204 protein-coding genes, 7 tRNA genes, 2 pseudogenes and 1 riboswitch (2 of these 214 cut by a window edge) are annotated in these 230,686 nt (G+C 49.4%); of the genes and pseudogenes, 119 read left to right on the top strand and 94 right to left on the bottom strand.

All coding sequences use genetic code 11. The features are described from left to right. The 6 genes from GEV47_RS04250 to sorB form a co-directional block, all read left to right on the top strand. Positions 1 to 616, top strand: partial view of a formimidoylglutamate deiminase gene (locus GEV47_RS04250; RefSeq protein WP_153233425.1) — the end only. Its footprint begins 782 nt before the window's first position; only the last 616 of its 1,398 coding nucleotides appear in the window; its start codon lies off the left edge, out of view; it ends in the stop codon at positions 614 to 616. Positions 617 to 685: 69 nt separating this feature from the next. Continuing rightward, positions 686 to 979, top strand: coding sequence for a ribbon-helix-helix protein, CopG family (locus GEV47_RS04245; RefSeq protein WP_153233424.1), 294 nt, complete (start codon positions 686 to 688; stop codon positions 977 to 979). 3 nt (positions 980 to 982) lie between these two features. Continuing rightward, positions 983 to 1,279, top strand: a complete 297-nt coding sequence (locus GEV47_RS04240; protein WP_153233423.1) for a type II toxin-antitoxin system RelE/ParE family toxin — start codon at positions 983 to 985, stop codon at positions 1,277 to 1,279. 163 nt (positions 1,280 to 1,442) lie between these two features. After that, on the top strand, positions 1,443 to 2,264 hold the full coding sequence (hutG, locus tag GEV47_RS04235; RefSeq protein WP_153233422.1) for an N-formylglutamate deformylase: 822 nt from the start codon (positions 1,443 to 1,445) through the stop codon (positions 2,262 to 2,264). A 195-nt stretch (positions 2,265 to 2,459) separates the two neighbouring features. Next, positions 2,460 to 3,707 (top strand): SorA family sulfite dehydrogenase catalytic subunit, encoded by a 1,248-nt coding sequence (gene sorA, locus GEV47_RS04230; RefSeq protein ID WP_153233421.1) that lies wholly within the window; start codon positions 2,460 to 2,462, stop codon positions 3,705 to 3,707. A gap of 8 nt (positions 3,708 to 3,715) precedes the next feature. After that, on the top strand, positions 3,716 to 4,354 hold the full coding sequence (gene sorB / locus GEV47_RS04225; protein ID WP_153233420.1) for a SorB family sulfite dehydrogenase c-type cytochrome subunit: 639 nt from the start codon (positions 3,716 to 3,718) through the stop codon (positions 4,352 to 4,354). 82 nt (positions 4,355 to 4,436) lie between these two features. Here sorB and GEV47_RS04220 read toward each other — a convergent pair whose 3' ends face one another. After that, entirely contained in the window at positions 4,437 to 5,783 is a 1,347-nt protein-coding gene (locus GEV47_RS04220) for an MFS transporter (RefSeq protein WP_228124550.1), read from the bottom strand. Positions 5,784 to 5,785: 2 nt separating this feature from the next. Beyond that, entirely contained in the window at positions 5,786 to 6,409 is a 624-nt protein-coding gene (locus GEV47_RS04215; RefSeq protein WP_153233419.1) for a glutathione S-transferase family protein, read from the bottom strand. Positions 6,410 to 6,759: 350 nt separating this feature from the next. On the opposite strand from GEV47_RS04215, the gene GEV47_RS04210 reads away from it, so the two are divergent. Continuing rightward, positions 6,760 to 9,567 (top strand): TonB-dependent receptor domain-containing protein, encoded by a 2,808-nt coding sequence (locus GEV47_RS04210; RefSeq protein WP_153233418.1) that lies wholly within the window; start codon positions 6,760 to 6,762, stop codon positions 9,565 to 9,567. Positions 9,568 to 10,000: 433 nt separating this feature from the next. Next, positions 10,001 to 11,581 (top strand): thioredoxin family protein, encoded by a 1,581-nt coding sequence (locus GEV47_RS04205; RefSeq protein ID WP_153233417.1) that lies wholly within the window; start codon positions 10,001 to 10,003, stop codon positions 11,579 to 11,581. Between the two features lie 81 nt (positions 11,582 to 11,662). Here GEV47_RS04205 and GEV47_RS04200 read toward each other — a convergent pair whose 3' ends face one another. The 3 genes from GEV47_RS04200 to mfd form a co-directional block, all read right to left on the bottom strand. Further along, positions 11,663 to 12,031 carry a DUF4870 family protein gene (locus GEV47_RS04200; RefSeq protein ID WP_153233416.1) on the bottom strand — a complete coding sequence of 123 codons (369 nt, stop codon included), beginning with the start codon at positions 12,029 to 12,031 and terminating at the stop codon, positions 11,663 to 11,665. 55 nt (positions 12,032 to 12,086) lie between these two features. Beyond that, a complete protein-coding gene (gene serB, locus GEV47_RS04195; RefSeq protein WP_153233415.1) occupies positions 12,087 to 12,941 on the bottom strand; it encodes a phosphoserine phosphatase SerB in 855 nt (284 codons plus the stop codon). A gap of 88 nt (positions 12,942 to 13,029) precedes the next feature. Beyond that, positions 13,030 to 16,512 (bottom strand): transcription-repair coupling factor, encoded by a 3,483-nt coding sequence (gene mfd / locus GEV47_RS04190; RefSeq protein WP_153233414.1) that lies wholly within the window; start codon positions 16,510 to 16,512, stop codon positions 13,030 to 13,032. A 314-nt stretch (positions 16,513 to 16,826) separates the two neighbouring features. Here mfd and ispD point away from each other — a divergent pair, with 314 nt between their 5' ends. Both ispD and ispF read left to right on the top strand, forming a co-directional pair. Then, positions 16,827 to 17,570 (top strand): 2-C-methyl-D-erythritol 4-phosphate cytidylyltransferase, encoded by a 744-nt coding sequence (gene ispD / locus GEV47_RS04185; RefSeq protein ID WP_153233413.1) that lies wholly within the window; start codon positions 16,827 to 16,829, stop codon positions 17,568 to 17,570. Further along, positions 17,567 to 18,064 carry a 2-C-methyl-D-erythritol 2,4-cyclodiphosphate synthase gene (ispF, locus tag GEV47_RS04180; RefSeq protein WP_153233412.1) on the top strand — a complete coding sequence of 166 codons (498 nt, stop codon included), beginning with the start codon at positions 17,567 to 17,569 and terminating at the stop codon, positions 18,062 to 18,064. Before ispD ends, ispF begins: the two co-directional genes overlap by 4 nt. On the opposite strand, the gene GEV47_RS04175 is transcribed toward ispF, so the two are convergent. Then, positions 18,047 to 19,444 carry a sensor histidine kinase gene (locus tag GEV47_RS04175; RefSeq protein ID WP_153233411.1) on the bottom strand — a complete coding sequence of 466 codons (1,398 nt, stop codon included), beginning with the start codon at positions 19,442 to 19,444 and terminating at the stop codon, positions 18,047 to 18,049. The genes ispF and GEV47_RS04175 overlap by 18 nt on opposite strands. Before the next feature lie 96 nt (positions 19,445 to 19,540). Then, the gene (gene ompR / locus GEV47_RS04170; RefSeq protein ID WP_153233410.1) at positions 19,541 to 20,296 is read right to left on the bottom strand and encodes an osmolarity response regulator transcription factor OmpR; all 756 of its coding nucleotides are present in this window, start codon (positions 20,294 to 20,296) and stop codon (positions 19,541 to 19,543) included. Between the two features lie 170 nt (positions 20,297 to 20,466). Here ompR and GEV47_RS04165 point away from each other — a divergent pair, with 170 nt between their 5' ends. Continuing rightward, complete coding sequence (locus GEV47_RS04165) at positions 20,467 to 20,781, top strand: hypothetical protein (protein WP_153233409.1); 315 nt, start codon at positions 20,467 to 20,469, stop codon at positions 20,779 to 20,781. A 140-nt stretch (positions 20,782 to 20,921) separates the two neighbouring features. Here GEV47_RS04165 and GEV47_RS04160 read toward each other — a convergent pair. Together GEV47_RS04160 and GEV47_RS04155 are read right to left on the bottom strand one after the other, a co-directional pair. After that, positions 20,922 to 20,998, bottom strand: a tRNA-Arg gene (locus tag GEV47_RS04160). Positions 20,999 to 21,225: 227 nt separating this feature from the next. Continuing rightward, positions 21,226 to 21,302, bottom strand: a tRNA-Arg gene (locus GEV47_RS04155). 256 nt (positions 21,303 to 21,558) lie between these two features. On the opposite strand from GEV47_RS04155, the gene GEV47_RS04150 reads away from it, so the two are divergent. From GEV47_RS04150 to GEV47_RS04130, 5 genes are all read left to right on the top strand, one after another. Beyond that, a complete protein-coding gene (locus tag GEV47_RS04150) occupies positions 21,559 to 22,113 on the top strand; it encodes an iron transporter (protein ID WP_153233408.1) in 555 nt (184 codons plus the stop codon). 142 nt (positions 22,114 to 22,255) lie between these two features. After that, positions 22,256 to 22,603 carry a cupredoxin domain-containing protein gene (locus GEV47_RS04145; RefSeq protein ID WP_153233407.1) on the top strand — a complete coding sequence of 116 codons (348 nt, stop codon included), beginning with the start codon at positions 22,256 to 22,258 and terminating at the stop codon, positions 22,601 to 22,603. A gap of 52 nt (positions 22,604 to 22,655) precedes the next feature. After that, positions 22,656 to 23,498, top strand: a complete 843-nt coding sequence (locus GEV47_RS04140) for an FTR1 family iron permease (protein WP_153233406.1) — start codon at positions 22,656 to 22,658, stop codon at positions 23,496 to 23,498. Positions 23,499 to 23,598: 100 nt separating this feature from the next. Then, positions 23,599 to 24,948 (top strand): 4Fe-4S binding protein, encoded by a 1,350-nt coding sequence (locus GEV47_RS04135; protein ID WP_153233786.1) that lies wholly within the window; start codon positions 23,599 to 23,601, stop codon positions 24,946 to 24,948. A 160-nt stretch (positions 24,949 to 25,108) separates the two neighbouring features. Continuing rightward, positions 25,109 to 26,110 carry a bile acid:sodium symporter family protein gene (locus tag GEV47_RS04130; RefSeq protein ID WP_153233405.1) on the top strand — a complete coding sequence of 334 codons (1,002 nt, stop codon included), beginning with the start codon at positions 25,109 to 25,111 and terminating at the stop codon, positions 26,108 to 26,110. 66 nt (positions 26,111 to 26,176) lie between these two features. Here GEV47_RS04130 and GEV47_RS04125 read toward each other — a convergent pair whose 3' ends face one another. Further along, positions 26,177 to 27,226 carry an NADP(H)-dependent aldo-keto reductase gene (locus tag GEV47_RS04125; RefSeq protein ID WP_153233404.1) on the bottom strand — a complete coding sequence of 350 codons (1,050 nt, stop codon included), beginning with the start codon at positions 27,224 to 27,226 and terminating at the stop codon, positions 26,177 to 26,179. A gap of 132 nt (positions 27,227 to 27,358) precedes the next feature. After that, a complete protein-coding gene (locus GEV47_RS04120) occupies positions 27,359 to 28,627 on the bottom strand; it encodes an MFS transporter (RefSeq protein WP_153233403.1) in 1,269 nt (422 codons plus the stop codon). 529 nt (positions 28,628 to 29,156) lie between these two features. On the opposite strand from GEV47_RS04120, the gene GEV47_RS04115 reads away from it, so the two are divergent. The 5 genes from GEV47_RS04115 to GEV47_RS04095 all read left to right on the top strand — a co-directional run bounded on the left by GEV47_RS04115 (position 29,157) and on the right by GEV47_RS04095 (position 33,227). Then, positions 29,157 to 29,360 carry a cold-shock protein gene (locus GEV47_RS04115; protein ID WP_153233402.1) on the top strand — a complete coding sequence of 68 codons (204 nt, stop codon included), beginning with the start codon at positions 29,157 to 29,159 and terminating at the stop codon, positions 29,358 to 29,360. A gap of 134 nt (positions 29,361 to 29,494) precedes the next feature. Then, the gene (locus GEV47_RS04110) at positions 29,495 to 30,295 is read left to right on the top strand and encodes a TatD family hydrolase (protein WP_153233401.1); all 801 of its coding nucleotides are present in this window, start codon (positions 29,495 to 29,497) and stop codon (positions 30,293 to 30,295) included. Continuing rightward, positions 30,282 to 30,995, top strand: a complete 714-nt coding sequence (locus GEV47_RS04105) for an ankyrin repeat domain-containing protein (protein ID WP_153233400.1) — start codon at positions 30,282 to 30,284, stop codon at positions 30,993 to 30,995. The genes GEV47_RS04110 and GEV47_RS04105 overlap by 14 nt, the downstream gene beginning before the upstream one ends. Before the next feature lie 154 nt (positions 30,996 to 31,149). Continuing rightward, a complete protein-coding gene (locus tag GEV47_RS04100; RefSeq protein WP_153233399.1) occupies positions 31,150 to 32,199 on the top strand; it encodes a FecCD family ABC transporter permease in 1,050 nt (349 codons plus the stop codon). A 212-nt stretch (positions 32,200 to 32,411) separates the two neighbouring features. Then, on the top strand, positions 32,412 to 33,227 hold the full coding sequence (locus tag GEV47_RS04095; protein WP_153233398.1) for an ABC transporter ATP-binding protein: 816 nt from the start codon (positions 32,412 to 32,414) through the stop codon (positions 33,225 to 33,227). Positions 33,228 to 33,242: 15 nt separating this feature from the next. On the opposite strand, the gene GEV47_RS04090 is transcribed toward GEV47_RS04095, so the two are convergent. Beyond that, on the bottom strand, positions 33,243 to 34,118 hold the full coding sequence (locus tag GEV47_RS04090) for a DNA ligase (RefSeq protein ID WP_153233397.1): 876 nt from the start codon (positions 34,116 to 34,118) through the stop codon (positions 33,243 to 33,245). Between the two features lie 142 nt (positions 34,119 to 34,260). Then, a riboswitch (yybP-ykoY riboswitch) is annotated at positions 34,261 to 34,367 on the top strand. Positions 34,368 to 34,533: 166 nt separating this feature from the next. Between GEV47_RS04090 and GEV47_RS04085 the strand changes: the two genes are divergently transcribed. Further along, positions 34,534 to 35,538, top strand: coding sequence for a sodium:calcium antiporter (locus GEV47_RS04085; RefSeq protein WP_153233396.1), 1,005 nt, complete (start codon positions 34,534 to 34,536; stop codon positions 35,536 to 35,538). A 22-nt stretch (positions 35,539 to 35,560) separates the two neighbouring features. On the opposite strand, the gene GEV47_RS04080 is transcribed toward GEV47_RS04085, so the two are convergent. Continuing rightward, entirely contained in the window at positions 35,561 to 35,899 is a 339-nt protein-coding gene (locus tag GEV47_RS04080) for a YnfA family protein (protein ID WP_153233395.1), read from the bottom strand. 323 nt (positions 35,900 to 36,222) lie between these two features. Between GEV47_RS04080 and GEV47_RS04075 the strand changes: the two genes are divergently transcribed. The 3 genes from GEV47_RS04075 to efeB are packed head-to-tail and all read left to right on the top strand — an operon-like array spanning position 36,223 to position 40,243. Further along, positions 36,223 to 37,752: a carbohydrate porin gene (locus tag GEV47_RS04075; protein ID WP_153233394.1), complete on the top strand. Its 1,530-nt coding sequence runs from the start codon at positions 36,223 to 36,225 to the stop codon at positions 37,750 to 37,752. An 11-nt stretch (positions 37,753 to 37,763) separates the two neighbouring features. After that, positions 37,764 to 38,954, top strand: a complete 1,191-nt coding sequence (locus GEV47_RS04070; RefSeq protein ID WP_407646185.1) for an NHL repeat-containing protein — start codon at positions 37,764 to 37,766, stop codon at positions 38,952 to 38,954. After that, a complete protein-coding gene (gene efeB / locus GEV47_RS04065) occupies positions 38,951 to 40,243 on the top strand; it encodes an iron uptake transporter deferrochelatase/peroxidase subunit (protein WP_322741539.1) in 1,293 nt (430 codons plus the stop codon). The genes GEV47_RS04070 and efeB overlap by 4 nt, the downstream gene beginning before the upstream one ends. A 47-nt stretch (positions 40,244 to 40,290) precedes the next feature. Here the strand turns inward: efeB and GEV47_RS04060 are convergent, their stop codons facing one another. The 7 genes from GEV47_RS04060 to GEV47_RS04030 form a co-directional block, all read right to left on the bottom strand. Beyond that, entirely contained in the window at positions 40,291 to 40,857 is a 567-nt protein-coding gene (locus GEV47_RS04060) for a GNAT family N-acetyltransferase (RefSeq protein ID WP_153233393.1), read from the bottom strand. Positions 40,858 to 40,866: 9 nt separating this feature from the next. Then, on the bottom strand, positions 40,867 to 41,388 hold the full coding sequence (locus GEV47_RS04055; protein WP_153233392.1) for a beta/alpha barrel domain-containing protein: 522 nt from the start codon (positions 41,386 to 41,388) through the stop codon (positions 40,867 to 40,869). 394 nt (positions 41,389 to 41,782) lie between these two features. Next, the gene (locus GEV47_RS04050) at positions 41,783 to 43,552 is read right to left on the bottom strand and encodes an oleate hydratase (protein WP_153233391.1); all 1,770 of its coding nucleotides are present in this window, start codon (positions 43,550 to 43,552) and stop codon (positions 41,783 to 41,785) included. 175 nt (positions 43,553 to 43,727) lie between these two features. Then, positions 43,728 to 44,168: an SRPBCC family protein gene (locus GEV47_RS04045; protein WP_153233390.1), complete on the bottom strand. Its 441-nt coding sequence runs from the start codon at positions 44,166 to 44,168 to the stop codon at positions 43,728 to 43,730. 234 nt (positions 44,169 to 44,402) lie between these two features. Continuing rightward, positions 44,403 to 44,867 carry an SRPBCC family protein gene (locus tag GEV47_RS04040; RefSeq protein WP_153233389.1) on the bottom strand — a complete coding sequence of 155 codons (465 nt, stop codon included), beginning with the start codon at positions 44,865 to 44,867 and terminating at the stop codon, positions 44,403 to 44,405. Beyond that, positions 44,864 to 45,193, bottom strand: a complete 330-nt coding sequence (locus GEV47_RS04035; protein WP_153233388.1) for an ArsR/SmtB family transcription factor — start codon at positions 45,191 to 45,193, stop codon at positions 44,864 to 44,866. The genes GEV47_RS04040 and GEV47_RS04035 overlap by 4 nt, the downstream gene beginning before the upstream one ends. Before the next feature lie 80 nt (positions 45,194 to 45,273). Continuing rightward, complete coding sequence (locus GEV47_RS04030; RefSeq protein ID WP_153233387.1) at positions 45,274 to 46,563, bottom strand: cytochrome-c peroxidase; 1,290 nt, start codon at positions 46,561 to 46,563, stop codon at positions 45,274 to 45,276. 689 nt (positions 46,564 to 47,252) lie between these two features. Here GEV47_RS04030 and GEV47_RS04025 point away from each other — a divergent pair. Beyond that, the gene (locus GEV47_RS04025) at positions 47,253 to 49,133 is read left to right on the top strand and encodes a phospholipase C (protein ID WP_153233386.1); all 1,881 of its coding nucleotides are present in this window, start codon (positions 47,253 to 47,255) and stop codon (positions 49,131 to 49,133) included. A gap of 158 nt (positions 49,134 to 49,291) precedes the next feature. Here GEV47_RS04025 and GEV47_RS04020 read toward each other — a convergent pair whose 3' ends face one another. Beyond that, the gene (locus GEV47_RS04020; RefSeq protein WP_153233385.1) at positions 49,292 to 49,783 is read right to left on the bottom strand and encodes a GlcG/HbpS family heme-binding protein; all 492 of its coding nucleotides are present in this window, start codon (positions 49,781 to 49,783) and stop codon (positions 49,292 to 49,294) included. Positions 49,784 to 49,936: 153 nt separating this feature from the next. Then, positions 49,937 to 50,530: a YdeI/OmpD-associated family protein gene (locus GEV47_RS04015; RefSeq protein ID WP_153233384.1), complete on the bottom strand. Its 594-nt coding sequence runs from the start codon at positions 50,528 to 50,530 to the stop codon at positions 49,937 to 49,939. A gap of 256 nt (positions 50,531 to 50,786) precedes the next feature. On the opposite strand from GEV47_RS04015, the gene GEV47_RS04010 reads away from it, so the two are divergent. Then, positions 50,787 to 52,013, top strand: coding sequence for an MFS transporter (locus GEV47_RS04010; RefSeq protein WP_153233383.1), 1,227 nt, complete (start codon positions 50,787 to 50,789; stop codon positions 52,011 to 52,013). Between the two features lie 94 nt (positions 52,014 to 52,107). Here GEV47_RS04010 and GEV47_RS04005 read toward each other — a convergent pair whose 3' ends face one another. The 5 genes from GEV47_RS04005 to GEV47_RS03985 all read right to left on the bottom strand — a co-directional run bounded on the left by GEV47_RS04005 (position 52,108) and on the right by GEV47_RS03985 (position 59,550). Further along, on the bottom strand, positions 52,108 to 53,556 hold the full coding sequence (locus GEV47_RS04005; RefSeq protein WP_153233382.1) for an efflux transporter outer membrane subunit: 1,449 nt from the start codon (positions 53,554 to 53,556) through the stop codon (positions 52,108 to 52,110). Positions 53,557 to 53,558: 2 nt separating this feature from the next. Next, a complete protein-coding gene (locus tag GEV47_RS04000) occupies positions 53,559 to 56,822 on the bottom strand; it encodes an efflux RND transporter permease subunit (RefSeq protein WP_153233381.1) in 3,264 nt (1,087 codons plus the stop codon). Positions 56,823 to 56,989: 167 nt separating this feature from the next. Next, positions 56,990 to 58,198, bottom strand: a complete 1,209-nt coding sequence (locus GEV47_RS03995) for an efflux RND transporter periplasmic adaptor subunit (protein ID WP_153233380.1) — start codon at positions 58,196 to 58,198, stop codon at positions 56,990 to 56,992. Positions 58,199 to 58,397: 199 nt separating this feature from the next. After that, complete coding sequence (locus GEV47_RS03990) at positions 58,398 to 59,252, bottom strand: alpha/beta hydrolase (RefSeq protein WP_153233379.1); 855 nt, start codon at positions 59,250 to 59,252, stop codon at positions 58,398 to 58,400. Between the two features lie 34 nt (positions 59,253 to 59,286). Then, positions 59,287 to 59,550 (bottom strand): hypothetical protein, encoded by a 264-nt coding sequence (locus GEV47_RS03985; RefSeq protein WP_153233378.1) that lies wholly within the window; start codon positions 59,548 to 59,550, stop codon positions 59,287 to 59,289. Between the two features lie 344 nt (positions 59,551 to 59,894). Between GEV47_RS03985 and GEV47_RS03980 the strand changes: the two genes are divergently transcribed. The 13 genes from GEV47_RS03980 to GEV47_RS03920 all read left to right on the top strand — a co-directional run bounded on the left by GEV47_RS03980 (position 59,895) and on the right by GEV47_RS03920 (position 74,702). After that, positions 59,895 to 60,848 carry an AraC family transcriptional regulator gene (locus tag GEV47_RS03980; RefSeq protein ID WP_153233377.1) on the top strand — a complete coding sequence of 318 codons (954 nt, stop codon included), beginning with the start codon at positions 59,895 to 59,897 and terminating at the stop codon, positions 60,846 to 60,848. A 418-nt stretch (positions 60,849 to 61,266) separates the two neighbouring features. Continuing rightward, complete coding sequence (locus GEV47_RS03975; RefSeq protein WP_153233376.1) at positions 61,267 to 62,244, top strand: LysR family transcriptional regulator; 978 nt, start codon at positions 61,267 to 61,269, stop codon at positions 62,242 to 62,244. 191 nt (positions 62,245 to 62,435) lie between these two features. Continuing rightward, positions 62,436 to 63,071 (top strand): 7-carboxy-7-deazaguanine synthase, encoded by a 636-nt coding sequence (gene queE, locus GEV47_RS03970; RefSeq protein WP_153233375.1) that lies wholly within the window; start codon positions 62,436 to 62,438, stop codon positions 63,069 to 63,071. 131 nt (positions 63,072 to 63,202) lie between these two features. After that, positions 63,203 to 63,652 carry a 6-carboxytetrahydropterin synthase QueD gene (gene queD / locus GEV47_RS03965; RefSeq protein WP_153233374.1) on the top strand — a complete coding sequence of 150 codons (450 nt, stop codon included), beginning with the start codon at positions 63,203 to 63,205 and terminating at the stop codon, positions 63,650 to 63,652. A gap of 6 nt (positions 63,653 to 63,658) precedes the next feature. Further along, positions 63,659 to 64,192, top strand: coding sequence for a tRNA adenosine(34) deaminase TadA (gene tadA / locus GEV47_RS03960; protein ID WP_153233373.1), 534 nt, complete (start codon positions 63,659 to 63,661; stop codon positions 64,190 to 64,192). A gap of 58 nt (positions 64,193 to 64,250) precedes the next feature. Beyond that, a complete protein-coding gene (ldcA, locus tag GEV47_RS03955) occupies positions 64,251 to 65,162 on the top strand; it encodes a muramoyltetrapeptide carboxypeptidase (RefSeq protein WP_407646203.1) in 912 nt (303 codons plus the stop codon). A 197-nt stretch (positions 65,163 to 65,359) separates the two neighbouring features. Further along, complete coding sequence (fdnG, locus tag GEV47_RS03950; RefSeq protein WP_153233371.1) at positions 65,360 to 68,431, top strand: formate dehydrogenase-N subunit alpha; 3,072 nt, start codon at positions 65,360 to 65,362, stop codon at positions 68,429 to 68,431. A gap of 63 nt (positions 68,432 to 68,494) precedes the next feature. Continuing rightward, entirely contained in the window at positions 68,495 to 69,436 is a 942-nt protein-coding gene (gene fdxH / locus GEV47_RS03945; protein WP_153233370.1) for a formate dehydrogenase subunit beta, read from the top strand. Further along, positions 69,426 to 70,067 (top strand): formate dehydrogenase subunit gamma, encoded by a 642-nt coding sequence (locus GEV47_RS03940; RefSeq protein ID WP_153233369.1) that lies wholly within the window; start codon positions 69,426 to 69,428, stop codon positions 70,065 to 70,067. Before fdxH ends, GEV47_RS03940 begins: the two co-directional genes overlap by 11 nt. Positions 70,068 to 70,091: 24 nt before the next feature. After that, on the top strand, positions 70,092 to 71,105 hold the full coding sequence (fdhE, locus tag GEV47_RS03935) for a formate dehydrogenase accessory protein FdhE (protein WP_153233368.1): 1,014 nt from the start codon (positions 70,092 to 70,094) through the stop codon (positions 71,103 to 71,105). Continuing rightward, entirely contained in the window at positions 71,102 to 72,562 is a 1,461-nt protein-coding gene (gene selA, locus GEV47_RS03930; protein ID WP_153233367.1) for an L-seryl-tRNA(Sec) selenium transferase, read from the top strand. Before fdhE ends, selA begins: the two co-directional genes overlap by 4 nt. Then, positions 72,559 to 74,442 (top strand): selenocysteine-specific translation elongation factor, encoded by a 1,884-nt coding sequence (selB, locus tag GEV47_RS03925; RefSeq protein ID WP_153233366.1) that lies wholly within the window; start codon positions 72,559 to 72,561, stop codon positions 74,440 to 74,442. The genes selA and selB overlap by 4 nt, the downstream gene beginning before the upstream one ends. Before the next feature lie 164 nt (positions 74,443 to 74,606). After that, a tRNA-Sec gene (locus GEV47_RS03920) sits at positions 74,607 to 74,702 on the top strand. Positions 74,703 to 74,768: 66 nt separating this feature from the next. On the opposite strand, the gene GEV47_RS03915 is transcribed toward GEV47_RS03920, so the two are convergent. Then, positions 74,769 to 75,785 carry a flavin reductase gene (locus GEV47_RS03915; protein ID WP_153233365.1) on the bottom strand — a complete coding sequence of 339 codons (1,017 nt, stop codon included), beginning with the start codon at positions 75,783 to 75,785 and terminating at the stop codon, positions 74,769 to 74,771. A gap of 219 nt (positions 75,786 to 76,004) precedes the next feature. Here GEV47_RS03915 and GEV47_RS03910 point away from each other — a divergent pair, with 219 nt between their 5' ends. From GEV47_RS03910 to GEV47_RS03840, 16 genes are all read left to right on the top strand, one after another. Then, positions 76,005 to 76,802: a TatD family hydrolase gene (locus tag GEV47_RS03910; RefSeq protein ID WP_153233364.1), complete on the top strand. Its 798-nt coding sequence runs from the start codon at positions 76,005 to 76,007 to the stop codon at positions 76,800 to 76,802. Between the two features lie 15 nt (positions 76,803 to 76,817). After that, positions 76,818 to 79,379: a DNA internalization-related competence protein ComEC/Rec2 gene (locus GEV47_RS03905; RefSeq protein ID WP_153233363.1), complete on the top strand. Its 2,562-nt coding sequence runs from the start codon at positions 76,818 to 76,820 to the stop codon at positions 79,377 to 79,379. Positions 79,380 to 80,239: 860 nt separating this feature from the next. Further along, positions 80,240 to 80,755, top strand: a complete 516-nt coding sequence (locus GEV47_RS03900; RefSeq protein ID WP_194270565.1) for a DUF4189 domain-containing protein — start codon at positions 80,240 to 80,242, stop codon at positions 80,753 to 80,755. A 193-nt stretch (positions 80,756 to 80,948) separates the two neighbouring features. Next, entirely contained in the window at positions 80,949 to 81,359 is a 411-nt protein-coding gene (locus GEV47_RS03895) for a DUF4189 domain-containing protein (RefSeq protein ID WP_194270564.1), read from the top strand. A 68-nt stretch (positions 81,360 to 81,427) separates the two neighbouring features. Then, positions 81,428 to 81,673, top strand: coding sequence for a hypothetical protein (locus GEV47_RS03890; protein WP_153233360.1), 246 nt, complete (start codon positions 81,428 to 81,430; stop codon positions 81,671 to 81,673). Positions 81,674 to 81,690: 17 nt separating this feature from the next. Next, positions 81,691 to 82,206 carry a DUF4189 domain-containing protein gene (locus GEV47_RS19835; RefSeq protein WP_153233359.1) on the top strand — a complete coding sequence of 172 codons (516 nt, stop codon included), beginning with the start codon at positions 81,691 to 81,693 and terminating at the stop codon, positions 82,204 to 82,206. A gap of 92 nt (positions 82,207 to 82,298) precedes the next feature. Then, positions 82,299 to 82,829: a hypothetical protein gene (locus GEV47_RS03880; RefSeq protein ID WP_153233358.1), complete on the top strand. Its 531-nt coding sequence runs from the start codon at positions 82,299 to 82,301 to the stop codon at positions 82,827 to 82,829. Continuing rightward, positions 82,826 to 83,029, top strand: coding sequence for a hypothetical protein (locus tag GEV47_RS03875; RefSeq protein ID WP_153233357.1), 204 nt, complete (start codon positions 82,826 to 82,828; stop codon positions 83,027 to 83,029). Before GEV47_RS03880 ends, GEV47_RS03875 begins: the two co-directional genes overlap by 4 nt. Positions 83,030 to 83,083: 54 nt before the next feature. Beyond that, on the top strand, positions 83,084 to 83,212 hold the full coding sequence (locus GEV47_RS19685; RefSeq protein ID WP_265588497.1) for a hypothetical protein: 129 nt from the start codon (positions 83,084 to 83,086) through the stop codon (positions 83,210 to 83,212). A 322-nt stretch (positions 83,213 to 83,534) separates the two neighbouring features. Then, positions 83,535 to 92,537, top strand: coding sequence for a hemagglutinin repeat-containing protein (locus GEV47_RS03870; protein WP_153233356.1), 9,003 nt, complete (start codon positions 83,535 to 83,537; stop codon positions 92,535 to 92,537). Then, positions 92,534 to 92,803, top strand: a complete 270-nt coding sequence (locus GEV47_RS03865; protein WP_153233355.1) for a hypothetical protein — start codon at positions 92,534 to 92,536, stop codon at positions 92,801 to 92,803. Before GEV47_RS03870 ends, GEV47_RS03865 begins: the two co-directional genes overlap by 4 nt. A 153-nt stretch (positions 92,804 to 92,956) precedes the next feature. Next, on the top strand, positions 92,957 to 93,235 hold the full coding sequence (locus GEV47_RS03860; RefSeq protein WP_153233354.1) for a hypothetical protein: 279 nt from the start codon (positions 92,957 to 92,959) through the stop codon (positions 93,233 to 93,235). Positions 93,236 to 93,336: 101 nt separating this feature from the next. After that, positions 93,337 to 93,720, top strand: coding sequence for a hypothetical protein (locus GEV47_RS03855; protein WP_228124548.1), 384 nt, complete (start codon positions 93,337 to 93,339; stop codon positions 93,718 to 93,720). Positions 93,721 to 93,839: 119 nt separating this feature from the next. Beyond that, positions 93,840 to 94,088, top strand: a complete 249-nt coding sequence (locus GEV47_RS03850) for a hypothetical protein (protein WP_153233352.1) — start codon at positions 93,840 to 93,842, stop codon at positions 94,086 to 94,088. 120 nt (positions 94,089 to 94,208) lie between these two features. Next, the gene (locus tag GEV47_RS03845) at positions 94,209 to 94,772 is read left to right on the top strand and encodes a hypothetical protein (RefSeq protein ID WP_153233351.1); all 564 of its coding nucleotides are present in this window, start codon (positions 94,209 to 94,211) and stop codon (positions 94,770 to 94,772) included. 65 nt (positions 94,773 to 94,837) lie between these two features. Further along, positions 94,838 to 96,622 carry a ShlB/FhaC/HecB family hemolysin secretion/activation protein gene (locus GEV47_RS03840; RefSeq protein ID WP_322741537.1) on the top strand — a complete coding sequence of 595 codons (1,785 nt, stop codon included), beginning with the start codon at positions 94,838 to 94,840 and terminating at the stop codon, positions 96,620 to 96,622. 33 nt (positions 96,623 to 96,655) lie between these two features. On the opposite strand, the gene GEV47_RS19470 is transcribed toward GEV47_RS03840, so the two are convergent. Continuing rightward, a complete protein-coding gene (locus tag GEV47_RS19470; protein WP_228124547.1) occupies positions 96,656 to 97,489 on the bottom strand; it encodes a transglycosylase SLT domain-containing protein in 834 nt (277 codons plus the stop codon). 39 nt (positions 97,490 to 97,528) lie between these two features. Beyond that, entirely contained in the window at positions 97,529 to 97,819 is a 291-nt protein-coding gene (locus GEV47_RS03830; protein ID WP_228124546.1) for a putative holin, read from the bottom strand. Between the two features lie 408 nt (positions 97,820 to 98,227). Here GEV47_RS03830 and GEV47_RS03825 point away from each other — a divergent pair, with 408 nt between their 5' ends. Beyond that, entirely contained in the window at positions 98,228 to 99,034 is an 807-nt protein-coding gene (locus GEV47_RS03825; RefSeq protein WP_194270585.1) for an alpha/beta fold hydrolase, read from the top strand. 259 nt (positions 99,035 to 99,293) lie between these two features. Further along, positions 99,294 to 101,774: a penicillin-binding protein 1A gene (locus GEV47_RS03820; protein WP_153233347.1), complete on the top strand. Its 2,481-nt coding sequence runs from the start codon at positions 99,294 to 99,296 to the stop codon at positions 101,772 to 101,774. Positions 101,775 to 101,944: 170 nt separating this feature from the next. On the opposite strand, the gene GEV47_RS03815 is transcribed toward GEV47_RS03820, so the two are convergent. The 3 genes from GEV47_RS03815 to GEV47_RS03805 form a co-directional block, all read right to left on the bottom strand. Continuing rightward, positions 101,945 to 103,723: a DUF885 domain-containing protein gene (locus tag GEV47_RS03815; RefSeq protein WP_153233346.1), complete on the bottom strand. Its 1,779-nt coding sequence runs from the start codon at positions 103,721 to 103,723 to the stop codon at positions 101,945 to 101,947. A 98-nt stretch (positions 103,724 to 103,821) separates the two neighbouring features. Further along, positions 103,822 to 105,483 carry an isovaleryl-CoA dehydrogenase gene (locus tag GEV47_RS03810; RefSeq protein ID WP_153233345.1) on the bottom strand — a complete coding sequence of 554 codons (1,662 nt, stop codon included), beginning with the start codon at positions 105,481 to 105,483 and terminating at the stop codon, positions 103,822 to 103,824. Positions 105,484 to 105,587: 104 nt separating this feature from the next. Beyond that, positions 105,588 to 106,400: an SDR family NAD(P)-dependent oxidoreductase gene (locus GEV47_RS03805; protein WP_322741536.1), complete on the bottom strand. Its 813-nt coding sequence runs from the start codon at positions 106,398 to 106,400 to the stop codon at positions 105,588 to 105,590. A 304-nt stretch (positions 106,401 to 106,704) separates the two neighbouring features. Here GEV47_RS03805 and GEV47_RS03800 point away from each other — a divergent pair, with 304 nt between their 5' ends. The 5 genes from GEV47_RS03800 (at position 106,705) to GEV47_RS03780 (ending at position 111,705) form a co-directional block, all read left to right on the top strand. Beyond that, a complete protein-coding gene (locus GEV47_RS03800; RefSeq protein ID WP_153233344.1) occupies positions 106,705 to 108,855 on the top strand; it encodes a DNA polymerase III subunit gamma/tau in 2,151 nt (716 codons plus the stop codon). Between the two features lie 81 nt (positions 108,856 to 108,936). Continuing rightward, positions 108,937 to 109,257, top strand: coding sequence for a YbaB/EbfC family nucleoid-associated protein (locus GEV47_RS03795; protein ID WP_153233343.1), 321 nt, complete (start codon positions 108,937 to 108,939; stop codon positions 109,255 to 109,257). Between the two features lie 48 nt (positions 109,258 to 109,305). After that, positions 109,306 to 109,617 (top strand): antibiotic biosynthesis monooxygenase family protein, encoded by a 312-nt coding sequence (locus GEV47_RS03790; protein ID WP_153233342.1) that lies wholly within the window; start codon positions 109,306 to 109,308, stop codon positions 109,615 to 109,617. 17 nt (positions 109,618 to 109,634) lie between these two features. After that, entirely contained in the window at positions 109,635 to 110,231 is a 597-nt protein-coding gene (recR, locus tag GEV47_RS03785) for a recombination mediator RecR (protein ID WP_322741535.1), read from the top strand. 88 nt (positions 110,232 to 110,319) lie between these two features. Beyond that, positions 110,320 to 111,705 (top strand): MFS transporter, encoded by a 1,386-nt coding sequence (locus GEV47_RS03780; RefSeq protein ID WP_228124545.1) that lies wholly within the window; start codon positions 110,320 to 110,322, stop codon positions 111,703 to 111,705. A 103-nt stretch (positions 111,706 to 111,808) separates the two neighbouring features. On the opposite strand, the gene tal is transcribed toward GEV47_RS03780, so the two are convergent. Further along, entirely contained in the window at positions 111,809 to 112,744 is a 936-nt protein-coding gene (gene tal, locus GEV47_RS03775; protein ID WP_153233340.1) for a transaldolase, read from the bottom strand. 182 nt (positions 112,745 to 112,926) lie between these two features. Between tal and GEV47_RS03770 the strand changes: the two genes are divergently transcribed. The 12 genes from GEV47_RS03770 (at position 112,927) to GEV47_RS03715 (ending at position 124,491) form a co-directional block, all read left to right on the top strand. Next, positions 112,927 to 113,003 (top strand) — tRNA-Pro (locus tag GEV47_RS03770). A gap of 371 nt (positions 113,004 to 113,374) precedes the next feature. Next, positions 113,375 to 113,926 carry a GspH/FimT family pseudopilin gene (locus GEV47_RS03765; protein WP_153233339.1) on the top strand — a complete coding sequence of 184 codons (552 nt, stop codon included), beginning with the start codon at positions 113,375 to 113,377 and terminating at the stop codon, positions 113,924 to 113,926. Positions 113,927 to 113,937: 11 nt separating this feature from the next. Beyond that, positions 113,938 to 114,516 (top strand): prepilin-type N-terminal cleavage/methylation domain-containing protein, encoded by a 579-nt coding sequence (locus tag GEV47_RS03760; RefSeq protein ID WP_153233338.1) that lies wholly within the window; start codon positions 113,938 to 113,940, stop codon positions 114,514 to 114,516. Further along, positions 114,513 to 115,292: a PilW family protein gene (locus GEV47_RS03755; RefSeq protein WP_153233337.1), complete on the top strand. Its 780-nt coding sequence runs from the start codon at positions 114,513 to 114,515 to the stop codon at positions 115,290 to 115,292. Before GEV47_RS03760 ends, GEV47_RS03755 begins: the two co-directional genes overlap by 4 nt. After that, entirely contained in the window at positions 115,289 to 115,936 is a 648-nt protein-coding gene (locus GEV47_RS03750) for a pilus assembly PilX family protein (RefSeq protein WP_153233336.1), read from the top strand. The genes GEV47_RS03755 and GEV47_RS03750 overlap by 4 nt, the downstream gene beginning before the upstream one ends. A gap of 17 nt (positions 115,937 to 115,953) precedes the next feature. Next, the gene (locus tag GEV47_RS03745) at positions 115,954 to 119,493 is read left to right on the top strand and encodes a pilus assembly protein (protein ID WP_153233335.1); all 3,540 of its coding nucleotides are present in this window, start codon (positions 115,954 to 115,956) and stop codon (positions 119,491 to 119,493) included. A 19-nt stretch (positions 119,494 to 119,512) separates the two neighbouring features. Then, the gene (locus tag GEV47_RS03740) at positions 119,513 to 119,983 is read left to right on the top strand and encodes a type IV pilin protein (protein ID WP_153233334.1); all 471 of its coding nucleotides are present in this window, start codon (positions 119,513 to 119,515) and stop codon (positions 119,981 to 119,983) included. A 335-nt stretch (positions 119,984 to 120,318) separates the two neighbouring features. Then, positions 120,319 to 121,212 carry a protease HtpX gene (htpX, locus tag GEV47_RS03735; protein WP_153233333.1) on the top strand — a complete coding sequence of 298 codons (894 nt, stop codon included), beginning with the start codon at positions 120,319 to 120,321 and terminating at the stop codon, positions 121,210 to 121,212. Between the two features lie 155 nt (positions 121,213 to 121,367). After that, positions 121,368 to 121,991 carry an L-threonylcarbamoyladenylate synthase gene (locus tag GEV47_RS03730; protein ID WP_153233332.1) on the top strand — a complete coding sequence of 208 codons (624 nt, stop codon included), beginning with the start codon at positions 121,368 to 121,370 and terminating at the stop codon, positions 121,989 to 121,991. A 147-nt stretch (positions 121,992 to 122,138) separates the two neighbouring features. Beyond that, complete coding sequence (locus GEV47_RS03725) at positions 122,139 to 122,819, top strand: site-2 protease family protein (RefSeq protein WP_153233331.1); 681 nt, start codon at positions 122,139 to 122,141, stop codon at positions 122,817 to 122,819. Positions 122,820 to 122,869: 50 nt separating this feature from the next. Continuing rightward, positions 122,870 to 124,072: a tryptophan--tRNA ligase gene (locus GEV47_RS03720; protein ID WP_153233330.1), complete on the top strand. Its 1,203-nt coding sequence runs from the start codon at positions 122,870 to 122,872 to the stop codon at positions 124,070 to 124,072. A 26-nt stretch (positions 124,073 to 124,098) separates the two neighbouring features. Then, positions 124,099 to 124,491 carry a hypothetical protein gene (locus GEV47_RS03715; RefSeq protein WP_153233329.1) on the top strand — a complete coding sequence of 131 codons (393 nt, stop codon included), beginning with the start codon at positions 124,099 to 124,101 and terminating at the stop codon, positions 124,489 to 124,491. A gap of 60 nt (positions 124,492 to 124,551) precedes the next feature. Here GEV47_RS03715 and ribA read toward each other — a convergent pair whose 3' ends face one another. Together ribA and gloB are read right to left on the bottom strand one after the other, a co-directional pair. Continuing rightward, a complete protein-coding gene (ribA, locus tag GEV47_RS03710; protein ID WP_153233328.1) occupies positions 124,552 to 125,208 on the bottom strand; it encodes a GTP cyclohydrolase II in 657 nt (218 codons plus the stop codon). 209 nt (positions 125,209 to 125,417) lie between these two features. Continuing rightward, positions 125,418 to 126,254, bottom strand: coding sequence for a hydroxyacylglutathione hydrolase (gene gloB, locus GEV47_RS03705; protein WP_153233327.1), 837 nt, complete (start codon positions 126,252 to 126,254; stop codon positions 125,418 to 125,420). On the opposite strand from gloB, the gene GEV47_RS03700 reads away from it, so the two are divergent. From GEV47_RS03700 to GEV47_RS03685, 4 genes are all read left to right on the top strand, one after another. Then, positions 126,253 to 127,029, top strand: coding sequence for a class I SAM-dependent methyltransferase (locus tag GEV47_RS03700; protein ID WP_153233326.1), 777 nt, complete (start codon positions 126,253 to 126,255; stop codon positions 127,027 to 127,029). The two genes, gloB and GEV47_RS03700, sit on opposite strands and share 2 nt — an antisense overlap. A 241-nt stretch (positions 127,030 to 127,270) precedes the next feature. Further along, the gene (gene rnhA / locus GEV47_RS03695; protein ID WP_153233325.1) at positions 127,271 to 127,705 is read left to right on the top strand and encodes a ribonuclease HI; all 435 of its coding nucleotides are present in this window, start codon (positions 127,271 to 127,273) and stop codon (positions 127,703 to 127,705) included. Positions 127,706 to 127,726: 21 nt separating this feature from the next. Further along, the gene (gene dnaQ / locus GEV47_RS03690; RefSeq protein WP_153233324.1) at positions 127,727 to 128,452 is read left to right on the top strand and encodes a DNA polymerase III subunit epsilon; all 726 of its coding nucleotides are present in this window, start codon (positions 127,727 to 127,729) and stop codon (positions 128,450 to 128,452) included. A gap of 136 nt (positions 128,453 to 128,588) precedes the next feature. Continuing rightward, a tRNA-Val gene (locus GEV47_RS03685) sits at positions 128,589 to 128,665 on the top strand. 64 nt (positions 128,666 to 128,729) lie between these two features. Here GEV47_RS03685 and GEV47_RS03680 read toward each other — a convergent pair. The 3 genes from GEV47_RS03680 to GEV47_RS03670 form a co-directional block, all read right to left on the bottom strand. Further along, positions 128,730 to 129,293, bottom strand: a complete 564-nt coding sequence (locus tag GEV47_RS03680) for a GNAT family N-acetyltransferase (protein WP_228124544.1) — start codon at positions 129,291 to 129,293, stop codon at positions 128,730 to 128,732. A gap of 75 nt (positions 129,294 to 129,368) precedes the next feature. After that, positions 129,369 to 130,430, bottom strand: a complete 1,062-nt coding sequence (locus GEV47_RS03675) for an aldose epimerase family protein (RefSeq protein WP_153233323.1) — start codon at positions 130,428 to 130,430, stop codon at positions 129,369 to 129,371. Further along, positions 130,427 to 131,656 carry a XylR family transcriptional regulator gene (locus GEV47_RS03670; RefSeq protein ID WP_153233322.1) on the bottom strand — a complete coding sequence of 410 codons (1,230 nt, stop codon included), beginning with the start codon at positions 131,654 to 131,656 and terminating at the stop codon, positions 130,427 to 130,429. Before GEV47_RS03670 ends, GEV47_RS03675 begins: the two co-directional genes overlap by 4 nt. Positions 131,657 to 131,932: 276 nt before the next feature. Between GEV47_RS03670 and xylA the strand changes: the two genes are divergently transcribed. The 6 genes from xylA (at position 131,933) to GEV47_RS03640 (ending at position 139,036) form a co-directional block, all read left to right on the top strand. Next, positions 131,933 to 133,249, top strand: a complete 1,317-nt coding sequence (gene xylA, locus GEV47_RS03665; protein WP_153233321.1) for a xylose isomerase — start codon at positions 131,933 to 131,935, stop codon at positions 133,247 to 133,249. Between the two features lie 4 nt (positions 133,250 to 133,253). After that, the gene (gene xylB, locus GEV47_RS03660) at positions 133,254 to 134,759 is read left to right on the top strand and encodes a xylulokinase (protein ID WP_153233320.1); all 1,506 of its coding nucleotides are present in this window, start codon (positions 133,254 to 133,256) and stop codon (positions 134,757 to 134,759) included. Positions 134,760 to 134,889: 130 nt separating this feature from the next. Next, a complete protein-coding gene (xylF, locus tag GEV47_RS03655) occupies positions 134,890 to 135,873 on the top strand; it encodes a D-xylose ABC transporter substrate-binding protein (RefSeq protein WP_407646202.1) in 984 nt (327 codons plus the stop codon). 105 nt (positions 135,874 to 135,978) lie between these two features. After that, positions 135,979 to 137,556 (top strand): D-xylose ABC transporter ATP-binding protein, encoded by a 1,578-nt coding sequence (gene xylG / locus GEV47_RS03650; protein ID WP_153233318.1) that lies wholly within the window; start codon positions 135,979 to 135,981, stop codon positions 137,554 to 137,556. Then, a complete protein-coding gene (locus GEV47_RS03645) occupies positions 137,553 to 138,692 on the top strand; it encodes a sugar ABC transporter permease (protein ID WP_153233317.1) in 1,140 nt (379 codons plus the stop codon). Before xylG ends, GEV47_RS03645 begins: the two co-directional genes overlap by 4 nt. 113 nt (positions 138,693 to 138,805) lie before the next feature. Further along, positions 138,806 to 139,036: a hypothetical protein gene (locus tag GEV47_RS03640; RefSeq protein ID WP_153233316.1), complete on the top strand. Its 231-nt coding sequence runs from the start codon at positions 138,806 to 138,808 to the stop codon at positions 139,034 to 139,036. Here GEV47_RS03640 and GEV47_RS03635 read toward each other — a convergent pair. The 8 genes from GEV47_RS03635 to GEV47_RS03600 all read right to left on the bottom strand — a co-directional run bounded on the left by GEV47_RS03635 (position 139,033) and on the right by GEV47_RS03600 (position 145,592). Continuing rightward, positions 139,033 to 139,590, bottom strand: coding sequence for a GNAT family N-acetyltransferase (locus tag GEV47_RS03635; RefSeq protein WP_228124543.1), 558 nt, complete (start codon positions 139,588 to 139,590; stop codon positions 139,033 to 139,035). The two genes, GEV47_RS03640 and GEV47_RS03635, sit on opposite strands and share 4 nt — an antisense overlap. A gap of 244 nt (positions 139,591 to 139,834) precedes the next feature. Then, entirely contained in the window at positions 139,835 to 140,413 is a 579-nt protein-coding gene (locus GEV47_RS03630; RefSeq protein WP_153233314.1) for an ATP-dependent Clp protease proteolytic subunit, read from the bottom strand. 130 nt (positions 140,414 to 140,543) lie between these two features. Beyond that, complete coding sequence (locus GEV47_RS03625) at positions 140,544 to 141,353, bottom strand: MetQ/NlpA family ABC transporter substrate-binding protein (protein WP_153233313.1); 810 nt, start codon at positions 141,351 to 141,353, stop codon at positions 140,544 to 140,546. A gap of 62 nt (positions 141,354 to 141,415) precedes the next feature. Next, positions 141,416 to 142,075 (bottom strand): methionine ABC transporter permease, encoded by a 660-nt coding sequence (locus GEV47_RS03620; protein ID WP_153233312.1) that lies wholly within the window; start codon positions 142,073 to 142,075, stop codon positions 141,416 to 141,418. Beyond that, the gene (locus GEV47_RS03615; RefSeq protein WP_322741534.1) at positions 142,075 to 143,121 is read right to left on the bottom strand and encodes a methionine ABC transporter ATP-binding protein; all 1,047 of its coding nucleotides are present in this window, start codon (positions 143,119 to 143,121) and stop codon (positions 142,075 to 142,077) included. Before GEV47_RS03615 ends, GEV47_RS03620 begins: the two co-directional genes overlap by 1 nt. A gap of 267 nt (positions 143,122 to 143,388) precedes the next feature. Then, the gene (locus GEV47_RS03610; RefSeq protein ID WP_153233311.1) at positions 143,389 to 143,742 is read right to left on the bottom strand and encodes a DUF1304 domain-containing protein; all 354 of its coding nucleotides are present in this window, start codon (positions 143,740 to 143,742) and stop codon (positions 143,389 to 143,391) included. Between the two features lie 61 nt (positions 143,743 to 143,803). Beyond that, positions 143,804 to 144,271, bottom strand: a complete 468-nt coding sequence (locus GEV47_RS03605; protein WP_153233310.1) for a DsrE family protein — start codon at positions 144,269 to 144,271, stop codon at positions 143,804 to 143,806. Between the two features lie 37 nt (positions 144,272 to 144,308). Next, positions 144,309 to 145,592 (bottom strand): MFS transporter, encoded by a 1,284-nt coding sequence (locus tag GEV47_RS03600; protein WP_153233309.1) that lies wholly within the window; start codon positions 145,590 to 145,592, stop codon positions 144,309 to 144,311. A 161-nt stretch (positions 145,593 to 145,753) separates the two neighbouring features. Here GEV47_RS03600 and GEV47_RS03595 point away from each other — a divergent pair, with 161 nt between their 5' ends. Then, positions 145,754 to 145,957: a globin family protein gene (locus GEV47_RS03595; RefSeq protein WP_153233308.1), complete on the top strand. Its 204-nt coding sequence runs from the start codon at positions 145,754 to 145,756 to the stop codon at positions 145,955 to 145,957. Positions 145,958 to 146,028: 71 nt separating this feature from the next. Here the strand turns inward: GEV47_RS03595 and GEV47_RS03590 are convergent, their stop codons facing one another. The 16 genes from GEV47_RS03590 to GEV47_RS03515 all read right to left on the bottom strand — a co-directional run bounded on the left by GEV47_RS03590 (position 146,029) and on the right by GEV47_RS03515 (position 161,191). Beyond that, positions 146,029 to 146,589 (bottom strand): hypothetical protein, encoded by a 561-nt coding sequence (locus GEV47_RS03590; RefSeq protein ID WP_153233307.1) that lies wholly within the window; start codon positions 146,587 to 146,589, stop codon positions 146,029 to 146,031. A 59-nt stretch (positions 146,590 to 146,648) separates the two neighbouring features. Next, positions 146,649 to 146,852, bottom strand: coding sequence for a SlyX family protein (locus GEV47_RS03585; protein WP_322741533.1), 204 nt, complete (start codon positions 146,850 to 146,852; stop codon positions 146,649 to 146,651). A 7-nt stretch (positions 146,853 to 146,859) separates the two neighbouring features. After that, on the bottom strand, positions 146,860 to 147,870 hold the full coding sequence (locus tag GEV47_RS03580; RefSeq protein ID WP_194270583.1) for an SIS domain-containing protein: 1,011 nt from the start codon (positions 147,868 to 147,870) through the stop codon (positions 146,860 to 146,862). A gap of 19 nt (positions 147,871 to 147,889) precedes the next feature. After that, on the bottom strand, positions 147,890 to 149,020 hold the full coding sequence (gene nagA / locus GEV47_RS03575; RefSeq protein ID WP_153233306.1) for an N-acetylglucosamine-6-phosphate deacetylase: 1,131 nt from the start codon (positions 149,018 to 149,020) through the stop codon (positions 147,890 to 147,892). Then, positions 149,020 to 149,934 carry a BadF/BadG/BcrA/BcrD ATPase family protein gene (locus GEV47_RS03570; protein ID WP_322741532.1) on the bottom strand — a complete coding sequence of 305 codons (915 nt, stop codon included), beginning with the start codon at positions 149,932 to 149,934 and terminating at the stop codon, positions 149,020 to 149,022. The genes nagA and GEV47_RS03570 overlap by 1 nt, the downstream gene beginning before the upstream one ends. 76 nt (positions 149,935 to 150,010) lie before the next feature. Continuing rightward, positions 150,011 to 151,135 (bottom strand): ABC transporter ATP-binding protein, encoded by a 1,125-nt coding sequence (locus tag GEV47_RS03565; protein WP_153233304.1) that lies wholly within the window; start codon positions 151,133 to 151,135, stop codon positions 150,011 to 150,013. Positions 151,136 to 151,241: 106 nt separating this feature from the next. Then, positions 151,242 to 152,093 (bottom strand): carbohydrate ABC transporter permease, encoded by an 852-nt coding sequence (locus GEV47_RS03560; RefSeq protein ID WP_153233303.1) that lies wholly within the window; start codon positions 152,091 to 152,093, stop codon positions 151,242 to 151,244. A 9-nt stretch (positions 152,094 to 152,102) separates the two neighbouring features. Continuing rightward, on the bottom strand, positions 152,103 to 153,017 hold the full coding sequence (locus tag GEV47_RS03555) for a carbohydrate ABC transporter permease (RefSeq protein ID WP_153233302.1): 915 nt from the start codon (positions 153,015 to 153,017) through the stop codon (positions 152,103 to 152,105). A 167-nt stretch (positions 153,018 to 153,184) separates the two neighbouring features. Next, entirely contained in the window at positions 153,185 to 154,462 is a 1,278-nt protein-coding gene (locus GEV47_RS03550; protein ID WP_153233301.1) for an ABC transporter substrate-binding protein, read from the bottom strand. A 364-nt stretch (positions 154,463 to 154,826) separates the two neighbouring features. Then, positions 154,827 to 155,252: a nuclear transport factor 2 family protein gene (locus tag GEV47_RS03545; RefSeq protein ID WP_153233300.1), complete on the bottom strand. Its 426-nt coding sequence runs from the start codon at positions 155,250 to 155,252 to the stop codon at positions 154,827 to 154,829. Further along, positions 155,249 to 156,019 carry an SDR family NAD(P)-dependent oxidoreductase gene (locus tag GEV47_RS03540; RefSeq protein ID WP_153233299.1) on the bottom strand — a complete coding sequence of 257 codons (771 nt, stop codon included), beginning with the start codon at positions 156,017 to 156,019 and terminating at the stop codon, positions 155,249 to 155,251. Before GEV47_RS03540 ends, GEV47_RS03545 begins: the two co-directional genes overlap by 4 nt. 40 nt (positions 156,020 to 156,059) lie before the next feature. Next, positions 156,060 to 157,346, bottom strand: coding sequence for an MFS transporter (locus GEV47_RS03535; protein ID WP_228124541.1), 1,287 nt, complete (start codon positions 157,344 to 157,346; stop codon positions 156,060 to 156,062). After that, entirely contained in the window at positions 157,343 to 157,876 is a 534-nt protein-coding gene (locus GEV47_RS03530; RefSeq protein WP_194270562.1) for a chalcone isomerase family protein, read from the bottom strand. The genes GEV47_RS03535 and GEV47_RS03530 overlap by 4 nt, the downstream gene beginning before the upstream one ends. Positions 157,877 to 157,919: 43 nt before the next feature. Next, positions 157,920 to 159,131: an SAM-dependent methyltransferase gene (locus GEV47_RS03525; RefSeq protein ID WP_153233298.1), complete on the bottom strand. Its 1,212-nt coding sequence runs from the start codon at positions 159,129 to 159,131 to the stop codon at positions 157,920 to 157,922. Next, positions 159,128 to 159,907, bottom strand: coding sequence for a DUF1365 domain-containing protein (locus tag GEV47_RS03520; RefSeq protein WP_153233297.1), 780 nt, complete (start codon positions 159,905 to 159,907; stop codon positions 159,128 to 159,130). The genes GEV47_RS03525 and GEV47_RS03520 overlap by 4 nt, the downstream gene beginning before the upstream one ends. 3 nt (positions 159,908 to 159,910) lie before the next feature. Then, entirely contained in the window at positions 159,911 to 161,191 is a 1,281-nt protein-coding gene (locus GEV47_RS03515) for an NAD(P)/FAD-dependent oxidoreductase (RefSeq protein WP_153233296.1), read from the bottom strand. A 111-nt stretch (positions 161,192 to 161,302) separates the two neighbouring features. On the opposite strand from GEV47_RS03515, the gene GEV47_RS03510 reads away from it, so the two are divergent. The 5 genes from GEV47_RS03510 to GEV47_RS03490 all read left to right on the top strand — a co-directional run bounded on the left by GEV47_RS03510 (position 161,303) and on the right by GEV47_RS03490 (position 167,180). Beyond that, positions 161,303 to 161,911 carry a TetR/AcrR family transcriptional regulator gene (locus tag GEV47_RS03510; protein WP_153233295.1) on the top strand — a complete coding sequence of 203 codons (609 nt, stop codon included), beginning with the start codon at positions 161,303 to 161,305 and terminating at the stop codon, positions 161,909 to 161,911. A 55-nt stretch (positions 161,912 to 161,966) separates the two neighbouring features. Continuing rightward, entirely contained in the window at positions 161,967 to 163,376 is a 1,410-nt protein-coding gene (locus tag GEV47_RS03505) for a cryptochrome/photolyase family protein (RefSeq protein ID WP_153233294.1), read from the top strand. Positions 163,377 to 163,506: 130 nt separating this feature from the next. Continuing rightward, positions 163,507 to 164,859, top strand: a complete 1,353-nt coding sequence (locus tag GEV47_RS03500; RefSeq protein WP_153233293.1) for an ABC transporter substrate-binding protein — start codon at positions 163,507 to 163,509, stop codon at positions 164,857 to 164,859. Between the two features lie 106 nt (positions 164,860 to 164,965). Continuing rightward, entirely contained in the window at positions 164,966 to 165,679 is a 714-nt protein-coding gene (locus GEV47_RS03495) for a response regulator (protein WP_153233292.1), read from the top strand. Position 165,680: 1 nt separating this feature from the next. Further along, positions 165,681 to 167,180, top strand: a complete 1,500-nt coding sequence (locus tag GEV47_RS03490) for an ATP-binding protein (protein WP_153233291.1) — start codon at positions 165,681 to 165,683, stop codon at positions 167,178 to 167,180. A gap of 179 nt (positions 167,181 to 167,359) precedes the next feature. Here the strand turns inward: GEV47_RS03490 and GEV47_RS19455 are convergent, their stop codons facing one another. Further along, entirely contained in the window at positions 167,360 to 167,572 is a 213-nt protein-coding gene (locus GEV47_RS19455; RefSeq protein WP_153233290.1) for a GDCCVxC domain-containing (seleno)protein, read from the bottom strand. Positions 167,573 to 167,579: 7 nt separating this feature from the next. Next, positions 167,580 to 168,251, bottom strand: coding sequence for a DUF3299 domain-containing protein (locus GEV47_RS03480; protein WP_153233289.1), 672 nt, complete (start codon positions 168,249 to 168,251; stop codon positions 167,580 to 167,582). Positions 168,252 to 168,488: 237 nt separating this feature from the next. Here GEV47_RS03480 and GEV47_RS03475 point away from each other — a divergent pair, with 237 nt between their 5' ends. Beyond that, entirely contained in the window at positions 168,489 to 169,361 is an 873-nt protein-coding gene (locus GEV47_RS03475) for a hypothetical protein (RefSeq protein ID WP_153233288.1), read from the top strand. Between the two features lie 22 nt (positions 169,362 to 169,383). Here GEV47_RS03475 and GEV47_RS03470 read toward each other — a convergent pair whose 3' ends face one another. From GEV47_RS03470 to GEV47_RS03455, 4 genes are all read right to left on the bottom strand, one after another. Next, positions 169,384 to 170,652 carry an ABC transporter permease gene (locus GEV47_RS03470; RefSeq protein WP_153233287.1) on the bottom strand — a complete coding sequence of 423 codons (1,269 nt, stop codon included), beginning with the start codon at positions 170,650 to 170,652 and terminating at the stop codon, positions 169,384 to 169,386. Then, complete coding sequence (locus tag GEV47_RS03465; RefSeq protein WP_153233286.1) at positions 170,653 to 171,369, bottom strand: ABC transporter ATP-binding protein; 717 nt, start codon at positions 171,367 to 171,369, stop codon at positions 170,653 to 170,655. Between the two features lie 32 nt (positions 171,370 to 171,401). Then, positions 171,402 to 171,968: a DUF2796 domain-containing protein gene (locus GEV47_RS03460; RefSeq protein WP_153233285.1), complete on the bottom strand. Its 567-nt coding sequence runs from the start codon at positions 171,966 to 171,968 to the stop codon at positions 171,402 to 171,404. Positions 171,969 to 172,032: 64 nt separating this feature from the next. Then, positions 172,033 to 172,893, bottom strand: coding sequence for a LysR family transcriptional regulator (locus GEV47_RS03455; protein ID WP_153233284.1), 861 nt, complete (start codon positions 172,891 to 172,893; stop codon positions 172,033 to 172,035). Between the two features lie 121 nt (positions 172,894 to 173,014). On the opposite strand from GEV47_RS03455, the gene GEV47_RS03450 reads away from it, so the two are divergent. Beyond that, positions 173,015 to 173,476 carry a multidrug/biocide efflux PACE transporter gene (locus tag GEV47_RS03450; protein ID WP_228124540.1) on the top strand — a complete coding sequence of 154 codons (462 nt, stop codon included), beginning with the start codon at positions 173,015 to 173,017 and terminating at the stop codon, positions 173,474 to 173,476. A gap of 116 nt (positions 173,477 to 173,592) precedes the next feature. On the opposite strand, the gene ampC is transcribed toward GEV47_RS03450, so the two are convergent. The 3 genes from ampC to GEV47_RS03435 all read right to left on the bottom strand — a co-directional run bounded on the left by ampC (position 173,593) and on the right by GEV47_RS03435 (position 176,983). Then, positions 173,593 to 174,777 carry a class C beta-lactamase gene (gene ampC / locus GEV47_RS03445; protein ID WP_153233283.1) on the bottom strand — a complete coding sequence of 395 codons (1,185 nt, stop codon included), beginning with the start codon at positions 174,775 to 174,777 and terminating at the stop codon, positions 173,593 to 173,595. 73 nt (positions 174,778 to 174,850) lie between these two features. Beyond that, positions 174,851 to 176,071 (bottom strand): winged helix-turn-helix domain-containing protein, encoded by a 1,221-nt coding sequence (locus GEV47_RS03440; protein WP_153233282.1) that lies wholly within the window; start codon positions 176,069 to 176,071, stop codon positions 174,851 to 174,853. A gap of 21 nt (positions 176,072 to 176,092) precedes the next feature. Beyond that, a complete protein-coding gene (locus GEV47_RS03435; RefSeq protein ID WP_153233281.1) occupies positions 176,093 to 176,983 on the bottom strand; it encodes a Dyp-type peroxidase in 891 nt (296 codons plus the stop codon). A gap of 140 nt (positions 176,984 to 177,123) precedes the next feature. Between GEV47_RS03435 and ltaE the strand changes: the two genes are divergently transcribed. Together ltaE and GEV47_RS03425 are read left to right on the top strand one after the other, a co-directional pair. Continuing rightward, positions 177,124 to 178,152: a low-specificity L-threonine aldolase gene (gene ltaE, locus GEV47_RS03430; protein WP_153233280.1), complete on the top strand. Its 1,029-nt coding sequence runs from the start codon at positions 177,124 to 177,126 to the stop codon at positions 178,150 to 178,152. Between the two features lie 61 nt (positions 178,153 to 178,213). After that, positions 178,214 to 179,020, top strand: coding sequence for a peptidoglycan DD-metalloendopeptidase family protein (locus GEV47_RS03425; RefSeq protein ID WP_153233279.1), 807 nt, complete (start codon positions 178,214 to 178,216; stop codon positions 179,018 to 179,020). 74 nt (positions 179,021 to 179,094) lie between these two features. On the opposite strand, the gene GEV47_RS03420 is transcribed toward GEV47_RS03425, so the two are convergent. The 12 genes from GEV47_RS03420 to GEV47_RS03365 form a co-directional block, all read right to left on the bottom strand. Beyond that, the gene (locus tag GEV47_RS03420; RefSeq protein WP_153233278.1) at positions 179,095 to 179,397 is read right to left on the bottom strand and encodes a hypothetical protein; all 303 of its coding nucleotides are present in this window, start codon (positions 179,395 to 179,397) and stop codon (positions 179,095 to 179,097) included. A 236-nt stretch (positions 179,398 to 179,633) separates the two neighbouring features. After that, the gene (locus tag GEV47_RS03415) at positions 179,634 to 181,436 is read right to left on the bottom strand and encodes a GspE/PulE family protein (protein WP_153233775.1); all 1,803 of its coding nucleotides are present in this window, start codon (positions 181,434 to 181,436) and stop codon (positions 179,634 to 179,636) included. Between the two features lie 81 nt (positions 181,437 to 181,517). After that, complete coding sequence (locus GEV47_RS03410; protein ID WP_153233277.1) at positions 181,518 to 182,363, bottom strand: spermine/spermidine synthase domain-containing protein; 846 nt, start codon at positions 182,361 to 182,363, stop codon at positions 181,518 to 181,520. Positions 182,364 to 182,402: 39 nt separating this feature from the next. Then, positions 182,403 to 182,900: a DNA-deoxyinosine glycosylase gene (locus tag GEV47_RS03405; protein ID WP_153233276.1), complete on the bottom strand. Its 498-nt coding sequence runs from the start codon at positions 182,898 to 182,900 to the stop codon at positions 182,403 to 182,405. A 7-nt stretch (positions 182,901 to 182,907) separates the two neighbouring features. Beyond that, positions 182,908 to 183,942: a tRNA 2-selenouridine(34) synthase MnmH gene (gene mnmH / locus GEV47_RS03400; protein WP_153233275.1), complete on the bottom strand. Its 1,035-nt coding sequence runs from the start codon at positions 183,940 to 183,942 to the stop codon at positions 182,908 to 182,910. 221 nt (positions 183,943 to 184,163) lie between these two features. Then, a complete protein-coding gene (locus GEV47_RS03395; protein ID WP_153233274.1) occupies positions 184,164 to 185,723 on the bottom strand; it encodes a DHA2 family efflux MFS transporter permease subunit in 1,560 nt (519 codons plus the stop codon). Between the two features lie 100 nt (positions 185,724 to 185,823). Then, entirely contained in the window at positions 185,824 to 187,098 is a 1,275-nt protein-coding gene (locus GEV47_RS03390; protein ID WP_153233273.1) for an HlyD family secretion protein, read from the bottom strand. After that, the gene (locus GEV47_RS03385) at positions 187,095 to 188,654 is read right to left on the bottom strand and encodes an efflux transporter outer membrane subunit (RefSeq protein WP_153233272.1); all 1,560 of its coding nucleotides are present in this window, start codon (positions 188,652 to 188,654) and stop codon (positions 187,095 to 187,097) included. The genes GEV47_RS03390 and GEV47_RS03385 overlap by 4 nt, the downstream gene beginning before the upstream one ends. Before the next feature lie 133 nt (positions 188,655 to 188,787). After that, the gene (locus GEV47_RS03380; protein ID WP_322741531.1) at positions 188,788 to 189,267 is read right to left on the bottom strand and encodes a MarR family winged helix-turn-helix transcriptional regulator; all 480 of its coding nucleotides are present in this window, start codon (positions 189,265 to 189,267) and stop codon (positions 188,788 to 188,790) included. A gap of 211 nt (positions 189,268 to 189,478) precedes the next feature. Next, positions 189,479 to 190,996, bottom strand: coding sequence for an NAD(P)H-hydrate dehydratase (locus tag GEV47_RS03375; RefSeq protein WP_153233271.1), 1,518 nt, complete (start codon positions 190,994 to 190,996; stop codon positions 189,479 to 189,481). A 32-nt stretch (positions 190,997 to 191,028) separates the two neighbouring features. Continuing rightward, the gene (locus GEV47_RS03370; protein WP_153233270.1) at positions 191,029 to 192,342 is read right to left on the bottom strand and encodes an FAD-dependent oxidoreductase; all 1,314 of its coding nucleotides are present in this window, start codon (positions 192,340 to 192,342) and stop codon (positions 191,029 to 191,031) included. Positions 192,343 to 192,752: 410 nt separating this feature from the next. After that, entirely contained in the window at positions 192,753 to 193,352 is a 600-nt protein-coding gene (locus GEV47_RS03365) for a short chain dehydrogenase (protein ID WP_153233269.1), read from the bottom strand. A gap of 112 nt (positions 193,353 to 193,464) precedes the next feature. Between GEV47_RS03365 and GEV47_RS03360 the strand changes: the two genes are divergently transcribed. After that, a complete protein-coding gene (locus tag GEV47_RS03360; protein ID WP_153233268.1) occupies positions 193,465 to 194,349 on the top strand; it encodes a LysR family transcriptional regulator in 885 nt (294 codons plus the stop codon). A gap of 213 nt (positions 194,350 to 194,562) precedes the next feature. Here GEV47_RS03360 and GEV47_RS03355 read toward each other — a convergent pair whose 3' ends face one another. After that, positions 194,563 to 195,171: a TetR/AcrR family transcriptional regulator gene (locus tag GEV47_RS03355; RefSeq protein WP_153233267.1), complete on the bottom strand. Its 609-nt coding sequence runs from the start codon at positions 195,169 to 195,171 to the stop codon at positions 194,563 to 194,565. A gap of 243 nt (positions 195,172 to 195,414) precedes the next feature. On the opposite strand from GEV47_RS03355, the gene purL reads away from it, so the two are divergent. The 9 genes from purL to GEV47_RS03310 all read left to right on the top strand — a co-directional run bounded on the left by purL (position 195,415) and on the right by GEV47_RS03310 (position 208,708). Next, positions 195,415 to 199,428, top strand: coding sequence for a phosphoribosylformylglycinamidine synthase (gene purL / locus GEV47_RS03350; RefSeq protein WP_153233266.1), 4,014 nt, complete (start codon positions 195,415 to 195,417; stop codon positions 199,426 to 199,428). Between the two features lie 198 nt (positions 199,429 to 199,626). Beyond that, on the top strand, positions 199,627 to 199,941 hold the full coding sequence (locus GEV47_RS03345) for a hypothetical protein (RefSeq protein WP_228124539.1): 315 nt from the start codon (positions 199,627 to 199,629) through the stop codon (positions 199,939 to 199,941). Beyond that, the gene (locus GEV47_RS03340; protein ID WP_153233772.1) at positions 199,941 to 200,708 is read left to right on the top strand and encodes an rRNA pseudouridine synthase; all 768 of its coding nucleotides are present in this window, start codon (positions 199,941 to 199,943) and stop codon (positions 200,706 to 200,708) included. Before GEV47_RS03345 ends, GEV47_RS03340 begins: the two co-directional genes overlap by 1 nt. Positions 200,709 to 200,824: 116 nt before the next feature. Further along, positions 200,825 to 201,964 (top strand): class I SAM-dependent methyltransferase, encoded by a 1,140-nt coding sequence (locus tag GEV47_RS03335; RefSeq protein ID WP_322741559.1) that lies wholly within the window; start codon positions 200,825 to 200,827, stop codon positions 201,962 to 201,964. Between the two features lie 243 nt (positions 201,965 to 202,207). Beyond that, positions 202,208 to 203,383, top strand: a complete 1,176-nt coding sequence (gene carA, locus GEV47_RS03330; protein WP_153233265.1) for a glutamine-hydrolyzing carbamoyl-phosphate synthase small subunit — start codon at positions 202,208 to 202,210, stop codon at positions 203,381 to 203,383. After that, positions 203,376 to 206,600: a carbamoyl-phosphate synthase large subunit gene (gene carB, locus GEV47_RS03325; protein WP_153233264.1), complete on the top strand. Its 3,225-nt coding sequence runs from the start codon at positions 203,376 to 203,378 to the stop codon at positions 206,598 to 206,600. The genes carA and carB overlap by 8 nt, the downstream gene beginning before the upstream one ends. A 375-nt stretch (positions 206,601 to 206,975) precedes the next feature. Continuing rightward, positions 206,976 to 207,452 carry a transcription elongation factor GreA gene (greA, locus tag GEV47_RS03320; RefSeq protein ID WP_153233263.1) on the top strand — a complete coding sequence of 159 codons (477 nt, stop codon included), beginning with the start codon at positions 206,976 to 206,978 and terminating at the stop codon, positions 207,450 to 207,452. A 23-nt stretch (positions 207,453 to 207,475) separates the two neighbouring features. Further along, the gene (locus GEV47_RS03315) at positions 207,476 to 207,937 is read left to right on the top strand and encodes a DUF4149 domain-containing protein (RefSeq protein ID WP_153233262.1); all 462 of its coding nucleotides are present in this window, start codon (positions 207,476 to 207,478) and stop codon (positions 207,935 to 207,937) included. A gap of 27 nt (positions 207,938 to 207,964) precedes the next feature. Further along, positions 207,965 to 208,708: an SDR family oxidoreductase gene (locus GEV47_RS03310; RefSeq protein WP_153233261.1), complete on the top strand. Its 744-nt coding sequence runs from the start codon at positions 207,965 to 207,967 to the stop codon at positions 208,706 to 208,708. Positions 208,709 to 208,758: 50 nt separating this feature from the next. Here the strand turns inward: GEV47_RS03310 and GEV47_RS03305 are convergent, their stop codons facing one another. Further along, positions 208,759 to 209,247, bottom strand: coding sequence for a YhbY family RNA-binding protein (locus tag GEV47_RS03305; protein ID WP_153233260.1), 489 nt, complete (start codon positions 209,245 to 209,247; stop codon positions 208,759 to 208,761). A gap of 46 nt (positions 209,248 to 209,293) precedes the next feature. Between GEV47_RS03305 and GEV47_RS03300 the strand changes: the two genes are divergently transcribed. From GEV47_RS03300 to GEV47_RS03270, 7 genes are all read left to right on the top strand, one after another. Next, a complete protein-coding gene (locus GEV47_RS03300; RefSeq protein WP_153233259.1) occupies positions 209,294 to 209,938 on the top strand; it encodes an RlmE family RNA methyltransferase in 645 nt (214 codons plus the stop codon). A gap of 193 nt (positions 209,939 to 210,131) precedes the next feature. Then, positions 210,132 to 212,018, top strand: coding sequence for an ATP-dependent zinc metalloprotease FtsH (gene ftsH, locus GEV47_RS03295; protein ID WP_322741530.1), 1,887 nt, complete (start codon positions 210,132 to 210,134; stop codon positions 212,016 to 212,018). 232 nt (positions 212,019 to 212,250) lie between these two features. After that, a complete protein-coding gene (gene folP / locus GEV47_RS03290; protein WP_153233258.1) occupies positions 212,251 to 213,096 on the top strand; it encodes a dihydropteroate synthase in 846 nt (281 codons plus the stop codon). A gap of 40 nt (positions 213,097 to 213,136) precedes the next feature. Continuing rightward, on the top strand, positions 213,137 to 214,477 hold the full coding sequence (glmM, locus tag GEV47_RS03285; RefSeq protein WP_153233257.1) for a phosphoglucosamine mutase: 1,341 nt from the start codon (positions 213,137 to 213,139) through the stop codon (positions 214,475 to 214,477). 27 nt (positions 214,478 to 214,504) lie between these two features. After that, a complete protein-coding gene (locus GEV47_RS03280) occupies positions 214,505 to 215,197 on the top strand; it encodes a winged helix-turn-helix domain-containing protein (RefSeq protein ID WP_153233256.1) in 693 nt (230 codons plus the stop codon). A 206-nt stretch (positions 215,198 to 215,403) separates the two neighbouring features. Then, positions 215,404 to 215,480 (top strand) — tRNA-Pro (locus GEV47_RS03275). 51 nt (positions 215,481 to 215,531) lie between these two features. Then, positions 215,532 to 215,608 (top strand) — tRNA-Arg (locus GEV47_RS03270). A 377-nt stretch (positions 215,609 to 215,985) separates the two neighbouring features. Here GEV47_RS03270 and GEV47_RS03265 read toward each other — a convergent pair. After that, positions 215,986 to 216,315 (bottom strand): annotated as a pseudogene (locus GEV47_RS03265) (alpha/beta fold hydrolase); the annotation flags it as partial. On the opposite strand from GEV47_RS03265, the pseudogene GEV47_RS03260 reads away from it, so the two are divergent. Continuing rightward, positions 216,315 to 216,677, top strand: a pseudogene (locus GEV47_RS03260) (helix-turn-helix domain-containing protein); the annotation flags it as partial. The pseudogenes GEV47_RS03265 and GEV47_RS03260 sit on opposite strands and share 1 nt — an antisense overlap. On the opposite strand, the gene GEV47_RS03255 reads toward GEV47_RS03260, so the two are convergent. Beyond that, on the bottom strand, positions 216,674 to 217,219 hold the full coding sequence (locus tag GEV47_RS03255) for a metal-dependent hydrolase (protein ID WP_322741529.1): 546 nt from the start codon (positions 217,217 to 217,219) through the stop codon (positions 216,674 to 216,676). The pseudogene GEV47_RS03260 and the gene GEV47_RS03255 overlap by 4 nt on opposite strands. Between GEV47_RS03255 and GEV47_RS19340 the strand changes: the two genes are divergently transcribed. Beyond that, positions 217,170 to 217,487, top strand: coding sequence for a hypothetical protein (locus GEV47_RS19340; protein ID WP_194270591.1), 318 nt, complete (start codon positions 217,170 to 217,172; stop codon positions 217,485 to 217,487). The two genes, GEV47_RS03255 and GEV47_RS19340, sit on opposite strands and share 50 nt — an antisense overlap. A 333-nt stretch (positions 217,488 to 217,820) precedes the next feature. On the opposite strand, the gene GEV47_RS03250 is transcribed toward GEV47_RS19340, so the two are convergent. Next, positions 217,821 to 219,026, bottom strand: coding sequence for an MFS transporter (locus tag GEV47_RS03250; RefSeq protein ID WP_153233253.1), 1,206 nt, complete (start codon positions 219,024 to 219,026; stop codon positions 217,821 to 217,823). A gap of 907 nt (positions 219,027 to 219,933) precedes the next feature. Between GEV47_RS03250 and GEV47_RS03245 the strand changes: the two genes are divergently transcribed. Further along, positions 219,934 to 220,098: a hypothetical protein gene (locus GEV47_RS03245; protein WP_153233252.1), complete on the top strand. Its 165-nt coding sequence runs from the start codon at positions 219,934 to 219,936 to the stop codon at positions 220,096 to 220,098. 725 nt (positions 220,099 to 220,823) lie between these two features. On the opposite strand, the gene GEV47_RS03240 is transcribed toward GEV47_RS03245, so the two are convergent. The 5 genes from GEV47_RS03240 to GEV47_RS03220 all read right to left on the bottom strand — a co-directional run bounded on the left by GEV47_RS03240 (position 220,824) and on the right by GEV47_RS03220 (position 226,849). Next, positions 220,824 to 222,128, bottom strand: coding sequence for an MFS transporter (locus tag GEV47_RS03240; protein WP_153233251.1), 1,305 nt, complete (start codon positions 222,126 to 222,128; stop codon positions 220,824 to 220,826). Between the two features lie 58 nt (positions 222,129 to 222,186). Next, positions 222,187 to 223,377 carry a M20 aminoacylase family protein gene (locus GEV47_RS03235; protein ID WP_153233250.1) on the bottom strand — a complete coding sequence of 397 codons (1,191 nt, stop codon included), beginning with the start codon at positions 223,375 to 223,377 and terminating at the stop codon, positions 222,187 to 222,189. Between the two features lie 21 nt (positions 223,378 to 223,398). After that, complete coding sequence (locus GEV47_RS03230; RefSeq protein ID WP_153233249.1) at positions 223,399 to 224,541, bottom strand: porin; 1,143 nt, start codon at positions 224,539 to 224,541, stop codon at positions 223,399 to 223,401. A gap of 221 nt (positions 224,542 to 224,762) precedes the next feature. Beyond that, on the bottom strand, positions 224,763 to 225,659 hold the full coding sequence (locus tag GEV47_RS03225; RefSeq protein WP_153233248.1) for a LysR family transcriptional regulator: 897 nt from the start codon (positions 225,657 to 225,659) through the stop codon (positions 224,763 to 224,765). Positions 225,660 to 226,198: 539 nt separating this feature from the next. Next, complete coding sequence (locus tag GEV47_RS03220; protein WP_153233247.1) at positions 226,199 to 226,849, bottom strand: GntR family transcriptional regulator; 651 nt, start codon at positions 226,847 to 226,849, stop codon at positions 226,199 to 226,201. Between the two features lie 310 nt (positions 226,850 to 227,159). Here GEV47_RS03220 and dctP point away from each other — a divergent pair, with 310 nt between their 5' ends. The 4 genes from dctP to mdcA all read left to right on the top strand — a co-directional run. Beyond that, positions 227,160 to 228,179, top strand: coding sequence for a TRAP transporter substrate-binding protein DctP (dctP, locus tag GEV47_RS03215; protein WP_153233246.1), 1,020 nt, complete (start codon positions 227,160 to 227,162; stop codon positions 228,177 to 228,179). Next, positions 228,176 to 228,745, top strand: coding sequence for a TRAP transporter small permease (locus tag GEV47_RS03210; RefSeq protein ID WP_153233245.1), 570 nt, complete (start codon positions 228,176 to 228,178; stop codon positions 228,743 to 228,745). The genes dctP and GEV47_RS03210 overlap by 4 nt, the downstream gene beginning before the upstream one ends. A 93-nt stretch (positions 228,746 to 228,838) precedes the next feature. Further along, positions 228,839 to 230,188 carry a TRAP transporter large permease gene (locus GEV47_RS03205; protein ID WP_153233244.1) on the top strand — a complete coding sequence of 450 codons (1,350 nt, stop codon included), beginning with the start codon at positions 228,839 to 228,841 and terminating at the stop codon, positions 230,186 to 230,188. Position 230,189: 1 nt separating this feature from the next. Further along, positions 230,190 to 230,686 carry the 5' end (the start) of a malonate decarboxylase subunit alpha gene (gene mdcA / locus GEV47_RS03200; protein ID WP_153233243.1) on the top strand. Its footprint extends 1,177 nt past the window's final position, so only the first 497 of its 1,674 coding nucleotides appear in the window; it begins with the start codon at positions 230,190 to 230,192; the stop codon falls past the right edge of the window.

Here is a 230,686-nt window from a genome sequence, read left to right as displayed (position 1 = left end):
AGTGCAATGGTTACTCGACAACGTTGACGTTAATCGCCATTGGTGTCTGGTCCATGCAACCCATATGACAGAAGACGAAACGTTACGTTTGGCGCGCAGCGGCGCGGTCGCCGGGATTTGTCCGACTACGGAAGCCAATTTAGGCGATGGTATTTTCAATGGCGTCACTTATACCGCCGCGCAAGGTGCATGGGGTGTGGGCTCGGATAGCCACATCAGCACCAGTATGTGCGAGGAATTGCGTTTGTATGAATACAGCCAGCGTTTGCAGCATCGTCAGCGCAATGTCTTGGTAGCCGATGGCGGTCGATCGGTTGGCGCTTATTTATATCAATCGGCAGTGCAAGGTGGCGCCGCTGCCAGTGGCAGACCCGTGACCGGTTTGGCGGTCGGGCAGCGTGCAGATTTATTGGTGTTAGACGACCACCATGCAGACTTATGCGGCAAGCAGGGCGATCAAATACTGGATAGCTTGATTTTCTGCCATCATGCACAAACACCTATCCGTGATGTGATGACGGGCGGGCGCTGGGTAATTCAAAATGGCCAGCATCAATATCAGGATCAAAGTCTTGGTGCATACGCTGCGGCGTTGAAAGTGTTGTTGGCTGACTGAATAAGGAGTTTGTAGCACATTTGTGCTACACTTTTATTCATATAAACAAAATTTCGACTGGAACTTGTCATGTCTACCACAACGATTCGTTTGCCGGATGACCTGAAAGCGCGTGTTGCTGAGGCTGCGGAACATGCAGGAACGACGCCGCATAATTTTATTCTTCAAGCCATCTCAGAGAAAATTGCACAAGAAGAGCGACAAAGTAATTTTAATGATGTTGCTGAGAGTCGTTATGCCAATATCGTTGCTACGGGTAAGACGATTCCATGGGGCGAAATGCGTCAATATCTTGAAAATTATTTGGCAGGTAACGTTGGAGCCAAACTACCAACAGCCAGAAAATTAGTGAATAAAGGCTGATGGATGTCACAGATTGAGCTGGCACCAGAAGTTGGGGATGATATAGCGCGAGTTCTTGAACACTTTGCCCAATATGCAGTTGAAAATGGCGCATCACGTATTCAAGAAATTATTCAGGCGATTGCTGTACTTGAACATAATCCGCTTATCGGACGTCTTGTAAAAGATGGCAAGCGAGAATTGGTGATAGGTTATCGCGAGCGAGGATATGTGGCTTTGTATCGCTACATCGTAGAAATTGATACGGTTTTTGTTCTCGCACTGCGTAGTCAGCGTGAAGCAGGGTACGCAAGAGAGTAGAAATGATAAGTAATCCCGCATAACCGTTTATACGTCGTTGCCTCCGTCTTGTCGTACTAAACTAAAGTACTGTCTGCGCTGGGGCGCCTAGTCTAAACGGTTATGCGGGATTACTTAAGACACTGATTTTTTCTGATCTCTATTCATTAATAAAATCACAGATATGCAAATTCAAAAATTCAATTTCCACCGCGGTACGTTGCCGTTACTGGTCTCCATGCCACATACCGGTGAACATATCCCGGACGACATTAAAGCCAATATGACGCCATCAGCGTTACAGATCGCTGACACAGATTGGCATATGCCACTGTTGTATGATTTTCTAAAGGGGCTGGGCGTATCGGTATTGGAGGCAACGCATTCACGTTATGTGATTGATCTCAATCGACCACAAGACAACGTTAATCTCTATCCGGGGCAAGACACCACCGGCTTATGCCCAGTCGACACTTTTCACAAAGAAGCGCTATATCAACCCGGCAAGACCCCGGATGAAGCAGAAATTACGCGTCGAGTGCAAACATATTGGCAACCTTATCATGCGCAATTAGACGATGAATTGCGGCGCATGCGTGCCGAACATGGCATCGCCATGCTATGGGATGCGCATTCGATTGCTTCAGTTGTGCCGCGTTTTTTTGAAGGACAGTTGCCGGACTTGAATCTCGGTACCGCATCCGGCGCTTCTTGTGCGCCAGAATTGGCAGAGCAATTGCGTCAGGTGGCGGCCGATGCAGCTAAAGAGGGTTATAGCCATGCGTTGAACGGTCGCTTCAAAGGCGGCCACATCACCCGCCATTATGGTCAGCCACAAAACAATATACACGCGGTGCAATTGGAGTTGACTCAATGTACTTACATGGAAGAACAGTTGCCATTTGCCTTTAAAACGGAACGTGCCGAAAAGGTGCGCCCAACGTTGCAGCGGTTTATTGAAGTAATGTTGACGTGGGCTGACAAAGCTCAGCGTACTACAATGTGAATCTGCCAGGTTTATGCGGCCATCAACTTGCCGCCTGGCAGATGCAGCATCGTGGGGCGTAATTTATTGCGTCTGTCTTCGCAGATATTTGTGGCACATGTGGTCTACGGTATAGCTTTGAATTTATCCACGTGAAAATAAAGCGACGAAGGAAGAATCGATCGCGCGTCGAAAAAAAACAGAGGAGAAGTCAATATGCGTCCCAATGAAAATCGCTCTATTGAGCATCGTCGTGCGTTCATGCAAAAAACCGGACTTGCAGCATTATTGTTGACAAGCGCGCCATTACGCAGCATTGCGGCCAACACCGTCACAACTGCCACGGAGACTATGCCATTTGGAAATGGCGAACGTGATTTAATCGCCTATCCGCAAAAGCGACCGTTAATGCGTATTACCACGCGTCCACCGCATTTGGAAACGCCGTTTAGTGTATTTAACGAAGGCCCGATTACGGCTAATGACGCCTTTTTTGTTCGTTACCATTTGGCGGGTATTCCGACCTCGATTGATGCCAAGACCTATCGTTTGAAAGTTGGTGGTCTTGTTGAACGTTCTTTGTCGCTGTCATTGGCGGAGCTGAAAGCGATTGCGCCGCCGGTGGAAGTTGTCGCGGTTAACCAATGCTCCGGCAACAGCCGTGGTTTTTCCGAACCACGGGTTTTTGGGGCGCAGCTCGGCAATGGTTCGATGGGCAATGCGCGCTGGGTTGGAGTGCCGCTCAAAGCGGTGCTGGCACATGCTGGCATCAAGGCTGGTGCGAAGCAGGTTAGCTTTCAAGGTCTTGATCGCCCTGTATTGCCATCGACACCGGACTTTATCAAAGCCATCGATATTGATTTGGCCCAAAACGGCGATGCCATCATTGCATGGTCCATGAATGGAAAAGATATTCCGTTTCTCAACGGTTATCCGATCAAATTAATTGTTCCGGGTTATTTCGGCACATATTGGGTCAAGCATTTGAATGATATTGAAGTGCTGGATCATGTATTCGATGGTTTTTTCATGTCCACCGCTTATCGCGTTCCGGATAACGATTGCCAGTGTGTGCCGGCCGGTTCTCCAGCGGGGAAAACGCGTCCAATCGGGAAGCTGAAAGTACGTTCCTTCATTACCAGTTTGCACGATGGCGCAACAATTCAGGCTGGTAAGTTTATCGAAGTAAAAGGAATTGCTTTTGATAGTGGTGCAGGGATTAAAACGATTGATGTGTCAGATGACGATGGCCAGACATGGAAGAGCGCAATGCTCGCAAAAGATTTGGGCAGATATTCTTTCCGTGAATGGCGACTTGGCCTGACGCCGTCCAGTAAAGGGACGATGCGTTTGCTGGTACGTGCTACTACGCAAAGTGGGGAAGTTCAGCCATTGGAAGCGAGCTGGAATCCAAGCGGCTATGCACGCAATGTGGTTGAAGCAATCAACCTCACTGTCGTTTAGGAGTGAAAATGAAATCAGTTAAATACATGGTTTTTTGTCTCGTTATCGGTATGGTTGGCGTTGTAAGCACTGCGCAAGCAGCAACGATCACGCTGCCGCAGGAAACTGCCGAACTAAAACCGTCTTCACTTCCCGGCTATGCGATCGCAGTGTCAAAATGCGCGATCTGTCATTCCGCTGATTACATTAATCAACAGCCGCCCAAAATGAACTTGACGCAATGGACCGCAGAAGCTGCCAAAATGCAGCATGCGTATGGTGCGCCGCTTTCTGACGATGATGTCATCAAAATAGGTGAATATCTGGCAGTCACGTATGGCGATGCAAAACCAGGCGCAACTGCAGCCATCCCTTCGCCAGCGGCGGTGCCAGCTAAAGCAGCAGCAAGCAAGTCAATTGATGTCAATGCTTTACTGGCCGCAAACGCTTGTTTAGCTTGCCACTCCGTTGACAATAAAATTGTCGGCCCATCGTTTAAAGATGTCGCCGCGAAATATCATGGTGATAATGCCGGCCAGACGAAAATCGCAGCCTCTATCCGTGACGGCAGTACCGGAAAATGGGGCGCTGGCGGTGTCATGCCGCCGCATCCGACGTTGAGTTCGGACGATATTAAAGCGATGGCGGAGTTTGTGGCTAAGCAGTAATAGAGCGTCGTTATTCTACGGCTGTAGAATTGGTAGGGACGCGATTTATCGCGTCCTTCTTGCTTAACGCCAGTTAGTCATTCTATTGTTTGGATGCTTGCGCAGCAAAAATCTCCGGATACTGATGCCCATACCAATCTTTAACTTCATGGTGCTCAAGTTCCAGAAACTCACGCACACGCGGTACAAACATAAATGCGCCAGCGCTCAGGGCGGCAAGCACGCCAAAGGTGATGTAGACCGTGTTCAGGTGCCAGTGTAGCAAGGCGATGCCAGCGATGGCCGGTCCCAGTGTGCCGGCAATGTTGGTCGTCATGATATTGACGGCGGTCATACGCACACGGAAGTTTTTCGGCACAGCCAGCGTGCGATGCGTTTGTCCAACCAGCACGAAGGTTGCATTGGCGATACCGGCGCATAGAAAGGCCATGACTAAGAGCCACGGTGAACTGGCATAGCCGACAACAGCCAGCGCCAGGCCTTCTGCCATCGCGATAGCCACGCGTACTCGATAACGACCAAAACGGTGTGCCAGTGCGTTGGAGATCCATAGCGCACCGAATAACATGCCTATCGACAGCGCTGCTTCGCAAGCGCCTAACCAACCACCGGATAGCCCCAGCGATTTAATTTTGAGCGGGACTAACATGGTGAACGCCGGGCCTAAAAATATCCATGAAATAAAGTTGACCAGCGTCCAGCCTCTATCCATCGGGATAGTCCACTTGGCATGTAAGCCGACTCTTAATTCTTGCCACCAATGCGCCATAGCACCGATCGCGCCGATTGTTTTTCCGGCTGTGGCAACCGCGCTATGTTTGTCTTCATGTTCATTGCTATGTGTCGGAATCCGGGTTGCTAGCAATGCTGCGCTGATGAGCAAGATGAATGAAAGCCAAAACGTCGCCTTCGTTCCACCCAATGCCAGCACGCCACCAGCTAATGCCGGGCCAGCTATACGTCCCATCGCTTGTGCAGTTTTTTGTAAACTTAACGCATCCGAAAGATGTTCCGATGGCACCAATTCTGCTGCGATATTGATTGAGGATGGCATGATGAATGCGTAGGCAATTACAGTGAGTAGTCCTGTCGCAATCAAAAATGGCAAGCTGTAATGCCACAACGTTGCCGCTAGCGCGACTAGCAAAGCACCGCACGTTAATGCGGCAAGGCCAAACACAATTTGCGAGCGTTTGGCATAACGATCGCCAAACGGCGATAACAGCGGCATCGTGATGATGGTGGCAGCAGAAATGACGATGCCATACAACGCCAAATCACGCGCGCCGCCTTCGGTGGCGATCCACCAAGGCAGTGCAACGTAACCCACCATCAGCGCTGCCCACGTCAGCGCATCGCTGAGCAATAACGGGATAAACGATAATCCAACGTGTCGTAAGCGCGCTACTAATCCGCTGGATATGGACATGTTCAAGGTATCCCATTACGGCCATATTGCATAAATCCCGCACGTTCGCTCAGGAGTTGGTAGTAGGCAGAAACGGCAGCGTATGCCGGACGTTGTATTGGCGCTGCAAACCAGCGATGAACAGATAAACCCAATACCACATCGGCCACTGTGAAGTTGCTGCCGGTGACAAACATGCCGCTCGCTTGCAACTGTTGATCGAGGATGCCGATGTGCTTGTTCCAGCTTTCGATGCTGTTGGCAAGCTGATGCGGATCGTTATGCGCCGCGCTGTTGCGCACCAAGGCCATAAAGGCGTAACGCCATGCATTGTTCAATTCCGTAGCCTGCCAATCCATCCATTTTTCTACTTCAGCCCGCCCTTTTGGCGCGTCAGGCAATAAGTCCGTGCGCTGATGTTTTACGCATAAATAGCGACAGATCGCATTCGATTCCCAAAGCACGAAATCATCATCCTTGATCACTGGTATCAGCGCTGAGGGATTAAGTGCGAGAAATTCCGCAACCTGCGTTGAGCGAAAGCCCGTACCCCAATCTTCATGTTCAAACGGAATGCCAATTTCTGCGCAAGTCCAGAACACTTTGCGGACGTTAATCGAAGTTGATTTGCCGAGTATTTTTAGCATGAGATGATTTTATTTTTGTGCGTGTATGCGTTTAAGCATTCTACTGAATCTTGATGTCGATGTAGAAAATTATGCATATGAATATGTAAAAGTAGTCGTTCAGTTTGCGCAATCGCTGCGATATCCTCTTTCTCTTTTGTAACGCAGTGTTTCTCATGCTTGAGTAAATATATAAATGAAACTTTGCGAAACAACATGCGGTTGGGTGACACGGTGCTCATGTCGCAGCCCAACTGCAGATGCAAATCGGATGAGTGACAAGAGGACGCAATCATTTGTTCCGCCGCGAACCCACCGACATTGCATCAATATTTAATTCAAAAATAAAAACATAAGAAGAGGGAATCACGATGAGTCACTGGAAATTGTCGTTGCGTAGTAATCTCATTAATACAGTTGTCTTTTATATAACCATTAGTGGCGTGGCTGCCAGTTATGCACAATCATCGCCGGAGTCACCTGCATCAGTACCGGGTTCGGCGACACCAGTTTCAATCGATGCGACACCGCCTGTTCCTGTCAAAGAAGAGAAGGTTGCTGAAGAAAAGGTACAAGAAGTATTTGTCACTGGTTCGCGCATTCCGCGCGCCAGCAAAGAGGGACCAACCAGCGTGACGGTGATCACTGGCGCCGATCTGGAGCAGCAGGGCTTTCGGAATGTGTACGATGCTCTCAGCGCGCAGACGCAAAATACCGGTATGACGCAAGGCGCAGATTATGGAAATACTTTTACACCGGCAGCCAATACGATCAGCCTGCGCGGTCTTGGTCCTAATCACACTTTGATTCTGGTCAATGGCCGGCGCGTTGCAGATTATCCTGTGGCCTATGACGGATCCGTCAATTTCGTCAATCTGGCAAATATTCCCTCAGCCTTGGTGGACCGTATCGAGATATTGAACAGCGGCGCTTCGGCGATTTACGGTTCTGATGCGATTGCCGGTGTGGTCAATATCATTTTGAAAAAAGAAATCAGTGGCTATGACATCAATGTGAAAGCCGGTGGCACGCAGGCCGGTGGCGGTGCCAATCAAAGGATACAGTTTTCGGGTGGTGGTACGTCAGGCGATTTGACTGGATTGTTTGGTGTTGAGATTAGTCAGCGGCAGCCAATCTGGAGTCGGCAGCGTGATTTCATGTCTTCGGAAACCCTTGATGGCACCACACCACGGCGGACAAATTCCCAGCTTAATGTCGACACGGGAAATTACATCACACCTGGCGGCGCAGGATGTGGCGGCTTAGCAAATTCATTCGATCATAGTCTTGTCATGGTACAGTCAAGCCAAGGTCCGTATTGCGGCAGTGGCAAAGCCTTACCGTCTTATTGGACAACCGAGACCGCGAATCAAAGTGAAAACCTCTATGGTGCGCTGACTTATCAGTTATCTGGAATATCGCCTAAGACAGAAGTATTCAGTGATTTTATGGTGGGATTTAATACCACCAAAAATAATACCCGTGGGCCTAACTGGACTTCCGAAGGTGCAGGCAACGGTTATTTTTATAATCAAAATACGGGTAATGACGAGAGCTGGTATCGCCGTATCGCACCGGAAGAAATCGGCGGCGCTGATCGTTATGATAAAAAATGGGATGACACCGCGGCCAACTGGTCTGTCGGTGTGCGTGGCGATATTCCTGGTAGTACCTGGAATTATGAAGCGGCTTATAACATTTCGGGATATAGCAGCCGTGCCAGCGTCCCACTGTTGTTGAGTAATGTAGATAGCTTTTTTCTTGGTCCCAAACTCGGTGTGAATAGTGACGGTGTGGCGATTTATGCGCCCAACGCAAACAATTTCTATCAACCGTTGACACCTGCGCAATTCAATTCGATTACTGGTGTGGCGACTAGCCAGAATAAATCATGGACGCAAACCTTAAGCTTAACTGCTAACGGTGAACTATTTAATTTGCCAGCAGGTCCGGTGAGATTAGCCGGTGTGGCAGAACTAGGCAGCCAAGGTTTCAGCAACACGCCAGACCCGTTAATTAACCAAGGTGTTTTTTATAATCAAAGTGAAGCGGAAGGAGCAAGTGGTTCGCGCAAACGTTACGCCTTGGGTGCGGAGTTGAATATTCCGATCACCAAAGAGTTGATCACCACAGTCGCAGGTCGCTACGATGATTATTCCTTTGCCGGACGTAACGATGGAAAATTTACCTACAACATGGGGATAGAATTTCGCCCGGTTAACACGCTGCTATTCCGCGGTAATCTCGCCACCAGTTTCCGCGCGCCGGATATGAACTACATTTATTCCTCAGTCACGCGTGGCTATTATGCGTCGACCACGGATTACTATCTGTGCCAATTGTCGGGTCAACCGCTGGCTGGTTGTTCGTACAATAATTATTCGCCGGGTGCCAATTATATTCAGACTGGCAGCAAAGATTTGAAGCCGGAAGATGGCAAATCATGGAGTTATGGTGTGGTGTGGTCGCCGACTTCCAACTTTGATGTGTCAGCTGACTTCTGGCGCATTCAAATCGATAATCTCGTGACAAATCTGGACCCCGATACGATCTTGCACAACGAAGCAAATTGTCGCTCTGGTGTGTTGGATATCAATTCACCGACTTGCGTTGATGCGATCTCGCGGGTGATACGCAATCCTGCCAACGCACCATTAAATCCGAATGCGATTGAGGATATTTTGGTTAATCCGATTAATGCCGCACAAGAGCGTACCAGCGGGATCGATTTGAGTGCCAAATGGCGCATCAAAACCAGCGATATAGGGACTTTTTTATTGAAGGCGAATAGCACATTGGTACTCAGCCATTATTACAAACAGTTCGCTAATGACCCGGATGAAAATCTGCGTGACTCCCTGACTAACCCGGATTGGCGTTCTAAGGTCAATGCGAGTGTGACGTGGATATTGAATAAATGGACGAACACTGTGCAGGTAACGCGCTATGGCAGTTTGCCAAACGCAAATCAGACTTCACGTATTTCGCCGTTTGCTTTGGTTAATTACAGTGTTAATTATCAGATTACACCGGCAGCTTCAGTGTCGCTGATTGTGAATAATGTGTTTAATTCGGTTAAGCAGGATAGTAGTGCCGGGTGGCCGTTTTACCCGGTGGGGAATTACAATCCTTATGGTCGGGAAGGGTGGTTGGAGTTTAATTATCATTTTGGGAAGTAGCTTCTGTGGTGCTAGTGGGTGAGGGAGTCACTCCGTGGAACTGGCAATGTCGGGGGTAGGCCGACAGCTGGTTACTTTTTCTTGCTTCGCCAAGAAAAAGTAACCAAAAAGAAGGGCAGGAGCACTGCTCCTGCCAGAGCCGTCACTCGTCTTTGACGAGTGTCCCCCAAATGCGCCAACTGTCATTCGGATGGAAAGACCAACTCGCTTCGCTCAGACATGTCTTCCCATAATTCCCGAATGACAGTTGGCACATTTGGCAACGTCCAATGCGAGGTACTTCAAAAGCAACAGCAACTTCAACAGCACCGTCAAAAGTCACAGGCTTGGTGATGTAATTTGCATCGGTGCCATTGAGATATTCAGGTATTTTTGACGGTTACAAAAATCGTCTATATATTCATCGAATAATATTAATTAGAAAGAGATTTTAATGAACATTCGACAATCTATTTTGACCGCTTTATTGTTGGTTGCAGCGCCAACGTTTGCATTAGCCGCTAATGCAGCTAATGCTCCTGCTGCTGTTGCAGCTACGCCTGCAACGGCAAATACCGAAGCTGGTATTGCCTGGTTCGATGGCGATGTTGATGCTGCTTTTGCGTATGCTAAGGCGCACAATAAACCGTTATTTCTTTACTGGGGGGCGACTTGGTGCCCGCCGTGTAATGAGGTGAAGGCGACGATTTTCAATCGTAAGGATTTTATTCAGCGCTCTAGTTTTTTTGTGCCGGTGCATATTGATGGTGACAGCCCGGGCGCACAGAAATTGGGTGCGCGTTTTAAGGTGAGCGGATATCCCACTACGATTTTGTTTAAAGCCGATGGGACTGAGATTACGCGCTTGCCTGGTGAGGTGGATGCCAAGCGTTATTTGCAGACCTTGGGATTGGCCATGAACGCGAATCATCCGGTCAAAGACATTTTGAAATCGGCGCTGACAGGCGGTAAGTTGAGCGAGGATGAATGGCGCATGCTGGCTTATTATTCTTGGGATACGGATGAGCAGCAATTGGTTTCCAATAAAGATTTGCAGGCAACGTTGCAAAAGCTCGCCAAGGCCAGCCCTGCTGGAGACAATGCTAAACGCTTGGCCTTAAGTGCTTTGGTGGCGGCGACTAATCCTAAAACGGGTGATCCAGCCAGTGTCGATAAAGCGGCCGCAACCAAGTTATTATCCAGTGTGTTGACGAATCCGCATGCCGCGCGTGACAACGTTGATTTACTGTCTGGCTATCCGACCGAACTGGTAGGTTTGGTGACGGCGGTGAATACACCTGCACGGGCGCAATTAACCGCTACATGGGATAAAGCGTTGAGCCGTTTGGATGCTGATACCACTTTGTCGAAAGCTGATCGTATTTCCGCTTTGGCGGCGAAAGTTTCGTTGGCACGTCTGGAGAAACCAGAAGGCGCGCTGTCACCCGCTTTGCAAAATGAAGTGCGCAAGCAAGTCGCTATTGTGGATAAAACGACGACCAATCCTTTTGAACGCCATGCAGTAATCGATGCAAGTGCAGATGTATTAGCCAAAGCCGGCTTGCTAGATGATTCAGACAACTTGCTGAAAGCCGAACTGAAAACCTCGCATTCTCCTTACTATTTGATGCTAGGTTTGGCTGCAAATGCTAAGACGCGTGGCGATAAAGCGGCAGCAATCAGCTGGTATGAACAGGCCTATCAAGCGGCGCAAGGCCCGGCCACACGTCTGCAATGGGGCGTGACTTATCTGAGTAATTTGATTGATCTGGCACCGCAAGATGAAACGCGCATAGAAAAAGTGTCGTCCAGTGTATTTCAGGAGTTGGGACAAACACAGAATGCTTTCTACGAACGTAATCGTTCATCCCTGGAAAAATTAGGCCGCAAGCTCACTGCCTGGAAAACTACCGGTCATCATGACGCCAGCTTTGGTCGGGTGCAGGCACAGTTGAATGGTGTTTGTAGCAAATTGCCAGCAGCCGATGCGCAACGTACGACTTGCCAGGGTTTATTGACGCCAGCGAAGGTTTAATCCGATATCAATACCGGATATGAAAAAGCCGCCGAATCAACTGATTCGGCGGCTTTTTTAATTGAATAGCTGTTTATTACATCATCGGGCGGGTGGCATCGCCTTGTTATCATTCAAATCCAGCAAGCCTTTAATCAAGCGGTAGGCTTTCCATAGCCATGCCACTGTCCATACAAAAAAGGCGAAAGGGATGCCGATAAGGGTGATATACAGTGCGCAACCGACTGCCATCCATATCAGGTACCACCAAAACGAACGGATTTGCCAGTTGTGATGGCTGTACACAAAGGTGTCCAGTGCGTCATCACGCTTGATGTAATTGATAATCAAAGGAATAAATGAAAGTAATCCCAGTGAAAACACGACGCTGAGACCGTGGAACAGGTATAACCACCATGCCAGATTTTTAGCAGAATCCAGCTTGCTGTCGAAAACGAGATCTTGTGTCATGGGCTTTCCTTGTCAGTTAATAGAGTCACTGATTTCTTATCGCTTTTTGTGCGAATCAGGCCAATATAGGCAAGATGCCATCCAATCCCACAAAATTCAAGGCCAGACTGGCTTTTTCTCGCACAATCGGCTTGGCGCGGAAGGCGACTGACAGTCCAGATATGCCCATCATTTTCAGATCATTGGCACCGTCACCCATAACGATAGTCTGTGTTGGCGTGATATTTAATTCGCCACATATTTTTTCGACAGTGGTTTTTTTAACATCGGCATTGACGATTTCACCGACGACTTTTCCAGTCAATTTTCCATCGACGATTTCCAATGTATTGGCATATGTGTAATCGAGATTTAAACGGGTTTTGATACGGTCTGTGAAAAAAGTAAAACCACCTGATACCAATAAAGTTTTGATGCCTGCAGCTTGAATCGCTGCCAGCATTTTTTCTGCGCCGGGTGAAAGTTGCAGACGCTCGTCGTACACGCGCTGTAAAGCCGACGCGTCCAAGCCTTTGAGCAAAGCGACGCGGCGTAGCAGGCTTTCATTGAAATCCAATTCGCCGCGCATGGATGCTTCAGTGATAGCAGAGACTTGCGATTTCAAACCTTGCATATCGGCGATTTCATCGATGCATTCGATGGTGATTAATGTCGAATCCATGTCCATGCTCAACAATTTGAAATCACTCAACTGTTGCGTGACGGGTGTAAAAGCATAATCAAGCCGAGCAGCGTGACAGGCGGCATCAACTTCGGCTTTGACGGCCTCGGAATAAATCACATCTTCGCAATGTAAAATGGTTCTGTGCGCATCACTGATATCGAGCGTGCGTTGCGGTTCGGCTATGGCTGCGATGTGTTGAAGCGCCGTAATGGGGGTTTTGCCGGCGCTTTGTAGGGTCAGTTTCATATTATGTCTTTTTGCAAAAAAATAATTTAATTGATGTTGCATAGTCTTCTTCTCCCCACGCATCTGGTCGAGGGGAGTGCCGTAGCGATTAGCTCAACGATCGTATCGTCGCTTTCACCTGATTCACCCGCGCAGCAAGATCCGGCATATTAACGGTAATGCGCAGCTTGTCCGGACCATTCAATTTGATATGACGATTTTTCTGTATCAGTTCAATGATACGCATAGGATCTATCGGAGGCTTCGCCTCAAATTGTAGAAGAGCAGCATCGGCGTGTGCGTCGATTTTGATGATGCCGACTGGCTTGGCCGCGATGCGCAATCTATGCGTTTCAATCAGGGCTTTGGCAGGATCGGGTAATTTGCCAAAACGATCTATTAACTCTTCTTGTAAATCGTCGATTTTTTCTGATGCATTGCAATTGGCCAATCGTTTGTACAACGATAGTCGTTCATGCACATCGCCGCAGTATTCATTCGGCAACAGGGCAGGGACATGCAAATTGATTTCGGTGGTGGTCGATAGCGGCGCAGCCAAATCGGGCTCTTTACCATTTTTCAACGCGCGCACGGCTTCGTTGAGCATGTCGGAATATAACTGGAATCCGATTTCAACCATTTCACCTGATTGATTGTCACCCAATACTTCCCCTGCGCCACGAATTTCCAGATCGTGCATGGCCAGATAAAAGCCGCTGCCGAGTTCTTCCATTTGCTGAATCGCATCCAGTCGACGTTGCGCCAGTTTTGACAGGCCTTGGACGTCATGCACCAATAAATAAGCATAAGCCTGATGATGCGAACGACCAACGCGGCCACGTAGTTGGTGCAATTGCGCCAGACCGAATTTGTCGGCTCTGTGCATGATGATGGTGTTGGCGGTGGGTACGTCGATACCGGTTTCGATGATCGTTGTACAGAGCAAAATATTGAAACGCTGCGCAACAAAATCGCGCATGACTTTTTCCAGATCGCGCTCATGCATTTGACCGTGGGCGACGGCGATGCGCGCTTCTGGTAATAACTCTTCCAGCATCGCTTTGCGGTTCTGAATGGTTTCGACTTCATTATGCAAAAAGTAAACTTGACCGCCACGCTTCAACTCACGTAAACAAGCTTCACGGATGGTGGAATTATCTTCACTGCGAACAAAGGTTTTGATTGCCAGGCGCTTTTGCGGCGCAGTGGCGATGATGGAGAAATCACGTAAGCCTTCCAGCGCCATGCCCAGTGTGCGTGGGATCGGCGTGGCGGTCAGTGTCAGCACATCAACCTCAGCTCGCAATGCTTTCAGCGCTTCTTTTTGACGTACGCCGAACCGATGTTCTTCATCAATGATGACTAAACCAAGACGTGAAAATTTCACATCATTGGAGAGCAATTTATGTGTGCCAATCACGATATCGACCGTACCATCGGCCATGCCTTTGATGGCTTGTGTAATTTCTTTACCGCTACGGAAGCGCGATAATTCAGCGATTTTGACCGGCCAGTCAGCGAAGCGGTCTGCGAAGGTTTGCGCATGCTGTTCGGCCAGCAAAGTGGTTGGCGCCAGAATTGCTACTTGCTTGCCGCCGAGTACGGCAACAAATGCGGCACGCAAGGCGACTTCAGTTTTGCCGAAACCAACGTCGCCGCAAATCAATCTATCCATGGGCTTACCGCTGGTCATATCTTTGATGACGGCGTTGATTGCGGCCGCTTGATCGGCGGTTTCTTCAAAGCCGAAACTTTCGGCAAAGTTGGCGTAATCATGCGCGGAATATTCAAAAGCAAAACCTTGGCGCAAAGCGCGTCTTGCATAGAGATTTAATAATTCAGCGGCGGTATCGCGGACTTGTTGCGCGGCTTTGCGTTTGGCTTTTTCCCATTGTCCAGAGCCGAGCGAATGCAACGGCGCGTCATCCGGCGACGCTCCGGAATAACGTGAGATCACATGCAGTTGCGAAACCGGCACATAGAGCTTGGTATCTTTGGCATATTCCAGATGCAAAAATTCGGTTTCACCTTCGCCCAAATCCATGCTGATCAAGCCCATATAGCGACCAATTCCGTGGTTTATATGCACCACCGGATCATTGATTTTGAGCTCGGACAAGTCGCGTACCATCGACTCGACCTGCGTTACACCCTCTTGTTTCTTTTTGCCGACGCGACGACCTGAGCCTGCGTATAGCTCAGTTTCGGTAATGAATACAATATCGTGCAATTCAAAACCAGCGTGCAAAGGCGCGACGCCTAACATCAATTTTGACGACGACGTGATGAAATCGTCATAGTCGTCACATAGCTGCAACGACAGATCATATTCGTTGAAATACTGTTGCAGCGTTTCGCGTCGACCATTCGATTCAGCGCAGATCATGACGCGTTTATTACTCTGCAAAATATACGCACGCAGATTGGTCAACGGGTCATCGCTGCGGCGATTGACGGCGATATTCGGAATGGGACTAGATAACTCAGAAGCCGCATCACTGTTTTGGAGGTTATTGTTAATAAGCCAACGGCCATGTGTTTTAGCTAATGCGAAAAAATTTTCATCAGTGAGGAAAATAGCTTCGGGTGCCAGTAGCGGACGCTCGCGACTGGATTTGAGGAATTGATAGCGCGATTGCGTATCAACCCAAAAACGCTGGATCGCACCGTCAATATCGCCCAACAAGGCGAAAGTGGCATCGGCTGGAATATAGTCGAACAGGGTTGCAGTATCGTCAAAAAATAGTGGCAGATAATATTCAATACCAGCCGAAGCAATTCCGTTGCCAATATCCTTATAAATCGCAGAACGTGACGGATCGCCTTCAAACACTTCACGCCAACGGTGGCGGAAAGCCGTGCGTGCAGTTTCATCCATCGGGAATTCACGTCCCGGCAGCAAACGCACTTCTTTGACAGGATAGAGAGAGCGCTGGGTATCGGCGTCAAACGTGCGTATGGTTTCGATGGCATCACCGAATAAATCGATGCGGTAAGGCAGTACCGAACCCATAGGGAAAATATCAATTAAGCCACCGCGTACGGAATACTCGCCGGGCGAAATAACCTGCGTGACATTGTTATAACCCGCCAGTGTCAGTTGCGTTTTCAGACGCGCTTCATCCAGCGTTTCGCCTTGCTTAAAAAAGAAGGTGTAGGCCGCCAAAAACGATGGCGGCGCCATCCGCACTAGCGCGGTGGTGGCAGGTACGATCAATACATCACATTGACCATTTTGGATTTCGTATAGCGTTGCCAATCGCTCGGAGACTAAGTCCTGATGGGGGGAAAATGCGTCGTAAGGTAAGGTTTCCCAATCTGGCAGCAGATGGCAGCGAAGCTTTTTCTGCGCGTTGGGATTGTTGCTTTTATCTTGCTGATCTTGTCGCTTATCTCCTGCAAACCAGGGAATCTCAGCCAGTAAACGCTGGGCATCGGTGGCATTGGCAACCACTACGGTCAGCATTTTCTTTTGCGCTTTCAACTGCAATGCGGCACGTGCTAACGCATAGGCATCTGCCGAACCGTGCAAAGCTGGAAGTACAAAACGGGCACCAGGTTTTGGGAGAGATTTTTCTAGGTCAAATGGCATCGGGTCGGGCTGGGATTTGATCTGATTGAGTTGGAAATAAGTATGTCAAAAAAACGTTTATACGTCGTTGTGCCTCCTTGCCGTACCTGCGTACTGTCTGCGTTCGGCACACCTAGTCTCAACATTTTTTTTGCATACTTGGGAGGCCGGACAGGGCGGCGGAAAATTATGACAAAAAAGCAGCTATGCACTAGCATAGCCAGTTAACAGCAAGATCGCAGCAAGAGCGAAACAAGCGCGTCATTATAAACTACCGTTGCCGGTATGTTTATTGCGTGTCATGTCAGCATATTTTAGTAAAATACTATCGCATAATGTCACAGTCACCGTCCCATTCTCCTCGTTATTTCGGTTTGATCCCCGCGGCCGGTGTCGGCGCACGTATGGGGAAAGAATTTCCCAAGCAATATTTGCCACTTGCTGGTAAACCGATGCTGCAACATGTGTTGGATACCTTTGCTGCCTCGACTTTAATCACACATACCTTCGTGGTCGTGAGCGCAGATGATGGCTATATTGCGGCAATGATGGCGGCGGCACCACATTTGGCTGATCGCGTCACCGTGCTGTATCACGGTGGTGATAGTCGTCATTTGTCAGTGTTGAATGGATTGGCGGCAATGCGTGGTCGGTTGCGTGACCAATTCAGTGACGACGACTGGGTGCTGGTGCATGATGCAGCGCGTCCAGGGTTGAATGTGACGTTGCTTGAACGTTTGATGGCAGCATTGAAAGAGGACGACGTTGGTGGTTTATTGGCGCTGCCGGTGGTCGATACCTTGAAGCGTGGCGCCAGCACCGATGGCGAGCGTGTAAAGGAAACCGTGCCGCGAGACGCGCTGTGGGCTGCGCAGACGCCACAAATGTTTCGTTATCAGCTATTACAACGTGCTTTGTCGTATGCTTTGGATAATGCCGAGCAAATCACAGACGATGCCAGTGCCGTCGAAATGTTGGGCTTGCAGCCACGATTAGTCGCAGGTAGTCCGCGCAATTTCAAAGTGACTTTGCCGCATGATATTGAATTAGCTGAATTATTTTTGAAAGAATCGAAATGAATCCATCCACTATTCCACCTTTCCGTATAGGGCAGGGTTACGATTGCCACGCTTTAGTTACGGGACGCCCGCTGATTATTGGCGGTGTAACGATTCCGCATAAAACCGGATTGTTAGGCCACTCCGATGCCGATGTATTGCTGCATGCGATTACCGATGCATTATTTGGTGCTGCTGCTTTGGGCGATATTGGTCGTCACTTCCCAGATACGGATCCTGAATTTGCCGGCACTAATTCTCGTAAATTATTGCGTGAGGCTGTTAGGCGTATTACTGCGGCGGGTTTTGGTATCGGTAATATTGATTGCACCATCATTGCGCAAGCGCCCAAAATGGCGCCGCATATCGCCAAGATGGTGGAGCATATCGCCGCTGATTGCGGTGTGGCGATAGATCAGGTCAACGTCAAAGCAAAAACCAATGAGCGCATGGGTTATTTAGGCCGTGAAGAAGGTATTGCAGCGGACGCAGTGGCGTTATTGTTTCGGTTGTGATGTTTTTTTAGCCAACCTTACGGACGTGCGAACCAGTGGCAAGGTGATCTGAATGACCAGGCCGCCGCCATCACGATTAGAAAGATGCACTTTACCGTTATGACGTTTGATAATGCGGTTGACGATCGCCAGTCCCAATCCTGAACCATTGGCTTGGCCGCGTGCGGAATCAAGACGAGTGAATGGTCTCAACAGACGCGGTATTTCGTCTTCGGGTATTCCCATGCCGTGATCAGCGACTTCTATGATGACTTTGTCGTGTTTATCTGGCGTGGCTTTAATATCAACCTCGACGATGTTGTTATCGAGATCGCCATCTTCCTTTTTGCCATAGCGTCTGGCGTTTTCAATCAGATTGTTGAAGACGCGTCTTAGTTCGGTTTCATTGCCGGACACGATGATATAAGGAACAATTTCGGTATGAATTTTGAGATCGCTGTGGCGGGTCGCATTTTGTGCAACATCCAGCAAGAAATCACTTAAATTTATTTGCGTGAAACTACTGGTGTCGGTAGGTTTTGCATAATCTAAGAATTGACCGATGATGCCATCCATTTGCGCCAAATCCGATTGCATGCCGGTGCGTGCTTCATCGGAAAGGTTGGCCATTTCGACCTCAAGCAGCATGCGTGAAATCGGTGTGCGTAAATCATGCGAAATCCCGGCCAATATGATGGCGCGATCGGATTCTATGCGTTGCAAATCGTCAGCCATTTGATTGAAACTACGATTAGCCTCGCCAATTTCAGTCGGACCTGTTTCCGGCAAACGTTCTGGTTGTTCACCTCTGGCGATGGCGCGGGTGGCAGCAGCAATGCGTGCCAATGGTTGATTGATTAATGCAGAAATAAACATCGCACCTAATAGCGATAACATCATTGCGGCAGTTGCCCATTGCAGCCATTGCACGCCGGAACTACGATCAACCCGGTCACGATCTAACATCAGCCAGTACTCATCGCCATCGATAGTAAAGCTGACCCAGAAGCCGCCAATATCGTTAACCTTGGACGAAAATTTGGTTTTTTCCCCCAGGCTGGCACGGACGTCGGCTTCCACTTCTGGCATGACGGCAGTGTCTGGCGGCGGTGCTACCTGATCATCTGCTTCCAGGGGATAAATCCGGATTCCTTCATTGCTGGCCAAATCAAACAGCAGCTCACGTCGTAAGTCTGGCGCGGAATGCGTTAATGCTGCGCGGGTAACTGTGATAATCGAGACAATTTGCGCCGCGAGTTGTTGCGCACGCGGACCACGCTCAACAATGCGAAAGCTCGCAACCCATGCCACCATACTGACGGAGATCAGGAACGCCATCAAAAAAAATGTGCGCCATAACAGGCCGCTTTTTAGCCAAGCGAGACGGTGAGTAGTGGTCATAAGGCATTAGCCAACAAAGCAGGGATCAACAGAGCTCTTTCGGAACCGGCTGCACTCATCAGGATTGCTGCGGTTTCGAAAGAAGTCAACAAAGCATCAACGTGGCTGTCCTTCTGGAATGAAGACATAACCAAGACCCCACACCGTTTGGATATACAAAGGATTGGCTGGATCAGGTTCGATCAATTTGCGTAACCGCGAAATTTGTACGTCAAGACTGCGATCAAAAACTTCATATTCCCGGCCGCGCGCTAATTCCATCAGTTTTTCACGTGACAGCGGTTGGCGTGCATGACGGGCAAATACTTTGAGCACCGAAAATTCACCGGTGGTCAACGGCACGGATTCGCCATTCTTCTTGAGTGAACGCGTGCCCAGGTCGAGAATAAATTGGCCAAATTCAAAAGACTGCGGTGTTTCTGACGGCGCACCAGGCAATTCATCAGGGCCTTTCCGGCGTAAGACCGCACCTATGCGGGCTAGCAGTTCGCGAGGATTGAATGGCTTGGGCAGATAATCATCGGCGCCCATTTCCAAGCCAACGATGCGATCGACATCTTCGCCCTTTGCCGTGAGCATGATAATCGGCGTCTGATCACCGGCGCCGCGTAAGCGGCGACAGATGGCAAGTCCATCTTCCCCAGGCAACATGAGATCGAGTACCAGCAGATCGTAGCGCTCGCGGATCCAGAGCTTATTCATGGCTTGCGCGTTCTCGGCAGTCACCACTTGAAAGCCTTGTTCCGTCAGATAACGACGTAACAGGTCGCGCAAGCGGATATCGTCATCGACCACCAAGATTTTATGTTGATGGGTGTTAGCGGTTTGGGCAGATGTATTTGTAGTATTCATATCGGCTATGGTAACGTTGAGTTCGAATCAAAAATATACCTGAAGGGCATGGATTACAAAGTGTTACACACTTTACTAAATACATCTTATGACAGAAAGGAGAGGGGCTTACACTGATCTGGTAGGAGTTAAATCTTAACTGCTATTCGGAGTTCACAGAAGAAATCCTTATGAATATGATGTTTCTTAAAATTGGTATTTGCTTGCTGTTTGCTGCTACCGCTGCTGAGGCATTTTCGCGGCAGGATGAGCAGCAAGTGCCGCGCTACTCACAGCCGCGTCAGTATGAGCCGCAGCGCGATCAGCGTGAGCAGCGCGATGCGGTGCGGGAGGTTAGCCGTGGGCAACAGTATAACCAGCAGAACAATCAACAGAATAATAATCAAAATAATTCGCATGGTCGCATGTCGGCCGATGAACGACGCGCATTGCGAGAGCAAATTAATGAGGCCGGGAAAGCGCTATATCCGCCACGTCGCCCATGATTTGTAGCTGAGTAATGTGAATAGTATGAAGAAGAGCCAATGATCAACTAAATATCATTGGCTTTTTTATTGGCGAAAAATAATGTAATGCCGTAAACCAGAAAGGGTCTGCAAGATTTCTCTTGCAGACCCTTCAAAACTGGTGCGGCTGGCAGGAATCGAACCCACGACCCCTTGGTTCGTAGCCAAGTACTCTATCCAGCTGAGCTACAGCCGCGAAAGAGCAGAATTATATAGGAGTTTTTATTTTTAGGGAGTTTTTTTCAACAGAATTTGCTGTTTAATTGCCGCTATCCTTATGCCGCAGTGCATATTGAGGACATATGGCGTTCAATATATTTAAAAACGACTGTTTTTGTTAAGACGCAAGAATTTAGCGGTTGTTAAGAGCACCCCGTAAACCAGAAAGGGTCTGCAAGATTTCTCTTGCAGACCCTCAGAAACTGGTGCGGCTGGCAGGAATCGAACCCACGACCCCTTGGTTCGTAGCCAAGTACTCTATCCAGCTGAGCTACAGCCGCGAAAAACGAGATTATAGCTGAGCTATGCGTATTTTGGAAGAGGGAATTGCGAATGAATCGCAATCCGACTCTAAATTCATCTTTATTAAGATATTTTATTGAATGCGCGTGGTGCTTTCAGTCGGCTTTCTATTTGTAAATAGCAGAATTTGCATATGTGCATGATGTTTGTGCCGGTGCTATAATCAAACAATAATCATTATCATTTACTCTGTTTGAAAGAGGCTAGAAGATGGGCGTAAAGACAAGTTTAAAAATGAATTTAAAAACGCATATTAAAAATGCAGCGTTGCTTGCAGTCGCCACTACCTGCTTTGCAAGTAGTGCTTGGGCAGCAGAATACCCAATTGGCAAGCCGCAAATTTTTAACGGCCTTGAAGTCAGCGCGGTATATTTGCAGCCGACCAAGATGGAGCCTGAAGGTATGATGCGCAAAGCAGAAGATTCGGACATGCATGTAGAAGCCGATATTCGCGCCGTCAAAAACAATCCGAATGGTTTTGCAGAGGGTGACTGGATGCCCGCTTTGATGATCTCTTATGAATTCACTAAAGCAGGCTCTACTAAAGTGATTAAAGGCGAGATGATGCCGATGGTTGCGAGTGACGGTCCGCATTATGGCGATAACGTCAAATTAGATGGCCCTGGAAAATACACTCTGAAGATGACGATCTTGCCCCCATCAATGAATACGCATGAACATTTTGGCCGTCATGTTGATAAAGAAACGGGTGTCGGCCCATGGTTTAAGCCTTTTGTTGTCACGAATGAATTTATTTTCGCTGGCGTTGGCAAAAAGGGTGGCTACTAATTAATACAGGCATAAGTAATGTCATGCAATGTGGGCGCCAAGTCTCCATTAATGATAGTGCGAATGATGATCATTTGAAGGTGCTGATGTATATTGGTACCTTCGTCTTTTCTCTGCATATTGACAAGCAGGAGTGGTATTGATGTCTTTGAATAAAATACGCAGCGGTTTCTCCGCTGGTTTACTTACTGCTTTGCTATTGCAGGCAACTGCATCGTTTGCTGCAGATTTGCCGACCTTCAAATTAGAAATGAAGGATGGCGTACTTAATCCCGCTCGAATTGAAGTACCTGCGGGCCAAAAAATCAAAATCACGGTCCACAACACTGGTACGTCGGCAGTTGAATTTGAAAGTGTGCAATTACGTAAAGAAAAAGTATTGGCGCCAGGCGCAGAGTCTTTCGTGGTGATTGCGCCGTTGTCACCGGGTGAATACAAATTTTTCGACGATTTTCATCAAAGCGCCAAGGGCGTGATTGTCGCCAAGTAAACCGCGCATTTGAATTATAAAATGCGTTGCAAAATAAGAACGGAGAGTAGCGATGGGACAGATTTTGTTCATCGTCTGGCGCGAAAGCGTTGAGGCTTTATTGGTTGTAGGTATTTTGTACGCCTGGTTAAAAAACGGCGGTGCTGATGCACGTCGCGGTTTACCTTATCTGTGGGCAGGGGTTGCCATCGGTGTGTTGGCGGCTATCGGTTTGGGCGCTGCATTATTAGGTTTCAGCGAGTTACTCTCCGGCGATGCCCAGGATTATTTCCAGATCGGTATGGTATTGGTCGCCGCAGTCTTGATCGTGCAGATGGTGTATTGGATGCGCAAGCACGGTCGCACCTTGAAGCGCGAAATGGAAACCTCGCTTAGCGCCAATTTACAAACGTCGAACTGGTGGGGCGTGACTATCCTGGCGGCGTTGGCGATTGCCCGCGAAGGCAGTGAGACTGTGATTTTCTTGTACGGCTTAGGCTTGGGTCAGCACGAAAGTACCGGCGGTTTCTTGCTGGCAGTAGTGCTTGGTTTTGCCCTGGCATTTTTGACGTTCTATCTGTTGCAACTGGGCGGCAAAATTTTCTCCTGGCGACGTTTTTTCCAAGTGACGGAAGTGCTTTTACTGTTCTTGGCTGCGGGTTTGCTGTTGACAGGCATTGAGCGCTTAATGTCTCTGGATATTATTCCGACATTGATCGATCCAGTATGGGATAGCTCTCGCTTGTTGGATGACACCTCACCAGTCGGTAATTTGATTGCCACGATGACAGGCTATCGTGCGCAACCGGCGTTGATGAGTTTGCTGGTATATGCAGCATATTGGCTGGTGGTGTGGCTCTTGTTGAGACGCGCAGCACCCAAAAAAGCGTCGGCCCAAATTAAGGCTGCGGCCTGACCTGTTTTAACTAATTCGTGAATATTGCATGAGTACTTGCGCTACCTCCGCAGCAACGTCACCAACTTCATCCACACGACTCGCCCGTACGGGTGAGTGGATGCGACTTCATGGCGGTTTGATACGCGGCATCCAGTGGTGCATTGTATTGCTCTACGCTTTTTTGATTCTAGTACCAATATTTTTGCCGTTGCCGGATGAGACGGCACATATCTGGTCTAACCTGACCTTGATCGCTCAGTTTGCTTTTTGGGGAATATGGTGGCCGTTTGTCCTGATCAGTATGGTGCTGATGGGGCGCGTGTGGTGCGGGGTATTATGCCCAGAAGGCGCACTGACTGAATTTGCTAGTCGCCATGGCCGGGCTAAAGCGATTCCACGCTGGATGCGCTGGGGAGGCTGGCCTTTCGTGGCGTTTGCGCTTACCACGATTTATGGTCAGATGGTGAGCGTCTATCAATATCCAAAAGCGGTGTTGCTGGTGTTGGGCGGCTCGACTGTTGGCGCGATGATCGTTGGTTATTTATATGGACGCGACAAACGGGTTTGGTGCAAATATTTGTGCCCGGTAAACGGCGTTTTCGGTTTGCTGGCAAAGCTGGCGCCATTTCATTACAAAGTCAACGAAGATGCCTGGCGTGCTTCCTATAAAACACCGCACATTCATGGCCAAAAAACTATTGCAATTAATTGTGCTCCGCTGGTGCCACTGCGCGCCATGACGGGTGCGGCTGATTGTCATATGTGTGGCCGTTGTAGCGGCCATCGCGATGCGATTGCGCTAACCTGGCGCTCGCCGACGGTGGAGATTGTGCAGCTTGGCCAGAAAAATAACAGCCTGTGGGAAAGTGCTTTAGCCTTGTATGGTTTGATGGGAATTGCGATCGGGGCGTTTCATTGGTCGGCCAGTCCTTGGTTCATCATGCTTAAACAAACCATTGCAACCTGGTTGATTGAGCGTGACATTATGTGGCCATTCGCTACCAATGCGCCTTGGTGGATATTTACCAATTATCCTGCGCAAAGCGATGTCTTCAGCTGGCTCGATGGTAGTTTGGTGGTTGGCTATATCTTGGCTACTGGTTTAGTGATGGGGACGACATTGTCGCTATTATTTGCACTCGGTACACGTCTTTTGGGGCCTTGGGATCGCCAACGATTTAATCATTTAGTGTTGGCTATGGTGCCTCTGGCAGGCTGCGGCGTATTCGTCGGATTATCGGCTACCACCGTGAGTTTATTGCGTGGCGAGCATCTGCCAGTGTTTTGGGCGAATGATGTTCGTGCGATGTTGTTGATAGCTACCAGCTTGTGGAGTGCGTGGCTGGCATGGGGCGTGGTCGGGCGTTATACACAGTCAATCGGTCGACGATTGGTGGCCATGGTGCCGATGATTGCAGCGTTGGGATTGGTAAATTTTGCCTGGTTGTTGATGTTTTGGATTTGGTAACCGTTAGTTGATGACACAAGTGAGTGAAAAAATGGCGTCCGATGGGCGCCATTTTGCTTTTTGCTTAATGCAGCTCCGGTGACTAATCGGCAATCTAAAACGAAGCGGAGTAGAATACGCAGCTCAGTATTTCTTTTCAGTTCACTTGCGCTGCTTCGCCATGACCCGTCCCCGTTTTCTACCCGATAATTTCACGCTGTTACTCGTTACCACTGTACTCATCGCAAGTTTCTTTCCTTGTAAAGGAGAAGTCGCAGAGGCATTTAGTTGGATCACGATGGTTTCGATTAGCTTGCTGTTCTTTTTGCACGGTGCGAAATTGTCGCGTGAGGCAGTGTTGGAAGGTGCGTTGCATTGGCGTTTGCATTTGACGGTATTGGCGTTTACTTTTGTGTTGTTTCCGTTGCTAGGTTTGGTGTTTAAGCCAGTCTTTTTGCCACTGGTGACACCCGATCTTTATCTTGGCATTTTGTTTTTATGCACTCTGCCTTCGACCGTGCAATCTTCCATTGCATTTACGTCGGTCGCGCGCGGCAATGTCCCTGCAGCGGTGTGCAGTGCTTCCGCGTCTAACCTGATTGGTATATTTTTGACCCCGCTGTTGGTCGGATTGATCGTGGTGACGCATAGTCAGCAGCATGGTGAGTTCGATGCTATTTTAAAAATCCTCTTGCAGTTATTACTTCCCTTTGTGGCTGGTCAAATCGCGCGACGTTGGATAGGCAAGTGGGTAGATAAGAATAAAAGCATGCTGAAAGTGGTTGATCAAGGTTCGATTTTATTAGTGGTCTACACAGCATTTAGCGAAGCCGTGGTGCGCGGTTTGTGGCAGCAGTTACCTGCACTTTCCTTGCTGGGATTGGTGCTGGTATTGATAGTTCTGTTATTTGCGATGTTGGCGATAGCGACCTTCATCAGTCGGCGTCTCGGATTTTCAAAGGCAGATGAAATTACGATGGTATTTTGTGGCTCGAAGAAAAGTTTAGCCAGCGGTATCCCGATGGCGAATGTTCTTTTTGCTGGTCATATAGTAGGTATGGTGGTATTGCCGCTAATGCTGTTTCACCAAATTCAATTGATGGTATGTGCTTTCCTGGCCCGACGTTATGCCTCTCGTCCTCGTACTGAGGAGGAGATTAAGCAGGGCACATTGGAAGAGTAATTTAGGCGAGCAGGCTGCGTTAGTAGCGTCACTTTCAGAAGTGAAAGTGACGCTCAGTGTCCAGTTTTATGGTGCCGGATTTGGTTGACGCGTATGAATTGCGTCTATCTCTTGCAAGATATCATCAGTGAGTGTGATGTTGATGCTATCAAGATTGCTTTGCAATTGCTGCAGTGTGGTGGCACCGATGATATTGCTCGTGACAAAGCCACGGCTGTTGACGAAAGCCAAAGCCATTTGTGCTGGGTCCAGACCATGCTTTTTAGCTAGCGCAACATAGTCACCAATCACGCGTTCGACTTGTGGATTGTTGTAACGTTGGAAGCGCTCGAATAACGACAAGCGCGCACCAACGGGCCGCGCACCGTTCAAGTATTTACCCGTTAACATGCCAAATGCTAACGGTGAATATGCCAGCAAACCTACCTGTTCACGATAAGAAAATTCAGAGTGACTGATTTCAAAAACACGGTTTAGCAGACTGTAGGGATTTTGAATCGTCGCTATTCGTGGCAAATTGAATTTTTCCGTGGCACGCAGGAATTGCGCCATGCCCCACGGTGTTTCATTTGAAATCCCGATGTGTCTTATTTTCCCTGCCTGAATGAAATCGGCGAGTATCGCCAATGTTTCCTCAATAGCTACGGTATCTTCATCAGCATGATGTGCATAATTCAACGTGCCAAAACAATTGACGCTACGATCCGGCCAATGCAATTGATATAAATCAACGTAATCGGTTTGTAGTCGCTCCAGGCTACCGTTTAATGCCTCCGTCAAACCTTTACGATCAAAGTTGTTGATGCCGCCACGCACATGGCGTGGATTATGTGGTTTGCGTGCCGGGCCGGTGGCTTTGGTGGCGACCATGACTCGTTCACGATTGCCTGGTTTTTTTAGCCAACTTCCGACATAACGCTCCGTCAATCCTTGGGTTTCTGCGCGAGGAGGGACTGGGTACATTTCAGCGGTGTCGATCAGGTTGACGCCATGTTCGAGCGCCATATCAATTTGCGCATGTGCGTCAGCTTCGGTATTTTGCTCACCCCATGTCATCGTGCCGAGTGTGATGAGGCTGACTTTCAGATTGCTTTGTCCTAGTTCGCGGTATTGCATGCTTTTTCCTTTGTTGCTATGTCTTTACAAAAAAATCTATGATTTATTTGTTTGAAATTTAACTCGCATGAAGTATATCGGGAACTGATGACGGTTGCTGACGACGCACTGTTCATCCATGGGTGGTTTGCGTTATTTGCTGGTTGATGCTGATGGCGTCTGTTGTGTATTCGTGAGGCTATCAACTTTGAAAAGCTCCGGGAATAAACGTATCCATAACACCACCACCGTAATCGTACCGATGCCGCCGATCACCACGGCCGGTATGGCACCAAACCAAGATGCAGTGACGCCGGACTCAAACTCGCCAAGCTGATTGGATGTGCCGATGAAAATGGAATTGACTGCGCTGACGCGGCCACGCATCGCATCCGGTGTTTCAAGTTGCACGAAAGTTGATCTCACCACTACGCTGATCATGTCTGATGCACCCAGCACGACTAATGCGGCAAGCGATAATATAAACGAGTGAGACAGCGCAAATACGATTGTCGCCAAGCCAAAAACAGCAATAGCAATAAACATGCTGCGGCCGACGCGCCGCTTCAGCGGGTAATGCGCCAGATAAATCGCAACGGACAAAGCGCCAACTGCAGGCGCTGAGCGCAGCAAGCCTAAACCGAGCGGTCCTGCCGATAAAATATCATGTGCAAAAATGGGAAGTAAAGCGGTCGCACCGCCAAGCAGTACCGCAAATAAATCGAGAGAAATCGCCCCTAAGATTGCCGGACGACTCTTGATGAAAGCGATGCCTGCGAAGACTGATTGCAACGTTGCCGGCTCGCGCTTCGGTAGCGCGCTTTCGATGCGAATTAAACTGATCAATAAGCTAGAAAGCAAAAATAACACGCTGCTACAAGTGTATACGGTGGCAGCGCCAGCAACGTAAATGAAGCCGCCAAGAGCGGGACCGATAATGACTGCCGTTTGCGTTGCCGATGCCGCCCAGGCAACGGCGCGCGATAACAAGTGGGCGGGAACCAAGCCTGGTACTAGTGCCTGTAATGTCGGTTTTTCAAATGCACGTGAAGCGCCGAGAATGAAAACAACAGCAAAAATCGCCTCCTTGGTGAGCCATCCTTGCATGCTGCCGACCGCCATGACAGCTGCGGCCAAGCCTTCGATGAATAAACAAATGCGTGCTATTTTGCGGCGATCAAAGCGATCTGCAACGTGACCGACAAGCAGCGCCAAAAACAGCGAAGGTATGAACTGCACCAATCCGACCATGCCAAGATCTAATGCACTGCCCGTCAATTGATACACTTGCCAGCCAACGGCGACGATTTGCATTTGACTGGCTATGGTAGAGGCAACGCGGGCATTCCAAAACAATAGGAACGGACGATGGCGTAATACGGAATCAGATTTTGGCGATATTTCAGCAGCGGGGAGTGGCATGTGTAAGGATAGCGCCTAAGATAAATTGGTAAGGAGTAAGGCTGTAATGTGTGTTCAACCCAGAATTTATAACAAAAAGTGATGTTTTTTCGGGTTATCTTAAAACAATGGAATAAGCGCAATGATTTTTTTGTTAAACCGGGATTGAGACAGAAAAATTTCAAAATAGTAATAATTAATGCCAGTTAGCGCCAGCCAAATGATGTATAAGCAACAAAATCACATAGGAAAAGTTGTTTTATGACCATTTTCATGGTTTTGCTACAATAATAATTGCCACTTGTAATGATTGTCAGCTATAAAGATAACAGAGCAAGAGATGAGCGGAATAACGGATGACATGCTTATTTTGGGTCAAATTGTGGAATAAGCAATATTTGTGCATTCTTCCAATGTGCATCGGCAATTTATCCGGTATAATGCAGCATCGTTTAAGATTCGAGCTAGTGGTGCAGTCTGTCTGTCATTCCTTTCTTGCTTCAAACGATCTAACGGGTGCAAGCCCAAATTAACTGAAATAGGAAATGCAATGGCAACTGGTATCGTAAAATGGTTCAATGATTCAAAAGGTTTTGGTTTTATCACTCCTGATGAAGGTGGTGAGGATTTGTTCGCGCATTTCTCAGCTATCAACTCAAGTGGTTTCAAATCACTGCAAGAGAACCAACGTGTTTCTTTCGAAGTAACTACTGGCCCTAAGGGCAAGCAAGCTTCGAACATTCAAGCTATCTAATTTCGTCAAGAAATTGTAAGAGCTGAATCAAGCATATAAAAAATCCCCGGTACGCCGGGGATTTTTTTCGTCTAATGCTTTTACGCTCAGTTGCTCTCGCTTTAGCTCTCGCTTTTATTCTATATAATTCGTCTATGTATATTGACTCTCATTGCCACATCAATTTTCCGGAGCTGGCTGTCAGGATGCCGGAGATTCTTGATAAGATGGCGCAAAATCGTGTGACGCATGCCTTATGCGTTTCCGTTGATTTGCCTGATTTCCCGCAAGTGCTGGCGCTGGCTGAAGCGTATCCGCACATCTATGCTTCCGTTGGAGTTCACCCGGATTATGAAGATACGCCAGAACCAACGGTCGAAGAGCTGATTGCGCTTTCCAATCACCCGAAAATTATCGCCATTGGCGAAACCGGGCTCGATTATTATCGTTTGCAAGGTGATTTGGAATGGCAGCGTGAGCGATTTCGTCGCCATATCCGCGCATCGCGTGCGACGGGAAAACCTTTGATTATTCACACCCGAGCGGCGTCTGAAGACACGATACGTATCATGCAAGAGGAAGGCGCGGGAACTGATGCTGGCGGCGCTGGCGGCGTCATGCACTGCTTTACTGAGTCTCTGGCCGTGGCGGAAGCGGCCACGAAAATGGGGTTTTATATTTCATTTTCTGGTATCGTCACTTTCAAGAGCGCCAAAGATTTACAGGCGGTCGCGCTTGCCGTTCCTCTAGAGCAAACCTTAATTGAAACTGACTCACCCTATCTGGCGCCGGTGCCGCACCGTGGAAAAATGAATGAGCCAGGATTAGTGAAGTATGTGGCTGAGTTTTTGGCAGATCTTAAAGGTGTGCCTGTGGCGCAAGTAGCTCAGCAAACGACGGATAATTTTTTTAAATTGTTTAACCTTCCTCAGGAGAAGATGGATGCGCATGTTTAATTTCACCAAAAAAATCGCCGCAAAATTAGCGCAAGCAAATCGTCCGCGCGGTCACCGTACTTTGCTATCGACTGTTCTGGGCGTCACTTTTGCGATGAGCATGGCTAGTTTGCCTGTACAAAGTCATGCAGCGCCAACTGATGAGTTCTTTAAATTAATTTCACTCGATGATTATCGCGGCATCCCAAAACTATTGGATGCAGGGTTAAATCCGAACGTTAAAGGTGGTGAGCGTGGCAATACTGGCTTGATTTTGGCCGTCCAGGAAAACTCCATGAAATCATTCAATGTACTTTTGGATGCCAAAGGAGTAGATCTTAATGCGCAGGCCACCAATGGTGACACAGCGTTGATGGTTGCATCGTATAAAAACAACGTGGAAGCAGTCAAAGCCCTGTTAGCCAAAGGCGCCGCAGTAAATAAAGCCGGTTGGGCGCCACTACATTACGCTGCCGCGGCAGGTAACGGCGAAATCGTGCAAATATTATTGAAGGCCGGCGCGCAGGTGAATGCACTTTCACCAAATAAAACAACGCCGCTGATGATGGCTGCACGTAGTGGTAAAACGGACACGATGGACTTGTTGGAAAAAGCAGGTGCCAACGCGACTCTCAAGAACGATGTCGGCATGAGTGCAATGGATTTTTACAAAAAATTTAAAGCACCGCCAAGTAAAGCAGATGGCATGCAGGGAAATTAAGAAACACGTGAGTCTGCTGAAAATAGCGTCATTAAATAATCAGCATAAATAGCTTGCATAGAACATAAATCAACCACGTTCATTGAACGTGGTTGATTTATTTGTGCGCTGTGCAGGTCGGGGTAGTCGGTAGACCTCGCATCAATATAACACCATGAAAAATACCTCCAGAGCATCAACGCAGACAAGCAGTGCACATGATTCGCAGCGTGCTTTAGTGACGTTGGGGAGTTTAATTTTATGTGCAGTCTTGAGCCTGATATTTGCTTCTGCAATGGGTTCGGTTGCTTTACCTTTCTCAGATTTATTACATGCTTTTGGTGAAGTGCTGGGAGGTCATCCCAGTTCGATGACAGCGACATTATTGGAATTACGTTTAGAGCGCGCTTTATCAGGCTTCGTTACGGGAGCAATGTTGTCGTTGGCCGGAGTGATGATGCAAGCGTTGTTACGCAATCCCTTGGCTGACCCTTATGTCCTCGGCGTTTCCGGTGGCGCAGCAGTGGGTGCGCTGGCCGCGATGTTGTTTTGTAGCGTCGCCTGGATGATTGACCTTGCAGCCTTTGCAGGAGCAATAACGGTGGCGTTCTTGTTGTTCGGCTTGGCTTACCGTGATTTGCGTAGCGGAATTTCAAGTAGTTATCCGGGGCAATTGTTATTGCTCACCGGCGTGATTGTCGCATCCGGTTGCGGTGCGTTGGTGACGTTGATGTTGACCATTGCTCCAGATGGTCGCTTGCGTAGCATGGTGTTTTGGCTGATGGGTGATTTATCGGGGGCGCAGTTGCGCTGGCTGCCATGGCTGGTACTCGGTGCAGCGATAATTTTTGCTTTACGTAAGGCACGGCATATCAACGTCATGGTGCTACATGCAGAAGTCGCCGCCACACTGGGAATTGAAGTTGGCTCACTCAAAAAAAGCCTGTTTTTTTGTTCGGCGTTATTAACGGCTTGCACAGTCAGTAGTGCCGGTGCCATTGGCTTTGTTGGCTTGATTGTGCCGCATGCCTGTCGTTTTGCTCTAGGACCGGATCACCGTTTGTTATTACCTTCTGCGACATTGGCTGGTGGTATTTTTCTTGTGTTAGCCGACACCTTGGCGCGTAGCATATTGGCCCCGCAGCAATTGCCGGTTGGTGTGATCACCGCGTTGATTGGTGTGCCAGCTTTTTTAATTCAGTTGCATCATATTCGGAAGAAATGAAAAAGGACTTACGCAGAACTGGGCTGTGTGGCATTTTTTCTCACGGTCTGATGATGCAGATCTCAGTGAAAGTTATGTTTGAGTGAACATTTTTTACGTTAATTTCCTTCTTTTTTGATCCCGCCTTTTCTGAGAAAAAATGCCACACACAGCCCAGTTCTGCGTAAGTCATTAAAAAGTGAGGATGGCTAAATGAAAGCAGACAGGCACGCATGACAACGCTACTACAAACATTTGATTTACAACTGCGTATTCGTGATCACCATCGCGACCGCAAATTGGTTGATGGATTGAATTGGAAAATTCAATCTGGAGAGTGCTGGTGCGTGATCGGTCGCAATGGTGCTGGCAAAAGCACATTAGTGCGTAGTCTGGCTGGATTGCGCGCAGTCGACGGCGGAGAAATACGTATCAACGATAAGCCTTTGTCCAGTTGCTCGCTACAAGAATTGGCGCGTGCAAGGGCATATTTATCGCAAAGCAGTATTGATGCTTTTGGTTATCGCGTGATCGAAACCGTATTGGCTGCGAGGCATCCTTATCATGACGGTCAGTATTGGGAATCCACCGCAGATTATGAAAAGGCTTACCAAGCGTTGGAGATGTTGGATGTCGCTGCATTGGCGGATCGCGATGTACGTACCTTATCTGGCGGTGAGCGGCAACGTGTCGCGATTGCCGCGGTATTGGCGCAAGAGACCCCGCTGTTGTTGCTGGATGAGCCAGCCAATGCCTTAGATGTGGGCCACCAAGTCAGTGTGATGCAATTGCTGGATAAGTTAAGACAGGTAACCCATTCAGATACACCAGATATGCCAAACAAAGCGATCGTCATGGTAAGTCACGATTTGAACCTGACACGTAGCGTCGCCACGCATGCGCTGTTGTTGATGGGCGATGGTGCGTGGCAAGCCGGTTCAATTGCTGAAGTAATGACCGCACCGTTGCTCAGTCATTGTCTTGGACATCAGATTGAGGTAATACAGCATGGTGATCGGCAGATTTTTATGCCACGTGAAAAAGCGTAAAAAATCCCGATAAACTTATCGTTGCGCCACATCTTTCCGTATCCGCATAAACGTTGCATGTCGGGGTATCGCACGCGCTGTCATGCCGCGATAACGATAAGTTACCCAACTGCCGATAACGGGCGGTGAATGTCTATCTTTATCATTGAAACCAGAGCCAATGCGAAAGCGCTGACCATCCTCTGTTTCAACCAGCAATGCCCCCATCATGCCGTGATATTTGCCTTTGCCAGGAATGATGGCAATGATTTTTGCTTCGGCATCTGTATGCGGTTTTATTTTGAGTAAATCATCGCTACGTACCCCGCGATAGTATGAGTCGCCACGATGCAGAGCCAGACCTTCACCGCCCAGTTTGATAACTTGTGCGAGCATGCTGTCCAGGCTTTTCTGATCACTCACTTTGGTTTGTGTAACGTACACAACCCATGGTTTTGCCAGCTTATGGATGAGATCTTTTAAAACGCGAATGCGTTCATCGAATGTGCCTGGATAGGCTGGCACGTCGAATACCATGAAATGCATCCTGCGCCATGCTGCATCGTCCGGGGTTTGTTGACGCACGGTGGAAACCGCTTGTTCAAATTGTTCGTGCGCGACCCAAAGCTCGCCATCCATGGCAGTTTTCGGCCAGTTAGCGGTAAACCATGCAGGTGCGTGCACTGGCTCGCCGCCACGGGTCCATAATGCTTGCCCATCCCAATAGCCTCGTACGCCATCGTATTTTTCACTGACCCAATAATCTGCAAGACGGACGCCTGGATGATAGGGATTGGCCAGCATCAATGGAGGCCGCACGTTTTTGGCAAATGTTCGTGGTGAAGGTGTCAAAAAGCAACTGGCGATGAGTACTGACAAACCCAATTTTTTGAAGGGGGATAGTTTCTGCATATTTGCGCCTCTGATAAAAATTATCTTGTAAAAAGATTATCAGTAATTTTGTTATATAAGGCGCAAATGCAGACATGAATAAGTGAAAGCGTAAGGCGAGAGAGATTGTCGTCATCGTTCTTAGGTGCTAAAATTGCGCCTTCCTTAGGGGAGTAGCCTGCTTTGTCAGTCAATAAATGACAAAGAGCGCATGTCAACATACTTGGCACTTTTTGCCATGGCATGCGCAACCATCTGGTTTGATTGGTTGGCAAGACCTTTGGTACATCACTTTACCCAGCCGGGCAAAGGTGTTGTGCCATTCGTCATTGCCCGGCTCCCAGGATGTCACCATGTTTCAGTCGTCTCATTTTTCTTTACGCTTCATTTCCTTATTTGTTTTTATTTCTGTTGTTCCTCAATCAGGAGCGTTCGCATGATATTGACGATTGCCTTGTTGCTTGGCTCAGCAATAGTCATCTATCTTTCCTGCGAATACTTCGTCAATAGCATTGAATGGGTCGGGCGGCGCCTGGGAATTGCGCAAAGCGCTGTCGGTACGGTACTGGCGGCTTTTGGGACTGCGTTGCCTGAAACGGTGGTGACTTTTGTCGCCGTGGTATTTGGCCGTGATGCCGCCCATAAAGATATTGGCGTTGGTGCTGCGCTTGGTGGGCCGTTGGCGCTGGGGACGATCGCCTATGCGGTAGTCGGTTTGATGTTTATCTTGAACCGGAAAAAATTAGGCAATATTTTGCTTTCGGCTGCAGATGGCGCACGTTTGAGTCGTGATCAAGCCTGGTTCATGGGGATATTTATTCTCAAAATCAGTCTTGGCCTGGTCGCATTTGCGATTAAGCCGTGGCTGGGGATTTTATTTTTACTCGCCTATGGTGCTTACATCTGGGGTGAAATGCGCAAGGAAGATCATGCTGATACCGAAATACATGATCTCGAACCTTTAAAATTTCGGCCACACGACGAACAACCGAGTCTGGCATGGGCAGTACTCCAAACGTTAGTAGCGTTAGTGGTCATTTTTATTAGTTCGCAATTGTTCGTCTCCCAGCTAGGCGCAATGGCGCCGTGGCTTGGCATTTCGCCGCATCTGGTCGCTTTGTTGCTGAGTCCAATTGCGACTGAATTGCCAGAAATACTCAATGCCGTGATTTGGGTGCGTCAGGGCAAACAAACGTTGGCACTCAGCAATATCAGCGGCGCGATGATGATACAAGCGACTATTCCAACCGCATTGGTATTGATTTTCACGCCGTGGATGTTGGACGGTGCGTTGATTTGGGCTGGCGTCGTCACCATGCTGTCGATTGCTGGCTTATACCTGTTGTTACGCAAAGGGATGTTAACCGGTGGGCGATTGGCTTGTTTTGGTATTTTGTATCTGGTGTTTGCGGGTGGGTTAATGCTGATAGGCGTGCATTGATTTACGCTGGCAATGCCGGGTTCTAGGTTCTTGAGCCCAGCATAATCACTGTCGCACCGGCCAATGCCAAAGCGACGCCGATCAGATCGGTTGCGCGTGGTGTAATTCCATCCACGCGCCATAACCAGAAAATCGCAGTGGCAATATACACCGCGCCGTACGCCGCATAAACCCGACCACTGGCGTTGGGATGTAAAGTCAGCAGCCATACAAATAACGAGAGACTGATTGCCGCTGGTAATAGCAACCAGGCCGATCCTTTGCCGCTGATCCAGAGTAAAGGCAGGTAGCAGCCGACTATTTCTGCAATGGCGGTGAGGATAAACAAGACTAGTGTTTTTGCGAGTGAAAGCCAGAGCATGGTGATTGCAATAATTTTAATGAAAATAGACAGATACGCCGTAATTTAGCGCTACATTTTGAACGTCAATAGTAAAACTACAATCTATATTGCATAAACTATCAGTGTTTGCTTAGCTTGATACAATTCATTACATATTTCCAATTAACAATAATGGTAATGAGAGGTATTCTTATTCAATGTTGTTTCCTTGAGTCAATTCAATCAATGCGGTTGGTTTTGTCGGAAGCAACTGTTTATAGAGACATTGTTAGATAGCCAAGCGACTTGCCATAAACAATGACTGAAAAATTAAAAATCTCAGTGTATAAGGCAGTTTCAACATGCATAACAACAATGCGCGCATAGACCATCAAGCGCCAGTACTGCAGCCCAAGCGGATGCAACGTAATCTTTCACGTCGATTTTTTCGCAAGGCCAGTTGTGCAGCCGTGACTACCGTGCTGCTATCGGCATTGAGCAATGTGTATGCGGCACCGCCGCCGATTTCGATTCCTGCCAGCGGTGATTTGTCGGGAGCTTCATCAGGCGGCTTATTTGGATTTATGGACGGCATTGATCGCAGTAGTACATTGCTAGGCGATATGTGGGGTTTTCGGTCAGCATTGAGTCGCTACGGTATTTCATTTGGCTTGCAAGAGACCAGCGAATATCTGGGGAATACCACAGGTGGTACCAAAACCGGCTTTGTTTATGATGGCCTGACGCAGGCTGTCATGCAATTGAATACGCAACGCGCTTTTGGCCATTATGGCGGTTTGTTTAATGTCAGTGCATTGCAAATTCATGGCAATAGTTTAAGTGCTGAAAATCTGCAAACCTTGCAAACGGCCAGCGGCATTGAAGCTGATCGGGCGACGCGTTTATGGGAACTGTGGTACGACCAGAAATTCCTCGAAGAAGACCGTCTGGACATCAAGGTCGGACAGCAAAGTATTGATCAGGAATTTATGGTCAGTAGCAATGCGCTGATGTTCGTCAACACCATGTTTGGTTGGCCTATGTTGCCATCAGCAGATATGCCGGGCGGTGGCCCAGCGTACCCACTGTCCGCAGTTGGTGCGCGCTTTAGTGCTCGTCCAGTTGATGGTATTACGATACTGGCTGGTGTGTTCAATGGCAGTCCTTCATCGAATACCAGTGGTGATTCGCAATTAAATAATCCGCATGGCCTCAACTTCCCGGTAGGCAAGGGAACATTGTCGATTATGGAAGTGCAGTTTTCTTATCCTGCTGTCGGAAGTATGGTCGAGCCTGGCGCATCGCCGCCGCTGGGGTGGACTTACCGCATAGGCGCATGGTATGACAGCGAACAGTTCGGAGATCAGGCATGGGATGAAAATGGCTTGTCTCTGGCGAATCCTGGCAGTGACGGCCAGCCGCAGCTTCATCATGGCAATTATGCTTTCTACGCGGTCGGCGATCACTTAGTCTGGCGCGACCCGATTGATCCAAATCGCACTATTGCTTTATTTGCGCGTGTCATGGGCACACCACTGAAGGACCGTAATCTGATTGATGCCAGCGTGAACGCCGGTATGGTATTTCACAGCCCATTCCGTTATCGCACCGATGATACCTTTGGCCTTGGCGTCGGCTATGCGCATGTGAGCAAACAAGCGGCGGCTTTAGATAGCGCAACTAATTTTTACAACGGTACTACGAGTCCAATTCGCAGTAGTGAAAAATTCGTAGAAGCAACTTATCAATATCAGGTTCGACCGTGGCTGCAGTTGCAACCGGATCTGCAGTATGTATTTAATCCGGGTGCTGGCATCGCCAATCCCGATGATCCATCGCACAGAGTTAAAAATGAACTGGTACTCGGCTTGCGCACCAATATTGCATTTTGATAGAGATATTTATGAAAACTCCTGATTTACAAAGCTACGCGCAAAAAGCACGCCATCAGCGGGGCGTAAAATTATTTGCTCTGCTCGGGTTGGCTTCGGCTTTGCTGGCACCGATGGCATCAGCTAGCGCCGATGAGCCGAGAGGCATGTTAGAAACGATTCATCATCACAAGATGCTGGCGTCGACCATACCGGATAATGGCGACGTCAATCCGTACGCAGTGGTGGTTGCGCCGGTGACGATTGGTTCGATCGAACAAGGCGATGTGCTGGTCGATAACTTCAACAATATTTCGAACTTGCAGGGAACTGGCACGACTATCGTCAACTATCGTCCCAGCACCAAACAAACCAAGCTATTTGCGCAAGTGCCGCAAAACCTCAAAGACTGTCCCGGTGGTGTCGGCTTGACGACTGCAATGACGATGTTGAAAAGCGGTTGGGTGATTGTCGGCAGTACTCCTAGCACCGATGGCACGACGCGTACAAAAGGCGATGGCTGCTTGTTGGTTTTTGATGCAACCGGCAAGCACGTTGCAACCTGGGCTGGCCCGACCATTAACGGCCCGTGGGGCAATATGGTGACGGTTGATCATGGTGACAGTGCCACGCTATTCATCAGCATGGCGGGTTTCAATATCCCCGGCCCAGAGGTGGTTGATCCTGTTACTCATTACCCAGTCACGGTGCGCGAAGCGACCGTATTGCGACTTGAGGTGACGATACCCGAAGGTAAGCCACCAGTCCTGCAAAGCCAGACTGTGATCGGTAGCGGTTTTGCGCAACGTGCGGATAAGGATAATTTCTTGTTCGGCCCAACTGGTTTGGCGCTCGGCCCTGATGATACTTTGTATGTTACTGATGGTCTGGATAACGAAATTAGCGCAATTGCCGATGCCAGCACCCGTACCACTAGTGCCAAAACCGGGAAAACGGTGACTAAGGATGGCTTGCTCGGCTGGCCTTTGGCAATGGTGATGACACCTGCAGGGCATCTGTTGGTGGCGAACGGGAAAAATGGTCAGGCAGTTGAAGTCGATCCAGTTTCTGGTAAACAGATTTATGCGCATTGGCTAGATCCTAATCAAGCGCAATCGCCACCCGGCAACGGTGATTTGTTTGGGCTTGCATTAACGCCGGACAATAAAGGCTTCTATTACGTAGAGGATGATGTGAACGCTTTAGTAGTGGGTACGCCGTGAGCGACCAGAAAAAACAGAGTATGGGACGGCGTCATTTTTTGACGCGCACTGCATTGGCTGCGGCGGCAGCGCCAGTGGCATTAAACGCATTTGCTGCGTCATCAAATAGTGCTGCAAATGCGAAGAATGCTGATAATGCCGCACAGCCAGCAACGGAGCCTTTCTGGGGCAAACACCAAGGCGGCATAACAACGACTATGCAAAGCCATAGCTACTTTATGGCATTTGATTTGACGACAACCAAGCGTGAAGATGTGATTGCGTTGTTACGTGCCTGGACAGATGCTGCAGCAAGCATGACGCATGGTCCGACAACTTATCCTGCGCATCCTGATGCTGAACAAATTCCTGAGGATTCAGGTTCTAGTCTGGATCTGCAGGCTGCACGCTTGACGATTACTTTTGGTTTTGGACCGGGCTTGTTCGAAAAAGATGGTGTAGATCGTTACGGACTAGCCAAAAAACGTCCGACGGCGTTGGCAGATTTGCCGCGCTTTACCGGGGACCAACTGGTTGCTCAGCGAACTGGTGGCGATTTGTCGGTGCAAGCATGTGCTGATGATCCGCAGGTAGCAGAGCATGCCGTGCGACGTTTGGTCGCGCTGGCTTATGGTGTTGCCGATATCCGCTGGGCCCAAAACGGTTTTTCAGGCAGTTTCAAAGCAGGTGAAACACCGCGCAATCAAATGGGCTTTAAAGACGGTACCATGAACATTTCGACCAAAGATGCCAAAACGATGAATGAGTTCGTTTGGGTTGGCGATGAAGGTCCAGACTGGATGCGCGACGGTAGTTATATGGTGATACGTCCGATTCGGATCGCGCTGGAACATTGGGATCGCATGAAATTGGGATTTCAAGAAGCGACGGTGGGGCGGCATAAGTATTCTGGTGCACCGATCGGTAAGGAGCATGAATTCGATGCTCTCGACCTTGATGCAAATGATAAGGATGGTAATCCGCTGATCGCCGAAAATTCGCATGCGCGTATGGCTGCTCCGGCGAGTAATGATGGCGCACAAATTTTGCGTAGAGCTTACTCCTACGATAATGGCGTAAGTCAGATCGCCGAGCGCTGGCCGCCTTGGCGTCAAGCCATGACTTTCGATGCAGGTTTGTTATTTCAATGTTACCAACGTGATCCAAGAACTGGCTTCACGAAAATGTTTGAGAAAATGGCCAAGTTCGACATGCTCAATCAATTCACCACACATCTTGGCAGCGGCTTGTTTGCTTGTCCTCATGGTGCAAAGCCGGGTGAGTATATTGGGCAACAGTTGTTTGCTTAAATGACGTTGTTGATCGTTCTTCCGCTTAAATAATCCCGCATAAATATTTATGCGGAATTACTTATGGGAGAGCGATCAAGTCGATAGCGATATTCATCGCTATGTTCGCCTTTAAAAAAATCTGCCTGTGGCAGAAATTCAACTTGCGTGAATCCGACTGCTTCGACCAGCGACGTTGAAGCAATATTGCGCGTATCAATCAGCGCCTCTGCTGCGCTCAAATCGTAATGTGCAAAAAGGTGATCCAACATGGATGTGAGCGCTTCTTTGGCATATCCATGACGCCAAAATTCCTGAAAAACAGTGTAGGCAACCAAGGCAGTTTTCTCTTGCAAGCATACTGTTGCTTGTACAAAGCCGATGCACGGCGTTTTATCACTACCGATGCTACCTTTTAAGCGCACGATCCAATTGAGCCAGGCTTCTGATCCATCTGGAGAGCGACGACTTTCTTGTCTGGTGTAGCGCAGCCGGAGCGCCACCAGATTCTGTGGCACATCGGAGGGGATATAGGTATACAGCGCGGGGTTTTGAAGATGAAGAAACATCTCATCTGCATGAGATGTTACCTGGGGTTCTAACAGAAGACGTACTGAGGATAATCCTGGCTGCATATCATGCTGTTAAAAGTGCAATTTCACCACTTCGCCAAATGCGTCTTCAGCGGACATGCCGTTTTGCATCAGCAGTGTAATTTTGTCTGAGTATTCACCGATTTCATCCGGCAGCGTATGGCGATTATTTTTAAAATATTCGTACTTCGCTGCGTTCACGAGATCTTGTGCTTTGGCTGCCGCAGTGCGTCTTACACCGCCAATAGCAGTAACGCGACCAGTGCGAGCAACGCTGGCTTTAGTAGCAACACCTGATTTTGCCGCTTTAATTTGCTCTAACGAGAAAATAGCCGTTGCATTGCTGCCAACGAATTCATGTTCTTTCGGGTGCAACAAATGATTGTTACTGTCGAAGGCCATGCATTTATTGGTGCTATTAATGACTTGATAGTGTGGGCGTAAACCGGTGCCGCTTAATGCAAATTGCACGCGATCCCCATATTCCACCATTTTTTCAATGACATTGTCGATATAACCACTTGTCAACGTTTCTATCTTGCCATTCCAGCGCTTGTTTCTTGTCGTGTTCAAAATACATTATCCAATCATCATGATTAAAACCAGCCACGTTATGTCTAGATTATTAAGTACGCCGCAAAAGTTGCTTAGGCTAGACGCCCCGACGCAGGCAGTACGATCGTACGACTAGGGGGGCAACAGCGTATAAACTGCTTTTTTGACATACTTAACGTGGCGGTGGTCTGTGGCGACGCTCAATTCGCCGGTCAAACTTACCCTCTATTATCCCCTGTTAGGGTTGGGCATGAATGAAATGAGGTAAATATTTTTTTAGATGGAAATTTGATGCCAGATTGAAACCTGGCTGTGGAGGTTGGGATGTATTGTGTTCGTGTTGGAGGAAAAATCCACCGCGTTCGCAATACACCCCTTTACATTCACCGGTTGGCCGGTAATCAGTAATGATCTAATCGCCGGAGATGAGCTGAAATTCCCGTAAAAGTGCACCTATCTGGGTGCTGTCTAGCTTCTTCATCAGCAGGCTGCGCAGGAACGCGGGGCCGGGAATGTCGATCTCCTTGCCATCGCGCAAGCGACCAGTTGCAGCCAGCAGCGAGCGTATGTCATAGGTGGAGTTGAACACTTCGGGTATGCCGCGCTCGATGTTCAGCAGTGTGTAGACGGCTTCCATTGGCGTGCGAACTGAATATTCAGTAGTGAAGATACAGTCGCGCTCCTTAGATTCGGCGAACTGCCCGATGAAGGCAAAGTTGACAGCGTCCTTGGGCACGACGTCCGGCCGGTCACCAGCCTGACGCGGCATGAAAAATGCCGTGATGTACGGCATCATCACCGGCACGGTCTTTGCGCCGGTTGCCGCCAACGTTGGAATGTCCTCAACCGGCACGCCCATGTGATAGAGCCATTCTTGAGTGATTTCTTCGCCGGTGCAATCCTGCATGGATTTTTTCACGTAATCGCCGGGTGTGTCCACGAACAGTGCATAGACCCACACCACGATCTGATCTTTCGGCTGCTGCTTGAAATGCGGTTGTCTGTTTACCGTCCAGCTGAGCAACCAACTGGAATCTTTGGCGGTCACGATGCCGCCGGTGACAACTTTACCGCTGAACGGATCGCGCTTGGCAATCTTCTGGATATATTGCGGAATTCGCCCGTCGAGCGTGGTCACGGTCGCCGACTCCCACTTGGTTTCAGGGATATGTGCGCCGAACACATCGGGACGACCGAATGCCGGATCCTTCGCGGCGATACGCCTCCATAGATCCCAGGCTGGAGCAGGGCCTTCGTTGAGTTTGGCAGGGGTTTGATGGTCGCCGTTGTCTGAATTTTCGGTGAGCGAGCCTATCGTCATGAACACCAGATCCTCGGGGCCAAGATCAACTCCGCCAGCGACGCCGTTTTTTATCCAATGGATATGGGTAGCCTGTTTGCGCCCTGGCTTTATGTCGAAATCGACGTCTGTGACTTCGGTGCCATATTGGAACATCACGCCCCGTTCCTGTAGCCAATTGACTAGCGGCAACACCAGCGATTCGTATTGGTTGTACTTGGTGAACTTCAGTGCGGAGAAATCTGGCAGGCCGCCGATGTGGTGGATGAAGCGGTGCAGGTACAGTTTCATTTCCAGTGCAGAGTGCCATTCCTCGAAGGCGAACATGGTCCGCCAGTACAGCCAGAAATTGCTATCGAGGAAATCTTGTCCAAGCACCTCGTTGATACGTTTATTCTCCATCTCTTCGCGCGTGGCAAGAAAGAGTTTGATGATTTCCTTTTGAGCCTGTTCGCTTAAAGTGAACAGGCCGTCGGTGTGAGCGTCCTCGCCCTGTTTCATCGTAGCGCGCTGCAGTGAATAGTTCGGGTCGTCTTTATTGAGCCAGTAAAACTCGTCCAGTACGCTGGCACCTTCGATTTCGAGCGAAGGAATCGACCGGTACAGATCCCATAGGCACTCGAAGTGATCTTCCATCTCGCGGCCACCGCGAATCACGAAGCCCTTCTCCGGTTCCTTGAGCCCATCAAGCGCACCACCGGGAAGCTTGAGTTGTTCCAAGATGGTGATCCTGTTGCCCGGCATATGCCCATCGCGAATCAGGAACGCGGCACCCGACAGGGCGGCTAGTCCGGAGCCGACGAACCAGGCTCTCTTTTCCTCTACGCCTTTGGGCTTGCGTGGTCGGGCGAATGCTTCGTAGTTGCCGCTGCTGTAGTACATATTGTTGTCCTTTATCGATGGTTTCCAATGTGTGACCGGCATTGCCTGTATAGCATACAAAAACAGAAAACAAAAAGCCCACATTTATGTGAGCTTTTTTTGTGAGGGGAGGCTGGAATTTTCTAACAAGCCACGTACGCGCAAGTATCTGTGTTTCATCCTGATACGCATCAGTTCAATTCCAGTTGTCGATCTTGACGTCGTTCGGAAAGGGGGCGCCCTTACCGGTTTCGACAAATGACTTCAAACTCAGCATAAACACACCCCATTTGGTACTGCAATGGTGCATGAACTCCACAGCTTCCTTCCAGCCTGTGTGTCTGAAAAGGATGATCGTAAAGTCATCCTCTTTCTTGAGATCGAAACTGATCTTCGTACCTATCCATTCATCCGGCCCTTCGACCACCTGCCATAGCACGCGGCCGGCAGGATCAAGTTCAAGAACCTTCATGTCGAAACCAGCGCTGCCAAAGCGGAATCTGATCACTTTGCCGATCTGACTTTCGCCCTGTGTATCGGTGGTCCACCAGGCGCGAAGGCCATCAAGCGTGCTCAATGCTTTGTAGGTATCGTCCAGCGACGATTTGATTCCGACTCTGTGTAGAATATCTGCCATGGCAATTACTCCTTCTCGTTGTTGACTCCTGTATGCGTTTCTAAATCGACCAAGTCTTTGCTCGCATTGGCGTAGCCGCGACTTGGTGCTCATGCATCGAGACGTTGCTCCCCGATGCAAATCACCCGGTCTTCATAGGCGCGCCGGTCTCGCGCGACGTACGCGCAGATATCACATCACCCCCCTGCGCAAAGATATCGTCCAGTGCACACCAGGACGAGCCTCTCGGTTGCGTTATTCCTGATCGCCAGCGATAACACCAATTTGCGGAACAACCTTCTTCCAGCCTTCGCTCATATTCTGGAAAGCAGTATCGTTCTTCGGCATGACGAAGCCGGAATGGACCATGCGAATGCGTGTTCCGCCTCCAACTTTGGAAAGGCTCCACGTGACGATGGTTTCCAGCCGTGAGCCGTATCCGACATTCCCCTCATCCCCGCTTACCCAGGAATATACGAGGCGTTCGTTTGGCACTACTTCCAGCACTTGACAGCGAATCATGCCATCCCACGCGCCAGCTGGTGTCGTTTGAAACGTGAAGTGCTTGCCTTTCAAAGGCGCAAAGCCTTCTGGTACCATTATCCAGCGGCTGATCAGTTCATTGTCTGTCAACGTTTTCCAGATCGTCTCCGGCGTATGCGGGAAGACTTCGTCAACCACTATATCTTGCGTGTCGGACTTCAAAACGGCGTTGTTCATGGATCAATCTCCTTCAGGATGGTTCTGAGGTTGACGAACCGCTCACGCCAAAATATGCCGTAGTGGCTCATCCAATCGACTAGAGGTTCGAGACCCTCAGGCTGGGCGCGATAATAAACGTTCCGGCCTTCGGGACGCTCGGCGATCAAGCCGGCTTGCTTCAACGACTTAAGATGTTGTGAAATGGCGCCCTGTGTCACGCCGCTCCCCCGTGTCAACTCGACCACGGTAATTTCTTTGGAATTCACGATACGCTCGAACAAGGCTCTCCGGGTTGGATCAGCCAGTGTCCGCATGATCGCGTTGATGTCAGTAGTTTCAGTCATTTACTACACATTAGTACACGCTAATGCATTAGTCAAGGCTAATTTATTGCGAGGAATTTAGTGCTTTTTCTAATCTACATTTACTTATTCGCAACAGGCTTACCCTCAGGCAGATAACCGTCATTAAGTGTCTTGAGGAACGCAACAACATCCTTGATCTCATCATCCGTCAGCGCGGGCGGTACGCCGGGTTTGCTGTCGAATGGCGCATCGGTCACATCCACATTGGCGTGATATTTCACCGGCAAATCGTCATACTTGTTGAGCTTGCCGTTTTTGCCGCGTGGGTACCATTTTTCCGGTTTGGTTTCGCGCTCCATGTAAAAATGCACGACGTCTTCCAGCGAATGAAACACACCATTGTGAAAATACACCTGACGGGTGGCGACGTTGCGTAACGTCGGCGTTTTAAAGTAGCCACAATAATTCGTTTGTTTGGCCGCATCCTTGCGCAACGGGCCGCACATGCCAAGATCAAAATATTTTGGGTCGCGGTTGGCTAAAATGGCCTTGTTACGTGGCGCCCCGAGCGCCTCAAATTGATAGTCGGTGAACGCTGGCGGGAACTGACCGTCGCGTGACGGCTTTTCAATATGGCAGGTTGCGCAATTCCCCTTTTTCGGATCTTTGAATAGCGTGAGCCCGCGCATTTCCTGTGGACTCAACTCCACCTTCTTTGCCAGGTAGTAGTCATATTTACTATCATAAGGATGGAAGCTACGATCTTCTTTCTGATAAAGAGCCAACGCATAATAAGCTTCGCCGAGCGCAAGATTCGATGAGGTGAATACAGCCGGACCAAACAATTTCAGCATATCGCTGGCGTAAGGCGCTGCCTTGAGTTTAGCCAGTAGCTCGGTGGTGCTCTTGTTTGCCATTTCATTTGCGGCAAGCAAAGGACCGCCGGCTTGGTCCGTCAGATTCGTTGCCCGGCCATCCCAATCGAAGCCACCTTGAGGAACGACTGCCTGTACTGCCGCTGCTGATTGCAGGGTTGCCTTCGCAACTATCGGGGCTGTAGCAGCAGCGGCCACTTTGGCATTTTCCGCTGCGGTGGCGACCTTGTCTTCTTCATCGGGCTGGGTGTCAGGCCCGATAGAAAATGCAGGCGCATGTTCGTGATAGCGCAACGATGGCACCGCGCGTCCGCCCTGATTTTGCAGACTCATGCCGCCGAGTTGTACGGCAAGATCGTTCGCTGGCGCATGCGCGTTATTCGGATTGTGGCAAGACGCGCACGAGAGTTTTCCGGATCCGGATAACGATGTATCGAAGAAGATTTTCTTTCCTACTTCCGCGACCGCACTCAATGGAACAACCGGCGCATTCAAGCGCGCGAGCGCTGCCGCTTGCACACTTGGCACAGGCATGGATGCCGCAGTTAGGCTTGCGATTGGCGGAGTCGCCGGTATGGCAGGCGCTTTTACCTTGTCCTGAGGATCACACGCACTCAAGAAAAACGTTAGCGTTACAAGCGCAAGAACTGTTGTGCGTGGAGAAGTTGACGTGGCAAAGACAGAGCGCAGCTGAAACCTGATATTCATAAAGACTCTAAGACCTGTAGCGGTGAAATTTCCAGCGCAGTGACAACGCAGAGGAGCGCAGTTGCGCATCTAAAAAATAATAACCCGCCACAATAACGTTGAATTATTTCATCTTGATGAAATGGGGGGCTTTGCAATCAGAAGCGACGAATCAGATGATGAATCCAACAGAACATCATGCTGTAAAGCCGTCATCATGCGGTAATAAGTCGCCCTTACAATCCAGCTCCGAATGTTTCTCAGTGGCATCAGCCCTGCGTCATTTTGTGACTGTCGAGTGGTATCCGGCAAGTGACATTCCAACAAATATTGGTGTGATAGGAAGCGCATGGCACGCCAATAAATTATCGTGTTTGATCAAGGGCAAAGAGTAAAAAGAGGCGAACTGTCTGTGTCAGCGAATGGGGTTCTTATTGCGATGCGACTTTGTCGCGACCTAATTCAGATCGAACGAGAGATACAAGAAGTAAGCCGAAAACAGTATTACTCACTAAGAAAACTAACTAGAGGAATCAATGAAACTGTACTCAACATTTGCAGAGCGTGGCTTTGCGAAACCGACGCTGACTGTGGCAGTTGCAGCCGCTTTACTGCTAGGCGGATGTAACTCCGGCGGCTCGTCATCATCATCGGCGACCAGCAGCCCGACAGCGGCAGTTGCAGCGAAAGCCGCTACACCGATTCAACACGTGGTCGTGATTTTCCAGGAAAACGTCTCCTTCGATCACTATTTTGGTACTTATCCAAAAGCAGCTAATCCGGTAGGTGAGCCAGCATTCACGGCCGCAACGAATACCCCGACTGTCAATAATCTGCAAACACCATTGGATGTCACCAAGAATTTTGCGGCGCTCAATATTGCGAGCTTGCTGACAGCGAATCCGACGACGTTGAACACCGGTAACGGCGTTAATGCGATCAATCCTTTCCGTCTAGACCGCACGCAAACGGTCATCGCCGATCAGGATCATGATTATCAGGCAGAGCAAATGGGCTTCAACGGCGGCGCAATGGATTTGTTCCCAGCTTCGCTAGGTGCAGGTAACTCTGCAGCGCCGCAAGTATTGACGCCGCCACTGAATACCAACGGTTTGACCATGGGTTACTTCGACGGTAATACCGTGACGGCAATGTGGAACTATGCGCAACACTATGCGCTTAACGATAACTCGTATGGCACCACTTTCGGCCCATCGGCACCAGGTGCGATCAATCTGATCTCTGGTCAGACTAACGGCGTTATCGCCACCAACTTGTCAGCCAGCCAGGCAGGCAACTATGCTGCTGGCGGCGGTTATTACGGCGAATTGTCCGCTGACGGTATAGGCGGCATTAATCTGGCTGGTGATGCGCAGCCTTTGAACGATGCTTGTATGACACGCGATGCGGCGCAGTTGAGCGGTAAAAACGTTGGCGATTTGCTTAATGCCGCGAACGTTAGCTGGGGCTTCTTCCAGGGCGGGTTTGACTTGACCATTACCAATCCAAACGGTACGACAGGTTGCAAACGTTCCACCACATCTGCTGTAACGGGTGTTACCAAAGCCGATTACATTCCTCATCATGAGCCGTTCCAGTACTATGCGAGTACACAGAATCTGCAGCATGCTCGCCCAAGTACGGTCGCGGCAATCGGCAATACGTATCAAGCCGATGGCAAAACGCTGGACCCAGCTAATCACCAATACGACATCCATGACTTTTTTGATGCGGTATCAGCTGGTAACTACCCTGCAGTCAGCTTCCTGAAAGCGCCGGGTTATCAGGATGGTCATGCGGGTTATTCCGATCCGCTCGATGAGCAAGCCTTTATCACGCAAGTGGTCAATTTCTTGCAAACGCAACCGGGTTGGAGCAATACACTGGTCGTGATTGCCTATGACGATTCCGATGGTTTTTACGATCATCAAGCCAGCCCTATCCTGAATCCTTCAGCCAACACCACGGCCGCTGCAATTTTCACTAGCAACGGCTTAACTGCACCAGGTGTGGCAGATGCGTTAAATGGTCCAGGTCAATGTAAATCGAATGGCGCTGGTTCATTGCAAGGAACAGTAACTGCGTTGTCCAGTGCATCCGGCAAGGCTGGCGCTCAAGGTCGTTGCGGTTATGGCCCACGTTTGCCGCTGTTGGTGATCTCACCTTATGCGAAGACCAACTACGTCGATCACACGCTGACTGACCAGACTTCGATCTTGCGCTTCATCGAAGACAACTGGTTGTCTAGCCAACGCATCGCTGGTTCGTACGATGCTATTGCAGGTACTTTGAATAACATGTTGAATCTGACTGGTACACCGAGCACATCGCAACTGATACTCGATCCAACCTCAGGTCAACCATTGGCTTGTCCAACCTGTAAAAAAGCTATCCTGCCAACGCCAGTTAAATCGTAATGGCAGAAAAATGACATGAATCCAGTTCAAATACTCGAATCAAGAGTATTTGAACAAGGTCTTGCTCAAAATGTAAAAGCCCGTTCTTTGCCAGCAATGGCGATGAAGAACGGGCTTTTTTTATAGTCAAATAAAGGATTTTAGTGATGTGTCACCATTCACTTCAGTTGACCTGCGACCGTCGCGATCCCGGCGTTGGCGCAGACCTCATCCTTCTCGCCGCCGGGCGCGCCGGAGACACCAACCGCACCTATCGTGACGTTATCGATTTTGATCGGAACACCGCCGCCGACGGCAACCACATCAGGAATTTGAAGCAAGTATGCATTTGCGGGATTACTAGTCAGTTTCATAAATTCGAGGGAAGTCTGGCCGCGTGTACGGGCCGTATAAGCTTTCCTGCGCGCGAATTCCATAGTGTGCGGGTTGGAGCCATCACCACGCACGGAGGCACGTACTAATCCGGCATTGTCCAGAATTACTACAGAAACCTTGTAACCATCCTTCGTACATTGCGCAAGTGCACCTTCAATAATGCTCAATGCCATTTTCATTGATACATTCTTTTCGATAAGCGGTGCCTGCGCACTGGCTGATGCCATGGAAGCCATGATAAGTGCTGTGGCCGCAAGAATTTGTCGTTTGAACATGATAAATTCCTCCTGATTTAGATGGTTCGCGAGCGAGGCACATTGTTACAGCAACGTCGCGGTCACCATTTTTTCAATTGGAAATCTATTTTAGTCCATCCATATAAAGCCGAGCATTCAGACAGCAATGACATCACCATTGGAAATGATTATTCAGGGATGAATTTTTTCATGTCGTTCTAACATTTCCACTAATTGAGAGATGCGCTTGGCACGTGTTTCGGCCTTCTTGGCAGTTTGAATCCTATACAAAACGGCGTATCGATTTGCACTGTTGAGCGTTTCAAAGAAACTTTTCGCACGCGCATTGCTATCCAATGCTGCCTGAAAATCACTGGAGACAGTCGCCTTGCTTGCAGGGTCATATGCGGCGTCCCAACTACCGTTTTTCCGCGCGCTCTCAATCGCCTGGAGTCCGGCTGCTTGCATTACGCCTGTTTTGATCAGAGCCAATGCCTTTTCTTTATTGATCTTGGACCAAACGCTTTTATCTGAGCGGGGCGTAAATCTCTGTAGCCAGAACTGCTCGCTGTGAGCTTGTTTTTGCCCATCTATCCAGCCAAAGCAAAGCGCAGTTTCAACGGCCTCAGCATAAGAAACCGACGGTATGTCGATTCCCTTTTTTGTGAACTGTAACCATAAGCCAGGTGACGTGCTGTGATTTTCTTTTAGCCAGGCCGTCCAGTCTTGTTGCTGTTCAAAGTGGTGAATCGGCAGAGCTGTGACGGATTTGGTTTGAGAGTTCATTCTTGCATCCTTCTGAATTCAAGATTGGACGTGAGCATATTTTACGAGTGTACGACATCAAAAGTGCAGCATTGAATTCGAATTATGATAAGATTTTTCGTCGCTACGTGGCGGCAAGAAAATCCGCATCAATCACCGTTTTTCCATTTACCAATGTAACTCTTAAATATACCTATACGTATTTTTCATATTTCATCGTTTCCTTTTATTTGGAATGCGACGATTTTTTTCGTAGGTATCTTTTGAGGGTTATCTCATGCTGAAATCTTTATTTCGTTCATTGCGGCGGCACCGCTGGCTGCGCCTGCTTTCCGCGGGATTTATTGCGTCATCCATCGGTACGGGTTTGACTTTTGTCATCGTGTTTGGAGAGCTATTGCGCCTTAACGCGCCATCTTCAGCTCTCGCAATTGCGTACGCATTAGCCACTGTACCTGGGTTGGCAGGCAGCTTTCTTGGTGAAAAATTATTAGTTTACCGCTCTCCGTTTTTTATTCTTATTTTAGGAGAACTTATAGGATTTTGTGGTCTTGCAATACCGATTGTGGGGATAGCGCACAACTCAGTGATATTGCTTCAGTTTGCTGAATTGCTTGCGGCATTTTCCATTGGAATGACATTGCCGGCCATGGAACTGGTTTTTAAGCGAGGACTATCCGAAGACGAATTATCGACGGCTGCCAGTGTGGAGACGGTGATATTTGCTTCAAATACGTTGTTCGGAATCGGGCTTGGCAGTTTTTTATATGGCCATTTCAAAGCTATCAATATTTTGATGTTGGATGGCGCAAGTTATTGCGTTTCAATTTTTCTGATTGTTCTCGCTTATTTTTCTTTTAAGGGTTGTGTTGATTATGCAGTTCCAGAGGCTTCCAAAAAGGTCAAATGGATGACTCTCACGATTGAGCAACGCTTCGCACTACTGACGTTGCCGTCGCTGGCGTTGGTTGGGGTACCTGCGATGGCATTGCTTCCCTCACTCGCGAGCGGAAGTAGCAATGGCCGGAGTGCGGCTGCAACGTTGCCATTATTGTTCGCCCGAAGTTTGGGACAACTGTTGGGCCCGTTTCTTCTTTCCCCAGATAGATTTGGCACCTATAGCAAAGATGGGAGAGTGATCTTTATTTTATTAGCTGCATTTCTCGCCTGTTATTTGTCGCTGCCTCTGGTCGACTATCTTTGGCTGTCGCTCTTTTTAGTCTTTGTTGCACATCTATTTTCAAATCTGGTTCTTGCCCTTGGATGGTATGCAATCCTCAGTAACTTTACTGAAGAGTTTATCGCGTCGGCAATAGCACGATCGTATCGATGGAATGTAGTAACAGCCTCTTCTGTATCGTTAGGAGCGGGTGTTATTGCAGATCATTATGGTGCGTCATACGCATTAGCAATCTTGTCAGGCGGGGGATTGTTGCTTGCAGCGTTTGTCATGCTGAGGCTCAGAAAGCTGTCACCAGCCGTCAATGAATTTTCATCGTCTTAATACTTGTATAGGTTGACGTAGGTTAAGCGGAAAATGGCGCGGTGAGAGCATTTGGCTAATGCTCTCACCGTAAGCCGATTCGATTTTGCGAAAGCTATTTAAGCGCAACCGCAGCAACATCCTTTCCGTCATCACTCCAACCGCCACCCAAAGCCCGTATCAACCCTACTGAGGTCAGCGCCCGCAATCCGACAGTTTGGCTTTTTGCTCGTTGCGTTGCAAGACTCGAGCGCTGTGCATCAATCACTTCAATATAGCTGGTCGATCCATTACGATAGCGTGCATTAGCTAAGCGTGTGGCCAGCTCAGCGGCGTTGACGGCTTGTTCTTGATAACGAATCTGGTTATCCAGAGTGCGCAAGCTGCTCAGATTGTCCTCTACATCCTGAAAACCAACCAACACCTGCTGCCGATAGTTCGCAACCATGTTTTCGTAGTTGGCATCGGCCCGCGCCAGATTGGCTTTGTTGCGGCCACCATCCAAGATCGGCAGATTAAGAATTGATCCGACCAAAGGACCAAGCAGCCAACTGCGGCTCGACCATTTGAATAGATTATGGAGGGCATCTGATTCCACGCCACCAGAAGCAGTCAATACCAGGCTGGGGAAAAAGGCCGCTTTGGCAACCCCGATACGAGCGCTGGCGGCGGCTAATTGGCGCTGTGCCTGCGCTATATCGGGACGTCGCTCTAGCAAGTCAGACGGTAGGCCCGCTGGAATATTGATGGTAACGGCAGTGATAGGTGACGTGCTTAAGGAGAATTGTGCGGGCGCTTTTCCCAGCAAAATCGCCAAGGCATGATCATGCAGTGAACGATTCCGTTCTACGCCTTCTTGTTCTGCCTGCGCGGATGCTAATTCAGTTTTTGCCTGCGCCACATCTAGTTCACTGATATCACCTTCTTTATAACGATGTTCGACCAGACGCAATGCTTCCTGGCGAAGGACGATAGTTTGCTGAAGCACGTCGAGCTCTGAATCCAGCGAGCGTATCGAAAAATACTGTTGCGCTACATCGGCTTGCAATGCCAGCAAGACCGAACGATACGCCGCTTCTTGTGCTTGCACATCCAGTTGCGCAGCGCGACTATTGTCCGATAGGCGTCCAAACAAATCGACTTCATACGACGCAGTCAATTGCGCTTGCCATTGAGTTGACGTGCTGCTGGCATTGCCTTGGCGAGTCGGACCAAAACCTGCTCCTAACTGAAAAGCACGATCAGCATCGGCCAGACCTGCGGTGGCGCGTGCATCTTTGACCCTGGCCATAGCCATTACTAACGTCGGACTGGATTGCGTTGCCTGTGTGATCAAGCCATTTAGTTTTGCATCGCCGAAAATGGCCCACCATGTACCGCGGTCGCTGCCGTCAGCAGGTTGTGCCGGTTTCCAATGTCCATCTAATTCAGTCGAATCGGCTGCCAACTCGCGATATTGAGTAGGTAATTTCATTTCGACTTGTTCAGGCGGTTTGGTAGTGGAGCAGCCGGCAAGAACCAGCGCAGCTACCAAAGTCATCAGTGTTAAATTATATTTTTTCATTTTTATACTCCTGTCACAGCAGGTGTCTGGGGCGCTTGATTGACTGCCGCTATTGCCGGCGTCACTTCATGCGATGCGCTCTGTACCTCTTGTTCGTGATGCTCTTGATGTTCGCCTTTGTAGTGCAATTTGCCACCAAGTCTGGTCGCCAAAGTGCGTAACAGAACATAGAAAATAGGCGTCAGGAATAAGCCGAAAGCAGTCACGCCGATCATGCCGGAGAACACCGCCACACCCATTGCATGCCGCATTTCTGCACCAGCGCCAGTTGACGTAATCAAAGGTATGACGCCGGCAATAAATGCAATCGATGTCATCAGAATCGGGCGCAACCGCATATGCGCTGCTTCAATCGCGGCAGCGTAAATACTGCGCCCCTGATGTTCCAGTTCACGTGCAAACTCGACAATCAGAATCGCATTCTTACAAGCTAATCCCACCAACACCACCAGACTGATTTGCGTGAACAGATTGTTGTCGCCTTTAGTGAGCCACACACCAAAAATTGCTGACAAAATGCCCATCGGGACGATCAATAACACCGCCAATGGCAGGGCCAGACTTTCGTACTGCGCTGCCAACACAAAGAACACCAACAGCATGCACAACGGCAAAATAATGAATAGCGTATTACCAGCAATCTTGTCTTGATACGTGATCTCGGTCCATTCATAACTAATCCCGCGTGGCAGAGTTTCTGCCGCGATGCGTTCCACTGCGGCTTGTGCCTGACCGCTGCTATAGCCGGGTGCTGGACCGCCGTTCACGTCTGCCGAAGGAAAGCCGTTATAGCGGATGGCCTGATCCGGGCCGTGACTTTGCGTCATTTTCAGTAGCGATGATAGCGGCACCATTTCGCCTTTGTCGTTGCGTGTTTTCAGTAGGCCGATATCTTCAGCATGGGCCCGGAAGGGCGCATCTGCCTGTACCCGCACTTGGAAAGTGCGGCCAAATTTATTGAAATCATTGACGTAGAGTGAGCCTAAATAAATTTGCAAAGTATCGAATACAGCCGGAATCGATACACCTAATTGTTGCGCCCGCACCCGATCGACGTCGGCATATAATTGCGGCACATTGATTTGGAAACTGGAAAACATTCCCGTCAATTCCGGTGCCTGGCGTGCTTTGGCCATGAAGGCTTGCAAGGCGTCGTTCATTGCTTCGTTGCCGAGTGCGCCGCGATCCTGGATTTGCAATTTAAACCCGCCGATCGTGCCTAAGCCTTGTACCGGCGGTGGCGGGAACATCGCAATGAACGCGCCTTGAATACTTGAAAATTTCTGATTCAGCTGTTGCGCAATCGCTGCGCCACTCTGGTCTGCGCCACGGCGCTCGTCGAATGGCTTGAGCGTGGTGAACACGATTCCTGAATTTGGACTATTGACGAAACCATTGATTGACAAACCGGGGAAGGCGACAGCCGATTCCACTCCCGGTTGTTTCATCGCGATGTCTGACATTTGGCGGATGACATCTTCGGTTCTATCCAACGATGCAGCGTCCGGCAATTGAGCGAAGCCGACTAAATACTGTTTATCTTGTCCCGGTACAAAACCTGTTGGCACAATATGAAACAGGAACATGGTCGTGCCGATTAACACCGCATATACCATCAGCGCCGCAGATTTACGTTTAAGAATGGAAGCAACGCCGGTGCTGTAATTATCCGAGCTGCGATGGAACACGCGATTAAAGCGCACAAAGAACCAGCCAAATGCACTATCAATCGCGCGTTGGAAACGGTCTTTTTTAGCGCCGTGGCTTTTCAATAGCAACGCGGCCAAGGCCGGTGATAGCGTCAACGAGTTGAAGGCCGAAATGATGGTGGAAATCGCAATCGTCAATGCAAACTGTTTGAAAAATTGACCAGTCAAACCGCTGACAAATGCCAACGGAATGAACACCGCACATAAGGTCAGGGCAATGGCAACGATAGGTCCGGACACTTCTTGCATCGCCTTATAGGTTGCCGCTTTTGCCGATAAACCTTGTTCAATGTTGCGTTCTACATTTTCCACTACCACGATGGCATCATCGACCACGATACCGATGGCCAGTACCAAACCAAACAAACTCAAGGCGTTGATCGAAAAGCCCAGACCCAGCATCACCGCAAATGTACCGATCACCGAGATTGGCACCGCCAACAACGGAATGATGGAAGCACGCCAGGTTTGCAAGAAAATGATGACAACGATAACCACCAGTAAAATCGCTTCCAGCAAGGTATGCGTTACCGCCTCGATAGAAGCGCGAACGAATTGCGTTGGGTCATACACAATCTTGTAGTCGACGCCTTCCGGCATATCTTTTTTCAGTTCTGCCATGGTTTTGCGCACATTGTCGGAAATCTCCAATGCGTTCGAGCCGGGTGCCTGAAAAATTGGTATCGCCACCGCTTGTTTGTTATCCAGTAGGGAGCGCAGGGCATATTCGCTGGCACCTAATTCAACTCTGCCGACGTCTTTCAGATAGGTCACGACCCCATCGGATGAGGTACGCACGACAATGTTTTCAAACTCTTCTACCGTGCTTAAACGGCCACGTGCATTGATTGACATCTGATAACTAACGCCAGGCACAGACGGCGAGGCGCCGATCACGCCGGCGGCGACATTGACGTTTTGTTCGCGAATTGCATTGACTACATCGTCGGCGGTCAGGCCACGTTCCGCGACTTTGCGCGGGTCCAGCCAGACGCGCATCGAGTAATCGCCAGAGCCAAACAATTGCACGTCACCGATACCTGGCAAGCGTGCCAATCTATCTTTGACATTAAGCACTGCGTAGTTGCGCAGATACGCCATATCGTATCTATCGTTAGGTGATAGCAAATGCACCACCATGGTTAAATTTGGTGAGCTTTTGGTGGTCGTCACCCCCAGGCGCTGTACCACATCCGGCAATCTTGGTAACGCTTGATTAACACGGTTTTGCACCAACTGCTGTGCCTGATCGGGTGAGACGCCGAGTTTGAACGTGACAGTTAGCGTCATCAAACCATCGGTGGTAGCTTGCGATGACATATACAACATGCCTTCGACGCCGTTGATTTGCTCTTCAATCGGTGTGGCAACGGTTTCCGCAATGGTTTCCGGATTGGCACCCGGATATTGTGCCTTGACGATCACCGATGGTGGGATCACTTCGGGATATTCTGAAATCGGCAGATTGAACATGGCGATCAAACCGGCGATCAAGATCACTGACGACAAGATCCCGGCAAAGATGGGCCTATCAATGAAGAATTTAGAAATATTCATGGTGTTGTTCTTTTCTGAATAATGATGTGAAGACGAAGTTCGCGCAAAAAGCCGCCCCATCCTCGCGTATGCGTGGAGTCAAAATGTTGCGGCGTTGCTAGCATTTTTAGCAAACCGGCGGTTTGCTCCCTCTCCTGTATTCCCGTATCAGGAGAGGGCGAGAGGGCTTATTTCATCGCCACCGTAGCCGATGGTTTCCCCAATGCGACACTGGTGTCCATCGAGATCATCACTGGCGTCACGACATCGTTAGGGCGAATCCGCTGCAAACCATTGACGACGATGCGTTCATCTTTATTCAATCCAGAGCGGACGATGCGCATGCCATCGACCATTGGACCGAGTGCGACTGGACGATAATTTACTTTGTTGTCGCTATTGACCACCATGACATATTTTTTATCCTGATCGGTTCCCACTGCTTTGTCGTCGATCAAAACCACGGTTTCTGCCGCCGAACCGCCAGTACGAACCCGGGCAAACATACCGGGCGTGAGTAAACCGTTGTCATTGTCAAACTCGGCGCGCACTCGCATCGTGCCGGAAGCTGTATCGAGCCGATTATCAAACGATTTGATGCGCCCTTGATGCGGATAGCCCTGTTCGTTTGCCAATCCAATCGACACCGGCAAACGACTGATGCCAGAATTGCCTGCAGCGCCGTTGGCGGCGTAACGGATATAGGTTTGCTCATCAACTTCAAAATTGACGTACACCGGTGAAACGGAGACCACTGTAGTCAATGCGGGCGTATTTGCGCCTGCGCCAACCAGATTGCCAACCGTGATTTCTGCGCGTGAAACTCGGCCGCTCACGGGCGCGGTGATGGACGTATATTCCAGGTTAAGTTTGGCCGTTTGTACTGCTGCCTGTGCTGCTTTTAGATTGGCATCGGCTTCCAGGACAGCGTTGTTACGCTGATCCAACTCGCTTTGGGCAATCGCGTGCTCGTCGATCAAGCGGCGGCTGCGATCCAGTTCAGTTTTGGCTAAAGCCAGGCTGGCTTGTGCGCCGGCTTGCGTTGCCGAGGCGCGTGCCAATTCTGCCTGATAAGGGCGTGGATCGATGGTGAATAGCAAGCTGCCTTTTTTAACCAGTTGACCCTCTTGGAAATGCACTGCGTCTATGGTGCCAGCCACACGAGGGCGAATTTCCACGCGCTCTATCGCTTCCACCCGACCAGAAAAATCATCCCATTCAGTAACAGATTTTTCCAGCGCTTTGGCAACTGAAACCGAAGCTGGTGGTGGGGCACTTGCAGCGGGTGATTTGGCTGCACGGCTATTCAATGTTAAACCGCCGGCGGCCAAAACAATCAGAACACCGATGGCGATGACGACGTTTTTTTTAGACAATAACGGTGATGATGTTTTCATTTATTTTCCCTGTGATTTATTTAAATTCGGACTTGCGAAAAACAGGACCGGCTGTCGTATTTTTCGTTCAGAAAAAACGAGCAAAAAAAAGCAAAGAGTGAAGTCCGGAGATGACCGGGGGCACCTAATTTGGTCATCGATATCGACGTATGAGATCGTGAGCAAAAAAAGCGACAACTAGCCCTGTTTTCGTATTTCTTTAGATTGAATCTGCAACAAACTGCCGTGCGGTTTCTGTGGCCGAGGCAAAGCAACTGTGTTGTTGATTTACCAGACTGCGATTTTTTTCAACAGCGGTGTCCGTGTTGCTTTTAGTACTGACAAAGCGCCGCACTTGTACTGGCGTGCCAGCAGCAATTAACTTTGCTGCGTATTGTTCAGCTTCGTCCCGCAACGGGTCCGAAGCCTCGGTAATGATTAATGCTGACGGCAAACCACTCAAACGCCTTGAGTGCAGGGGCGCTGCATATGGATGGGTTTTATCGCTGACAGCCGGTAAATAATCACGCCACGCCTGCTGGCATGGGCAGTCATCAGCAGCCACCATAGACAGTGTGGTTTGTAGCGGATCAAGCAATGGGCAGATAAGAATTTGCCCACGCAACTTGGTAAATGCATTTCTATCGCGTACCAACATCGTCAGTCCCGCCGCCAGATTGCCGCCGGCCTGATCGCCAGCAACGAACAGAGCCTGCGCATCGGCACCAAATTGCGCGGCATGGGCATAACTCCATTGCAGCGCTTCCAATGCAATGTCCAAAGTGTCAGGGAAGTGGCACTCAGGCGCTAACGGATAGGCCACGCATACCACCGCTGCATTTTTCGCCATCACCTGCGCAATCCCTGTTGCGTCGGTTACTGTTCCTTTGTTAAACAAGCCGCCATGAAAGTACAGCACTAATGGCACCGTTGTCTTCGACGTAGCCGGCGTGCTTCTGATACCAAAAACATGCATGCCGATTTCACGTTCTGTTGCTGTCGACGATCTAAAAGATGTCACCAGTGGTGCTATTAACGATGTGACAGCCGTAGATGTTGTGTGCAATTGCGTCATGGTGAACTCAGGCCGGTATCCGGTTTTACAATAATTATTTTGATATAGCTGCTGACGAGGCAGACGCCGTTTCTGATGTTTGCAACAGACCGACAACCGAGGTTGTTTCGTCGCCTAACATGACGCCACCTGTCATCGCACCGTCAACGATTTCTTGCAACCATGGCTGTATCGTTGCCAGCGATGACATCGCGATCAAGCTCAACAACACCGCAATGACGAGGCTAATTAAATAAGGGTGCGAATGTTTTTCATGGTGCTGCATATGATGCATGGGGTGAGGGAAGTGCAATTTCATGACAACCTCCATTTAGCGTATTTTTGATGCGATGCGGAAACCTTGATATCAGTATAGGCGTTCCAAAAAGAAAGATAAGAGGGGTAAATCGGGAAGAACTGTCTGGATTTTCTGGACAATATTTTATTCAGGCCGGTCGTTTATAAACATGCGAACAGGGTTGCATATGGAGTGTAAATATACGCGCTGGCATTCCGACCACGGTAGCCGGATACTGCTAGTTTCTTGCCTGATTCTGCAAATCATTGCCAAAAGGCATCCGGTAAAAGGAAGAGCAAGGTAGACTTCTAGCTATCTTGTTCTGCACTAACTCACGGGAAATGCAAGGAAAGGTAGGGAAACTAATGAATACAAGCGATCAAAAGCCGGTATCAGATCAAATGGCGTTAATTTCGCAGCAAGCCGAGCTGAAACAGTTAATAGCACAATATGCCAAAACTGCTGGTGTCTATGAGACGCCGATTTCGTCTTTGTTTTTGGCGCGAATAGATCAACCGAGTGCGCCAGTGCATACCGTCCATAAGCCGGCTTTTTGCATCATCGTGCAAGGTTTGAAGCGAACCATGCTGGCAGACGAAGTTTTTTACTATAGTGCAGGGCAATATATGGTGGTGTCGCTGGATTTGCCTGTTGTTGGACAGGTGGTGGAAGCGACGCCGGAAGTACCTTATCTAGGATTGCGCATAGATCTTGATCCTCAGCAGATCGGTGAATTATTGATGACACTGAAATCTCAACCATCGCCGCCGTCGAAAAACACTACGGCAGGATGTGGCATGTTTGTCAGTAATCTGCACGCTTCACTGCTTGATGCAGTTTTACGTTTGGTACGTTTGTTGACGTCGCCGGAAGATATTTCTGTATTGGCACCAATGGCAATGCGTGAAATTATTTATCGCTTGTTGCAAGATGATCAGGCGGAGATTTTGCGGCAGATTGTCATGTCTGATAGTCAGGCTAAGCACATCTCAAAAGCGATAGATTTGATTAAACGTGATTACAACAAGACGTTGCGGATAGAGGATATGGCGCGCATCGCTAACATGAGCGTTTCATCTTTACATCATCATTTCAAAGCGGTGACAGCGATGTCGCCTCTGCAGTATCAAAAGCAATTGCGCTTGCAAGAAGCGCGACGTTTGTTGTTTACGGAAATGGCGGATGCGGCAACTGCGGGACATTTGGTGGGATATCAAAGTCCGTCCCAGTTTAGTCGTGAATATAATCGGTTGTTTGGATCGCCGCCTGCGCGGGATGTGGCTAGGTTGCGGTCTAGTGGGGTGTTGGCGGTGGCTTAGTAAGCCTGATGCTTAAAGGGATTCTTGCACTGCATTACTCCGTGGGGCTGGCAATGTCGGGGGTAGCCCGACAGCTAGTCACTTTTTCTTGCTTCGCCAAGAAAAAGTAACCAAAAAGAAGGCGACCGCAGAGCCGTTGCCCGCCGCAGGCGGGTCCCCAAATGTGCCAGCTGTTATTCGGATGGGAAGACCAACTCGCTGCGCTCAAACATGTCTTCCCATAATTCCCGAATAACAGTTGGCACATTTGGCAACGTCCAATGCGGGACAGTTCAAAAACAACTTCAAAACCTGCAGCCTTGATGCTGCAAAGACTACGAGTAAATCTACGAATTCACCATCATCAAAAAAATAAACACAAATAGACTAAAATTTGCTTCTTTGTGGCAATAAACGGGATAAGGGATAGGGTCGCTAAATGGATCGTTTCGACACAATGTTGGCGTTTACGCGGGTGGTGGAGCTGAACAGTTTCACTCAGGCTGCAGCGTCATTGAAAATGCCTAAGGCTACTTTATCGGCGCAGGTGTTGGCGTTGGAAAAGCGTTTGCATGTCAAATTGTTAAACCGTACTACGCGCCATGTCAGCGTGACACAAGATGGCGCTGCTTATTACGAGCGGGCGGTGCGGCTGCTTGGCGAGTTGGAAGAAACCGAAGCTGCGGTTAGCAGTGCGACGACAACCCCAAAAGGGCGCTTGCGTGTGGATGTGCCGGGTTCGCTTGGGCGGCGGATCATTGTGCCCGCGTTGGGTGATTTTTTTGCGCGTTATCCTGATATCGATTTGGAAGTTGGTTGTAGTGACAGGCCCGTGGATTTGTTGCAAGAGGGTGTCGATTGCGTCATCCGTGGTGGAGAAATTCTCGACGAATCGTTGGTGGCGCGACGTATTGGTAACTATCAGTTAGTCACTTGTGCGACGCCAGCGTATCTGGCCAAATTTGGCACACCGCAAGTGCCCAGTGATTTAGAACGTCACATGTTGGTGAATTACTTTTTTTCTAAAACGAACAAGATTTTTCCTTTCGAGTACATGGTCAATGGCGAGAAAACCGCGGTGCATAGTCGCCAGCGCCTGGCCTTGAACGATGCTGATGCGTGTATTGCTGCCGGCCTGGCAGGATTAGGCATACTGCAATTGCCGCTATTCCTGGTGCCGGAATATATAGGTAGCGGTCAATTACAAATCGTGTTGGGTGAATATCCCTCGACGACTAGGCCGATGTATGTGCTGTACCCGCAAAACCGCCATTTATCGACCAAAGTCCGCGCTTTTGTCGAGTGGACGGCAGAGTTGTTTTCAAAATGCGAGTGCATCTATTTCAAAGCGCAACCGCTTCTTCCTCCTGAATTGATAAAGCAGTTGGCACCACAACGGGATGTGGTATTGATGTAATTATTGCCATAATTAATCGACGAGTTGCTGCTGGTTTATAATGTAGGGTTATGTATTTGCATTGACTTGCAAGTGCTGCCAAAAAACTGCTTATGCATTGTTAGCCCGTCTTGCCGTGCAGTTGTACTGCCCACGCCGGCGCGCCTGGCCCAAGCAGTTTTTTGGAAACTCTTATTATCCGAGAGATCATTTTGACCTACAGCATCAAAGAAATTTTTTACACACTGCAAGGCGAAGGCACGCATGCCGGTCGCCCTGCGGTGTTTTGTCGTTTCAGTGGTTGTAATTTATGGACCGGTCGTGAAGAAGATCGCAGTAAAGCGATCTGCCAGTTTTGCGATACGGATTTTGTTGGCACAGACGGCGAGGGCGGTGGCAAATTTAAAGATGCGACAGCCTTGGCAGAGACTATCAATGCTCAGTGGCCGACGACGTATACAGCCAGTAAATTTGTGGTTTTCACTGGTGGTGAGCCGTTGCTGCAATTGGATGCGGCGTTAATCGATGCCATGCATGCAGTCGGCTTTGAAATCGCGATTGAAACCAATGGCACGATAGAAGTGCCTGCCGGTGTCGATTGGATTTGTGTCAGCCCTAAAATGGGCTCAGAACTGAAAGTCCATAAGGGGAACGAGCTGAAAGTGGTGATTCCACAGCCAGGCCAGCCGTTAGCAGCATATGAAGCGCTTGATTTTGATCATTTCTATTTGCAGGCCATGGATGGACCGTTATTGGCAGATAATCTAAAGCTGGCAATTAACATGTGCAGACGCAATCCAAAATGGAAGTTGAGTATCCAAACGCATAAGCTGCTGAATATCCCTTAGTTTTACGTGAAATTGTCCCAGCGTCGTTGCTCCTCCTTGCCATATTAACGTACTGTCTTCGTCGTCAGGGTTAGCCGAATTCGTCGCTGGAGCAATTTTTCGTAAGCCATTCATTAGAGTAGAAAAATCCAATGTTAACTATCACCCGCAAATTAGAATTCGATGCCGGTCATCGTATCCCTGACCATAAAAGCCAATGCCGCAACTTGCATGGGCATCGTTACACGCTCGAAATCACCTTGGTGGGTAACGTTATCGAAGTTGAAGGTAGCTCCGACAATGGCATGATTATGGATTTCTCTGACATCAAAACGCTGGCAAAACAGCATCTGGTTGATGTCTGGGATCATGCATTTTTGGTCTACGAAAAAGATACTGCCGTTCGTGATTTTTTGACCACATTGCCAAATCATAAAACCGTTATCATTGATCGTATTCCCACAGTGGAAAATCTGGCGCGCACCGCTTACGATATTCTCAAAGCGGCTTACAAAGATCATTACGGTACTGGCTTGCATTTGCAAAAACTGGTGTTGCATGAAACGCCAAATTGTTGGGCTGAGATTTCTGAAGATGCCTGATTTACCATGAATCTTTCTGTACTCCCTGACGACGCGTATGAAGCTAAGCGCGACACTATTTACATGCAACAAGCTCTTGAGCAGGCAGAGAATGCCTGGACTTTGGGCGAAGTGCCGGTGGGCGCTGTGATTGTCAAGGATGGCGTCGTGATTGCAACCGGCTTTAATCAACCTATCGGTAATCATGATCCGACTGCGCATGCAGAGATCATGGCCTTGCGTGCGGCAGCAAGTTTGCTTGGCAATTATCGTCTGCCGGGTTGTGAAATGTACGTTACTCTGGAGCCATGCGTGATGTGTGCCGGCGCTATGATGCACGCGCGTCTGGCACGTGTGGTGTACGGCGCCAGCGACCCTAAAACCGGTGCCTGCGGCTCGGTAGTGAATTTGTTTGAACAAGAAAAATTGAATCACCATACGCGATTGACCGGTGGCGTAATGAGTGAAGAATGTGTCACACTGCTAAAACAATTTTTTGCAGAGCGCCGTCAGGCGCAACAACATTACCGTGACCAAAATTCTTCCAAAAACTCCGCTTGACGCTAACGCGCTTAATGCTAATTCCAAGACTGAAATCCAGGTCGAACATCAGACCGCTATTTCTTCACCGCCCATCGGCGTAGCCATCATCGCCCCCAGCGGTTATGTGGTGGACGAACCATCGCTGGCACGCGGAATTGCTGCGCTACAACAGCAAGGCTGCGTGGTGTATAACTATTACGACCCGGCAGAAAAATACCAGCGCTTCGGCGGTACTGATGCCGGGCGCATCGCGCAAATTTATGCGGCGATAGATAATCCGCAAGTACAGATAGTCATGGCCGTGCGCGGTAGTTACGGTCTGTCGCGTATATTGCCGTTATTGGATTTTGAACGTATCGCGGCTAGTCAAAAACGGTTTGTGGGTCATAGCGATTTCACGGCTTTTAATCTGGCTTTGTTGGCAAAAACCGGCTTTTCCAGTTTTGCCGGCCCTATGGTGTGCAGCGATTTTGGCGAGGTCGAATTAAGTGCATTTACGATGTCCAGTTTCTGGCAATGTATGCGCCAAAGCGAACACACAATACAAGTAGCGGCATTAAATAATCCCTCCGTGGAGGTTAGCGGTACGTTGTGGGGCGGTAATCTGGCGATGCTGAATCACTGCATCGGCACACCTTATTTCCCGCAAATAGAAGGCGGCATTCTTTTCCTCGAAGATATTGGCGAACACCCATTCCGGATTGAACGCTTGATGCTGCAATTGCAATATGCGGGAATTCTGGATAAGCAACGGGCTATTGTTCTCGGCGATTTTTCAGGTTATCGCTTAGCCGATTTCGAGAATGGCTATAACTTCGACAGTATGCTGGCCTTTTTGCGCGAGCACATTGCGGCACCAATCTTGACAGGGCTGCCATTTGGACATATTCGCGATAAAGTGACATTGCCGGTTGGCGGCCAGGCCAGCCTGATTTCTGACGAAATGGGTTTTCGATTGACGACACATAATGTACACTGTATTGGTTAATTACTAATGTTCCTGTATTTTGTAAATTTCGGAATGACCTGTTAATTGACTTTAATAGGCTATTTTTTTTGGGCCCCGAATTCTGAAATGACTGTCTGCAATATTTCTGTAAAAAGCGCTTATACTAATAAAGTGGCTTCTACCATAGTGTTGCGCAGTACATGTTTTTGTTTTTTCATTACCTCACTGGAGGCATCATGAATCAAATGTCGCGGCGCCAGTTTTTGAAGGTCACTGGCACCACTTTGGCAGGATCCAGTCTCGCACTGCTCGGCTTTGCGCCGATAGAAGCGCTGGCGGAAGTCCGTCAATATAAACTTTCCCGCACCACCGAAACCCGTAATACCTGCCCATACTGCTCAGTCGGATGCGGCATCTTGATGTACGGTTTGGGCGATGGTGCTAAAAATGCGGTGTCTTCCATTATTCATATCGAAGGCGATGCTGATCACCCGGTCAATCGCGGTACTTTGTGCCCTAAAGGCGCCAGCCTGATCGATTTCATCCACAGCCCAAATCGCTTGAAGGAGCCGGAATATCGGGCGCCAGGCAGCGATAAGTGGGAAACAATTTCCTGGGATAACGCTCTCGATAGAATTTCCAAACTGATGAAGGCTGATCGGGATGCCAATTTCATTGAGAAAACCGAAGACGGTAAAACGGTCAACCGCTGGTTAACCACCGGGATGTTAGCGGCATCAGCGGCCAGCAATGAAACTGGCTATCTGACGCATAAAACAATTCGCAGCATGGGTATGCTGGCTTTTGATAATCAGGCGCGTGTATGACATGGTCCGACGGTGGCAGGTCTTGCCCCGACGTTTGGCCGTGGAGCGATGACGAATCATTGGGTAGATATCAAAAATGCCGATGTGATTCTGGTCATGGGTGGCAATGCTGCTGAAGCACATCCTTGTGGTTTTAAATGGGTGACAGAAGCCAAGGCGCACAATAAAGCGCAGTTGGTCGTGGTCGACCCACGCTTTACGCGTACTGCTTCGGTGGCCGATTATTACGTTGCCACACGCACCGGTTCTGATATCGTATTCCTCGGCGCGATCATCAATTATTTGTTGACCAACGATAAGATCCAACACGAGTACGTCAAGAATTACACCGATATGCCGTTTATCGTGCGCGAGGACTTTGCGTTCAAAGACGGTATTTACTCTGGCTATGATGAAGCCAAAGGTGGTTATCCCGACAAGAGTTCCTGGAACTATGAAATGGGTGCCGATGGTTATGCCAAAATCGATCTGACTTTGCAGCACCCGCGTTGCGTTTATCAATTGATGAAAGCACATTACGCCCGCTACACGCCAGAAATGGTTGAGCGCAGTTGTGGTGTGCCGCCGGATAAATTCCATAAAGTGGCTGAGCTGTTGGCATCAACGGCGGTGCCCGGTCGTGCCGGAACTATCTTGTATGCATTGGGTTGGACTCACCACTCGACTGGCGCGCAAACCATCCGTTTGGGGGCGATGGTGCAGCTATTGCTGGGCAATATAGGCATTGCCGGCGGCGGCATGAATGCGCTGCGCGGACACTCCAATATTCAAGGATTGACCGATCTCGGTTTGATGTCGAATCTGCTGCCGGGGTATATGACTTTACCTTCCGAAAAAGAGCAGGATTTCGAGGCTTATATTGGTGCACGTGCCAGCAAGCCGCTACGCCCTAATCAACTTAGCTATTGGCAAAACTATCGCAAATTCCACGTCAGTTTGATGAAAACCTGGTGGGGAGATGCGGCTACGACGGAAAATAATTGGGCATACGACTATATGCCTAAACTCGATAAACCATACGATTTGTTGCAAGCCATTGAGCTGATGTGGCAAGGCAAAATGAATGGCTATATCGCGCAAGGTTTCAATTTCCTGGCGTCGGCACCGAACAAGAAAAAAGTCACGGAAGGCATGTCCAAACTGAAGTTTTTGGTCGTGATGGATCCGTTGGCGGTGGAAACGGCCGAGTTCTGGAAATCGCATGGCGAGTTTAATGACGTCGATCCGAGCAAAATTCAGACCGAGGTATTCCGTTTGCCGACCTCATGTTTTGCCGAAGAAGACGGTTCTCTGGTAAGTTCATCGCGTGTGTTGCAATGGCATTGGAAGGGTGCACAACCACCAGAAAATGCGCGTAGCGATATTGAAATCATGTCGGAATTATTTCTGCGCATTCGCAATATGTATAAAAAGGATGGCGGTAAATTCCCAGATCCGATTGTCAACCTGGCATGGCCTTACGCCAATCCAGAAAATCCGACAGCGGATGAGCTGGCCAAGGAATTCAATGGTAAAGCGCTGGTTGACTTAACCGATCCTAAAGATGCAACCAAAGTATTGGTAAAAAAAGGCGAGCAGTTAACTTCTTTCGCACAGTTACGTGATGACGGCAGCACGACAAGCGGTTGCTGGATTTTCTGCGGTGCATGGACGCCGGCTGGTAATCAGATGGCACGACGTGACAACAGTGATCCGACTGGCATAGGTCAAACCCTTAATTGGGCATGGGCATGGCCAGTGAATCGCCGGGTGTTATACAACCGCGCTTCGTGCGATCTCGCAGGGAAACCGTTTGACCCTAAACGCAAGCTGATTGCCTGGAATGGCAACACCTGGAGTGGCTCGGACATTCCTGATTTTAAAGTGGATGAACCGCCAGAAAACGGCATGGGGCCATTCATTATGCTGCCGGAAGGTGTGGCGCGATTCTTCGCACGGGATCAAATGGCTGAAGGGCCGTTCCCGGAACATTACGAACCGTTTGATACACCGGTTGGTTATAACCCGATGCATCCGAAAAATCCGCTGGCGACCAATAATCCTGGTGCCCGTGTCTTCCCGGATGACAGAGCCATGTTTGGTAAGCATGAGGATTATCCCAATATTGCGACCAGCTATCGCTTGACCGAGCATTTCCACTATTGGACTAAACATGCGCGCTTGAATGCGATTATTCAGCCCGAGCAATTCGTTGAAATTGGCGAAGAGCATGCGAAACAAGTCGGCGTGGTGGCTGGTGATCGTGTCAAAGTGAGTTCGAAACGCGGTCACATTATTGCCAAAGCGGTGGTCACTAAACGGATTAAGCCGTTGACGATTGAAGGCAAGCAAATGTTTACCGTTGGTTTGCCAATTCATTGGGGCTTTACTGGTTTGACTAAAAAAGGTTACCTCGTCAATACCTTGACGCCGGTAGTGGGCGATGCCAATTCGCAGACACCAGAATTCAAATCGTTCCTGGTGAAAGTGGAGAAGGCATGAGGCAGCGGCAGATGAGAACCATCAAGCGATGTGTTCAACATAACACTAGCGAGGGAGCCCAAAATGGCATTTCAATCATTAGACATTAAACGCCTTTCGGCAACGACGGTGCAACCGCCGTCGGTGCGCGTGCCGGTCACCGGCACGGTCGCCAAGCTGATTGATGTCACCAAATGTATAGGCTGCAAAGCCTGTCAAACCGCGTGCATGGAATGGAATGACTTGCGGGATGAAATTGGCGTCACTACTGGTGAATATGATAATCCACGCGATTTGACCGATAAATCATGGACGGTGATGCGTTTCACCGAATATGAAAACGAAGAGCAAAATCTCGAATGGCTGATTCGCAAAGACGGTTGCATGCATTGCGAAGATCCGGGTTGCCTGAAAGCTTGTCCTGCTCCGGGTGCAATTGTTCAGTACACCAATGGCATTGTCGATTTTCATCAGGAAAATTGCATAGGTTGCGGTTATTGCGTCGCTGGTTGTCCGTTCGATGTGCCGCGTATTTCCAAGCAGGATCACCGCGCATATAAATGCACTTTGTGTTCAGATCGGGTGGCTGTTGGTCAGGAGCCTGCTTGCGTTAAAACTTGCCCTACCGGTGCGATTGTGTTTGGTACCAAAGATGACATGAAGCAGCATGCGGCAGAGCGCGTCGAGGATTTGAAAACACGCGGCTTCCCTAATGCTGGCTTGTACGATCCGCAAGGGGTTGGTGGCACGCACGTGATGTACGTACTGCATCATGCTGACAAGCCATCGATTTATCACAAACTACCCAACAATCCTCACATCAGTTATATGGTGGGTTTCTGGAAGGGTTTTGCCAAACCGCTAGCGGTTGCTGGTATGGCTGCGGCGGCATTGGCTGGCTTCTTCCATTACACCCGCGTCGGTCCTAGTGAGGTGAGCGAGGAAGAAGAGCACGAAGCCCAAGCGGCTGCGCAGGCTTTGCTCAATAAGAGCCAGGATGGTCAGGAGAATCAGCATGGACAATGATAAAACCTCATCGCCATTGATTGAGCGCTATACACCTAATGAACGCAGCAATCACTGGATTACTGCGATTTGTTTTGTGTTGCTGGCAATATCAGGCTTGTCATTATTTCATCCTTCTATGTTCTGGTTGTCCAACGTGCTGGGCGGCGGACAATGGACGCGTATTTTGCATCCGTTTATCGGACTGGTGATGTTTGTCTCTTTTGCGATTTTGGTGCATCGTTTTTGGCGCGACAATAAAATCGAACCAGAAGATATACAGTGGTTGAAGCAAATGCCGGACGTACTCAATAATCGGGAAGACAAGCTGCCAAAAATGGGGCGCTATAACGCGGGTCAGAAGCTCCTGTTTTTTACGCTGATTGCCTGTATGCTTGGCTTGCTGTTGTCTGGTATTGTGATTTGGCGTGCTTATTTTGCGATGTACTTCCCGATTCCGATTATTCGTGCGGCTGCGCTGTTACATGCCATTTGCGCCTTTGTTCTGATCACCGGGATCATCGTTCATGTTTATGCTGCGCTGTGGATTAAAGGCTCTTTTGGCGCAATGATACGCGGAACGGTCACATTAGGATGGGCACGTAAGCATCACCCAAGATGGTTTGAAAAAATGGTGAAGAAGTCGCGCTAACTTATATATTTGTAGAGGAACATTTTGGTACAACGGATACTAGAACGCGGCGAGATTGAATCGCTCGACCACAATGCCATTCCTCGTTTGCGCTTGCCAGCTGCGGATAGTGTATTCAAGGCCCGCGCAGCACGTTTGCGTCGTCTGGCGGCAAACGAGATCAAGGGCACGCCAGTCAGCCCTGAATTCAGTGGATATTTATCATTAATGGCGGCGTTGGTGGATGCGCAACAGGCGATATTTGTTACGCTGACAAGCGATGATGCGCCACTGCCAGATCAGGCAGCCATAGCTTTGGCACGAGAGCACGCGATGCCACCGCTGTTGATCTCCGCCGAACGCCCAGCCATCTGGCGCAACATACTGACGCGTTTACTGACCCAGCTGCAAACCACGCATCCTTCGCCGTACATCACTGCGATCAGTACTGAACTGCTTGGGCTTGAGCCTGCCGTATTGGAAAGCCTGGCTGATGCGGTATTGACACAGCGCACAGAGTTCCTGACGCCATCGCAAGCGCCTTTTATTGCCGCCGCATTGCAAGTGTTATGGACGTGGCAAGCTAGTAAACTGAATTTGCCAGACGTGCCGACGTTGGAGATTGGTACACTGTGCCCCGTTTGCGGTTCGCATCCGGTTGCGAGCGTGATACGTATCGGTGGGCAGTCGCAGGGCTATCGCTATTTGCAATGCAGTTTGTGCGCCAGCGAATGGCATATGGTGCGGGTGAAATGTTCACATTGCGAACAAAATGGCAAGATTGCCTATCAAAGTTTAGCACCGGATGATGACGCGACATCGACGACCATCATCACCGAAAAGCCAGAGAATAAAGCCAATGATCCGCAAAAAGTAGCGCGCGCAGAAACCTGCGATGATTGCTATACCTACCGTAAGATTTTCAATCAAGAGCATGATTATGATGTCGAACCGCTGGCAGATGATTTGGCATCGCTAATGCTCGACGTACTGGTCACCGAAGCGGGTTACGCGCGTGCCAGCGGTCATCCTTTGCTATGGTTTGGAGAGTCTATATGACTATGAAAGCCGGCACAGATACAGCGCATGGCGTCAATCCAATAAATCCAGTGCATCTGCCATCGGTTGATGCGGTGTTGTCCGATGCAAGCTGTTTGCCATTGATAGCGCAATATGGACGCACTCAGACACTGGCAGCATTGCGGGTCTTGTTAGCAGAGTTGCGGGCGGCAATGTTGACTGGAAAGCCCGCTTCTGAGATCAGCATCACTAGCCTGACAGCGCAGCTTGAACATCAGCTCATCCGTGCGACGAGTTCGCCGATGAAGCAGGTTTTTAATCTGACCGGCACGGTATTGCATACCAATCTTGGGCGTGCCTTGTTACCGGATGAAGCGGTGCAATCGGTGGTGGCTGCGCTCACTGCGCCGATGAATCTGGAGTTCGATTTAAGCACGGGCAAGCGTGGCGATAGGGACGATTTGGTCGAATCCTTATTGTGTGAGTTAACCGGTGCGGAGGCTGCCACCGTAGTCAACAATAATGCTGCCGCCGTGTTGCTGATGTTGAATACTTTGGCGCAGGATAAAGAAGTCGTCGTCTCGCGTGGTGAATTGGTAGAAATCGGCGGTGCTTTTCGCATCCCCGATATCATGACACGTGCTGGCGCCGTACTGCGCGAAGTCGGGACCACCAACCGCACCCATTTGGCTGATTACACAAGCGCCATTGCAGAAAACACGGGCTTGTTAATGAAAGTCCATTGCAGTAATTATGCGATTACCGGTTTTACTAAATCGGTCGAATTAGAGCAATTAGTACCGCTTGGCCGCAGTCACAAAATTCCTGCCGTAGTGGATTTGGGGAGCGGGACGCTGGTCGATCTTGCGGAATATGGTTTGCCGCGTGAAACCACTGTGCGCGAGACGATCGCGGCAGGCGCTGATTTAGTGACGTTTAGTGGCGATAAATTACTCGGAGGGCCGCAAGCAGGATTGATCGTCGGTCGCGCCGATTTGATCGCGAAAATCAAACGTAATCCGCTTAAACGCGCGTTACGGGTCGGTAAACTGACACTGGCCGCACTAGAACCGGTATTGCGTTTATATAAAGCCCCGGAATTATTGGCTGAGCGCTTAACCACACTGCGACTGTTGACGCGCCCGCAAGCGCAGATGCGTGCGCAAGCAGAAATGATGCAACCCATTTTGCAGCGCATGGTTGGCGCAGAATATGAAGTCAGCACAGAACCATTGATGAGCCAGATTGGCAGTGGTGCATTACCGATTGATCAGTTGCCTAGCTTTGGATTGGCATTGCGCACGACTGCAGCGAATCAGCATAGCAATCCCCTGGGTCGCCTGGAAAAAATGCTACGGGAATTGCCGCGCCCGGTATTAGGCCGCATTTCACGCGATACTTTGTGGCTGGATTTGCGTTGTCTTGAAAGTGCAGATCAGCAAGGCTTCATCGCGCAATTGGAACAACTAGCGCAATTAAACTCCACGCATTCATGATCGTAGGCACTGCAGGACATATAGATCACGGTAAAACCACGTTAACCAAAGCATTGACGGGCGTTGATACCGATCGTCTCAAAGAAGAAAAAGTACGCGGTATTTCTATCGAATTAGGTTATGCCTACACGCCATTACAAAATGGCGAAATTCTTGGTTTGATTGATGTTCCCGGTCACGAAAAACTGATACACACCATGGCCGCTGGCGCTGCGGGCATTGACTTTGCCTTGCTGGTGATTGCTGCCGATGATGGCGTGATGCCGCAAACTAAGGAACATCTGGCGATTCTTGAACTGCTTGGGATACGCAGAGGAGCCGTGGCTCTGACCAAAGTAGATAGGGTCGATGCCGCGCAAGTACACGCAGTTGAACAGCAAATTACTGCTTTGCTTGCCGCGACACCGTTCGCCGGCGCGCCTATTTTCCACACGCAAGCGCATCTCGCCAACGATAGCGGTGTTGCTGCTTTACGCCAGCATCTCGAATGTGCCGCGCAGGAAACCGCACATCATCGTGACGATCAGCTATTTCGTCTTGCGATCGATCGGGTGTTTACCCTGGCAGGTCACGGCACCATCATTACCGGCACAGCGTTGGCTGGCAAGGTCAATATTGGCGATAGCCTGGTACTCGCACCTTCTGGCGAGAGTGTCAGAGTACGTAGCATTCACGCTCAAAATCAGGTTGCTAGTACCGGCCATGCCGGACAACGTTTAGCGTTAAATCTGACGGGTATCGAGCGCGAGCGGATTTCGCGTGGAAACTGGATCGTCGCACCGTCACTGGCGGCATGTTCAGTACGAATAGACGTGGAATTGTCGTTGTTAGCCGATGCTGGTCTAATCCTGAAGCCTTGGTCGCAGATTCATCTCCATCTGGGCGCAGCGCATCATACTGCCCATGTTGCCTTGTTAGAAGGCGATACGCTGACACCGGGACAACAAGCGCGTGTGCAAATCGTTTTGGATGCGCCAGTACATGCCATGCCGGGCGAGCGTTTTGTGATACGTAACGCGCAGGCAACGCGCACTATTGGCGGTGGCCAGGTACTAGATCCCTTTGGACCAACACGAAAACGGCGCGGCCCTGCACGTCATGCCTGGCTGGATGCGATGAAAGCGTTTATTACAACCGCCGATGTGCGTGCTTTGCTGGCTGCCAGTCCATTGGGTTTGCAACGTTCAGCCTTGCTGCGCTTGTCTTATGTTCCGCTGTTGAACTTGCCTGATGATGTGAGCGAAGTAAAACTGCGTGGTGACGATGCGCTGCTGATTTCAAAGACAGCAGTAGATGCATTATGTTTGAGGATGCTGGAGGCCTTACGGACATTTCATACGAGCTCACCGGATGAAATCGGACCACAAATTGCGCGTTTCAAACGCATCGTAGAACCCGATATAGACGATGTCTTGTGGCGCTGGCTAGTGGACAAAGTATGCGCCAATAAAACCATGCTTCAGCAGGGCGCGTATCTGCATATGCCAGAACACGTGATTACCTTGGGCGAACAGGAACAAGCATTGGCTGCGCAGTTGCTGCCTCTGTTGGAAGCTGGCGCATACAACCCACCGTGGGTGCGCGATATGGCACGCGAATTGAATAGCGATGAGGTCGAAGTACGCACAGTCTTGCGTAAATTAAGTCAACGGGGCTTAGTCTATCAAGTGATTCGCGATCTGTTTTATCATCCAGCGCGCATTGATGAATTACAGCAAGTGATCACAACATTAGTGCAAGAGCACCCGGAAAAAACAGTCAGTGCCGCAGCTTTCCGCGACGCCACCGGCCTAGGAAGAAAACGCAGCATACAACTATTGGAATATTTTGACCGCGTCGGCTATACTCGCCGACAGCGCGACGCGCATGTATTGCGCTGATTTGGTGTTTATCACTGACTGAATGATCGCCGACTTAAAACGGCCTCAACAGACCGTAGCGAGCAAGCCAAGGTCGAATCGAGAAGCACAGCCGTACTGGTGTACGGCGAGCATCACAGATTTGAGATTGGCTTGCGCAGTAGGTCTGTTGAGGCCGCATTAGAGGAGGGCAAACGTGTCCGGTGGCACGGGCGGGCTTCAAACCCGTCAAGGGGTGTCAATCATTCCTTCGTAAGTTCGACTCTTACTGTCCTCCGCCAATCTCTATGCTCTTGGCAGTCACGCTCAGTCCTGTTTTGCGAAGCCCTACCGATATTGCGTTATTCTCAGGGATTAACAAACCGCCGCAACAATGTACGCAAAGCGATGGTGTCAACTTCCCCCAATTTACTCAGCATGTCTGCTTCAATCTGTTTTCCTGCATCAACAATTTTTTGTGCGACATCGTGGCCGAGAGCAGTTAAATAAAACAGCCCATTATTGCTTTCTTCATCTTGATCAACGATCACATGCAGCAGGCCGCGCACTGTCATGTCGTCTAACACATGGGCTAATGGTGAATGACCAGCGTAGACGAACAACTGCATCAATTCCGCCAGACTTAGCCCTTCGTTGGCAGCCAGCGTGTTGAGTACGAAAAATTCGGTATCGTTCAAGCCATGTTGCGCACCGGATTCGCGCAATTTGTCATATAACTGAAAATACGCGTTGCCCAGTAACGGGGTAATCGTATTGCTGGCGGCTGTATCTGTGTTCCGCCCAGAAGTGGTGACCTTGATTAACGCTTCGGCTTCATCTGTCAGCTCCTTACGGGTGGCGATGGCGTAATTGCCACGTTGGTACACCAACGGCGGGGCATCAGAATGATCAAAATGCATTACTTCGCCGACCATAATGATATGGTCGCCGCCATCGTAGCGATAGGTGGTTTTACATTGCATGCGAGTGGTGCAGCCAGACAATAAAGGTGCGTCGCCTAAGCCACGTTCTATCGTCAATCCGGCAAATTTATCAATGCCACGTTTTGCAAAGCGATTGGCCAAGCCATCCTGATCGTGCGACAAGATATGTACGGCCCAATAATCGGCAGTTTCAAATACGGCGGCGCTGTGAGATGACTTGGACAAACTCCACAGCACCAATGGGGGATCAAGTGAGACCGAATTGAAACTGTTCGCCGTTATACCAACCAGTTTTTCGCTGCCATCGACAGTACTGCATGCAGTAACGATAGTGACGCCAGTGGTAAAAGTGCTGAGCGCATGACGGAACTCACGCTGGTCGAAAAGTTGTGCCAGTGCGGCCGGATCGGCTAACGATGATGTATTTTTTACTTTGTCCATCTGAATTGTTTCTTGCTTTATTGTTTTTTGCGTAGCCCGCTATGGTATCAGTCTATTGTGTTTCACTCTTCTGAACGCTTAAGAATTAAATCGAGATTGCTTATAACCATCTTAATTAATAAGCAAGGAATGTTAGGTTTTTCCTTAGCATTGCGCGGTGCGAATAGATACTATCGCATGCTAGGATGATAATCTGCTCATCTTTGAAAAGCCGCCCCTATGTGGATAGACACGCATTGTCATCTTGATGCCGCCGAATTTGGCGGACAGCAGAGCGCTTTTGCGCAGGCTGCGGCGCAACAGCAGGTTTCCTGGATAGTGATCCCGGCAGTAGAGCGAGCCAATTTTCAAGCGGTGGCGACAATCGCCGCTGCGCAAAGCAATTGTGCTTACGCACTGGGCATACATCCTATTTATGTGCCTCATGCAGACGAGGCGGATTTATTGACTTTGCGCGCTGCGATTGCGACAGCAATGGCCGACCCTTTATTTGTCGCGATAGGAGAAATTGGTCTGGATTTCTTTGTGCCGGATTTGAATACGGGTGTTTTACGTGAAAAGCAGGAGTATTTTTACGTTGAGCAATTAAAACTGGCACGAGAATTTGATCTGCCAGTACTGCTGCATGTACGTAAATCTCAGGATACTTTACTTAAATATTTGCGTCGCATTAAAGTGCAGGGCGGTATTGCCCATGCTTTCAATGGCAGTTTTCAGCAGGCACAAGCATTTATTGACCTGGGTTTTAAATTGGGTTTTGGCGGCGCAATGACATTTACGCGCGCTTTGCAAATTCGACGTCTGGCGGAACAATTGCCATTGGATACCTTAGTGCTGGAAACCGATGCCCCGGATATGTCGCCTGTCTGGCTGCATCCGGAAAAAAATGCACCACAAGAATGCCCTCGCATTGGTGGCGTACTGGCTCAGTTACGCAATATGCCAATTCATGACTTAGCTCAGGCAACTTCAGCCAATGCACGTATCGCGTTGCCACGCTTAGCTTTACTTGGTTAAGGTAAGGACTAGCCAATGCGCAGTTGTGTCATTGGTTTCCTGTTCGGTGTTGTCTATTTGCAAACGCAGGCCGGTTTGCCATCGGCGCAATTTCTCTGCATCTTGCTGCTGTTGTTCGGCATATCCGCAGTCTTAATTTTTTATTCCAAAAAATTGCAGCATCGGTTTATTCGTTCTTCGATTAAAACCTTTTCATTCATCATCTGCGGGGCGCTGTTTGGTTTTTGCTGGGCCGCATTATTTGCGTACTACTATTTACGACAAGAGTTGCCGCCAGAGTGGGAAGGACGTGATATCACGCTGATTGGTACGGTGGCCAATCTACCCGCGCATTTTGAACAAGGTGTGCGGTTTAATTTTGCGGTTGAACAGGTGTTGCCTCAAGACGGTGAGACTCCGTCAGTCCCATCATTGCTGGCGTTGTCGTGGTATCGCCTGCGTGACACACAAAATCCCCAATTGATGTCAACTGTAGGAGATATCCAGCCAGGCGCACGCTGGAAGTTGACAGTGCGTTTGAAGCGCCCGAATGGCAATGCTAATCCTGCGGGTTTTGATTATGAAATATGGTTGTTAGAACAAAATTTGCGTGCCACGGGTTACGTACATGTTGATTTGAAAAAGGGGGGAAGGAATCAAGATGCCAATCGCGAATCTAATCGATTAATAAGCCCTTTTGTTTTTAGCCTGAACCATGTGATACAGCGCGGGCGCGGTTGGTTGCGACAGCGCATAGAGTCGGCGTTACCAAATTATCCCTATGCAGGTGTGCTGGTGGCATTAGTGATTGGTGATCAGCGCGACATAGATCAAGCTGACAGAACGATTTTCGCTCGCACCGGGGTGAGCCATATTATTGCGATTTCTGGCTTGCACATTTCCCTGGTTGCCGGTTTGTTTGCCGCATTGGTATCGGCATTATGGCGACGTTCTTTTTTTACGCAGGCGGAACTACCGCTACTTTTGCCGACGCCGAAAGTGACTGCCGTCTCTGGTGCGTTAATGGCGTTGATCTACGTTGCCCTGGCCGGATTTGGTATACCGGCACAGCGTGCCTTGGTGATGTTATTGATGGTGACGCTTGCACTATGGGTGGGGCGTATTTCCAGCATTTCGCACGTGCTATGTGCAGCGCTGGGTGTAGTGGTTTTGTACGACCCATGGGCAGTGTTGTCCAATGGGTTTTGGTTATCGTACGGCGCGGTTGCCATGATTTTATATGCATCGGTAGGGCGTACACGTGCACGCGTACCCCACGAGGTCAGGCATGAGGATAAGCAAAATGATGACATCGACAAAACTGGGCAATCAAGCGTGTTGTCCTGGCTAAGGCGCTGGCTTAAGGCACGGCGCTCAGCTTTGCGCGCGGCTGCGAATACACAATATGCCGTGACGATAGGTTTGATTCCATTGACGATGTTGTTGTTCGGTCAAACATCATTGTTCAGTCCGATTGCCAATGCAGTGGCGATTCCATTAGTTGGTACGATCGTGACGCCAGCAGCATTGCTGGGCGCGGTATTGCCTGCACCATTCTCCGGATGGGTTTTATTATTTTCCCACACCTTGGTGGTTAGTCTGGTGATGTTTTTAACTTGGTTAAGTCATTTTTCATTTGCGGTATGGACAGCGCCGCTGCCATCTCCATGGATATTTGGCATTACATTGATGGCGACGTTATGGTGGCTGGCACCGCGTGGCTGGCCGTTGCGCTGGCTGGCTCTATTTGGCTGGTTGCCATTAATACTCAATGATGTAAGTCGACCTGCCGAAGGTGAAATGTGGGTTACCGCTTTTGATATCGGTCAGGGCATGTCCTTACTGATCGAGACTAAGCATCATCGCTTGTTATATGACGCAGGACCAGCTTATGCGCCGGGTTCGGATGCTGGCAGCCGCGTCATCGTGCCATATCTCAAAGCGCGAGGCATTAGTCATCTGAATGCAGTGGTGATTTCACATTCAGACAGCGATCACTCCGGTGGTGCGCTAACCATACTTAACACTATAAAAGTAGATCAGGTGATTTCCTCATTGCCGGAAACTAACGACATTGTTCTCAATGCCGCTGAACATCGCCGTTGTCAGCGTGACCAATCATGGCAGTGGGATGGCATCCAATTTGCGATGCTGTCACCGCCGCTGGAAAGCTATCAGCAGGCTAAGTTGAAACCGAACGCATTTAGCTGCACCTTGAAGATTAGTGATGGCAAGTTCTCCATCTTGCTACCTGGCGATATTGAAGCAGCGCAAGAACAGCAATTGTTGACACATTATCAGAACGATATTGATGTTTTGCAATCCACCGTTTTATTGGCACCGCATCACGGCAGCGGCACATCTTCCACCGCAGATTTCTTACACGCAGTTGATCCACGCATTGCCCTGTTTCAAGTCGGTTACCGCAATCGCTATCACCATCCTAAAGCATCGGTGTGGCAGCGCTATATGGATATGGGGATTACCAATTTACGCAGCGATGAGAGTGGGGCGATAACTTTGCGCATGAGTGCTAAAGGAGGCGTAGAGTTTACGGAATATCGGAAAGAACATGCACGTTACTGGTATGGGCATTGAAGCACTTTCATTATCCAGAACAAATACCCCAATCGCCACTATAAAAATGCCAGCGGCCAATGCGTGCCAGTGCAGTATTTACCTCCTAATTCTTCTTAAATCGCCAAAAAATTTCCACGCGAAAGTTTACTGATGTTTATTTTCCAATTATTTGTTAAGTATTGTTAAATTGATCACGTCCAGTGGACTCTCACCTACTTGTCAATTCATCACTTGTTATAATCGAATGCGACTTATTTAATAAACAAGTTTTTCTGTAGTTGTCTCTTTCGCCTCTGTAGCAAATGAACACAGATTTGTCTTGCCCTGAATTGGAAACACAATGAACAAGCAGAATTTCTGCCTTATCTTCAATCACAAGCACGCTATATCGGCGCCGCTGGCGACATCAAGAAGACCGTTTAAGGGACGCGAGCTTATGAAGACCCTCGTCCGGTGGTGCTTTTTGATAGGTTTATTGAGCACCTATCAACTTAGCCATGCACAAGCCTAACTTTGCGCATGAGTGTCAGTGCAGTATTTACCTCCTAATTCTTCTTAAATCGTCAAAAAATTTCCACGCGGGAGTTTACTGATGTTTATTTTCCAATTATTTGTTAAGCATTGTTAAATTGATCATCTCCTGTGAACCCTCGCCTACTTGTCAATTCATCACTTGTTATAATCTAATGCGACTTATCTAATAAACAAGTTTGTTTGTAGTTGTCTCTTTCGCCTCTGTAGCAAATGAACACAGATTTGTCTTACCCTGAATTGGAAACACAATGAACAAGCAGAATTTCTGCCTTATCTTCAATCACAAGCACGCTATATCGTTGCCGCTGGCGACATCAAGAAGACCGTTTAAGGGAGGCGAGCTTATGAAGACTCTCGTCTTAATTAGTCTATTAATAGGCTCGTTGATTGCTTACCTACCTAGCTACGCACAAACCTACCCTTGTTCCGGCCCCGGTCCGGGAGAAGTGGTTGTAGGGCAGACGCAAGGCGGTCAGGGCGTTGCTTCCATCCCTCTATGCCAACGAGTCAATCAACAACAAGCACAACAACCACCACCTAAATGGGAGTCGCGTTGGGGCGCTATTGTGACCGATAGTGACAAAGCAATTGTTGGATCAGCGAGCGGTTCTCTAAGCCAAGACAGTGCTGAGCGTTCAGCTATAAGTGACTGCAAAGCTAAGGGGGGCGCCCATTGCGAATTGCAGGTCTCATACGCGAACGGCTGTGGTGCCATGATCCTTGGCGATAAGGCCTTTGATGTTGACTGGGGCAGTACCAAAGCAGAAGCCATTCAAAAAGCCACAAATGTCTGTAGCGCAGCATCGCCAAACTGTCATGTTTACTTCACCACCTGCAGCCCTCCGGCTCAAATTCACTGACAGCCCGTCGCCCACTTAGCGGTCAGCAACCTGCAGGCGCTGCCCACGACGTCACGAAAACCGTTTAAAGAGAGGTAGTAATCTTATGAAGACTTTCGTCCTATGGGGCGTGTTATTGGGTTTATTGATTTCCCATCAGCTTAGCCATGCCCAGGTCTACCCTTGTTCTGGTCCGGGGCCGGGGGAAGTTGTCGTGGGCCAAACGCCAGGTGGTCAAGGCGTCGCTTCCATGCCGCTTTGTCAGCGGACCAACCAACAGCAACAACAACCCACTCCTCAATGGCAGTCGCGATGGGGAGCGATTGCCACGGACGTCTCTCCAGGACGAGGAATTATCGGCGCCTCTAAAGACACATTGAGTGCCAGCGCCGCTGAACAAAGCGCTATGTCAGATTGCGCCGCCAAAGGCGGAGCCAATTGTACGCTGCAAATTACCTTTTCCAATGGCTGCGGTACGTTGATCGCCGGACATAAGACGTTCAACGTGAGCTCGGGTGCAACCGAAGCCATTGCAGTCCAAAAAGGCATCGGTGTTTGTTCCAAGTCCGATACTGGTTGCTCCCTCTACTTCAAGACCTGCAGCCCAGCCGTACGCGTTCAATAAACACCGTGAAAGGCCGCTCTATTGCCGTTCTTTTCTCGGGATTGCCTACTACCTCCTGCGGTTCATCCATGAATACACCCGACATCAAGCAGAACCCGCACCCCAAGATGCGTTACGAGATCACGTTAACGATTAAAGATGCACCGGGTCCATTCGATGCCGTAACAGGTTTCATGCAATACGACGTCACTAACGAACAATGCTCGCCATACAACGAGTTTATTGGTATCTACCGTAACCCCGGGTCAGAGTCGGCCGATATTAGCGGTCAGCAACCTACAGGCGCTGCCTGCGACTTCACGAAAACCGTTTAAAGAGAGGTAGTAATCTTATGAAGACTTTTGTCCTATGGGGCTTGTTATTGGGTTTATTGATTTCCCATCAGCTTAGCCATGCCCAGGCCTATCCTTGTTCTGGCCCTGGGCCGGGGGAAGTTGTCGTGGGCCAAACGCCAGGTGGTCAAGGCGTCGCTTCCATGCAGCTATGCCAGAGAGCCGCGACACAACAGCAACAGCCCCCTGTTCGCTGGGAGTCTCGCTGGGGGGCCATTGCCACGGACGCCCCTCATGCTGTTCTTGGCACGTCGACTGGACAGAAGAGCCAGGCAAGTGCAGAGAGAGCGGCAACCAACGACTGCATGGCCAAAGGCGGACAGAATTGCGTACTCCAGATTTCGTACGCGAACACCTGTGCTGCGCTTGCCGTGAGCAGTAAGTCTACTGGTACAGCATCTCGGGTCGGTCTTGCTGATGCGGAAAAGGCTGCCACAAAGGCATGCCAGGACGGTGGTGGATCGGATTGCCGCATTTACTACTCCTCGTGCACGCAATCCCAACCCATTCAATGACTGCTCGTGCCCGTTTACAAAACATCATCAAACCGAAGCTAGGGGCTCTTTGCCTATTTCTAGGGTTCTTTGTTTCTTCTTGCAGCTCGTCCATGAACACTCCCGACATTAAGCAGAACCCGCATCCCAGGATGCGCTATGAAATTATCCTGACGCTCAAGGATGTGCCGGGTCCGTTTGATGCAGTAACGGGGTTCATGCAGTACGACGTCACTAATGAGCAGTGCGCCCCGTTCGACAAGTTCATCGGCATTTATCACAAGCCTCCCGGCCAAAGTTCGCCGATAGCGTTCGTACCGGTAGGGGCTAACGAGTACAGCGGCACCATCTACCTCGATCTACTACAAGATGAAGACTATTACGGACTGGGTGTATGTCACTGGTCTATGACAGCGGCCATTGCTCAGCTCAAGATCGGTGAGGTGACGTTTAGCCCCGGTCTTCTGCAGGAACAAATTGTCAAGCAGGAAGCCATTACGCAGTATTTTTCCAAGAAGGATTACGGCGACAACTCTATTCCGCATCGCTCCGTGCTCGGGATGTCCTCGCTAAGTGAGGTCGCCCCTCGGTATCACGATGAATTCTTCACGCTCACCTTGTCCTCCAAGGAGCACTTCGAATGAGCATCGGCACCAAGGAATATACCCTGTTAGCGAAGGACTCTTATGAAGATCGTTCCAACTACGTTGGGAAGGAGAAGTTCGTCATTCTCGACGGGGCTAAATATCGTGTCCTCGACACCTACAGCGATCCCATCACTGGTTATCAAGGCACGGAATCGCTTCTGGATGGCGCAGTTGATCCACGCATCGCCCTGTTTTAAGTCGGTTACCGCAATCGCTATCACCATCCTAAAGCAACGATGTGGTAGCGCTATATGGATATGGGGATTACCAATTTACGCAGCGATGAGAGCGGGGCGATAACTTTGCGCATGAGTGCTAACGAAGGTGTTGAGTTTACGGAATATCGGAAAGAACATGCACGTTACTGGTATGGGCGTTGATGTACCGTCATTATCCAGAACAAATATCCCAATCCCCACTATAAAAATGCTAGCGGGCAATGAGTGCCAGTGCTGTATTTGCCTCCTAATTCTTCTTAAATCGTCAAAAATTTTCCACGCGGAAGTTTACTGATGTTTATTTCCTAATTATTTGTTAAACATTGTTAAATTAATCATCTCCGGAGAACTCTCATCTACTTGTCAATTCATCACTTGTTACAATGTAATGCGACTTAATTAATAAGCAAGTTTTTCTGTAGTTAGCTCTTTCGCCTCTGTAGCAAATCAGCACCGATTTGTCTTACCTTGAATTGGAAACACAATGAACAAGCAAAATTTCCGCCTTATCTTCAATCACAAGCGCGGTATGCTCGTTGCCGTTTCGGAGCTCGTCACTAATCAAGGTAAGGGGACTGGAGAAACACGCAGTGCGAGTGCGTCAGTTTCTACGACGACACCGCTGATGCGCTTTGCGATGTTAGGCGTCGTCATCGCTGGTTTATTTGGTGAGATAACTGTGGTCAGTGCGCAGCAAGTCGCGTATAAGAATGGCGGGCCACAACCGATCGCCGATAGAAGTGCCAACGGGATTCCTGTTGTTCAGATTGTTCAGCCTAATGGTGCAGGGCTTTCACATAACAAATACGACAGCTTCTCAGTCGATCCGAATGGCGTCATCTTAAATAATAGCCCCACAACGGTGAACACCCAATTGGGCGGGTTTATTCAGGGCAATTCCCAGATCAATACACCCGCTAAAATCATTTTGAACGAGGTGCTTGGCACCTCTCGTTCGCAGCTTAATGGCTACATCGAAGTGGCTGGCCAGCGCGCCGAAGTCATAGTCGCTAATCCGAACGGCATTTCAGTTGGCGGCGGTGCAGGTTTCATCAACACGAGCAGAGGCGTACTGACGACTGGCACACCCACATTTGGCGGCGATGGTAGTTTGGCATCATTTCGCGTGACCAAAGGTGATATCAATATTGGTGCCGGTGGCATGAACGGCACCGGGGCAGACCAATTAGATCTTATTGCTCGTAGTGTGAGCGTGAACGACAAGCTCTACGCCAACCGCCTCAATGTGGTCACTGGTGCCAATCAAGTCAATTACAACGATCTGGGTGTGACTGTCATTGCTGGCGAAGGTGGGCAACCTGCCGTGGCAATTGACTCCTCTGCGCTGGGCGGCATGTATGCGCAGAAGATTATGCTGGTAGGGAATGAACATGGTGTCGGCGTAAAACTACTGGGAGATACTGCCGCCAGCGCTGGTGATGTGACTATCAGTAACGACGGTAAAGTGACCCTGAACAATAAGACCAATGCCACTGGACAGATTGCGATTCGTAGTACCGATGATGTCAACAATAGTGGCACGCTCTATGCCCAACAAGTTGGCCTCAACAGCGCTGGCCTCGTGTCCAACAGCGGTACCATCGCTGCACAAAACGACCTCAACGTAAATGCGGCATCAATTAACTCGACCGGTGTGTTAGCGGCAGGAATTGATGTGAATGGCAAAGCCACGCAGCTTGGCAATTTAGTACTCAATGCCAACGGCACGCTGATCGCAACAGGACAAAACACGGCGGGTAGCAACGTTTCGATGATGGGTAGCAGTCTCAATTTAGCCAATGCCAATACCAGTTCTAACGGCGCGACTACTTTGACGGCAACCTCTGGCGATATTAATCACAGCGGCGGTAATTTGCAGGCAGCCGGTGCCACCACGATCAATGCTACTGGCGCTGTCACCAACAATCAAGGTGTGATCAACACCGCACAGCTCACTATTAATTCTGGAGCGCTTTCGAACGTTGCTGGGAGCCTTATTCAGTCAGGCAGTGGCGACACCAACATCAGCACCACAGGTACTACGAATAACACGTCCGGTACGATTGCCACAAACGCCAACAAGCTCATTCTCCAATCAGGCGATTTGGTCAATGACGTTGGCCACATTACTCATGCAGGTAGTGGGACATTGAGCATCAATACCGGCGCAGCTTCCAACGTCGCTGGCGATATCGCGACCAATGGTCAATTGCTACTCACCGCCGCCAACCTGAATAATCAGCAGGGTTCATTAATTGCCAATCGCAATGCGGCGCTGAACCTCACTGGCAATCTGAATAATACGCAGGGATCCATACAAGCGGCGAGTGCCTTACAGGCTAACGCCGCCAACATCGACAATACGGCCGGTCGCATTACGTCCCTCGATAACAGTGGACTCACGCTTTCTGCCAGCGGCTTATTGACCAATGCTGCAGGTACTGCAGCCGATGGTTCACAAGGCGGCGTTATCGGCGGCAATGGCGATGTCAATCTGACTGCAGCCAACGCCACCAACAGCGGACAAATCACCGCTGGCAACAATCTCACTGCGAGGGTACAGAATCAACTCAATAACAACAGTGGCCGACTAGCCGCTGCGAATACCTTAACCGCACAAGCAGCGTCTCTCTCCAACGCACAAGGCGCGTTAGACGCAGCGAAGATCAACGCCACGATTGCCCAGCTCAATAATAATCAAGGCAAAATCAACGCCGATCAGATCACCCTGCACGCCACCAATCTATCAAATCAACAAGGTCAAATTGCCCAATTCGGTGAAGATGCCAGCACGATAGATGTCACCAATATGTTAGATAATTCGAATGCTGGTTTAATTCAAACCAACAGCGCCGATCTGACACTGACTCCGCAGCAATTGAATAATAACGGCGGCACCATTTCGCATGCAGGAACTGGCACACTTAATGTCGCGGTAGGCAATGGCGCATTACAGAACCAAGGCGGCACCATCGGCAGTAATGGCACCGTCAATGCTGGTGCTACCAGTATCAATAATCAAGCTGGAACATTGTTCGGCGCAGGCGCAACCACTATTACCGCCACTGCCGGAGATATCGACAACAGCAATGGCGGTTATTTATCCGGCGATAGTTTAAAGGTCAATGCGACCGGCAATATTAACAATACGCAGGGTAAGCTTGAAGCGATCAAGAGCGGTTTAGCCATCAATGCCAACAGCCTCAACAACGCTGCAGGTACGATACAAAATCTCGGTGCGAATGCGCTCACCATCAACTTGCGCCAGGGCTTAAGCAATACTAGCGCCAACAATGTCGGCGGCTTTATCGGTAGTGCAGGTGATGTGAACGTCAAGGCTACCGACATCGATAACACCGAAGGCACGTTCTACAGCAAACAAAATCTTTCGCTCAACGCCGATGGCACACTGTTCAACAACTCTGGCGTGCTGCAAAGTGATGGGTCGATTAATGCTACGGCAACCAATGACGTCAACAATCAGGATGGCCGGATCGAAGCAAATGGCGCAGCAGCAACCTTAACCGTTTCTGGCAGCAGCATCGATAACACCTCTGGTCGCATCGCCAACAGCGGCACAGGATCTACCGCCATCAATGGCGGCAGCAATCTCGCCAACGATGCGGGCACCATCGGCGGTAACGGTAATCTCACCCTGACATCTACCAATCTGAGCAACACCCAGCAAGGGCAAGTCATCTCCGCTGCAGACTTGACTCTGGCAATCGCCAACAACATCAACAACAGTCAGGGCAAGCTGTTTGCCGGACAAAACCTCACCGTCAATCAGGCAGGTGCAACGCTGAATAATAGCGCTGGCAATATTGCCTCATCAGGCGATACCAATTTAACCGTTGCCAGCATCGACAATACCAATGGCCAGATCGGCAACACTGCTGGGAATGGTGGCAATATCGCCTTATCGACCAGCGGGATTGTCACCAATACTGCCGGGAATATTGGCAGCGATAAAAACACAACGATCTATGCCAACACGATACTCGGCGACGGCAAAGTCATCGCCGGTCAAGATGCCAGTATCAACCTGCAAGGCGATTACACCAATACCGCAGCCAATCAATTCACCGCCAATCGTGATCTCAGTTTCGCCGCCACCGGCACCCTGACCAACGCAGGCAATCTGGAAGCGGTGCGCAATCTGAATGTAAGTGCCGCCAATGTCACCAATCAATATGGTGCATTGATCAATGCTGGCAATGGCAATACGTGGATTCAGGCATCCAATACGGTCTATAACATAGGTCGTATTTATGGTGACGATGTCGCTATTGGCGCGCAGAGCATTACCAATGATGGCATCCTGAACGCCGACGGTACCACCAATCAGGCTGGTATCATCGCCGCGCGTAATGATCTCGATCTGGGGGCGAACACCATCGTCAACCGTGAACACGCCACCATCATCAGTCTGGGCGATATGGCGTTCGGTGGTGCCTTGGATGCCAATCATAAAGCGACAGACAGTTCCGCATCGATCTTGAATGCCTCGGCAACGATAGATGCTGGCAATAATCTGAACTTACAAACGGCCAATCTGACCAATCGCAACGATCACTTCGCCACTGATCTGGTGATCGATCCCACGCTCACCACACACGTGACGCAATACCGCTCCTGGGATAGCAATACCTGGTACGACACCAGCGATGTCACCTGGAGCGACAGTGGTGACGGCGGTATCGTAGTGGTCTTACCGGGCAATTCGCGCTACGAAAAATTCTACAAAATGGACTATACGCAAATCGTCCAAAAAACCGTGGTCACCTCCAGCGATCCAGGACAGATCACGTCCGGTAACAACATGACCCTATCGGGTAATGTCACCAACGACAAAAGCACCATGATTGCTGGTGGCACGCTCGGTGGACAACTCGGCGATCTCAATAACATTGGTGCGGATGGTCAAGTCGTCACCACCAATCAGATGACCGCCGGAGAGAATTACTATCACTGGGTTGACGGCCATCCGCATGAAAATCACTACACTTACGACAATAACGGCGCCGCTTACGATGTAGCGTTGCCAACCACCACCTTTGCGTTGCCAGTGTGGACAGTGCTGGATTTAACCAAACCGAATCAAGGCGATAACGGCGCCATCGGCAGCGGTGTCGGCAACAGCACCGTGCCTTCTTCCGGCTCCAGCACTATCGGTGGCAATCAGGGTGGGCAGAATCTCTCTGGTAATGGTCAGACTGTGGGCGGGGCAAGCGGTTCGGCTGGTGGCAATACCGGCACATCCGGCAATACCCAAACCGTCGGCACAGCGGACAAACCGTTGCCGAATCTGACGCTACCGAACAGTCAGTTATTCCCGATCACACAGAATCCTAATCTCGGTTATCTGATCGAAACCGACCCCAAGTTCACTAACTACAACAATTTCATTTCCAGCGATTACATGTTGAGTCGCCTTGGTGTTGATCCGATGGCGACACAAAAACGCCTCGGTGATGGATATTACGAGCAAACGCTGATCAACCAGCAAATCACCGAATTGACCGGCAAACGCTTCCTCGGCGACTACACCAGCAACGAGCAACAATACGAGGCGTTGATGGATGCGGGTATCAATTACGCCCAGCAATTCCAGCTAACACCGGGCATCGCTTTAAGCGCTGAACAAATGAACAGCCTGACCTCTGACATCGTCTGGCTGGTCTCACAAAACATCACCCTGCCTGATGGCACAACGCAAAGCGTATTAGTACCAGTGGTGTATCTGTCACGACTTGACGCCGGTGATGTCAGTCCGACTGGTTCTGTCATGAGCGGTCGTAATATTGACCTGAGTATCAATGGCACATTGCAAAACGGCGGCACCTTGCAATCGTCGAATAACACGCTGATCCATGCGACCGATATCAACAATACTGGCACCATTAGCAGCGATGCTAAAACCGGCACTATGGTGTTAGTGGCCGATAACGACCTGATCAACGGCGGCACGATCTCCGGCAACCGCGTTGGGATACTGGCTGGTCGCGATGTGACGATGGCCAGCACGATCAGTTCGGCCACCAGTAAAAACGGCACCAACATTGGCATCAGTCAGGTGGCAAGTGTCAATGCGGATCAATTGTCGATACAAAGTGGCCGTGATATTAATCTGACCGGCACGGCGATTAACACCACGGGTGATGCGGCGTTTGTGGCGGGGCGGGATATCAATCTAAACACCGTTACCACGCAAGCGACCTCGAATGTCGATTATGGTAATAAAAACCACCTGAACGAAACCCAAACGCAAGCTATCGGCACAGCGATTCAATCTGGGGGCAACGTCACGTTAGCGGCAGGTCAGGATATCAACGCTAATGCTGCCTATGTCAATGCCGATCAAAATCTGGTCGCAGCCGCTGGACGGGATGTGAATATTGCATCGGCTGAGCAAACCAGCAGTAAAGATCAGGAAATTTCTACTACTAGCAAGGGGATGCTGTCGTCATCGAGTTACCACTACACCGATCAACAGCAAGGTACGCAAGCGGTCGGTTCTACCCTTTCTGGCGACAACGTCCAGGTGGTTGCCGGACGTGATGTCAATGTGATCGGTAGTAATGTGGTTGGCACCCATGATGTGGCCGTGGTTGCCGGTAACAACGTCAACATCGTTGCCAGCCAAAACACCGCATCGGAAAGCAGTAGCTCAGAAGAAAAGACTTCTGGTCTTACCAGTAGCGGCATGAGTGTGAGCATGGGCAACAAAGAGCAAGACCATCAGCAAACCTATGATGCCACCACGCACAATGCCAGCACCGTCGGCTCGACCAATGGTAATGTCACAATTACCGCCGGTAACGCTTATACCCAGACCGGTAGTAATGTTGTCGCGCTTGCTGGCGACATCGGCATCGCCGGCAAAACAGTCGATATCACTGCGGTGCAAGACACGATGACAGCGACCACTAAGGATCATACACAGCAAAGTGGCTTGTCATTAGGCGTATCCGCTCCTATCGTCACCGCCGTAAAAACCATACAACAGATGAATTCGGCATCGAGCAAAACCGATGATCCACGCATGAAGGCGTTGGCTGCTGCAGTAACAGTGTCTGCTGCGGGCGATGCTGCCACTGCCGCACAAAACCCAACCGATGGGGTCACAGTCAGCTTGACCGTCGGTTCCAGCAAGAGCGATAGCCAAAGCAAACAAACCAGCAGCGCTGTGGTCGGTTCCAATGTCACTGCTGGTGGCAACGTTAGCATCGCCGCCACTGGTGCAGGACAAGACAGCAATATCAATGTCATCGGCAGTAATATCACCGCCGGTCAAAATGCCTTGCTCAAAGCTGATGGCGATATTAATTTGAAGGCAGCGCAAAGCAGTAGTGATCAACACAGCACCAGCTCATCTTCCAGTGCTGCGGTTGGTATTGCGGCGACCTATGGTTCCAACGGCTTTGCGTTTGGTATCACGGCCAACGCGGCAGGTAGCCGTGGTAATGCCGATGGTAGCGATGTCACCAATGTCAATACCCATGTCACTGCGGGTAATAATTTGATAATAGAATCCGGCCATGACACCAATCTGATTGGCGCAGTCGCCAGTGCCAATCAAGTGCTCGCCAATGTCGGCACCTCTGGTTCGGGCAATCTCAACATCACCAGTTTGCAAGACACCAGCAATTACAATAGTAAGGACCAAAACATCGGCGGCAGTGTCACGATAGGTTACGGTGCGTCAGGCAGCTTCAATGCGGGACAAAGCAAAGTCAACGGCGATTACGCCAGTGTCGGTGAACAGTCTGGTATCAAAGCTGGCGATGGCGGTTTTATTGTGAACGTCAATGGCAACACCAATCTCACAGGTGGTGTGATTGCCAGCACAGCTACACCAGACAAAAACCTATTAGTTACTCAAACCTTGACGCAAAGCGATATTGAAAATCACAGCAACTACGATGCCAGCAGCGTGAGCGTTGGCGGTGGTTATGGTTCGCAAAGTGGTAGCAAAGATCGTGTGATGCAATTCAACGGCGGTGCCACCGGCACTTCTGCTGGCTTCAGCAGTACCGATGGCAATGCTAGTGGCACCAGCCATAGCGGCGTCAGTGCGGGTACAGTCGTCATCACTGACGATGCTAAACAACAGCAATTGATCGGTCAAACTGCCGAGCAAACTGGTGCCAGCATCAACCACGATGTTGGTGTAGACAATGCTGGTTCCATCGGTAAAAACTGGGATGGACAACAGCTTAAAGATAAGGTGACGTCTGAGGCTCAGATTACTGCGGCGTTTGGGCAGGCTGCGGCGAAAGAGATTGGTAGTTATGCTGATATCAAGCAAAAGGAAGCTCTTGCCAATAAAGACTATGACGAAGCTGCGAAATGGGCTGAAGGTGGCGCGTATCGTGTAGCCTTGCATACTGGTGTTGGTGCATTGACCGGCGGTGTCGGTGGGGCAGCTGGTGCGTTCGCTTCTGCTGAGTCAATGAGTGTCATTGATAGTGCAATCCAAAACATGGGCTTGCCGGATGCTGTGAGACAAGGTCTAGAGCAAGTAACAGCAGCAGCGATTGGCGTAGCTGTAGGAGGTGGTGCTGGTGCTGCGGCTGGGGTTAATGTTGAGGCTAACAATCGCCAACTTCATCCAACAGAAATCGAGATGATTAAAAAGAATGCTAATCGTTTTGCGAAAGAGCTGTACAACACCGACAACCCAACACCAGAACAGATACAAGGTGCCTTATCTATGCTGGCGAATACTGCGCAAAATTTGGTTGATTATAATTTTGGCTACGATGTACCTTACTCAGCACAGGCGGAAGCGTTCTTACATACTTTGCAATCAGAATATGCCGCGAGCACTCCAAACCTGTCTATCGGCAATGGGCAATATTTATTCTATGCAACAAATGACCAGAAAAATTCGCCGTATATCAATAGCGGTACGGTAGATAAAGAAATTGCAGGCGTGATTATTAAAGCGCCGATCAAGCAACCGGAAAATGCGCAATCAAATACTGAAAAGCGTGATCCGCTGACTAATCTTCCATTGGATGATCAAGGACGTTATGGGCAGCAGGTTGTAGTCGAGGGGAAAACATATGCTCCAAAATACTTCTCGTGCGCGACACCAGAATGCTTAGGAAATAATCTGGATATGTCTGATCCACAGACTGCGGCGTACGTGAAGGCATTGGATAAGAAGGTTCTTGATGACATTGGAACAGGAGCAACGTATGCCGCACTTGCGAATCCAACAGGTGCAATAGGTCTGATGGCCGGTATTATCGGCACAACATCTGGAGTTGCCTCAGGTTATTTAGATGGAAAAACAGGAAATGCAGTAGCAAAAGAAGCTGTCCAATTAGCCGCCCAACAATACTTACAAGGTGTGTATGGAATAGGTGAGGCTGCTGCAAGTCGTGTTATCACTTTAATAGACTTATGCGGAGGATGGCAAGCATTTGTAGATCGGACTCAACAACAAGCTAAAGATCTGGTTGGAGGTGGAAAATGAATCGCATTAATGCACTCCGGGTATTGCTCGTTTTGATCGGAATTGCTTTTATGGTTAAGGGAGCATATTTTTTTACTCGTCAACAATATGATCAATTATTATTTTTAAGTTGTGGAGTTGCTTGGGCTGTGTGGATTACAAATGCAGTGTTTAAAAATTGGAATTTGCCAGCCCCTTTTGCTTACAACCAAGGAGAAAATCAAATTGGTAGAGTTACCTACTGCATTGTAGTGGTCGGTATATTTTTCTTTGTGATTTTTTCATGAATGCACCACCTTACAATCATACTTGAAAGGTGTTTGCGGTCTTTCAGAAGTTATGGCTAACAGAGTAACAGTATTAGTAGATTTAGGTGGTGGCTGGCAAGCTTTTATAAATCGCTCAAAAGAACAAACCAATAATTCCATGGGATTCAAAAAATGAAATCTCAAAAAATTTGGTTGATTGCTTCTTATCTAGTTCTTTTTGCAGGACTTATTAAATGTCTGACGTTGTTCTTTTCTCGTGCATATCCAGAATTACTGTTCTGGATTATTGGAATAGCGTGGATTACCAGGGTAATTTTTTCTTTTCGATTTAATAAAAATTTACCCGGAGTTGGTCCCTTTAGTTATGGAGAAGGCGAAAATCAAGAAGCACGAACCATATACACAATGGCGATCATAGCAACATTCATTTTAGCTCTAATTTTTTCATGAACTTTAAAAAAATAATGAAACGCATCTACGTCGTCTCTACTTTATTCCTCTGCGGGTGTACGACACAAACACTCCCGACACCCAGCGAAACCAGTGCCGCGATGATGGAGATGGTCGGCACTTATGACATATATGAAGATCGTAATCCTATTGACTGGAAGGTCAGTCAAGTGAGTCTAAAACTGCAAGGCGATGATTTACCCGTTCTTACGATATACAGCTCTCAAAAACAGGCAACACAACTTTTAGTAAAAGCTACGCGCTGTTTTGGAAGATTGGCACAAGGTAAAAAAACAATTTATATAGCATGCAGATTCCCATCTCGTGGTGGAGAAGCATCGCTACTGATATATGCTGCTCCAGAAGGAGTGAAAATCCCAGACAATAATTGGGCTCGCGCAGACTTTATCTCAAAAGGTGGTTACGCCATATCGTATGGGATTGGCTCACGAAGTGATTTGAAAATGCTTGCAAATAAGCAGTAATAAATCAACAAGTACGCACAGATGAATTGTGCTGCGACGAACAAGTACAGAATTGCTGTTCTCGAAGCGTTCTTCGATTCATTAAACACGCCTAAGAAACTAAGCGAAGACAATAAAAAATGAAGCAACAATTTCATCACTCTCGCTGGACACGTTTTGCCGAAATATTTTTTGGCGGAGTGGCGAAAGCAACAATGGTGGTTGTGGCAGTTGCTGTGGTTATTCTTGCTTTATTAAGTGGCGATTTGAGTGGAATTGGCGCACCAACCTCCCGTAAGGACTTTTACATTTTTTTATTAATAGTGCTACTTATGCTATTGGTCGCTGGCCTTGTCGCTTACTTTCATTTGCCATCTTTTAAAGTCTGAGCCTTCTGGCTTAAATCTAAGTATTCAAGAAACTATAGCAAATTGGAAAAGAAACCATGGGGTGGCATGCAAAATATCACTCTTAAAAAGTATCTCATTGGCAAAGGAAAAACAATTTAAATGTATAAAAATACTCGTATTACATGCCTATTCATATTAGGCCTAACATGCCAATTTTCATTAGCAGATGAAACCAACACACCAACAGCCGACACCGCCAGAATCCGTCTATTCGGCCAAAACGGCTTCGGTGTAAAGCTCTATGAAAACAGTTCCTGCGTCGGTGGTAAAAGCGAAACCGTATCCGGTGGCATAGGCGATGCCTTCGCCTCTTTTGTCGGCGCTGCTTCTAATAAAAGTATCGGTATGCCAGCAACTCCCAACAGCGAACATCCATCGGCCAGAAATGGTTTTCTATCCAAAGCATTTTTTCGTGAATACGCTATTACGCCACAACAGCCAGTCACCATCACCAGTAGTTTCTCCAGCAATCCGGGAACCAATAACTCTCTGGAATGCAGAAAACTCGCCACGACGTTTACGCCCGAAGCTGGTAAAGATTACGAAGTCAGCCTGGAGTTAACTCCAACGCGCTGTGAACAAGTGATCAACGAAATACACGCGACAACCGATGGTGTGATGCTTGAACCTGTACCCGCAGTCAAAGCTGAATCCTGTCATTAATCAACCCAACGCAAGTAGGCCGCAATAAAGCGAATGCCTTTGCACATTCAAACAAAGAGCATTCCGTGAAAAACTCACTCAGACTCTCCATCATTACCCAAAGTATTGCATCGACCTTATTATTCGCAGGTATTACCTCTAACGCCCATAGCCAGACCCAGGCCATCAGCGAAGAGCAACGTCGCCGTGCAGCAGAGGATGCTGCACAGCAAGATCAGCTACGCCGCAGTCAAACAGACGCTTTACAACGCCAGCAACAATTGCAAGCGCCGAATGTCGATTTGCAAAATGCTGCCTCCGCAAAAGCTCTGAATACACTGACACTACCAACCGAATCACCCTGCTTTACGATTCATCAGTTTGTGCTTGCGGTGCCGCCGCAATTGTCTTCCTCGGCACAGTTGGCCGGTGCCAGTGCATTGCCATTCGATCCCTTCCGTTTTGCGCAAGATTATTTGCAGCAATATGACGGCGCTTGTGTTGGGCAGGTTGGGTTAAATCTGATTGTGGAACGTCTGACTAATTTGATTTTGCAAAAAGGGTATAGCACCACCCGCATCAGTATTCCAGAACAGGACTTATCGACTGGCGTGATGCATTTGACCTTGGTGCCGGGTGTGATTCATGCAATACGTTTTGCCGATCAGTCACTTTACGGCGCTGCGCGTAATGCGTTTCCGACCGGCGCCGGTCAGTTACTCAATCTGCGTGATCTGGAACAAGGTCTGGAGCAAATGAAGCGCGTCTCTAATCAAGATGTGAATATGGAAATTGTGCCGACTGACGTTCCTGGTGAAAGCGATGTAGTACTGGATGTAAAACGTAGCAAACCTTGGACACTGGCGGCTAATTTTGATAATAGCGGCGCTAAAGGTACAGGGCAATTGCAGGCTGGGCTGAGTCTTGGTATCAATAATTTACTGGGCTTGTCTGACATTCTCAATCTTGGCATCAGCTCGGATGCAGATCGCCACGGCGGTGATCGCGGTACTGGTGGGCGTAATGTCTATTACGCAGTGCCGATGGGATATTGGAATTATTCGCTCTCAGCGAGCGACTATACCTATCATCAAAAAATCGCTGGTGCGAATGAGGATTATGTCTCTAGTGGCAAATCGCAAAGTCTGGAATTTAAAGTCAGTCAGTTATTTCAACGTGATCAATTCCAAAAAAATAGCTGGCAGCTCAAACTGGGGAAACGTTGGAGCGATGCGTTTATTGATGATACTGAAATCGGCGTGCAAAAGCGTAATACCACCTATGTAGAACTAGGCTGGGTACATACACACTATTTCGGTAACGCGCAGCTTGATTTCACACTAGCTAATCGCTGGGGTAGTCCATTACTGGGGGCGCAGAGTAATGCTGATGATCGGCCATCGGATTACCCGACTTTTATGTACACCATACAAACTGTGGATGCGACCTTGTCTGTCCCGTTCAAGATTGCCGATCAACCGCTCACATACATCGCTACTTTCCGAGGGCAGAATACCCGTTCGCCGCTGTATCTGACCGATCAATTTACGATCGGTGGTCGCTATACCGTGCGTGGTTTTGATGGGGAGTTGACCTTAGCCGGTGAGCGCGGGTTCTATTTGCGCAATGAATTTGATCTGCCGATAGCCAATACCGGGCAATCCGCTTATGTTGGCGTTGATTTCGGCAAGGTGTATGGACCTAGTGTGCAGTATTTATTAGGCGATACCTTGGCTGGTGCTACTGTGGGTGTGCGGGGTGGCTTTAAGGGCTTTACCTATGATGTGTTTTCTGGATGGGCCTTGTATAAGCCTGCACAGTTTAAAACGGCGACACCTTCGGTAGGCTTTAATTTGACTTATCAATATTAATTACGACCATCACTCCCATTGTAATTTTTGCGCTCAACGCGACGCTAACAACGTCGTTTTACAACTCTCAGGTCCCCAGCCATCTCTCACATACAAAGGGGCATGCAGCAATAAAATCCGGCGCGGATAATCAACATTTTCTTTTTGATTGCCCGGCGTTATGCCGGGATTGATATCGCAGGTTTCGTTAAAGCAAACCAGTGGATCTTTTGATTTCTCTTTACGCTTGAATACCCAGCCGAGTCCGCCGTTGTATGCGGACAAGGCAAAGGCCATGCGTTCGCAAGGATTGGCAGCCACGACTCTATCGTAAAGAAATTTATCGTAGCGCACCAAGGCACGCATGGACCAAATCGGATTGGTCGGTTGATTCTGTTTCAGATCATCATATAAGCGGCTAATCCAGGTTGCCGTGGCTGGCATGAATTGTGATAATCCTTCAGCGCCAACCCGACTTTTTATCGTTTCATTCCACATGCTTTCCTGATGAATTTGTGCGGCAAAGGTGGAGACTGGCGCATCCAATCCCCATACCATATGCGCCTCCTGGCGTAACTGATGTCGATATTTTCTGGCGTCGGGAGTATTTTGTTCTGCCTGGATTTTTGCTAATTCCTCCGGCGATTCTGAGTCGCTTGGAATGGATACTTCTGGCTGTGGCGCAGCAGCGATTGGTTCATTTTCGGTATACCACTGAGGTGGTATAAGAGGAAAAATCAACGCTAAAAAAAATACAAAAAAAATACCGCCGTTGATAAATGCGATGGTCTTCGGCCAGCGCTGTTTAAGCGCGCTAAGCCAGCTGAATGTCGTTCTCCAATTACGCTGATTGCGCCGACTGCGATCGTCATGTTTTTTATTTTTCATGATGAAAGTCAGATTGAGAGATGGCTTGAGCGGTTAACGTCAGGCCGCTAATCCAATACAAATTAAACTGGCTGCAACAATAATGGCGCGGCGTAAACTGGCTATTTGTAATGCCTGTTGATTTCCTTTCACATGAAAATCACGCGGACGGGCATAAGGGAAAATGGCCCAATCTATCCAATAACCGCCCCAGCCACCCAGCGAAAGCAAATGCGCTTTGTAGAGCGAAACGGAAAGCAGGGTGTCATATTCGCGAAAACGAAAGGCGAGCAGCATTAATATGATACTGACGGCTAAGCAGAGCGTAAGGCGGGGAATCTTATTTTGCATGAGAGCGCTCCAAGAAAACCGCATAGATTTCAGAGAGTGGCCACCAATATTTCAGTCCACATTTAGTTTAGTCTAGGAAACTATCTTCATCAAACGTTAGTTACATGATTTTGATACGCTTTGTTTTAACGCTAATGCAAGTATGTTCACTAACCTGTCTATGCGACCCTCCTTGCCATTCATTGAGGGCGCGGTTGCGCCCACGTGCAGGTCAAATTTTCTGCTACCCGCATTGCTGCTGGCATCGGAATACATAAACTAAACTGTTTTGTGCGCGTACTTAAAACAGATACTTATTGTGTTTTCCGCAATAATCGATCTAGAACTCTAAAATTTCCTTTGTTGAGAGTCTTGTTTTAGGTCTTTAATGAGGCCTTCTTTCATTGCATAAACGTTATGGCATCATTTATGGTCTCAAATAGTCGTCCAATTGTGCATTTTGTACATGGCAATAGTTTTCCAGCCGGAACATATAGTCGCTTTCTTGATCTGTTGCGCAATGATTATGATGTTCGTGCACTGGAAATGCATGCCCATAATCCAGTCTATCCAGTGACCGATGGCTGGCCGGCATTAATGCAAGAATTGATTGATGAGTTAAGCAAGCGTTATCAGGAACCAGTGATTCTGCTCGGGCATTCGATGGGGGGCGCATTGTCGTTAATGGCGGCCAGGCAGCGTCCCGACCTTGTACGCTGTGTGGTGTTACTCGATACGCCGGTGGTGGCCGGCTGGCGTGCCGGACTGCTGGGAGTTGCGAAAGCCTTAAAACTAGATATGAGATTTTCCCCCGCACGGTTTTCAGCAAAACGCCGTAATCAATGGCCAGATGCAGAAGCGGCTTATCAGCATTTTTCTAGTAAAGCCGTATTCGCGCTGTGGCCGCGAGAAGTGATTCGGGATTATGTTGAGCACGGGATGCTGCAGCAAGACGGTAATTTGACTTTACGTTTTCGTCGTGACATCGAAACGGCCGTTTACCGGACATTGCCGCATCATTTTGGTCGTGTAGTGAAAGGTAATTTCCCTGTGCCCGTGGGCTTCATTGGCGGCGTTGACTCTGTCGAATGCCGACATGCTGGACTGGCAGCGACCAAGCGACTGGTTGGCGAGTATTTCCGCCATTTACCCGGTGGCCATTTGTTTCCGTTAGAGAGCCCGGAAGTTGCCGCTAGTGCCACAAATGATATGATACGCAACTTGTTGATTAGGTAATTCATACCTGGTTAATGACTAATTGATGACTAATTAATAGGCACTTTTACAGTTGCTTACAGTCATATTGGGCGTCGGGCTAGCTGCATGCTGTAGGATACAGGCCTCACTTCTCAAATAAAGGACTTCTGCAAAATCGCCTCAGCGGCTTAATGACTCCTAGTCGTATTTTTACTGTCTTTGTGCTCAAGGTTGGTAAAAGGAGAAAGTAAGCCCGAAGTTGGGGCAATTTTGCGGAAGCCTACATTATCAATTAGTTATGTTATTCACATCTAAGCCGAGTAAAAAACCATTGCGACCACAAACCTCGAAGCCAATCGTATCTACAAGCCATCCATTCAATAAATCTATCGTCCAACCGAAACCGCAGCGTGGTTCGCTGTTGGCTGGGCTGCTGTTTACTATCTTAGGGTTGGTGGTTGCTGCCGGGGTGATAGCTGGTTTGCTGGTGGCATATGCCTTAGTCGTGATGCAACCGCAATTACCTAGTCTGGATGCGATTACGGATTATCGTCCCAAAGTACCGTTAAGAATTTATACCGCCGATCATGTACTCATTGGCGAATTCGGTGAAGAGCGCCGTAGTCTGGTCAAGTTGCAAGACATTCCTGCGAATATGAAAAATGCAGTGGTGGCGATTGAGGACGCGCGTTTTTATCAGCACGGCGGGATTGATGTGATCGGCATGCTGCGCGCAGTGTTGACCGATATTATTCATGGCGGCCATTCGCAGGGAGCGAGTACGATTACGATGCAGGTTGCGCGTAATGTTTTCTTAAGCAGTGAGAAAACGTATACCCGCAAAATTTACGAAATCATGATGGCCTACAAAATCGAAAGTGCCTTGACCAAGGATCAAATTCTTGAGGTCTACATGAATCAGATTTTCCTCGGTCAACGTTCCTTCGGTTTTGCTGCTGCAGCACGGGCTTATTTTGGTGAAGACCTGAAAGACGTGACGCTGGCACAGGCGGCGATGCTGGCTGGTTTGCCGAAAGCGCCATCGGCCTACAATCCTGTGGTTAATCCTAAGCGTGCACGGATTCGACAAGAATATATTTTGAAACGGATGAAGGAGTTAGGCTTCATCACAGACGAACAATACACACAGGCGCTGGCAGAAGACATCAAAGTCAAACCAACCGGGAATAACTACAGCGTCAACGCTGAATACGCGGTTGAAATGGTGCGACAAATGCTGTACGCCCAATATAAGGACGATATTTATACGCGCGGTTTGATCGTCACAACCACCCTCAACGCCGCAGATCAGATGGCCGGTTACGAGGCGGTACGCAAGGGTGTGATGGATTATGACCGTCGTCATGGCTATCGCGGGCCGGAAGGCTGGCTTGAATTGCCAGCCGCCGGTGATGATAGAGATCAGGCTATCAATGATGCTCTGCAGGATCGTCCGGACAATGGCGACATCGTGCCAGCCATCGTATTGAGCAACGATGGCAGACAAGTCACCGCCATGCTGCGCGATGAAACAGTGATTACCATGAGTGGTGAAGGTGTACGTTTTGCAGCTTCGGCGCTCTCCGCTAAAGCGGGTAAAAACCGTATCCAGACAGGCTCTGTGATTCGTGTCACACAAGGTTTAGGCGCGGATAAAAAAGGCTGGCAAATTACCCAATTGCCGGCAGTAGAAGCGACTTTGGTATCGCTGACACCACAAACCGGTGCGATCAAAACGTTGATTGGTGGTTTCGATTTTAATCAAAATAAATTCAACCACGTAACCCAGGCATGGCGTCAACCGGGTTCTACGTTTAAACCGTTTATCTATTCTGCAGCGCTGGAAAAAGGTTTTGGCCCGGCATCAATGATCAATGATGCCCCAGTCTCTTATCCTGCCGGCTTGGGTAAGCCGAATTGGGAACCAAAAGACGATGATCAACCCGATGGTCCTATGCCTATGCGTACTGGCTTGCAGCGCTCCAAAAATCTGGTGACCGTGCGTTTGATGGATGCCATTGGCGTGCAATATGCGCAGGATTTCGTGACGTCGCATTTCGGTTTTGACCGCGATAAAATCCCACCATATTTACCAACTGCGTTGGGTGCCGGGCAGACCACACCATTGCAACTTGCCGGTGCTTATGCCGTGTTGGCGAATGGCGGGTATCGCGTCAATCCTTATTTAATTTCACAAGTGACCGATGCGCGAGGGAACACGATTTCTAAAACAGAGCCTCAAGTCGCTGGCGTTAATGCGCCTCGCGTGTTGGACGCGCGCAATAGTTATGTGATGACCAGCATGTTGCAGTCAGTTGCGCAACGTGGTACAGGTGCGGGAACGAATGTTTTGGGGCGCACTGATTTGGCCGGTAAAACGGGTACCACCAATGACGCGTTTGACGGTTGGTTTGCTGGCTACCAAAATTCCCTGGTCGCGGTTGCATGGATGGGATATGACCAGCCGAAAAGCCTGGGTAGCCGCGAATTCGGTGCGCAACTAGCGTTGCCGATCTGGGTTAGCTATATGCGACAAGCTTTAAATGGCGTGCCGCAAACTCAGATGTCACAACCGGATGGTTTGACCAAAATCAATGACGAATTGTATTTTGATAATTTCACACCAGGCAATGGCTTCATCGCGACGCTGGGTTTAGGTAGCGGAGGCAACGGTGGTGGTGTTGATGTAAACGACGATGGCACACCAATGACGCCAGAGGATCAAGAGAAACATGAAAAAGAGAAGCATGATATTTTGAAACTGTTTGACGGGGCTTGATAGGTATTGAGCCATATTGTATGAATACTTTGTTCTAAAATAAAAATGCGCCGTCGGCGCATTTTTATTTTTCATGAATCTTGAGCCGATGTCACACATACACCGTCGTCATTCCCGCGTACGCGGGAATGACGGTGGTTAAATTATGGATATCAGTTACTTATTTAGACTCAAGATTTACTCGTACTGCTTTTATTCGCCTGAACAAATTCTTTCTTCACTGCCGTCGACATTTCATCTGGTGGCAGCAAGCCTTGGCTAACAATAAAATCATTGAATGCTTTACGGTTAAATGCTGCTCCCATGGCGATTTGGGTTTCTGCTCGCAATTGCATTAAGCGCGAATAGCCGTAAAAATAAGAAGTCGCCTGACCTGGACTTTGGAACATATAGCGGTCGAGTTCTTCTTGCGCCAAGGCTTCCGATGCGCAGACATCGTGTACCAAAATTTCGTGTGCACGTTCTGGTGTGATCAGTCCCAAATTGAGCATGGGATCGAGGAAGGCACGCGCAGCCCGTAACAACCGTGCATCCAGTGCAGCCAATTGTGCATCGGCAGGCTCATAGGGCAGCATCTCCGCCTCAGAATACAGCGCCCAGCCTTCGACATTGACACTATTGAACGCGAAAATGCTGCGGGCCAGCGATACACCGCCTTTTACCATTCCGGCAAATTGCAGCTCATGTCCCGGGCGACCTTCGTGCGCAGTGAGTGACCATGCGGCTGCTTTGTAAGTGAAGTCATCAAACTTGGTATTTGCAGTGCCGGTGCTGGCAGGCACACCCAGTGATAAAACAAATTCGCCCACTTCACCATGATTGTTGATTAGCGGAGGCGGTTGCATATGTGGTGCCGCTATTTGCGCACTCTCGGCATCCGATGCTGTGCGCATGATCATTGCCGTTTGTGGCAGAGTAATAATATTTTCGCGCTTGATGATAGCTTCGATTTTGCCGATGACGTCATGGTATTGGGGGACGATAGACTGCTTGTCTAGCTGCTCTTTCTTGAGCATGTTGATGACGTCACGATAATCGTTTGATGTCATGCCCAGTGACTTTGCCACTGTAGGTGCTATCAATTGCATTTCTGCCTGGGTTTTAATAAATTCCAGCTGGGCCTCACGCATCAGCCGCTCGGTCGAGATGTCGATCCCCATTTGTTTGAGTTGATAAGCATACAGTTCAGGCGGCAACTTAAAATCACTGCGAGTATGCGGCATCACGACTTTTTCGGTCCATGCGTTGTAAGCGGTAAGCTGCTGTTCCAATGCATCCAAAGCGGCATCCGCGCCAGTAATTTTATATTTGACATACAGATCGCGGATGCCGCTGATGTATTGCTTGGTATTGCCGATGGCTTCTTCGACTTGTTTGTTGTAGGGGGCAAGCAGTTTGGGGTTGGCGCGTTGTTCCTCATAGCGCCTCTGTGCTAATTTGATCAATGGCGTATAACCGGCTTCCATTCCCGTATAACGTTTAAGACGTGTCAGCGCCATGGCACGGCGTGCCGGGTCAACTTGATCCTGCAGCAGTGCGAATTGACCACTGAAAATATCTTGTCCCACATCTTCATAGGAAACGAGATAACGCTGATTTAACGCTATTCCTTCCTGAAATAATTTCCCGGAGCGAATCATGATGCGCAAGTCTTGTTGTAGCAATGGATCGTTTTCTTTGTCCAATAAGACTTGCAATTGGTTGATGGCTGTTTGTGCGGCGTTAATTTCGCGTTCTTCTAATCTTGGTTTGAGATCGACGATTTTGTCATCATAACCAGTCATGCCTTGTTGAGAGACTGATTCCGGATAGAATTGTGCCTGCGCCTTTAACAGGATCTGCGCATCTGCATTACTTTTTGTGATCCAGTCGGGTGTAGCGGAAAAGGCGGGTGCTGCAAAGACAAAAGTGGTGGTACTCAGCAAAAGCTGAGCAGTAAGTTTGTACATGTGTGATCTCCGAATATTATTAATTTTTTTGAAGCACGCTTTGATACTGATTTGATACCTACTTAATGTTACGAAGTTAATGCAGCGAAAACCGTTAACTAATGCAGCGAAATTCGTTGCAAAATCTGTCGTTGGACATCGGCTGTCGTCGCTTCGCCTAGTGTGCCATAAACCCGACCGACCGCGGCATCACTTCGGCTGTTGATGAACGCATCGGCAATCTCTGCTGGCGTGTGCTGTAGCATCAGGCTGGCTTGTATGGTGATCACTAATTTCTGCACAAATCGTCGTGCTATGCTTTCGCGTTGATCTGGCGGTATCGATAAATCGGCTTTCAAGCTTGCTACCAAGCGTTGCAAGCCTGAATGGTTGTGCGCTACGGCCGCGAGTTGTTCTAGTATGAGGGCAAAACCTTCGGTATCGCGCTCAATGGCGCGTAGCACGTCAAGGCACATGACATTGCCAGAGCCTTCCCAGATGGAATTAACCGGTGCTTCCCGATAAAAGCGGGCCATTGGGCCGGTTTCAACATAGCCGTTACCGCCCCAGATTTCCATGCATTCTCCGGTAAATTCCAGCGCACGTTTACAAATCCAGAATTTGGCTGCCGGTGTCACGATCCGCTTCCATGCACGCTGCAAGGAGTCGTCCTGGTGGTCAAAAGCATGCGCCAATTGCAGCATTAACAGGGTTGCGGCCTCGCTCTCCAATGCCAGATCTGCCAGCACATTTTGCATTAAGGCCTGTTCGGCCAATAGACGACCAAATGCACTGCGGTGGCGAGCATGGTGATGCGCTTGCAGCAAGGCCTGACGCATCAGGCCGGCGCTGCCGATGACGCAATCAAGGCGCGTGTAATTGGCCATCTCAATAATGGTCGGAATGCCGCGACCTTCTGCGCCGACCATAATGCCGAAAGCATCTTGAAATTCGACCTCGCTACTGGAGTTGGAGCGGTTGCCGAGTTTATCTTTGAGACGCTGTACCAGAATGCTATTTTTAGATCCATCGGGCCGCCAGCGCGGAACAAAAAAGCAGCTTAAACCCATTTCCGTACGCGCCAACACCAAGTGTGCATCACACATCGGCGCCGAAAAAAACCATTTATGACCGGTTAGGGTGTAGTCGGCACCGCGACCACAACTGCCCGTGAGTGGAGTAGCGAGCGTGGTATTGCTGCGAACATCCGATCCACCTTGTTTTTCCGTCATGCCCATGCCGATTAACATAGCGTTTTTTTGTGCCAGCGGTAAGTCACGCGGATCGTGTTGACGAGAAAATAATTTCGCTTGCAACGCCGCGAACAACGCCGGTTCTTGTTGTAGCACCGGTATCGAGGCAAAAGTCATGGTGGTTGGACATAATGATCCGGCTTCGACTTGCGCGTGCAAAAAATAGCCCGCTGCTCGTGCTACATGTTTGCCGGGTTGAGGTTGTGATGCGGTCCACGGTAAAGCGTGCAGATTTTCATGGCGTAGCATCGCGAGCAAGGTATGCCAGGCGGGATGAAATTCGACACTATCTTGACGATTGCCATAGTTATCGTAGCTATGCAGTTCCGGGGGGTGACGATTGGCCAGATCAGCCAGTTGCCAGACTTCTTTGCTACCAAGCTGAGCACCGTAGCGCGTCAACTCTGCCGCATGCCAGCCGGCTCCCAAGCGTTGTACGCCAGCGGATAAAATCCTATCGTCGCTATATAAATTATTGCCGGTCAGCTCTGGAACTTGATTGCTTATTTCATGGGTTTGCCATTGCATATGCGTCTCCTCGTTGAGACTTATGATGTTACGTCAAGTTGACCTGGCTGGAATGCGGAGCCAGTTTTTTCTGCTTTAAAACTTATTTGGTATTTGATATCTATTTAATTACCGTTCGGTTCCAGTACCGCCATTTTTGCTTTTGGTAGCAGTAGGCCACGGCTGATATTAATAACGGTTTGTCGTGGTAATAGTCGTCCCAAGCCGGCTAGCAGATACTGACTAAAGCGGGGGATCAGGATACTTTTCTTTTTTTCTAACGCTTGCAAAGCTTTCAGCACGACGAATTCTGGTGCATCCGGTTTACCGACCATCGCTTCGGGAGCGCCGACAACCGCGGCGAACTGTGTTTCCACCGGGCCGGGACAAAATGCCAGCATGCTCACGTTGCTGCCTTTCAGTTCTCCCCATAATGCTTCACTAAAAGAGAGCACAAAAGCTTTGCTGGCACCATACACAGCCATAAACGGCAATGCCTGAAATGCGGCAGTTGAGGCGACATTGATAATTGCTGATCCTGATTGCACCAGCAATTTCGGCAAATACAGGCGGGTGAGGGTAGTCAGTGCATAAACATTCAATATAATTTGTTCTTGTTCGCGTGCCAGTTCGCGCGTTTCAAAATGACCATGCGTGGCAAAGCCCGCGTTGTTGATCAGCATCGTCACATGAATGCCACGCGATTCAGTCGTATGAAACAAATACTGCGCGCCGTTCGGCTCGGCCAGATCGACCTCAATTACGTCAGCTTGTACGCCATATTTGCCGGTTAATTCTTGCGCCAGTGCTTGCAATTTATCCAGCGACCGCGCGGCCAGCACAACACGCATGCCACGAGCGGCCAGGGTTTTGGCGAATGTTTCGCCGATACCCGACGACGCACCGGTAATTAAAGCAGTACCTTTGTAATTAATCACAACAATATCCTTAGGTTGGCTGAGGGCGATTACCTGCCTTTATTGCATCGCGCCAATTCTGATATTGGCAAAAACATAGCGTAACTGTTAGAAATGTCAGTTTTTAATAATTGTTTTACATGCATTTGCGTATTAAATTTACGAGCGACAATTTTTATGAAAATGCTTTCAAAGTTACGGCTAAGTTCAGCAGGCGAGAAAATCCAAGCTTCACTAAGGTAAAATGCAGTCTGCAATAATTAAAGTAAAACAGTGAAGCAACCCGCAAGTTCAACCGTAAGTTAAACACCAAGCGCTAGCAACTATGTCCTATCAAGTCCTTGCCCGTAAATATCGCCCTAGAAATTTCGAGACGCTCGTTGGTCAAGAGCACGTTGTACGTGCGCTAAGCCATGCGCTTGAGCAGCAGCGTTTGCATCATGCGTATTTATTCACCGGTACGCGTGGAGTCGGTAAAACCACCTTATCGCGGATTCTGGCCAAGGCACTCAATTGTCAGGGGGCAGACGGTAATGGCGGAATCACCGCGCAACCATGTGGCGTGTGTGATGCCTGTGTAGCGATTGACGCAGGGCGTTTTGTTGATTACATCGAAATGGATGCCGCATCGAATCGCGGCGTTGATGAAATGGCACAATTGTTGGAACAGGCTGTGTATGCGCCGTCCAATGCACGTTTCAAAGTGTATATGATCGATGAAGTCCACATGCTGACGAATCACGCGTTCAATTCTATGTTGAAGACGCTGGAAGAACCGCCTGAGCATGTTAAATTTATCCTTGCCACCACTGATCCGCAAAAAATTCCAGTCACGGTGCTGTCGCGTTGCTTGCAATTTAACCTGAAGCAAATGCCGCCTGGCCATATCATCAGCCATCTGGATAATATTCTTGGACAGGAAGATATTGCGTTTGAAACGCCGGCATTGCGTTTATTGGCGCAAGGGGCGCACGGTTCTATGCGCGATGCGCTGTCGCTGACGGATCAGGCGATTGCCTATGCAGCAGGTAAGGTTACGCTGGAAGCAGTGCAGGGGATGTTGGGTGCATTGGATCAGTCGTATCTGATCCGCATTTTGGATGCGCTGGCGGATAAAGATGGTAGTGGATTACTGGCCGTGGCCGATGAAATGGCGACGCGCAGTTTGTCCTACAGTGCGGCGTTGCAGGATTTGGGCAGCTTGCTGCATCACGTCGCTTTGGCGCAAACGGTACCTGCAGCTTTACCTGAAGATTTGCCCGAGCGCGATGATGTGTTGCGCCTGGCAGCAGCATTTGATGCCGAAGAAGTGCAATTGTTTTATCAAATTGTTGTGCATGGTCGCAATGAACTGGGCTTGGCGCCAGATGAATATGCCGGTTTTTCAATGACCTTGTTGCGCATGCTGGCGTTTCGGCCGCAGCACGATGACAGTGCTAGCGCAATTAATGGCGGTGGTGCGACGTCATCTGCCCAGGCACGCGCTGCCATATCAGCTCGACCGCAATCGGTCGTACCCGCCAGCGTCTTGGCCAGTGCGCCGACAAAACCCGCTGAGCAAACACCGGCAGTTCCAGCAACCGCTCGCCTGAGTAGTCCACCATCTTCAGTGAGCAGCAGTGTCATGCCAGCGGCGCCAAATCAAACGGCTAAATTGAGTCCTGCGATGGCTGCATTAGCGGCAGCGCGTGGAGCATCGACGGATAAAAATCAAGCGCAAAGAACATCAACACCGCCGGCAGCACCGGCAGCACCAGTCGCAGCGAAAATCACAGCGGCGCCAGTGCAGAGCGCAAAACCAGCGACAACTGCCAGAGTAAGCGACACATCGGCACCGCCGTGGGAAGAAATTCCGTTGCCAACTGATTTGCCGCATACCAGTTTTGCCAGTTCGGAGGCGGAGCAACGAAGTGTTGGGAACTTGCCTGAAGCGTCATTGCATGTGCCGCACGCCGCAGTTATGCCAATCGAACCAGAGCGGAAAAGTATGACTACACAACAGGAGCCGGCAAAACCTGCGGCTCCGGCAATGGTGGAGTCCGCCGTCGAGCCGTTGCAATTGCATCCGGACGCCAGTTTGAACTGGGATGGTAACTGGCCGGTATTAGCCGCGCAGTTGCCAGTGCGCGGTGTCGCTCATCAGCTAGCGCAGCAAAGCGAATTACTTAAATGTGATAGCAGCGGCGCAGCGGTAGAGATGCATTTGCGGATACCACTCGATACTTTGCGTTCGGCTGGTAGTATCGATAAATTGGCCGCTGCGTTATCTGAACATTTCGGCCGCAACGTGCGTGTGGAAACAGAAATTGGCGCAGTGCGTCACACCGCCAGTGCCAAAGCGCTAGCTGAGCAAGCGGAGCGCCAACGGCAAGCTGAAGATGTCGCCAAGAGCGATCCTTTCATCCTCAGCATAATTCGCGAATTCGGTGCGTCTATCGTGCCTGGTTCGGTGAAGCCAATTGAGCCACTGGCTTAATCACATAATCTCATTTACGTATTGCGTATTCGCATTTACTATTCATCACTTTAATTTTTATCGAACAGAAGGAGCAATACCATGATGAAGGGCCAATTAGCAGGCTTGATGAAACAAGCGCAAGCCATGCAAGAGAACATGAAAAAAGCACAGGACCAATTGGCTTTGATCGAAGTAGAGGGTGAATCCGGTGCAGGTTTGGTGAAGGTTGTGATGACCTGTAAAAATGTGGTTAAGCGCGTCACGATAGACCCATCATTGCTGGCCGATGACAAAGATATGATTGAAGATTTGGTGGCGGCGGCGTTTAACGATGCAGTGCGCAAAGCAGAAAAAACTTCAGAAGAAAAAATGTCAGGTTTAACTGCTGGCATGCCTGCCGGATTTAAATTGCCGTTCTGATTTAGCCATTAAAAGCGAGAAATTAAGCGTTACTGCTAAAGAGAAAATATGATACTCGAAGTGGCAACCCTGGATGTGATCCCCGGACAAGAAACGCAGTTTGAAGCTGCTTTCGCGGAGGCGAAAAAAATTATCGCTTCCATGCCGGGATATATTTCTCATGAACTGCAACGTTGCCTGGAGCAGCGGCATCGCTATATCTTATTGGTCCATTGGCAGACGCTGGAACATCATACGATAGGCTTTCGTCAGTCTCCGCAATATGAAGAGTGGCGCGCGTTGTTGCACCATTTTTATAATCCTTTCCCCACCGTTTTACATTATGAAGCGGTCGGTCAAAAGAACTATCGTGGTTTTTAAAAAATAAAGAATAACGTGTGAAAACTCCTTCCAGTTTGCTTTTGTTGACCGAAGCATTGCGCCATTTGCCCGGTGTCGGGCCTAAATCGGCGCAACGCATGGCCTATCATTTACTGCAACATGATCGCGATGGCGCGGCGCTGTTAGGCCGTGCATTGACTCAGGCAGTAGATCAAATCAGACACTGCTCTCTGTGTAATACCTTTACTGAGAATGACCTGTGCGAAGTGTGCCTCGATGCTGATCGAGACGCGACTTTGCTATGCGTCGTCGAAACACCTACTGACCAATTAATGATAGAGCAAACATTAACCTACAAAGGTTTGTATTTCGTTCTGATGGGGCGTTTGTCACCACTCGATGGTATCGGTCCCAAAGATTTGCAATTGGAAAAACTGATTGCGCGCGCTACCGATGGTGTCGTCGCTGAAGTGGTGTTGGCGACTAATTTCACCAATGAAGGTGAAGCAACGGCGCATTACATCAGTGAAACCATGAAAGCACGCGGGCTTAAAGTGAGTCGTTTAGCCCGTGGCGTGCCGGTTGGTGGTGAATTGGAATATGTGGATGCTGGTACGATTGCGCGTGCGATGTTGGATAGGCGCGCAACTTAGCAATAAACCCCTGTCCTGCAAGCAGGAGAGGGGACAGAGCGATGTGTAGTCTGAATATATTTAACAATAAATGGCAAACACCCAACGCATGAGCAACATAGCCCTTGATAGTGGCAGTATTTCTGCCAGATTAGATCGTCTCCCCACGACACGCTCAGTATGGAAACTTATCTTATTGCTGAGCCTGGGTTTCTTTTTCGAGATTTATGATCTGCTCTATACCGGCTACGTTGCGCCAGGTTTAGTCAAGAGCGGCATCCTCACGGCGACAACGCCCGGACTGTTCGGGACCTCCGGCGTCGCCAGTTTCATCGCTGCGTTGTTTGCGGGATTGTTTATTGGCACCATCGCCTGCGGCTTTCTGGCAGATCGCTTTGGTCGCAGAGCTATTTTTACCTACTCGCTCCTTTTGTATGCCTTTGCCAATTTCGTGATGCTGTTTCAAACCACTGCCTTTGGTCTGAATTCATGGCGTTTTGTGTCGGGTATCGGACTGGGTGTCGAGATGATTACCATAGGCACTTACTTATCCGAATTAGCACCTAAACAGGTGCGAGGCAGGGCGTTTGCGGTGTGCCAGGCAATTGGTTTTTCTGCGATTCCATTAGCGGCTTATCTATCGTATTTGTTGGTGCCGCATGCGCCATTTGGCGTCGATGGCTGGCGTTGGATAGTCTTGTTTGGTTGTTTGTGTGCCGGAGCAGTCTGGTGGATACGACGACATTTGCCGGAAAGTCCGCGCTGGTTAGCCAGCAAAGGGCGTCTGGCAGAAGCGGACAGCATACTCACGGCGCTGGAAGCAAAAGTGCAAGAAGAATATGGACAGGCATTGCCGGCACCTGGAGCGCCGGAGCCAATAGCGAAAGTCGGTACTTTTAGCGACATGTGGAAACCGCCTTACCGCACACGTACCATCATGTTGATTATTTTTAATATATTTCAGACCGTCGGGTTTTACGGTTTCGCTAACTGGGTACCGACCTTGCTGATCAAGCAGGGTATAGCCGTCACTTCCAGTTTGTTGTACACGACATTGATCGGTTTGGCCGCACCACTTGGACCGCTGATTGGTTATTTAATCGCTGACCGTTTTGAGCGTAAATATATTATTGTCACGATGGCAGGTGTCAGCGTTATAGCAGGTCTGATTTTCAGCCAGGTCAGCACTGCGGTGATGATTGTAGCGCTGGGTATCACCTTGACGCTGACGAATAATATTATGTCGTTCTCTTTCCACGCCTATCAGCAAGAGCTTTATCCCACAGGCATTCGGGCGCGCGCGGTCGGTTTTGTTTATTCGTGGAGCCGCTTTTCTGCGATATTCAGTTCATTTGCGATTGCTTATACACTTGGCCAGTTTGGTGTGCCGGGTGTTTTTGTTTTTATCGCGGCGGCAATGTTCATCGTCATGGCCGTTATCAGTTTGATGGGACCGCGTACGCGTGGGGCATCGCTGGAAAGTATTTCACACTGAAGATATCCCGCTAGGAAGATCCGATCCACATGTGGGGCGCTTTTTGAAGAAGCTTGCTCTTCAATTCAATGCCGTTTAGCGCCCCAATGGAAATCCGCTTTACTTAACGCAATGCATCCACCATTTTTTCCAGTTTCACAGCATCGACGCTGAACTGTCGTATACCTTCAGCCAGTTTTTCTGTACCCATCGCATCATCATTTAGCATCGTACGGAAAGTGGATTCGTTCAAGTTGATTTTTTGAACGTTATCTTGTCGTGCTGTTTCTGGACTCAGTTTACGTGTAACTGGCGCATCGCTATCTGCCAGTTTTTGCAATAAATCCGGGCTGATGGTGAGTAAATCACAACCGGCCAATTCGGTGATTTGCGACGTATTGCGGAAGCTGGCACCCATTACTTCCGTGGCATAGCCAAACTTGCGGAAATAGGTGTAAATTTGCTTGACGGACTGCACACCTGGGTCATCGGCGCCGGTGTAGTCGATGCCAGTAGATTTTTTATACCAGTCATAAATTCGACCAACGAATGGTGAAATCAATTGCACTTTCGCCTCTGCGCAGGCAATCGCTTGGGGAAGCGAAAACAACAACGTCAAATTGCAGCGTATGCCTTCTTTTTCCAAAATTTCTGCAGCGCGAATACCTTCCCAGGTTGAAGCAATTTTGATCAATATGCGCTCACGAGAGATGCCTGCAGCTTCGTAGAGCTTGATCAATGCACGGCCTTTTTCTACAGTGCCGGTGGTGTCAAAAGACAGTCGCGCATCAGTTTCAGTCGATACGCGACCTGGGATCAGTTTCAGAATTTCCAGACCAAACAGCACCAACAAACGGTCGATAATGTCACCAGTCGCCAATGTCGCGTGCTCTTTCACGGCTTGTGCCAGCAGTGGCGCATACTCCGGCTTTTGCACCGCTTTTAATATGAGCGATGGATTAGTAGTGGCATCACGTGGTGCATAGGCTTTTATCGTTTGAAAATCTCCGGTATCGGCAACGATGGTCGTGAATTGTTTGAGTTGATCTAGTTGGTTCATAGCGATTTTGTAGGTGGAAGGCGTTGATCGAAATGTCTCTATAGTTATTCTACGCAAATTCTTTCAGGCTAGCCCACACCGGGGCAGATTCTTCAGCCATATTCAATACAATTTATATCAGAAAATTATTTTTCTTAATGGTGTTGCTGTGCCGTGAACTTGTGTGTATCATGCTGCTTCTTCGGAGTGTAGCGCAGCCCGGTAGCGCACCTGGTTTGGGACCAGGGGGTCCAAGGTTCGAATCCTTGTACTCCGACCAAAATTTAGTTGTAAGTATTAAGAAATAGGACTTGGAAGTTTTTCTTCTGAGTCCTTTTTTTATGCGTGCAGCTTTCATCGCCTCGCAAATCTTACGTATTTGTGTAAATGAATTAGCAAGCTAGCTTCAGTGCCCGAGCGAAAAGGGCGGTGATGATGTTCATTAGTAAATGAACTTTCATCATGGTTTCTGTTGCTACTCGATCCCAACCTCCTCCCACCACTCGACTAAGCATGTAAAAACGGCTTGTTAATCAAGCACGACAGAAACAATCTCAAATTTGTTATAGCTGGCACAGATTTATGTAACAAAGTCACTTTTCGGCAACATTAGTGTTGTATCATGATTTCTTTCTGGTAATATAGTTGCCCATGAACAATATTATTCCTCGATCCCAGCGCGGCGTCACTCTGATAGAGCTGATGGTTGTCATTGCCATTGCTGCAATTCTGATGGTGATAGCTGTTCCCTCGTATACTTCGATGACACAGCAATTTCGTGTGCAGGCAGAAATTAATGGGTTTGCAAAGGATTTGCAATTTGCCCGTGCATCGGCGATTGAGCAAGGTTTGCCGGTGACCATTTGCGCATCAGCAGATGGTGCAACTTGTCTTGGGACTACCACATGGAATACTGGATGGATAATTTTCCCCGATCCAACTGCGTCTGCAACACCGGCTGCGGGTGTGACTTTTCTTCGCATACAAAAAAGTTTTGTAGGTACCGATACTTTTGTAGCTGATAGTGCTGCGTCGTCTGTGACGTATAGCCGGGATGGTTTTACGACTGGTTTACCCGGAACAGGTACCGTCACATTCACGCTTCATACAGCCACAACAAACACCGCCGCTACACAATGTCTGGCGCTTATAAAAACAGGTCGACAGCAGGTGCAGTCATCAGGTACGGGAGCGTGCACGTGAGATTTTCGTCTATGTATTATTCATCCTCGAATCATAAAGCTCATAAAGCGCATAAATCAGTACGCGGCTTCACTTTGCTTGAAGTGTTGATTACGATAGTCGTTAGCGCTGTAGCATTGCTTGGGCTTGCAAAGATGCAGGCTTTGGCTGTTTCCAGTACTAGCAATGCAGGAAGCCGTTCGCTGATTGCCTTGCAAGTGGCCAGTCTGGTTTCCTCCATGCATGTTAATACGGCATATTGGGCCCCTTCTACGGCAGTTGTAAATGCAAGCACTTTTTCAGCTGCGGGAACCACTGTGACAGACCCGACCGGTGTTCTTAACGCGGCATCGAGTGGATGTGCTACGCAATGTACTCCCGCAGCATTGGCTGCCTATGATGTACAGACGTGGGTAGCCGGCATGAATCAGCAGTTTCCGACTTATACCGCTAACGTCAACTGTACCGGCAACGCCGCGCAACCAGTCAGTTGCCAAATATATGTTACTTGGGTCGAGAATCAGGTCGCCATGAACCAAACGACAGCCGCGACAGCACCCGGTGGAAGCGCAACAGCAACGCAGTCGTTTAGTGTCTTTGTACAGCCATGATGAAGCCTTCGCATTCGCGCCCAACCCGCAATATCCCTATGCGTAAAAAAAATCCTAAAACATCCGGTTTTACCCTGATAGAGTTGATGATCGCGATCACTATCGGCTTATTCATGATTGCCGGAATGATCGCCATCGTCATTAGCATGAAAGGCAGTTTTAACACGCAAGGTCAGCTTTCTAATGTCCAGGATAGTCAACGTTTTTCTCTGACAGTGTTGGACAATACGATCCGGACCGCAGGATATTTTCCGAATCCAACTAGCATTCTGTCAGCCGCGGCTCTACCTGCGACGTCGACGGCCAATCCAGATGGCACCACGTTTGCGGCGGCGCAGGGCATTGTCGGAACCACGGGAACTAGCCCAGCCAGTGATACTATCAATGTGCGATTTCAAAGCGCTAGCGGTGACGGTTTAATGGACTGTCAGGGCGATACCAATACATCGGGATCCTCAGTTATCTGGACCAACAGCTTTGCCATCAATGCTGCCAATCAGCTCACCTGTGTCGTCAGTGTAAATGGCGGAACGCCCGGTACACCTAGCGTACTGGTCGACAATGTTGCTTCGATTAGCGTCTTGTATGGCGTCAATACAATAAACAAGGTAAACAGTGTTGACACCTATCTACCGGCAAGTGCCGTTGCTAATTGGGCTCAAGTGATGTCTACGCAAATCACGATTACTTTCCTTGACTTGGTCAATGCGACGCCAACCAAAGCGCCAACTCTTCCCCCGCTGGTTCACACTATCAGTTTGATGAGCAACACATGAGTCGTCATCACTATTCTAGTAATTATCGTAGCAAGGTCAAAGGCTTGATTTCGTTGAGAACGTCGGGCCGATCAGGTTACGCAAGACAACAGGGCTTCGTGTTAATTACGGCGATGCTGCTGTTGGTGATGCTGACTTTACTCGCCCTGAGTATGTTTCGCGGTTACGGTATACAGCAAAAAATAGCCGGTAATAGCAGAGAGAAAGAACGGTCATTTGAAGCCGCACAGAACGCACTACAGTATGGTGAATGGTGGTTGGGGCAAAGCGGGGTGATACTTAAAACGGGCGTAGCGTGTAGCAACACGATCACAGTCACTGCTCCCGGTCAAATGCTTGTATGTACCAACGCACTAGTTAATCCGACTACTCCTCAAAATTGGGCTGCGTCCTTACTCTATACGCCTCCAGCGATGAAAGTTCTTGCCGGTGGTGGTACCGTAACTGACGGCAATGGAAATCTTGATATTAATTATTCCAGCGCACCACAGCTTTATATTGCTTATCTTGGGAAAACATCAGACGGTCAGAGTGCATATTATTCAGTGACTGGGGCTGGTGTCGGGGGTAGTACCAATAGTACTTCGGTGGTGCAAAGTATTGTGACCGTCGGCCCACGAACCAAAAATCTTGGTTCGGATTGAAAACAAAAGACGAGAAAATGAAAAAACTCAATAAAAAATATACAAGTGCAATTTGGGCATTAGCGATCGCGGTGTTGTCTCCGCTTCCCGTTTATGCGCAGTTAGTTGTCAGTGATACGCTCAACGGGACTTCATCCACTTATCCATGGGTTACTACGGGTGGCGCTTGTCTTACTGCCGGAAATAATACCGGTACGATTCCGGCTTGCAATGGCCTTGCTTATTACAGCGGGAAGACTCAGGTCGGCGGGGTTAGTGGCGTGTTGCCTGATCCTGTTGGACAGGGTGCGCTGCGACTGAGCAACGGCGATACCAAGATCAATGGATCGAATGGTAATAACAATACGGGAGCGGTTATTTCAAGCAGCCCATTCCCAACGAGCGAAGGGGTTCAAGTTACGTTTTCTACGGTGTCTTATGGTGGCAATGGTTATAGTAATAGCAACAATCAGGCTTCGGGGGCAGACGGTATCGCGTTTTTCTTGATGGATAGTAGCAAAATGGTTGGCACCGCGCCCCCGCCCCCAGGTGCCTTCGGTGGTAGCCTTGGTTACAGCTGCGCCAATTCAAAAAGCCCGTCATCCGATGGTTTGAATGGCGGCTACGTTGCAGTGGGGATTGATGAATTCGGTAATTTTTCGAACCCAGGCGACAATACTGCGACCGGCCCAGGCACTAATCCAGGGGCGATTACAATGCGCGGTGCGGGTAGTATCACCGGCGCGGTATTAAAGAGTACTTATCCGAAATACTATCCATCAAGTTTGAGCGCTGCCAATTTGCTCACGGCTGTACAAAAAACATGTGCTACTGGTTTTCTGCAAAATTGGAGTGGCAGTACGATTGTTGATGCCAATAAGAAATCGATCGCAAATAAACAATCAACCACCGAAGCAGTTTACGATTACAGCCTGATCGGGACGCCGGCGTCGGTAGCGGCGCTGACGGCGACGACACCGGCGACGACCATATACAATCAGGAGGGAGTTGCCGCACCGTTGCGTAGTAAGGCAAACGTATTTACTTATGCACTAAACATTACGCAAGATGGCTATCTGAGCCTCACTTTTAGCGTGAACGGCGGATCGCCGATTACCGCTATCCCTAAACAATCTATTACCGCCACGAATGGCCCGTTGCCAGCCAATTTCTTATTTGGCTTTACCGCCGGTACCGGTGGGGGCAGTAATGTTCACGAAATTCTTTGCTTTAAAGCGGCACAAATTAACCAGGCTGGTACTTCAGCAGGCACCAACGTACAGTCGTCCCAGGTGCAGGTTGGTTCACAGGTCTATTTTGCGTACTACCATGCAGTTAATTCCTGGGGCTCACTGACGGCATCGAATCTGGTTGCCAATAGTGCTGGAGTGGTGTCGATTAATTCCACGGCAAATTGGGATGCCAACTGCGTACTGACTGGCGGTGCTTGTAGCGCGACCGGTGGTACCAATACAGCACAGGCACCAACTGCTCGCAGCATCCTTAGCTGGAATGATACTGCGGCGACTGGCATTCCTTTCGAATACGCCAGTTTGTCAACCAATCAGCAAAGTTTGATTGGCGGCAGCGTTGACGGATTACAGCGTACATCCTTTTTGCGTGGTGATCGCAGTCAGGAGATCGCCAATGGCGGTGCGTTCCGTGGACGCAACGGTGTTTTAGGCGACATCATGAATTCGAGCCCGACATGGGTTGGTATCCCAGCATCAAACTATACCTATACCGGCGTAGATCTCCTTACCCAAAAATCCATAGCAGAATATGGTGCGAGCTACAACACCTTCGTTAGCAATAACAATACACGTCAAAATATCGTCTATGTTGGCGCCAATGACGGCATGCTGCATGGTTTCCGTGCCGGTGCGTATGATTCGACCGGTACTGTTTTCAATGCCGCGACTAATGATGGACAAGAAGTGCTGGCTTACGTGCCCGCCGCAGTGATCAGCAGTATTCATCCGTCAAATACATCATACGATTTCTCATCACCGCAATATGCTCACAACTTTTACGTCAACGCGACACCCGCAACCGGCGATCTGTACTACGGCGGCGCCTGGCATACTTGGCTGGTTGGCGGTTTAGCTGCGGGTGGTAACGCGACCGGCCCGATCAATAACACAACCAGTACTGCCATCGGTGATCTCTATGCCTTGGATATCACCAACCCTGCTAACTTTACGGAAGCTAACGCGGCCACAGTTGTAAAGGGGGAATGGAATTCAAGCGCCATCATCTGTACTACCGACACCAAGACCAGTACTTGTAACAGCAGCCTCGGCAGTGTCTACGGCACACCGATTATCCGAAAAATGCACGATGGTAATTGGGCGGTCATTTTTGGGAACGGTCACAACAGCAGTACCGGCACGGCTGGTATTTACATCATGACCGTCAATTACAGCACAGGCGCAACTACGATTCGCTTCCTTGATACTGGCTATAAGAGCACAACTGCAAAGAACGGTATCGATTATGTATCCTCAGCCGATTTGGATGGAGATCATGTCACCGATTATCTGTACGCAGGGGATTTCCAAGGCAACGTGTGGCGTTTCGATGTGACTGGTAGCAATTCAGCAAATTGGGTTGCGCCAAGCAAACCAATATTTACCACCGCTGCTGGACAGCCGATCACGACGCGCTTGACAGTCAATGCGGTCCAGTCGGCTAGTTCTAACGGACCTGCAAGGTTGATCATTGCCTTTGGCACCGGACAACAATTTCCACAAACCCTCACGAGTGCAACGACATTTGTCAGTGGTACGCAGACGCTCTATGGAATCTGGGATTGGAATATGACTGCCTGGAATGCTAAAAGTAGCAGTCAATATGACGCAATAGTTAGTGGGCCGACGACAATTGGCGTCTCTAGCTTGGCAACGCAGACGATATTGCAAACCGTTAATAGTGCGAGCGGCAATATATCCGGTTATCGCACGGTATCTCAAAATCCAGTTTGCTGGAGCGGATCGACGGTGTGTGGTTCAGCAGCAAGTAGCAATACACAATATGGCTGGCAGTTGTCGTTGCCGTCGACTACAACTGGTTCAGTGACAAACAGTGAACAAATCATTTATAACCCGGTCGCGGCCTATGGCGTCTTTTTAGTGAATACCACGATTCCAGGAGTGAATCAGGTACTGAGTTGCACTGCGCAACCGGCTAGCGGTTACACGATGGCGCTTTCACCAGAAACTGGCGGTGCGCTTCCAACCTCGTTCTTTGCAACTCAATCTGCTAATTCGGGTTACAACCCTACTGGAACTGTAGCTGGAGCAAATATCGTTTCTGGACTCGGGCTGAGCGGCACTGGTTCACCGTCGCTTGTTACTACTACGACAGGCAAGGTATATCTAGTACAACAAGTCAACAGTAGCGGTAGCAGCGCTAGCGGCTCTAGTGGCCCAAGCAGCGGTGGTGGTAGCACAGGCGGCACTGGCAGCAGCGGCTCCGCTGGCGGTGGTACTGACTCCAACGTCTCCAACAACACACCGATACCAGTTGATCCGCAACCGTTCGTTGCAAAACGGATCACATGGCAAAAACTGCGTTAATTTGAAGAGAGATTTATAAATGCGACATCCGTCAATTCAACCTTTTCAGCGTGCGTTAACCAAGGCACGAGGCTTCACCCTCATAGAAATTATGATGGTGGTCGCCATCGTCGGGATATTAGCGGCAATCGCTTTGCCGTCCTATAAGCAATACATTCTGAAAAGCCACCGCGTTGACGCTAAGAATGCGGTGTTGGAAGTGGCGGGGCGGGAAGAAAAATTCTTCGCTACGAATAACACCTATACAACCTTGGCTACTAAATTGAATTACGCAACAGACGCTGCGGTAGTTATCAGTTCAAGCGGGCCAAGTTATTACACTTTTACTATTACGCAGACTGCCCCAACAAATTACACCGTTACCGCTACTCCAACTGGAGGTCAAACGGCCGACGTATGCTATGCCTACGTTGTTAACAACCTCGGCGTCCAATCCAATGTGACGTCAGCAGGCGCCGCAGTTACACCACCTTCGGGCGGTTGTTGGTGATGTAAAAGTTGATGTGTGAAACAAAAAAAAGGACTGTCATTTGATAGTCCTTTTTTGTTTTTTGAACAGAATGTACTGGCTTAGTGCGTGCCAGTCGCGAGTTAACGAACTTGCTCGTTATCAGATTGTCTAAATAAAATCCCGAGATAAACAAAGTCGCAGTGCAAATCAACATTAATTAAAAGACATCGCATATTTGACATCTTAAATTTACTCGCTGAGATGCGAGGCAGATCGTTACAATAGGGGGCTCCAACCGGGTTCTAGTCTTGAAATTTGCAATGTTGACCGCATTTGTTTAATTAATTATTAACTTCCCCTTTAGGAGTTTCCGCATGAAACGTATTTTCCTGTTCCTCGCCACGAATATCGCCGTGATGTTGGTGTTGAGTATCGTCCTGTCTTTGCTGGGCGTGGACAAGTTTTTAACGCACAGTGGACTCGATATTCCGAAGCTGATGGTGTTTTCGCTGGTGATTGGTTTTGCTGGTTCGATTTTCTCGCTGTTGATCAGCAAATGGATGGCCAAGCGTTCAACCGGTGCGCGCGTGATTACCGCGCCGGCTAATCAGACTGAGGCCTGGTTGGTAGATACAGTGGCTAAACTGGCGCAACGTGCTGGTATCGGCATGCCGGAAGTGGCGGTGTTTGATGGCGCACCAAATGCATTTGCGACAGGTGCATTTAAAAATTCTGCATTGGTTGCGGTGTCGACCGGTCTGCTGCAAAGCATGACGAAAGAAGAAGTCGAAGCGGTGTTGGGTCATGAGGTTGCGCATATTGCCAATGGCGATATGGTGACAATGACGTTGATTCAAGGCGTGGTGAATACTTTTGTGGTGTTCCTCTCGCGCGTCATTGGTTATGCCGTAGATCGCGCTATGTCACGTAATAGTAACGATGGTCCAGGTATTGGTTATATGGTATCGGTGATGGTCTGTCAGGTAGTGCTGGGGATCGGTGCATCGATGATCGTTGCCTGGTTCTCGCGTCATCGTGAATTCCGCGCGGATGCGGGTTCTGCCAAACTGATGGGCAGCAGCTTGCCGATGCAGCATGCTTTGGCGCGTTTGGGTGGCGTCGATCCGGCGACAGCGGCTTTGCCAGAATCAATGGCAGCAATGGGTATCAATGACAAACCAGGCTGGTCGGCTTTGTTCTCTAGCCATCCGCCGCTTGAGGTGCGTATCGCAGCATTGCGTAATAATCCAACCGTGACTGCACTGTAATTTATAGTTGTTTAGCTGGGCGGCGATAGTTTGAAGGCTATCGCCGCTTTTATTTATAGAATTGATAGAACTTGCGCAAAATCTTCTCAGCAGGATCACGTCTACCTATCGCAAGGTGTACTGTTTGCGTAATCCCTAATTCACAAATTTGAGCCATGAGTCAATTTTTTCAAATTCATCCAGATAATCCGCAAGGGCGCTTGATTAAACAAGCGGCGCAAATTATTCATGATGGCGGTATTGTCGCTTTGCCGACGGATTGCTGTTATGCCTTGGTATGTCAATTGGACAATAAAGATGCGGTTGAGCGTTTGCGCCGGATTCGAGGGGTAGGCGACAAACATCATTTGACATTGCTATGCAAGGATTTAAGTGAGATTGCTGAATATGCCAAAGTCGATAATCAGCAATTTCGCATGTTAAAAAATGCAACGCCCGGTGCTTACACCGTGATCCTGGAGGCCACCAAAGAAGTACCGCGCCGCCTCAGTCATCCGTCGCGTAAAACGATAGGGTTGCGTGTGCCACGCAGTGCCGTAGTGCAGGCGTTGCTCGGCGAGCTGGGGCAGCCGTTGATTGGCACGACCTTGATTTTGCCTAATCATGAATTGCCGTTAACCGACCCTGACGAAATTCGTGATCAATTGGAAAAACAATTGGACCTGGTGATTGATAGTGGCGCTTGTGGCTTGGAGCCGACTACCGTGATTGATTTGACTTCAAGCGAACCGGAATTGGTACGTCAGGGCAGTGGTGACGCAAGCGTATTCGGTTTGTAACCGATTTACGCAACATCACTTCAGCTGTATTACTCCTCTTGGCGATCCTAAAGTGCGATCTTTGCCGTCGTGTCTTGCCAGGACAATTTTGCGTAAGTCCTATTTCTATTTTTGGGGCATGACTGCTCCTCTGTTAAAATCCCGGCCATGAATAATCTTATCCAAACCATCTCGGTAATAGCACTTCCGCTACTTTTCGCGATTACCCTGCATGAAGCAGCGCATGCTTATGCGGCAAAATATTTCGGCGATCCGACTGCGTATATGCAAGGCCGCATGAGTTTGAATCCTGCCAAGCATATCGACCCTATGGGGACGATATTGATTCCCTTATTGCTGTATTTTTCAACTGGCGGTGCGTTCATGTTTGGTTATGCCAAGCCAGTTCCCGTCAATTTTGGCGGGCTGCGTCAACCTAAGCGCGATATGGCGTGGGTTGCTTTAGCTGGACCAGCGGCAAATATCGTCATGGCCATAGGCTGGATGTTGGCGTTAATCGGTTTGGCCGCGACTGGTGCAGAAAAAGGCGACTTTTTTGCGATGATGGCGCAGTACGGTATTCGCATTAATTTAGTTTTGTTTGCGTTGAACTTGTTTCCTCTGCCACCGCTGGATGGCGGCCGTATCTTGTTTAGCGTGCTGCCGCATAAATACGCTTTCAAACTTGCCAAAATTGAACCATATGGTTTTTTCATTGTGCTGGCGTTGATGCTGATACCATTTGGCGATCAAAGGTTGTTGTATGCGTTCTGGATGGATCCATTGATCAATGCCGGATATGCCGCCTTGCAATGGTTGGCGACACCTTTATGGGCGCTGGTTCATTAAATTTTTGACACTATACTTGTATTCTTTTTAGCTACTTTTACCCATAAACTATGTATCCTGACCGCGTTGTATCTGGCATGCGTCCTACTGGCGCTTTGCATCTTGGCCACTATCACGGCGCTTTGAAAAATTGGGTTCGGCTGCAGTCCGAAGTGCCATGTTTGTTTTTCGTCGCTGACTGGCACGCGCTGACGACGCATTACGATGATCCTAGCGTCATTGAAACCAGTACGTGGGAAATGTTGGTTGATTGGTTGGCCGCCGGCGTCGATCCATCGCAATCGACTTTATTCATTCAGTCGAAAGTACCAGAGCACGCCGAACTGCATTTGCTGCTTTCAATGGCAACACCGTTGGGTTGGCTAGAACGTGTTCCGACCTATAAAGATCAGCAAGAAAAACTGGCTGATCGTGATTTGGCAACCTATGGCTTCTTGGGTTATCCGTTGTTGCAAGCGGCCGATGTATTGATTTATCGTGCGACGCAAGTGCCGGTCGGTGATGATCAGGTGCCGCATATCGAAATGATGCGTGAGATCGCCCGTCGCTTTAATCATTTATATGGCAAAGAAAAAGGCTTTGAAGAAAAAGCGCAAGATGCAGTCAAAAAGCTCGGCAGCAAACGGGCCAAGCTGTACAACGAACTGCGTACAGAATTCCAGCAGCAAGGCAGTGCTGAAGCATTAGAGCAAGCGAAGGCGATGCTCGACGATGCGCAAAATCTGTCGATGATCGATAGAGAACGTTTGTTCGGCTTTCTGGAAGGCAGCCGAAAATTAATTCTGTCTGAACCTCAAGCCTTGCTGACTGAAGCATCGCGCCTGCCAGGTTTGGATGGACAGAAAATGTCCAAGAGCTATGGCAATTCGATTGCCTTGCGTGCCGATAAAGACGTTGTTACCAAGCAGGTTCGCACCATGCCAACCGACCCGGCACGCGTACGTCGTACTGATCCGGGTGATCCTGATAAATGCCCGGTATGGCAATTCCATCTTGTTTACTCTGATAAACCGACGCAAGAGTGGGCGGCAAAAGGTTGTCGTTCGGCCGGCATTGGTTGCCTTGAATGTAAGCAGCCAGTGATCGATGCGATCATTAAAGAGCAAGAGCCTATGCATGAACGTGCGCAGCAATATCTGGATGATCCGTCGCTAGTGCGGGCGATTGTCGCTGATGGTTGCGATCATGCGCGCAAATTGGCGCAAGATACGATGCGTGATGTACGTGAGGCGATGGGTTTGGGATATAACTGAATCAAGACAGACTGAGGAGCCAAGCAATGCAAATCAAATATCAAGTGGGATCAGCTTTTTCTATGGTTTGTGTCGTGATGGCGCTTGCGGGCTGTCAATCTCAAGGAGCATCGGCTACGGGTGTTCACAATGAACACACGCCGTTAGTTCCGGCGCCACAACCAGAACAGCCGGGACTGTCGTCAGCATTTTTACAAACCATCAAGCAAGACCTTAGTAAACGTACTGGCATACCAGATAGTGCTATTAATGTCTTGAAGGTCGAGAATAAACAATGGTCGGATGGCGCATTGGGATGCCCTAAGCCTGGTCAGATGTACATGCAAATGATCATCGATGGCTACACTGTGCAGTTACAGGTCAAAGATATGGTCTATGAATACCACACTGATCAAGGTAATAGCTTTGTGAGTTGCTGATCGTAGACGTGTAATCGGTGTTGAGTATGCCTTCCCATTTGTAGGGAAGGCATTTATCGTTTACACCCAATCATCCTGCTCGCCGTTGGCGCCAAATAAATGGCCGAGCTTGTCTTTTTTTGTATCCAGATAATGTTCATTAAATGGATTCCGATTCACGCGCAACGACAAACGTTCTGTGACGTTAACGCCTAAAGTGGTTAATGCATCGACTTTGCGTGGGTTATTGGTCATCAAGCGCACGCTGCTGACATTCAGGTGCTGCAGCATAGGACGGGTAATGCTGTAATCACGTAAATCAGCTTCAAATCCTAACTGTTGATTAGCCAGAACAGTATCGGCGCCAGCGTCTTGCAAAACATAAGCACGGATTTTATTGACCAAACCGATACCACGGCCTTCCTGGCGCAAATACAGCAACACGCCACGGCCTTCAGCCGCGATTCTTTCAAGCGCGCTTTCCAATTGTGCACCGCAGTCGCAACGCTGGCTAAACAGCGCATCGCCGGTAAGGCACTCAGAATGCACGCGTGCTAATACCGGATCGCCGTTGGCAATGTCACCGAATGTCAGTGCCAAATGTTCTTTGCCGGTGCTATGTTCGACAAAAGCATGAAGCGAGAAAGTGCCCCATTTTGTCGGTAATTTACATGGCGGAACATAGTCGAATATGTCGTCTGATGAAGAAGCATGATCGACGTTTTTGGTTGACTGCATGACAAACCTTATAGGGAAATAATTGTTAAATTGATAGTGATAATGACGCAAATGCTAATGCATCATTATAAACGTGGCGCTGATTTCAGGAGCGCGAGCTCAAAATTGGCAGGATGATACAATTTTGTGAGAGCGATGGATTCTTAGATGGTGTTGCAAGACAAAAACAAAAGAGGTGATTACAAGATTTTCTTGTATATTCAGCGCGATTAAAAAGTGTTTTTCCATTCGCGTAACGCAGCAAATGTTTGAACTGCATCTGCCGTTGTATCTAAGCGGCCGGCATGTTTTAACGTGGCAATGACTTCTGCTTGTTGATAACGTAAAAACGGATTGGTCGCATTTTCCAATCCTATGCTTGAAGGTACGGTTGGAATATGCTGGTCTCGTTTAGCTTGTTCCTGAGCAATACGCGCGCGAAGTGCTGCATTTCCCGGCTCAACTGCAAACGCAAAGCGCAGATTAGCCATCGTATATTCATGCGCGCAAAACACCTGTGTTTGCACTGGCAAGGATGCTAACTTGCTCAGTGATGAGGTCATTTGAGCAGGCGTACCTTCAAACAGGCGGCCACAGCCACCAGCAAATAAAGTATCACCACAAAATAACCAATTTTGTTCGGCGGCGACATACGCGATATGGCCAAGGGTGTGACCCGGTACTTCCAGAACAGATAAGTTTAATGATAATTCTGGCAAGTGAACCACATCGCCTTCACTTAAATGCGTCGTCACGCCCGTGATTTTTTCACGCGCTGGGCCGTATACTGGTAGCTTGCGACCTTGTTCGGCAAAGTGCTGCAATAAAGTTTGTACGCCACCAACATGGTCAGCATGGTGATGTGTCAGTAAAATAGCGGAAAGTGTCAGCTTATGCGCTTCCAGTGCCGCAATCACTGGTGCAGCATCGCCGGGATCAACGACTGCTGCGTGCTGATCATCATGGATCAGCCACAAATAATTGTCGTGAAATGCAGGAATCGTCAACACACGTAGCTTGGTGTTTTCAGTAGTGTTCGAAGTGTTGTTGTTAAATAAGGTCTTCATGGCACATCCGGCTAAAGATAAATTTCCTGCGGAAAAGAGCATTATAGCGCTCGGCCCCTGGTTGCAGACGCCTATAGGCAGTTATATGCAAGCTTGGGAACAAGCGCGTTTGGATACGTTGACGGCAGATATTTTTGGTTTTAATGCGTTACAAATCGGCATGCCGGAAATGCATGCATTACAAGCCAATCGTATGCCTTATCAATGGCTCACCAATGGTGAGGTTGGCGCTGCCGAGAACGCAAATAAAATTGTGGTCGCCCACGATTTTAGTGAGCTGCCATTCGCGACGCAAAGTGTGGATTTGGTAATTTTGCCGCATGTATTGGAATTTTCGGCTGAGCCGCATCAGGTCTTGCGTGAGGTGGAGCGCGTATTGATTCCTGAAGGTCAGGTGATTATTTGCGGCTTTAACCCCGCCAGTTTGTGGGGATTGCGGCAGTCGACAGGGCGCTTGTCTGGCGCACATTTTTTACCGCAGAATGCTGAATTTATTAGCTTGCCGCGTTTGAAAGACTGGTTGAAATTGCTGAATATGGAAGTCAATCGCGGGCACTTCGGTTGCTATGTGCCGCCGTGCAGCACTGAAAAATGGTTGCATCGTTTTGCATTTATGGAGAAAGCCGGGAATCGTTGGTGGCCTTATTTTGGCGCGACTTACATTGTGCAAGCGATTAAACGTGTCAAAGGTATGCACTTGATCGGCCCGGCATTTAACAAGCAGGCAATTAAGGCGCATAAGGGCGTGGTAGCGACGAATAAGTCAACTAAATAGGTGGTTGTTGATTTTTCTGTTTTTTTCTGTCGAGCACTGGAGTATGGCGGGCATCCGATTTTTTGCCCGTGCGGTATGGTGGCGTAGATGTTCAAGAGAGGGTTGGGCCTGCACTACGCTCTTTGAAGTGAATAATTTTCTTTCTGGTATTCTCCGCACGGGTAAAAAATCGGATGTCCGCCATGCTCCGTGCTGAATACAGAGTAATGCTTACTATGAATGTGTATTGATAAAAGAGAACATGGATAAAGTAGAAATTTATACCGATGGCGCTTGCAAAGGCAATCCTGGCACTGGTGGTTGGGGTGCGTTGTTGATTTCTGGCGATCACGAAAAAGAATTGTTCGGCGGCGAGAAAAACACCACCAACAACAGGATGGAATTGTTAGCCGTGATCGAAGCATTGAATATGCTGAAAAAACCATGTGAAGTGATCGTGCACACAGATAGCCAATACGTCCAAAAAGGCATCAGCGAATGGATACATGGCTGGAAAGCGCGGGGTTGGAAAACCGCCGCCAAAGCACCTGTAAAAAATGTCGACTTATGGCAAGCCCTGGATGCGGCGCAAGCGCGCCATCAGATTCAATGGCGTTGGGTAAAAGGGCATGCAGGGCACGTCGGCAACGAGCGTGCCGATGAGCTGGCCAATCGTGGTGTGACGACGGTTCTATAAGAATTTTTAACTGAAAAGACTATGCGACAAATTGTTTTAGATACAGAAACGACAGGCCTTAATCCTCGTACCGGCGACCGAATTATTGAAATCGGTTGCGTCGAATTAATCGACCGCCGTTTGACTGGCAATAATTATCATCAATACATCAACCCTGAACGCGATTCGGAAGAGGGCGCGCTGGCGGTGCATGGACTGACTACGGAATTTCTTAGTGATAAACCAAAATTTTCTGCGATCGCAGCGGAATTTAAAAACTACATCAACGGCGCAGAAGTCATTATCCATAACGCACCGTTCGATCTCGGGTTTTTGGATGCGGAATTTGCCCTGTTAGGGCAGGAGAAGTTCAGCCGTGAAGTCGCTGGTGTCGTAGATACTCTGGTGCAAGCCAAGGAAATGTATCCGGGCAAGCGTAACTCGCTCGATGCTTTATGTGATCGCTATGGTATTTCTAACGCGCATCGCACTTTGCATGGCGCTTTGCTCGACTCAGAATTACTGGCCGAAGTGTATTTAGGCATGACGCGCGGTCAAAACAGCTTCAGTATTGATTTTGGCGATCAAGATAGCGGCACTGATGAGCACGGTGCGGCAATTCCATTAGCACCATTGGCCGAAGTGTTGCTACGCAGCGCCAATGAGGAAGAACTGGCTGCGCATGAAGTCGTATTAACGGATCTTGATAAGCAAATTAAAGGGCAATGTATTTGGCATAAAGTTGTTGATACACCCGCTGAAGGATAATTGTTGCTCAAACAAACTCCTTGATATTAATCATATGCAACATTTATTCGGTTTTCACTTATCTTTTCGTGGAGAAATCAGAAAATAAGGTTGAACTGTGTTTGCTGTTGTTGTATGATCTCGTCCTGTTGCAAAAGGGCGGTTAGTTCAGCTGGTTAGAATACTTGGTCGACATCCAAGGGGTCGCAGATTCGAATTCTGCACCGCCCACCAGAATATTAAAGGGTTACAAGCATTGCTTGTAACCCTTTTTGTTTTGTGTGATTACTTTAATCAATCAAAGTGTTGGCGACGAATATTCTTCACGCAGCAGGGAATGTTGTAATAAATCCTGATATTTTCCTGCCCAATAACCGGCCTGGCGCAGCAACCCTTCTTGTACGAAACCATGGGTCGCCAAGACTTGCAGTGACGCCTGATTTTCAGGGTGCACTTGTGCTTCAATCCGATTTAATCCCATCTCCATAAATCCCCAATGCAATGTAGCCGCTAGTGCTTCACGCATAAATCCCTGACGCCAATATTGTTGGTCAAGTTCATAGCCAAGCATGGCGCAACTCCAATCAACATTCCATCTGAAAAAACCACAGGTACCGATTAACGTTTGATCGGATTTACGTGCAACACCCCAACGTCTTGCCGGGTGTGGTGTATTACGCCATTTTTCGATCAACGCTTCAGCTTGCGTCAGATCAGCCATAGGATTAGTGCCGAAATAGCGCATAACGTCGGCATCACTGTGGATACGAAAGAGAGTAGCCGCATCTTCCGGAATAATTTCACGCAAGTGCAAACGCTCAGTTTCTAATGTCGGGAAGTCGTTCATGGTGGAAGTGCTCAATTTTATTATTTAGGATTCATGTAGAACTACGGTTGGAAGCATATTTTCCACTCATAGTTTGATCAGGCCAAATGATTACCGTACTTTCAACTGATAAGTCGTGGTCTGGCGATAAATCTGACCCGGCCGCAGTATTACCGCTTCAGCATCGGGGCCGTTGATCTGATTGGGATAAGCCTGTGCTTCCAGACAAAAGCCATCGTGCTTGCGGTAGGCGTCGGCACTGCGCCCCTGTATCCCCGCCAGAAAATTCCCGCTATAGAACTGCAAACCGCTTTCCGTAGTCGCCACCGACAATTGACGGCCAGAGCCGGGATCGTAGACGGTCGCCACTTCCCTAAGCGGCTGCACGTTGCGACCCTGGTCCGGCACAGTGGGATATTGCTGCCGCAAGCAATAGCAATGGTCGAAGCCTTTGGCTAATGTGAGCTGAGGATCGGGCCAGGCCAGGCGCGGTCCGATCGGTGCTGGCTCGCGGAAATCGAAAGCACTGCCGGCAACGCTGGCGGCCTTTACGGGAATCAGTTGGCTATCGACTTGCAGATACTGGTCGGCGGCGATGGCAAGGATATGGTCGTAGATATCTGCGCTGCCGCCGTTCAGATTGAAATAGCCGTGTGATGTCAGGTTGAGTGGCGTCGGGGCATCGCAGCTGGCGCTGTAATCTATGCTCAGGCGACCATCGTCGTCCAGGTTATACAGCACACTGACTAGCAAGTTGCCGGGATAGCCAGCATCGCCTTCAGCCGATTCCAGCGTCAGGCGCAAGCCATCTGCTCCGACTTCTACCTGCCACTGCGCCAAATGGAAGCCGCTGTCGCCGCCGTGCAGATGGTTGTTGCCTTCGTTGCGATCGACCAGATAGTCGGCACCATCCAGCGTAAAGCGGCCATTGGCGATGCGGTTGCCCCAGCGCCCGATCAGGCCGCCAAAGTAGGGCGAGTTAGTTTGATAGCCATCACTATCGGGATAACCTAGCAGAATGTCGGCAACGCGACCATAGCGGTCCGGTGCCCACCATGAAACTAGGGTGGCGCCGCGGTCGCTGATGGTGATCCGCATGTCGTGCGCATTGCGCAGCGTGTAGAGAGTGACGCCGTGATCGGCACTGGTACTGGTGATGGTAGTCTGGCTCATAGGCTGTTCTGGCTTTCTGTCTGGTTGATGCTGCGCGCGGTGGACGTCATCCGGTCCTGATATTCGCGCGGCGTACATGCCAATTCACGTTTGAACACGGCATGCATGTATTGCACTGAGGTGAAGCCGCAGCTGACTGCAATTTCAGCGATGCTGCGCGCCTCTTCGTGCTGCTTCTCCAGCAAATTCTTGGCGGCGTCCAGTTTGAAGCGCAGGATTTCGTCATGCACGCTGCGCCCCAGCTCGCGTCGGAAGTACCACTCCAGCGACGAACGCGAAACACCGACGTAGTCCGCTACCTGTTCGGTCTTAATACCTTGGCAGGCATACTGACGGATGAAGTGCATGGCTTGCATCACATGCGGATGATTGAGTGCTTCATGGCGGCTGGACGCCAGCACATTGATACCGGCAGGCGGCACCAGAATGCGAGTGCCAGCCAAACCTGGGCCATGCAGCATCTGATGCAGCAGATGGGCGGCAGTGCGGCCCATTTCGCGCGTGCCCTGGATCACTGAGCTGAGCGGCACCCGGGTCAGGATGCGGGCCAGCGGATCGTTGTCGATGCCGATCAGCGCCACCTGTTCGGGCACCGCGATACCAGCGCACAAACAAGCCTGTAGTAATTGGCGGGCCCGGGCGTCGCTGACGGCGATGATACCGATAGGCTTGGGCAGCGTTTGCAGCCAAGCGATTTGCTGTTCCACTGCGGTGTCCCAGGACTGCGCGCTGGTGCCGACACCACGATATATTTCGCCTTGCATACCGTCGCGCAGCATCAGCGTAGTGAACGCTTTTTCGCGTTCCTGGGCCCAGCGATTGACAGTTGCTACGGGGAGGCTGAAGCAGGCAAAGCGGCGCAGGCCAGCTTCGATCAGATGATCATAGGCCAGTTTGACCAGTTTGAAATTGTCGGTCGCGACATAGGGCGTGTCGACCGGGTAGTCGCCAGCATCGGCGTAGGAACCGCCCACTGCCACCACCGGCAGACTAACCCGCGCCAATGCTTCGCAGGCCGCCGGGTCGTCGAAATCGGCGATGATGCCGTGGCCTTGCCAGCGCTCTATACCTTGCAGGCGGCAGCGGAAATCCTCTTCCAGAAACAGGTCCCAGGCGACGCGCGTGCTGCTCAGATATTCACCGATGCCAGCGATGATGTCGCGGTCGAAGATCTTGTTGCCGTTGAATAGCAGGGCGATGCGATGCACCGCCGGTATTTTTGTCATTCCGCACTCTCCTGGAGTTTTGCAAGCATGCTCCCTGCAAGGAGTCTTAAGAAGCTTGTCAACGTGTCACGACCGACATCGGTCAAACGACCTGTAGCGAGCCTTGCCAGATTGTACCTAGCAGCGTCGCTGGCGTCAGGCTAAATACCATTTTGTGCAAGTGCAATAGAAAGAAACACTAGCCGGTCTGGTGGATTTCGTAATTGTGAAGTGCTCTCTTCGGTTGCTAGTATGACGCCACGATAACCTGCACCATCACCCGACCGGAGACCACCGATGAGTTATTTTCCTTCCGTTACCCCTATTCTTTTCGAGGGCAAGCAGGCGCAATCGCCGTTGGCTTTTCGTCATTACGATGCCAATAAACTAGTGTTAGGCAAGCCGATGCGAGAGCATCTGCGCATGGCCGCATGTTACTGGCATAGCTTCGTCTGGCCCGGTTCAGACGTTTTTGGCGCAGGTACCTTTAACCGCCCTTGGCATGGTTCTGGCGATGCCATGGAATTGGCGCACAAGAAAGCCGATGCTGCCTTCGAATTTTTCAGCAAGCTGGGAATTGACTATTACACCTTCCACGATACCGATGTCGCCCCCGAGGGTGCGAGTTTAGCCGAGTATCGCAACAACTTCGCCCGGATGCTCGATGTGTTGGAACGTAAGCAGGAACAGACCGGCCTGCGCCTGTTGTGGGGCACTGCTAACTGCTTCAGCAATCCGCGCTATGCCGCTGGTGCTGCCAGCAATCCTGATCCGGAAATGTTCGCCTATGCGGCCGCGCAGGTATTTACCGCGATGAACGCGACTCAGCGTCTGGGCGGTGCCAACTATGTGCTGTGGGGTGGCCGGGAAGGTTATGAAACCCTGCTCAATACAGATCTCAAGCGCGAACGCGAACAACTCGGCCGCTTCATGCGGTTGGTGGTAGAGCACAAGCACAAGATCGGTTTCAAAGGCACGCTGCTGATTGAACCGAAGCCGCAAGAGCCAACCAAGCATCAATACGATTACGACAGTGCGACGGTCTACGGCTTTCTTAAGGATTACGGCCTGGAGCAAGAGATCAAGGTGAACATCGAGGCCAACCATGCGACGCTGGCTGGTCACAGTTTTCAGCATGAGATCGCTACTGCGGCCTCGCTTGGTATCCTCGGGAGTATCGATGCCAATCGCGGCGATCCGCAGAACGGCTGGGATACCGATCAGTTTCCTAATAGTGTCGAGGAAATGACGCTGGTCACTTATGAAGTTCTGAAAGCTGGTGGTTTTACTACCGGCGGCTATAACTTTGATTCCAAGGTACGTCGTCAGAGTCTGGAGGAAGTCGACCTGTTCCATGGTCACGTCGGCGCCATGGATGTACTGGCGTTGTCGCTGGAACGCGCCGCTGGCATGATAGCAAACGATTTGCTGGGGCAGTTCAAGAAGCAGCGCTACGCTGGCTGGGACAGCGGCATCGGTCACGATATGCTGGCTGGCAAACTGAGTCTGAGCGATATTGCCGAACACGCCTTTGCCAAGGAACTCAATCCGCAAGCGGTCAGCGGTCGCCAGGAGATGCTGGAAAATCTGGTCAACCGCGCGATCTTCGGCTGACGCCATGTTCATTGGAATTGATCTGGGTACATCCGGCATCAAGGCGATCCTGCTGGATCGCCGTGATCAGGTGCTGGCTAGCGCCAGCCAGCCGTTATCGCTATTGCCGCAGGCTCCGCAAAACGTGCTGTGGCGCGAACAGGATCCGGCCGCTTGGTGGCATGCCTGTGAGCAGGCGCTGCTGGACTTGCTGCGGACGGCAAAGGAGATGGGAATTGCGATCGGCGCCATCGAAGCCATCGGTCTCACCGGTCAGATGCACGGCGCCACTGTGATCGACAATAAAGGGCAGGTATTGCGACCGGCGATCCTGTGGAACGATGGTCGTTCGTTTGCCGAATGCGCCGAGCTGGAAAGGCGCGTGCCGACGTCGCGAGAAATTACCGGCAACCTGATGATGCCCGGTTTCACCGCGCCCAAGCTGTTATGGCTGAGGCACCATGAGCCGCAAGTATTCGAGCAGATTGCCAAGGTGCTGTTGCCCAAGGATTGGCTACGGTATCAGCTTACCGGAGAGTATGCCAGCGACATGTCGGACGCTGCTGGCACGATGTGGCTGGACGTCGCCAAGCGCGACTGGAGCGACGAACTACTGCATGCCACCGGCCTCAGCCGTGCACAGATGCCGTCTCTGCACGAAGGCCCACACATCACCGGCGCACTGAAGGCCGAGTTGGCGCAGCGCTGGGGCTTGGCACAAATTCCTGTAGTGGCTGGTGCTGGCGACAACGCAGCTGGTGCGATCGGCGTTGGCATCGTCAGCCCCGGACAAGCCATGCTGTCGCTCGGCACATCCGGCGTGTATTTCGCTGTCAGCGACGGTTTTCATGCTAATCCCGAGCGCGCCGTACACAGTTTTTGTCATGCCTTGCCTGCTACCTGGCATTTGATGTCGGTGATGCTGTCAGCCGCCTCCTGTCTGGATTTTACGGCGCAGTTATGCGGCTATCCCGATGTTGCGGCGTTGCTGGCCGATGTCGGGCAGCATGGTACGGCAGACATTGCGGCCGATGCGCCGTTGTTCCTGCCTTACTTGAACGGTGAGCGTACGCCGCATAACAATCCCGATGCGCAAGGCGTGTTTTTCGGTCTGCGCGCCGGTACTGCTAGCGTAGATCTGGTGCTGGCGACACTGGAAGGTGTTGGTTTCGGCCTGTGCGATGGCATGGACGCTGTTGATAGCTGCGGCATCGCAGCCGAAGAAATCACCCTCATCGGCGGCGGTTCGCGCAGCGCTGTGTGGGCGCAGATGCTGGCTGACATTAGCGGCCGTCAGATGGTGCAGCGGCAGGGTGGTGACGTCGGACCAGCACTAGGTGCGGCGCGGCTGGCGCGCATTGGCGTCGCTGACAGTAGCGATGACGCTGCATCGCTGCACGAAATTTGTCCGGTGCCGCCGCTGATTGCCAGCTATCAGCCTGATCCGCAAAAGCATGCGCTGTATGCGCAGCGTCGCAAGAAATTCACGTTGTTATATCAGCAGTTAGTACCGGTGTTTTCAGCAGTATGAATCATTAAGAATGATGCATTAAGAACGATGTATTAAGCATGAAGCATCAAGTGTAGTCATATGAAGTTAACTAAAACGAATGATAGGAGACACAGCAATGAACAAGATCCTGAAAAAAAGTCTGTTGGCGATGATGTCGGTAGCCATATTCTCACTCACCAGTTCGGCCGCCATGGCTGATGCCAAGAATCCCAAGATCGGATTTTCTATCGATGATTTGCGGGTGGAGCGCTGGGCGCGTGACCGCGATTTCTTCATCGCCGCGGCGGACAAGTTGGGCGCTAAAGTGTACGTGCAATCTGCAGACGCCAGCGAGGAGCGCCAGATTGCCCAGATTGAAAATCTGATTTCGCGCGGTGTTGACGTCATCGTGATCGTGCCGTTCAACGCTACCGTACTGACCAACGCCGTCAAGGAAGCCAAGAAAGCCGGTATCAAGGTGGTGTCTTATGATCGTTTGATACTGAATGCCGATGTCGATGCCTACATTTCATTCGACAATGAAAAAGTCGGCGAAATGCAGGCTGAAGGTGTGCTCAAGGCACAACCTAAGGGCAATTATTATCTGTTGGGTGGATCACCGACTGATAACAACGCCAAGATGTTGCGTGAAGGGCAAATGAAAGTGCTCAAGCCATCCATCGACAAGGGCGATATCAAAATCGTCGGTCAGCAATGGGTCAAGGATTGGAGTGCGACCGAAGCATTGTCTATTGTTGAAAACGCACTGACCGCCAACAACAACAAGATCGACGCTATCGTCGCTTCTAACGACGGTACCGCTGGTGGCGCGATTCAGGCGCTGGCTTCGCAAAAAATGGCCGGTAAGGTGCCAGTTTCCGGACAGGACGCCGATTTGGCCGCCGTCAAGCGGGTGATTGCCGGAACGCAGGTTATGACGGTGTACAAACCGCTTAATCTGATCGCCTCGGAAGCGGCCAAGCTGTCAGTAGAGTTGGCTCGCAATGAAAAGCCAGCTTATAACTCTCAGTACGACAACGGCCTCAAGAAAGTCAATACGATCCTGCTCAAACCGACGACGCTTACCAGCGCCAATGTCAATCTGCTGGTGAAGGATGGGTTTTACACAGAAGCGCAAATCAGCAGTAAGTAGTGCTGCGCAACCGTATTCATTAATACGGCGAATGTCACTGCAACCGGCGCCAGATCAGGCGCCGGTTGCCCACTCAAATATTGCGCAACGACTGCGAGAACGAACATGTCCGACTATCTGTTGGAAATGCAGGGCATCATCAAGGATTTCGGTGGCGTCCGCGCGCTCGATGGCATAGACATCAAGGTCAAGGCCGGCGAATGTCTCGGCCTGTGCGGCGAAAACGGCGCCGGCAAATCAACGCTGATGAAAGTCCTGTCCGGCATCTATCCGCGCGGCAGCTGGCAGGGTGAGATCCTCTGGCAAGGTCAACCTTTGCAGTCGCAATCGATGCGCGACACGGAAGCGGCCGGCATCATCATCATCCATCAGGAACTGATGCTGGTACAGGAACTGTCAGTGGCAGAAAATATTTTCATGGGCCATGAGATCACGCTGCCTGGCGGACGCATGAATTATCCTGCCATGTACAAGCGCGCGAGCGAGTTGATGTGCGAACTGAAAATGCCGGACATCAATGTGGCATTGCCTGTCATGCAATACGGCGGTGGCCATCAGCAACTGGTGGAAATCGCCAAGGCGCTCAACAAGCAAGCCAAATTACTGATACTGGACGAGCCGTCTTCATCGCTGACGGCGTCCGAAATTGCGGTGCTGCTCGATATCATCCGTGATCTCAAGGCCAAAGGCGTCGCCTGCGTTTACATTTCACATAAGCTCGATGAAGTGGCCGCCGTATGCGACACCGTGGCAGTCATCCGCGACGGCAAGCATATCGCCACCACGCCAATGCAAGAAATGGACGTTGACCAGATCATCACTCAGATGGTGGGCAGGGAAATCACTGCCATGTATCCCGATCAGGAACATGACATCGGTGAGGTGATGTTTGAAGCGCGCAATATCACTTGTTACGATGTCGATAATCCCCGGCGCAAAAAAGTAGACGATATTTCCTTCACTTTGCGGCGCGGAGAAATTCTCGGAATAGCTGGGCTGGTCGGTGCCGGCCGTACCGAACTGGTGTCGGCTTTGTACGGCGCTTACCCGGGGCGTTGCGAGGGAGAAGTCTGGCTGGATGGCGCCAAGGTCGATACTGGCACACCGCTGAAATCTATTCGCCTTGGCCTGTGTATGGTGCCGGAAGACCGCAAGCACCATGGCATCGTGCCGGATCTGAATGTCGGTCAGAACATCACGTTGACCGTGCTGCAGGACTATTCCCACCACAGTCGCATCAATGCCGAAGCCGAGTTAAAAACCATACAGGGTGAAATTACCCGCCTGCAGCTGAAAACCGCCAGCCCCTTCTTGCCGATCACCAGCCTCTCTGGCGGTAACCAGCAAAAGGCGGTGTTGGCCAAGATGTTGCTGGCACGACCTAAAGTGCTGATTCTGGACGAGCCGACGCGCGGCGTCGACGTCGGTGCCAAGGCTGAGATCTACCGTCTGATGGCGGAACTGGCGCGGCAGGGTGTGGCGATCATCATGGTGTCGTCCGAGCTGGCCGAAGTGCTGGGCGTCTCCGACCGGGTGCTGGTGATTGGCGAAGGTAAACTGCGCGGTAATTTCACCAACAAAAATCTGAGTCAGGAAACCGTGTTGGCCGCGGCCATCGATCAATCGCAGCATCCGGCATTACAGCCGACCACAGCCGACCGCTATCATCAGGAATCACTATGAATACTGTCAATATCAAGCAATTGTTCCGACAATACAAGATTATGGTCTTGCTGATCGCCATCGCCCTCATTTGGGCTTTCTTCAGCTGGAAAACCGAAGGCGGTTTCGTCACGCCGCGCAATCTTTCCAACCTGCTGCGCCAGATGTCGATTACCGGCATCCTTGCCTGCGGCATGGTACTGGTAATTATCGCCGGCGAAATCGATCTCTCGGTCGGTTCCATGCTCGGCTTGCTGGGCGGCGTCGCCGCAGTGCTGAACGTCACCCACCATCTGCCGCTGCCGCTCAATCTGCTGCTGGTGTTGCTCATGGGGTTGGGGCTGGGTTTGTTCAACGGCTATCTCACCGCCTATATGCGGATTCCCTCATTCATCGTCGGCCTTGGCGGTATGCTGGCGTTCCGCGGGATTTTGTTGGGTGTTACCGGCGGCCTAACGATTGCCCCGGTTTCCAGCGATCTGGTGTATCTCGGCCAAGGTTATCTGCCACCGCAATTCGGCATCGTGCTGGGGATAGGTCTGTTCATATTGGCGCTGGGCCTGAGCTGGCGTCAGCGCAGCAACCGCCTGCAGCACGGCTTGCCGGTGCCGCCCGTGTGGCGCGACACGGTTCGCGTGCTGCTGATTGGCGCGGTGCTGCTGGCATTTGTGCGCACCCTTAATACTTACGATGGCATTCCTGTGCCAGTGTTGCTGCTGCTGGCTCTGCTTGGTTTGTTCAGCTACATCACATCGCAAACTGTGTTCGGTCGTCGCATCTATTCGGTCGGCAGCAATATGGAAGCGACCCGGCTATCGGGCGTCAACGTGCAGGCGGTCAAGCTGTGGGTATTTGGCATCATGGGCATGATGTGCGCGTTGGCCGGACTGGTCAACACCGCACGACTGGCGGCTGGTTCACCTTCCGCTGGAAATATGGGCGAGCTCGATGCCATCGCCGCCTGTTTCATCGGCGGTACTTCCATGCGTGGCGGTTCCGGCACAGTATATGGTGCGCTGATCGGCGCGCTGGTGATGGCCAGCCTCGATAACGGCATGTCCATGCTGGACGTCGATACTTACTGGCAGATGATCGTCAAGGGCAGCATCTTGATGCTGGCGGTGTGGGTGGATGTCAGTACGCGTTCTAGTCGCTGAGTGGAAATGACCTTACGATGATGTGAACTTGTTGCGTGACTGAGGCAGTTTTACGGAAGTTCCGCCTCAGTATTTTCTTCCATGATACGATCTCCGATAACAAGGAGAGGACGATGCCATCGGAGAAAATTGCCGGTTATGAAATTGAATACTCAGGTGTTTTGTTGCCCAATACCGAACGTTGGGCCGCATACCTGAATATTTATGGTCCTTCATGCAATCCCATGCACCGGAATAATATTTTTAAATTTCAGCGCGTCTTAATTGAGCAAGAATTTCCCAATGAAGCGGCAGCGGAACAAGCTGCACTTAGTGCGGCGCGCGGCATGCTCAAAAAGTCTTAAGCGCTGATAATATCTTCAGGTATCAGCGAAAAAATTTTTGCCGCCCGTGGTTCACCGCGATACACCAATCGATGTCTTGCCAGTGTTTCAAATTGCGCGCCAAGTTTTTCGGCGACACGCTGGCTACCGAGATTTCCTTCTTGCATAACGATTTCCAGTCGGGTCAAACCTAGCCGGTCAAAGGCAAATCGCACAATAGTCTTTGCCGCAAGGACCGCAATACCACGACGGGTGTGGTCGGTGCGTACCCAGTAACCCACATTGGCCATTTGATTACGGTGATTAATGCAGTTGATGGCAACAGCACCGACGATCAACCCTGTTTTAATCGCGATGATATTAAAATTGAAAGAGTTTTTGGCGGCCCAATCGGTTTCGGCAAATTGTAAAAAGTTGCTGGCATCTTCTAGAGAAAATGACTCCGTACACCAGGTTTCCCAGCGCCCGATTTCGTTTAACGAAGACTGAACGGCTTCGCATAAAGCTGGCGCCTCGCTGACATCTAATGGTCGGATTTCAAATTCATCATCGCGATAAATTGCTTTGCGTTGCATAGGTATTCCCATTAAAAATATTATTTACAGGACTTACGCAAAAAGAATGTCAGGTTGGAAAAGCGTAGCGCCTTCCGACATGAGGTATTTTATCCACCCTCGAACAGGGTTGATGATGACACAGATAGTGCGGAATATTTGAATCGCAGTGCTTCAGGTGCCATGAAAGAGGGGGCGAGTAAATCATTTACTCGCCCCCTCGTGCCGTTATTCAATGATTAAGCGACGCTCATGTCTTTCGCGGTCAGGCAACTTCCTTGGCGCTGACGATGGATTTCGAAACCAGACCGTATTCGATGGCTTCCGGTGCCGACATCCAGAAATCGCGGTCGATGTCGGCCTTTACTTTTTCCAGTGTCTGCCCGGTTTCCTTGGCGATCAGGGCGCCGATTCTCTCACGCACGCGAATGATTTCACGCGCCTGTATCGCGATGTCGGAAGCCTGGCCGCCGACGCCGCCGCTCGGTTGATGGATCAGGAAGCGGGTGTTTTGCAAGCAGAAGCGGCGTTCTTTGGGAACCGACAGGAACACGTTGACTGCGGCGCTGCCGACCCAGCCACTGCCGATCATGTTGACCGGAGCATCGATGAAGCGGATCACGTCATGGATTACGTCGCCCGATTCCACATGGCCACCCGGTGAGCAGACCAGAAAATTGATCGGTGCCTTGGATTCGCCCGAGAGGGCAATCAGCTGGCGCACGACGTCGCGCGCCACGGTGTCGTTGATTTGGCCGAACAGCAGGACGGTGCGTGACTTGAATGCTTTCTCTTCCAGGAAGGCGTCGCGTTGGGATGCATTGGTTTCTACTTTTTCTTCCATGATGGTCCTCTAAGATGTTGGGGAATGCATTGACTGCAAAAGCACCAGTGTAAACCAAAAAGCCCCCGCAAATCGCGGGGGCTTTTTTTGTTATTGCTGCCTGCTAGTTGTCGATACGATATGAGTGCGATCAGAATGCCGGAACCACTGCGCCTTTATATTTTTCTTCGATGAATTTCTTCACTTCCGGTGAATTTAGCGCGGCTGCCAGCTTCTTCACGGCCGGGCTATCCTTGTTGTCGGCGCGGGCCACTAACAGGTTGGCGTAAGGTGAATTAGCATCTTCGATGAACAGCGAATCCTTGACCGGATTGAGCTTGGCTTCAATCGCATAGTTGGTGTTGATCAACGCCAGATCGACCTGATTCAGCACACGCGGAAGGGTGGCGGCTTCCAGCTCTTTGAACTTCAGGTGCTTGGGATTTTCGATGATGTCTTTCTGAGTCGCAGAGATATTGCCTGGATCCTTCAGTTTCAACAACCCCTGACGCGACAGCAGCAGCAAGGCGCGGCCAGAGTTGGACGGATCATTCGGGATGGCGACCGTAGCACCGTCCGGCAAATCAGCCAGTTTCTTGTACTTGCTTGAATAGCCAGCGAACGGTTCGACATGGACCTTCGTGATCACTACTTCCAGGTCGTTCTTGTGATTTTTCTTAAATTCGTTCAGGTACGGCAAGTGCAGGAAGAAATTGCCGTCTACCCGCTTTTCGTTAGTCTGCACCGCCGGCTGGACGTAATCGGTGAATACCTTGACTTCCAGATCGACACCTTCCTTGGCCAGGATCGGCTTGACGAATTCGAGGATTTCCGCCTGCGGCACCGGAGTCGCGGCGATCACCAGTTTGTCGGCGGCTTGCGCCGGCGCTGCCGCGATCAGGCTGAAGGTCGAGAACACTGCTGCGGCCAGGCCGAGCGAGAATGAAAATTTACGTGACATAGATACTCCCTTTTTGGATTTTAAAAACAACGTTACTTAACTTGCGAACTAAGCTGCAAAAATCATTTACGCGTGAAATGCTGCACCAGACGATCGCCGGAAAATTGCAATACTTGCACCAGCACCACCAGTACGGCGACGGTGGTTATCATGACTTCAGTCTGGAAGCGCTGGTAGCCGAAACGGATCGCCAGGTCGCCGAGGCCGCCGCCACCGATCACACCCGACATGGCGGCGTAGGACATCAAGGCAATCGCGGTGACGGTGGTAGCTGCGATCAGTCCGGGCAGGGCTTCCGGTAGCAGGGCACCGAAGATGATCTGGCGCTTGTTGGCACCCATGGCCTGGCAGGCTTCCACCACGCCACGGTCGATTTCACGCAAGACGTTTTCCACCAGTCGCGCAAAGAACGGCGCGGTGCCCAGCACTAGCGGCGGAATCGCGCCCAGCACACCGAGCGATGTACCGACCAGCAGTACCGTGATCGGGATCATCACGATCAACAGAATCAGGAATGGCACCGAGCGCAATACATTGACGATCAGTGACAGCACGCGGTAGATGCCGCGCTGTTCTAGCAGTTGGCGTTTGCCTGTGATGAATAGCAGGATGCCGAGTGGTAGCCCGAGCAGTATTGTAAATAGCAGGGAAAAGCCAGTCATGGCCAAGGTTTCCCAGGTGGCTTGCCAGATATCGGACCAGTCGATCAGAGAGAAATCCATTATGCGAGTACCTCATGGCGAATGTTGTGCTGGTCCAGCGTGGTGAATACTTGCGCGACGTCGGCAGTTTCGCCGTGGATTTCCACCAGCAGCTGGCCGTAAGGAGTATCCTTGATGCGGGCGATGGTGCCCTGCAGAATAGTGATCAAGGCCGGCGTGGCAGCGGCGATACTGCTCAGGATAGGCTGGTAGGTGATATCGCCGACATAGGTCAGACGCACCAGCAGCCCGCGCAACTGGCTGGCGCCTGGCACAGTCGACGGCAGCAATGACGTTTCGGCCGAGAATGGTGTGCTTTCGGCGACCATGCTGCGCGTTACGGCATGCTGCGGATGAAGGAACACTTCGGCCACGTCGCCGGTTTCGACGATATGTCCAGCTTCTATCACCGCAACGCGGTCACAGATGTTGCGGATAACTTGCATCTCATGCGTAATCAATACGATAGTCAGACCCAACTTGCGATTGATATCGAGCAGCAGGCGCAGGATCGCTTGCGTGGTTTCTGGATCAAGTGCAGAGGTCGCTTCGTCGCACAGCAGCAGGTGCGGCGTGTTGGCCAATGCGCGGGCGATGCCGACACGCTGTTTCTGGCCGCCGGACAATTGCGCCGGATACTTGTCGCGCTGTTCGCTCAGACCGACTAAATTGAGCAATTCGGTTACCCGGGCGGCACGTTCTTGCTGCGTATATTTGCCGGTAATTTTTAGCGGCCAGTCGATGTTGGCGGCGACGGTTTTGGCGCTGAGCAGATTGAAATGCTGAAAAATCATGCCGATGCGCTGGCGCAGCCGGTGCAGGCCGCTGTTATCAAGCGCGGTAATGTCTTCACCCTCGATCAGCACTTGGCCGCTGGATGGACGCTCCAGCATATTGAGGGTGCGGATCAGCGTACTTTTACCTGCGCCGGAGCGGCCGATGATGCCGAAAATTTCACCCTTCTTGATGTGCAGGTTGATATCGGATAACGCGGCGACAGGAGTGTCGTTGGTTTTGGCTTTGCGTTCCAGCGGATAGGTTTTATGCAGGTGTTCGATGCGGATCACAAGTTTGCTTCACAAATTCAGTCAGGCTTGCAATCTTATCAGTGCTCCTATATGCGCCAAAGTTATATATTATTATTTGTATATATCAAATATGCTATTAAGCTATATTTTCACTTGTCAGTAGTGTTAGCGAAGAACGCGCAAAAAATGCTATTTACGGCATGACAATGACACGATGCAAGCACTCCTGAGTGAACTGACCAAAAATCTTGCCGGCCAATAGCCAAGCTTTTCAATCTGCCGCATGCAATTTTGAGCAATTCTTCATTACAGAATCAGAAGCCCCAAAGCGATAGCCGCAGGTAGTGCTTGAATAAACAAAATTTTTCGATTGACTGTAGCTGCGCCAAACACCCCGGCAACGATGACGCAGATCAGGAAGAATATTTTAATCGCTGTGCCGGCAGAACCAAGCGACAAACCCCACACCAGGCCAGCCGCCAGAAAACCGTTATACAAACCTTGATTCGCCGCCAATGATTTTGATGCAGTGGCAAATTCTTGCGTGAGTCGGAAGGTTTTTAAGCCGTAAGGCTTATCCCATAAGAACATTTCTAACACCAGAAAATACGCATGTAACAAAGCGACGATGGCGATCAAACTGTTGGCAAGGATGGTCATGATGAAATTCTTTCAGAATGTGTTTTTGTGATACGTCCAGGATTGAAACTTTGTGCAATTATTAAGAACGTATATATGCATACCCTTCATTTTGGCGCTTCATCAACTCAACCACACCGGACGGGACATAAGCTATGGTGCTGATCATGTCGTCATGACTGAAATGCGCGCCGTGCATGCTGTTCTCACAAGCGACAATTTTCACACCTGAAGCCACGGTAGTTGAGACTTTATCGGCGACTTCTGATTTTGCCAACAGCATCTCAATCGCCGGGCCGTACACCACGATTTCCAGCGTGGCATTGTCGTTTCCTATTTCTTTTTGCGCGTTTTTCACATTGCCTAAAGTGAGCCACCATTTTTTTGGATCGGCATCGCTGATGGCGAAAACTGCTTTTATACCTTTGGCAGTAACGTTCGCCGCTTGAGGTGTTTGCGCCTTTGCGCTCTTACCGAAAAATCCGGCAAGCCCAGTTATGGCAAGCGAACTGAGGAAGAGGGTGCGGCGCGATTTGAAAAGATTGTTCATGACATATTCCTTCGTTGTCTCATTATTTGTTGCGTCATCATTTATTGACGAGTTGTTTTGACACTGTCAGTGTTAGCAAGCCGCCGACAATCAATGACGCAGCCAATACATACATGCCGATATCGGTGCTGTGCGTCGTATCTTTAAGCCAGCCGATGATGAAAGGACTGACGAAGCCCGCCAGATTGCCGAGTGAGTTAATCAAGGCGATCCCGGCGGCTGCGGCGGCGCCGCTGAGGAAGGCCGTTGGCAAGCTCCAAAACAGCGGCAACACCGTCATGATGCCAGCGGTCGCCAGCGTCAAAGAACTCATTGCCAGCAAGGTGTTGTGGTCATATACCGTGCTTAAAATCAGACCGACGCTGCCAAGAAAAGCGGGAATCGCCACGTGCCAGCGACGTTCGCGTCGGGCATCGGCGCTGCGGCCTATCAAAACCATGGCGACGGCAGATACGGCATAGGGAATCATGGTGAGCAAGCCGATGTTGAGCGGATCGGTGACGCCGGTGGTTTTGATAATAGTGGGTAGCCAAAAGCCGACGCCATACAGTCCCATGACGAAGGAAAAATAAATAACCGCCATCAACCAGACTTTTGGATTAACGAAGAGTTGGCCCAGCGATTGCGTTTGTTTCTGATGGTCTTCTGCTTTGATATCAGCTTCTAGTATTTGCTTTTCTTCTTCAGATAACCACTTGGCATCACGAATCCGGTCTTGTAAATACCAGATCACGACAGCGCCTAATATGAAGGATGGAATCGCTTCTACAATAAACATCCACTTCCAGCCGGCTAAACCGTTCACACCAGACATGCTATGTAAAATCCAGCCAGATAAAGGGCCGCCGATGACACCTGCAATCGGGACGCCGGTCATGAAGATGGCAATGATCTTTCCACGGCGATGGGATGGGAACCAATAGGTCAGATATAAAATCACACCCGGGAAAAAGCCCGCCTCCGCAGCACCCAACAAAAACCGCATGATATAAAATGTGGTCGGCGTCGTCACAAAAATCATCGCAGCAGAAATAATCCCCCACGTGATCATGATGCGCGCAATCCATATTCGCGCACCGACTTTGTGCAAAATGATATTGCTGGGGATTTCGAACAGAAAATAGCCGATGAAGAAAATCCCGGCACCAAGGCCATATATGGTTTCGCTAAACTGCAAATCATTAAGCATCTGCAGTTTGGCGAAACCAACGTTGACGCGATCCAGATAGGAGGCGACATAGCAGAGAAATAACAGCGGCATCAAACGCCAGGTGACTTTGGTATAGGTGGCGTTAGCCTTGGATGGAGTATTGTCTGCCATGTACATCCTCTTTATGAGATTTATTATTAGGTGCTAGAGTAGGCGATGTCGGATTTTGTGCTCATTCAACTCTGTAAATAATATTGCATCAGCGTTAAAAGTATAGGTTAATGTGGGCCTTATGTTGGAAAATAAATTATCAAGAAGCGAAGGAAATCACAATGGCAAAGAAAAAAGAAGATGATCTCGACCCGGAAACGCTGGCGTTGATTCAATGGTGTACCGAGATGGAGCCATTTTTAGTGGCTGGCGGCGCAACCTTGGTTCAGGCGCAGGATTTTATTGAAGAAAATATTGAAGAACTGACTGATCAGTTCTATGACGGCGTCACGCCGGAAGAGGCGGCGAAAGCGGCGTTGGGGTGATGTTTTGATGGAAAACGGATGGTGAGATGATATGGCACGGCCTGCCATGGCATGCCATGTCTTTGAGCATCTTATTTAATCCAGATTCGGTCGGTACGGTCACCTGTTCCAGCTGAAAAACCACGCTCAATGAGAGCGCAAATTGTGGAGTCGCGACGCGCATTATGGTTTTCCATTGAACCTGATGCTGTCTGCCGCAGTGATTCGAGATCACCCTTTGAAGATACAAATTCGCGTAATTGCTGATTGCTCATCCCTTCTAGCCTAGATCGCGCTGTTTCAACATCCTTTTCAGAGTAATAAAACGGAATGTTTGCGATTGCCTTTGGGTTTGTAAAATGGTAAGTACGGTCTGTGTGCGACAGTATCAGAGTGACGACTTTCTTACTTTCCTCAGAGGTATACCCAATTTCGTACTCGATATGAAATGCGCCTCTTAGAAAATTTGTACAAGCGCAACCGGTGCGCGAATGGCCAGTTCTATCGTCAATAACAGTGAAAATTGCATACTCCGAGCTATTTTCTACCGCTGATTTGAAGCTCGACTCAGTTTGTAATGGTACTGAAATAGCCGTCCCAGTCATTGCTGCAAAAAGACAGAACACAAGCGATTTTAATGAAGATGTTTGCATAAAGGATTGTGCAAGAAAGATCGAAGTGCGCTGTCGGGAAATCACAAATTTAGTAAATTTCAATAATGCGGTGGCCGCTCATGCGGCAACCCACCTGCATTGGCATTGTCAGCCATTCCTTTGATATGACGGGCCAATGCTGCGCACATGGTTTCTAACTGGTCTATCTTTTTCTGCTGCAGATAAACCAGTTTGTTGAGTTCATCGAGCAAATCCTCTTGACGCGAGACTTTGATTTCGATGGCTATGAGTCTATTTTCCACACATTCCCTAACTAGTTTTTGTTACTTTACTCAAGTGACGCGGACGATCCGGGTCCATGCCACGGGCAACTGACAGTTGCGCCGCCATCACATAAAACGCCAGTATAGCAACGATAGGGTCCAGATCTGGTGTCGCTGCAATTGGCAAAGTCAGATCACGCTCTGCAACATCGCTTGGTGCGGCGAGTAATACTTTGGCGCCGCGTCCGCGCATTTCCTCTGCCAGTTTCAACAAACCAGCTTGAGTCGGACCTCTGGTAGCGAACATCAGTAACGGATAACCCTCATCAATCAAGGCCATCGGACCGTGTTTGATTTCTGCGCCGCTGAAGGCTTCAGCCTGAATCGCTGAAGTTTCTTTGAATTTCAGTGCGGATTCCAGTGCCAGCGGGAAGCTGATGCCGCGTCCTACCACCATGATGTTGGTGGCTGGAGTCAATACCTCCAACGCAGGCGACCAATCGCTATGACTGGCAACATCTAACGCTTCTGGCAATGTATCTAACGCAGCTAAAAATGCTGCATCATTTTGCCAATGGCCGGTGAGCAGTGCGCCGGCGACCAGACTAGCGATAAAACTTTTGGTCGCTGCGACCGACAGTTCCGCACCGGCGTGTAATGGCATCGCCCATTCTGCATTTGTGGCAAGTGGAGAGCTGGCATCATTGACCAGTGCGACAGTGGTGGCGCCACCATCACGGAAATAACGGATAGGTTCGATCACATCCGGGCTTTGGCCGGATTGTGAAATCGCAATGGCTAATGCATCACGCGCAAGCAGTGGCGCTTTATTCAAGGTGACGAGAGACATTGGCAGCGAGGCGACGATGCGCCCCAAGCGCGCCATGATCAGATAGGCGCAATAATTGGCCGCATGATCGGAGCTGCCACGCGCTACAGTCAAAATACTGCCAGGCGGCGCAGCGCGCAGACGTGCGCCGAGTTCGGCATAGCGATCGCGATCTTGTTTTAATTGTGCGGCGACATGCTGTCCTGCTGATTGTGCTTCTTTCAGCATCAGTGAGTCTGACTTTGAATCAGGCGTTGTTGAGGTCAATCTGTTCTCCTTCTACATATACAGCTTTGAGTTTGAGCTGGCGATCAAACACCAGAATATCGGCGAAGCAGCCGGTTTTTAGGCGCCCGCGTTCGGTAATGCCAAGATAGTCGGCAGGGTAGGTCGAGGTGCGTAGCGATGCTTCTTCCAGCGACAGGCCGAGCGAAACCAGATTGCGTAAGGCTTGATCCATGGTCAAGGTGCTGCCGGCCAAGGTGCCATCGGCCAGACGGACGCCGCCCATACATTTGTGTACCACCTGACGGCCCAGCATATATTCACCGTCGGGCATGCCGGATGCGGCAGTGGAGTCAGTTACGCAATATAGATGTGGAATCGCGCGGATTGCTGCTTTGATGGCACCGGGATGGACGTGTAGCAAATCTGGAATCAGTTCCGCATATTCGGCGTGGGCTAAAGCCGCGCCTACCATGCCGGGTTCGCGGTGATGCATGGCGGTCATTGCATTGAACAAATGGGTAAAACCAGCGGCACCATTTTCCAATGCAGCGACGCCGTCTTCATAGGTGCCCAATGTATGGCCAATTTGCACCCGCATACCGTTGTCGCTGAGTGTTTTGACCAAAGCAAGGTGGCCGCTCATTTCCGGCGCGATGGTGATAAGTTTTAGCGGTGCAAAACTGCGTAACCAATCGACCTGTTCCAACGTCGCGGCAACCGCAAAATTAGGTTGGGCACCAAGCTTGCCTGGATTGATATAAGGCCCTTCCAGATGCGTACCGAGTATCCGGGCACATCCGCTCTGACGTGCCAGACAGGCGCGGCCGATTGCCGCCAAAGCAAGTTCCAGATCGGGTAATGGCGCAGTCATGGTAGTGGCCAACATACTGGTGGTGCCATGTTGCGCGTGCATATGCGCAATGGTGTGTACCGCGTCGCCGGCGTTCATGACATCTTGACCGCCACCGCCATGTACATGCAAGTCGATAAAGCCGGGCAAAATATAATCGCCGGTGTGGTCGTCATCGGTCGGGTCAAATTCCAGCGGTGTACCAGTCATCCCGGTGATCAGATCGCTGAAATGTAATGCTCCGGACACCCAGCCTTGTGGGGTCAGAACATTGCCTTCAATTTGTGTAATGGAGGACATCAAATATGCTCCGTAGGGGATGGTTGCAACTGCTGACGTATCAAAATCAATCCCCCGGTGGCAGAATCGGCCAATGGGGATAGCGCACGTTGTCGTAGCGCCGGCGGTAGAAACTGTCGTAGCGGGACTGCTAAACCACCACAAAGCGCCAAAGGTAATTGGGCAGAAGGGTCCAGCGCGAATGCCAGTTTTGCGATTTCTGCTCCGGCTTTTTCCATGATACTGCCAGCAATTTTACTGTGTTCGGCATGCTTCACAACAAATGGCGCCAGTTGTGCGTACATGCTTTGATTGGCGCGAGCCAACCATGCCAGTACGCTATTGCGATTACTCTCGTCACTGCCATCGCCGCCGCAAAATACCATGACATCCTCAGCAAAACTATCTGAGGAGGCACGACCATCAAACACTTGTTGCACATGATTGATCGCATGTAAGCCGAGCCAGGCACCGCTAGCCTCATCACCGGACGGAAAGCCCCAGCCTCCGAGCAAGTGTTGTGCGCCATTTTCCTGCCGGACCGCGCCGATACTGCCAGTGCCGATAGCGACGATAGCGCCGGGTTTACCCTGATGGGCGCCCAGCAAAGTAGTGATCGCGTCAGAAGCGACGGCGATACTGCCGAAGCCCGGATTCAACTGCGCAAATTCATCTGCCCATTGCGGGATGTTGACCCCGGACAGACCGCAGCCGATTGCCATCCGTTCGTTGGCCGGCGGTGTGATGTTGGCTGCGTGGAATGCAGCGTGTATCGCATCGAGTATGGCGTTCCAGGCTGCCTGGCGACCATGCATTAGTGCTGATGGACCTGCGGTTGCTTCAGCGATCGGCGTGCCATCGGCAGCTTCAATGCGGACATGGGTTTTGGTTCCGCCACCGTCAGCACCGATAAAATAGTCGTAGCTAGTTGCCACTTTATGTCCTGTTGATTGCAAATTTGACTCTGTAGATTTACTCCCCTTCCCACAAAAGGGCGAGGAGAGCGCTAGTTTATTGTTTCGACGAAATCATATTCCCCGGTTTGACACGGCGCAGCGCCAGGCCGTCTGCGTCAAATACATGGAATGCGCTGCTCGGAGCAGACAATGAAATCGTTGTGCCTATGTGTACCGTATTGTCGCCATCACCGCGCACGACGGCATCTTGACCGTTTTGCAAGGTAACGTAAATAAAATTCGCTTCACCCAGATGTTCAACGATATTCACTTTGCCGCTGAAAACTTCGCTGCCATTGGTATTTTCCAGAATATGCTCAGCACGTATGCCCAATGTCACTGCATCACCGATGCGAGTACTGGCAGTTGGCATTACATCCGCACGAATTTCCTGGCCACCTTCCAATTGTACTTTGACCGCATCGGTTTCGACTGCGGTGATCAGACCGTTAAACAGATTCATTTTTGGCGAGCCGATAAATGTCGCCACAAACAAGTTTTGCGGTTGTTGATACAGTTCCAACGGTGTGCCAGCCTGCTGAATATGACCGTCATTCATCACCACAATTTTATCGCCCAAGGTCATCGCTTCGACCTGGTCATGGGTGACGTAGACAATCGTAGCGGCCAATTGTTTGTGCAGTTTGGCAATTTCCAAACGGGTCTGAACGCGCAATGCCGCATCCAGATTCGACAAAGGTTCATCGAATAAAAACAGCTTAGGTTCACGCACAATGGCACGGCCAATCGCAACACGTTGCCGTTGCCCGCCGGATAGTTCACGTGGCAGCCGATCCAGCAAATGATCAATTTTCAAAATGCCGGCAGCATGGCGGATGCGTTGATCTATTGCGGCTTTATTTTCACCGGCGATTTTCAGACCGAACGCCATATTTTTATATACGTTCATGTGCGGATACAAGGCATAGCTTTGAAATACCATCGCGATACCGCGTTCTGCTGGCGGCAAATGATTGACGACCTGACCACCGATGGATAACTCACCCCCGGTGATGTCTTCGAGGCCGCACAACATGCGCAACAAAGTCGATTTGCCGCAACCAGAAGGACCAACCAACACGCAAAATTCACCATCTTTGACTTCTAAATTGATACCGGCAAGGATGTCTTGTTTGCCGTCGTAGGATTTCTTAAGTTCTTTAATACTGACGTTAGCCATAATATTTATCTCTTTTCTTGCGTTGCGTAGGTTGGGCTGAAAAACCCAACATTGCTTACATTTGTTATCTCTGTTGGGCTTTTCGGCCCAACCTACGTTATGTTTTTTACTTCACCGCACCTGAAGTCAAACCACGAATCAACTGGCGCGAGAACAACACATAGAGAATCAAAATCGGAATCACCGCCATCGACAATGCCGCTAATACTGAATTCCAGTCAGTGACATATTGCCCAATAAATTGCTGAACGCCGAGAGTGACGGTTTTGGTGTCGTCGCCTGGTGCCAAAATCAATGGGAACCACAAATCGTTCCATGCTGGGATCATGGTGAACACGGCCACGGTGGCAATCGCAGGGCGGATCAATGGCAATATGATCTGGAAAAATATTTTGAATTCGCCGACGCCATCGCAACGTGCCGCTTCTTTCAATTCTTTTGGAATTTGACGAATGAATTCAGACAAAATCATCACCGCCAACGGCAAGCCCTGTGCGGTGTACACCAGTATCAGTGCAGTCCGCGTATTGATCAGATTGAGTGTTACCACCAATTGCAAAATCGACACTGTACCCAGACGTATCGGGATCATGATGCCGAGTGCCAGAAACAACGCCATCCAGCGATTGCCGGGGAATTTATATTCTGACAGAGCCCAGCCCGCCATTGCGCCGAACAGCACAATCAGGAATAAAGAGGAGAGCGTGACGACCAGACTATTGCCAAAATAAAGCAAGAAGTTGGTGTTATGGAGTACCTTTTCAAAACCAATCAGTGAAAATGTATCGGCGCTTGGAAGGGCCAAAGGATTATCAAAAATAGCATCGCGTGATTTAACCGAGTTGATCAAAATCAGCGCAATCGGAAACAAGGCAATCACTGCATAAGCGCACAGCACCAGATGCACCCAAATGCGACCTAAATGCTGAAACGGGCGGAAGGAGTTAGTGTTCGTCATTGTTGCTCCTTATAGCTCGTAACGAGTCAGCTTACGCTGTACTACATAAAAATATACCGCGACGCCCATCAGGATTACCAGGAACATCAACGTTGCCACAGCTGCACCCATGGTCGGGCTGCCGATTTGCGCCTGATAGCCGAAGAAGGTGCGATAGAAATAAGTGCCGAGTAAATCGGTTGAATAGTTTGGTCCTGCCAGCGCACCTTTGACTGAATAAATTAAATCGAAGGCATTGAAATTGGCAACAAAGGTCAAGATCGTGACCAAACCTAAGGTTGGCAAAATTAGCGGTAATTTGATTTGCCAGAAAATGCGGAAAGAACTCGCTCCTTCGGCATATGCCGCTTCAATAATTTCTTCCGGCACAGCTAACAATGCTGCGTAAATTAACATCATCGGGATACCGATATATTGCCAAACGGAGATCAACGACAATGTAATCAGCGCGGTCGTTTCTTGACCCAGCCACGGTGCAAAGTAATTTTCCAGCCCGACGAAGCCCATCAATTTTTCACCAACGCCCCATAGCGGCGATAAGATCAATTGCCAGATGAAACCGATGATCACGACCGATAGTAAAGTCGGCAGAAAAATTAATGTGCGGTAGGAACGCGCCCAGCGTAAACCTTTCAGACTAAATAGTGTTGCCAGCAATAGGCCAATGGGATTTTGCAGCAGCATGTGGACGGCAAAGAATTTTACGTTATTCCACATGGCGTTCCAGAATGCGGCCGACCAGTCTGGATCAAACAAAATGGTGTGGAAGTTGGACATTCCGACAAATGTATGCACGCCAGCGTCATTGGTGGTGTAAAAGCTGAGGCGCAATGTGTCTATCAGCGGCAGAGCGCTGAACATCGAATAGATGATCACCGCTGGCGCAAGAAAAACAATGATATGCCAGGGGAAGTTTTTTTTCATGGTGAAGCTCCAAACAGACAAAAAGAGTCGGCGACACTGTATGCGTCATTATGCAGTGCCGTCGACAACCTCAGAAGAAGCTGTTGGGAGGTGACAGCTTGAAGAGGACAGGGAAATATTGATGCACTGACTATCCCCTCTCCCGCAGGCGGGAGAGGGGAGAAAAATCAGTTCTGTTGCGGTTTATACCACTTGGCGAAACCAGTTTGAATCTTCGCAGCTGCGTCTTTTGGCGCCAATTTGCCATTCAACACTTGTGCATTGACGTTCCACAATTCGTTTTCCATGCTTGGCGTGCCACGGTTCAGAATTTGCGCATTCAAACGGATAGTCGAAGCGCAGGATTTGCGCCAGTCAATCATTTGTTTGGCGATCGGATCTTTCACTGTGATCAAATGATTCGACAACGAGAAGAAGCCAGTGACTTTATTAGTATAAATATCAGCAAACTCTTGTGATCCTACCCAGGCCAGGAATTTATAAGCATCTGCTTTATTCTTGGATTTTGTGTTGACACCCATACCGATATCATTGTGATCCGAGATGTAGCATTTGTCGCCAGCCTTAGGTACCGGTGGTGCGAACACGCCCATATCGAAACCTTTTTTATTGGCATCGAAGTAAGCAATATCCCAAGATCCGGTTGGATAAATCGCTGCTTTGCCGAGAGCGAACAAGTTTTGGCTATCGCCGTAGGTTTGCGAGCTGGCACCTTTGGACAGATATTTCCCTAATTTGGCTTCGTATTCAAAGGCCGACACAAATTGTGGATCAGTAAATTTCGCTTTGCCTGAGATCAAAGCCTTACGACCTTCTTCGCCTTTCCAGTAGTTAGGACCGATGCTAGTAAACACGATCTGGCTTGATTCCCACTGATCGTTGGTGCCGAGCGCCAAAGGTGTGTATTTACCATTGGCCTTGATGGTGTCAAGAATTTTAAAGAATTCTGCTTCGGTTTTCGGCGGTTGAATGTTCAACTCTTTAAAGATTTTCTGATTATACAAAAAGCCGTGGATAACCGATGCGACAGGCATACAGAAGGTTTCTTTGCCGTCATCGGTTTGCCATGCAACTTTGCTGGAAGCAGGGAAGTTTTCCATGCCAGGCTTGCCATTCAGATTTTCCAGATGGCCTTTGTTGTATAGCGAAAGAGAAACATCAAACGGGCGGCAAGCAATCAAATCGCCGGCAGTGCCGCCGGTTAAACGCGCGGTCAAGCTTGAGTCATATTCGGTTGGCGCAGTCGGTGCGAACTTAACTTGAATGCCAGGATTTTTCTGTTCGAAGGCAGGAATGATGACGTTTTCCCACAATGCCTTGTCATCAACGCGCCAGCTTTCTATGGTGATCGTACCGGCTTGTGCTACGCCGATAGTGGCCAGGGCGATGAGGACGGCGTTACGGATATTGCGAATTGATGCAAACGCGGTTGAAGATGAGGGCATTGCTGGTCTCCTTGGTTGGACTACAAAATAGGGAAGTGGCAGCTCTTATGTCTGCTCAAGGTTGCACAGTAGCACCATAGCAATGGTGAAGCCAGTTTTGGTATTTTTTGAAATGTTTATTGGCGTAACTATTTGATTTTATTGATTATTGATATCAAATGGCGTTGACGCTGGATTACAAATATTTACACGCGCGGAGCTGTGCCGAGTGGGAATTCTGAAATTTCACTACAAAAGAAGGGAATCGTTTAAGTAAGGCTTGCATGGGCAGGCGTTACTGTACTCATGAATACTTATTAATATTTACAAAAATTTACAAAAGGGGCGCCGTTTAGTGACTGCTCATGCCGTTGGGCGCGCTGTTTTACTTCTTTTTAGGCGTCATGAATTGATTTCGTAACCAACGAACCGGGCCACCGATCAATGGCAATTTTTGAAATAATTCTTCGTTCGTATCCCAATAATCCCTATGCATCGTCACTAAGCCATCGCTACAAAATAGTAAATGCGATACTCCTTCGATCGCATAGGCTTTTCCCTTAAGTGAAAAATGAAAAGTCCAGGTGACAAAGGCTTGCTGATCTTGCGCGATTTTTTGAGTGATGTCGAAACGCGGGTTTTCCGTTGTTGCAAACATATGGGTAAATATTGCTTCTATGGCGGCAATTCCACGGACATCATTAAATGGATCTTTAAAGTGGGCATCAGGCTGATAGAAGCGCTCAGCGTGCTTAATCGTTGCGGGAGTAAGTTCGCTGAACCAGCATAACAAGGCATCAAGTTGTGTCATGATATTTTTAAGAATCGTGCTAATAGAGCAAAGCGCCAGCGATAGGGTAACAGTTGCACGAACTTCATGACTTGCGTAACACGATGGGGAAAATGAATTTCAAAATTGCCGGCACTCATGCCTTTCCAAATGGCATTGGCAGCCTGCTGCGGCGTCTGCAGAGCCGGCATCACAAAGCTGTTTTTGGCGGTTAATTCGGTTTTGACAAATCCAGGATTGACGACATACACATTTAATCCTTTCGGATGTAAATCGCTATATAAAATTTCTGCCAAATTGATTAATGCCGCTTTACTGGGGCCATAAACGCTAGCGTTAGGTAAACCCATGTAGCCTGCGACACTGGCAATCAGTGCAATACCTCCTCTGCCGCGCGATAACATATCGGGCAAGATGGTTGCCAGCCCGGTATAGACACTACCTAAGTTGATGCGCAAAGTGGATTCGGCGACGGCGGAATCTACGTCCCAACACCGTTCAGGACGGTAATTGGCGGCGCAAAAAACGATTAAATCGATGGGGCCAATCTGATCGAGTATATGTTGATACGCAACACCCCAGGCAGGAGTGTCAAGAACATCTAGCGGCACTACATACGCGGCAGGATGTTTTCCCGCGATCTGATTTAGCCGATCAACCCGGCGTGCCGATAAAATCACATCGGCACCGGCAGCCAAGGCATGTTGTGCTAATGCAGCACCAATGCCACTGGATGCGCCAATCAACCAAATGCGTTGTTGATGCCAATCATGAATTGGTTTGTTCATAGCGGCAAACATGATGAAAACCTTTTCTTGAAAAATAACGTCACTTTGTCGTTTTACTGAAAGAGCGATGTGAAGCGATGAGCAACAACAGAGCGATGAATTTGCAAGCACACGGAACAGCGGCATAAGTCCATCCTAATACCGCGCCGCCGGCTTGCCCGGGTTGATAACCAAAATACGCAAGAAAAGGCAACGCCAGCCCCGACAAGGCCAACGCTAATTTACCTAGTAAAGTCCAGATGCCGTAATAGGCCGCAGCGGCTTCATCAGCAGCGATGACTTGCGCCAGAAGCACCGGCGGTAACGCCAGATCAGCGCCGAGAGCAAGGCCGGCAGCGATACAAACCGCAAGATATTTTTCGCTATCGCCTGCTGTCAGCAAGGCTGCACTGAAAAAAGCCAGTATCGCTAGCAACATTCCTAGCCCCCAGCACCGTGCTACGCCAAAGCGTTTAGCCAACGCGACCCACATCGGCAATCCGATGGCGGCGGCAATGAAATAGACGGCTAAAAACAAGCCTGTCTGATTCGGCACTTGCAATCTGTCACGAATAAAAAACAGCACCAAAGTTGCGGGAATCGCGACGGAAATCGCATTCAGGAAATACGGTGCGAGTAAACGTCGGAATGCCAGATTCCCGGTCAATACTGACCATGCAGCATGGCCGTGAGTATGTGCGGTCGCCGTGCGTTGCCACTTCGGCGAACCATACAACAAAGCGATCATCGCGAGCATGAGCAAACCGGCAAACGCCAGGCTATACCAACCCATCGCCGCGGCAATCTGTTCACGCGGTTTCAGCATAATGATGCTTGGGATGACACTGGCAATAATGACGCCCATTAGTCCCGCGCCTTCACGCCAGGCTGCTGCACCAAGCAACATGCTGGCATTATTTTTTTTGATTGGCTGTAATTTCGCACCCCACGAAAGATAGGCAATATTGATCATGCTGTGCGCGGTATAGGTCAAGATCAGCATCAGTCCTAGCCAAAGCGCAAGATAAGAAGTAGCGACTAATGGTAGCCACAATCCCAAAAACGCAGCGGATAATCCGATTGCGGCAACGATCAGCCAGCGATGTAAACCACCGCGCAAACGATCTATCCATAGGCCCAATAAAGGATCTTGGAAAGTGTCGATCAGCCGCGCTAAAAACAGTACCCAACCGGTGCTTGTCAACGTCAAGCCTAGCTGCGTAGTGTAGTACGCTGGTACTTGAACATAGACCGGTAGCGCCGACATCGCCAGTGGCATACCCAACAAGCCATACGCCGCGTAACCGGTCATGTTCTGCAATGAATAATTGGATGCCGTGGTATTCATTGGGAATGGCCCGTAGTCAGCCCTAACAGCTGTGCGCGCAATTGATTATCTTTGCTGCGTTTGTCGAGCCAGATATTAAAAAAAGCCTGCGCTAATTCGGGATCGTCAATCTCGGCAATCAGTCCTTTTTGATTATAAAAACGACAGCCCTGCGCAGGAATAAAAACGCCGATCAACTGATCCCCAGAAGCGACATCAGTGAAACCGCGCGCTAATTCACTTTCCCAGCGCTGTAGTTTTTCAGCGGACAAACTTTTATCCGACAAACGTTTGATCTCATCCATACTGGTTTTGACCAGGCGCTGGCGATTGATTTTGCGATGATAAGTAAGTTCTAGTGCGAACGGCGCGCTGGCCTTAAATGGCTGCTGTTCACTCCAAAGTCTGGCGCTATAAATATTCAGACCAAACCAGTGAAAATCGCCACTTCCCACTACCTTGGCTTGTGGCAGTTCACTTTGCCAGCTTGCTGCATGCACAGGTACTACGAAGAAAAGTGCCGCCAGCATCGACGACAAAACGCTTTTCATGAGCGCAATTGGCGAGCGCCTTCCGAAGAGCGATAGGAGATTCTTATGCCCGATGAAGTAAGAATTGGACAACATTAGTTCTCCCTTCATCAAATCCGGCCTCGCAATAATTCAGGTACAAGCGCCAGATACGAATAAAACGTTCATCAAATCCTTGTTTAGCGATGGCATCGCTCTTGTGTTCGCATGCGTTATGCCAACGCCGTAGTGTTTCGGCATAGTCTTGACCAAAAGCATACTGTTCGGTGGTGTGTAAGCCAGCGTCGCTGGCATGCTGGCAAAAACGCTCTGGACTCGGCAGCATCCCGCCAGGAAAAATATATTGCTGAATAAAATCCGTATTGCTGCGATAGCGTTCGAAATACGGTTCAGCAATGGTGATGGATTGAATCAAGGCTTTGCCATTTGGCTTCAACCGTGCGCAGACGGTTGTAAAGTATTCATTCCAAAAACGCTCGCCAACCGCTTCAAACATTTCGATCGATACCACGGCATCATATTGCGAGTCTAGATCGCGATAATCGCGAAGTTGCAAATCAACCCGATGTTGGATGTGCTGCTGCGCGATTCTTTGTTTTGCAATCTCTAGTTGGGACGATGAAATCGTGACGCCATCCACATGTATTCCCAAGAGTCCGGCATATTCGGCGAAGCCACCCCAGCCGCAACCGATCTCCAGCACGCGATCTCCGGCACGCAAACCGAGTTTGTCGATAATGCGTTGGTATTTTTTGATTTGAGCATCGTATAGCGATAGTGTGTAATCTCCGTCGAAGATGGCGCTTGAATAGGTCAGGCTCGGATCTAACCAGAGGCGATAAAAGTCGTTGCCTATGTCGTAATGGGCATGGATATTACGACGGCTGCCATTGCGCGTATTAGGGCGCAACCAATGGTGAAGCCGATACCACAGTTTGGCTAAGGGGCCGCCGAATACCATCCGGTTCAGCACAGCTTCATTGCGTATGGCTAAACGTAATAACGATGCCAAATCAGGCGTAGCGATCCAGTTATCGGCGTAACTTTCAGCAAATCCGATATCGCCAGCGCGAATAATTCGGGCGCACGCACGCCAGTCATTAATTTGTAATGTTGCGCTTGGAGGTTGATGCATATCGCCGAACATCAAACGATTGCCATCCGGTGTAATTAGCTGAAGATGACCTGATTGCAGGTAAGACAGCAGATTCAAGAAGAGTCTTGCCGCAGAAGGTGCTGTGCGTGGCATTGCCGTCAGGGTTTGCGTTTGGCTCATGACGAGCGCTCCTTTTGAAAACTAATACTTTGATTGGGCGGTTGCGGTTTGCGAAATAAATGCACGCGCTTACGCCATAGTTTTAAAGCTTGCCAATGAATACGGGCGACTACCCCCAACGTCATAAAAGGTTGCGATATGAGCGCGCGCAGTAACGCGGGAGATTGCATGATCTGTGTGTGGCCGCCTATGGCAGTTTTAAGCAGGAGACCGTCATCATCGTAATAATCAATGCCAACAAATGCCGTATTTTTTGTATCACGAAAGCGAAAACGATATTCGCCACGTACATCACAGAATGGCGATACATGCAGACGTTTTTGACAAGCCAATACGGTTTCAGCCGAGATGGATTGCTGTGGTTTGCTGGTAAGAAGATAACGATGCGTTTCACCAAAGGTATTGTTGACTTCAGCCAGCACGGCACGTAAATTTTCTTCTTTGTCGTAGCAATACCAAAAATTGACTGGATTAAATACGAAACCAAAAATACGCGGAAATGTTTGTAGCCAAATAGCGCCGTCAGCGGCAATGCTATTGTCGGCAAGTATGGTGCGCATCCACAATGTCAGACTAGAACCATCGCGCGGCCCGTAATCGCTGGTGCGCAACGACATAGGGCGCCAGCGGTCTATCCCAAACCACGGCGAACTACACTCGTCCAAACGGGTTAAATTGAGCCGCAGATAAAAAACCGGATAGACAAAGCGGTTGTGCGCAGGCCGCAGTCGCTCATGCATGACCTGACCGCGAATGAGGTAGGCCGGCGCTTGCATGGCTTACACCTTAGCCCATGCAGGGGAGAGACCAAAATCAGCCGCCACGCGTAATGCTGATTTCAATCCGTCCTCATGAAAACCATAGCCGGTCCATGCACCGGCAAACCAGGTACGATTTTTTCCTTGGATTGTTGGTAACTGTTGTTGTGCGGCGATAGCGGTATGGTTAAAGACCGGATGTTCATAGTCAAATTGCGCAATCACTGTTTCAGGCGCAGGCGCCATAAATGGATTTAACGTGACGATAACAGGCGTAGAGAAAGGGAGATTCTGTAATTGATTCAGCCAGTAACTCACGCAGACAGGGCTTTGCTGATCGGTGGCGCCAGCGCCGAGATAATTCCATGCCGACCAGACTTTGCGATGCTGTGGCATCAGGCGTTTGTCGGTATGCAATATAGCTTTGTTCGACTGATAACTAATACTAGTTAATAGTTTGCGTTCGCTATCGCTGGCATCCGAGAGCATGCGCAAAGTTTGCGGTGTATGCGTGGCAAAAATGACGGCATCGAATTGCTCACTTCCAGCATCGCTAGTGACAGTGACGGAATCGTTGCCGCGTTCTACCTTATGTACCGGTGTATTGATTCTGCAATCAGGCAAAGTCGCAACAATTTTGCGCACATAGGCGCGGCCACCGCCTTGCACCGTTTGCCATTGTGGCCGATTGCGCACTTGTAAAAGCGCATGGTTGATACAAAACCGTAAGAACGTACTAGCCGGAAATTGCAGGATGTCAGCGGGAGAGCTCGACCATATTGCGGCAGCCATGGGGAGTAAATAGGCATGGCGGAACATGGTTCCGTAGCGGCCTGTTTCTAGCAACTGCTCCAATGTTGTGCCATCCACGCTAGCTTGCCGGAGATTTTTTTCTGCCGCGGCATTAAAGCGCATGATATCGCGCAGCATTCCCAGAAAGGAAGGGGATAAAAGACGACCACGTTGTGCAAATACCGTATCCAGTCTGGTGCCCGCCCATTCCAGTCGCCCATCATCTAACGACACACCAAACGACATATCCGTGGCATAACTTGATACGCCAAGCTCCGATAACAGAGCAATCAGATTGGGGTAGGTCGCTTGATTAAACACCAGAAAACCAGTATCGACAGGACACGTTTGTCCTTCAAGCGTGACGTCAACAGTGTTGGTGTGCCCACCCAAATAGTTACCGGCTTCAAATAGGCAAACATCATGCTGGCGACCGAGAAAATAAGCGCTGGCAAGACCGGAAATTCCCGATCCAATCACCGCAATACGTTGCCGAATCTTGCTGTTCATGGTGTTTTTTTGTTGCTATGTGAGTTGCTGGATTGATGCTGTTTTATTGTTCTGTGTTAATATTACTACCGACGAAACAAAAAAGCTACCAATTGGTAACTAAATTTTCAGATGAGTATCTTTCCTAAAATAAGCTTTAAAAAACAAGCATTTAAGCTACGCGAAGATGCCATCCTTGATGCCACCACCAGCATACTTGGCAGCAAAGGTTATGACTTAATGACCATGGATGATGTCGCCAATGCAGTGGGTATTTCTAAGCCCAGTCTGTACAAGCACTTCAAATCGAAAGAAGAGCTGGTGGGCGACGCGATGATTCGGCTAATAGATGGCGCGAGTGATTTTCTGGCGCAAATGGATAAGCACCTTACACCGATACAAAAACTCTCTGCTTTATTGGAATGGGCTTTACGCGTCCGGCTTGATGGCGGCATGCCATTTTTGCCATCCACCAGCGCCCATGTGCGTGACATGCTGATGCGCAATATCAAGTATGTTGCGCGCGTTTTAGTTCTGAATACAAAATTAGAAAAGCTGGTGATCGCCGCACAAAAGGATGGCTCGCTCAATCAGGCGCTTCCTAGTGACGTGATTTTGTATAGTTACTACGCCCGTACTTGCGATCCTGCCGTGGAATACTTGCAAAAATTTAGCAAAATAGATAATGAAGAAATTATTGCGCACATGTTGCAGGTTGCCTTTCAAGGGTTTACCGCGTAGTTGCGTTTAATAGAAATTCGACCTGTAAACTCGCAATCGCTTTCTTTCAAATCTTATGTACTCCACTGTACTTATCTGGTTTCGTCGCGATTTACGCCTGTTTGATCACGCTGCTTTGTATCATGCTCTGAAAAATTCGCAACGTGTGATTGCAGTATTTATATTTGACTCGACGATTTTAGACGGACTCCCCAGGCAAGATCGCCGAGTGGCATTTATTTGGCACAGCTTGCAACAATTAAAAACCAGCTTGCGCGAACAAGGCTCGGATTTAATCGTGCGGCATGGCGATCCATGTAATGAGATTCCCTTGTTAGCGCAGCGTTACAAGGCGAATGCGGTCTATACCAACCACGACTATGAACCATCAGCGATATTGCGGGATGCCAGTGTCTGCCGACAACTGGCAGCACAAGGGGTTGGCTTCCATACCTATAAAGACCAGGTGATTTTTGAGAAGGATGAGATACAAACGCAAGCGCAACAGATGTACAGCGTATTTACACCCTATAAACGGGCATGGCTTGCCAGGTTGGATGACTTCTATCTGCGGTCATATCCGGTGCAACCTTACTTTGATCATCTGGAAAAATTTATTGATGGCGCGTTACCGAATTTATCTGAGTTAGGTTTTGACGATGTTAATGTCGATACATACAAACCCGGCATGCAGGGTGGGGAATTGTTGTTTGAAGAGTTTTGCCAACGCATAACGCAATATCGCGAAGCCAGAGATTTTCCCGCTATCAAAGGTGTTTCCTATCTGTCGGCTCACCTGCGTTTTGGCACGGTATCGATTAGAGAGCTGGCGCGGATTGCCAAACAAATAGGCGGAGCTGGCGCCGAAACCTGGCTTTCAGAGCTTATCTGGCGCGATTTTTATCATCAAATTCTTTGGCATCGGCCCGACGTTGTCGGGCATGCGTTCAAACCTGCATACGACAGCATTGTCTTTCCGAATAATTGTGAATACTTTGCCGCATGGTGTGAAGGGCGTACCGGGTTCCCGATTGTGGATGCTGCCATGCGTCAATTAAATCAAACCGGATTTATGCATAATCGCTTGCGGATGATTGTGGCAAGCTTTTTGGTCAAAGATTTGCTCGTCGATTGGCGCTGGGGCGAGCAGTATTTCGCTCAGAAGTTGATGGATTATGATTTGGCCGCGAATAACGGCGGCTGGCAGTGGGCTGCCTCGACCGGCTGCGATGCCCAACCTTATTTCAGAATTTTCAATCCGATCACACAATCAGAGCGCTTTGATGCGCAGGGAAAGTTCATTCGCCGTTATTGCCCGGAACTGGCACTACTGAACGATAAAGCCATTCATGCGCCGTGGTTGAATGAAGCCGGATCAAGCGCTATCGGCGACTATCCCATGCCAATTGTTAATCATGCGTCACAACGACTATTAGCAATGGCACTATTTAAAAAATCGATAAATTTGGGAAGCCCTGTGGCATAGATTCGTATATCTGAAAATATCAAAAAAATAATAAATGCAAAATAAACATGCAGTGGGCATCTGCAATTATCACGGCATCATCATTTTAAGCTATAGTCAGCAGCGCATTGCGTAGTTGGACACGAGACATATGGCTATACCAATAAAAAAAATAGCGAAAATTAAATCCGTACAACGATTAAATCTAGGGTCAGCCTGGAGGCATTTACTCCTCTCTACAGGCTTGCTGTTTGTCGTCTCATCGTTTACGCATAGTCATGCAGCACCTTTTGTGCAGCCGGTTCCTCCTACTTCATTGCATGTACTGCATTGGTGGACCTCTGCCAGCGAACGTCAGGCAGCGGACGTCATCGTCAACAAATTAGCCCAGGAAAATGTAATCTGGCAGGATGTCGCCATTCCGGGCGGTGCCGGGCTTGGTGCCAGCAAAGTATTGAAAAGCATGGTGTTAGCTGGCAAGGCACCGGAAGTCACGCAGCTGAATGGTGTCGTATTTGGCGAGTGGGCCGATCTTGGTTTGTTACTGGAACTGGATAATGTCGCGACGCAAGGAAACTGGCAAAAAACTTTGTTTCCTACAGTATGGTCGCTGATTGAAATTCGCAATCACGTTGTCGCGGCACCACTAGGCATACATCGCATCAACGTGCTGTTTTATAACCAGAAAATTTTTGCGCGTTTAGGTTTAACGCCGCCGAAAACCTGGGCCGATTTTGATCAGGTTGCCAGGCAGCTTAAACAAGCTGGCATCACGCCATTAGCGCAAAGCAGCGAAGCATGGCAAGTGGCGACTTTGTTTGAAAATCTGGTGCTGGCTGAAAGTGGTCCAGCATATTATCGTCAGTTGTTTGTTGAGCTGGATCCGCGTGCCTACGGCGATGCGCGATTGCAGCATGCACTGAAACGCCTGCGGGCATTGAAGCAGTGGATGCCGACACCGATTAAAGAAGGCTCATGGCCGGAAATGACGCGCCAATTTGCTGATGGCAAGGCCGGCATGTTCGTGATGGGGGATTGGGCTAAAGGCGAATTAATGGCATGGAATCAAGTGCCGGATGTCGATTTCGGTTGCAGTACCGTGCCCGGCACTGCGGCATATCATTTATATAGTGTTGATACACTGGCGATGTTTGCCGGTGATTATACGCATCAGCCAGCGCAAGAAAAACTGGCACAATTGCTGATGTCGCCAACAGTGCAAGCCGACTACAATCGCTACAAAGGCGCGATTCCAGTAGTTCGCATGCCAAATTTAGCGAAAATGGATAGCTGCGCAATTGCTTCATGGCGTAGTTTCAGTCAGGGGGCTGCATTTCAGGCACCGAGTCTGGTACATAGGATGGCTGCCAACGAAACTGCAAAAGACGCCATTATTGGGGAAGTCAGGCGCTATTTTATGGACGATACCATTAGCGAAGCCGACACGCAGCGACGATTGAGCGCGATTGCACGGACTATGTCGAGCACTTCAAAATTTGAATAACTGATATGACGCAGAGCCAGAACGGGGATGACATTTTTTGCCAACGGTCTCCCAACGTGAACATAGTCTACTGCGCTATATCAGTGAATGAATAGGGTGAGAACGCATGCGTAAAATTTTAATTGTCGATGATGACCAAAAGACCCGAGCGCTATTAAAAGCCTATCTGGAAAAGAATCAATATGAAGTGAATCTGGCGCATGACGGCGCTTCTTTTATGGCTGAATTTCAGCGCTATTCCGATGAGTTGTCGTTGGTGATTCTGGATGTGATGTTGCCCGATACAGATGGTTTTGCTTTATGCAAAATTGTCCGAGGCCGTTCCAATGTTCCCATCATTATGTTGACTGCCAGTTCCGATGAAACTGATAGGGTGGTGGGGTTGGAACTGGGTGCGGATGATTACATAGCCAAACCGTACAGCCCACGCGAATTGCTTGCGCGGATAAAAGCTATTCATAGACGTATGGGCATCGACAATGCAGCGGCGCCACGTCACTATCATTTTCTTGGCTTCACTCTCGATACGGTGGAACGCACGGTAGTCGATGCGCAGCAACAACTGGTTGTATTGTCCGGATTAGACTATCAATTATTAAAATATTTCGTGGAGCATCCGGGAGATATTCTCGATCGCAGCGTGCTGTGTGAACAAACGCGGGGGCGCGATGCCGGGCCTTTGGACCGTTCGTTAGATGTGCAAATCAGCAAGCTGCGTTTGCGCCTGGGTGACGACGGTAAACAGCCGCACATTATCAAAACGGTGCGTGGCGCAGGCTACGTATTTTCTGCTGACGTAACTACAGCTCTGCCTAATTGACATGGTCAGCAATGATGGAAAATCGTCGCGATTTTTAGCGCGCTTTTTGGCGTGGGCGTTACCTCATTCTCTGCTGGGACAATTATCGGTCGTGATGGTGCTGGGTGTGTTGGTGACCCAATTGGTCGGCGGGTTGATCTGGTCCGCGCAATTGCGTTCAAAAGCAGTAACTGAAACGACCATCGAAGCGCAACATTTGGGGCATAGCGCCGCCAGCGCGATTCGTTATTTCAAAAGCTTGCCGGCGAATTATCGGCCCATTATGATTTCACAATTGCGCGAAATGGGCGGTACGCGCTTTTTCGTGAATACGAATAACGGGCCAGTGAAGATGCAAGTGATTGCAGACAATTCGCTGGCCAACATTGCCGCCGCCAGTGCATTGAAGGCATTGAAAGAAGACTTGCCATTCTTGTCCGATTTTCGCTTGGCCTTTGTGCAACCTGAAGATTTACTGGTGTCCGATGACGGCTTGAAAGTGTCTGATTTGCCGGATAGTTGGGTGCAACATATTTTGTTGATACAACCTAATCCTGCCCCAGTGTTAGTGATACAAACGCAGCTCGAACCCGGTAAATGGTTGTATCTGGCAACGCTGATGCCGAATCCCTATTTCTTGGAAAGCGACAGTCCTTTAGCGCCGCATCGTTTGATATTGCAAGGTATGTCGCTGGCCGCTATTTTGTTGTTGTCTATTTTAGTGGTCCGCTGGACCACACGGCCTCTGGCAGCTTTATCGGATGCGGCAGAAGCGTTTGGTAAAGGCGAAACAGTGCCGGAATTGCCTGCAACCGGTAGTCGTGAATTTATCAAAACGGCGCGCGCATTTAGCGCCATGCGCGAACGGATCAAACGTTATCTGGAAGATAGAGAGCGACTCTTCGTTTCGATTTCACATGATTTACGCACACCGATTACACGTTTGAAATTACGCACTGAATTGTTGGATGACGATGCGTTGCGTGCCGAATTTCACGAAGATCTGGATGAGCTGGACATGATGGTCAAAGGCGCATTGCAATCGGTGAAAGACAGTGACATTCATGAAAATCGCACCGAAGTGCGTTTGGATGCGCTGATTGAACGCATGATCCGTGACGCTCGTATGGCCGGACATGACGTTGCTTTTGTCGAATCAGGATTAACGGTGATGGCGAAGCCGTTGGCGCTCAAACGTGCGATTGGCAATTTGTTTGATAACGCGATTTTCTACGGCAAGAAAGTAGAGATAGCGGTCAGTCGATCAAACAACGATGCTCAAGGTACGGATAATATAGAAATACAAATCCGCGATCATGGTCCCGGTGTGCCGGAAGAAGCATTCGACACATTATTCCAACCTTATCTGCGACTGGAACATGGGCGTGATCAAAATGCCGGCGGCATGGGATTGGGATTGGGCATCGCTCGCAATATCGTGCAGGCGCATGGCGGGGAATTGCTGCTGGCGAATCATCCTGAAGGCGGCTTGTTGGCGACGATCGTGTTACCAAGGACTTGATTTACTGAGGACTTACGTAAAACAGCGCTGGGTATCGCATTTTTGCTTAAAAAAGACGACACGCAAAAAGAAAGTGGTCTGGTTCAGAGTTGGTGTAGCCCACTTTACCGTTGATAGTCACGTTACGAGATCGTGAATAAAATGCGATACCCGGCGCTATTTTACGTCCGCTCTAAGTACTATCGACAACATCCTTGATCCCGTTGGACCGGCGGACACTTTACCGATCCGAACGAACAGAATACACAGCAGTCCCCTGATTTTGGACGCAACAGAGTCTTGCAGTTGTTGCATTCGTAAAAAAACTGGCAAGCGTCTGTAGGCATGGTTTCTTGCTTGGCAAAGCCGCAGTGAGGGCAGGTCACTACAGATTCGAGAGTAACGGAATTCATCGCTATCTCACTTTTCCGCTACTTTATACAAATCCACCTGCTGCGCAGCCACAGAATACCCGGCATCTCCCATTTGTGTCGACGACGGTTTGACCGTGATCACGCCGCTAATCCACACCGCATCCATCGTCCGTATGCCTTTTATCGCTTTGTCGCTATGCACATGAATGATTTGATTCGCCGGTGGCGGTGGCACGTGGATGCAGCCGCCGAAATAGGGGACTAACAAGAATTCTTTCAGCGCATCGCCTTCCCGCTCTAACGACACGACAAAACCGGCAATCTTGACAGCTTTACCGTTCATGGCTGGATTGACCGGCGCATTTTTCCACCACTCTTTCGCTTTTTGTAATGCTGCATCTGCGCGTGGATCAGCATCATCCATTTTGCTTAGGTCGATGCCTTTAAACGGTTGCATCGGGTCCCAATCGGCAGGGGCCAATTGCTCCCATTTGATTTCCGTAAATGGCGAAGTTGAGGTCGCTGGCGTCGTTGTTGTGGTGGTGGGTTCTGACGCGACTAAAGGGGTTTGTTGCAAGCGATCGCCGATTTTATAGCCGCTATCGCTACTGTCTTGCGTGACGGCAGGCTTGTTATGTTGTTGAAAAAAATAGCGTCCAATTGATCCCGTTGCCAGACCTGCGATGACAATTAAGGCTATCCATAAAAATGTTTTCATAAGTAAGTAAATATCATCTGTGTAGCGTCTGTTGATTGCATTTCCGGCAATTTATGCCAAGTATAAAACAAGCATGAATTTGTATTTCGAAGAAAAAACGAATGTTGCCTTGCAATATGAATTTTGTGAACTAAGCTGAATAAATGTTGCTTTGCAATATAAATTCCGTGACCTGTTCATATGAGTTCATGTTGCTCTTTTTTGGTGATTTTTGTTAACTTCATTAAGGAAAATTTTATGCAATCATTAGATCTCTCGACCATCCATCGACGTATCGCCGTGGACCCTCCCTATTTTGCATTTAAACAGTTAACAAAAGACGATGATGGTACGGTATATGGTGATTTTGTTCCAGAGCAGGCAATGGGCTATGAATGTGGATTGGTGAGTGCCGCAGAATTGGGGCGACATTTAGCCATTTTAGGTTCATGTGCAGCGGCAGCTGCCTTGCCACATGACGAGCGTGTTTATTATCTGGCGATGAAAGCGCACTACATAGCCTTACGCCAGGAAAAGCAGAATGCTCAGCCCGAGCAAGTGCTACATGCATTGGCAAAAATTATTCCCGATGAAAATGGAAACGCACGCACGTTGAAGTCTTTTACATCCGCATCTGATAATGAAACTTTTGCTACGTTGCTGGTTGAGTATTCAGTCTTGCCCGAAAAATTATTTAAACGCATGTTTTCCAATTTCAGTAACAATCAAGTCATCGCGTTATCTGACTCGCCATACAAACAATCAATACCACTACGCTTTGACAAAGCAAGTAACACTGGCTTGATTGCGCACAGCAGTGCTCTTGAGCCGGATCAATGCGCGGGCCATTTTTCTGGCTACCCAGCCTGGCCTGTCGCGATCATTGCCTATAGTTTGCTGCAAGTTGCCGGAAAATTATTCCATCATGTGATTGGTGCGGAAGAAAAATATGCGATTCATCAGGTGAAGCTTGATGTAAAGCAGTTGATTTCATCGAGCGATCCATTGTCATTTCAGGCGGAATTCATCCCGACGGCATCCATATCGCCGCGATATACTTTTCAGTGCAAAGTGATTCATCAGCAAAAAACGATAGTCGAACTAGAAGTGGAAATTGATAGGCTTTCATAAAAAATGCAATTCCTGCGCGTCTTTATGCTCGCGGTGTCAATCCATCCGACAAACTCAAGCGATAGGCGCGCAGGCCCGGTAACAAGCTCGCCACCAAACCGGCGATCACCATCCACAACAGTAGCCACCATTCTCCTGTAGTCGGTAAATTGGGATGCAAGCTGATACCAAATTGGGTGGCAAGCACTGGACCCAATGTCCAAATGGCGAGGTTTAAGATGACGATGCCGAGCAAAACGCCGATTAACATCACGCCCAAACCTTCTAGCGCCAGCAGGAAAAAGATATCGCGTGGATGGGCGCCAACCGAACGCAAGATCGCCAATTCGCGCCGACGCTCACCTAAGCTGGCCAGTATTGAAGAAATCAAACCGGCCAAACCTACCACGACGACCATTGCTGAGACTGCCAGCAGCGCTTGTTCGCCAATACCAACCACTTGCCATAATTCGTCTAGCGCTACGCCGGGCAACACTGCCATTTGTGGATCATCCTTATCGGCGGCAATCTCACGTTGTAATGCAAATACGCTGGCGCGATTTTTCAAACCGACGAGAACAGCTGTTACGGTCTTTGGTGTTAAATCAAATTTTTTCACCATTTCTTCAGGAATGACTAAGCCTTTGATCGGTGCGCCTGCTTCCCAATCTAAATGGATAGCTTCCATCGCATCCAAGCCGATATGGACGGTGCGATCAACCGGCGTGCCGGTTTTGGCCAGAATGCCGACGACAGTAAAGGGCTTGTCGGCGTGCTCGGTCAAATGGGCGCCGCCGCTGCCATGACTGAGAATGATTTTGTCACCGATTTTGTAATGCAACTGTTGGGCGACGTCAGCACCCAATACAGTTTGAAACACGCTATGAAACGGTGCGCCCTCTGCAAAATGCAGCGCTTGCTGATCGCCGTAATGAAAATGATCGAAATAATTCTGATTGGTTGCCAGCACCGGAAAACCGCGATGCGAATCCCCCAGTGAGAGTGGAATGGTCCAGGCGACTGCGGGATTGTTTGCCAATTTTTGAGCGCTATCCCAGCCAATATTATTGGTCGCGCCGCCGATATGAAAAATCGCATACAGCATTAATTGTACTGAACTGGTACGTGCGCCGACGACTAAATCGGTACCGGAAACAGATTGCGAAAAGCTCTCGCGTACATCATGTCGAATGCGCTCTATACCTAATAATAAGGTGGCCGATAAAGCGATCGATAACAGTATCAAGCCTAATGTAAAACGGCGATTCCAGGCGCTGCTGGCAGCTAAACGGATTAGCGTAATTACTTGCATTTACGCCTCCGCATGTGCTGCATGATTGAGTTCATTCAACGCGAGTTGATGACTGAAGTGCGTAGACAGACGTTGATCATGACTGACAAATAACAAGGTAGAGCGGGCTTGTGCACATTCGCGTTGTACCAGATCGAGAAAACCTTGCTGACGGTCTGCATCTAAGGCTGAAGTCGGCTCATCGGCGACTATGATTTCGGGTTGCCCAATCAAGGCACGCGCTGCGGCGACGCGCTGTTGCTGGCCTATCGATAATTGGGTAACTGGCTTATTCCAAAGCGCTGGTGCCAGATCGAGATGCTGCAACAGTGATTCCGCCGCTGCGCGCAAAGTCGCTCCTTGTGCAAGCGCCCGTTGCCGCCGATATTTTGAAAACTGACACGGCAGCAACACGTTATCGAGTATTGATAAATAGGGAATCAGATTGAATTGTTGAAACACAAAACCGATGTGATCGACGCGAAACTGGTCGCGTGCCGAAGCCGAAATGCTATGCAGTTCAGTACCGAGCAAGGTGATGGTGCCTAGCTGTGGCACGACGATACCGCCAATCAGCGCCAGTAAGGTGCTTTTCCCGCTGCCGCTAGGGCCGGAAATGAACACTTGATCTTGCCGTTGTACCGTGAACGCATCCATCTGCAAAGTCGGGACGGTCTGCTTTGGCCAACTGAAGGAGACGTTTTGCAGATCGATGACGGTGTCGTTTGTTGTGTTCATCTATTCAGGTTATCAATAACTGATCAGGAAAATTACCAGGAAATTCGAAATGCCGATGGCGTTAACGTTGCCGCTAATTGTTTCTTAGGCGTCACCATTTGTACGTTGATTTTTTGGAAGCCTTGAAACGCGCTGAACAGTTTGACGTCGATGGTTTTTAAACGTTCAGGATGCGCACATTGAAAAACGAAATCGGCATTCAGGTCGGCATGTTCTGATGGTGCTGTAATTGATTTTTTTGCGGAGACCGGTTCACCCAATAGAGCGGGAGTTAATGCGGCTGATTCCAATTTGACTGAGGTTAGCTTACATTCGGCATCTGTGGTGGTGATAAATATGTTGCCTGCAGCGCGTAACTGTTGCGCCATTTTTTTTGCGGCTAGCTGATCTTTTTCACTGTTGGCCGGATGTTCAAATCCTAATAAATTCATCAACGGTGTATCCAGATGCAGATTCAATTGCGCGCCGTCTGTGGCAACGTCTAGCGTACCTACTCCATGCACATGCGCCTCGTGGGCGTTAGCAGGTAAGGTCGTGATCGTGCATACGATCATAGCGAGCAGGGCGACGATGGATGATTTGGCGTAAGTGTGTTTCATATTTGGCAAATGGCTGACGGTTTGAAAAAACATTCTACATGTGATGCCGAAAAGCCAAATGAGTTCATGGCATCAGCAAAGTATCTAGCAACCATCCTCCCGCTTCTCCAAGTCCATGTCGCCTGGACCAGACCGCATCAACTTGCAAACTTTTTGGCCAGCCACGTACCTGCAGCTCCAGCAAACCTTCGGCAGCAAAGCGTTTGACCAGCCAGCGCGGCAGTTCCGCCCAGCCAAATCCTAGTTCGGTCATTTCCAGTAATAACAAATAACTGGAAGATGACCAACAGATACCGCGCCGGCGCTCGATGGTGTCATTGCGATAAGTATTAATTCGTAATTCGCGCGCCTGATGCAGCATCGCAGTGGTAACTTGATCTGCGGTGGCAAGCGGGTGCCTTTTGCCGACATACAAGCCAATCTCGGAGCGCTCAGCCACTGATTCAAATCCGACATCGGGCGGGTAATCGGGCTGCGAACCGACCAGTCCCAATTGCGCCCGACCTTCTTGCACTAACGCCACCACATCGCCATGCTCCGCTATCATGCATTCCAGCTCCAGTTCGGGATAACGCTGCTCGAATTCAGTGAAAATCGCTTCGAAACGGACAGATTGGTAAGTGTCTGACAGTACCAGCGTCAAGGCAGATTCCAGGCCACCGGCCAGTTTGTGCGCCGAACGTGATAAGCGGTCGCTGGCATCCAATACCTGTTGCGCATGCACCAACATTGCTTTGCCGTGTACAGTCAAGGTTGGACGCCGGGTGCTACGGTCGAACAAACTTAATCCCAAATCAATTTCCAGATTGGCAATGGCTTCGCTAACGGTCGATTGTTGCTTGTTGAGTTTGCGCGCCGCGGCCGAAAACGAGCCCAGGCTTGCTGTTTCAACAAACATGAATAAGGATTCTAACGAGTGGGACATGCTTATTCCAATGTATCGATATTTCCGATGATAACTAGCTTTATAGTATCAGTAATACTGAGGATAATAACTGCATTCATTTTAAGAAATGCACCTACAGTATCCTTTTATCGGAGCAGTGATGAGCAAAAGCACTTCAAAAAGTATGACCCCGCCCAAAACCTTTCCTGAGCGTTGCTTGCACATGGTGATGTTTGAGTCATTGGCCGTGCTTACCAGTGCGCCCATTGTGGCATGGGCGATGGGAGTGCCGATGGCGCATGCCGGCGCATTGGCATTGATGTTCTCGTCGGTGGCGATGGCTTGGAATATGGTGTTTAACATGCTGTTTGAAAAAATCGAACAGCGTTATCAGTTAATACGTACCGTTGTCGTGCGGATTGCGCATGCTACTGCGTTTGAGTTTGGTTTGGTGGTGATGCTGGTACCGTTGGCTGCCTGGTGGCTGGGTGTGAGTATGTTAGATGCTTTTATTCTTGATGTTGGTTTGATTTTGTATTTCTTGCCTTATACGTTTTTGTTTAATCTGATCTATGACAAAGTCCGAGCAAGATTGATGGCGCGACGCGTGAGAGCAGTGTAAGCGCAGTGTAAATTTGCGCTGTGCCCGCCTGCGCAATTCAGTAATTGGACTTACTTAAGTACCTGTGCAGTTGCCAACTGCGCAGGTAATACCCAACAATTACAGCAGAGATGAGATTACTTTTTTTGCGTAATCTCACTTTTCAACTGGCTCAATATTTGATAGGCCGCCGTCACTCTCGCATCAACCGGATAGTTTTTATTTGCCAGTATGACGATACCTATTTTACTTGCTGGAATAAAGGCAACGTAACCGCCAAAACCGTTGGTCGACCCGGTTTTATTGATATACACATCTTTTTGCGGCGCTAGCGGTGGCGTGATCTCAGTGACTTTCGTCGGGTTGTAAACCATGGCATCGGAATTGCCTTCCAGCACCTGATTCAGGTCAGCCGATTGGGGATACTGTTCCCATATCAAATCTTGTGTCATGCCACCCGCTTTGAAATATCCGGTGTGCGTGTCATTGATCGCACGCTGCAACTTTTGATCCAGTTTGATGACTTGCATGTTGGCTTCCACAAAACGAATCATGTCCACCGTATTGGACTTTACTCCGTAGGCTTCGGATGACAGTATTCCTGGATTCAGTCTGACAGGCGCATCCGTTTTGGTATAGCCCTGTGCGTAATATTTCATCTGGTTTGCTGGCACATTGATGTAACTATGTTTTATGCCAAGCGCAGGGAATAATTTCTTTTCAATCGCATCGTCATAAGAGATATTCATGCTTTTCGCTGTAATCATCCCGAGCATGCCGATGCTGGGATTGGAATAAGTCCGATAGGTACCAGCAGGATGATCCGGTTTCCAGTTCTTGTAATACGCGAATAATTGATCGTTAGTCTGAACGTCGTCTGGAAATTGCAGCGGCAGGCCGCCGGACGTGTGCGTTCCAAGGTTAAGCAGGCTGATATTGTCGAAGCTGCTGCCGCGCAAGGCAGGTAAATATTTGCTGGCATTATCCGAAAAAGAAAGTTTGCCATCGACTTGAGCAGAAGAGGCCAGAGTAGCCGTAAATGTTTTGCTCATTGATCCAATTTCAAAAAGCGTGGCATTGGTGATCGCTTGTTTGGTTTCCTTGGATGCCACACCATAGTTATAAAAATAATTCTTGCCATCGACGGTAATGGCGATGGCCATTCCCGGGATATTATATTTTTGTACCAACGGTTTGATTGTCGCGTCTACGGTTTCCGCGATTGTGGGTTGACCGAGGTTGCCGGCTGCATAGCTGCTGCCAGAGATAAAACAGACTAACATTGGCAGAAATTTTAATGTGCTTAGCGCTTTGTGATGCATTTTTGGATAATCCTTGGGATGATGAAAATAAGAAATACGTAAAACAGAGGGAAAAATGACGAAGGTGCAGCAATTATAGTATTGCAGCCTTCAAGGCGATACCAAATGCACGCGGATCACATTGACTGATCTTCACTTTTTCTGTTCCATGCCAGGTCGCACAACGTTGTAGTGCAGCAGCTAAATCGCTTGTCAGCCTTTGCGTAATACGGACACCAGATTCGAGATATAGCGCCTTTACTTCAAACACGCCGTCGCTGCGATGTGCTTTGGCGTCTAGTCGTCCGACCAATGCACCGCGATGCAGGATAGGCAAGGTGAAATAGCCATAAGTCCGTTTCGCTTCGGGCGTATAGCATTCCAGTCGATACTCAAAATCAAACAGTTCTTGCGCACGTTGTCTATCCCAGACGATAGGGTCAAACGGCGACAGCAATGTTGTCACGGTCGGTTTTAATGTGCCGTTGACTGCTGCCTGTGCCAGTTCACGATGCGCGGGATGGATATACGCTGGTGCATCCCAGCCCTCGACCGTGGCTTTGAGCAAAGCGCCTTCTTCAACCAGGGATTCTGGATGTGGTGTCGGGCGGCTTTTGGCGGTTCTGAAATAATCACCGATCCAGGTCGATTTGGCGACGCCGAGCGCTTGTACTGCTTTTAGCAATAGCGTGCGATGCGTATCGGCCATGGACGGCATGTCTGCATCGTTCCAGTCCGGCAGAATTCGTTCGCTCAGATCATAGACGCGATGAAAATTTTGCCGTCGTGCGATCATTAAACGACCGGCGGTGAATAAGACTTCCAGCGAGCGCTTTTCTGGTTTCCATTCCCACCAACCGCCACTTTTGCCATCGGTGCGTTTGAAATCAGCGGAACGCACCGGACCATTTTCGCGAATATGTTCGACCAACTGATTGATGGTTGTACGGTGCTCCTGCATCCATTTGGCCGAATATTTCCAGCCCATAGAGCCCGGATCTATCATGCGATGCCGATATAGACCGTAATCTTCTATCGGCAAAAAACTCGCCTCATGCGCCCAATACTCAAACAGTTTTTTCTCTTCTAACAGCGCCTCTAGCCACTTCGGCTCGTAATCTCCGAGCCGACTCCACAACACCAGATAAGGACTGCGCGCGACCACATGAATTGTATCAATTTGCAATACATGCATTTGGCGTATGGTGCTTAAGACATCTTCTTTGGTTGCCTTTTTACGTGGTGCTTGCAATAGGTTTTGCGCCGCAAGTTGCAATGCACGTGCAGCAGGCAGAGATAAGTGCAGGGTAGTCATCGCTGATGCAAACCGATCGCTTTAAATGCTGATCGCGTTTAAATTGAGTTTGCTGTCTTTGATCGGTGGACACCAAAAATAGCCGCCAGTGATCGGCTGCGTAAAAGTGAATAGTGCATCGACGATACCGTCATCCAAGCCCACCATGCGGCGCAGCGATCGTTCAAAACTATCATTCGTATTACCGAAGGCGATGAACTCAAAACCGCGCGTAATTCCCTTATCCCACGGCATGGAACGGCGCAGCATGAAGGCTTCAGGCGTAAAACTTTCTTGCGCAGTACGTTTGACATGGGCAGATTCGGGCGCGTCTTCTATCTCTTCGTTGCCATGACGGCGGCGACCTATCGTTGCATCTTGCTGTTCAGCAGGAAAAGTATGAAAGCGTTGTAAATCATGTACCCAGCGTTGTACAGCGACAAAGCTGGAGCCGCGTAAATTTTCACCATCGGCAACCAGCGCGGTGTTGATGGCGGCATCGTCGGTTGGGTTTTCTGTGCCGTCTATGTAGCCACTCAAATCGCGGCTATCGCGATAACGGAAAGTGTCGAGTGCATCATCCAGAATGAACGAACCATCCAATATATTTTTTAGTTTTTCGGTACGTTCAAACAAGGTGCTGTGATCGTCGGCACGCAATAACACCCATAATGCTTGCTGCGTCGACGGGACTTTGCAGCCGACACCCTCTAACGATGGAAATGGCCGCAAACCAGCAATGTTTTGTTTTAGAGCTTGTAGCAACGGCAAGCCCAGGCCAACAATACCCCAGTCGGGTTTGAATGTCTCTTGTAGTTTTGCCAATGCCGCGCGCGGGTTTTCCTGGGTGGTCAGGTCAAATGTCAGCGAACGACCCAGCACAGATAGTGGCTGCAATATTCCCGGTTGTGCTGCGGCGGCGATGTTGCTCATGTTGATCCCTTTCGATAGCAAATTCTGTAACAAAAAATGGTGGGTCGATCTTACCGGATTTTTAGCACTACTCTTATGGCTTTTATTTGCGATAATTGTGCTTTGCTATTTTTCTAATTAATTTTACTAGAGACAAATTTATGCAAACCATGATTGATGTGCGCAGCGATACTGTTACTCAACCTACTAAAGCCATGCGCGAAGCAATGTTTTCAGCGGTGGTGGGGGATGATGTGTATGGCGATGATCCTACCGTCAGGGACCTGGAAACCTTAGGTGCAGCACTATTAGGAAAAGAAGCGGCATTATTTGTTCCTACTGGTCATTTTGGTAATCAGTTAGCGTTATTCACGCATTGCAAGCACGGCGACGAAGTGATTGTCGGTGATGATTCGCATATCGTCTGGCACGAAGTCGGCGCTGCTGCAGTGATTGCTGGGGTGCAACTGCGCACCGTTGAAAGTGACAAAGGTGTACTTGATGCTGCTGCGGTGGAAAAGAGGATTCGCGTTGGCGACGATATTCATTATCCGAACACGGGTTTAATCTGCCTCGAAAATGCTCTCTCCAATGGCCGAGTCGTGCCGTTGGCAGCGATGCAGGCGGTGTGGAAAGTGGCGCAACGCCATCAGGTGCCAGTACATCTGGATGGTGCCAGGGTATTTAATGCTGCGGCACATCTGGGATGTAACGTAAAAGAAATCACACAATATGCCGACAGCGTCATGTGCTGCTTGAGCAAAGGTTTGGCGGCACCGGTGGGATCGTTGTTGGCAGGCTCAGCTGCATTCATTGCGCAAGCGCGTAAAAAGCGCAAATTGTTAGGCGGCGGCATGCGTCAGGTCGGTGTCTTGGCTGCGCCCGGAATATTGGCATTGAACGAAATGGTAAAACGCTTGCCAGAAGATCACGCCAATGCGCACTATTTAGCAGAGCAATTGTCCAGGCTTCCCGGCATTGCAGTGGAGATGGACGACGTGCAGATTAATATGGTGTGGTTTAATTTGCCGCCATTTCTGTATGGCGACGTATTGATGGATGCCCTGAGTGAGGCAAATATCAAAGCCAATCCGCCTGAAGCTGGGCGCATGCGGTTGGTCACGCACTGGCAAATTGATCGTGCTGCGATAGATAGAATAGTCGCAGTGTTTGCCGGATTGTTGAAATAAATGCGCGTTTGTGAAAATACAATTTATTTAGAAGTTAGATGTATATCAAATTAAATCAAGAATGAAAATAATCCGTTTTGCAGTTGTATCCCTCATAGTCAGTGTGCTGGCCGCTTGCGGCACACCTAAAAATGCACCGATTAGCAGCGCTGGTACGAGTACTGGAACAAGCAGCGGCGCCGGTACCGGTGCCAGCACTCCTGCTACGCCAGTCGTTCCCAGTGGCCCTGGTTATTACACGGTACAAAAGGGCGATACCTTATACAGTATTGGACGCACCTATCGCCAAAATCCACGCGATATTGCCAGCTGGAGCAATTTGAGCAATATGAATGGCATTGAGGTAGGCCAGGTGTTACGCGTTTTGCCGCCTGGCGGCAACACTGGCAGCGGCAGCAGTGCAAGAGCTGCAAACGCCGCAAGCAGCAAGCAAACACCTGCAAAAAGCAAAACGCCAGCAACGACGGCAACACCTGACGCACCGTTCGTTGCTGGTGAAGAGAAGTCCATAGACTGGATGTGGCCGACTGATGGTAAGAGGGTCAGCGAATCTGGACAAAGCAAAAAAGGGGTCGATATTCTCGGCACAGCCGGTCAGACTATTGTCGCAGCAGCGGCCGGTAAGGTGATGTACGCGGGGAGTGGTATTCGTGGTTACGGCAATCTGGTGATCATTAAACACACGACCAATTTACTTTCCGTTTATGCCCACAATAAATCCATCGTCGTCAAAGAAGGACAGATGGTAACTAAAGGTCAGAAGATTGCAGAAATGGGGCAGACCGACAGTAATACCGTTAAGCTTTACTTTGAAATTCGCCGTCAAGGCAAGCCAATTAACCCGGCTTTGGTTTTGTCTGGTCGTTAAAAGTAGTCAACAACATCGCCATGTTTAGTAAAAACATGGCGATTGTTTAGTGCAACGATTCAATGATTCAATGATTACTCATCATCATCTTCGTCATCGTTGATGGTTCCACCAAAGATAGTGTTATATCCATTGGCTTCTCGATCACTCTCATCGCCATCCAAACCATAATCGTCTAATTCTTCACAGGCATTGTCATATTGTTTTTTTGTGTAAGCGCCGATCACGCGATAGACTTCTTGTTTGTCGTTGACTAGACCGATTAAAAAATCAGCATTCTTGACAGTATTGACCTCCGTTGTTTTAAGCAGAAGGCGTTCCATGATTATTTCATCGAATGCCGCAGTGGCGACTTTCGAGATTAATGCAGTCGTCATTATTTGTTCTGGTTTTTTGGGGAAGTTCAAACTTTACCTCTGGTTCTGGTGATGAATTAATAAAAAGCTAAAAAATAGGCTACGCATGAGCGCTATTTTAACTGGATAACTGCTTATGAGAGCAAGTGACGGCTATCTATCCTTTTGAAAATACTACCGCCATCCCACGTTCACGAGAATGACGGCGGTATTTTTCAAATCGATTATTTGGCATGACTGAAGCTTGATTTTGTGATCTAGGTTAACGCCGATGTGACTTTCAACACTTCTTCAATAGTGGTCACACCTTCAACAATTTTCAGCGCGCCGGCAATACGTAATGGCTTCATGCCATCTTCGTTGCTTTGTTGGCGGATGGCGTGAATATCGGTTTCAGCTTGTATCTTCTTGGAGAATTCCTGGGTTACCGTTAACAGCTCATATAGGCCAGTGCGACCACGGTAACCGGTCTGGCGACATTCGGGGCAGCCGACCGGCTGATAAATATGCGCAGGCTTTGGAATGTTCCAGTTTTCAACCAGATTTTGCCAACTCTCATCGCTGATTTTTGTCGCGGTGTCACCATCAGTGGTTTTGCAATGCTCACACAATGTACGTACTAAACGTTGCGCCATGACGCCGATCATGGTGGTTTCTAATAAGTAGTGTGGCACACCCAGTTCCAATAAGCGCATCACCGCGGATGGCGCATCGTTGGTGTGTAACGTCGAGAGCACAAGATGGCCGGTGAGAGCAGCCTGGATCGCCATTTCGGCGGTTTCCAGATCCCGGATCTCACCAATCATGATGATGTCCGGATCTTGTCGCATCAGTGCGCGCACACCATCGGAAAAGGTCAGATCTATACCCAGGCTGACCTGCATCTGATTAAATGCCGGCTCTACCATTTCTATAGGATCTTCTACGGTACAGACATTGACCTCGGGGGTAGCCAGCGCTTTTAAGGTGGTGTAAAGCGTGGTGGTCTTACCTGAGCCTGTTGGTCCGGTGACCAGGATAATGCCGTGCGCGCGTTTGGTCAGTGCATCCCAACGAATCGCATCATCTGGCGGAAAGCCAAGCTCTGGCAATGTTTTGACAATCACCTCAGGATCAAAAATACGCATCACCAGTTTTTCACCAAAGGCGGTAGGCAAGGTCGATAAACGCAGTTCAATTTCCTGGCCGTCAGCGGTACGGGTTTTGATGCGACCATCCTGCGGACGACGTTTTTCGATCACATCCATCCGTCCCAGCAATTTGATCCGTGCTGTCATGGCAATCATGACTACTGCTGGTACTTGATAGACCTGATGCAGTACGCCGTCAATGCGGAAGCGCATGACGCCGACATCGCGTTTAGGCTCCATGTGGATATCAGAAGCCCGTTGCTCAAACGCATACTGCCATAACCAATCAACAATGTTGATGATGTGCTGGTCATTGGCATCAACTTGCTTATTGGTTTTTCCCAGTTCGACTAACTGTTCGAAATTGTTACGCAAAGCTAAGTCTTGTCCGCCTAACTTGTGAGCGTTCTTGATCGATTTTGCTAACGCAAAAAATTGCGTAATGTATTGCGCAATATCGAGCGGATTGGCGATCACTAATTTGATATTGCGCCGCGTGATCTTGGCGATTTCCGCTACCCATTCAGTGCGGAAGGGCTCTGTCGTGGCGATTACCAAATCGGTTGTGGTCAGTTCAACCGGCAAAATATTAAAGCGTGTGGCATAAGTTGCCGACATCACATCGGCAACTTTGGCAAAGTCGATTTTGAGTGGGTCAATCCGGAAAAAAGGCAATTCGACTTTCCGTGCAAGCCATTCAGTCAAATGATCCAGCGTGATGGTACGGGCAGGAAGGTGCGCCGTTGCTAGCGTAGGGCGCTTGCATTGCACCACCGCGACTAAAGGATGAATCGCAATTGGCGCATTACGTAATATGCCCATTGCTTGCGTGTAAAAAGTTTTTACGCTTTCTTTATCAACCATGCCGTCTGCCAGCATCCAGGTGAAGATTTGCTGCAGATCGAGTATTTTAGGTGGCGCTTTATTCATCTGGTAGGCAAGCTTAGTAGTGATAATCAAAGTTACTGTTCATAGGGATAAACGGCTCAAACCCGGCCATATCCAACAATGTCAACGATCGTGCCAGGCTTTGATCCCATTCACCCATGTTTTAGCCGGCAGTTTAGTGGCGGCAGTGATTTCCGCCGCTCGCTCATATAACGTCGTGAAATCAGGCTTCCATGCATTCTTAAACGCGATGGCGATTACGTTGCCATCATGGACCTCAGGCAAACACCAGACGTCGTCAAACGCAAACAGCATCGCCTTGAGATTTTTTGCGTAGCTGGGATGGTCGCCGAATAAGTTGATCGTCAACATGCCGTCGTCTTTCAAGCAGGCAGCACAAGCGCCATAGAATTCTGGGGTATCGAGTACGGGACCACGCGCAGTGGCATCGTATAAATCAACTTGCAATACATCCAAAGTGCTGTGATTGGCTTCGTCCATCACAAAATCCATCGCATCCATTTCGATCACGGATAAACGATCATCATTGGATGGCAACTTGAACATGGATTCACAGATGGTGATGACTGATGGATTGAGTTCTATCGCGGTGACTTTTGCGTTGGGAAATTGACGGTAACTAAATTTGGTCAGCGCGGCTGTGCCGAGTCCAAGTTGAGCGATGTGTTGAGGATCATCGTTGAACAACATCCACATCATCATCTGTTGTGCATATTCCAACTCTAACCAATCTGGTTTGCGCAAGCGCATCGCGCCTTGTACCCATTCGGTACCGAAGTGCAGGAAACGAACACCGTCTTGCTCCGATAAGGTAACGGGCGCATATTTGGCTTTGCGTGGGGCTTTGGGTTCAGCTTTTTTGAGTGGTTTGCTGTTCGATTTTCGGTTTGCACTTGGGCCATCTTTGAGATTGCCTTCGGCTTCGATAGATTTACGCTTGATTAGCATGTTGGAAAATAAATTGACGAATAAAACGAGGTTTAAAATTTATGCAATGATACCGCGCCACAGCTGCAATTTTTCATCAAATGTCGATTGCGCGTTCGCTGGTGACGAAGAGGGGAGTATTAAAGTTTCAAAACCGGCAACGCTAAATTGAGAGGCGAATTTCCCTGACGTTTTGCCATTAAAGCAAATGCGTTGCAATTGAGGACAGTGTTGTTGCAAAAAGTCGAACTGATTTGCCAGGGGATTACGGATTGCACTATCAAGACTACCGCGGCGCTCACAAGCCGCCAATACATCCCATAAGCCGATTTTCTGCGATAGCAAGGCTGTCAGTCGCTCAGCGTAAGGCAAATTGACCAGATCCACTGCTAATACTGCGGATAGCAAACGCCAAAACTGATTGCGTGGATGGCCGTAATATTGTTGTAGCGCCAACGATGCCGTACCGGGGAAACTGCCTAGAATGAGTGTACGCGTGTTGCGGTCAATCACAGGCGCAAACCCTGTCAGGCTACCAGAGGATATGGCCGTTGGCATGATGTGACTAGTTGAGTTCAACACACATATTTTGAGCGACACGCAATAAACCGGTCGGCGACAAATCACTAAGCTTGATGGTTGGTGAAGTGTCAATGTTAGGGTAGTTGCGCAGTATGGAGCGACGGTACGTAGGATCATAATGATTACGCATCAATTGCTCTAACAATGTGGGAATAGCTTTTTGTTCTGCTAATGCTTCCCATGCCGCGAATTCTTTATTGCCCACCAACGGTTTTAAAAAAGTCAGACGCTTCAACATGGCAGCGGGATCTTCTTCAAAGTGACGATAATCTTCACGCAACAATTGCACGCGTTGTGCCATTTCAGTCTCAATCAAAATTGTTCGACTGGTCTGGTGATTGCGCATGGTTTCTAGTAGCGCATCAGGCAATTGTATGTTGCCTATTTTTTTGCTTTCGGCTTCCAGCCAGATAGTCTTTTTGGGATCGAAAGCCGATAATTTCTGTAGTAGCAAACTATCAAAATATTTTTGCGACGGTTGTTTTTGCCCCGAAACCTCACCAAGGACAGAGCCGCGATGGGTTGCCAAATCTTCAAGATCCAGCACTTGTGCGCCAGCTTTTTGTAAGGCATACAGCAAGCGTGTTTTACCGCATCCGGTTGGTCCGCTCAGGATGTTGTAATGATATTGCGCCGGGACGCTGGCCAATTGCTCATTCACCCAACGGCGATAGGCTTTCCAGCCGCCTTCTAATTTTTCTACGCGATAACCAACGTTTTCCAACATGGTCATCCACAATCTGCTGCGTTTGCCTCCTCGAAAGCAGTAGACCAGCATGCGACTTTTGCGATCGTATCTGGGCATGTCCTGATCCAGATGCCGGGCAATATTTTTGAGCGCAAACACAGCACCAATACGGTATGCCCCCATTTTGTCGGTGCGATGCAGGGTGCCAACGGCGGCATGTTCTTCATCGTTGACAACTGGCATATTGATCGCGCCGGGTATATGGTCTTCCTCATATTCGCGCGGGCTACGCGCATCAATTATCAGGTCATATGAGGAGAAGTCGCGCATTGGGAAATATATAAATTTTGAGTCAACTTTTCATTTTACATGAATAGCTTTAGGTATCCGGTGCACGGAGGAGTGGAGGGCTGCCAGTTGAGCCAATCCTGGCTATGTGCTCGTTGCTTTTACTGTGGTTAATGTGTATCTGCTATAAAAAACGGCTCCATAATTGGAGCCGTTTTTTTTTGAGCTTCTATACCACTTTTATACCAAATCCATGCTGATGTTTAATGTGCCCCACCAGCATCAATCGGTGCGCTGGAACGAATCGGCTTGGTCAACCAGACCAAGGCGATCAACATCAGAAACAAGACTGCCGAAATCCAGAATATATCCGTGGCGCCCTGGGTACTGGCCTGGACGGTGATGTTGTGGTCGATCACTGCCCATGCTGCTTCCTCTGACATTCCTTGCGACATTAAACCGTGCATTGCCTGAACAAAGGCCGGATTGTGTGATCCGGTGAATTCAGTTAATTGGGCATGATGCAAGGTGCTGCGGTTATCCCATAGCGTACTGGAGATAGAGGTGCCAATACCGCCGAACATGATACGCACAAAATTAGATAGTCCTGCTGCCGCCGGGATTTTATCGGGTGGTTGGCCGGATAAAATAATCGATGTCAGTGGAATAAAAAACATTGCCATTGCCGCACCTTGCAATAAGGTCGGAATCATCAAGGTGCCAGTGTCAACGTTTTGTGTAAATTCAGAACGCATGAAAAACACTAGCGCAAAAATGGCAAAGGCGGTGGACGCAACCAGGCGTGCGTCAACTTTTGGCAAAATTTTACCAATAAAAGGTGACAGGAGAATGGCTAAAACACCAACTGGGGCCATGACTTCACCGGCTAGCGTGGCGGTATAGCCAAGCTGCGTTTGTAACCATAGTGGCAGAATCACCAGATTGCCGAAGACCAGGCCATAACCGATAGAAATGGCGACTACACCGCCACTGAAATTGCGGCTCTTGAACAGCGATAAATCGACCACCGGATGCTTGTGACCCAATTCCCAAATGACGAAATAAATAAAAGCGACGACTGCGGTAACACCCAAGATCACGACCTCTGTCGAGTTGAACCAGTCCAGTTCCTTACCCTTGTCGAGCATCAGTTGTAACGATCCCACCCATATCACCAACAGCGATAAACCTATCGTATCAATCGGCAATTTTCGCGTCATGGATTCGCGCTTATGGTAAATGCTCCAGGTAGCCCATGCTGCGAAAATTCCAATCGGAATGTTGATATAAAAAATCCACGGCCAGGTGTAATTATCAGAAATCCATCCGCCGAGCAGTGGGCCCATAATCGGCGCGACCAGCGTTGTCATCCCCCAAAATGCTAATGCCATCCCACTTTTAGCGGGGGTGTAACTGCCTAATAACAAGGATTGTGATAATGGGATCATCGGTCCCGCCACCGCACCTTGCAATACACGTGCTGCAATCAGGACGCTCATGCTGGGCGCCAAGCCGCACAAGGTTGACGCCAACAGGAACAAAATAATGGAGGTAATAAACAAGCGCACCTGACCAAAGCGCTGGGTCAGCCAGCCGGTCAGAGGGACGGAAATCGCATTGGCCACCGAGAACGAGGTAATGACCCACGTACCTTGTTGTGGCGACACACCCAAATCGCCAGAGATAGCGGGAATGGAAACGTTGGCAATCGACGAATCGAGGACGTTCATAAACACGGCCAGCGATAGTGCGACTGTGCCGAGCACCAGCTTGCCGCCGGTGAGCGGCATTAAGGGTTGAGGCGAGTGACTAGTGAAACTCATACTTATAGTCCGGTTGGGTTATTGGACGGAATTAATGGTGATTCTTGCAGCACGCGCTCATTCCCCTTTGTATGGAAACGAGCGCGTGTTTTTGAAAAACTTAATGCGTTTTTCCACCGTTGTTATCCGCAATAATGCGTGCAATACGCTCGTCGGCTTCTGCTCCGGATTTGTCGAAGGCATTGGTTTGATAGATTGCAGCGTTACCAGCAACCGAGCTATCGGTCAGTGATGTGCCTTGCGGGTTAGCGATATCAACTTTGATATTCATTGACAGACCAACGCGCAATGGATGGGTTTCCAGTTCTTTTGGATCAATGGTGATGCGCACAGGGATGCGTTGCACTACTTTGATCCAGTTGCCGCTGGCATTTTGTGCCGGTAATAATGCAAAGGCTGAACCAGTTCCGGCTGAAAGTCCTGCGACTTTACCGTGGTATTCAATTTTGGAGCCGTAAGCATCTGATTCCAGTGTTACAGGCTGGCCAACGCGCATGTTCGCAATTTGCACTTCTTTGAAATTGGCATCCACCCAGAGATTGTTCAACGGCACAATGGATAGCAATGGCGAACCAGCCGCAATGCGTTGACCGACCTGCACAGAGCGTTTGGCGATGTAGCCAGTGATCGGCGCTGGAATCGTGGAGCGGACATAATTGAGGTACGCATTACGCACTTGTGCGGCAGCATGTTGCACGTTTGGATGGTTCGCTACTGTCGTATTGTCAGTTAACACTTGATTCGAAGCGAGTTGATCGCGGGTTGCTTTCAACGCTGCTTCTGCACTGTCAACGGCTACTTTGGCGTGCTCAAGTTCTTCTTTGGATACGGCACCTGTGCTGATCAATTGCTGACGACGATTCAAATCTGCTTGAGCTTTGGCCAAATCAGAGCTGCGTGCAGCGATGTTGGCGGTCAATGCGCCGTTATTGACGAACAGTGTACGTACCTGGCGTACGGTTTGTGCGAGTTGTGCATCAGCTTGCTCAAGTGCGACTTTAGCATCGGCTTGATCAAGTTCGATCAAAGGTTTTCCCACATGAATCAGGTCAGTATCGTCAGCATTAATCGCCAATACCGTGCCACCGACTTGCGACGTCACTTGTACTACATTGCCGGAAACATAGGCATCATCGGTCGTCTCGTAATGGCTGGCAAACAAGTACCAATAGATACCGTAGGCAAGCGCCAAGATCAACAGAACTATAGTCACGACTATCAGCATGCCACGACGTTTTCCCTGGCTTTCAACCGGGACGACGGTATTTTGGCCGCCAGCTGCCGGATCCGGAATCACAGGAGGCGTTGGCGCGCCTGATGCGGGCTGAGCTTGAGTATTTTCAGGAGTATTAGGTGTATTAGATGAGGAGGTCATAATCCGGTAGTCACAGGAGAAGTGTTGGATGAAGATGAAATGGTTTTGTTTTGTTGATCTGTATTTGCAGCGGAAGCAGCAGGTGCAAGTCCTTCTGCATTGGCATCAAAACCGCCGCCCAAGGCTTTAATCAAGCCGATGCGCAAATCAGCACGGCGTGCACGAGTATCGATTTCTTGCTTACGCTGCGCCAGTACATTCATTTCAGAGCTGACGACTTGCAGCATGTTAACCGTGCCGACTTGTTGGCGTTGCTGTGACAGCTGCAAACTGCGTTCCGCTGCTTCGGTGGCTGCCTGTTGATTTTTTTTCTGCACATCGGCGGCGCGTAATGATTGCACTTGATCGGCAACTTCATGCAGAGCATCATTCAGCGCCTGATTATAGGTGGCGACTGCACTATCGTAAGCGGCTACCCGACCTTTTAACTGGGCGCGCAAGGCGCCACCTTCAAAAATCGGCAAGTGAATGGCAGGGCCAACTCCATCGACTAAACTGCTTTTCGTCAGAAAATTGCCAAAACCCAGACTGGAAAGTCCGACCATCGCCGATATATTCACGTCTGGATAAAATTCAGTTTTAGCTACTTTAATATCGCTTTGCGCAGCCTCAACTTGCCAGCGTGAGGCGACAATATCTGCACGTCGTCCGAGCAAACCTAATGGCAATTGTTCAGGTAAAGCGACATTGACATCAGCAGGTAGTGATGGGCGCGGCAGCGTTAAGCCACGATCCGGGCCTTTGCCAATCAAGGCGGCGATTTGATTGCGCGTCAACGCAATCGCCTCGGTCCATTGCGATTGTTCCGCACGCAAATTAGCAATTTGTTGACGGCTTTGTTGGTTATCGCTTTGCGTGTCCAGGCCAGCGGCAAAACGTTGACGCGTCAAACTATCTAATTTGTCACGTAGTACCAATTGCTGGTTGCTTAAATCTAGCTGATCATATTGGCGCGCTAATTGCACCCAGGCTTTGGCGATGGAGGTTGTCAGCATCAAGCGTGCTGCGTAATCTTCCGCTTCGGCGGCTTTCGTTTGCGAAAGCGCAGATTGTAATTGGGCACCGTGCTTGCCCCAAAAATCGAAATCGTACGATGCGTTGATACCTAATTCATAGTCGGTGAAATACCCGCCGCCATACGGTGGCGGATAAATGGTGTTTTCCGTGAAGCGTTCACGCGTGGCGGAGAGGCCAGCGCCGACCTGTGGTTTGGCTGCTGCGCCAGCCGCTTCAGTCATCGCTCTGGCTGCAGCGATACGCGCAGCAGCGACTTTCAAGTTAGGGTTGTTTGCGACTGCTTCATCAGTCAGTTGTTGCAATTGCGCGCCGCCAATGGTGCTAACCCAGGATGAATCTGGCCATATGCCGCCCTGACCGGGTAACGAAGTGGTCGTTGCGTAATCTGCTGGACTATTGGTGTGCGAGCTGGGTTCTATTCCCTTGTAATTGGCGCAGGCCGTCAACAAAACAGCGGCGGCGCAGATAGCGAAACGCTGTATGCCGGCTTTCTGTACTTTCGGCAAACTACGCGATAGTTGGGTGGCAAGAGTGATCATATTGATTGGGTTTTAGTATTAATTAGTATTAATAAGGCGTTTGCTGCGATAGGTTTATGACGCGAATATATGAATAAATAATTAAGCAAATTTTCTTTGAGGAATAAAATAATCTTGCTATGGCAATTAATTGTTAAGGTGTTGCAAGAGTATTTTTAGTCAATGCGCGACGTAACATCGATTTCAAAAAACCTAGCTCCTCTGCTGTGAAATCCTCAAAATATTGGCTGAGCATTCCACAGAAAACGGCAGGTATATGCTGTTTCAGTTGCTCACCTTCCGCGGTGAGGAGAATGCGAAAAACACGTTTATCGTGTCCACATGGCATTCTTTGTATTAAGCCGCGACTTTCCAGTCTATCTACCATTCGCTTGACGGATGCCGCATCCGTATAGCTTTCCCTGGCTAAATCAGCCGCCGTGAGGTGCTGCCCAGAGGATAGCATCAACAGAATGGCCGCTTGCGCATGAGTGATGCCAAAAGGCAATAGTAACTCGTCGGCATTTCTTGATAACTGGGTTCTGACGCGCGCCAACATAAAGCCAATACTATCTTCGATACTGTATTGATCTACCGGGAACAGCGCTGTTGATGGGGTGGATAAATTACTCACTTGCATCCTTAGTTGCTTCAGACTTGCTTGAAAAATCATTGTCTAGGCAAGAATATACAGGAAAACAAAATTTGCTGCAGACGCACATGAATTATTGGCAGCGGATTGGAGGGGGCTTGAAGTGTTGCAAATGAACATGCGACTAAATGCCCCATCGTATGAGGGAAGTCGGGGCTCAGTTGGGTTTTTCGTGTGGATTTTTGCGCAACGACTACTTGGTGATATTTTCAACCAGTTCATTCAATACGCTGCGCACTGCCGGAATCAATTCACTGGCAGTCAATCCAATCGGTCCAAATCCTTGCGACACCAATGAATCAGCCGCACTGCCATGCAACCAAACGGCGGCAATAGCTGCATGCCAATCGTCCCATCCTTGCGCTAATAAAGCGCCGCAAATTCCCGCTAAAACATCACCGCTGCCAGCCGTGGCGAGACCGGGATTTCCAGTCGGATTAACGGCAATCCTACCGTCGGGGTGCGCAATGATGCTGCCGGCACCTTTAAGAACGACGATAGCGTTATAGCGTTGTGCCAGGGCACGTGCCGCGGATAGTCGGTCTGCTTGGCACTCGGTAACGCTGCTATTAAGTAATCGTGCGGCTTCCAGTGGATGTGGCGTCATGATGGTGTAGAGCGCAGAGTGGCGCCGCTGCGCTACCAGTTGCAGCAGCGCCGGTTCGGCTGCGATCAGATTTAAGGCATCGGCATCCAGCACCAATGGACTGTGCGCCGTCAAGGTGTTGATCAATAAAGTATGTGCTGCCTGATCAGTGCCAAGGCCTGGGCCAACTACCAGTGATGCGGTAAGCAATGGGATATCTTCCGCGTGATGGCACATCAATTCCGGTTGGTGGTTATCGTAAGCAGGAGGCTGGTCTAAAAATCCAATCATGACTTTACCTGCGCCGGATTTCGCTGCCGCGCGCGCTGCCAGAATGGCTGCGCCAGCCATGCCATGTGCACCGCCGATGATCGCGACGTTGCCATAGCTGCCTTTATTTGAGTTGCGCGCGCGTGGTTGCAGATATTGCTGAAATAATGCCGGACTACTGAGCCATGAGTGCGCCGCCGATAGTGATGACGGTGGTATGTCAAGCGTGGCGACTTCGACTTTACCGGCATAATCGGCACCGTCGCCGGTGTGTAATCCGGCTTTGTCGGCGATAAAAGTAATCGTGCCGACCGCAATGATAGCAACGCCATCGGGACCGACTACCATACCGGTATCTGCATCCAGACCGGTCGGTACATCCAGCGCCAGCACGGGACAATTGAAGGTATTGACCGTCGCTACCAAGCTGCGCAACTCGCCATCAAGCGGACGTTTCACACCAATGCCGAGTAAGCCGTCTATGACTAAAGTCCATTGAATGCTATCGATGGTGAAAAACTGCTCGCTAGGCATGATGTGTACGCCGGCTTTAATGGCGCGGGCAAGTGCGTTCGCGGCATCTGGTGGTAAATGTGCGATATCTGCTTGCACCAACGCCACAACGTCCGCACCAGCCTTATTTAATTGAACAGCGGCTTCCAATGCGTCGCCGCCATTGTTGCCGGGGCCGGCCAGAACTAAAATGCGTGCTTTGTGCGGACGGTCAGGTAACAGGCGCAGCGCGGCAATGCTTGCTGCTTGCCCAGCGCGTTGCATGAGTGTGTACGGTGGTAATTGCGCGAGGGCAGTTTGTTCTATGCGACGAATTTCTGCAGTGGAGTAGAGCGTATGCATGGCGGCTTTCCTGATGACGGATTACCCTCATACTACTGACGATAGCGTGCCAAGGTCAAACCATCCATATCTATTTCCGGGTTGGCCCCCGAAATCTGGTCCGCGACAGCTTTAGCTGCACCCAATGCCATACACCAACCGTTGGCACCATGGCCGAGATTGATGTAGACATTGCCGTTGCTGGTAGCGCCGAGCAGAGGTACGGCATCCAGTAGCATTGGGATCTGGCCGCTCCACAGTTGTGCATTGTGATAATTGGCCGCATTGGGAAACCAATCCTGCGCTACTTTTAATAATGTTCGCAATGCTTTGTCATCGATGCTTGCATCATCGTGACGGGCGCCGAATTCAGCGATGCCGGCGACTCTGATGCGATCGCCTAAACGTGCCATCGTCACTTTGTACGCATCATCTTGCAATGCGAGTTTAGGCGCATCATCGTGATTTTTAACTATTGTTGTTGCCGTATATGTTTTGACCATTTGCAATGGTAAACGTACGCCGAGGGGGCGCAATAAACGTGCACTATCGCCACCTGCTGCAACGACAACCGCATCGGCATATAAGACTTCTTCGCCAATCTTGATGGCAACTTGCTGGCCATCTGGTGTAATCGCCTGCACTTTTTGATGGAAGTGAAATTGCACCCCCATTTCTTGCGCAAAGGTTTTTAATTGTTTGATAAATAAAGTGCAGTTGCCAGTGGCAAGCTCTGGAAAATACAGCCCACCAGCGATATTGTTTGTGTCTTTTACATAGTTTAATGCAGGCTCTAATGCGCGTGCAGCGTCGGCATCCAGCGCGCGATGCGCAATGCCGCGCTCGCTGAACAATGCTTGCAGTGCTGAAGTCGCAGCGAATTCTTTTTCACTGCGAAACAGTTGGAGTAAGCCATCGCTGGTTTCGAAGTCGATTTGAAAATATTGCTGTACTTCCTGTACCAGATGTTGGCTGTAGGTTGCCAGGCGTTGCATGCGTTGTGCGCGCTGTTGATATTGCTGCAATTCGTCGACTGAGGTCCAGCGCAACAGCCAGCGCCATAAAGATGGACTTAGCCGTGCATTAAAAATGTTGGGCGCTTCCTGGCTGAATAATCCGGAAAGCAAGCGTTGCCGCATGTCGGGGGCGGCCCATGGCGTGTTCGTTGCAGCAGCTAACAGCCCGGAATTGCCTAGCGTTGTGGCTTCGGCGACGTTACCATGTTGCTCAATAAGCGCTACTTGATGTCCTGCTTGTGCCAGATAATAGGCTGTGCAGACGCCATTGATGCCGCCGCCGATGACGACGATTTGCTTGTGGTTGCGTTGCTGTGACGGTGTTTGTGCGTTGTTGTGGGTTGGCGGCATCGCTATTTTGCTCGATTAAATCTTACTGGAGGGCGGCGAGCAGAATCATACCTTGAAATTGGGATGGGTTTGGTAGTCTCTTGTTGTTCTTATTGATGAGGACGTCACTCCGTGGCGCTATGCCGGTGCTAGACCGGCGGCTACGCACGTTCTTTGCTTCGCCAAAGAAAGCAAGCAAAGAAAGGATTGGAGCACTGCTCCAACAACTGCCGTTTCCCACCGCAGGCGGCTTCCCAAAAAATACGGCCGCTAATTTGGGAGAAAAGAACAACTCGCAAGCCGGTCTTTCCTCCTTTTCCGAATAAGCACGCGTACTTATGGCAACGCCAGCATCGGAGTAGTTCAAAAGCAGCTGCAACGTCAAATGCGGCAACCTTGACGCAATTTAAGAATGCGTTGATTTTAATTCGTCACCACACTTTATATATCTGCCCAGTTTGCGCTCCTTCGACGCTGCGACTGTATGCCAGTGCTACACGTTTTGCTGGCACTGCTTCAAAGCCATAAAAGAGAGAGCCATAGCTTGCTAGTGATTCTTCTAATATGGTGGGGCTGACGGCGTTGATGCGGATGCCGCGCGGCAGTTCGATGGCGGCGGCGCGGACGTAGCCATCTATGGCGGCATTTACTGTGGAGGCGTTGGCACCCATGCGGACGGGGTGTTCGGACAAACTGCCGCTGGTGAGGGTAATGGAGCCGCCATCATTTAAAAGATGTTGCGCTACCAAAGCCAGATTGACTTGTCCCATTAATTTATCGCTTAAGCCTACGCGAAATTGTTCTGGAGTCATTTCTTGTAATGGACCGAAATGCGCTGTGCCAGCGGTGGCAACTACGGCGTCGACTTTGTCAACTTGTTCAAATAAGGCCCGCACGCTGTTGATGTCCGTGATGTCAGCTTGAAATTGACCTGTGGTTTTGCCGACAGAAATGACTTCATGTCTGTCCGTTAATTGTTTGACGACTGCTTGTCCAATTGTGCCGCTGGCACCGATAACGATGATTTTCATGATTACTCCTAGATGTGGTGATAGTGCGTGAAGTATGATTACTTCCTAATAGTGGATAAATACCATATTATTCTTATCACTTAAAACTATTGGTGTTTAATTCTGAATCGCAATGGATAAACTGAATAGCATGCAAATCTTTGTGCGCGTGGTCGAAAAGGGTGGTTTTTCGGCAGCGGCCGAGGTTAGTGGAATTTCACCCACCATGGTTGGCAAGCATGTGCGACAACTAGAGGAGGAGCTTGGTGTGCGCCTATTAAATCGCACCACGCGCCGTCAGAGTTTGACTGAAATTGGGCAACATTATTTTGAGCGCTGTAAACAAGCGCTATTGGAAATCGAGGCTGCTGATGCGTCGGTCAAAGAAATGCAGTTAGTGCCACGTGGCGTATTGCGCGTGACTGCGCCAGTGACGTTTGGGTCATTGGTGCTCACTGATGTGATTGCCGAATATTTGTCGCAATACCCGGAAGTTGAGTTGGATTTGTCGCTCAATGATAGAGCGGTTGATTTGATCGAGGAAGGCTTTGAGGTGGCGATTCGCATCGGTGACTTGCCCGATTCAAGTTTGATCGCAAGGCCGTTGCAGCCTTATCGCGTAGTGGTTTGTGCCGCGCCGGCTTATTTGGAAAAATATGGCAGGCCACAAACGCCGCAACAATTATCTGATCATAATTGTTTGTATTTTGTGCACGTTACTAGCAATAACCGTTGGCAGTTTTTTGGCTCTGCTGGCAAGGAAATAATTGAGGTGCGCGGGAGTTTTCGAGCGAACAATGGCTGGGCTTTGCGCACCGCGGCACTCAATGGCATAGGCATCATCATGCAGCCAGAAACGCTGTTGGCAGAGGAAATTGCGGCGGGCAGGCTGGTGCGCTTGCTTGAGAATTATGAGTTATCCCATCGCCCTATGCATGTATTAATGGCATCAAACCGTAAAACGACGCCGAAATTAAAAACGTTTGTGGAGTTTGTGGTGGGGCGCTTTGGGGCATAGATTTGCGCTCTGCCTATGGTTAAAAGAGGAGAAAATCGTCATTTGATTTGGGCGTTTGGCGAAATACTTTTATCACGGTAAATAAAAAGAAAAACAGAAGTAGCACGGCGACAATTTCAAGCAAAGTAAACATGATATTTCCTAAGGTTTTTATTTTCGCACGGGTATGCGAAAATAAGATAAACAAAGAATTATTCTGATAAATTAACTTCGTTAATCGTGATAGTTGAAATTGCGATAACTTGATGCCAGGCGGTGATAGGCGTTACGAGTACGCGTCTCAGCAAGTGGCTCACGCAAAAAACGGGCATCGTGCATCATCCCTATGATCAGACTGTAGATTTCAAAGGAAAGCTGATCTGGATCTGTATCTGGGCGTAAGTGCCCAATTTCTAAGGCTTGAACTATGGTACGACGTAACATGGCACGTACCCGTAAGATGTTATTTTGCAAATGGTTACGTATTGGACTGACAACATCGTCATATTCAAATGCACCAGCAATATAGATACAGCCAGTGGTGCTGCAGAGGCGAGTAATCCAGCCCTCTACCAGCGCATTGAGTCGTGGCAAGCCGCGTGGCAATGCCATCGCCGGATTGAAAACCTGTTCTTGATAGCCCCGATTGAATTCCTCAAGCACCGCTTGTTGCAAGGCTTCGAGTGAGCCAACGCGAGAAAAAACGCCGCTTTTACTAATCCCTAGCTGCCTGGCGACTTCGCCCAGAGACAGGCTGCTCAATCCCTCTTTTGCCGCCATCTCTAAGGCAGCATTAACAATGGCAGCGAGTGTGAGCTCGCTTTTTTCTGTGGCAGTATCCATGAATTCACTTTAGCACACACGTGCGAAAATAAAAAGAGTAGAAAAAGTAAGGGGAGAAAATATTTTTTTGCTTAGTCGGTCGCTGAAGCGCGTTTCTACCTGCTGTGAAGTCCTGCATGACTGTATAATGGCGGCTTCTGATTTCAGGCTGTTCTAAATATCGATTGCACCACGCAATCTGACGATTTTTGGAATGACCTTTAACCCGCAGCATAGTTATGCTGCATCAAACTCCTTCTCGCCATGCTGATTTTGCCCGGTTCTAACGCTCTTCCTGCTTTCCGTTCCCAGCGTCTTTTGTCTCAATTGCAAGAGATTGATGCCAATATCGTTGGTGTTACCGGACGCTTTGACCATTTCGTTGATACCGCAACGACCTTAACCGCCGATGATGTCGGGCGTTTGCAGGCTTTATTGACTTACGGTGATCCATTTGCAGAAAAAGAGGGTGGTGAGGAATTCATCGTCATTCCACGCTTCGGCACGATTTCCCCTTGGGCGAGTAAGGCGACTGACATTGCGCACAACTGCGGCATGGCACACATCAAACGGGTTGAGCGCGGGATTGCTTATCAAATCCACCTTAAGTCAGGATTGTTGGGCGGCAGCAAAAAGCTCAATGACGATAGCATTCAGGCAATTGTCGCGCTGTTGCATGATCGGATGACTGAAACTGTGTTGCGCAGCGCTGACGAAGCAAAAAGCTTGTTCCGTGAGCTGGACGCAAAGCCGTTGGAAACTATCGCGGTGTTAGAGGGCGGTAAAGCAGCATTGGAAGAGGCTAACAGTACGCTGGGTTTAGCGCTGTCGGATGACGAAATCGACTATCTGGTGGCCGCGTTCATCCAGGCAAAACGCAATCCTACCGATGTCGAATTAATGATGTTCGCGCAAGCGAATAGCGAACACTGCCGCCACAAAATTTTCAATGCCGACTGGACCATTGACGGTCAAGCGCAAGACAAATCTTTGTTTGCGATGATTAAGAATACGCACCAATTAAATCCTAAGGGCACGGTCGTTGCCTATAGCGATAATTCGTCGATTATTGAAGGTGCAACGATCTCGCGCTTTTACCCGCGTGGTGCTGCCAAAGGCAATGTGTACGAAGCGTCCGATGAGCTAACGCACATTTTGATGAAGGTCGAAACGCATAATCATCCAACGGCGATTTCACCGTTCCCGGGAGCTTCTACCGGTGCTGGCGGCGAAATTCGTGACGAGGGTGCGACTGGTCGCGGCGCTAAGCCTAAAGCGGGCTTGACCGGCTTCACCGTATCAAATTTGCATTTGCCAGATGCGCAGCAGGCCTGGGAAAATGCCGCAGACGTCACGGCTAAGCAGAGTAGTGTGGATCGCAGTGCCAATGCCTACGGCAAACCTGATCGCATTGCTTCGCCATTGCAAATCATGATCGAAGGCCCACTCGGTGGTGCCGCATTTAATAACGAATTCGGTCGCCCAATTCTTGGCGGTTATTTCCGTACTTACGAACAAAATATTGCCGGTAATGTGCAGGGCTATCACAAGCCCATCATGATCGCCGGCGGTATCGGTAATATCTCTGATAAACACACGTTCAAAAATGACTTGCCGGTGGGGAGCTTGTTGATCCAGCTCGGCGGTCCTGGCATGCGTATTGGTATGGGCGGTAGTGCTGCTTCATCGATGGCAACCGGCAGCAATACGGCTGATCTGGATTTTGATTCGGTCCAGCGTGGTAATCCTGAAATGGAACGTCGCGCACAAGAGGTGATCAATTCCTGTTGGGAAATGGGCGACACCAATCCTATCTTGTCGATTCATGACGTCGGTGCCGGTGGTTTGTCGAATGCGTTCCCGGAAATCACCAATGATGCCAAGCGTGGCGCGATTTTTGATTTGCGCAAAATTCATTTAGAAGAAAGCGGCATGGCGCCGAAAGAAATCTGGAGTAACGAATCACAAGAGCGTTATGTGATGGCGATTGCACCAGAAAGTCTGCCGCTGTTTGAGTATTTCTGCCAGCGTGAACGTTGCCCATTTGCGGTAGTCGGTACGGCGACAGAAGAGCGCCAATTGAAAGTGATCGATCCAGAGCACAATAACAATCCGGTCGATATGCCGATGGATGTGTTGCTCGGCAAACCGCCAAAAATGCACCGTGATGTGCAGCGCAAAGCACACGATTTGCCTGCAGTTGATTTGACTGGCATGGACTTGCTGGAAGTGTCGCAGCGTGTGTTGAAATTGCCAACCGTAGGCGATAAATCATTTTTGATCACCATTGGCGATCGCAGTGTGGGCGCGACTTCGGTACGCGATCAAATGGTCGGTCCGTGGCAAATCCCGGTAGCTGATTGTGCTGTTACGAGCATGGGATTTTCCGGCTATCTGGGCGAAGCAATGGCCATGGGTGAGCGTACTCCGCTGGCGGTGATTGATGCTGCAGCGTCTGGCCGGATGGCAGTTGGTGAAGCCTTGACCAATATCGCTGCTGCGCCGATTGCGCATATTTCGGATATCAAATTATCGGCTAACTGGATGGCTGCTTGCGGTCAACCTGGCCAGGATGCGGCTTTGTTTGATACCGTGAAAGCGGTTGGCATGGAATTATGCCCAGCGCTCGGCATCAGCATTCCGGTGGGTAAAGATTCGCTGTCGATGCGCACTACCTGGAAAGACGAGTCGCAGGCTAAGTCCGTGACTTCCCCTGTTTCGCTAATCGTTTCCGCTTTTTCTCCAGTGTCCGATGTGCGCCGTTCGTTGACGCCGCAAATCCGTACCGATGTTGGTGATACTGCCTTGATCTTGATCGATCTCGGACGTGGTAAAAACCGTATGGGCGCATCGGCGCTGACGCAAGTCATGCAGCAGATCGGTAATCAAACGCCGGACGTCGATAGCGCCGAAGATTTGCTAGGCTTCTTCAACGCGATTCAGCAATTGAATCAAGATAACAAATTGCTGGCGTATCACGACCGTTCCGATGGTGGTTTGTTTACTACCTTATGTGAAATGGCATTCGCCGGTCATACCGGACTTTCGGTCAATCTCGATATTTTGGCGATGGAAAGTGAGCACGCCGCGGATTGGGGTGATGCCAAAAACTGGACAGGTCAAGTGGCAGAGCGTCGCAATGAATTGACGTTAAGCGCTTTGTTTAATGAAGAATTAGGCGCTGTGATTCAAGTGCGTGCCGAACAAAAATCTGAAGTGATGGATGTGCTGCGCAGCTTCAATTTAGGTGCTTGCAGCCATATCATCGGCAAGCCGGATGCGCGCGATGTGATTGAATTTACGCGCGATGCCAAGGCTATCTACAATCAGTCACGTGTTGCGCTACAACGTTTGTGGAGTGAAACCAGCTGGCGCATTGCCCGCTTGCGCGACAATCCGGCGAGTGCAGATGCAGAATATGATCGCATTTTAGACGTCGCTGATCCGGGCATGACGCCGAAAATCGTTTTCGATTTGCAGCAAGATATTGCGGCGCCATTCTTGAATCTAGGTACCAAACCACGCGTGGCTATTCTGCGCGAACAAGGTGTCAATTCGCATGTTGAGACGGCTTACGTGATGCATAAAGCAGGTTTTGCCGCCATTGACGTACATATGAGCGATTTGATTGCTGGTCGTGCGAGCTTGGATAGCTTCAAGGGTTTCATCGCCGTCGGTGGTTTCTCTTATGGCGACGTGTTGGGTGCGGGTGAGGGTTGGGCTAAAACGATTTTGTTTAACGCACAATTGGCCGAACAGTTCTCCCTGTTCTTTAATCGCCCCGATACTTTTGCGCTGGGTATTTGCAACGGCTGTCAGATGATTGCCAATTTGAAGAGCATCATTCCTGGCGCCGAAGCATGGCCTAAATTTACACGCAATAAATCAGAGCGATTTGAAGGTCGTTTTTCGATGGTGCAAGTGGAATCATCGCCGTCGATTTTCTTCCAGGGAATGGCTGGCACGCAAACAGGTATTGCGGTAGCGCATGGCGAAGGTTTTGCCGACTTCTCGCAAACTGGCGATATCAACAAGGTATTGGTCGGCATGCGCTTTGTGGATAACCAAGGGCAGATCACAGAAGGTTATCCCTACAATCCGAATGGCTCGCCACAAGGTATTACAGCCGTTACCACTGCCGATGGCCGTTTCAATGCGCTGATGCCGCATGCCGAACGGGTATTCCGCAGCGTGACGCAATCATGGCATCCAGATGCCTGGGGTGAAGATTCACCGTGGATGCGAATGTTCCGCAATGCGCGGACTTGGGTCGGTTAATAAAATAGAAAGACAATGGCAGCATAGGGGCGGGTGCGGTATTTTTTGTTTATACGGGATGGTGTAGTCTGTATCTGTGGCGGGGATATGCTTGTGGTGTTATCTCTGATGCAAATGCATTTCTCTCCAGGATTTTCCGTGCAAACAAAAAATGCCGCACCCGCCTCTGTGTTGCGGCTATCCTAAATAGGAAAAATTATGACAAAGCAAATGACCTACGAAGAATATCTGGATGAAGTCACGACCCTGATTACTGAGAAATTTAAAGTGGCCGATGAAGCTGCCATCAAGTATGTGATGCGTGCGCAGGCTGCCGATTTCTTTTCATTGCATGATGATCAGCCGGAGCTGAGAACTCAGGAGAATGCCGAGTTGGACGCGGTGACCGTGTTTGAGCAACGCAATAAATCGCGCCCGGAAGCATTTCATAGCAAGGATGCGAAAGAGCAGAGAAAAACAGCCAAGCCGGGATTTAAAGCGCCAGCAAAGCCTCCAATTAAGACGCCTAAGTGATGCCGCCTAGTTTGCCAACTTCGCCTGAGTCGGTTCGTCTTGCCAAACGTCTGGCCGATCTGATTTCTTGCTCACGCAGCGAAGCGGAACAATATATCCAGGGCGGCTGGGTGGCAGTCGATGGTCAGATCGTGGAAGAGCCTGGTGTCAGAGTTTTGCCTGAGCAAAAGGTAGAATTAAATGAGGGTGCCAGTCTGGTGCCCATCGAGCCTGTGACTATTCTGTTGCACAAACCAGCTGATGCGCTGTTGCCTTTTAATTGTGCCGACGCAGGCGCTGATATTTCTTCCGTACTGAAATTAATCGCGCCTGAAAATTTGATCAAAGACGACAGATCTGGCATACGTTTCTTGAAGCATCATCTGCATCAATTGGCATTAATGCCGCCATTTGAAACCGATGCCAGTGGCTTGTTGGTGTTTACGCAGGATTGGCGGATTAAGCGTAAGTTAAACGAAGATGCTTTAAAAGTAGAGCAGGAATATATCGTTGAAGTCAGTGGTGAGATTATCCCTGATGGCTTAAAGCTGCTTAGTCACGGCATGTCTTTCAACGGTAAGCCGTTACCGCCGATTAAAGTAAGCTGGCAGAACGAACATCGCCTGCGCTTTCCTCTAAAAGCGCCGCCTCGCGGCCTGATCGCGCACATGTGCGAAAAAGTAGGATTAACCGTTGTAAGCATCAAACGGATACGGGTTGGCCGCGTACCGATGGCAAGTTTGCCGGTTGGGCAATGGCGTTATTTATTGGGTGATGAGCGGTTTTAATCGTTGCACTCCTTAGCGTTTGTTTGTTAATTCGTCACCCATTTCACTCATAAAGGCAGCACCATGCGAATACATTTTCTATCCACGTCACTGGAAGAGGTAATGCTGTGAGTGAAATAAGCGCGCATCCACAAATTAGTTGGACTGAAGGTGAGCAAACGCATACCTTACGCTGGCAGTCCGAAAACGGCACGGCGGCACCTAAGCGGGTTGTCGTTGCTGACGATCGCATGAGCGCTGATGTAGCTTATCGCCTGGTGTGTGAGGGAACGGCCTTGTTGTGGCGCGGAGATTTTCAAAATGCGCGTCAATTACTGCAAGCATTGGCCCGAAGAATCGATCGCAAGCCGACTAAGCCGCGCAAGCAAGTCGCGCCAGTGCCAACGCCTATCGAAGCATTTCATTTGCACCGTCAAGCGCAGTCACAGCGGGCGCGTACGTTGGCGATGTTGCTGCTGCCATTTGATGATAATTATGTGATGCCATTGCGTCGTGCGCCGGATGTGCGGCAAGCTTGTAATGAGGCATATGGTGCTGCCGATGGTGCATTCGTGGTGGCGATGCGAGAGTTGCTAGGTTTGATCGGCGCGCATGAGTGGCGTAAGAAAGGTGTGGAGATTCACGCCTTGGGTGACCGTATTCATCCGCATTACGGTGTATTTTCACCGGTACGTGGCGAGTATGTGCAACTGGTGGCGGATGCGCCGCTGCCATCGACCAAACTGGCGTTTGATATTGGTACCGGTACTGGCGTGTTGGCGGCTGTGCTTGCGCAGCGCGGGATTGAGCGGATTGTGGCAACTGATCAAGATCCGCGCGCGTTATCCTGCGCGCGTGAAAATATACAGCGTTTAGGTTTGTCGGGGCAGATTGAAGTTTTGCAAACGGATTTGTTTCCGCAGGGAAGGGCGCCACTGATTATCTGTAATCCGCCGTGGTTGCCAGCACGCCCCAGCTCGGCCATCGAATATGCGATATACGATCCGGACAGTCAGATGTTGCGCGGGTTTCTCCTTGGTCTGGCCGCGCATTTAACTCCGGGTGGGGAAGGGTGGTTGATACTTTCTGATCTGGCCGAGCATTTGGGGTTGCGCACACGAGATGCATTGCTGGAAATGATAGCCGTGGCCGGTTTGAAGGTGTTGGGACGGAAAGATGTGAAGCCGCATCACCCGCGCGCAGCGGATGTTGATGATCCTTTGCATGTGGCGCGCTCGGCGGAAGTGACTTCTTTGTGGCGACTAACTGCAGCTTAATATTTTGTTAAATTTGAATTAAGTGCTCAGATGTGGTGATAAAGTCTGCTATCAGATTGCCGGGCAAGGGCTAATCGGCTATAATCATAGGGTTTAGCCCACTATCCCCGCCGTGGCGCCACACCACTTCTCTTGACCAAAAAGACACGTTATTTACACCAAATGAAAGCAATGTTTGGGGTTCCATAGCGGTCGCTTCAGACAGTTGTGCGGCGCGGCGGTAACAACATCAGGAGTTACCCCTTGCCCCCATTCCTCTCTGGCCATACCATCCCGGCCATCCTAGCGCTAGCAGATGGGTCTATTTTCCAAGGTTTCTCAATAGGTGCCGTTGGTCATACGACAGGTGAAGTTGTTTTTAACACCTCAATGACCGGTTACCAGGAAATTCTCACTGACCCGAGTTATAGCCGTCAAATCGTCACACTCACCTATCCGCATATCGGCAACACTGGTGTGAATCCTGAAGATGTTGAGTCTTCGCAAATTCATGCAGCCGGTCTGGTCATTCGCGATTTGCCGCGTTTAGTCTCTAATTTCCGTTCTACCCAAACACTAGCTGGTTATTTGCAAGATGCCAACATCGTCGCCATCGCCGGTATCGATACGCGCAAACTGACGCGCATCTTGCGCGAAAAAGGTGCGCAGAGCGGTGCGATTGTGGCTGGCTTTGCTAATACTGAGGCTGGTATCGCTGAGGGAACTGCAAAAGCGCTGGAATTAGCGCGTGCTTTCCCTGGTTTGGCGGGCATGGATTTGGCCAAAGTGGTTTCCACTACCAAATCGTATAGCTGGAGCGAGACTGAGTGGAAGCTGGGTCGCGGTTACGATAAGCAAATCACACCTAAATACCATGTGGTGGCGTATGACTATGGCGTTAAATTCAATATTTTGCGCATGTTGGCTCAGCGCGGTTGCAAGATAACAGTGTTGCCTGCGCAAGCCACTGCTGCTGAAGCGTTAGCTTTAAATCCAGATGGCATTTTCCTATCGAATGGCCCTGGCGATCCGGAGCCATGCGATTACGCAATTGCCGCATCCAAAGAGTTGATCGAGCGCGGTATTCCGACTTTTGGTATTTGCCTTGGTCATCAAATCATGGCGTTAGCGTCAGGTGCCAAGACTATGAAGATGAAGTTCGGTCACCACGGTGCTAACCATCCTGTGCAAGATTTGGACAGCAAGCAAGTGCACATTACTTCGCAAAATCACGGTTTTGCCGTCGATGGTGCGACTTTGCCAGCAAATTGCCGCGTGACGCACGTGTCGCTTTTTGATGGTTCTTTGCAGGGTTTTGAGCGTACTGACAAACCAGCGTTTTGCTTCCAGGGCCATCCCGAAGCGTCACCTGGACCGCATGACATCGCGCCTTTATTCGATAAATTTGTAGCGATGATGGAGAAGAATAAAAATGCCTAAGCGTAGCGATCTAAAAAGTATTTTAATCATTGGTGCCGGCCCGATCATTATTGGTCAGGCTTGCGAATTCGACTATTCCGGTGCACAAGCGTGTAAAGCTTTGCGCGAAGAAGGCTATAAAGTTATTTTGGTCAACAGCAATCCTGCGACCATCATGACCGATCCGGAAATGGCTGATGTAACTTACATCGAGCCGATTACCTGGCAAGTCGTAGAGCGCATCATTGCGAAAGAAAAGCCAGATGCCATTTTGCCGACCATGGGCGGCCAGACGGCGTTGAATTGCGCGCTGGACTTGCATCATCACGGCATTTTGACCAAGTACAACGTTGAGCTGATCGGCGCATCGCCAGAAGCGATCGACAAAGCGGAAGACCGTTCAAAATTCAAAGAAGCGATGACCAAGATTGGTCTCGGTTCAGCGCGTTCTGGCGTGGCGCACACCATGGATGAATCGTGGGCAGTGCAGAAGGAATTGGGTTTCCCGGTCATCATTCGCCCTTCGTTCACGATGGGTGGCACTGGCGGCGGGATCGCCTACAACGCTGAAGAATTCGAAACGATTTGCAAGCGCGGTCTGGAAGCTTCGCCAACCAACGAATTGTTGATTGAAGAATCACTGATCGGTTGGAAAGAATACGAGATGGAAGTAGTGCGCGATAAAGCGGACAACTGCATCATCGTCTGCTCTATCGAAAATCTGGACCCGATGGGCGTCCACACTGGCGATTCGATCACGGTCGCGCCAGCGCAAACCTTGACCGATAAAGAATACCAAATCATGCGTAATGCCTCGTTGGCAGTATTGCGCGAAATTGGTGTTGATACCGGTGGTTCCAACGTGCAGTTTTCAGTTAATCCGGAAGATGGCCGCATGATCGTCATTGAAATGAATCCGCGTGTATCGCGTTCATCGGCTTTGGCATCGAAAGCGACTGGTTTCCCGATTGCGAAGATTGCAGCGAAACTTGCAGTCGGTTTTACGCTCGATGAGTTGCGTAACGAAATTACTGGCGGTGCAACTCCAGCATCGTTTGAGCCTTCTATCGATTACGTTGTTACCAAGATTCCTCGTTTTGCGTTTGAAAAATTCCCTGCCGCGGACGATCATCTGACGACACAAATGAAGTCGGTTGGCGAAGTGATGGCGATTGGCCGCACTTTCCAGGAGTCGTTCCAAAAAGCCTTGCGCGGCCTTGAAGTCGGCGTTGATGGCATGAATGAAAAAACGCAGGATCGCGAAGTCATCGAAGAAGAGCTTGGTGAGCCGGGTCCTGATCGTATCTGGTATGTCGGTGACGCGTTCGCCCAGGGATTCAGCCTGGAAGAAGTGCATCAACTGACTAAGATCGACCCATGGTTTTTGTCACAAATCAAAGAAATTGTCGATACAGAATTGTGGTTGGAAAACGATTTGAAAACGCTGGAAGCGTTGGATAAAGATGTGTTGTTCAAGTTAAAGCAAATGGGTTTTGCTGATCGTCGTTTGGCTAAGTTGTTGAAAACTACCGATACAGCGGTTCGTCAAAAGCGCCATGCCTTGAATATTCGTCCTGTCTATAAACGGGTTGACACTTGCGGCGGTGAATTTGCGACCAACACGGCTTATATGTATTCGACCTACGAGGAAGAGTGCGAGTCGAATCCAACTGACAAAAAGAAAATCATGGTGCTTGGCGGCGGTCCTAACCGGATTGGCCAGGGTATCGAGTTTGATTACTGCTGCGTCCACGCAGCATTGGCGATGCGTGCAGATGGTTACGAAACCATCATGGTTAACTGTAATCCGGAAACCGTCTCCACCGATTACGACACTTCAGATCGTCTGTATTTTGAATCGTTGACGCTGGAAGATGTATTGGAAATCGTCGACAAAGAAAAGCCATATGGCGTGATCGTGCAGTATGGCGGTCAGACACCATTGAAGCTGGCATTAGATTTGGAAGCTAATGGCGTACCTATCGTCGGCACTTCGCCGGACATGATTGATGCGGCGGAAGATCGTGAGCGTTTCCAGAAAATGCTGCACGATTTGAATTTGCGTCAACCGCCAAATCGTACTGCGCGTACTGAGGCAGATGCGCTGCGTTTAGCGCAGGAAATTGGCTATCCATTGGTAGTACGTCCATCGTATGTGTTGGGCGGCCGTGCGATGGAAATCGTGCATGAGCAGCGCGATCTGGAGCGATACATGCGTGAAGCAGTGAAGGTTTCACATGATTCGCCAGTGTTGCTGGATCGTTTCTTGAACGATGCGATTGAAGTCGATGTGGATTGTTTGTCGGACGGCGAGCGCACCTTTATCGGCGGCGTGATGGAGCATATCGAGCAGGCTGGTGTTCACTCTGGTGACTCCGCATGTTCGTTGCCGCCATACTCATTGGGACAGGAAACTATCGATGAGTTGAAGCGTCAAACCGCACTGATGGCGAAAGGCCTGAATGTGGTTGGTTTGATGAACGTACAGTTTGCAATCCAGCAAGTCGACGGTAAGGATGTGGTTTATGTATTGGAAGTGAACCCACGTGCATCGCGTACCGTACCATTCGTTTCCAAAGCGACGGGCTTGCAGTTAGCTAAAATTGCCGCGCGTTGCATGGTGGGCCAATCGTTGGAAAGCCAGGGCATCAAGGAAGAGGTTGTGCCTAAGTATTTCAGCGTGAAAGAAGCCGTATTCCCATTCGTAAAATTCCCTGGCGTGGATACTATTCTTGGGCCGGAAATGAAGTCGACTGGTGAAGTGATGGGTGTTGGCAAAACCTTCGGTGAAGCTTTCGTTAAATCACAATTGGGTGCGAGTATTAAATTGCCAACTTCCGGCAAGGTTTTCCTCAGCGTCAAAGCCAGCGATAAACCGCGTGCGGTAAAAGTTGCCAAGGATTTAGTGGCAATGGGATTCACGATTGCCGCGACAAAAGGCACTGCAGCGGCGATTCAAGCCGCAGGCATTCCAGTTGAAAGCGTCAACAAAGTAGCTGAAGGCCGCCCACACGTCGTTGATATGATTAAAAATAATGAAATTACATTATTGATTAATACCGTCGAAGAAAAGCGCAGCGCCATTGTTGATTCAAGAGCAATTCGTACCTCAGCGTTGCAAGCACGGGCAATTACCTATACGACAATTGCTGGTGCGGAGGCTGCAGTGGAAGGTATGCGTCATTTGAAGGAATTGCACGTCTATGATTTACAAGGCTTGCATAAAACCTTACACTAAGTCTTAAATTTATTGTTCCAGTAGTCAGTCCAGCCGAATTGGTGGAATAGAAATTCACGGATTTTTTCGTCTGGAAAGGCGCGAGGAGGAGTCATAGCTAGCTATGGCGACAACGAGCAACGCAGCCAGACGGGAAAAGACGCAATTTATATCCGCTAATTTGGCTGGACTGACTACTTGACATCCTGACGGAGGTCATGAGCTGTGCCGAAGGTTGGCATGGTTTATGACCTCCGTGATCTTTTTCCATTGTAAGTATGTTCAAAAACTGTTTATGCGTTGTTGTGCCTCCTTGTCGTACAAGTTGTACTGCCTGCGTCGGCACGCCTGGTCTAAACAGCTCGTTGAACATACTTGTTTTTTGAGTGTATTCCTATGAGTTCAGTCCCTCTTACTAAACATGGCGCGCAATTGTTGAAAGACGAATTGCATCTTTTGAAAACAAAAGAACGTTCAGCTGTTGTCGCAGCTATTGCTGAAGCACGTGCACACGGCGACCTTTCGGAAAACGCAGATTATGACGCCGCCAAAGAGCGCCAGGGTTTTGTTGAAGGTCGCATTGCTGATTTGGAAGGCAAGTTGGGTGCGGCATTAATCGTTGATCCTAAAACATTGGATGCCGATGGCCGTGTCGTTTTTGCCTCTACCGTTGACCTGGAAGATTTGGAAAGTGGCGATAAAGTCACTTATCAAATTGTGGGGCTTGATGAAGCGGATATTAAAGACGCAAAAGTATCTGTCACTTCCCCAATCGCACGCGCATTGATTGGCAAAAGCGCTGGTGATGTTGTTGGCGTACAAGCACCATCAGGTATACGTGAATATGAAATTCTGAATGTTCGTTACGTTTAAGTAGCATCTACACTGGAGCATCGATGTTAGTCGTGCGTGCAAGATTGTTAATTGCTACTTTGTGGGTAGGAAGCTTGTGGGCTATCGGTTATCTGGTAGCACCTACCTTGTTCGCAACGTTATCGGACCGTATTTTGGCGGGAACGATTGCGGGAAGCCTGTTTCGGGTTGAGGCGTGGTTGGCAGTTGCATGCGGTGTTTCTTTGTTACTGCTGTTTTGTTACCGGACGGCTGATGATCATGCTCCTTTGCGCAAGACGCTGCTTAAATTAACGTTGGCAATGCTGTTATGCACCGTCATCGGTTATTTTGGTGTTCAACCATTTATGGCTGCCTTGCGCGCAACTGCTGCTGCAACCGGTGGTGTGATGGATGGTGCTGCGAAAACTCAGTTTGGTATTTTGCATGGCGTGGCTAGCGGTATTTATTTAATACAAAGTTTGCTGGGTGTCGCGTTGATATTGAAATTGCGTAAATTGAATTAGCGAATTTAGAACCAATTTAAAAAAATCATGCAGACAATAAAAGCCGTTGTTACTGGTCACACAAAAGGTCTGGGTGCTGCGATTGCAGAAAATTTGTTAGCGAAAAATATCCCAGTCCTTGGTTTATCACGCGCCTCAAATGCTGCATTGGCGGCGCGATTTCCTGATACGTTCCAGCAAGTCTCGCTTGATTTGACAAATACTGTCGCGCTCAATGTATGGCTTTCCAGCGATATTTTGCAGCGTTTTTTTACCGATAGTCAGTCTGTTCTCTTGGTTAACAATGCTGGCATGTTGCAGCCCGTTGGTCCGATAGAGACGCATGATTTTTCAACGATTGCTGCGGCCATTAATCTCAACGTTGCTGCACCGATGATGTTGGCTAGCGCCGTCCTTGCTGCAAGTCAAAACGTCAAAGACAGGCGCGTTATGCATATTTCCAGCGGAGCTGGGCGCAGTGCGACAGCAGGTTGGGGTATTTATGGTGCAACCAAAGCCGCGTTGGATCACTATGCACGAATTGCGGCTACAGATTTATCGCCAGGCGTGCGCATAGCCAGTGTTGCGCCTGGGATTGTTGATACGGATATGCAGAGTGAAATTCGTTCAAGCAGCGTTGAAAAATTCCCATCACTGGAAAAATTTCAAGCCTTCAAGAGGGATGGTGCTTTATCCAGCCCGGATGAATGCGCGCGACGGCTGACAGCTTATTTGTTGAGTGATCAGTTCGGTGAGACCGCTGTGGCGGATATTCGCCAGATAGTCGTCTGAAAACTTTGCAATGTGCCGTTTCAATAAAAATTGAAACGGCTTAATGATCATTACTGACCCAGCGCTGATTTTTTGCTGCTTTTCTGACGTGGTTTTGCGCGTTTAACGTTACCGCCTTGGGTGACGCGCTCATTGCCTTTTACCATGGTCTTGGTAACTGAAGGGCGCTTGGTACCACTTGGGCTTGGTTTGACGATAGTCACTTCACGCATGCCCATACCTTTACCACGGGAGTCATTGCGCGATTTCAGTGTCTCTTTCACGGCTTCTTTTTTTGGACGGTACACCACCAACAATTTGCCAATATGCTGCACCGGTGCGGCACCGAGTTTGTCGCAAATGGTTTCGTAGATAGCAATTCGCGCTTCGCGATCGTCGCCAAACACACGGATTTTGATTAAACCGTGTGAATTTAAGCAACTATCGATTTCTTTCAGCAAGGTTGGTTTCAGACCTTCTTCGCTGATGATAACGACAGGGCTAAGTGCATGGGCTTCGGAGCGTAGTTCGCTGCGTTCTGCGGATGTAAGTTTCAACATGGGGTTCCTATTAAAGGCGATTCCTTAAAAACGGTATTCTACGCGAATGGCAAAGAAGAAATTAAACAAAAACTGGCTACACGACCACATAAATGATCCTTATGTGAAGATGGCACAAAAAGATGGCTATCGCGCGCGCGCTGCTTACAAGCTCAAAGAGATCGATGAAGTTGATAAATTGATCAAACCTGGGCAGATTATTGTCGACCTTGGTTCCACCCCCGGAAGCTGGTCTCAATATGCTCGTAATAAGTTAGCGGGGCAAGAGGGCGGCGGTATTCACGGTCTGATCATCGGCTTGGATATATTGCCGATGGAGCCGATTGCTGACGTGCACTTTATTCAGGGCGACTTTCGCGAACAAGAGAGTTTGGAGCGGCTGGAGCGGTTGTTGAACGGACGAAAAGTTGATTTGGTGTTATCGGATATGGCACCAAATCTATCGGGTATTGCGATTGCAGATGCGGCACGCGTTGAGGAAATTATTGAATTAGCTATCGCATTCGCGCAACAACACATGAAACCTTCAGGGGCATTGTTGGCAAAATGTTTCAATGGCACTGGTTATAACGAGGTTTTGCAACATTTTCGACAAGCTTTTGTTACAGTAGGGTCACGTAAGCCCAAGGCCAGCCGAGATAAATCTTCTGAGATATTTTTATTAGGCCGCACCTTGAAAAATCCACAATAAGCCCCCATTGTTTTTTGAGCGACTTTGCATTTTGTAACATTTTGTCCTTGATTTTCATGGAGATAGCCGCACATGCAAACTAGCAAGCTTGCGCTATTCCGGGTAAAATCAAAGACGTACTACTCGTACCACTTATCAATGTGTTAAGTGCAGCACCACCGTAAATCGACGCCCACGCGTTCAAGGAGTTCTAGTGAACAATATGTTTCCCAAAGCCGCCATCTGGGTGGTCATCGCCATGGTGCTATTCATGGTTTTCAAGCAATTTGATACCAAAGGCATGTCCAGTGGCGTGGCACCGATAGCGTATTCTGATTTCATTGCAGATGTGAAGGCTGGGCGTATTACCGATGCAGTGATTGAAGATCGGAATATCACAGCGACTACGTCTGATGGGAAGAAAGTTAAAACCTCTGCTACATTCCTGGATCGTGGTCTGGTTGGTGATTTGCTCAACAATGGTGTGAAGTTTGACGTCAAACAGCCTGAAGAGCCTTCATTCTTGTCCCAAATATTTATTTCCTGGTTCCCGATGATTTTGCTATTGGGCGTCTGGATTTTCTTTATGCGTCAAATGCAGGGTGGCGGGAAGGGCGGAGCTTTCTCGTTTGGCAAGTCAAAAGCACGGATGCTAGACGAAACCACGAACACCGTAACCTTTGCTGATGTGGCCGGCTGCGATGAGGCCAAAGAAGAAGTCACTGAGATCGTTGACTTCCTGCGCGATCCAACTAAATTCCAAAAATTGGGTGGACGCATTCCGCGCGGCGTATTGATGGTAGGTCCTCCAGGAACAGGTAAAACTTTGTTGGCGCGAGCAATTGCGGGCGAAGCGAAAGTACCTTTTTTCACAATTTCCGGTTCGGATTTCGTTGAAATGTTTGTCGGTGTCGGCGCATCACGTGTGCGTGACATGTTCGAAAATGCTAAAAAGCATTCTCCTTGTATCATTTTCATTGACGAAATTGATGCTGTTGGTCGTCATCGCGGTGCCGGCATGGGCGGCGGTAACGATGAGCGCGAACAAACATTGAACCAGATGCTGGTTGAGATGGATGGTTTTGAAGCCAATTCCGGTGTAATCGTTGTTGCTGCAACAAACCGCGCCGATGTGTTGGATAAGGCGTTGTTGCGTCCAGGTCGTTTCGACCGTCAGGTAACCGTTGGCTTGCCGGATATCCGTGGTCGTGAGCAAATTTTGAATGTTCACATGCGTAAAGTACCGATCGCACCAGATGTCAGAGCGGATATTTTGGCACGTGGTACACCGGGCTTCTCTGGCGCCGATCTGGCTAATTTGGTCAACGAATCGGCATTGTTTGCCGCTCGTCGCAGCAAACGTGTCGTTGAGATGCAAGATTTCGAAGATGCCAAAGACAAGATTTACATGGGGCCAGAACGTAAATCCATGGTGATGCGTGAGGATGAGCGCCGTAATACTGCGTACCATGAGTCAGGTCATGCAGTCGTTGCGAAATTACTCCCTAAAGCGGATCCAGTGCACAAAGTGACTATCATGCCGCGCGGTTTTGCCCTTGGTTTGACATGGCAGTTGCCTGAGCACGATCAGATTAGCGGCTACAAAGACAAAATGCTGGAAGAAATTTCCATCTTGTTTGGTGGTCGTATTGCCGAAGAAATTTTTGTCGGACAAATGTCGACTGGCGCTTCCAACGATTTTTCACGTGCAACTAAGTTAGCTCGTTCTATGGTGACGCGTTTTGGTATGTCTGATACGTTGGGCGTGATGGTGTACGAAGATGAAGAGCAACCGGGTTATTTTGGCGGCTCTTCCAAAACTATTTCGGAAGTCACGCAACAAAAAGTCGACGCTGAAATCCGGAATATTTTGGATACGCAATACGCTTTAGCACGTAAATTATTGGAAGAAAATCGCGACAAGGTCGAAATGATGACCAAGGCTTTGCTGGATTGGGAAACGATTGATGCGGACCAAATCAACGACATCATGAGTGGCTTGGAACCTCGTTTGCCAAAATATGGCGTACCAGAAAAAAGAGCTACATCAGATAATCCGCCAGGTGGTGGTGTGACACCAAATGCGACGGCTCCGGCCTGATTAAGTATTATATTTAGTCATTAAAAAAGTGGCTGCATCTGCATGACGGTTAGCTTTATATAAAAAGGGTGGGGAGTAATTCCCACCCTTTTTGCTTTCAGAATCTACTACTTGGCATACGCAAAATTTCCCTTGTTCCGTGATTCGATCTAGCTGCACTAAAGTGCTATTTTCGTTTTAACGCAATGCCGGACCAATTTTGCGTAAGCCTCATATAAACGTAAAAAATAAAATGCAACAATATCTGCAATGCGGGCGCTATCGCTTGCCCGTGAATACACCAGCCGCACGGCCACTAGTGATGGGAATCCTTAACATCACACCTGATTCTTTTTCAGATGGTGGGCGCTCGTACGGATTGGAATTCGCCTTATCCCACGCTGAACAAATGATTGCTGACGGTGTTGATATCATCGACATCGGCGGCGAATCCAGTCGTCCCGGCAGTCCGGCGGTATCGCTGCAAGAAGAGCTCGATCGCGTGATGCCCGTTATCTACGCCTTGCGCGATTGCGGCAAACCATTGTCAATCGACACTTATAAGACTATGGTGATGCGGGAAGCCTTGGCTGCCGGTGCGGATATGATTAATGACATTAACGGCTTTTGTGCGGAAGGTGCGTTAGATGTTATTAAAGATAGCGACTGCGGCTTATGCGTGATGCATATGCAAGGACAGCCGCAGACTATGCAGGAACGACCTGAATATCAGGATGTCGTGGCTCAGGTAGAGCAATTTTTAGCGGCGCGGATAGAGGTAATGACGCAAGCGGGAGTGGCGCGTGAGCGGATATGTATTGATCCCGGCTTTGGTTTCGGTAAGACTTTGTATCATAATGTAGGCTTGTTGAAAAATATCGCTACGCTGCAGCAGAGTTTGGATTTGCCTTTGCTGGCAGGTATGTCACGTAAAACCATGATTGGCGAAATGACCGGAAAACCACTGGAAAAGCGTTTGGCTGGCAGTATTGCCGCGGCGTTGGTAGCGGTGGCGCAAGGTGCCAAAATTGTGCGCGTGCATGATGTTGCTGAAACGGTAGATGCACTTACGATTTGGCAAGCAGGGCAGAAAAATTAAGAGTACAGGAAGTACTTCAGGAATCGATTTAGGAATAATAATGACAAGAAAATATTTTGGTACCGATGGTATTCGTGGTCGTGTTGGCGTTGCACCGATCACCCCGGATTTTGTAATGAAATTAGGTTATGCCGCCGGTAAAGTTTTGGCGACAACGGGCGCGGCGTCAGTTGCTAAACCGACCGTTCTGATCGGTAAGGACACGCGCGTTTCAGGCTACATGTTAGAGGCTGCTTTAGAGGCAGGATTTGCGGCCGCAGGTGTAGATGTGATGCTGGCAGGGCCGATGCCAACACCAGGGATCGCTTACCTGACCCGCGCGTTGCGTTTATCTGCTGGTGTCGTTATTTCCGCATCTCATAATCCATTCGATGATAACGGCATCAAGTTCTTTTCTGCAGATGGCAATAAATTGCCAGATAACGTTGAAATCGCGATCGAAGAGGCGTTGGAGCAACCGATGATATGTGTTACGTCGGACAAGCTGGGTAAGGCCAGGAGGCTTGATGATGCTGCAGGTCGTTACATCGAATTTTGCAAAAGTACCTTCCCAAATGATCTCGATTTACGGGGTTTAAGCATCGTCGTCGATAGTGCGCACGGTGCGGCGTATCACATCGCAACGCATGTATTTCATGAATTGGGTGCTGAAGTAATTGCCATTGGAAATCAACCGAATGGATTCAATATCAATGCGGGCTTTGGCGCTACGGCACCCGATGCATTGGCAATTGCCGTACGCGCTAATCGCGCCGATATCGGCATTGCGCTGGACGGTGATGCCGATCGTTTGATCATGGTTGATGCGACTGGACGTATCTACAATGGTGATGAGCTGCTCTATGTGATGGTCAAGGACAGACTGAAACATGCCGGCTTAAAAGGTGCGGTTGGCACCTTGATGACGAATATGGCGTTGGAAGTCGCTTTCAAAAAAATGGGCGTACCATTTTCGCGGGCCAAGGTTGGTGATCGATACGTGCTTGAGCAACTTAAAGAGCGTGGCTGGCTGTTAGGCGGCGAAGGTTCCGGGCATTTACTTTGTTTGGATAAGCACACAACGGGCGATGGTATCGTCTCGGCGTTGCAAGTATTATCAGCACTCAAACGCAACGGGCAAACACTGGAACAGATGACGGCGGATATCAGCATGTATCCACAAACCTTGATCAACCTTAAAGTCACTCCGGGTTTTGACTGGCAAAAACAAGCCGAGGTTGTTGCTGAAAAAGCGGCGGTCGAAGCCGAGTTGGGCGAGAATGGCCGAGTATTAATCCGAGCCTCCGGGACCGAGCCATTGATTCGCGTGATGGTTGAGGCCAAGACCGCGGAGCTTGCCGCCACGATGGCCCGTCGTATCGCTGATAAAGTACGCGTTTAATTTTAATAAAATCGTTTTATACAATCGATGTCAAAACATCAAACACACATTTTAGTCGTAGAAGATGAGCCGGGAATCGCGGCGCTTTTGCGCTTTACTCTCGATGACGCTGGTTTTTCTTGCGACATTGTGAGCAACGCAAACGATGCACGGGTAGCGACTGCTGCCAGATTGCCGCAACTCATCTTGTTGGATTGGATGCTTCCTGATTCGTCAGGGCTAATATTGCTGCAAGAGTGGCGAGGCCATCCTCGCAGTGCCGCTTTGCCAGTCATTATGCTGACAGCCAAAGGTATGGACGAAGATAAAGTGCGTGGCTTGAATGAAGGGGCGGATGACTACATTACCAAGCCATTCTCCCCTAAAGAACTGGTGGCGCGAATACAGGCAGTGTTGCGCCGTAAAACGCCGGAACTTGGCCATAGTACATTGAAATATGGTGCGATCAATATAGATACGGATCGTTATCAAGTGACAGTTGAAAATCAAGTTATTGAGCTTGACCAGGCAGAATTTAAATTATTACGTTTTTTAACGGCGCACCCTGAGCGTATTTTTTCTCGCGCCCAGTTACTCGATAAAGTATGGGGCGACCATACTTTTATTGAAGAGCGGACTGTCGATGTGCATATCATGCGCTTACGCAAATCATTGGGTTCTGCGGCTGACTATATCAAAACGATACGCGGTGTCGGTTATAAAATAACAACAGAGGTTTGATGCTTCAAACAGGCGCTATTTGTTGAATATTTTTTTGCGACAAAAAGACGATATTCTCAAATGTTATTTCCCATTTGCATGAACCATGCATCCATATATTTCTATCAAAATTGTTCTATTAACTAATCTAATCGGAAGCGCGATCCAGTATCAAATTGTTGAAATACGTTGACAAAAGGGATCCCTCCGACTATAATTTTTGTCTTCGGAGTGTAGCGCAGCCCGGTAGCGCACCTGGTTTGGGACCAGGGGGTCCAAGGTTCGAATCCTTGTACTCCGACCAAAATTTAAAAGCGGGCTGTCTTTGGCAGTTCGCTTTTTTCATATCTGCATTCCGGCTGTAGCTCAACTGGATAGAGCATTCGGCTTCTACCCGAAATGTTGGGGGTTCGATTCCCTCCGGCCGGACCAATTTTTTACTTTTAAATCAATTATTTAAGCCTCCATTTCAAGTTTTGGGGTATTTCCCCCTGATCTTCGCCTTTATCTTGTCTAATTCTGTGGCGTTATTTTTGCCATTAATACGCGCGGCATAATCCATAAAAAACACATCAACTCCATGGCCAGGTTGCCCGGCTATATATGCTGGGTTTGCTCCGGACATTAATCCAGTTGTTGCATAAGTGCTACGCATGCAATATGGGCGGCAATACCCATACTTAACAATTTTAATATTGGCTTCCAGTGACACCTTCTTGCATTCTGGTCGTCAGGCCACGGTTCGTTGTTGACGGGATCGTGGAATACTCTTCCGCTGATGTGCAAGAATGTCCATTTTTTCTGACGCTTTAGAGCCGATCATACTGGAGTGTTGACACATTACAGTCCTGTTCTTTTAGCACCTCGTGGAGAAAGCGCTCGATAGCCATCACGAGTGCGAGTGGTGTTTCGTTCATCGGATAGTGGCCTGCATTTTCCAAGACCTCGACGGTGGCGAGCGGATATCGTCGAAGGTAAGTTTCGGTCATCAGTTTCATGTTGAACGTCGGATCATGCGCGCCGACGAGTATCTTCACCGGATGGCGCCCCTCGATTTCATCGCTAAAGTCTGTATCGGCCCAGGCGCGCAAGTAAGCGGCAAACGCCTTCTTTGATGAATGCGCAGCCGAATAGGTGGCTTGTCGAGATAGCGACCATGCCGCAGCTTTCATTGAATGCGCCGTTGCCCGCAGATCCGCGTCTTGCACGAGTATGTCGGCATATATTCGTAGCGCCGTCGATCACAATCAGTCTAGACATTGTTGCCGCCGAAGCGGGGATGAGTCGGAGGACTTTCACGCGCTTGTTTAGAGCGCAGTCTGGCGTAAGTTTTGGAGAGTGGCGACAGCAGGTCTGTCAACTGGCGGCAATCGAACGCCTGAGCCTGGGACAGCCGGTAACGCGGGTAGCGCTTGATCTAGGCTATGCGAGCCCGAGCGCATTCGCGGCCGCATTCCGCCGTGTGTTGGGCGCAACACCGAGTCAGTACTTGGACAGCTAGCGCCTAAATGGCGAAAGTCGAATCACGTCCAGCTTTTCAATCGCATGAATACCTGTTGAATGAAACCAGACGCGGTCCGCCATGACGAGAGCAACCATCCAGGCGGCTCCCATGATTATCCAGTCAGCGCGTCCGCTTTTCCACCAATTTAGCGAATGCCTTTTTGATACCCAGAGCCACGGTACTCCTAGCGGGTTCGGCCAGTCGGCGAGCAGATGCATGATGCCGCCCGCAGCGAATCCAAAGGGCAGCGCCATCACGGGGGAGTGGCGCAATTTATAGTAGGAAGTGACCAAGAGCGCTATCCACGCAATACCCCAATGCGTAACGGTTCGATGGGAAATCCAGGAGTGCCGTCCACGGCCACTCGACCACCATGAAAGTTCTAACCAATCCGGTGCACCACCGCCGGCGTATCCCATCAGAAAAGCGAGGATGCTCCAAACATGAAGAGGCCCCGAGGCGGAAGCTTGTGAGACGATTGCCGCTGCGATGAGTCCAGCGGCCCAACCGGTAGACTGGTGTGCTTCTTTAGATGCCACAAAATTCCTTGCAAAGTTGATTCCCAAGATGTTCGGGCTCGGCATTATCGGCTATTTCGATGCGGATCGCTGCGATTCGCTAATGGCTGTTATTGGCGATGAGAATTCTGGTCAGGAGACATGTTTGAATATTTTTTCAAACATGATGTCACGGAGAAATGGAGAGTCGCCCGTGGAAGATATATTTTATTTACTGCGACGTTACTATCTGGATTTGTGGTTATCTGGATATATGCTCAAATACGAGGATAGATTGGTTAGCTACTGATGCAAATCGGCCAATTGGAGCCATTCATGTCGGTGACGTTCGTCGCCGGCTTCAGGCTGGTAGTAGACAGCCACGATTTGAATGCTTTAACGTTTCAATTCAGCGGCCCCCGAAGCGATCCGCCGGAATGAGCGGTTAAGTATTGCCAAGAGTCTCGGGAGGAGAGGCCTTCTTCAAGCTGAACAAGCTATTTAAATCAGAAGGGAAGCTCATTCAGCGGTGGCGCTTGCCGGGTATCGCTGCGCTACCTATCCTGCAATTTTCATTTGCGTAAGACTCCCGTCACCCACAAATGGACGAGGGGAATCTTGCTGCGGACTCAGGTGATATTAATTATGCTGCTTGCAAATTATTTTTCTGATTTTTATTTACTTTGAAAACGAGCGTCATGACCAGCGCCGAAATCAAAACCAGTATCAGATAGCTATAGCCGAGATTGGCTTGATTTTCTGCTGGCAGGACAGATACGATACCAGAGCTCATCGTCGATACGATCACATACATAAATCCACCGGTCAATCCGCTAGCGATACCAGCATTTTTGGGGAATCTACCCAAGCAAAAAGCAAAATAGTTATTGAAGATATAGCCGGCGCACGCGTGAATGATAAAAGCAAAGAACAGCAGCGAATAGAGACTCGATACGATGGCCGTGCTGAGTAACATCGCACCCACGAAACATATCTGTAAACTCAGACAGATCATCAATTTTTTGAAAAACGGAAACTTGATCGTGCTTTTCCCAATAAATCCGCCGGTCATCCAGGCGAACCCGGAAATCAAAGCGCCATAGCCAGCAGTGACTGGCGTCAAATGCAGGTGATGTTCTATGATAAACGGGGCGGTCATGTTGTAAACCATCACCATCGAATACGCCAATCCGATCATGGCCATGCCTAATACAAAACTATACGTTTTGAGCATATCGAGATAAGTATTGAAAATATTCTTGAGATTGAAGCTGGAGGGGTTTTTCAAAGTCTCTCCACCGAATATACCTTCCAGAATAGCCAGCACGATTGCCAGCCCGGCGAGCAGGTAGAAATTTGATTCCCAGCCGAAACTCGTCTGTAAATAGCCGCCAATAAAAGGCGCAATGATTGGACCTGAAGACCATATGATAGAAAACAGACTCAGGTAATGCTTGAGCTTATCACCGCTAAATAAATCAACAAAATAGGCTCGTTTGCTAACCACAATCGTCCCTACTGTTATCCCGTGTATTACGCGCATGACGTAGATCAGGTAGATGTTTTGTGTGTTGGCGATGATGATACTGGCTGCGGCAAAAATAACTAAAGAGATCAAACAGGCTTTGTAGCGACCGAAGCTATCGAGCACACTACCGATAAACAACTGAGATGCGCCATAACTGATTAAGAACAGCGTCAAAGTAAATTGCACCTGTAAGCTGCTTGCGTTTATGGCCGACGTCATACTGGGAAGTGATGGGATATAAATGTCGGTGGCAAATCCTGATAGCGGCATTAACGCAAATGCCAGCAGCGTGGCGATTCCTTTATTCGATTCTTTTATCATGATGCAAAATTTCTGTATGGATTTGAGCAGATTGGTTAGCACGAACGTGATCTGCGAGGAAATGTGTAGCGCGGTCAGTTGCCTCTTGATAAGATTGATCGATCGGGCGTGCGCTGCACCGCAGAAAATTCAGTTGGAGGAGCATAGCAAACTTCTAAGAATGGTGCTGACAGCCCCAGCGTCTGACTTATTGATAGACTCGTAATTCGTTAACTGACCGCAATCGCTGGAAAAGCGGAAGGTAGTACACCTGATCATCACGGTCTGCTTAGGGCCGAACTAGGCCTGTCGTGACAGACTCAAAACGGTCAGATGCAAACATTGATGAGCTCAGCCCAAAGCGGACATCAAGGCCGTCATCGTTGTATGCTACGGCTTGCAGCTCTCAGCATCGCAGGTGTCTCTTTGTTCATGGCGTGAAATGAGACTGTAGAGCCGCACCAGCTATGTTTATCCTGCTCTGCCGTAGCAAATTTGTAGCAGTTGTTTTTGGCAATACTTCAACCAGGGCATAAGATGAGCGCTGAGTTTTTTATTTCAAAAAATTCCAGAGGCATGCTGGAGAAAACTATCCTATGTGTAGTCTTTCTGACGATGTGTCGATACGCTCATACTCAATCTTTTCCCGTCACAGCGGAATATCCACAACCCTGGCCGACCATTAAACGAGATACGTCTGAACACACGCTGCATTCGATGGACGATCACCAAACGCCTGAATCTCCCTTCGCACGCGCAATAGCACGGTCTGCGACAAAGAGTTTTATTGAACTTGGTATCGAAGCATCGACAAAGGCACTTATTGATTGCCAAAAGGAGACATCCAGTACGCTGACAACGTCCTTTGGGTGGGCGGAAAGCCAACAAGCCCACTGCTTTCGGTATTAGTGGCAATCTACCTGTTTATATGGCTTGGTCAGAGCGCCAGCCAAGTGAAGGTGCATCTGAGGCGTTAATAGCGCATCTGGACGCAACTAGTATGTGGCTTTTGCCAAAAGAAATTGACACTATCGGCGTTGCAGAGTTCGAAGAATTGTTCACGGGCGTTAAAATTCAAATGGGCGAGACGTAATTTTTTTCCTTACGAATGTCCGCTGACGAGATACTCGGCTGGCCGCAACGGGGCGAACTAGGCCTGTAGTAACTGACTAAAAATGGCTAGGAGCGGTCGCGTGGATTTATCGTTGGAATCGTTGGTCAGTTACGGCATTTAGCAATGTAAGAGGTATGCAAATTGGCATACCTGTGTTTCTCTATTCATAGATTGATTCACGGTCGCCACTGTCGAAAGCGGACAAAGAGATTTTCCATCAGAGGAGTGAACAAAATGCTCGTTTATATTTTTCGTGGCCCTGGTCGCGTGTTCGGTTTTACGGCAGACGAGACGGGGGAGAACCTGTCTGCGAGATTCGCTCCCTGGGTTCTATTTAAGTCGGTGGAGCTGAACCGAGAAACACCAACTCCGGGCGTTGACTCGGGAGAGTGTCTGGACGACATCGAGAGGTATGGATTCCACATCACCGATGCTCACGTTCGCATTACTGACAAGGTAGTTTGATAACGGGCTTAATCCGTCCACTTTCCATAACGTCGGTCGCGAGCCTCTGCGGTGCTTCGGATACGTTGGACAGTTTTCCGCCAATTGCGGCCGGTCGAGTATCCCCGGTTGACAGGCCGCTTCGGACTAAATTGCGCTCTTTGCGTGATCCGAAATCTGCATGATTAATTAATAGAGTTTCCCCATCCTCTGGGTACTAACCGAGAGGTGGGTCACTCGCTTACTGGAGGAAGCTCACATTAATTTTCATGCCGCACTGTCTCCCGCATGAAATATAGCGGTGAAAGAGAAACTAAGGTGGTGACAATCAGTATCCATGCAGGCACTAGAGGATTGCCGGTGGCATTAACTAACCATACCGTAAAAAGCGGCGCCCCGCCGCCGAAAATGGCAACAGTCAAGCTGTAAGCGAGAGAGAAGCCGGTGCCACGCACTTTAGCGGGAAGACTTTCAGGAATGAACACCAGCTCGGCTGTTCCACTGATTGCATTGAGCAAAAATATAGCGGCTACTACGATAAAGAGAGTGACATATGAAGGCCAGGTGACAATGGACCAGAATCCCGGCAACACGCAAAGAACCAATGCAACGCGACCTATCAAAATAACCGGCTTACGGCCGATCTTGTCAGACAATGTTCCCGCCAACGGTGCCGCAATTATTGAAACGGCTCCACCTACCAGTCCTGTCAACATTGCCACATACATTGGTAAGTGCAAGGTTCTTATTGCATAGGTCGTCATGTAGATACTCATGGTCACCGTGACAGTACCCGAAATACACAACATAAGACAACGAGCAAGGTTCCAGAAATTATTTCCTAGCAGATCGCCAAACAACGCCTTCGAAGAAGTGTGGCGTTCTTCAATATTAAGGGTTTCGGTAAAATTTTTTCGAATGTACATACCAACGGGGAAGATCAGAACGCCAATTAGGAAGGGGACACGCCATCCCCAAGACTCAAAAGCACTCTCGGACAAATAAAGAGAAAGCGTCGATCCCAGTACACTACCGAATGCAAATCCCAAGCTCTGACTCACAATCTGAAAACTTGAATAAAATCCTTTTCTGGCACTTGGGGCAGATTCGATTAGATAAGTCGTCGCAGTTCCGATTTCTCCACCTGCCGAAAATCCTTGAATTAAGCGTGCCAGCACCATCAGCAAAGGTGCCCATATTCCTACCAGATTGTAAGATGGCAGCACGGCAATCATCCCAGTGCCTAAGGCCATTAATAAAAGTGTCAACGTCAGTGTCTTCTTCCGACCAAAACGATCAGCCATAGATCCCAGCACAATGGCTCCAATTGGACGCATCAGATAACTTGCACCGAAAATACTTAATGTAAATAATAATTGTGCCAGTTCGTTCTCCTTAGGGAAAAATACTTTTCCAAGGGTCACGGCGAAGTAACCGTAAACAACGAAATCGAATGTCTCCAGAGCGTTGCCAATCACGATGCCCGTGACCAGTTTGCTCATTGAACCTGATTTTGTAGTCTGCTCGGTGGATCTTGGCAGGATAGAATTAGCTTGTGAAATCATGGATGTGTGCTCCTATAATTTTAATATCGAGGACAGTGCGGCTAATTTAAATATTCATCTAATTAGCGGACAAATATGTTTCGGCTAGTTTTGCCCAGTAGCTGGCTCCCACAGGCAAAATGGCGTCATTGAAATCAAACCAGGGATTGTGAACTACGCAGGGCCCCATTCCAGCCTGTTCCCCCCGATGGGCACCATCACCATTACCGATAAAAAGCATCGCGCCCGGGCATACTTGCAGCATGTAAGAAAAGTCATCGCCAGCCATAGTGGGTTCGATATTTTCGATAACGCCATTCATGCCGAACAGTCGTTTTGCGACGTCAAGGGCAAGACGTGTTTCTGTTTCAGTACAGATTGAAGCTGGATAACCATGGCGTAATTCAAGTATTCCGCGCGCCTGAAACGCCGAAGGTATGTCTTGTGCCATTGCCTTCAAACATTCTTCTATCCGCGCCAGCGCTTTATTTGAATATGTCCGAATCGTGCCCTCAATAATGGCGTCTTGCGGAATCGTACTGGTGTTCCCGCCACTTGCCTGAATTTTTGTAATCGAGACCACGGTCGATTCAGAAGGATCAGTGAAACGCGAGACCAGCGTTTGTATCGCCATCACCAATTGTGCCGCAACAACGATGGGATCAATCGTGAGATGTGGTCGGGCAGCATGACCTCCTTTTCCAGAAATCAGAATACTGAATGTCGACACTGAGGCCGTGATAGCACCAACACGCCCGGCAATCGCAAATTCCGGAATGTTCGGGACATTGTGCATGCCAAAAATTGCGTCACAAGGAAAACGTTCGAATACTCCCTCCTCAATCATCTTTAGTGCGCCGCCGCCGCCTTCTTCGGCCGGTCGAAAAATGAAATGCACTACGCCATCAAACTTGCCGTGTTGTGCCAGATATTGTGCAGCACCGAGCAGCATCGTTGTGTGACCGTCGTGGCCGCACGCATGCATCTTCCCTGGTGCGTTGGATTGATGTTGAAATGTGTTCATTTCTGTAAGAGGCAGTGCATCCATATCGGCCGACAAACCAATCGAACGCTCGCTAGTCCCTCGCTTTAACGTGCCAACTACGCCTGTTTTCGCAATTCCACAGTGCACTTCTAGTCCCCAACTAATCAGCTTGTCAGCAACAATTTTTGACGTACGAAACTCTTCGTAGCCCAACTCTGGATGCGCGTGGATATCTCGCCGGATCGCCGTCAATGCGTCCAGTTCCTTTTGAATCTCTGAAATCATATGTGTCCTGTAGTAAGTGTCTTAAAAAACATAACGCATGCCAATTGACAATGCGGCTTGAAACTGATCGGAGGCTGCGGGTAGAGTGAACAATTCGGCTTGCACGTTCGTGCCGGAAGCTTTAAGTTGTACGTATTGCAAATACAAGTTGGTTCTTGGGGAGAGGAAGTATTCAAGCGAGGATGAAAAGGCGTTCCAATGCACAGAATCCATTTTGTAATATGTCGCGGCTGCTCCAACAATTAAGCGAGGCAGGATCTGATAACTTGCGCCAATGTCATATGCACGCAGTACTGAAGATACGCCGGCGTTCTGCAAATCGGAGGAGGTAAATAATGCGGCCGTGAAAAGATTTCCATTGGAATAGGAAGCGCCAGCCCCAAAAACCGCGAGCTTGTCGTACATCGCATTCTGAGGATATCCAATCAACGAATTTCCCAACACGTTTGTTCCGATACCGAGCCCTTGCTGATAGTTGTGGATGCTTGTATATGAAGTCGCCAGGCTAATTGATTGATGTGCGTATGAAAGGCTAAAACTGCTTGCATTGTTAGTGACGATACTCCCAGGAACTCCACCAAAAGAGTACATCGCTCCAGCCTGTAAACCGTTGTAGTCGGGGGTACGGTATTTGACACTGTTGTTGAGACGTTCACCGCCGAGCCGATCAATATCACCCAAGTGAAACGCATATAAGCCGGCGTTCCCCGAGGCAGGCGCAGAGTAGGGGACCAAGTCGACCATGAAATCATACTGTCTGCCGAAAGTGATCATTCCATAGTCATTACTTTTCAAACCAACATACGCTTGCCGTCCGAATAGCACGCCACCTTGAGATATCGTGCCAGTCCCGACATCGAATCCGTTTTCAAGTACAAATATAGCCTGATTGCCACCGCCCAGGTCTTCTCTTCCACGGAAGCCCAAGCGATTTGGACGATCGCCCCCGCCGCCTTGCAGCAAAACATTTGATTCACCGCCTTGATTATTGACATATACAACGCCCGAATCTACCAGGCCATATACCTCAACTCCTGCGGATTGACTTGGACGCGGACCGCTCAGAAGGTCGAATGTACTTTGAGCATGTGCCGAAGAAACTAATGCAAACAAAAGTGTAAGTAAAGCCGTCCCACGATAGCCACGATTTGTGCTATTTCTCATTTCACGTCTCCATATTATTTATTATTTATAAGTGCATAAACGAATGAATGGACGGTACTGCTTGCGTCACTAAGTCGACACCATCATTCAGATGTTTAATAGCAGAGAAAGGGCACGACGTGCCGCAATCTCAAGCTGAAGAAAGCATATCAACGGCGAGGGGGGATTAATATTGATATATCTTGAAGGGGCGGTAACTTTTGATTACCGCGTAGTTACGGTTACGCCCACTGCAGAGTTTCGATCACTTCTCGTACGATATTCAAAAAAAGTTGTGACGCTGGCGTCTGTTGAACTCCGCGACGCGTCAGAATACTGACCGAGACTTCAAAGAGTGGCTCATCAAGCTCTAGCACATCAATCCGTTCGGCTATTATTGGATGCATGACGTAGGGAAGAGTAAATAGTCCAATCACATTGGACTCCGCCAGTAGTGCCATAGCAAGTATCGGCGAATTGACGGCTATTATTCTTTCGGGTATTGCTATGCCATAATTTGTAAACAAGGCGCCGAATCTCTGCTGACTGACATTCGGTTTTGGGATAAGCCATTCGTAACCAAGCAGCTGACGCAAAGAATTGCATTGCGCCGAAGGATGGCCTTTTTTTACCGCAGCAAATAAAGAGCCTTGTCGCAACAAAATTTGCTCACATTCCGGATCGATTTCGCAGTGCATGTTGGTTACAAAGAAATCAAGTGAGCCGTCTAATAAATGTGCGGAAACATACTCAAGCGGCAACTCGATCAGCTCAATTTCAACCAACGGCATCTTTTCACGGAACAACTGCAAAGCTTTTGGGATGACAGCAAGCGCAATAGACGCCGTGAAACCAATTGATACCTTACCAGTGGCACCACTCTTCAATTGTTGAATCTCATCATTCGCACGACGCATGTCTTCAAGAATCTGTCGCGCACGAGGTAAAAGTGCCTGACCATATTGGGTCAGTTCTATGCCACGAGAACTTCGTACCAAAAGCGGCACCCCAATTTGATTTTCCAGTTCCCGAATTGTCTTGGTAACTGCAGGATGAGAAAGCGCCAAGCTATCGGCGGCGGCCCGGAGGCTTGAATGTTCGGCACAGGCGACAAGGACACGGAGCTGATGAATTTTCATTAAATATACGTCCAAATTTGACCTAGAAGATACTCCACTTTCTTAACGCAAGGTTAGTTCAATTCGGTCGCGTCTTATTGTGGCCTGCCCGGCAAGCATTTTTCACGGTGGTTGCTACAGTCCAATGTTGAACCTCTGCTTTAGAGCGCGTCAACAGTCCCCTCAGGAGCGTTAGCAGACGTACGATAAGTAATTGTGAAAAGCTGCTGTGGGTCGTTTGCTGCTCGTCTAAATCTATAGCGGAGGCAGTAGAGTAAGGTCGACAATTGCTCTAATCGGACAATGAGACAGTGTGATTTAGTCCTCACATTCCAGGGGCTGGTATGCGGATATTTTCCATAATCTTTGCTTTTGTCTTATCTCATTCTTTGGCGTTATTTTTGTTATTGATTCGCGCCGCAAGCGCAAGTTGCTCTGCGATATGCGCTGGGCGTGAATCTGGCATTAATCCAATTGTTGCAGATGTGCTGCGCATGCAATATTGGCGCCAGTACCTTGCCCAGAATAGGCTTAACTGATAGCCCAAAATTCGCGAACAGTTACCGCAGCGAGGCGATCAGGTCAGCGAAGCGCTGGCCTTGGATCGTAATGTGTTGGCGCAGTCGGTCCGCCGTCAATTCGCCGTCGCCGGCGATGATCGCCTGCACTACGCTGTCATGCTCCTGATACGACACGTTGAGGCGATCGCGCACGCGTAGTTGCAGTCGGCGATACGGACGCAAGCGCCGATGTAGCGAACGCGCTTGCATCGTCAGGAAGGCGTTGTGACTGCCTTCGTAAATGGCGTCGTGGAACGCTTCGTTTTTGTAGAAATAGGCATCCGGGTCGTGGGCGTCACGGGCCTCCATGCAGGCCTGATGTGCTGCCAGCAGGCTGAGATGTTCCTCGTTGCTCATCCTGCGCGCGGCCAGACGGCCGCACATTGCTTCGAACTCCGCCATCACTTCAAACATTTCAACCAATTGCTGCGGGCCGATTTCCGCTACGATGGCGCCGCGCCTTGGCCGCGTTTCAACAATACCCATGGAGGCCAATTGAATTAATGCTTCCCGGATTGGTGTGCGGGAAACGCCGAACTGGGCAGCCAGTTCGGTTTCGTCGAGGTGTTGACCCGGGCGTAATTCACCAACTGCGATCATCTCTTCGATTGTTTCGCGCAGAGTCTCTGAGCGATTTTTTGTCGTAAGCATAGTGATAGTCGCTATTCCGAAAATTGTGTATTCAAGACTGGATTGTAATGTCTATTTATTCGTTGACATGAAAATGTTTTATGGGATACTGTGTATACAAGGCAACATTAAAAAAATACATAACATCTATATTCAGCATAAAAGAATAGTAAGAGCGCATCTCACGATTTTGGTGAAATGCGTTCACAGCGAATGAAATATAGTTAGAGCCTGTTAGTAATTAATTTGCGAGTGCGAGTGCATTTTCCAAATTAATTACCAACAGGCCCTAACACTGTACCGGTTGTTTTTCAATCACAGGAGTGGGGATATGTCTTTAGTCAGCAGAAGATCGGTGCTGGGCGCGCTTGCGACCACACCGTTCTGGTCAATGTCGTCAGTATGGGCGCAATCCAGCGCTTTGAAAATCTCCCACCAATTTCCCGGCGGCACCATCAGCGAAGGCGACTTTCGCGATCGACTGGTTCGCATTTTTGCAGCGGAAGTCGGCAAGCGCACCAAAGGTAGTTTGAAGTTCGATATTTATCCCGGATCTTCATTAATGAAGACCAATTCTCAGTTCTCGGCACTGCGTAAAGGGGCGTTGGATTTCTCGCTGGTGCCACTTAACTATGCTGGTGGCGAAGTGCCAGAAGTCAGCATTGGTCTAATGCCTGGTCTGGTGACTTCATATGAGCAAGGCGCGGCTTGGAAAAATGCTGAGGTCGGCAAGGAACTGTCGAGAATTCTGCTGGAGAAGGGGGTCATCATCGTCAGCTGGATCTGGCAGGCCGGTGGAGTTGCTTCTCGCGGCAAGCCGATTGTCGATCCGTCTGATGTCAAGGGACTGAAAGTCCGTGGCGGTTCGCGCGAAATGGATTTGATCTTGAAGGAAGCCGGCGCCGCAGTAGTGACGATGCCTTCGGATGATATCTACGCGGCGATGCAGACTGGCGCGATGGATGCTGCAATGACTTCGTCGACGTCGCTGATTTCCTTCCGTCTGGATGAAGTATCCAAGAGTCTGACCACTGGCCGCGACAAGGCTTATTGGTACATGCTGGAGCCTTTGATGATTTCCAAGGCGACCTATGACCGTCTGACCAAGGAGCAACAGGCGGCGGTAATGGCGGTCGGTGCCGACATGGAAAAATTTGCACTGAATTCAGCGCGGCTAGATGATTCCGCCGTGGCTGCGTTCTATCAAAAGGCCGGTGCCAAGGTGGTCGACATGAATGCTGCAACGGTCAAGAAGTGGCAGGACATTGCACGCAACACTGCGTGGAAAGACTATGCATCAAAAAATGATAACTGCGCCAAGTTGCTGAAGCTGGCAGAGAAACTTCTATGAGTCATGCCATCGACGGGCAGCCTGGCGTCGGGGCAACTTTGCCTGCTCTGCCGGATAATCCGGCAGTGGCAGTTTTGTCCCGCGTGCTTGACTGTTTCAACAAGCTGGCTCTGTATCTGTCGATGGCGGCGCTGATATTGACTGCGCTGATTATGACCTATTGCGTGGTGGTGCGTTATTTTTTTCATGTACCCACTGACTGGCAGGATGACATCACGGTCTTCATGTTGGTTGGCGTGATTTTCTTGTGCTCGGGATATACGCAATCCTATCGCGGGAATATCGGCATCGAAGCCTTGGCTTCGATTCTTCCTGCTTCCGTAAATGCCGCGCGCTTATTGCTGGTTGATGTGGTGTCGTTTTTGTTCTGCGGATTTTTCTCGTGGAAATCGTGGACTCTGTTCTACGAAGCATGGTCGGAAGGCCAGACAACCTCGTCAACTTTTGCACCACCGTTGTGGATTCCTTATTCATTGATGGCACTCGGCATGACCGTGCTGACCTTGCAGATTCTGGTGCAGATTTTGACGCGCTTGACTGACCGCCGTAAGCCTGCAAACAAATAAACTGTTTCGGAATAGTATGAGTATTTATAAAAAATTTAACGCATATCGAAGTGCGGTGACGGGGCTGTCCGGCACATTGACTGGGCTGTGGCTATGAGCCCGCTTACCCTTGGTGCCTTGTATGGCATAGTCACGATCATTGTGATGTTTTCTGGTATGCCGATTGCGTTTGCGCTTGGCGTGGTGGCTACCAGCTTCATGTATTTTTTCATGCCGAATTCCTCTCTTGATACGGTTACTCAGAACGTCTATGAGGAAATCGCTTCGGTTACCTTACTGTCGATTCCGCTATTCATATTAAAGGGCGCAGCCATCGGTAAATCGCCGGCCGGGCGCGACCTTTACGCAGCGATCCATGCCTGGTTAAACAAGATACCTGGTGGACTGGGGATTGCGAACGTGTTTGCCTGTGCCTTGTTCGCAGCGATGGCAGGCTCTTCGCCAGCCACCTGCTCGGCAATTGGCTCTGCCGGTATTCCGGAAATGCGTCGGCGTGGTTATTCACCCGGTTTTGCCGCTGGCATCATCGCCGCTGGCGGTACGCTGGGTATTTTGCTGCCGCCGTCGATCACGATGATCTTGTATGCCGTGGCATCGGAGCAATCGTTAGGTCGGCTGTTTCTGGCTGGAGTCGGGCCAGGGGTGCTGCTGGTGATTCTGTTTGCCGGCTACGCGGTGTACCGCGCACGTAAGGAATACCGAATCGCGCATGAAATCTACCAACAGGGCGGAGTAAAGTCGGCCTATCTGGATGACGAGCATTTTACCTTCGCGCAGAAAGTCGAGATGTTGCCGCGCGTGTTGCCGTTTTTGATTTTGCTGATCGGCGTGATGATTGCGTTGTACGGCGGTTTTGCTACGCCTGCCGAGACGGCCGGGCTTGGTGCCTTGCTGGCGATCGTACTGATCGCCGTGGTGTATCGGATGTGGCGGCCGCGCGACTTGATGCCGTATCTGAATTCGACTATCAAGGAATCCTGCATGCTGCTGCTGATCATCGGCATGTCGCTGCTGTATTCGTATGTGATGAGTTACCTGCATATCAGCCAGTCGGCGGCAGAGTGGGTGGTGGGACTGCATCTGTCGAAATGGCTGCTGCTGACGGTGATCTTGCTGATGGTGATCGTGCTTGGGTTCTTCCTGCCACCGGTGTCGATCATCCTGATGACGGCACCAATCATCTTGCCGCCACTGCGTGAAGCCGGCTTTGACCTGATCTGGTTTGGGGTGGTGATGTCGGTCGTAATGGAGATGGGATTGATTCATCCGCCAGTGGGTTTGAATCTGTTTGTGATCAAGAACATTGCGCCGGATATTCCTCTGTCGGATGTGATCAAGGGCACATTGCCGTTTCTGTTGTTGATGGTCTTTGCAATCATATTGTTGTGTATATTTCCCGGCATCGTAACCGGGCTGCCGGATTTGTTGATGGGAGCACGCTGATATGAGTATTTCCGGTAACGGGCGGCGTTGGGATGTACGTAATAAGAATCGCGAACAGCGGCTGCAGCGTGCCGCCACTGTGCTGGGCGATGCCTGCCATGGCAAGTTGGTGGAAACGGGGCGAATCCAGGACCTGTTGCATAGCGTGCTGGAATCCGGCGATCGGGTTTGTCTGGAAGGGAACAATCAGAAGCAGGCCGATTTTCTGGCCAAAGCGCTAACCAAACTTGATCCGGAGCGCATCAACGGTTTGCATATGTTGCTGTCGGTGCTGGCTATGCCGGAACATCTGGATATTTTTGAGAACGGTATTGCCTCGCGCCTGGACTTTTCTTTTTCCGGGCCGCAGGCGGTGAGGCTGGCGCGCCTGGTGGCCGCCGGTAAACTGAACATCGGTGCGATTCATACCTACCTTGAATTGTTCGGTCGCTACTTTGTCGACCTGACGCCCCGTGTCGCGTTGGTGGCGGCACAAGCTGCGGATCGTCATGGGAATTT

Source organism: Glaciimonas soli, assembly GCF_009497155.1.
Classification (GTDB): Bacteria; Pseudomonadota; Gammaproteobacteria; order Burkholderiales; family Burkholderiaceae_D; genus Glaciimonas; species Glaciimonas soli.
Note: the sequence above shows the minus strand (reverse complement) of the source record. Positions and strands in the feature narration are given on the sequence as shown.

Coding starts and splice junctions, on each gene's coding strand:
- GEV47_RS04040 (WP_153233389.1), bottom strand. CDS start 44,867: ATGAACAACGCCGTTTTGAAGTCCGACACGCAAGATATAGTGGTTGAC.
- GEV47_RS03715 (WP_153233329.1), top strand. CDS start 124,099: ATGCAAATCAAATATCAAGTGGGATCAGCTTTTTCTATGGTTTGTGTC.
- folP (WP_153233258.1), top strand. CDS start 212,251: ATGCAACAATATCTGCAATGCGGGCGCTATCGCTTGCCCGTGAATACA.
- GEV47_RS04245 (WP_153233424.1), top strand. CDS start 686: ATGTCTACCACAACGATTCGTTTGCCGGATGACCTGAAAGCGCGTGTT.
- GEV47_RS03850 (WP_153233352.1), top strand. CDS start 93,840: ATGAAGCAACAATTTCATCACTCTCGCTGGACACGTTTTGCCGAAATA.
- GEV47_RS03725 (WP_153233331.1), top strand. CDS start 122,139: ATGAATAATCTTATCCAAACCATCTCGGTAATAGCACTTCCGCTACTT.
- GEV47_RS04080 (WP_153233395.1), bottom strand. CDS start 35,899: ATGCTCTGGCTTTCACTCGCAAAAACACTAGTCTTGTTTATCCTCACC.
- GEV47_RS03700 (WP_153233326.1), top strand. CDS start 126,253: ATGGCACATCCGGCTAAAGATAAATTTCCTGCGGAAAAGAGCATTATA.
- GEV47_RS03510 (WP_153233295.1), top strand. CDS start 161,303: ATGAGTATCTTTCCTAAAATAAGCTTTAAAAAACAAGCATTTAAGCTA.
- GEV47_RS03740 (WP_153233334.1), top strand. CDS start 119,513: ATGCGACATCCGTCAATTCAACCTTTTCAGCGTGCGTTAACCAAGGCA.
- GEV47_RS03525 (WP_153233298.1), bottom strand. CDS start 159,131: ATGAGCCAAACGCAAACCCTGACGGCAATGCCACGCACAGCACCTTCT.
- GEV47_RS03370 (WP_153233270.1), bottom strand. CDS start 192,342: ATGCCGCCAACCCACAACAACGCACAAACACCGTCACAGCAACGCAAC.
- GEV47_RS03875 (WP_153233357.1), top strand. CDS start 82,826: ATGAGCATCGGCACCAAGGAATATACCCTGTTAGCGAAGGACTCTTAT.
- GEV47_RS04175 (WP_153233411.1), bottom strand. CDS start 19,444: ATGACCACTACTCACCGTCTCGCTTGGCTAAAAAGCGGCCTGTTATGG.
- GEV47_RS04120 (WP_153233403.1), bottom strand. CDS start 28,627: ATGCCACTCCCCGCTGCTGAAATATCGCCAAAATCTGATTCCGTATTA.
- rnhA (WP_153233325.1), top strand. CDS start 127,271: ATGGATAAAGTAGAAATTTATACCGATGGCGCTTGCAAAGGCAATCCT.
- GEV47_RS03810 (WP_153233345.1), bottom strand. CDS start 105,483: ATGCAATGGCAAACCCATGAAATAAGCAATCAAGTTCCAGAGCTGACC.
- GEV47_RS03755 (WP_153233337.1), top strand. CDS start 114,513: ATGATGAAGCCTTCGCATTCGCGCCCAACCCGCAATATCCCTATGCGT.
- GEV47_RS03420 (WP_153233278.1), bottom strand. CDS start 179,397: ATGACGACTGCATTAATCTCGAAAGTCGCCACTGCGGCATTCGATGAA.
- greA (WP_153233263.1), top strand. CDS start 206,976: ATGAGTTCAGTCCCTCTTACTAAACATGGCGCGCAATTGTTGAAAGAC.
- GEV47_RS03565 (WP_153233304.1), bottom strand. CDS start 151,135: ATGGCTAACGTCAGTATTAAAGAACTTAAGAAATCCTACGACGGCAAA.
- GEV47_RS03240 (WP_153233251.1), bottom strand. CDS start 222,128: ATGATTTCACAAGCTAATTCTATCCTGCCAAGATCCACCGAGCAGACT.
- GEV47_RS03450 (WP_228124540.1), top strand. CDS start 173,015: ATGAGCAAAAGCACTTCAAAAAGTATGACCCCGCCCAAAACCTTTCCT.
- mnmH (WP_153233275.1), bottom strand. CDS start 183,942: ATGCGCGACTTCTCCTCATATGACCTGATAATTGATGCGCGTAGCCCG.
- GEV47_RS03995 (WP_153233380.1), bottom strand. CDS start 58,198: ATGAAAACATCATCACCGTTATTGTCTAAAAAAAACGTCGTCATCGCC.
- GEV47_RS04045 (WP_153233390.1), bottom strand. CDS start 44,168: ATGGCAGATATTCTACACAGAGTCGGAATCAAATCGTCGCTGGACGAT.
- GEV47_RS03630 (WP_153233314.1), bottom strand. CDS start 140,413: ATGGAAGAAAAAGTAGAAACCAATGCATCCCAACGCGACGCCTTCCTG.
- GEV47_RS03890 (WP_153233360.1), top strand. CDS start 81,428: ATGAATACACCCGACATCAAGCAGAACCCGCACCCCAAGATGCGTTAC.
- GEV47_RS03230 (WP_153233249.1), bottom strand. CDS start 224,541: ATGAGAAATAGCACAAATCGTGGCTATCGTGGGACGGCTTTACTTACA.
- GEV47_RS03940 (WP_153233369.1), top strand. CDS start 69,426: ATGGACAATGATAAAACCTCATCGCCATTGATTGAGCGCTATACACCT.
- GEV47_RS03745 (WP_153233335.1), top strand. CDS start 115,954: ATGAAAAAACTCAATAAAAAATATACAAGTGCAATTTGGGCATTAGCG.
- GEV47_RS03860 (WP_153233354.1), top strand. CDS start 92,957: ATGAAATCTCAAAAAATTTGGTTGATTGCTTCTTATCTAGTTCTTTTT.
- GEV47_RS03855 (WP_228124548.1), top strand. CDS start 93,337: ATGATGGAGATGGTCGGCACTTATGACATATATGAAGATCGTAATCCT.
- GEV47_RS03375 (WP_153233271.1), bottom strand. CDS start 190,996: ATGCATACGCTCTACTCCACTGCAGAAATTCGTCGCATAGAACAAACT.
- GEV47_RS04030 (WP_153233387.1), bottom strand. CDS start 46,563: ATGCCTGTGCCAAGTGTGCAAGCGGCAGCGCTCGCGCGCTTGAATGCG.
- GEV47_RS03390 (WP_153233273.1), bottom strand. CDS start 187,098: ATGACCTCCTCATCTAATACACCTAATACTCCTGAAAATACTCAAGCT.
- queD (WP_153233374.1), top strand. CDS start 63,203: ATGTTAACTATCACCCGCAAATTAGAATTCGATGCCGGTCATCGTATC.
- fdxH (WP_153233370.1), top strand. CDS start 68,495: ATGGCATTTCAATCATTAGACATTAAACGCCTTTCGGCAACGACGGTG.
- GEV47_RS03765 (WP_153233339.1), top strand. CDS start 113,375: ATGAACAATATTATTCCTCGATCCCAGCGCGGCGTCACTCTGATAGAG.
- GEV47_RS03595 (WP_153233308.1), top strand. CDS start 145,754: ATGGCAAAGAAAAAAGAAGATGATCTCGACCCGGAAACGCTGGCGTTG.
- GEV47_RS04200 (WP_153233416.1), bottom strand. CDS start 12,031: ATGACACAAGATCTCGTTTTCGACAGCAAGCTGGATTCTGCTAAAAAT.
- GEV47_RS04140 (WP_153233406.1), top strand. CDS start 22,656: ATGGGACAGATTTTGTTCATCGTCTGGCGCGAAAGCGTTGAGGCTTTA.
- GEV47_RS03545 (WP_153233300.1), bottom strand. CDS start 155,252: ATGACACAACTTGATGCCTTGTTATGCTGGTTCAGCGAACTTACTCCC.
- GEV47_RS03385 (WP_153233272.1), bottom strand. CDS start 188,654: ATGATCACTCTTGCCACCCAACTATCGCGTAGTTTGCCGAAAGTACAG.
- GEV47_RS03365 (WP_153233269.1), bottom strand. CDS start 193,352: ATGAAAATCATCGTTATCGGTGCCAGCGGCACAATTGGACAAGCAGTC.
- GEV47_RS03830 (WP_228124546.1), bottom strand. CDS start 97,819: ATGCAAAATAAGATTCCCCGCCTTACGCTCTGCTTAGCCGTCAGTATC.
- ltaE (WP_153233280.1), top strand. CDS start 177,124: ATGCAAACCATGATTGATGTGCGCAGCGATACTGTTACTCAACCTACT.
- GEV47_RS03865 (WP_153233355.1), top strand. CDS start 92,534: ATGAATCGCATTAATGCACTCCGGGTATTGCTCGTTTTGATCGGAATT.
- GEV47_RS03990 (WP_153233379.1), bottom strand. CDS start 59,252: ATGACGCAATTGCACACAACATCTACGGCTGTCACATCGTTAATAGCA.
- GEV47_RS03905 (WP_153233363.1), top strand. CDS start 76,818: ATGCGCAGTTGTGTCATTGGTTTCCTGTTCGGTGTTGTCTATTTGCAA.
- GEV47_RS03640 (WP_153233316.1), top strand. CDS start 138,806: ATGCCATCGGAGAAAATTGCCGGTTATGAAATTGAATACTCAGGTGTT.
- ribA (WP_153233328.1), bottom strand. CDS start 125,208: ATGCAGTCAACCAAAAACGTCGATCATGCTTCTTCATCAGACGACATA.
- hutG (WP_153233422.1), top strand. CDS start 1,443: ATGCAAATTCAAAAATTCAATTTCCACCGCGGTACGTTGCCGTTACTG.
- GEV47_RS03670 (WP_153233322.1), bottom strand. CDS start 131,656: ATGACAAAAATACCGGCGGTGCATCGCATCGCCCTGCTATTCAACGGC.
- GEV47_RS19340 (WP_194270591.1), top strand. CDS start 217,170: ATGAGTCCAGCGGCCCAACCGGTAGACTGGTGTGCTTCTTTAGATGCC.
- GEV47_RS04085 (WP_153233396.1), top strand. CDS start 34,534: ATGATATTGACGATTGCCTTGTTGCTTGGCTCAGCAATAGTCATCTAT.
- GEV47_RS03305 (WP_153233260.1), bottom strand. CDS start 209,247: ATGTTGAAACTTACATCCGCAGAACGCAGCGAACTACGCTCCGAAGCC.
- GEV47_RS03225 (WP_153233248.1), bottom strand. CDS start 225,659: ATGAAAATTCATCAGCTCCGTGTCCTTGTCGCCTGTGCCGAACATTCA.
- xylG (WP_153233318.1), top strand. CDS start 135,979: ATGTCCGACTATCTGTTGGAAATGCAGGGCATCATCAAGGATTTCGGT.
- GEV47_RS04090 (WP_153233397.1), bottom strand. CDS start 34,118: ATGCAGAAACTATCCCCCTTCAAAAAATTGGGTTTGTCAGTACTCATC.
- GEV47_RS04000 (WP_153233381.1), bottom strand. CDS start 56,822: ATGAATATTTCTAAATTCTTCATTGATAGGCCCATCTTTGCCGGGATC.
- GEV47_RS03560 (WP_153233303.1), bottom strand. CDS start 152,093: ATGACGAACACTAACTCCTTCCGCCCGTTTCAGCATTTAGGTCGCATT.
- GEV47_RS03600 (WP_153233309.1), bottom strand. CDS start 145,592: ATGGCAGACAATACTCCATCCAAGGCTAACGCCACCTATACCAAAGTC.
- ispF (WP_153233412.1), top strand. CDS start 17,567: ATGAATCCATCCACTATTCCACCTTTCCGTATAGGGCAGGGTTACGAT.
- GEV47_RS03515 (WP_153233296.1), bottom strand. CDS start 161,191: ATGAACAGCAAGATTCGGCAACGTATTGCGGTGATTGGATCGGGAATT.
- GEV47_RS03795 (WP_153233343.1), top strand. CDS start 108,937: ATGATGAAGGGCCAATTAGCAGGCTTGATGAAACAAGCGCAAGCCATG.
- GEV47_RS03205 (WP_153233244.1), top strand. CDS start 228,839: ATGAGCCCGCTTACCCTTGGTGCCTTGTATGGCATAGTCACGATCATT.
- GEV47_RS03625 (WP_153233313.1), bottom strand. CDS start 141,353: ATGTCACGTAAATTTTCATTCTCGCTCGGCCTGGCCGCAGCAGTGTTC.
- GEV47_RS03415 (WP_153233775.1), bottom strand. CDS start 181,436: ATGAATAAAGCGCCACCTAAAATACTCGATCTGCAGCAAATCTTCACC.
- GEV47_RS04075 (WP_153233394.1), top strand. CDS start 36,223: ATGCATAACAACAATGCGCGCATAGACCATCAAGCGCCAGTACTGCAG.
- GEV47_RS04220 (WP_228124550.1), bottom strand. CDS start 5,783: ATGTCCATATCCAGCGGATTAGTAGCGCGCTTACGACACGTTGGATTA.
- GEV47_RS03900 (WP_194270565.1), top strand. CDS start 80,240: ATGAAGACTCTCGTCTTAATTAGTCTATTAATAGGCTCGTTGATTGCT.
- GEV47_RS04050 (WP_153233391.1), bottom strand. CDS start 43,552: ATGTACTACAGCAGCGGCAACTACGAAGCATTCGCCCGACCACGCAAG.
- mfd (WP_153233414.1), bottom strand. CDS start 16,512: ATGCCATTTGACCTAGAAAAATCTCTCCCAAAACCTGGTGCCCGTTTT.
- GEV47_RS03490 (WP_153233291.1), top strand. CDS start 165,681: ATGGTCAGCAATGATGGAAAATCGTCGCGATTTTTAGCGCGCTTTTTG.
- GEV47_RS03580 (WP_194270583.1), bottom strand. CDS start 147,870: ATGCTGAAAGAAGCACAATCAGCAGGACAGCATGTCGCCGCACAATTA.
- GEV47_RS03210 (WP_153233245.1), top strand. CDS start 228,176: ATGAGTCATGCCATCGACGGGCAGCCTGGCGTCGGGGCAACTTTGCCT.
- selA (WP_153233367.1), top strand. CDS start 71,102: ATGACTATGAAAGCCGGCACAGATACAGCGCATGGCGTCAATCCAATA.
- GEV47_RS03300 (WP_153233259.1), top strand. CDS start 209,294: ATGGCAAAGAAGAAATTAAACAAAAACTGGCTACACGACCACATAAAT.
- GEV47_RS04110 (WP_153233401.1), top strand. CDS start 29,495: ATGTATATTGACTCTCATTGCCACATCAATTTTCCGGAGCTGGCTGTC.
- GEV47_RS03355 (WP_153233267.1), bottom strand. CDS start 195,171: ATGGATACTGCCACAGAAAAAAGCGAGCTCACACTCGCTGCCATTGTT.
- GEV47_RS03360 (WP_153233268.1), top strand. CDS start 193,465: ATGGATAAACTGAATAGCATGCAAATCTTTGTGCGCGTGGTCGAAAAG.
- GEV47_RS03620 (WP_153233312.1), bottom strand. CDS start 142,075: ATGGATTTCTCTCTGATCGACTGGTCCGATATCTGGCAAGCCACCTGG.
- GEV47_RS04150 (WP_153233408.1), top strand. CDS start 21,559: ATGAATTTAAAAACGCATATTAAAAATGCAGCGTTGCTTGCAGTCGCC.
- GEV47_RS03220 (WP_153233247.1), bottom strand. CDS start 226,849: ATGCTTACGACAAAAAATCGCTCAGAGACTCTGCGCGAAACAATCGAA.
- tadA (WP_153233373.1), top strand. CDS start 63,659: ATGAATCTTTCTGTACTCCCTGACGACGCGTATGAAGCTAAGCGCGAC.
- GEV47_RS19835 (WP_153233359.1), top strand. CDS start 81,691: ATGAAGACTTTTGTCCTATGGGGCTTGTTATTGGGTTTATTGATTTCC.
- GEV47_RS03315 (WP_153233262.1), top strand. CDS start 207,476: ATGTTAGTCGTGCGTGCAAGATTGTTAATTGCTACTTTGTGGGTAGGA.
- GEV47_RS03730 (WP_153233332.1), top strand. CDS start 121,368: ATGAGTCAATTTTTTCAAATTCATCCAGATAATCCGCAAGGGCGCTTG.
- GEV47_RS03475 (WP_153233288.1), top strand. CDS start 168,489: ATGCAATCATTAGATCTCTCGACCATCCATCGACGTATCGCCGTGGAC.
- GEV47_RS03985 (WP_153233378.1), bottom strand. CDS start 59,550: ATGAAATTGCACTTCCCTCACCCCATGCATCATATGCAGCACCATGAA.
- GEV47_RS04115 (WP_153233402.1), top strand. CDS start 29,157: ATGGCAACTGGTATCGTAAAATGGTTCAATGATTCAAAAGGTTTTGGT.
- GEV47_RS04020 (WP_153233385.1), bottom strand. CDS start 49,783: ATGTTCAAACGACAAATTCTTGCGGCCACAGCACTTATCATGGCTTCC.
- GEV47_RS04060 (WP_153233393.1), bottom strand. CDS start 40,857: ATGCAGCCAGGATTATCCTCAGTACGTCTTCTGTTAGAACCCCAGGTA.
- GEV47_RS03790 (WP_153233342.1), top strand. CDS start 109,306: ATGATACTCGAAGTGGCAACCCTGGATGTGATCCCCGGACAAGAAACG.
- GEV47_RS19455 (WP_153233290.1), bottom strand. CDS start 167,572: ATGAATTCCGTTACTCTCGAATCTGTAGTGACCTGCCCTCACTGCGGC.
- GEV47_RS03760 (WP_153233338.1), top strand. CDS start 113,938: ATGTATTATTCATCCTCGAATCATAAAGCTCATAAAGCGCATAAATCA.
- GEV47_RS03495 (WP_153233292.1), top strand. CDS start 164,966: ATGCGTAAAATTTTAATTGTCGATGATGACCAAAAGACCCGAGCGCTA.
- GEV47_RS03820 (WP_153233347.1), top strand. CDS start 99,294: ATGTTATTCACATCTAAGCCGAGTAAAAAACCATTGCGACCACAAACC.
- GEV47_RS03980 (WP_153233377.1), top strand. CDS start 59,895: ATGAATACAAGCGATCAAAAGCCGGTATCAGATCAAATGGCGTTAATT.
- GEV47_RS03530 (WP_194270562.1), bottom strand. CDS start 157,876: ATGAAAAGCGTTTTGTCGTCGATGCTGGCGGCACTTTTCTTCGTAGTA.
- GEV47_RS03845 (WP_153233351.1), top strand. CDS start 94,209: ATGTATAAAAATACTCGTATTACATGCCTATTCATATTAGGCCTAACA.
- GEV47_RS03460 (WP_153233285.1), bottom strand. CDS start 171,968: ATGAAACACACTTACGCCAAATCATCCATCGTCGCCCTGCTCGCTATG.
- GEV47_RS19470 (WP_228124547.1), bottom strand. CDS start 97,489: ATGAAAAATAAAAAACATGACGATCGCAGTCGGCGCAATCAGCGTAAT.
- GEV47_RS03425 (WP_153233279.1), top strand. CDS start 178,214: ATGAAAATAATCCGTTTTGCAGTTGTATCCCTCATAGTCAGTGTGCTG.
- GEV47_RS03910 (WP_153233364.1), top strand. CDS start 76,005: ATGTGGATAGACACGCATTGTCATCTTGATGCCGCCGAATTTGGCGGA.
- GEV47_RS04130 (WP_153233405.1), top strand. CDS start 25,109: ATGACCCGTCCCCGTTTTCTACCCGATAATTTCACGCTGTTACTCGTT.
- nagA (WP_153233306.1), bottom strand. CDS start 149,020: ATGTCCTCCATTACACAAATTGAAGGCAATGTTCTGACCCCACAAGGC.
- GEV47_RS03750 (WP_153233336.1), top strand. CDS start 115,289: ATGAGTCGTCATCACTATTCTAGTAATTATCGTAGCAAGGTCAAAGGC.
- GEV47_RS03455 (WP_153233284.1), bottom strand. CDS start 172,893: ATGTCCCACTCGTTAGAATCCTTATTCATGTTTGTTGAAACAGCAAGC.
- GEV47_RS03675 (WP_153233323.1), bottom strand. CDS start 130,430: ATGAGCCAGACTACCATCACCAGTACCAGTGCCGATCACGGCGTCACT.
- GEV47_RS04015 (WP_153233384.1), bottom strand. CDS start 50,530: ATGAACTCTCAAACCAAATCCGTCACAGCTCTGCCGATTCACCACTTT.
- GEV47_RS03405 (WP_153233276.1), bottom strand. CDS start 182,900: ATGCCAACGGCCATATCCTCTGGTAGCCTGACAGGGTTTGCGCCTGTG.
- GEV47_RS04210 (WP_153233418.1), top strand. CDS start 6,760: ATGAGTCACTGGAAATTGTCGTTGCGTAGTAATCTCATTAATACAGTT.
- gloB (WP_153233327.1), bottom strand. CDS start 126,254: ATGAAGACCTTATTTAACAACAACACTTCGAACACTACTGAAAACACC.
- GEV47_RS03590 (WP_153233307.1), bottom strand. CDS start 146,589: ATGCAAACATCTTCATTAAAATCGCTTGTGTTCTGTCTTTTTGCAGCA.
- serB (WP_153233415.1), bottom strand. CDS start 12,941: ATGAAACTGACCCTACAAAGCGCCGGCAAAACCCCCATTACGGCGCTT.
- ampC (WP_153233283.1), bottom strand. CDS start 174,777: ATGCATCACAAAGCGCTAAGCACATTAAAATTTCTGCCAATGTTAGTC.
- GEV47_RS03975 (WP_153233376.1), top strand. CDS start 61,267: ATGGATCGTTTCGACACAATGTTGGCGTTTACGCGGGTGGTGGAGCTG.
- GEV47_RS03470 (WP_153233287.1), bottom strand. CDS start 170,652: ATGCAAGTAATTACGCTAATCCGTTTAGCTGCCAGCAGCGCCTGGAAT.
- GEV47_RS03825 (WP_194270585.1), top strand. CDS start 98,228: ATGGTCTCAAATAGTCGTCCAATTGTGCATTTTGTACATGGCAATAGT.
- GEV47_RS03250 (WP_153233253.1), bottom strand. CDS start 219,026: ATGATAAAAGAATCGAATAAAGGAATCGCCACGCTGCTGGCATTTGCG.
- GEV47_RS03505 (WP_153233294.1), top strand. CDS start 161,967: ATGTACTCCACTGTACTTATCTGGTTTCGTCGCGATTTACGCCTGTTT.
- GEV47_RS03870 (WP_153233356.1), top strand. CDS start 83,535: ATGAACAAGCAAAATTTCCGCCTTATCTTCAATCACAAGCGCGGTATG.
- GEV47_RS03440 (WP_153233282.1), bottom strand. CDS start 176,071: ATGACTACCCTGCACTTATCTCTGCCTGCTGCACGTGCATTGCAACTT.
- GEV47_RS04165 (WP_153233409.1), top strand. CDS start 20,467: ATGAATATGATGTTTCTTAAAATTGGTATTTGCTTGCTGTTTGCTGCT.
- GEV47_RS04095 (WP_153233398.1), top strand. CDS start 32,412: ATGACAACGCTACTACAAACATTTGATTTACAACTGCGTATTCGTGAT.
- htpX (WP_153233333.1), top strand. CDS start 120,319: ATGAAACGTATTTTCCTGTTCCTCGCCACGAATATCGCCGTGATGTTG.
- GEV47_RS03310 (WP_153233261.1), top strand. CDS start 207,965: ATGCAGACAATAAAAGCCGTTGTTACTGGTCACACAAAAGGTCTGGGT.
- GEV47_RS04005 (WP_153233382.1), bottom strand. CDS start 53,556: ATGAAAAAATATAATTTAACACTGATGACTTTGGTAGCTGCGCTGGTT.
- GEV47_RS19685 (WP_265588497.1), top strand. CDS start 83,084: ATGGATATGGGGATTACCAATTTACGCAGCGATGAGAGCGGGGCGATA.
- GEV47_RS03435 (WP_153233281.1), bottom strand. CDS start 176,983: ATGAGCAACATCGCCGCCGCAGCACAACCGGGAATATTGCAGCCACTA.
- dctP (WP_153233246.1), top strand. CDS start 227,160: ATGTCTTTAGTCAGCAGAAGATCGGTGCTGGGCGCGCTTGCGACCACA.
- GEV47_RS03780 (WP_228124545.1), top strand. CDS start 110,320: ATGAGCAACATAGCCCTTGATAGTGGCAGTATTTCTGCCAGATTAGAT.
- selB (WP_153233366.1), top strand. CDS start 72,559: ATGATCGTAGGCACTGCAGGACATATAGATCACGGTAAAACCACGTTA.
- GEV47_RS03500 (WP_153233293.1), top strand. CDS start 163,507: ATGGCTATACCAATAAAAAAAATAGCGAAAATTAAATCCGTACAACGA.
- ispD (WP_153233413.1), top strand. CDS start 16,827: ATGTCACAGTCACCGTCCCATTCTCCTCGTTATTTCGGTTTGATCCCC.
- xylB (WP_153233320.1), top strand. CDS start 133,254: ATGTTCATTGGAATTGATCTGGGTACATCCGGCATCAAGGCGATCCTG.
- GEV47_RS03555 (WP_153233302.1), bottom strand. CDS start 153,017: ATGAAAAAAAACTTCCCCTGGCATATCATTGTTTTTCTTGCGCCAGCG.
- GEV47_RS03880 (WP_153233358.1), top strand. CDS start 82,299: ATGAACACTCCCGACATTAAGCAGAACCCGCATCCCAGGATGCGCTAT.
- xylA (WP_153233321.1), top strand. CDS start 131,933: ATGAGTTATTTTCCTTCCGTTACCCCTATTCTTTTCGAGGGCAAGCAG.
- GEV47_RS04025 (WP_153233386.1), top strand. CDS start 47,253: ATGAAACTGTACTCAACATTTGCAGAGCGTGGCTTTGCGAAACCGACG.
- GEV47_RS03280 (WP_153233256.1), top strand. CDS start 214,505: ATGTCAAAACATCAAACACACATTTTAGTCGTAGAAGATGAGCCGGGA.
- GEV47_RS03540 (WP_153233299.1), bottom strand. CDS start 156,019: ATGAACAAACCAATTCATGATTGGCATCAACAACGCATTTGGTTGATT.
- glmM (WP_153233257.1), top strand. CDS start 213,137: ATGACAAGAAAATATTTTGGTACCGATGGTATTCGTGGTCGTGTTGGC.
- GEV47_RS04135 (WP_153233786.1), top strand. CDS start 23,599: ATGCGACTTCATGGCGGTTTGATACGCGGCATCCAGTGGTGCATTGTA.
- GEV47_RS04100 (WP_153233399.1), top strand. CDS start 31,150: ATGAAAAATACCTCCAGAGCATCAACGCAGACAAGCAGTGCACATGAT.
- GEV47_RS03550 (WP_153233301.1), bottom strand. CDS start 154,462: ATGCCCTCATCTTCAACCGCGTTTGCATCAATTCGCAATATCCGTAAC.
- GEV47_RS04240 (WP_153233423.1), top strand. CDS start 983: ATGTCACAGATTGAGCTGGCACCAGAAGTTGGGGATGATATAGCGCGA.
- carB (WP_153233264.1), top strand. CDS start 203,376: ATGCCTAAGCGTAGCGATCTAAAAAGTATTTTAATCATTGGTGCCGGC.
- GEV47_RS03520 (WP_153233297.1), bottom strand. CDS start 159,907: ATGCAAGCGCCGGCCTACCTCATTCGCGGTCAGGTCATGCATGAGCGA.
- sorB (WP_153233420.1), top strand. CDS start 3,716: ATGAAATCAGTTAAATACATGGTTTTTTGTCTCGTTATCGGTATGGTT.
- purL (WP_153233266.1), top strand. CDS start 195,415: ATGCTGATTTTGCCCGGTTCTAACGCTCTTCCTGCTTTCCGTTCCCAG.
- GEV47_RS04125 (WP_153233404.1), bottom strand. CDS start 27,226: ATGCAATACCGCGAACTAGGACAAAGCAATCTGAAAGTCAGCCTCATC.
- GEV47_RS04035 (WP_153233388.1), bottom strand. CDS start 45,193: ATGACTGAAACTACTGACATCAACGCGATCATGCGGACACTGGCTGAT.
- GEV47_RS03915 (WP_153233365.1), bottom strand. CDS start 75,785: ATGGACAAAGTAAAAAATACATCATCGTTAGCCGATCCGGCCGCACTG.
- GEV47_RS03480 (WP_153233289.1), bottom strand. CDS start 168,251: ATGAAAACATTTTTATGGATAGCCTTAATTGTCATCGCAGGTCTGGCA.
- GEV47_RS03245 (WP_153233252.1), top strand. CDS start 219,934: ATGGCTTGGTCAGAGCGCCAGCCAAGTGAAGGTGCATCTGAGGCGTTA.
- GEV47_RS04105 (WP_153233400.1), top strand. CDS start 30,282: ATGCGCATGTTTAATTTCACCAAAAAAATCGCCGCAAAATTAGCGCAA.
- GEV47_RS03635 (WP_228124543.1), bottom strand. CDS start 139,590: ATGCAACGCAAAGCAATTTATCGCGATGATGAATTTGAAATCCGACCA.
- GEV47_RS03395 (WP_153233274.1), bottom strand. CDS start 185,723: ATGAGTTTCACTAGTCACTCGCCTCAACCCTTAATGCCGCTCACCGGC.
- dnaQ (WP_153233324.1), top strand. CDS start 127,727: ATGCGACAAATTGTTTTAGATACAGAAACGACAGGCCTTAATCCTCGT.
- GEV47_RS03800 (WP_153233344.1), top strand. CDS start 106,705: ATGTCCTATCAAGTCCTTGCCCGTAAATATCGCCCTAGAAATTTCGAG.
- GEV47_RS04010 (WP_153233383.1), top strand. CDS start 50,787: ATGCTGAAATCTTTATTTCGTTCATTGCGGCGGCACCGCTGGCTGCGC.
- GEV47_RS03410 (WP_153233277.1), bottom strand. CDS start 182,363: ATGCTAATCAAGCGTAAATCTATCGAAGCCGAAGGCAATCTCAAAGAT.
- GEV47_RS04070 (WP_407646185.1), top strand. CDS start 37,764: ATGAAAACTCCTGATTTACAAAGCTACGCGCAAAAAGCACGCCATCAG.
- GEV47_RS03645 (WP_153233317.1), top strand. CDS start 137,553: ATGAATACTGTCAATATCAAGCAATTGTTCCGACAATACAAGATTATG.
- GEV47_RS03340 (WP_153233772.1), top strand. CDS start 199,941: ATGCCGCCTAGTTTGCCAACTTCGCCTGAGTCGGTTCGTCTTGCCAAA.
- GEV47_RS03535 (WP_228124541.1), bottom strand. CDS start 157,346: ATGAATACCACGGCATCCAATTATTCATTGCAGAACATGACCGGTTAC.
- GEV47_RS04215 (WP_153233419.1), bottom strand. CDS start 6,409: ATGCTAAAAATACTCGGCAAATCAACTTCGATTAACGTCCGCAAAGTG.
- xylF (WP_407646202.1), top strand. CDS start 134,890: ATGATGTCGGTAGCCATATTCTCACTCACCAGTTCGGCCGCCATGGCT.
- GEV47_RS04145 (WP_153233407.1), top strand. CDS start 22,256: ATGTCTTTGAATAAAATACGCAGCGGTTTCTCCGCTGGTTTACTTACT.
- sorA (WP_153233421.1), top strand. CDS start 2,460: ATGCGTCCCAATGAAAATCGCTCTATTGAGCATCGTCGTGCGTTCATG.
- GEV47_RS03610 (WP_153233311.1), bottom strand. CDS start 143,742: ATGACCATCCTTGCCAACAGTTTGATCGCCATCGTCGCTTTGTTACAT.
- tal (WP_153233340.1), bottom strand. CDS start 112,744: ATGAACCAACTAGATCAACTCAAACAATTCACGACCATCGTTGCCGAT.
- GEV47_RS03605 (WP_153233310.1), bottom strand. CDS start 144,271: ATGAACAATCTTTTCAAATCGCGCCGCACCCTCTTCCTCAGTTCGCTT.
- GEV47_RS04205 (WP_153233417.1), top strand. CDS start 10,001: ATGAACATTCGACAATCTATTTTGACCGCTTTATTGTTGGTTGCAGCG.
- GEV47_RS03465 (WP_153233286.1), bottom strand. CDS start 171,369: ATGAACACAACAAACGACACCGTCATCGATCTGCAAAACGTCTCCTTC.
- ompR (WP_153233410.1), bottom strand. CDS start 20,296: ATGAATACTACAAATACATCTGCCCAAACCGCTAACACCCATCAACAT.
- GEV47_RS03815 (WP_153233346.1), bottom strand. CDS start 103,723: ATGTACAAACTTACTGCTCAGCTTTTGCTGAGTACCACCACTTTTGTC.
- GEV47_RS03345 (WP_228124539.1), top strand. CDS start 199,627: ATGACAAAGCAAATGACCTACGAAGAATATCTGGATGAAGTCACGACC.
- GEV47_RS03720 (WP_153233330.1), top strand. CDS start 122,870: ATGTATCCTGACCGCGTTGTATCTGGCATGCGTCCTACTGGCGCTTTG.
- GEV47_RS03235 (WP_153233250.1), bottom strand. CDS start 223,377: ATGATTTCAGAGATTCAAAAGGAACTGGACGCATTGACGGCGATCCGG.